We start from the raw sequence: 190,583 nt of genomic DNA on the forward strand, positions 1-190,583 counted from the left end.
CCGCGGCCGGCATTTCGGATCCGGTCGCGCGAAAGCTCGCCGAATGGATCATCCTGCGCAGCGAGGACAACGGCGCGACCGTGGAACGCTATCGCGCCTTCATCTCCGCCAATCCGACCTGGCCGTCGCAGACCTTCCTGCGCCGGCGCCTCGAGGCCGCGATGTGGGACGACAGGCGCGACGATTCGGTCGCGTGGTCGTGGTTCGAGAACGAATCTCCGATCTCCGCTAAGGGCCGCTTCACGCTCGCCAAGGCGATGCTGGCGCGCGGCGACCGCGCCAATGCCGAGCGGCTGGTGCGCGAGGCCTGGCGCAGCGATCCGATGTCGGAGGACACCGAGAACAACGCGCTCGACCAGTTCGGTGCCCTGCTGACGCCGGGCGACCAGAAAGCGCGGATGGACACCCTGCTCTACGGCAGCGAGACCGAGGCGGCCCTGCGCGCCGCAAAGCGCCTCGGCGCCGGCTATGTCGCGCTCGCCAAGGCCCGCATCGCCGCCGTCAAGAAAGCGCCGAACGCGCGGGCGCTGCTCGACGCCGTGCCGCGCGAGCTGCACAATGACCCCGGCTACACCTTCAGCAAGATCCAGCTCCTGCGCCGCGAGGAGAAGTTCACTGAAGCCGCCCAGCTGATGCTGTCGGCGCCCAAGGATCCGGGTCGCCTTCACAATCTCGACGAATGGTGGATCGAGCGGCGCCTCCTGGCGCGCAAGATGATCGACACCGAGGAATTCCGGTCGGCCTATCTGATCGCGCGCGATGCCGCCCTGCCCTCGCGCGACATCTACAAGACCGAGCAGGAGTTCACCGCCGGGTGGATCGCGCTGCGATTCCTCAACGACCCCGCGACCGCCGCCCAGCATTTTGCTCGCATCGGCGTCGGCAGCGTCAATCCGACCGCGCTGGCGCGCGCCGGCTACTGGCAGGGCCGCGCGGCCGAAGCGATGGGGCGTCAGCAAGAGGCGCGCAACGCCTATGCCCGCGCCGCCGAACAGTCGACCAGCTATTACGGCCAGCTGGCCCGGGCCAAACTCGGCCTGCCGCAGATCGAGCTCAACAGCCAGCCGCGCGGGCGCGGGGCCGATCGGCTTGAGATCGTGCGCGCTGCGCATCTGCTCTATGAGCTCGACGAGCGCGAGCTCGCGGTGCCCATGCTCGCCGACATGGGCGAGAACGGCGATCCCGAAGCGGTTGCGGGCCTCGGCGAGCTCGCCCAGCGCTATAGCGATGCGCGCGGCATGCTGCTGGTCGGCAAGGGTGCGCTCAACCGCGGCCTGCCGTTCGATTTCTACGCCTATCCCGTCAACGGCATTCCGCAGTTCACGCCGATCGGCCCCGACGTCGAGCGCAGCATCATCTATGCGATCGCGCGACAGGAGAGCGCATTCAATCCACGCGTGGTTTCGCCGGCGCAGGCCTATGGACTGATGCAGGTGACGCCGGACGCCGCCCGCTACGTCTGCAAACGCCACGGCGCGACCTACGACCTGGGGCGGCTGAAGAACGATTCGGTCTACAACGCCGCGCTCGGCTCGGCCGAGCTCGGCGGATTGCTCGAGGATTATCGCGGCTCCTACATCATGACCTTCGCCGCGTACAATGCGGGCCGCGGCAGCGTGAGGAAGTGGGTCGAGCGTTACGGCGATCCGCGCGACCCGAAGGTCGATGCGGTCGACTGGGTCGAGCTGATTCCGTTCTCCGAGACGCGCAACTACGTGCAGCGGATCATGGAGAACCTTCAGGTCTACCGCGCCCGCTTCGGCGGCGGCACGCGCTTGCAGATCGAGGCCGATCTGCGTCGCGGCGCCGTAAGCGTGGAATGACGCTGCCCCGTTCCGATTCGCGGCCGAGCATGGGAGCGAGCGCCGCCCTCGTCAGGACCTTAAGTCGCCGAGGCATATTGGGCGCCGGCCACGATCCTCAGCGGGCCCTTCCGACGCGCGCCCTGAGCGCTGCGACTGTTGCGGTCCGATCGGCGCGCTCGCCGGTGCGCCAGCTAGCGGATGAACGGTGCCCTGACAGATGAAGGCGTAGGTCGATCCTGCTGCAGGGCGAGATCGTCGGGGCGCTTGTACGGTTGGGCCGGGCACCGGCGGGCTTCTCTGCGCATCCCGGTCGGAGACCGCTTGCAGCGCATCCCTCCACAGTGACTTCCATCAGGTCGCAACCAAGACCGCGAAATCAACGGAGAGTGGCGGTACCAGGTCGGACCTGCCCCAAGCGAACCAGCATGCGATCGCCAAAAGAAAAACCCCGGCGGTTGCCCGCCGGGGTTCTCCGTCAGGTCGTTAGACCAGAGCTTACCAGTTGCGCTGAGCGCGGAGGAGCAGGGTAAACGAGTCCTGATCCTTGAACTCATATACCGCGGTCGGCTTGGAGACAGCAGCAGCCGGAGTGATGAGGGCCGTGCCGGCATACTTCTGATCGAGACGGGTCCAGTTGAAATCCGCCGAGAAGGTCAGATTCTTCACAGGAGTCCAGCGGGTGATCACACCCACCTGGCCGATGTTGAAGTCGGGGTTACAGCCGGTGACACCGGCCACAGCCATGACACCGACGAAACCGCCGCCGCCGCAGATGGCGTTCTTGGCCAGCGAGCCAAACTGGGCCGCAGCATAAGCGCCGTAGATCGCCGTGTTCCAGTAGGGATCCCAGTTGTGGGTGTAAGCACCACGGAAGCCCCAGGTCTTAACGGTCTCCTGCGAGCCGCCGGTCACGAACACCGTGTCCGGAGCATTGGCGAAACCGATGCTCTGGTAAGCGATGTCGGAACCACTGAACATCGAGTACGAGCTACCTGCCAGGTTCTGGAAGTTGTAGCGGGTCGCACCATCGGTGTAGACGCCCGAAATGTTGATCGTGTCACCCGCGCCGGTCGGGATGTTCTTGATCGACAGAGCGAGCTGAACCGCCCAACCCCACTTGTCGTCGGGGTGGCCAGTGATCTCGGTCGGGCCATAATAGGCGACATGGTTGTCATGCGCCGCAACCGACGCCTGGAACAGACCCCAAGCCTGGTCGACACGGACCATACCGACGAGGTTCGGCGAACGCGAGCCGCCGATGGCGTTGGATCCGTACGAACCGCCAGCGATGCCAGCAACCGTTGCGCCCGTCAGGTTCAGATTGCCTGCCTGATAGTAAGCCGTCGCATCTTCCGCCGAGAACGACGCCGTGATGCCCTGACCGAAGTCAGCGGTGTAGGTGAACTGGTTGACGCCAGTGACCGTGCCGCTGCCACCGACGAGACCGTCGAAGTTGTTGCCGGGATAGTTGGTCCAAGGCGCGTCGAACTGCGACACGGCCTTACCCATCGTGAAGCCGGCGAACTGGATGAAGGCGTAGTACACGCCGAGCGAGCCGCCCGAAGTGCCACCGTCGGTCGGGTTGATGGTGGCGGTACCAGCAGTCGTGGCAGAGTAGCCGGTCGCGCCAGTGGCCGAGCCCTGACCGGTGAAGTTACCAGTGGTCCAGGAGAACGTCGCATCGAAGAAGGTGCGGACGACGCCGTATTCGGTCGCGGTGCGCGTGTCGATGTTGAGATCTTGACGAGCGCGCATCGTGTAGTAGTTGCTGAGACGGTTGTGCGCCCCGCCGGTACCGCTAAACTGGCCGCCGTAGACCGAGTTGGTGTTCAGCGCGACTTCAGCGCGCAGATAACCACCCAGCTTGATGCAGGTGTCGGTGCCCGGGATGTAGTAGAATCCGGCTCCGTACAGGGAGCAGATCTTCACGTATTCGACCGCCTTGGCCTTCACGGGGAGATCGGCTGCCTGCGCTCCGCCCACGGCGATCAGACCCGCCGCTGAGCCGAGCAAAAGGCTCTTAACCAACTTCATGTTAAACCTCCAAGTTGCTCTTCAGGGAAGGTCACTGACCGGACGGCCAATTCCCAAACCCCCTCTAAATCACCGCTCTAAGTCCCTTCGCGCCTTCGGACACACCCGCATGAACGCGAGGGACTTAAGCGAAAGACTTAAACGGGACGACCTCGGGATGCCCCCCTCCGTCGCTCAGCCACAATTACCGAACGCCCTTGCACACACAACAAGAGAACGCTCCGAAACGGGCCGATGAAGCGTGTTTTCCAACGGGTGTTGCACAAATAACACGCAGATGTGATCAAACCGCCCTCGCAACACATTGTTTACATTGGCATTTTTTCAGCGGTTCCATTCGCCATCAAAGTTCCCCACATGAGGCGCCCAGCCGAGACGTCGGCCTGGAGGGGCTTTGACGACCTCGAATCGTGGAATCAGAAACGAGACTCAATGAGGGGGTATCGACCGCCTCCGCGGCGGCCGGTCGGATGCAAGCTGGGCCACCTGCTGCGCCTGAGGCGGCCGGCAGACACTCTTTATGGAGGTGGGATTATTTGGAATCGGGCCGTCAGCTGGGCGAGCCAAGACGCGGGCTGCCAAATCTCTATAGCTCCTTCTCGCGAGCCATTGAATTTCCTAGCAAATCGGCTTCCGACGTGAGCAAGGAGGTTTCCATGCGGGAACACCCTTGCAATGTGCCCGAGGTTCAAGCTTCGCGTCCGCTCTCGCAGCGCCACACTCTCGCCGCGACAACAGCCGCCCTGCGGCGAAGATCACTGGGAATATTCGAGCGAAATCACACGCTTCTAAATTGACCGGCCCAAGTAATTAGAGGCATAAGGCTCGCACCGGAGAGGTGGCCGAGTGGCTGAAGGCAACGCTTTGCTAAAGCGTCATACGGTCTCAAGCTGTATCGAGGGTTCGAATCCCTCCCTCTCCGCCACACCCCGCCGATTGCCCTCCATGGCGCGATGTTGCCGCCGATTACCACATGCCGCCGGGCGAGATAGGAAACCGCCGATTCTACGCTGTGGCCCGATATATCTTGAGAGCAGCGACAGCAGCTAACGATCCTCATCACTGAAAGTACACCAGTATATGTTGACGCCCGATAGACAACGTCTGATGGGCTCTGCACTATGATGATACGGCAAGAACAAGAGGGCGACTATTCCGCCATCGCTGACGTTACAGCGCGGGCATTTGCAGGCATGGAACACAGCGATCAAGCCGAACCTGAGATAATCAAGAGATTGCGGGCGAGTGATGCGCTCTCCCTTTCGTTGGTCGCGATCGAAGGCGGCATTTTGATCGGACATGTCGCCTTCTCACCTGTCACGATAGACGGTGCGCATGACGGATGGTTTGGCCTCGGTCCCGTATCAGTTGAACCTGATCATCAGCAAAAAGGCATTGGTTCTGCCCTCATCCGCACTGGTCTTGAGCATCTTCGTTCGTCAGGTGCTGCGGGATGCGTCGTCCTTGGTGATCCTGCCTACTATCGCCGCTTTGGTTTCGATCGCGATGATGACTTGCGGTACGAAGGAGCGCCGCCAGAATATTTCATGCGCTTAAATTTAATTGCCGATCAACCGCCAACCGGTAGAGTCGACTACGCTCCTGCTTTCACGGGGTAGACCACGTCCGATTTCCCTATGCTGCTCACCGCTAATGACTGTAGACACTCTTTCCCTATAGAGTAGACGTAGTTCTCGGTTTCGTCGGCTTTGGCCCGCCACCCTCGCCGATTCCCTCCACAGCGCGATATTCCCGCCTATTGCCGCATGAAGCCATGTGGACTGGCGAACAGTGTGGAAGGCGTCTTTGTCACAGGCTGAGGAATGACCTGACCGTCATCGACTGGACTGATGCTCAGCAATGAACTTTATCAGCCAGCTTTGACAAGGAGAGAGATCATCGAGATTCATCAATTGCATCGAGGTCGGCTTATCGACCACATCCAGCTTGTGGTGCAGGATCTCAAGGCCAGCCGGGATTTCTACACTGCTATTCTGGCTGTGCTGGAGATTCCTGTTGTCGACACCGCCGATGGATATTTCTGGGCTGACGAACTCGTCGTGTCTTCGGCAGAAAGTCCGGCGGCGCTGGGTGTTCTGACAGGACGACACCACCTTGCCTTCCAGGCGAGGGACCGCGCGACAGTGGATGCCTTCCACAACGCGGCGCTGACCCATGGCGGGCGCGACAACGGTGCGCCCGGCGAGAGAGCCTATCATCCCGGATATTAAGCGGCTTTCGTGCTCGACCCTGATGGTAACAACATCGAGGCCGTTTTCCACGGCGAGGCGAAGCGCAGTGCGCCGTCGGTGCTGGTGGATTTTTAGGCGCGCACCTAGATACCGGATCGCCATATCCGCCAATGCGAGGGCGATATCAGCACAGCCTCGCCGGCCCAGACGTTGAACCAGACGCCGCCCCTGCGCCGGCACGGGAAGGACCAGGACACAATTCCCGTCTTGTGCAGACGCCCTAGTTCCAGATCGCACTCGTCGGGAGCGATCTGGATCGGAAGCCATCGTCCATTCGTGTTTTGGTCGCCCATGCCATGCGGTTTTATGCGGCGGCACGACCAGCAAACTTGATTCAGCGCAACCGGACCCACCCGTGCAAACACGGGTCGGAGGCGGTTCTCATCTCAGTGCGCGGAGACCCAGGCCCTCGCCTCGCGCTGGGCGATGGAGATCTCGGCATCCGACATCTGCCCGGCGACCTCCTGGCGCAGCGCCACCGCGTCCTTGCGGCCCTTCAACGCCGCGAGGTTGAACCATTTGTGCGCGGCGACGAGATCGACGATCCCGGAGCGGCCGCTCGCCCAATAGATCCCGCGCTCGAACAGCACGTCCGACAGCGCGCTCGCGTCGATCGGCGTCGCCGTCTCCAGATCGAAAGTACCCTGAAACATCACGCATCCCCTCTTATTCTTGTGCCGTCCCGCTCCACCGAGCGCGGCTCCCGTCCAAATAGCTGTTCAACTCTTCCCCGAGTCTTCCTGCCCAAGCCGTTTGCCGGCTTGTTGGAGGTGATGATGGCGGGCAAATTTGAATGGCAGTTTAAGTATCGCAATGAAGCAGACGTAAACGCGAGCGCGCGAGGCGCGTAGGGGAAATTCAGAAAGTCCCTGATTTGCAGGCACTTCTGCAATTCGTCAGATTCGGTTTACCCTGGGATTTTGGCAGATCGATAACCATCGCGCGCGGTGGCGCGTGCTACGGCTCCAATTCATGGAGCGGCGCGCCGTCGTGGCCGCACCCGCCTGTCATTCCCCGCGCAGGCGGGGAATCCAGTACGCTGCGGCCCATCGTTTCAACCACGACCGTCTCGGCGTACTGGATCGCCCGGTCGGAGCCGGGCGATGACACCGCGCCTGGAGAAGCGGCACGCAGACGGCGTGCAATCATGCCCGGCCTCGCCTACCTCAAGGCAGCGCGGACGCGTCGCGGTCAGATCAGCAATGTCGGGGGGGGAAGGAATGCCGGCAATACCCCGGCCTCACGAGAACGAGGGCGTCGGCGAACACGTCAGGACCAGATTCCACGCAAGCCCGAAGGCCGCTTGTGAAATTGCGGAGCTCCTTTTCGGAGAACCGCACCGAACGAAGAAAACTCGTTTCTTCTGCCGGACCGCGAAAGAGAACGGTCCGACCGTTGACCTGATGTCTCGCCGACACCCTCTATCGTCGACCAGAACCCTCTAGGAGGCGCTGATGACGTGCCGGCTATCTGGAGCCGGCAACTTCAGAAGCGAAGTTACTTCTTCTTCTTCGCGACCTTGCGGGTCTTCTTCGCAGTCTTCTTCACTGCGCTCTTCGCCTTCTTCGCCTTCGCCTTCTTCGCTTTCTTGGCCATGTTGCCCTCCGATGTGTGAGATGGCTTTAATCGCTGCGTGCACTCGGGGATCGAATGCACTTCATCCCGAATACACCAACACGAAGAAAAAAACAGCGTCTCGCTTAAAGAAGTGTTGACGGCGCAACGCGCCTGCGCTTGGCGAGCGCGACGCAAACGCGCCGCACGAGGTGTAGCTGCGATCACGGAGAACAGGCGCAGCGCCGACGTTCGCGACTGATGCGATTGCAGAAAAACACTATGCAGCAAGTATTTTTCTGCACGTGCGCATCGCCCGCGACCGACGCGATGATGTGCGTCGCCATTCCCCCGATTGCCTCGCAGAGGCACTTCGCGGACTCTGAGTCGTGAATTTTGGCAACGAAAATATTTTCATCCTTAACGGCGCGAACGCTCGTCTGAGCGTGTGCAAGCCGCCGTTTTGCGCGAATCGCGTGACGGCGATTCGGTCGCCGCGGCACTGTCGATCGGGATGAAGTTTGCTGCCGAGGATGCGCGCGAGCGTCGCACCGAGAGCAGAAAGCGAGGCGGCGAAGCATGTCCGCCACCTCGATAGAACGCGTGCGGCTAGAGGCCGAGCTTGGACTTGAGCAGGTCGTTGACGCTCTGCGGGTTGGCCTTGCCGCCGGACGCCTTCATCACCTGGCCGACGAACCAGCCGAGCGACTGCGGCTTGTCCTTCACCTGCGCGGCCTTGTCGGGATTGGCAGCGAGGATGTCGTCGACAACCTTTTCGATCGCCGAAAGATCCGTCACCTGCTTCATGCCGCGGCTTTCCACCAGCGCGCGGGGATCGCCGCCTTCCTGCCAGACGATCTCGAACAGATCCTTGGCGATCTTGCCGGAGATCGTTCCCTCGCCGATCAAGTCGATAATCGCTGCCAGCTGCTCCGCATTGACCGGAGAGCCCGTAATGTCCCGTCCTTCCTTGTTGAGACGGCCGAACAGCTCGTTGATCACCCAGTTCGCCGCCAGCTTGCCGTCGCGGGCGCGATTGGCGAGCTTGTCGAGCACTGTCTCGTAGAACACCGCGCTCTCGCGCTCGGCGACCAGCACGCTCGCATCGTAAGCCGACAGGCCGAAATCGGCGACGAAGCGCGTCTTCTTCTGATCCGGCAGCTCCGGCAGCTTCGCCTTCAACGCGTCGACGAATTCCTGGCTGAACTCCAGCGGCAGCAGGTCGGGATCGGGGAAGTAGCGGTAGTCGTGCGCCTCTTCCTTGGACCGCATCGAGCGTGTCTCGCCCTTGTTGGGGTCGTAGAGCCGCGTCTCCTGCTCGATCTGGCCGCCCTCCTCGAGGATTTCGATCTGCCGCCGCGCCTCGTACTCGATCGCCTGGCCGATGAAGGTGATCGAGTTCATGTTCTTGATCTCGCAGCGGGTACCGAGCGGCCCACCCGGCTTGCGCACCGAGACGTTGACGTCGGCGCGCAAGGATCCCTTCTCCATGTCGCCATCGCAGGTGCCGAGATAGCGCAGGATCGAGCGTAGCTTGGTGACATAGGCCTTGGCCTGCTCGGCGTCGCGGATGTCCGGTTTTGATACGATCTCCATCAGCGCCACGCCGCAGCGGTTGAGATCGACATTGGACATGGTCGGCGACCGGTCGTGCAGCAACTTGCCAGCGTCCTGCTCCAGATGCAGCCGCTCGATGCCGATGGTGACGCTGCGGCCGCCGTCGAGCTCGACCAGCACCTCGCCTTCGCCGACGACCGGCGACTTGTACTGGCTGATCTGGTAGCCCTGCGGCGAGTCCGGATAGAAATAGTTCTTCCGGTCGAAGACCGAACGCAGATTGATCTTCGCGTTGAGACCGAGCCCCGTCCGGACAGCCTGCCTGACGCATTCCTCGTTGATCACCGGCAGCATGCCCGGCATCGCCGCATCGACCAGCGACACGTGCGTGTTCGGCTCGCCGCCGAATTCGGTGGAGGCGCCGGAGAACAGCTTCGCGTTCGAGGTCACCTGGGCGTGGATCTCCATGCCGATGACCATCTCCCAGTCACCAGTAGCACCCTTGAGAAGCTTGTGCGTGGCCGTGCTCATGTCCTGCTCCCGAGCAGCGTGGCAGCGATCCGCTCCCACTCCGCCTCCAATGAATCCGTTGCCGTGGGCTGACCGGCCTGGCGATTCCAGTAGCCGGCATTGCCGAGATCGCCTTCGACGCGGTGCAAGTAGGCGTGCACCCAGGCGGCTTCACGGCTGCTCTCGTCCTGAACGATCTTGTGCGCGCGGTCCCAATCCCCCTTCGCGGCCCACCAGAGACCCGCGAGCGGCGCGCTTAGCTCCGGCGCGGGCGCCGCGCCGCCGAGGCTCGCGATGAAATCAGCGACATTCACCACCACCTCGCGGGCGTGAAGCGGCCGGCGGCCTGCTCGATCACTTCGCCGAGCGAGAACAGCGTCTCCTCGTCGAACGGGCGGCCGATCAGTTGCAGGCCGAGCGGCAGGCCCTGCGCGTCCTTGCCGGCGGGCACGGCGATGCCCGGCAGGCCCGCCATGTTCACGGTCACCGTGAAGATGTCGTTGAGGTACATCTCGACCGGATCGGCGCCGCCCTTCTCGCCGATGCCGAAGGCCGCCGACGGCGTCGCCGGCGTCAGGATGGCATCCACGCCCTTGGCGAAGCAGTCCTCGAAATCCTTCTTGATCAGCGTCCGCACTTTTTGCGCACGCAGATAGTAGGCGTCGTAATAGCCGGCCGAGAGCACATAGGTGCCGATCATGACGCGGCGCTTCACCTCGGCGCCAAAGCCCGACGCGCGGGTGTTCTCGTAGAGCTCGATGATGTTCTTGGCCGGCTCGCGCAGGCCGTAGCGCACGCCGTCATAGCGCGCGAGGTTGGAGGAGGCCTCCGCCGGCGCCACGATGTAATAGGCCGGCAGCGCATATTTGGTGTGCGGCAGCGAGACTTCGACCAGCTCGGCGCCGGCCGCCTTCAGCCAGGCCGCGCCCTCGCTCCAGAGTTTCTCGATCTCGGCCGGCATGCCGTCGAGGCGATACTCCCGGGGGATGCCGATCTTCATGCCCTTCACGGACTTGCCGATCGCAGCCTCGTAATCCGGCACCGGAATGTCGACCGAGGTCGTGTCCTTGGGGTCATGACCGGCCATCGAGCGCAGCAGCATCGCCGCATCGCGCACGCTGCGTGCGATCGGACCGGCCTGGTCGAGCGACGACGCAAAAGCGACGATGCCCCAGCGCGAGCAGCGGCCATAGGTCGGCTTGATGCCGACGGTCGCGGTGAACGCCGCCGGCTGGCGGATCGAGCCGCCGGTGTCGGTCGCGGTCGCGCCCATGCACAGCAGCGCCGCCACGGCCGAGGCCGAGCCGCCGGACGAGCCGCCCGGCACCAGCGTGGTGTTGCTGCCGTCGCGCCGCCACGGATTGCCGACGGGCCCGAAGCAGGAGGTCTCATTCGACGAGCCCATCGCGAACTCGTCATTGTTGAGCTTACCGAGCATCACCGCGCCGTCGCGCCAGAGCTGCGAGGTCACGGTCGACTCGTAAGTCGGCACGAAATTGCCGAGGATCTTCGAGCACGCCGTGGTGCGCACGCCCTTGGTCGCGAACAGGTCCTTGATGCCGAGCGGGATGCCCGCGAGCGGGCCGCCCTCACCCTTGGCGATCTTCTCGTCCACGGCCTTCGCCATGTCGCGCGCGCGATCCGGCGTCTCCATCACGAAGGCGTTGAGCACGCGCGCGGCTTCGATCGCGGAAAGATGCGCGTCGGTCAGCTCGAGCGACGTGAAAGTCTTGTCGGCGAGACCCTTGCGGGCCTCGGCGAGCGTCAGCGATGTCAAATCGGTCATTTATTGATCGGGCTGCAGAAGAACGGAGACAGGGTCTTGTCGTTGGCCGGGTCGTCTTTTTTGGCGGCGGCTTTCGCAGCGGCCTCGATCTCGTCGAGCACGGCATTGACGGCGACATTGGGGTCGGCAGCCTTGCCCTGCCGCTCCAACTTGTCGAGGTAATTCATGTAGGCCTGATAGGCCTTCTCATCGTCGCATAGCAGGCACATCGGACAAGGTCCTAAAAGTTACTCGACAACCTTCGGCACCAGGAAGAAGTGCCCCTCGGTCGCGGGCGCGTTGGCAACGATATCGTCGGCGATCTCGCCGTCATCGACCACGTCCTGCCGCTTCTTCATCTGCATCGGGGTGACCGAGGTCATCGGCTCCACGCCCTCGACATTGACCTCCGAGAGCTGCTCGACGAAAGCGAGCATGGCGTTGAGCTCGCCCTGCAGATGCGGAACCTCGTCCTCGGAAACCGCAATGCGCGCCAGATGCGCGATGCGGCGGACGGTAACGGCGTCGACGGACATTATATAAGGCCTCTCACGGCAAAACCCATGTGCCGTATAGCAGAGGCCGGTTTTGCGCCGCAACCGGCGCTTCCCACCTATCCGGCGAGGGCCTTCATGCGGGCAAGCGCCGATTTGGCGAGATCCCGGGTCAATTCAGCGGCGGGGAGCTCGCGGCCGAGCGCGATGGCCTGCCCCGCCCAGAGATTGGTAAAATCCACCCTGCCCTGCTTTTCGGCTGCCGCCTTCAGCGGCCCAAGCGCGGTCGCGGCATGGGGAAACGGCGGCGCATCCGGCGAGACCGGGCCGGCCTCGCGCATCAGGCGGTTCTGGACGCCGCGCGCCGGACGGCCGGTCATGACATTGGTGATGACGGTGGAATCGTCCCGCGCTTCCGCGAGCGCCTTGCGGCCGCCCGCGCTGACCCTGGATTCCGGACAGCGCAGATAAGCGCTGCCGATCTGCACGCCGGATGCGCCGAGTGCGAAGGCCGCGGCGATGCCGCGTCCATCGGCGATGCCGCCCGCCGCGATCACCGGCACCTTCACGGCATCGGCAACCTGCGGCACCAGCGCGAAAGTGCCGGGCTGTTCTGCGATCCTGTCGGTCAGGAACATGCCGCGATGACCGCCCGCCTCGGCGCCTTGCGCGATCACCGCGTCGACGCCGCGTTCTTCCAGCCAGACCGCTTCCTTCACGGTCGTGGCGGACGAGATGACGAGACAGCCGGCCGCCTTGACCCGCTTGAGCAGCGCCTGCTCCGGCAGGCCGAAATGGAAGCTGACGACCTCCGGCTTCAGCTCCTCGACAACCTCGCAGAACGCCGCGTCGAATGGCGCGCGGTTCGCCGCAGCGATCGGCGCCGCCGGATCGAGACCATGCTCGGTGTAATAGCTCGCGAGCCGCTGCTTCCAGCGCGCTTCCGCCTCGGCTGTCAGCTCGACCGGCGTGTGGCAGAAGAAGTTGATGTTGACCGGCGCCTTCACGCGCTGGCGGATGAGACCGACCTGCTCGCGCGCCTTCTCGGCCGAGATCATCGCGCAAGGCAGCGAGCCCAGCGCGCCGCCTTGCGCGGCCGCAATCACCAGCTCCGCATCCATGGCGCCGGCCATCGGCGCCAGCACGATCGGGAATTCGGTCTTGAACAGATCGATCAGTCGACGGTCAGGCCACATGATTCTTGCCTCATATTCGCTCTTCCCCTCTCCCCTTGTGGGAGAGGGTGGATCGCCGCGCCAGCGGCGAGACGGGTGAGGGGTATTTCTCCTCAATCACCATGCTAAGTTTGCGGAGAGATACCCCTCATCCGGCGCTTCGCGCCACCTTCTCCCACAAGGGGAGAAGGGAACGCACCGTTCACCGAATTGCGTCTTCCTTCCAGCAATTGCTCCGCCTCCACGACGATCCGTTCGACGATCTCGGCCGCCGGGGGAATATCATGAATCAGCCCGACCGCCTCGCCCGCGATCACGGCCGCGACGTCGAAATTGCCGGCCGCCTTCGCCGCGGCATAGTCCACCGCAACTGCGGCGACATTCTGCATCAGTTCGACCTCGCGGCCGATCCAGCGCCGGGCGTGATCATTGATCAGGCACCGCCCGGTGAAGGGCGCCGGCCAGACGTTGTTGCGCGAGAGATCGAAGATGATGCCGCGCACCGTGGAGCCGCTGTTCGCTGCGCAGATCCGCCGCTTGGCCTCCTCTGCGCCGTCGGCCTCCCGGCTCACATAGAAGCGCGTGCCGAGCAGCACGCCGCTTGCGCCCAGCATCATCATGGCGGCGAGCCCGCGCCCGTCCGCGATGCCGCCGGCCGCAACCACCGGTACGCGGCCGGCGGCGAGATCGACGATCGCCGGCACGAGATCGACGGTGGTGCGCGAGGCGCCGTGACCGCCCGCCTCCGTTCCCTGCGCGATCAGGACATCGGCGCCGGCATCGAGCGCCTGTCGCGCCATCGCCTCGTCCTGCACCTGGCAGATCAGGCGTGCACCGGCGGACTTGATCTTCGCTGCGAACGGCGCGGGATCGCCGAACGACAGCATGATCGCCGATGGCTTCGCGCCGAGCGCGATGTCGAGAAGCTCGGGCCGCTTGGCGAGGCTCCACGTGATGAAGCCGATGCCGAACGGCTCACGCAGTTCGGCGAGCGTCGCAGTCTCCTGTTCCAGCCACGCTCGCTCGCCATAGCCGCCGCCAAGAATGCCGAACCCGCCGGCGCGGCTCACCGCCGCGACCAAACGGCTGCCGGCAATGACATCCATCGGCGCCAGCAGGATCGGATGCGCGATCCCCAGCAGCGTGGTCAGCGACGTCGTCATCGGCATGGCTTGTCCTCGATGTGGACAGCGAGACTAGGCGCGACTAGCATTCTCCAGAAATGAATTGTTGCGAACGCTGCCATCTCGAAAGCGAAACGACGCCATGGAACTCAGCGATATCAAGACCTTCGCCGCCGTCGCCCGCACGGGCGGCATCACCCGCGCCGCCGAAGAGCTCAACACCGTGCAGTCGAACGTCACCCAGCGCGTGAAGGCGCTGGAGGCGGAGATCGGCACTGCGCTGTTCGAGCGCCACAGCCGCGGCATGACGCTGACCGGCGCCGGCAAGCGCCTTCTCCCCTACGCGCAAAAGATGGCAGCGCTCTCGCGGGAAGCCCTGCTCGCCGCTCGCGACGATGGCGCGCCGAAAGGACCGCTCGCGATCGGATCGATGGAGACGACGGCGGCCGTGCGTCTGCCGCCGCTGCTCGCCGACTTCCACCGCCGCTTCCCCGCCGTGCGCCTTTCCTTGCGGACCGCGCCGACGGCCGACCTCGTCACCGGCGTGCTTGAAGGCTCGCTCGACGGCGCCTTCGTCGCGGGTCCCATCACGCATGCCGATCTCATCGCGACGAGCGCCTTCCGCGAGGAGCTGGTGCTGGTCAGCGCACGGCGCTGGGCCTCGATGACCGAGCTGCGCGCGGGAACGCCGGAGTCCGGGCCGACCGCGCTGGTTTTCCGCACTGGCTGCACCTACCGCCAGCGGCTCGAACAGGTGTTCGTCGAGTACGGCTGGCCATCGGCCGCGCGCTTCGAGCTCGGCACGCTCGACGGCATGATCGGCTGCGTCGCCGCCGACATGGGCGTAACGTTGCTGCCGCGCGCGGTCGTCGAGCGCAGCGCGATGAACGGCAGCATCGCGATCCACGCGCTGAGCCCGGCGCACGCGCGCGTCGAGACACTGTTCATCCACCGTCGCGCGGGCCATCAAACCAGCGCGCTGAGCGGCTTTGCCGATTGCCTGAAGAAGGACGACGACGTCATCGCGGCCTGACGCGACGCAGCGTTCCACTCCACGAAATTCGTCACAAATCCATCGCGTTTCCACGCTGCCCTACGCGGCAACGCAGCACATCAAAAAGCTTTGAAGCCCGCGATCATTCTACGTTAGGATGACTGACTGGCCAGCGCAAAACCATAACGAAGCCAAACATCGGCAAGAACATCGGGAGGACTATCGATGCGCAATACGCTCGTGTTGTGCTGTGTCGCTGTGTTGTCGGCGATATCAGGAACTGCAAGCGCACAGGACTGGACCAAATCGAAATGGGGGCCGAACGACGAGGTCGGCGCCGCCAACTACATGACGCCCGAGCTCGTGGTGAAGGCGGCATCGCTGGTGAAGACCGGCAAGACCTACGCACTCGGCATTCCCGTCACGCCGCAGACGCCCGCCTATCCGCCGCGCGCATTCAAGCTCACCATCGTGCAGCCCGGACAGGCCGGCAGCCCGGGTCTCGGTCCCAACAAGGCCACCTACAACGATGACATCCTCGACAGCTGGGTCGGCATCGGCAGCCAGCTCGACGGGCTCGGCCATCTCGGCATCGAACACGTCTATTACAACGGCAACAAGCTCGCCGACTTCGCCGATCCCAACGGTCTGAAGAAGCTCGGCATCGAGAAGGTGCCGCCGATGGTCACCCGCGGCGTGCTGCTCGACATGGCCGCCTATTTCAAGACCGACGTGGTGAAGGAAGGCACCGCCTTCAACGTCAAGGAGATCGAGGAAGCCGCCAAGCAGCAGAACGTCGAGATCCGCCAGGGCGACGTCGTCATCTTCCACACCGGCTGGCTCAGCCTGATCGGCAAGGACGACAAGCGCTATTCGGCCGGCGAGCCCGGCCTCGGCGTCGAGGGTGCAAAATATCTGACCGGCAAGGGTGTCGTCGCGGTCGGTGCCGACACCTGGGGGCTCGAGGTGCTGCCGTTCGAATCCAAGAACGTGTTCGAGGTGCACCAGATCCTGCTCGCGATGAACGGGACCTACATCCTCGAAAACATGGATACCGCCGCGCTGGCCCGCGACAAGGGGTATGAATTCCTGTTCGTGCTGGGACAGCCGCGCTGGACCGGCGGCGTGCAGGCGATGATCAACCCGATTGCGATCCGCTGACTTGAGACCGGGCGAGGAGCCGCTTGCCGCGCGGCAGGCCCCTCGCCCACCCCTCCGTCACCGCGGCTTCAAATGCCACCGCCGCAATGCCACCACCGCCCAGATCGCCTCGACGAGGCCGAACGGCCAGGCGCCTTGCAGGAAGCCATAGGCCGACCCCAGTGCGCAGGACGCCGCGAACAGCAGCACGAACCAGTGGCTGCGATCCTCCAGGGCATAGCAGACCAGCATCGCCGTCACGGCAAACAGGCCGAATAGTGTCAGTGCATCCATGGTTACCAGTTCACCCCGCAGCGCGACGCGTGATATGCGCTACGCCATGCCGGCTCTTATCCTGCCTCTCGTCTATGCTGCAACCCACTGGCCCGCGCGCGGCGCTCTGGTCGGGCTCGATCTCGGCACCAAGACCATCGGTGTTGCCGTGTCCGATCCGGACCGGCGGCTGGCGACCGGCGTCGAGACGATCCAGCGCAAGCAGTTCAAGCAGGATGCCGCCAGGCTGCTGGCCATCGCCACTGAGCGCAAGGCGGTCGGATTCGTGCTCGGCCTGCCCATCAACATGGACGGCAGCGAGGGCCCGCGCGCGCAATCCACCCGCGCCTTTGCCCGCAACCTTGCCGGACTGACCCAGCTCCCCATCGGCCTCTGGGACGAGCGCCTCTCGACGGCGGCGGTCGAGCGCGAGCTGATCGGCATGGACGTCAGCCGCGCCAAGCGCGCCGAGGTGATCGACGAGCACGCCGCGATCTTCATCCTGCAAGGCGCGCTCGACCGTCTGGCAAATCTGCGCGCGGCGCCGGGGACGGACTGATCCATGCCGGTCGTGGTCGCGGCGCTGCTGCCGGTCTTCATCCTCATCGTGCTCGGTGTCGTGCTGAAGCACAGCCTGATGCGTCTCGACACGCAATGGCACGGGCTGGAGCAGCTGACCTATTTCGTGCTGTTTCCGATGCTGCTGATCCAGACCCTGGTCAAGGCCGACCTCTCCAGGGTGCCGGTCGCCGGCGTCGGCGGCGCGCTGCTGCTGTCGGCGCTCGCGATGTCGCTGCTCTGTCTCGCGCTGCGGCCGGCCTTGTCGCGGCTCGGCATCGATGGCCCCGCCTTCACGTCGATCTTCCAGGGTGCGACGCGGTGGCAGACCTTCGTTGCGCTGTCGATCGCCGCCAACATGTTCGGCGATCTCGGGCTGGCGCTCGCCTCCGTGGCCATGGTCGCGATCATCCCGCTGGTCAACGTGTTCAGCGTCTCGGTGCTCGCTCGTTACGCCGCACAGGAGAAGCGATGCCCGCGCGCCATCGCCATGACGGTGATCCGCAATCCACTGATCTGGGCCTGCGCAATCGGCCTTGCCGTCAATCTGATGCACCTGCCGTTGCCAAAAATCTGGCACGAGGTGGCGGACGCGCTGAGCCGGTCCTCGCTCGCCATCGGCCTGCTCGTCACCGGCGCGGGGTTGCATCTGAAAGGCCTGTTGCGTCCCAGCCTGGGCGCAGCCATCGGCGTCGGCCTGAAGCTGGTGCTGATGCCCGCGCTCGCGCTGGGGCTCGCGGCCTGGTTCGGCATCACCGGCAACAGCCTCGCGATCGTCGCGATCTGCGCGGCCGTGCCGACCTCGCCCAGCGCCTATGTGCTGGCCCGCCAGATGGGCGGCGACGCGCCGTTGCTGGCGCAGATCATCACGCTGCAAACGATCCTGGCGGCAATCACGATGCCGATCGCGATCGCGCTGGCCTAGGATTCTGGGTTACTTTGCTGCCCTCGCAACGACGGAGTATGAGGCCTAGCTCCCCAGCCACATCGTCAGCACCACCGCGGTCAGATTGTTCAGCGCGTGGAGCACGATGGTGAGCCAGAGCGAGCCGGAGCGATAGCGCATGTAGCCGAACCACAGGCCGATGGCGAGGACCTCGGTGAGGAAGTACAGGTCGTATTGCAGGTGCACGACCGTCCAGATCAGCGACGACAGCAGGATCGCCCCGGGCAGGCGCAGGAAGCTCGCCGACCAGCCGCGATAGAGGAAGCCTCGCGCCAGAATTTCTTCCGACATCGGCGCGGCCACGCTGAAAGCGAACAGGAGCAACAGGGCAGCGCCCTTGTCGCGTCCCGATTTCAACAGATCGGTCATGAAGCCCGGCGTCGCCTCGCGCCCGAGCGCGCGCGACATCGTCTCCCAGACCAGCACGATCAGGATGAGGCCGACGGCGCCGAACAGCAGCTGCTTCCAGGTAGGCCAGTACAGCGCGAGATAATCGACGAAGGACGCCTTCTTGATGCGAATGGCGAGCCAGACCGCAAGAAGCGTCGCGGGCAGCCCCATGATGACCGAGAGCGCAAGTGTCTGGGGCTCGCGGCCGATGAGTTGGAGCGAAGAGAGGTCCATCGGAAGACCGCGCTGCGCCGCCAGCAGAAAGACGGCGCCGATCTGCCCGACGAACATCGCGACGAAGATGAAGACGCCCCACAGCGCCGTGCCCCAGAACATCCAGACACGAGGCGCGAGGTCCGCAGGCGCCGCTGTGATCGGCGGATGGTCGGGATTGAGGGAGTCCATCAGGAGGCTTTCGTTAGAAATTCACCGTCATTCCGGGGCGGTCCGAAGGACCGAACCCGGAATCTCGAGATTCCGGGTTCGCCCTTCAGGCGCCCCGGAATGACGGAACAAACAATCACGGCAGCGCCCGTTCCAGCAGCGCGCGCACCTCGCCGCTGTCCAGCTCCACGGCGCCGTACATGCTGGCGTGATTGGCGGCGAGACGCGTGCTCGCGAACAATTCGGCGTTGTGCGGTGACACGCCATTGAGGGCCGCAGCCGCGGCAAGCAGCGCCAGCTTCTCGACGGCAAGGCGCGCGACGCGTTCGCCGTCGGCGCGGCGAAAAGTCTTGCCGATGAACGCGACCGCCTCACCGGCTCCCGGCAGGCCCTTGGTCTCGGCCGCCAGCGCCTGCAGCACCGTCATCGCCGCCTCCGGCTCGCGCGCGAGCGCGCGGAGCACGTCCAGGCACATCACGTTGCCCGAACCTTCCCAGATCGCGTTGACCGGCGACTCCCGACAGTGGCGGGCCAGGATGCCGTCCTCGACATAACCGTTGCCGCCGAGGCACTCCATCGCCTCGTAGAGGAACGGCGGCGCGCTCTTGCAGGTCCAGTATTTGATCGCGGGCGTCAGCAGCCGCATATAGGCCGCCTCCGCCGCATCATGGGGCGTGCGGTCGAAGGCGCGGCAAAGCCGCATCACCAGGGCCGTGCAGGCCTCGACATGCAGCGCCATGTCTGACAGCACGGCCTGCATCAGGGGCTGGTCGGCAAGATGCTTCTGGAACACGCTGCGGTGCCGCGCATGGTGCAGCGCATGCGCGAGCCCCGAGCGCATCAGCCCGACGGACGCAATCGCGCAATCCTGCCGCGTCAGCTGCACCATCTGGATGATGGTGCGGATGCCCTTGCCTTCCTCACCGATCCGCTCGGCATAGGCGCCGACGAACTCGACCTCGGACGAGGCGTTGGAGCGATTGCCGAGCTTGTCCTTCAGCCGCTGGAACTGGATGGCGTTGACCGAACCGTCCGGCGCGAAGCGCGGCATGAAGAAACAGGTCAGCCCACCATCTGCCTGCGCCAGCACCAGGAACGCATCGCACATCGGCGCCGACATGAACCATTTGTGACCGGTGATGCGGTAGCCGTCCCCCTCGCGCACGGCCCGCGTCATGTTGGCACGCACGTCGGTGCCGCCCTGCTTCTCGGTCATGCCCATGCCGAGCGTCATGCCGCGCTTCTGCCACCACGGCGCAAAGCTGGGATCGTAGCTCTTCGTCGACAGAACCGGCATCACGCGCGCGAGCAAGTCGGGCTGCATTGCCAGCGCCCCCACGGAGGCGCGCGTCATCGTGATCGGACAGAGGTGGCCGGTCTCGACTTGCGCGGCCATGTAGAATTTCGCGGCACGAATGACCTCGGCCGCATCGCCCGCTTGCCGTCCATCCACCGTCCAGGTCGAATTATGCACGCCCGCATGCGCACTGTGCGCCATCAGTTCGTGATAGGCGGGATGAAACTCGACCTGGTCGCGGCGATTGCCCTTGGCATCGAAGCTGCGCAGCTTCGGTGTGTTCTCGTTCGCGAGGCGCCCACGATCGGCCATCGCGGCCGAGCCCCATTGCTTGCCGAACGCCGACAGCTCGCGTTCGGCCGCCGCCCCGCCACTGGCCCTGACTGCTGCGACCAGCGGCAGGTCCGCGGCGAACAGGTCGACGTCCTCGAACGGCGGCGACTGGTTGAAGACCTCATGGGTCGCAAAGCTCGGCTGGGTCATCAGGATTCCTCGGCGCGTTCAGTTCCGGCGCGGCTGGATCGGGAAATCATAGGCCGCCCCGCCTGCCCCCGGCAGGGAAAAATGCCACCACTCCTTCGAATAGTTCACAAAGCCTTGCCTGGCCATGGCAGCGACCAGCCGCTTGCGCCAGGTGCGTTGCTCCGGATTGATCGACGTTACAGCGGTATGCCCCTTCGCGTCGGTACAGTCGTAGCCTGTGCCCATGTCGACGCTGCCCTCCGGCGCGCGCATCGCGACCGGCGCCGTGCAGTCGGCATAGGTTTTCGACGGATCGTATTTGGCGGAATTGTCGGCCTTGAGATCGACCAGCGTGAGATCGAGCGCTGCACCCGTGGAATGCTGCGAGCGGTTCGCAATGTAGCCGAGGCGGAACAGCTCGGTCTTCGGAATGTTCGGATTGTAGCGCCGCTCGGCCGCCGTCTCATGACCGTTCTGCGACCATTTCACCATGTCGAGCGAGGCCCGCGCCGGCCGGTAGCAGTCGAACATTTTCAGCGACAGATTCTGCGCGGCCAGTTCCTGCTGGACCGCCTTCAGCCGCAGCCCCACCTCGCGCTTCACCACGCATTCGCCGGCGCCGTAGCCGGCGAGCGGACGGCCGACGAAATTGTTCGACGTGGCGTAGCGGATGTCCTGGATGATGCTGGGATCGATGTCGCGCAGGTACACGAAGCCGCCGGGGAGCGATTGGGCGGACGCGGATGAGATTAAGCTGAATGCTACAAGTGCGATCAAAATTAATCTGACGGCGCGCATCTGAATTTCCCTGTTATTCCGGGGCGGCGCGAAGAGCCGAACCCGGAATCTCGAGATTCCAGGCTCGATGCTTCGCATCGCCCCGGAATGACGACAGGGAGACAGATCAGGGGATAACTCCCATCCCCGCCTTTGCCCCTTGCTCCCCCCGCCATCCGCCCCTATAGCTCTGCTTTTAATGACATCGAAATCGACCTTCGTCCTCGGCCACCGGCATTTGCTGGGCATCGAGGGCCTTTCCGCGGCCGACATCAGCGGCCTCCTCGACCTGTCCGAAGAATATGTCGAGGTCAACCGCCAGGTTGACAAGAAGCGCACCGTCCTGCGTGGACGGACGCAGGTGAACCTCTTCTTCGAGGCGTCCACCCGGACCCAGTCCTCGTTCGAGCTCGCCGGCAAGCGGCTCGGCGCTGACGTCATGAACATGTCGGTATCCTCGTCCTCGATCCGCAAGGGCGAGACCCTGATCGACACCGCCGTGACGCTGAATGCGATGCACCCGGACATCCTGGTGGTGCGCCATCACGCCTCCGGCGCGGTGGAACTGCTGGCGCGCAAGGTTGACGGTTCCGTGATCAATGCCGGCGACGGCGCACACGAGCATCCGACGCAGGCGCTGCTCGACGCGCTCACCATCCGCCGCAACAAGGGCCGGATCGAGGGCCTCGTGGTCGCGATCTGCGGCGACGTGCTGCATTCGCGCGTGGCCCGCTCCAACATCATCCTGCTCAACACCATGGGCGCCCGCGTCCGCGTCGTCGGGCCTTCCACCCTGCTGCCGACCGGCATCGAGCGGATGGGCGTCGAGGTCGCGCGCGACATGCGCGAGGGTCTCGAGGGCGCCGACATCGTCATGATGCTGCGGCTGCAGCGCGAGCGCATGAACGGCTCCTTCGTGCCCTCGTCATCGGAGTATTTCCATTATTTCGGGCTCGACCAGAAGAAGCTCGCCTACGCCAAGCCGGATGCCCTCGTGATGCATCCGGGTCCCATGAACCGCGGCGTGGAGATCGACTCGATCGTGGCCGACGGCGCCCAGTCCCTGATCCGCGAACAGGTGGAGATGGGCGTCGCCGTGCGCATGGCCGTGCTGGAAGCGCTCGCCCGCAACCTGCCCAACGCGTGATGCCGATGCTGACCGATCGCCGCCCCATCCTGCTCGCCAATGCCCGCGTCGTCGATCCCTCTAGGGATTTCGACGGCATCGGCGACGTTCTCATTGCGGACGGCACCATCCGCGAGACCCGCCGCGGCATCGGCGCGGCCGGCGTCCCCGAGGGCACCGACATCGTCAACTGCTCCGGCAAGATCGTGGCGCCGGGCCTGATCGACATGCGCGCCTTCGTCGGCGAGCCCGGCCTCAGCCATCGCGAGACCTTTGCCTCCGCGAGCCAGGCCGCCGCGACCGGCGGCATCACCACCATCATCTGCCAGCCCGCCACCTCTCCCGTCATCGACAATTCGGCAACCGTCGACTTCGTGATGCGCCGGGCCCGCGACACCGCGATCGTCAACATCCAGCCGATGGCGGCGCTGACAAAGGGCATGCACGGCGAGGAGATGACCGAGTTCGGCCTCCTGAAAGCAGCCGGCGCGGTCGCCTTCAGCGACGGCGACAAGAGCGTGACCAACGCGCAGGTCATGCGCCGCGCGCTGACCTACGCCCGCGACTTCGACGCGCTGATCGTGCATCACACCGAGGACCCCGATCTGGTCGGCGAAGGCGTGATGAACGAGGGCGAGTTCGCGACCCGGCTCGGCTTGATGGGCATCCCCAATGCTGCCGAAGCCGTGATGCTGGAGCGCGACCTGCGCCTCGTCGCCCTCACCGGCGGCCGCTACCATGCGGCCTCGCTGACCTGCATCGACTCCCTCGACATCCTCCAGCGCGCCCGCGACGCAGGGCTCGCGGTCAGCGCCTCGGTCTCGATCAACCATCTGGCGCTGAACGAGAACGACATCGGCCCCTATCGATCCTTCCTGAAGCTGTCGCCGCCGCTGCGGACCGAGGACGACCGCCGCGCGCTGGTGGCGGCGATCGCATCCGGCCTCCTCGACGTCATCATGTCCGACCACAATCCGCAGGACGTCGAGGTCAAGCGCCTGCCGTTCGCGGAAGCCGCGCCCGGCGCCGTCGGGCTCGAGACCATGCTGCCAGCCGGCCTGCGGCTGGTGCATAATGGCGAATTGGAGCTGAAGACGCTGATCCGGGCGATGTCGACCCGTCCGGCCGAGCTGCTCGGGCTGCCCGGCGGGACCCTGCGCGCCGGCAGCCCCGCCGATGTCATCGTGATCGACCCCGACACGCCCTGGGTGGTCGATCCCGCAGACCTCAAATCACCCTGCAAGAACACCCCGTTCGACGAGGCCCGCTTTACAGGCCGCGTGGTGCGCACCATTGTCGGCGGCCGGACGGTCTATGAGCATGTCTGACATACGCGATCGTTCGACACGCGAATCCTGCCTTTGGAGCTGCCGTCATGGGGCTTGAAGCATTTTTGCCGGTGGCCTTCGTCATCGGCTATCTCCTCGGCTCGATTCCGTTCGGGCTGATCCTGACCAAGCTCGCGGGCACGCAGGATATCCGCTCGATCGGCTCCGGCAGCATCGGCGCCACCAATGTGCTGCGCACGGGACGCAAGAGCCTTGCCGCGGGCACCCTGCTGTTCGATGCGCTCAAGGGCACCGTGGCCGTGGTGATCGCCGGCTACATCGCGGGGCCCAATGCCGCCATGGTGGCCGGGCTCGGCGCCTTCCTCGGCCACCTCTTCCCGGTCTGGCTCAAGTTCAAGGGCGGCAAGGGCGTCGCCGTCTATATCGGCGTCCTGCTTGGCCTGTTCTGGCCGGGCGCCATCGTGTTCTGCGTGCTCTGGCTGGCGACCGCCTTCACCACCCGTTATTCCTCGCTCTCCGCGCTGGTGGCGGCGTTCATCACGCCCATGTTCCTGTGGTGGTTCGGCCACCTCGCATTGTCGGCGCTGACGGCGGTGCTGACGCTGCTCTTGTTCTACGCGCATCGCGAGAACATCCGGCGCCTGCAAACCGGCAAGGAAAGCCGGATCGGCGAGAAGGCCTAGCTAGAGCGCTTTAGAGCGAAGTGGATGCCGGTTCGCGTCAAGAAACCGCGTCAAACAAGAATCTGAAGCCGGAAAAAGTACGGATATCGCCGCACACCTTCCGCATTATATGCCAAATCCTGTTCGCAACTTCGGCACCGCTCGCTGCAGACAGTAGCGAACGGGTTCCATGCCTGTCATCCTGACACAGGAAACGGCGTTACGCGGTTGCTCAGAATGAGCGAGATGATTGTCGACGCACATGACGGGGTTGGTTCGCTCAGTGCTTCCGGCAGCGCGGCAAGCCGGCTGCTCTCGGCGACCAATATCTGGTCCGATGCGTCGCCGCCCGCCCACGCGCCCGTTTCGCCGCAAGTGCCGCGGCCTGAGCCCGTCGTGCAGGCCGACGCTCCGCGTGACGTCGTGGTCCCCAAGGCTGCACCGGTCGCACTCCCGCAGGCGCGTTCCGGCCAATGGCCGCCGCGAAGACTCTCGCTCGCCCTCCAGGGCGGCGGCACCTTTGCCGCCTTCACCTGGGGCGTGCTGGAGCGGCTGCTGGAAGAGCCCGACATCGCGATCGACACCGTCAGCGGCGCCAGCGCCGGCGCCATCAATGCGCTGCTGCTCGCCTGCGGGCTTGCTGAAGGCGGCCGCGAAGGCGCCCGCAGCCGGCTGAACCGGTTCTGGGTCCGGCTGATGCACGAGGCCTCGTTCCGCTCGCTGATGCTGGTCGGCGGCTTTTCGCCGGCGGGAAGTTCGGTCGCGTTCGGCCCGACGCTGCGCTCCGGGCAGTTCGATCCGTTCGATCTCGACCCGCTGCGGCAGGCGCTGGCTCGCGACATCAACTTTTCCATCTTGCGCGACGCGCGCTGCCCGAAGCTGCTGATCGCGGCGACGCGGATCCGCGACGGGCAGCAGCAGATCTTCGCCAACGACGCCATCACCGCGGACGTCGCGCTGGCCTCGACCTGTCCGCCGCTGGTTCACTGCGCCGTCGAGATCGACGGCGAAGCCTATTGGGACGGTGGCTTCGGCGGCAATCCGCCGCTGCTGCGGCTGGTCCAGGAAACCGCGGCGACGGATCTGCTGCTCGTCCAGGTCACGCCGACCCGCGACAGCTATGTGCCGATCACGCTTGCAGCGATCGACCGCAGGCTTGACCAGATCGTGGCCAACGCCGCCCTCAATGCCGAGATCGCGGCGATCGAATGGGCGCAGTCGTGCGCCACAGCATCGCTGCGCCTCACCAGGATCGCGGCGGAAGACTCCGTTGACGGCCTGGCGCAGCGCTCATCGACCGATCTCGGCCGCGGCTTCATTCGCCTGCTGCACCGGAACGGTCGCGAGGCCGCCGCGCGCTGGCTCGGGCAAGGCGCGGGTGCGACGCAGGGAGCCGCACCCGCGGCAGCCGAGCCGGCACTGGTCTGATCCCTCGCCTCACGCGGCAAGGCTTGACCTGGCCGGCGCCTCACGCAACGGCTCGATCGCCAACCGATAGCCGACAAGGCGCGCCATCGGCGCAAGCACGGCGAACAGCAGTTTTTGCAGCCAGATCGGCACGCCGGCCAGATACATGTGCTTGCGATAGGCGTGTAGCACCAGTGCGATCAGCAGGAAGTTCGGATCGCCGGCGCTGGAGAACCATTTGGGCTGCTTCGCCGTGAGCGTGACGAAATTGGCGAAGAAGCGCAGATGCTGCTGCGCCGGCGTGAACGAGACCTCGAGCTCGGCACTACCCTCGCCGACGTTGGCGAAGTAGTGCGGCCGGCCGCGGGGTACGGTCACACCGCCGCCCGCCTCCACCACCTGCTCGCACCCGTCGACGACGATCTTGACGCGACCGCTCTTCACCGCGAAATGCTCGTCCGCGCCGGGATGGACATGCACCAGCGCATTGCCGCCGCCCGAGCCGCCCTTTTCGAGAATCACGCCGAACCGCGCGACGTCGAGATTGTCGAGCGGGCCGGAGAAGACGAACGTCTCCTTGTTGAAGGCATTGCGCAGCCGCGTGCCGCGGGCGATCTCGGTCAGCATGTTATGTCTCCTTACAGGTTCAGGAGACGCGCTGGTAGCGGCCTAGGCGATGAACGTATTGTAAAAATCCGACGCAGCGAGTTCCGTATTCCAGGCCTGCACGCGCTCGGCCGCGGCACGCCGGCAGAATGCCTCCGGCGGCACACCTGCGAGCGCGCGGAAATCGTGGATCAGGTGCGCCTGGTCGGTGAAGCCGCTCGCATGCGCGACTCCGGCCCAATCAAGGCCGGCGCGATGTGCGGCGACCGCCTGCTGCATCCGCTCGATCCGCGCAAACTGCTTTGCGCTCGCGCCGGTCTCCGCCTTGAAACGCCGTTGCAGGCTGCGCTCGCCGATGTCGAGAAGTCCGGCAAGCCTGCGCATGGAGATTGACGGATTGCGCTGGATCGCGCGCATCGCCTGCACTGCCAGCGGATCGAGGCGGCCCGGCCCTGTCCTCGTCCGGAGAAAATCCCGCATGCAGGCAACGCGCGCAGCTGCGCTGCCGGCCTCGGCCAGTTGCGCCTCGAGCCGTGCGGCGGCGCCGTCACCAAAGATGTCCGACAAATCGATGCTGGCATCGAGCAAGTCGGCAGGCCTCACCCCGAGCACGCGGTCGGCCGCGTCGGCCTTGAGCCGAACCAGCACGGCGCCCACCGGACCGCACGGCTTCAGCGCCGCGGCACGGGTGTGCATGCCGTTGATGGTGCGCTTGTAGGTGCCGCGCTGCGAGGCCATCGGCGCGCGGTAGTGCACGATGACGACCGGCGACGTCGTCGGCAGCACGTTGATGGTGCGCGCACGCGCGATCGCGGCGTCGGCGAGATCGACATCGCAAAACGACTCGACGATGCCTTCGAGGCTTTCGCCTGCGCCGAAGAACTGCGTGCCGGCTGTGCAGTGTGGGTTCGGCAGGGTCATGAGTTCAATTGGTCGGGCCAGCTGCGGCACGGTTGCATCCGCAGCGCTCACATAAAATTGAGGCGCACGCTCACGCCCGCGCGAGCGCGTGCTCCAGAAACCAGGCCGCCGCAAGCGCGAGCGGATCGTTGCCGAAGCGGGCGATCACCTGCACGCCGATTGGCAGGCCGCCGACCTTCAGCACAGGCACGTTGACGCAAGGATTGCCCATCAGCGTCCAGAGCCGGTTGTAGCGGGGATCGCCAGTGCTCGCGAGCTCCTTGGCCGGCGCCGTGCCTGGCGCCGAATAGGTCAAGAGCACGTCGACACCTTCGAACAGTTCGCCGAGCTCGCGACGGCCGCGACGGCTGATCCGGCGCGCCTCGTCATATTCCTTCGGCGTCAGATGGGCCGTCGCATCGAGACTGGCGCGCAGCATCGGCGCGATCTCGTCATGCCGCTCGGAGAACTCCCAGGCGAGCGCGCGATGCGCCTCGAAATCCTGGACGATGGGGTGAATGCGCCAGGCCTCCTGCACCGCCTCGGGCAGATCGATCACCTGCACGCTGGCGCCGGCGCGCTCGGCCGCCTTGATCGCGGCCAGCAGCCCCTCTTCGGCCGCCGGCTCGACCGCGCCGGCAAACTCCTGCCTGACGACGCCGATGCGGAGCGACTTCGCCGGAGCGATGCCCGAAAATTCGGTGCGGCCCGTCATCGCGAGCAGTCCGCGCGCGAGATCCTCAGCGCGCGCGCCGAACAGGCCGACAGTGTCGAGCGCCCACGAGTAGCATTTCACGCCGACCGTCGGCAGCATCCGGAACGACGGCTTGATCGCGGCCGTCCCGCAATAGGCGGCGGGCCGGATCACCGAGCCGCCGGTCTGGGTGCCCAGCGCCAGCGGGATCATCCCGGCGCCGACGGCCGCCGCCGAGCCCGAGGAGGATCCGCCCGGCGAATGACCTGTATTGTGGGGATTGCGCGTCGGCGTCGGATCGCGCGAGGCGAACGCGGTCGTGGTGGTCTTGCCGATGATGGTGGCCCCTGCCCGCTTCAGCATCATCACCACAGGTGCGTCGGCGCGCGGCTGCCAGCCGCGATAGATCTCCGAGCCCATCTCGGTCGGCATGTTGGCGGTGTCGATGATGTCCTTGATCCCGACTGCGATGCCGCGCAGCGGCCCGGAGACTTGCGCCTTCGCCGACTTGTCGTGGCGGACGAAGGCGTGGACGTCGTTCTCCCTGGCCTCGATCACCGCATGCGATTGCGCGATGGCGGCGTCAGGCGAAATCTCCCCCGCTTCGATGCGGCGCTGGAGGTCGGCAAGTGAGATCATGGCAAAACCCTTCTTATTGGGATCGCTTTTAGCATCGCAGCAAGGTCGCGCAAGCGCAGGTGACTGTTGCGCAACGCCCTCAGGTTGTTCCATGCTGTCGCTGCAAGGAGACACCGTGGACGCCATCAATCCCAGCGTGGAGCTGACCGAGGCGGAGCGGATCGACCGCCTGCGGCTGATCCGCTCCGACAATGTCGGGCCGCGCACCTTCCGGTCGCTGGTCGACCATTTCGGCACCGCGCGGCTGGCGCTGGAGCGCCTGCCGGATCTGGCGCGCCGCGGCGGTGCGCAGCGAACGGGCCGTATCTGCAGTGCCGATGAGGCGAAGGCCGAGCTGGCCGCAAGCCGCAAGTTCGGCATCGCCTGGCTGGCGCCCGGCGAGGACGGCTATCCGGCACGGCTGGCGATGATCGACGATGCGCCGCCGCTGCTCGCCGTGCGCGGCGACACGAAAACCCTGATGCGGCCGATGATCGCCATCGTCGGCTCGCGCAACGCCTCCGGCGCGGGGTTGAAATTCGCCGGCCAGCTCGCGCGCGAGCTTGGCGAAGCCGGCTTCGTCGTCATCTCGGGCCTCGCCCGCGGCGTCGATCAGGCCGCGCATCGCGCGAGCGTTGAGAACGGCACGATCGCCGTGCTCGCGGGCGGCCATGACTGCATCTATCCGCCCGAGCATGACGACTTGCTCGCCACGATCCTCGGTCACGCGGGTGCGGCGATCTCCGAAATGCCGCTCGGCCACGAGCCGCGCGCCCGCGACTTTCCCCGCCGCAACCGGCTGATCTCGGGCGCCTCGCTCGGCGTCGTCGTGGTGGAAGCGGCGCACCGCTCGGGCTCGCTGATCACCGCGCGCATGGCAGCCGAACAGGGCCGCGAGGTGTTCGCGGTGCCTGGCTCGCCGCTCGATCCGCGTGCCGCCGGCGCCAATGATCTGATCAAGCAGGGCGCGACGCTCGTCACCGAGGCCGCCGACATCATCAACGCGGTTCAGCCGATCATGGAACGGCCCCCGATGCACCCCGCAGGCGAGCCGGACAGCGAGCCGTTCGAGAGTGATCCGCAGGGCCATGACCGTGATCAGATCATCAACCTGCTCGGCCCAGCCGCTGTTTCGATCGACGATCTCGTGCGAATGTCCGGCGCCCCGCCCGCGATCGTGCGCACCGTGCTGCTGGAGCTCGAGCTCGCCGGCCGGCTCGAGCGCCACGGCGGCGGGTTGGTCTCGCTGCTTTAGCCGTCGTTGCGCGCGTCGAACCGCGTGCGCGCGGCCGCGATCTGCTCCTGATGTTCGATCGCCCACTCCCCGAGCGCCTTCACCGGCTGCTGCAAACCGCGGCCGAGATCGGTGAGCTCGTAATCGACGCGGGGCGGGATGGTCGGGAAGATCGTGCGCGTGACGAGGCCGTCGCGCTCGAGGCCGCGCAGCGTCAAAGTCAGCATCCGCTGCGAGATGCCGTTGATCATCCGCTTCAGCTCGTTGAAGCGCTTCGGCCCGTCGCTCAGCATCATGATCACGAACACGCTCCATTTGTCGCCGACGCGGGACAGCACGGAGGCGACCCCGCGGCAGTCCGCGTGGTCCGGATGCGGCATGGGATCGGGCCTCGGCGTGGCAGGAAAACCGGTGTTCTCAGGTTTCAAAGATGTGCCCATGGCTCAAAAAAGTGCGTTCTTGCGGGGATTTCAACAGTCACTCATGTAGCGCTGGTTACAAACTTATACCAGGGTGACCCCACATGAAACTGCTCCATATCGACTCCAGCGTGCTCGGCCCCCACTCCGTCAGCCGGCAGGTTTCCGCCGCCATCGTCGACCGGCTGCGCCAGGCGACGCCTTCGCTCGAAGTCGTCTACCGCGACCTGACCCAGACGCCACTTGCCCATCTCTCCGGCTCGCATCTCGCGGCCGCGCAAGGCGCCCCCGCACCGGCGGAGCTTGCGTCCGACCTTGCCGCAAGCGCGGCCGTGCTGGACGAGTTCCTGAGCGCCGACGTCGTGGTCATCGGTGCACCCATGTACAACTTTACGATTCCGAGCCAGCTCAAGGCCTGGATCGATCGCATCCTGGTGGTGGGGAAGACTTTTAAATACGGCGCGGCCGGGCCGGAGGGGCTTGCCGGGGGCAAGCGCGTGATCGTCGCGATCTCGCGCGGCGGCTATTACGGCGCGGGCTCGCCCGTCGCGGCGCTGGAGCATCTCGAAAGCTATCTGCGCGGGGTGTTCGGCTTCATCGGCATCCACAATGCCGAATTCATCATCGCCGACGGCATCCAGGTCGGACCAGATCACCGCGAGAAAGCGCTAGCGGGCGCGCTTCAAGCGGCCACCAGCCTGCGGGCGGCCTGACGCCGCGCCGAGATCGGCCGCCGCCGAAATACGCGGCGGCTGACGGCTGCACGATCTGCAAAGCTGGAACCAGACGCCCTAAATGCCCAGGATCACGGCAACGAGCGAGACGAACAGGCCGATCCCGCAAAACAACGCGATGGCGACGAACTCGGACGTGTCTGAGCGCCTGGCCGGAACGGCGGATCTTTCGGTGAAGATGCGCGGCGATGACAGCGACGAGAAAAAACGGGCTGCTTTCGGCATGCTAGACTCCTTATAAATAATGAGTCTGCCCCGCCCCATAAGAGAGTCTTTCCAGCTCACGCGAAGGTTCAACGCCGCGTGCCAAGGTTAGGTTCAGCCAATGATCCCGCAGGACGTCGGAACCAGGCGGCGCAACCCACAGACTGCGCCGGCCAGTTCGATTGCGCCTGGCTTGATCAGCCGCGATAGATCGGCGCGCCGCTCGGGGAGGCCACCGCGCCGCCATCGACAAAGATTTCCTGGCCCTGCACATGCGCGGAATCGTCTGAGGCGAGGAACAGCACCGTCTTCGCGACGTGATCCGTTTCACCGATGCGGCCGAGCGGCGTCGATAGCGCGATCCGCTTCTCGAACGCCTTCTCGGCTTCGGGCGTCGCGGTCGCGGGCCCCCAGATCGGGGTGCGGATCGCGCCGGGCGCCACGACATTGACGCGGATTCCGCGCGGCGACAGCTCCGAGGCCATGATCCGCGCCATCGCCCGCACGCCGGCCTTCGCGGCACCGTAAGCGGAGTAACCGGGAATGCCGAGCACGGAGATCACCGAGCCGTTGAGGATGATCGAGGCATTGTCGTTAAGATAAGGCAGCGCCGACTGCACGGTGAAGAACACGCCGGTCAGATTGGTGCTGATGACCTTCTCGAAGACTTCGGGCGTCGCCGAGCCCAGCGGCGTGCCGCCGGCGATGCCGGCATTGGCAAACACGATATCGAACTTGCCGAACTTTTCCCCGCCCTGCTTGATGGCGGCTTCGGTCGCGGCGATGTCGGTGGCATCGGCGGCGAGTGCGAGCGCGTTCGGGCTGAGTTCCTTCGCGGCAGCCTCCAGCGTCTGCTTGTTGCGCCCGGTGATCACCACCTTGGCGCCTTCGGCCGCGAACAGCTTTGCCGTCGCAAGCCCGATGCCGCTATTGCCACCCGTAATCAATGCCGTCTTGTCCTTCAGTCTCACGCTCGCCTCCAGTAGTTGCATGATGAAACCATGTTGCCATCTAGGGCATATGGTTTTATGATGCAACCACACAAGCGCGTGATCGGCGCCCTCGCCGTGCGAATGCGACAGGACAGACTGCGATGGTGAAACGAACCAGCTTCGAAGGCGATTCCTGCCCGATCGCACGCTCGCTGGAGGCGCTCGGCGACTGGTGGTCGCTGCTGATCATCCGCGAGGCGCTGTTCGGCGTCCGCCGCTTCGGCGAATTCCAGAGCAAGCTCGGCATGGCCAAGAACATCCTGTCGGCCCGCCTGCGATCGCTGGTCGACCACGGCATTCTCGAGACCGCCCCCGCCTCCGACGGCAGCGCCTATCAGGAATATCTGCTGACGCCGAAGGGCCGCGGCACCTTCCCGATCCTGGTCGCGCTGCGGCAATGGAGCGAGGCGTTCGACGACCACCCCGAGGAGATCGCGACCATCCTGGTCGATCGTGCGAAAGGCCGCCCGGTGAAGAAGCTGGAAATGCGCGCCGAGGACGGCCGGCTGCTCAGTCCCGCCGACACCACGCTGAAGCCGCGGCCGGCGCGACGGCGGTCGGCCTGATTGCGGCGGCGAACTGCCACCACACCGTCAATGCGCGCGAACTCTGGCTAGCATCCGACCAGGGTAGCCCTGCGAACCATTTTCAGGCGATCGGCGCGTTGGCGCCGGCCGAACTCGGCCTCGTAGTTCAGATCATAAACGCAGCCGACCTTCATGGCGGCAAAGTCCGCATTCCGCTCGATCGTGTAATGACCGGAAGGCTCCGTCTTGAGATGGACGCGACCGGGCTCGAACCAGGCTTGATCGACGCCGCGATAGGTCACCCGATCGGTCCAGCCGACGGTCGCAAACCAAAGGATCAAGCCTCCGATCAATGCCACCATGATCACGAGGCTACGAACATCGTTGCGGAGCTTGTCCGCAAGGCTCGAGAGATTGAATGCGTTCTCCACATTGGCTTTGTCGTCGGTCGAACGCGATAGTTCACGCCAAGCCAACCAGCCTCGTCACGACAGCTTGCGCTTGGTCCGCAGCCGCAGATGCTCGTCGGCCTCCAGCTTGGTCATGCCCAGGAGATAATGCAGCACGTCGAGCTTGTGGCGCTCGGCGAGCTTGCGCAATGCTCCGGTCTGCTCGGCGATGAAGGCGACCGCCTCGTCCGCGCCGCCCTCCCCTGGTTCCTCGTGACGCGAGCCTCCCCGCGCGCCCGATGCGGCACGCTTCCGTTTCTTTGGCTTAGTTACCAAGACCCCCACCCGAATCCATGGCCCCAGCAGCAACATTACGCCCACATCGACCGCAACTCCAAGGTGGTATTTTGCAACTTTCTCGATATGAAACTTTTCCCATCGAGGCGGCTTTCAACACCCCTCGATTTGACAGCGGAGGCCGCACCACCCATGTTCGGGTCGAAACGGCCGACCCGAGTCCTTTCGTTTTCGGCCCAAGATTTCCCCGTAAGTTACTGGAACTACATGAATATCGTCATCGTGGAGTCGCCGGCGAAAGCCAAGACGATCAACAAATATTTGGGCTCGTCCTATGAGGTTCTGGCCTCGTTCGGCCATGTCCGCGACCTACCCGCGAAGAACGGCTCCGTCGATCCCGATGCCAATTTCAAGATGATCTGGGAGGTCGATCCCAAGGCGGCCGGCCGGCTCAACGAGATTGCCCGGTCCCTGAAGGGCGCCGACCGCCTGATTCTCGCCACCGACCCTGATCGCGAGGGCGAGGCCATCTCCTGGCACGTGCTGGAGGTGCTGAAGGAAAAGCGCGCACTGAAGGACCAGAAGATCGAGCGGGTGGTGTTTAACGCCATCACCAAGCAGGCGGTCTCCGACGCGATGAAGCATCCGCGCCAGATCGACGGCGCGCTGGTCGACGCCTACATGGCGCGGCGCGCGCTCGACTACCTGGTCGGCTTCACCCTCTCCCCCGTGCTGTGGCGCAAGCTCCCGGGCGCCCGCTCGGCCGGCCGCGTGCAGTCGGTGGCGCTGCGTCTCGTCTGCGACCGCGAGCTCGAGATCGAGAAGTTCGTGGCGCGCGAATATTGGTCGCTGATCGCGACCCTGCTCACCCCGCGCGGCGACACCTTCGAGGCCCGCCTCGTCGGCGCCGACGGCAAGAAGATCCAGCGTCTCGACATCGGCACCGGTGCGGAAGCCGAAGACTTCAAGAAGGCGCTGGAGGCAGCCAGCTACACCGTGACCGCGGTCGATGCCAAGCCGGCGCGGCGCAATCCGCAGGCGCCCTTCACCACCTCGACGCTGCAGCAGGAAGCCAGCCGCAAATACGGCTTTGCGCCGGCGCACACGATGCGCATCGCCCAGCGGCTCTATGAGGGCATCGACATCGGCGGCGAGACCACCGGACTCATTACTTATATGCGTACCGACGGCGTGCAGATCGATCCGTCCGCGATCACCCAGGCGCGCAAGGTGATCGGCGAGGATTACGGCAACGCCTATGTGCCGGATAGCCCCCGCCAGTACCAGGCCAAGGCCAAGAATGCCCAGGAAGCGCACGAAGCGATCCGCCCGACCGACCTCTCCCGCCGCCCCGACAGCTTGAGCCGCAGGCTCGATGCCGATCAGGCGAAGCTCTACGAGCTGATCTGGAAGCGCACGATCGCAAGCCAGATGGAATCCGCCGAGCTCGAGCGCACCACCGTCGACATCACGGCGAAGGCAGGCTCCCGCACGCTGGAGCTGCGCGCCACCGGCCAGGTCATCAAGTTCGACGGTTTTCTGGCGCTGTACCAGGAAGGCCGCGACGACGAGGAAGACGAGGATTCCCGCCGCCTGCCCGCGATGAGCCCGAACGACGCCCTGAAGCGGCAGAGCCTGTCCGTCACCCAGCATTTTACTGAGCCGCCGCCGCGCTTCTCGGAAGCATCCCTGGTCAAGCGCATGGAAGAGCTCGGCATCGGCCGGCCCTCCACTTATGCCTCGATCCTGCAGGTCCTGAAGGACCGCGGCTACGTCAAGCTGGAGAAGAAGCGGCTGCACGGCGAGGACAAGGGCCGCGTCGTGATCGCGTTCCTGGAGAGCTTCTTCAGCCGCTACGTCGAATACGACTTCACCGCGGGCCTCGAGGAGCAGCTCGACCGCATCTCCAACAACGAGATTTCCTGGCAGCAGGTGCTGAAGGACTTCTGGCGCGACTTCATCGGCGCGGTCGACGACATCAAGGATTTGCGCGTGGCGCAGGTGCTCGACGTGCTCGACGAGATGCTGGGACCGCACATCTACCCCGCCCGCTCCGATGGCGGCGACGTCCGCCAGTGCCCGAACTGCGGCACCGGCCGGCTGAACCTGAAGGCCGGCAAGTTCGGCGCCTTCGTCGGCTGCTCGAACTATCCGGAATGCCGCTACACCCGCCAGCTCGCCGCCGATGGCGAGGCGACCGCCGACCGTTCGCTCGGCCAGGACCCGGAGACGGGTCGCGATGTCTGGGTCAAGGCCGGCCGCTTCGGCCCCTATATCCAGCTCGGCGAGCAGAAGGATTATGAAGAAGGCGAGAAGCCCAAGCGCGCGGGCATTCCGAAGGGCACCTCGCCCGGCGATGTCGACCTCGAGCTCGCGCTGAAACTGCTGTCGCTGCCGCGTGAGATCGGCAAGCATCCGGAAAGCGGTCTTCCGATCACCGCCGGCCTCGGCCGCTTCGGACCGTTCGTGAAGCACGACAAGACCTACGCCAGCCTGGAAGCCGGCGACGAGGTGTTCGACATCGGCCTCAACCGCGCGGTGACGTTGATCGCGGAAAAGGTCGCCAAGGGCCCGAGCCGCCGCTTCGGCGCCGATCCCGGCAAGGCGCTCGGCGATCATCCGACGCTCGGCACCATCACCGTCAAGAGCGGGCGCTACGGCGCCTATGTCACGGCCGGCGGCGTCAACGCGACGATCCCGGCCGAGTTCGAGAAGGATACGATCACCCTGCCACAGGCGATCGCGCTGATCGACGAGCGCGCGGCCAAGGGCGGCGGCAAGAAGACCACCAAGGCGGCGAAGAAAGCGGCCAAGCCGGCCAAGGCCAAGAAGACTGCAGAGAAAACAGCGGACGGCGAAGATTCCGCGCCAAAACCGAAGAAGCCGGCCGCGAAGAAAGCCGCGGCCAAGACCAAATCCGAATCCACCAGCAAGGCGCGCGCCGCTGTGCCGTCGACCGCCAAGACGTCGCCGACCAAGGCCGCCGCGACCAAGAATCCTGCAAATACTCCGGCCAAGAAGAGTGCCGGCAAGAGTTAGAGGCTAAGTGAAACGCACGAATGACCGTGGCTTTCCCGACAGGAACGCCATCGTCGCCTTCATCAAGGCAAATCGGGGAAAGGTCGGGACCCGCGAAATTGCACGCGAGTTCGGCCTGAAGAACGCCGATCGCGCCGAGCTCAGGCGGATGCTGCGCGAGCTCGCCGATGACGGCGTCGTCAAGAAGAAGCGCCACAAGATCTCGGAGCCGGATACGCTTCCGCCGACGCTGCTCGCGGACATCACCGGCCGCGACTCCGACGGCGAATTGATCGCCTCCCCCGCCGAATGGGACGAGGTCGAGAGCGGCGAGCCGCCGAAGATCCTCATCGAGATGCCGCGCCGGCCAAAACCCGGCACCGCCGCCGGTGTCGGCGACCGTGCGCTGCTGCGCGTCGAGCGCTCGGAGGAGACCGAAGGCCCGGCCTGGCGCGGCCGCATCATCAAGGTCATCGACAAGGCCAAGAGTCGCATCCTCGGCGTGTTCCGCGAGCTTCCCGAAGGCGGCGGACGGCTCGTTCCCGTCGACAAGAAATTCGCCGACCGTGAGCTGAACATCGCCAAGGCCGATTCAGGTGGCGCGCAGGATGGCGACCTCGTCAGCGTCGACATCGTCCGCTCGCGCGGCTTCGGCCTCGCCTCAGGCCGCGTCAAGGAGAAGCTCGGCTCGGTCAAGTCCGAGAAAGCGATCAGCCTGATCGCGATCTACGCTCACGACATCCCGCTGCAATTCTCCGCCGCCGCCGAGCACGAGGCGGAGGCGGCCGAGCCCGCCAATCTCAGGGGACGCGAGGACTGGCGCGACGTCCCGCTGGTCACGATCGATCCGCCGGACGCAAAAGACCACGACGACGCGGTCCACGCGCAGCCCGACGACGATCCCAACAACAAAGGCGGCTTCATCGTCAACGTCGCCATTGCCGATGTGAGCTTCTACGTCCGGCCGGGCACCGCGCTCGACCGCGATGCGCTCGACCGCGGCAACTCGGTCTATTTCCCCGACCGCGTCGTGCCGATGCTGCCCGAGCGCATCTCCAACAATCTCTGCTCGCTGGTGCCGGGCGAGCCGCGCGGCGCGCTCGCGGTTCGCATGGTGCTCGGCCCGGACGGGCGCAAGCGCTCGCACAGCTTCCACCGCATCCTGATGCGCTCGGCGGCCAAGCTGAGCTATGCGCAGGCCCAGGCCGCGATCGACGGAAAGCCCGACGATATCACCGGCCCCCTGCTCGATCCGATCCTGAAGCCGCTCTATGCCGCCTATGCCTGCGCCAAGCGCGCACGCGACGAGCGCGATCCGCTCAATCTCGATCTGCCCGAGCGCAAGATCCTGCTCAAGAGCGACGGCACGGTCGATCGCGTCGTCGTGCCTGAAAGGCTCGATGCACACAAGCTGATCGAGGAGTTCATGATCCTCGCCAACGTCGCGGCAGCCGAGATGCTGGAGAAGAAATCGCTGCCGCTGATCTACCGCGTGCATGACGAGCCGACGCTGGAGAAGGTCCACGCCCTCGCGGAATTTCTGGAGACGCTCGACGTCCCCTTCACGAAATCGGGCGCGCTGCGCCCGACGCTGTTCAACCGCGTGCTGGCCCAGCTCGAAGGCCATGACTACTATCCGCTGGTGAGCGAAGTCGTGCTGCGCGCCCAGGCGCAGGCCGAGTATTCCTCCGAGAATTACGGCCATTTCGGCCTGAACCTGCGCCGCTATGCGCATTTCACCTCGCCGATCCGCCGCTACGCCGACCTCGTCGTGCACCGTGCGCTGGTCCGTGCGCTCGGCCTCGGCGAAGGCGCCCTACCCGACAGCGAGACGCCGGAGACATTGAGCGAAGTCGCCGCCCACATCTCTGTGACCGAACGGCGCGCGATGAAGGCGGAGCGCGAGACAGTCGACCGCCTGATCGCCCATCATCTCGCCGATCGCATCGGCGCAAGTTTCCAGGGCCGCGTCTCCGGCGTCACGCGCGCCGGCTTGTTCGTCAAGCTGAGCGAGACCGGCGCCGACGGATTGATCCCGATCCGATCCCTCGGCACGGAATATTTCAACTATGACGAGAGCCGTCACGCGCTGGTCGGCACGCGCAGCGGCACGACGTATCAGCTCGGTGACGTCGTCGACGTCCGTCTGATAGAAGCAGCCCCGATTGCGGGCGCACTGCGCTTCGAGCTGCTGTCGTCGGAGAGCGACAGCTCGCCACGGGAGCGCCGGCCGTTCCGCCCGCAGCGAAAATCATCCAAGCCGCATCCTGGACGCAGCCCGGAGAGAAAACGCAAGCCGGAGAAGAAAAAGCCCGGCAAGGGGAAGAAGAGCAAGAGCAAAGGCAAGGGACAGAAGGGCAAGGCATGGTGACGATGAGCACGGCCCCGAAGATCTGGACGCGCGAGAGCGGTCTCGTCGAGAAGCGCGACCTCTGGACGGCAATGAAGCGCGGCTTTCGCGGCCGCTGCCCGCGCTGCGGCGAGGGAAAGCTGTTCCGCGCCTTCCTGAAGACGGCGGACAATTGCGCGACATGCGGCCTCGATTACACGCCGCATCGCGCCGACGACCTGCCCGCCTATCTCGTCATCGTCATCGTCGGTCACATCGTGGTGCCGGCCGTCTTGTGGATCGAGACCAACTACACCACGCCGGTCTGGATCAGCTTTGCGGCCTATCTGCCCTTCACCTTCGTCGCCTCGCTCGCGCTGCTGCAGCCGGTAAAGGGAGCTGTGGTCGGCTTGCAATGGGCTCTGCGCATGCACGGGTTTGACGAGAACCCTCCGGATGGTATTCCGCCAGTGTAGGCAACAAGCAAGAAGCGGTTTGGGTGAGGACATGACGGATATTGCGCAGGCCGAGGAGAAGGCAAAAGTTCACGAGGCGAAGGAAGCCGACCATCATCCCTATTTCCGCCCACGGGATGCGGCGACACTGATCCTGGTCGATCGCAGCGGCGCCATTCCGAAAGTGCTGGTCGGCAAGCGCCACGACAAGGTGGTGTTCATGCCCGGCAAGTTCGTCTTCCCCGGCGGCCGCGTCGACAAAGCCGATTATCGCGTACCCTGCGCTGCGCCCATCACCGCAGAGCTGGAAGCCAACCTCGCCAAGGGCAGCCCGAAGACGCCGGCCTCGCGCGCGAAATCGCTCGCCATTGCCGCGATCCGCGAGGCCTGTGAGGAAACCGGCCTGTGCCTCGGTCGCAAGGCTGAAGGCAAGGTGACGAGGCTCGACGGCCCCTGGAAGCCGTTCGCGGATGCGGGCCTGCTGCCCGATCCCTCCGGCCTGTTCCTGATCGCGCGCGCGATCACCCCGCCCGGCCGCGTCAAGCGGTTCGACACCCGCTTCTTCACCGCCGATGCCTCCGCGATCACCCACCGCGTCGAGGGCGTGATCCATGCCGATGCGGAGCTGGTCGAGCTGGTCTGGGTCGAGCTCGGCTCGAAACCGCTCGCCGACCTCCATCCGATGACGCGCAACGTGCTCAACGAGCTCGACACCCGCCTTGCCACCGGCCCGCTGCGCCACGAGGCGCCGGTGCCGTTCTTCCATTTCTACGGCGGCAGGATGCAGAAGGATATTTTGAGCTAGGCCGCCATCGCGCGGCGCGCCCATCCCCGCTCGTCGTCCCGGACAAACGCGCCTCAAGCGCGCGCAGATCCGGGACCCATAGCCACAGGCAGACGTATGGCGCGAGCAGGCAACCGCGAGTCCTCGCAAAACCAGAGCCGGTGGATATGGGTCCCGGATCTGCGCTGGCGCTTGTCCGGGACGACAGCGGAGAGGCTGGCGCGAACATACTGAGATAACGCCCAAGAACGAAAAATTCTTCCCGCCCTCCCCAATGGCGGAGCTCCGCCGCGTCCCTATGTCTTCCCGAGCGTCACCAAGAACGGACCCCGGGCGATGGCACAACGGCAACTCAAGCTTGGCGCGTTCATGCGCCCGATCAGCATCCACACCGCCGCATGGCGCTATCCCGGGGCCTGGCCCGACGCCAATTTCAACTTCTCGCACATCAAGACGCTGATCCGGAAGCTCGAGGCCGGCAGGTTCGACGCCTTCTTCATGGCCGACCACCTCGCCGTCCTCAACATGCCGATCAACGCGCTCAAGCGCAGCCACACCGTGACCTCGTTCGAGCCGTTCACGCTGCTGTCGGCGCTCTCCGCGGTCACCGAGCGGATCGGGCTGATCGCGACCGGCTCGACCACCTTCGACGAGCCCTATCACGTCGCACGCCGCTTCGCCTCGCTCGATCACATCAGCGGTGGCCGCGCCGGCTGGAACATCGTCACCACTTCGAATCCTGACGCCGCACTCAACTTCGGCCTCGACGACCACATGGAGCACGCCGAGCGCTACAAGCGCGCCCGCGAATTCTACGACGTCGTCACCGGCCTGTGGGATTCCTTCGCCGACGATGCCTTCGTGCGCGACGTCGAGAGCGGCCTGTTCTTCGATCCGCAGAAGATGCACACGCTCGACCACCACGGCAAATACCTGAAGGTGCGCGGCCCTCTCAACATCGCCCGGCCCGTGCAGGGCTGGCCGGTGATCGTGCAGGCCGGCGCGTCCGAAGACGGCAAGCAGCTCGCGGCCGAGACCGCCGAAGCCGTGTTCACCGGCGGCGGCAGCCTCGCCGACGGCCAGAAGCTCTACGCCGACATCAAGGGCCGCATGGAGAAGGTCGGCCGCGATCCCGAGCACCTCAAGATCCTGCCCGGCGCCTTCGTCGTGGTCGGCGACAGCGTCGACGAGGCCAGGGAGAAGCGCGCCCTGCTCGACAGCCGCGTGCATTACGACAGCGCCATCGCCTCGCTCTCCGTCATCCTCGGCACCGATGCTTCCGGCTTCGATCCCGACGGCCCTCTGCCTGATATCCCCGAGACCAACGCCAGCAAGAGCGGCCGTCAGCGCATGGTCGATCTCGCCGCCCGCGAAAAGCTCACCGTGCGCCAGCTCGCCCAGCGCGTCGGTGGCTATGGCGGCCTGTCCTTCGTCGGCACCGCAAAGACCATCGCCGACCAGATGGAGGAATGGCTGGTCGGGCGCGGCTCGGACGGCTTCAACATCATGTTCCCGTTCCTGCCCGCCGGCCTCGACGATTTCGTCGACAAGGTCGTCCCGGAGCTCCAGAAGCGCGGGATTTTCCGCAAAGAGTATGAAGGGGCCACCTTGAGGGAGAATCTGGGCCTGCCGCGGCCGAAAAACCGGTTCTTCGAGGCCTGATCAGGCCGTTTTGAGTGGTTTTCCGGGGCCTAGAGCCCCTTCGTGGCTCTAGGTTGTTGTTTTGACGCGTTTTCTTGACGCGAACCGGTGTCCACTTCGCTCGAAAACGCTTCGAAACCTTGACATCAGGCGGTTTCTGGCTAGGTTGCCGGCCAACGCGGGCCGTTTGGCCGGCTCCAGATTCCCCGATATTCTGAGGTTCAGAACATGGCCAAAGCGGTCACCATCAAGGTCAAGCTCGTGTCCTCGGCCGACACCGGCTTCTACTACGTCGCCAAGAAGAACTCGCGCACCATGACCGACAAGCTGGTCAAGAAGAAGTACGACCCGGTCGCGCGCAAGCACGTCGAATTCCGCGAAGCCAAGATCAAGTAAGATCGCGGGACGTTGAAGACTTTGACGGGGCCCTCACGGGCCCCGTTCTCATTTTCTCCGCTACGGACGCTGCGCTGCGTCCGGGGCACGAGAAGGAGATCGACGCGCCACTCTTTTTCCACGGCGTCATTGCGAGTTTGGTGCTGGCTTGCCTTGCTCGATGCTGTCGACCACGCTCAGCGCATTTATGGCGGCGGAACCAGGCGCAGTAAAAAATGTGAGCCAGCCCACAGATTTTCGCTCGGAAGAATGTCAAGCTAGTGGACAGGTTTGGCCATTAGGGTGGGGAGCATTCATGGAAACGGTGAAACATTGTCGAGCCCAGTCCATTGAATGCCTAAGCTTGATGCAATCAGCCCGCGACGAGACTGAAGCAAGGCTTCTGAAGTCTCTGTCGCAAAGCTGGGTCCGCCTTGCAAACCAGATTGATCGGTACAAATCGTTTCGTTCGGCGCGTGACAAGGGGCCTACCGCTTAGCTACACGCGCCGCTGCACGATCCACTCCGAGCCGGGAAATCCGCGAGGCGATAGGCGTGAAGCGCCCGGCGTCAGACCTCGGAGATGACCGTCGTCCAGCTCGAGGACAAGCTTGCTCGGCGACGAGCTCACCACCCGCGTGCTGATGACAGTTGCATCACCGAGTATGATCGGCAGGTCGGTTCCTGCCGGTGGATAATCGTGAAATCCGGAATTGGTCCTCAGCCACACCTTAGCTCCGGTCTCAAGTGTCCAATGCGTCGTATGGCCCGCCCATTCCATGTCTTAGTCCCTGTGGCGAGGGGCGTGCTAGCGGTTTTGTGATCGGTCAACTTGACGTCCGACAACTCCTGGCAAGGCAGACTGCGACATGGCGTCCGATTGGGCTACGCCGGGGCGCCATTCCTGGTCACCCAGGAGCCTTTCCCGTTCCGATGGAATCGGAACGGCTCTGGATTCGAGTCTTGACGCGTTTTCTTGACGCGAACCGGTGTGCACTTCGCTCGACAACGCAGACCTCAGCCGAAGCCCCGGACGTCCGCTCCAAACTGCGCGGCGTCCGCTGTAAGCTCCCAAGCTGACGAGAGCGACCGGTCTGCCTGCTACGCCGTCCGCAACACCGGCGACGGCGGCTGCGATGGGCGGATCAGTGCGAACGCGACCTGCACGATGCCGCCGGCGAGGCCGAGCGCCACGCCGATGCGCCAGGCCATGGTATAGGAGCCGAGCGCGTCGTAGAGCACCCCTCCCCCATAGGCGCCGAGGAAGCTGCCGATCTGGTGGCTCATGAAGGCGAGGCCCTGGATCATCGCCTGCCAGCGCAGGCCGAACATCTCGGCGACCGCGCCCGCGACCAGCGGGCCGACGCCCATCCACAAGAAGCCCATGATCGCGCCGAACAGCAGCGTCGAGAACGGCGTCGCCGGCAGCATGAAGTACCAGGCGAGCGCCAGCGAGCGCAGGATGTAGATGCCGCCGAGCAGTGCCAGCTTGTTCCAGCGCTGGCCGGCCCAGCCGAAGAACAGCGAGCCCAGCACGTTGAAGCCGCCGATCATGCCGAGCGTCTGCGCACTGAGCATGGGATCGAGGCCGCAGATCGCCAGATACGACGGCAGATGCGTGGTGAGGAACACGAGCTGCATGCCGCAGACGAGATAGGCGCAGGTCATCACCACGAAGGACGCATTGCCGAATGCGGTCCTCGCCGCGGCCGCCGCCGTGGCATCGTCGATCTCGTCGGCGGCCGGCTTCGGCAGCGGGATCCTGTCGACGCGACCGGCATACCAGGCAGCGGGGATCATCAGCACCGACATAATGACGAATCCAGCAAGGCCGATGCGCCAGCCGAAACCCTCGTTGAGCATCTGCCCGATCGGCGCCGACAACAGCGCGCCGAGCGAGCCAGCGCCGGAGACGATGCCGAGCACGGTGGAGCGCACCGTTTCCGGCACCGCACGCGCCGCCACCGACATCGCGATCGCCGCGGCGGTGCAGGCCAGGGACGTGCCGATCAGCACGCCCGCTCCGATCATGATGCTGACGAGCCCGTTCGCGGTTGCCATCAGCGCGAGCCCCGCAATGTACATCAGCGCGCCCGCGATCATGATCGGGCGGAAGCCGTAGCGCGCAGTGAGCGCGCCGGCGGGCGGCTGGAGAAAGCCCCAGGCGAGGTTCTGCACGGCCAGCGCCAGCGTGAAATCCGAGATCGAAATGTGGATGTCGTGCGTCAGCGGCTGCATGAAGATGCCGAGGCTCTGCCGCAGCCCCATGCTCAGCGTCAGCATGATCGAGGCGCCGATCAGGATCGGCAATGTCGGACGCAGGACCTGCAGCAGGGGCATTTTCTTCTCCCTCGTCGGCACGGCGCAAATGCCGTCGTCTGCTTTTGCCGTTGATTTTGGGTACACAGACCTGTTTACATAGGCTATGGATGTCAGGTGCTGTCAAGCGAACAGGACGCGTGCTGCCGCATGGCTCCCCCGCCCAAACAACAGACGATGAAAGCGCGGATCCTCGAGACCGCCGACAAGCTGTTCTATCTGCAAGGCATTCGCGCCATCGGCGTCGACACCATCGCGGCCGAGGTCGGCATCTCCAAGCGCACGCTCTACAACCACTTCCCCTCCAAGGACGCGCTGATCGCGGCCTATCTCGAGCGCCGCTTCGTCAGCGCACGCCCCTCCGACAAGCCGCCGGCCGAGCAGATCCTCGCAACGTTCGATTCGCTCGAGCGGCGCTTCGCGGCGAAAGACTTTCGCGGCTGCCCGTTCGTCAATGCGGTCGCCGAGCTCGGCCCCGCCGACCGCGCCGTGAAGAAGATCGCGATCGCCTTCAAGGAAAGCCGCCGCATCTGGTTTCGCGAGCGGCTCACCGAGCTCGGCGTCGCCGATGCCGAGGCGCTGGCGACGCAGCTGGTGCTGCTGGTCGACGGCTCCATCGCGCAGGATCTCGTGCGTGACGACCCCGCGATGGCGCGCGCCGCGAAGGAAGCGGCAAAGGTGCTGCTGCGCAATGCGGGTGTGGATCTGGGTGGTGATGCGGAGCCGGCGGAGAAACGTCGCAAGCGCGCGCCAGACTAACCGCTGTCGCCGTATCGCTCGGTGTCATCACCCGCGAAAGCGGGTGATCCAGTATTCCAGAGACAGTGAGGCTAACCCGAGAAGCTGCGGCGTACTGGATTCCCCGCTTTCGCGGGGAATGACAGCGGAATTTGTGGAGGAAGCGCGGACGCCTGACTACTCGTCAGGACCATTTCGCGACCTTACCAATATGCTCCTGTTTTGCCCGACGAGTCAAATGACGCTGCCGCCGACGCAAGCCGGTCCGCCACCCGCGCAAGCCATTGATCCAGCTGGCGCCGGCTACTGTGCATGGGGTTGTTTTCGCAGTTTGTGTCGCGGCGGCCTCACGCCGCCTGCGACACCACCCGATTGCGGCCGTCGTGCTTGGCGCGATAGAGCGCCGTGTCGGCGCGCTTGAGGACATCGGCAACCGCCTCGCCCTTCCGCTCCAGCGTGGTGAGGCCGATCGAGATCGTGACCTCGATGCGCTTGGTGCCCTTGTGGATCGCGAACGGCTCGCCGGCGATCGAGCGGCGCAGGCGCTCGGCGACCATGCCGGCGACGTGAAGATCGGTCTCCGGCATCACGATGACGAACTCCTCGCCGCCGTAGCGGCAAGCGAGATCGATGCCGCGGATCGACTTGCGCACGCGCACCGCGAACTCGCGCAGCACGTCGTCGCCGGCGTCGTGGCCGTAATTGTCGTTGATCGACTTGAAGTAGTCGATGTCGAGGATCATCAGCGCCAGGGGCTTGCCGCGGATCGAGGCCTGCTCGGCGAGGGTCGCGAGATGGCTCTCCATGTAGCGGCGATTGTGCAGGCCGGTAAGCGCGTCGGTGATCGCCATCTCGATCGAGTTCTGCACGTTGTCGCGCAGATGATCGGTGTAGCGGCGGCGGCGGATCTGGGTGCGGGCGCGGGCCAAGAGCTCGGTCTTGTCGATCGGGCGCAGCAGGTAGTCGTTGACGCCGATCTCGAGGCCGCGGAGCAGCCGCGTCGAATTCTCGGGGTCGGCGATGGCCAGGATCGGCACATGCCGCGTGCGCTCCAGCGAGCGTGCCTGGCTGCACAGCCTGAGGCCGTCGAAATTGTTGAGGTCGAGCGAGACGATCAGGAGGTCGTAATTGCCCTCGGCGGCGTGGAACAGCGCCTCCGTCGGGTTCGGCTCGACGTCGATGGTGTGCTCGGCCGCGAGGATCGTCGCCAGCCGCTCGTAGGAGGACTCGCGATCGTCGACCAGAAGGATGCGGCCGCCCTTGCCGGTGTCGGCGACGGCGCTGCGCTCGGGCGCCTGCATGCCGATCTCGAGCGAGGTGATGGCGCGCATGCGCAGCTCGTCGGTCATCATCTTCAGCCGGGTCAGCGAGCGCACGCGCGCGATCAGCACGACGTCGGAGACGGGCTTGGTGAGGAAGTCGTCGGCGCCGGCTTCCAGGCCGCGGTTGCGGTCGGCGGGGCTGTCGAGCGCTGTCACCATGACGACGGGAATGTGATGCGTGGCCGGATCGGTCTTGAGGCGGCGGCAGACTTCGAAACCGTCCATGTCGGGCATCATCACGTCGAGCAGGATGATGTCGCATTCGGCGCGCCTTGAGATCGCCAGCGCCTCGGTGCCGTTCGAGGCGGTCATCACGTCGAAATATTCGGCGGACAGGCGGGCTTCGAGGAGTTTGACGTTGGCAGGAACGTCATCGACAACCAGGATACGCGCGGACACTTTGAACTCACTTCCTATCCGATAAAACGCCGGACCGTCTCAATGAATTTGCCGACTGAGATCGGCTTGGACAAATAGGCCTCGCAGCCGCCCTCGCGGATGCGCTCTTCGTCGCCCTTCATCGCGAATGCCGTGACCGCGACGATGGGAATGGTGCGCAGCTCCGGATCGTCCTTGATCCAGCGCGTCACCTCGAGGCCGGAGACCTGCGGCAACTGGATATCCATCAGCACGAGGTCGGGCCGCATCTTGCGAACGAGATCGAGCGCCTCGTAACCGTTGCTGGTGCCCGAAGTCTGATAACCATGCGCCTCCAACAGGTCGCGGAAGAGCTTCATATTGAGCTCGTTGTCTTCCACGATCAGGACGGTCTTAGCCATCCCGTCCTCCTGATTGGCACGAAGCCGGATACATGTGACGCCTCAGGCGCCGCTTTCCGGCGCTTCGAAAACTGGATTCAAACTAGCCTCAGATTCGCTCTAGTTTCGTTAAAGCCGAGGGGCCACTTTCTGCGATGTGGTTTCCGGTTGCTTGCCCCCGGGTCGCAAGACTCAAGGCGGAGACTCGGGCATGATGCAAAGTAGACACCGAAAGTTAACGGAAAGGCAAATCGTCCCTTTGAAAAAGCCTGTTCACAACCCCCGCGAAGTCGCTGAAATCGTTGCGATTCAGGCGCTGTCCTTCGTCGCGAGCGAGCCCGAGCGGCTGGGCCTGTTCCTGGCTGAGACAGGTGTGGGCCCTGAGACCCTCCGGAACGCCGCCTCGGACCCGAATTTCCTCCTCAACGTGCTCGATTTCGTGCTGCGCGATGACGCCACCGTGAAGGCCTTCGCGAGCGCCTCGGAGCTGCATCCGACCAACGTTGCGGCAGCGCGGCAGGTCCTCGGGGACGCGCTCGGCGACCCCTCCTGGGAGCGCGACGTGCCGTGACGGCCGCCGACCCGGCCGGGCCCCGCTGCTTCTGCCGGGATTGTCTGGCCGACCTGGATATGGAGGTGCGGCGCTGCTCGGCCTGCGGTTCCCCTCGCCTCGTCCGCCACCGCGCGCTGGCTGGCCTGACCATCGCCCATATCGACTGCGACGCCTTCTACGCGACGGTCGAGAAGCGCGACAATCCTGACATCGCCGACAGGCCCGTCATCATCGGCGGGGGAAAACGCGGCGTGGTGTCAGCCGCCTGCTACATCGCCCGCACCTATGGCGTGCGCTCCGCGATGCCGATGTTCAAGGCGTTGGAGGCCTGCCCGCATGCGACCGTGATCCGGCCGGACATGGCCAAATATGTCCGCGTCGGCCGCGAGGTGCGCCAGGCCATGCAGGCGCTGACGCCGCTGGTCGAGCCGCTCTCAATCGATGAAGCCTTCCTCGATCTCTCCGGCACCGAGCGCGTGCACGGCATGATCTCCGCAAAGGTGCTGGCGCGCTTTGCCCGCGACATCGAGCGCAACATCGGCATCACCGTCTCGGTCGGCCTGTCCTGCAACAAGTTCCTGGCCAAGATCGCCTCCGACCTCGACAAGCCGCGCGGCTTTGCCGCGCTCGACCAGGAGGAAGCGCGTGTGATGCTGGCTTCGAGGCCGGTCGGATTCATCTTCGGCGTGGGACCAGCGACGCAGGAACGCCTCGTGCAGCGCGGCTTCCGCATCATCGCCGACCTGCAGAAGGCCGACGAGATCGAGATGATGCGGCAGTTTCCGAGCGACGGACGCCGGCTGTGGCGGCTCGCGCGCGGCATCGACGACCGCCGCGTCGAGCCTGACCGCGGTGCCAAGACGATCTCCAGCGAAACCACCTTCGAGACCGACATCCGCGATTTCGCGACGCTGGAGAAGATCTTGTGGCGGCTGTGCGAGAAGACGTCGTCGCGCCTGAAAAGCAGCGAACTCGCCGGCTCCACCGTGACGCTGAAGCTGAAGACCGCCGACTTCCGCCAGCGTACCCGCTCGCAGTCCATTGCGGCCCCGACCCAGCTCGCCGCGAAGATCTTCTCGATCTGCCGCGAGATGCTGGCCAAGGAGATCGACGGCACCGCCTTCCGCCTGATGGGCGCCGGTGTCAGCGCCCTGCGCGAGGGCTCGCCCGCCGACGACACCGACATGCTCGACCGCCGCGCCGCCCACGCCGAACGCGCGGTGGACAGCCTGCGCAAGAAGTTCGGCAGCGCCGCGGTGATCCGCGGCATCGCCTATGACGGGCCGGAGAAGGCGCAGGAGTGATGACGGGTGAACGCGATCTCGACGCGCTGCTCAAACACATGAAGCCGGCGATGCAGCCGGGCATCTTCGTGTTCTGCACGATCCCGGCAAACGAAAGCATTCCCACGGGACTCAATCCGCTCCTGACGTTCCGCGAGCAGGAAGGAACGACCTGTGTCGTCCTGCGCGAGGAAGCCGAAGCGGCGGGATTGTGTTACGCATTCCCCTCGCACCTCATCACCTTGACGGTTCACTCCGCACTCGATGCGGTCGGCTTCCTGGCAGCCATCACGGCACGCCTAGCCAAAGCCGGCATCAGCGTGAACGCCGTATCGGCCTTCCACCACGACCATCTCTTCGTGCCTGCCGACAGAGCCGACGAGGCGATGGCTGCTCTGCAGGAGTTGTCTGGCGCGAAGCGCCTTTAGCCCGGAGGCATCCGGGCTAAAGGAAAGACCTCAATCCGCGACTGCGACCGCCTCGATCTCGATCAACCATTCCGGCGCGGCGAGCGCGGAGACGCCGACGAGCGTCGAGGCCGGCGGCTCCATGCCTTCGAAGAAGGCGGAGCGGGCCTTGCCGATGATGGGACGCAGCTCCGGCTTGTAGTTCACGACGAACGTCGTGATCTTGACGATGTTGGCGTAGGTCGCCCCGGCCGCCTTCAGGGCGTGGCCGAGATTCTGCATCACCTGCGTCGTCTGCGCGGCGATATCGCCCTCGCCGACGATGCGCCCCTCCTCATCCACCGACACCTGGCCGGAGATGTAGATGGTGCGCGCACCGGTAGCGGTCACGACGTGGGAATAGGCCGGATTGTGATGCAGGCCGCTGGGGCGGAGATGGTCGAGCTTCGGCATGGAGGCGCTCCCGGAGTTTGTCGTTCGGAGGAGCGTAGCTGGAGAGCGAGCTGAGAGCTAGCCCGTCATTGCGAGGAGCGAAGCGACGAAGCAATCCGGAATCGTTCCGCGGAGGGATTCTGGATTGCTTCGCGGAGCCTGTCATCGGGCCGCGCGCCGCGCGGACCCGTTGGCTCGCAATGACGGAGGAGAGAGCGCGCCCCCTCAATTGCAGGGCTTGCTATCCTTGACGTCGAACTTGCCCATCGCGCCGGAGATCACGAAATCGTTGTAGTCGAGCACGAGCTGGCGCGAGACGCCGTTCTCGTAGAGCTCGAACGACATCGCATAGACCGGCGTCTGCTCGCCCTCTTTCTGCTGGGCGTCGCGGTCGAAATAGCTGACGGTGACGGGCCAGCGCTTGAGCGACTTCATGTGCTCGTCCGCGGTCGACGGATCGGACGAGGTGGCGCGGTCGGCGGGGATCGGCTGGCCGATCACGGTCAGCGTGTTGTAGACCTTCTGGCCGTCGTCCGAGCCGTCATAGACGGAGAGCTCGAGCAGCGATTTTCCTTCTTTCGCAGCGGCGATGATGCGCTGGATCTGCTCGGTCGGGAACACGATCTTGCCGTCGAGTGTGAAACTCTTCGGCGCCGGCAGCTTCAGCTTGACGTTGATGTGGTCGCCGTCGCGCTCGGCCGAGCCGTCGACGCGGCCGGCATCTGCCTCGTTCATGCGCGTCTCGATCTTGAAGCGGTAGCTCTTGCCGGCGGCGTCCTCCCAGGAATTGGAGCGGAGATCGCTGAGCGTGACCTTGCCCTCGCCGCTGTCGAGCTCGGAGACCTGGCGGAATTCCGAGGTATAGCCCTCGCAGGCGTTCCCCGTGAAATTGTAGAGGATGCGGCCGCGGGCGCTGTTGACCGAATTGGAGCGCGATTTGACGAGGTTGAGGTCATACAGCGCCTGGTGCGCGAGGAACGGACCATTGGCGGCCAGCGCCCCGCCGCCGGGGCCAAAAGCGGCCGCCGCGAGCGCCATCACACCGAGCGAAGTCCGGAAAAGGTGCACCATGTCTGTTCCCTGAGGAAAGCGCAGATTCGATATTTTAATGACCGTTCCATTGCGTCGCAACTGAGGCCGTTTCACGTAAAGTTGCCCCTTGGCGTTGGCCAGCCTCAACAAAATGCGACCCCTTCCGGTTGCTTGCATGTGACGGCACGATGGGCGAAACAGGGCGCGCCCGGCCTTCGAACGGACGCGCCGGGTCAATGATTTTGGACAACGAGGTCGGACATGGCGGGCACGGTCGAGCAGAAACTGGCGGAACAGGGCATCAAGCTGCACGAGGCCCCCACCCCCGTGGCCAACTACGTCCCGTTCGTGCGCACCGGCAATCTGCTGTTCGTCTCCGGCCAGGTCTGCTTTGATCCCGCCGGCAAGCTGATCGCCAAGGGCAAGCTCGGTGCCGGCGTCTCCATCGAAGAGGGCGCGGCGGCCGCGCGTGGCTGCGCGGTGAACCTGCTGGCCCAGGTCAAGGCGGCACTCGGGGACCTCGACAAGGTCGTGCGGGTGGTGCGCCTCGGCGGCTTCATCAACTCGGCACCGGACTTCCTGGACGGACCGAAGGTGCTGAACGGCGCCTCCGACCTGATGGTCACGGCCTTCGGCGACAAGGGCCGCCATGCCCGCACCACGGTCGGGGTCGCCTCGTTGCCCGCCGATGCGGCGGTCGAGGTCGAAGGTGTGTTCGAGGTCGCCTGACACGAATGCGTGCTCCGGATTGGCTGACAGCCCGGCCGGTCGCCCACCGCGGCCTGCACGACATTTCGCGCGGCATCGTCGAGAACATGCCGGGCGCGGTGCAGGCTGCGATTGCGGGCAATTTTGCGATCGAGGTCGATATCCAGCTCTCGTCCGACGGCGAGGCCATGGTGCATCACGATCACGCGCTGGGCCGTCTCACCGAGGCCACCGGGGACGTCATCTCGAAGACCGCGGCGGAGCTGAGGGCGGTCAGGTTCAGGGACACCGACGAGCGGATGATGTCGCTCAGCGACCTCTGCGCCATGGTCGCCGGCCGCGTGCCGCTGGTGATCGAGGTGAAGAGTCATTTTGGCGGCGACCGCAAGCTGGTGAAGCGGATGGCCGAGGTGCTGGCGTCCTATGACGGCCCCGCGGTCGGCATGTCGTTCGATCCCGACCAGGTGCTGGCGCTACGCCAATTGCTGCCCTCCCGTCCGCGCGGCATCGTCGCGCAACGGACCTATGAAGACGACTATTGGGCTGACCTGACGCAGCAGCAGCGCGACAGCATGCTGTACCTGCGCCACGGCCTGCAGTCCCAGCCGCATTTCGTCGCTTTCAAGATCGATCACCTCCCGGCCCCTGCCCCCTGGATCGCCCGCAACGTCTTCGGCTGCGCCCTGCTCGGCTGGACCGTGCGCACCCCGGAGCAGCGGACGCGGGTCGCCCAATATGCGGATCAGATGATCTTTGAGGGGTTTGTGCCGTAGGAGGCGTTGTCGTCGGCGCACATAAGCTCTCGTGTCCCGGACGCGCTGCAACGCATCGCGTTGCTGCGCAGAGCCGGGACCCATCTCTTCGCGAGCGCGCTGCCACATGGGCCGCGGCTCAGCAGCGCACCACCAAGTGCTGCGCTGCGTCCGGGGCACGAGACCTGTGTTCCTCCACCCCTTGAAGTCGCTGCTGCAATGCACGATCTTGGGCGCAATGGCATCATCCGACATTACGCTCGAGGCCGTACCATTTATCGGCGAAGTCTCGCCCGAGGATTGGGACGCCTGCGCCAATCCCGGCAAGGCTCTTAACGAAAAGGCTTGCAAGGGGCATGGCCTGGGAACCTCATCCGCCCTTCCAGCCGATTCCCTCAGCCTCTCAAGTCCTGCCTATAACCCGTTCGTCTCGCACGCATTTCTTTCCGCCGCCGAGAAGTCGGGTTCGGCGACCATCCGCACCGGCTGGGGTCCGCGGCATCTGGTGGCCAAGCTCGACGGCCGCGTCGTCGGCGTCGTGCCCTGCTATCTGAAATCGCACTCGCAAGGCGAATACGTCTTCGACCGCGGCTGGGCAGACGCTTATGAGCGCGCCGGCGGGCGCTACTACCCGAAGCTTCAGGTCTCGGTTCCCTTCACGCCGGCAACGGGGCCGCGGCTGCTGGTACGCGAAGGCGTCGACCGTGCGCAGATCACCGACGCCCTGGCGAGCGGCCTGGTGGCGCTGTGCGGCGTCAGCAAGGCGTCCTCGGTCCACGTCACCTTCGCGCGCGAGGCCGAATGGAAGCTGCTCGCAGAGCACGGCTTCCTCCAGCGCACCGACCAGCAGTTCCACTGGCACAACGAGGGGTTTGCGAGCTTCGACGACTTCCTGGCGACGCTGAACTCCCGCCACCGCAAATCGATCAAGCGCGAGCGGCGCGACGCACTGGCCGCGGGGATCACGATCCACTGTCTCACGGGCAAGGACATCACCGAGGATGCCTGGGATGCGTTCTTCCAATTCTACATGGAGACCGGCTCGCGCAAATGGGGCCGGCCTTACCTGACGCGCGAGTTCTTCTCACTGATCGGCGAGACCATGAGCGAGGACGTGCTGCTGGTGATGGCCCGCCGCAACGGCCGCTGGATCGCGGGTGCGATCAACTTCATCGGCTCGGACACGCTGTTCGGCCGCAACTGGGGCGCGGTCGAGCATCATCCGTTCCTGCATTTCGAGGTCTGCTACTATCAGGCGATCGACTTCGCAATTAGACGCGGCCTGAAGCATGTCGAGGCCGGCGCGCAGGGCGAGCACAAGATCGCGCGCGGCTACCTGCCGCGCACCACCTACTCCGCCCACTTCATCGCCGATCCGGGCCTGCGCCGCGCCATCGACGATTACCTCAAGCGCGAGCGCGCCTATGTCGCGGAGGCCGGACGGGAGCTCGCCGAGCTCGGCCCGTTCCGCAAGGGCGCCGATGAGGCGCCTTGACGCCTCGCCGCCGCTGGTGACAGTAAGTGCAAAATCTCGAGGAGCCGCCGAGGAGCTACCATGACCGCCTACGACACCAGCAACATCTTCGCAAAGATACTGCGCGGCGAGCTGCCCTGCTACAAGGTCTACGAGGACGGGCACGTGTTGGCCTTCCTCGACATCATGCCGCGCACGCCCGGCCACACCCTGGTGATCCCCAAGGCCCCTGCCCGCAACATCCTCGACATCAAGCCGGACGACTACGCCCATGTCGCCCGCGGCGCGCACAAGATCGCAACCGCCGCGATGAAGGCGTTCGGGGCCGACGGCATCACCGTGCAGCAATTCAACGAGCCGGCCGGCGGACAGGTGGTGTTTCACCTGCACATGCACGTGATGCCGCGCCACGACGGCGTCGCGATGCTGCCGCCGGCGAGCCGCAAGGAAGACGCCAAGGTGCTGGAAGAGCACGCGGCCAAGCTGATCGCGGCGTTGAAGGCCGGGTAGCCCCACAGACTCCGTCATTGCGAGGAGCCCTTGCGACGAAGCAATCCAGAATCCCTCCGCGGAGGCAGTCTGGATTGCTTCGTCGCTTCGCTCCTCGCAATGACGACGGAGAGAGCGTGACTACCCCGTCTCGAAATCGCCCTTCTGCGGCGCGGCCAGTGGCGTGAACTCGCAGCGGTCGGGCTTGAGATCGATCAGCGGTGTGTTGTCGAGGCAATCGAGCCCACGCACCAGGATCGCATTGCCCTCGATGCCGACCAGCTTCACGATCGACGTGCCGATCGGGTTGGGCCGAACCGGAGAGCGCAGCGAGAACGTGCCGCGGGTCTTCTCGTTGTTCTTCGGGCTTTGCAGGATGATGTCGCGGCGCGACTGGTCGAGCCAGTAGAGCACTTCGAGATTGCTGTAGAAATCGACGCCCTTGATCGCCGGCACGAACGGCTCGAAGATCTCGAGGCGGCATATCGGGCCGTCCTGACGCCCCTGCCGCGGCGTTTCCAGGCGCGACGTCCAGGGCGTGCGGATACGGCCGATGAAGACGAGGCCGGCATCTTGCGTCGGCGGCAGCTCGATGGCGACCTCGCCCTCGCGTAGCTCCTGTTCGCGAACCATGTTTCAGTTCCTTGCTGTTCGCCGGCGGTTTTAGCCCAACCACCACTTGCCGGCCAGCATGAAGACTTCGCCCGTGACCACGCCGGCGAAGATCGAGCGGCGGGTCAGCAGGAAGACGACGAGCCCGGCGCCGACCGCGCCATAGCGCAGCACGTCAGGTACAGTGGCAAGCGCCCCTGGCGGCTCCACCACGATCTGGGCGATGACACCGGCCAGGATTGCGGTCGCGACCGCACGCACCCAGACCAGGAGCTCCGAGCCCTCGTCGATGCCACCGCCGAACCACAGCCCCAGCATGCGCCAGATCTGGTTCGGAACGACGCCGGCGACGAACAGCACGGCGAGCGCGTGCCAGTCGCCGATAAGCTGCGCAAAGCTCATGCGCGCACCTCCCGCCACCAATGCACGCCATAAGCGATCGTGCCTGCAACGACGCCGCTGACGAGGATGTCGAGGCCGGAGTTCATCTTCGCGGCCAGCGGGTAGAGCAATATCCCGAGCGCCAGCGCAACGACATCGGCGACCTCGCGGCTGTTGCGTGCGGTCGAGAACAGGAAGGACAGCGGGGTCAGCAGCAGGATCGCCGCACCAAGCGTCTGCGTCAGGTTGGCGGCGAGGAAATAGCCGACCGTGTTGGCGACGAGGCACACCGAAACGAGGCCACAGCCGAGCCCGTGGACGAAGGCGATGCGCCGCTCCCGCGGCACAAGCGGCAGGAAGCGGTGGCATTCGACCCACAGCGTCACCGCCGTCAGATGCGCGGCGAAGACCAGCTCGCGTCGTTTCGTCGTCGGCGTCCGCATCAGCGGCAGCACCGACACGACCATCGGAAACAGCCGAATGGCGCTCACCGTCACCGCGATCGCGGACTGGATGATGGTCGCGCCCGAGCCGAGCGTCGTGATGAGAATGATCTGCGCGGGACCGGCCCAGACGAACAGCGTCGAGGCGAGCGCCCAGACCAGGCTGAAATGGGTGTCGTGGGCAAGCGCGCCAATGCCGAGATAGGTCACGAACAGCACGATGGTGAGGATCGTCTGCGTGATCGAGCGCAACCCCCACGCAAACGCGCGCCACGGACTTTGCCATTGAGGGGAATCGAGCGGAGGAAGCGCCACGGGAGTGTCGGTCGGGGTTTACGGAATCGTGCCCGCATAACGGGCAATGGGGGCATCCGCGTCAAGGAAGCCCGCGGCGGGGCTGGCATGCGCGAGGCCCAGGCCCACCGTCGTCATTCCGGGGCGCGCCACTTGGCGCGAACCCGGAATCCATCTCGCGACGGTCTCTGTGGCCCGATGGATTCTCAGGTGCGCAATTGCGCACCATAGTTCGATGCTTCGCATCGCCCCGGAATGACGGCCAGAGCGAATGCGCTCTACCCGCTCACACCGCGGTTCTTCAGCACGAAGCAGGCGCCGCCTGCCTTGCGGATGCGGTTGCACAGATCATCGGCCTCGGCTCGGGTATCCGCGCCGATGCGGACCTGGTAGAAGGCGCGCGTGCCGCGGCTGCGCATCACCGAGCTTAGCAGGCTCGGGTCACGCTCGCCGACCACGGCGCTCAGTTTCGTGACCGCCCTGGAATACATCGCCAGCGCCTTGTTGCGGTCGAAGCCGGCCGCGAGCTGCACCCCCCAGATCTTTGCAGCGGCAAGCTCCACATGCTGCTCGAGCTCGGCGACGAACGGATTCGGCGCGCGCTTGAGCAGCGCCATCAGATCACGGCAGCTCGTCGGCGGCGAACTCGGCGGTCCCTTGCCGGTGCTGCCCGCCTTGGCCCAGGCATCGACGCTCGTGCCGGTGATGGCGAAGACGTAGTTGCGGGTCTGCTCCGGCATCGGCCCGGTGCCGGCGAGCCATTCCTGCACACGCCGCGGACCGGCATTGTAGGCCGCCGCGGCGAGGCCGAGATTGCCAAACTGGTTGCGCAGCTCGTTCAAGAACTCGGCCGACTTCGGCAATGCCTGCACCGGATTGAATGGATTGAGCAGCCCGCGCTCGCTTGCAGTCCCCGGCATGAACTGCGCGATCCCTTGTGCGTGCTCGCCGTTGCGCGTCATCGGGCCGACCGCATCGGCCTGGAAGCGGCTCTCCTGCCAGATCACCCGGGCGAAGAATTCGAGCGGGAGATTGGCATCGCGCGCAGCCGCCTCCACGATCAGGCAGATCGACTCCCGCGTGTCGCTCTCACGCGCATCCGCGGGTTTCTCCGCAGGCTTCTGGGCGTCCTCGGCATTGGAAGGCACGACAGGGGCCGGCGTCTCGTCTGCGAGCACCGGCGACAGCACGAAAGCGTGGCACAAGACGGCGATGACCCGAGCTATTCGCATGGCACTGACGCTATCGGACAAATCGGACCTTGACTTGGAACCCCAGCCAACTAGCACAAGCGGCAGTATCAACGCAGGTTTCGCCCGAATGGTGACAATCTTTTTTGATCTCGACGGCACGCTGACCAATCCCAAGCCGGGGATCACGCGATCCATCCAATACGCGCTGGAGCGGCTCAACCAGCCTGTCCCGAGCGAGGATGAGCTGACCTGGTGCATCGGGCCGCCGCTGCATGCCAGCTTGAAAAAGCTCACCGGAACCGACGAACTCGCCGACCGCGCGCTGCTGCTCTATCGGGAGCGCTTCAGCGATATCGGCCTGTTCGAGAACGAAGCCTATGCCGGCATCATGGACACCCTCACGAAGCTTACTGCGACAACACCGCGCATGTTCGTCGCGACCAGCAAGCCTGCGGTCTACGCCACCCGCATCGTCGATCATTTCGGCCTGAAGCCGTATTTCGAGCGCGTGTTCGGCTCCGAGCTCGACGGCACCCGCGTCGACAAGCGCGACCTGCTCCGCTATGCGCTCGACGAGGCCAGGGTCGACGCGAACAACGCGATCATGATCGGCGACCGCAGCCATGACGTGGTCGGAGCCAGGACCAACGGGATGACCGCAATCGGCGTGCTCTATGGCTATGGCAGCGAGACCGAGTTGCGGGACGCCGGCGCGCATCATATCTGCGCCGCACATCTCGAACTGCTAGGACATTGTGTGGCTTGACGTAAGCCCGTTTCCGCGCAGCGACGCTCAGCTTGCCGCCGCCGCGATCTCCGTGGGCTCGACGGTGTCGACCGGCAGCGCGAACTGCTCGACGCGCTGGTACCGCTTCTTGTTGAGCAGCAGCCGCGTGACGTCGGGCCGCGAATAGTGGCCGGCGGGGTCAGCGGCGTTCTTGGCAACGCCGATGGCGCCAAGATCGATCTCGGCGATCAGCAGCCCTTCCTGGTCCGGCGCCAGCTTCTCGCCGATCTGGCCGCCGTCGGGGCCGTAGATTGCGGCAAACCCGCCGCCAGCATGCAGCAGCGCATGCTTGTCCGGCCGGTCGCAGAGCTCGTCGATCATGGCCTGCGACACCGTCGCGCAAGGCGCCAGCACGAAGCAGGAGCCCTCCACCGCATAGACACGCGAGGCGGCGTTGTTGACCTCGGCACCCAGCGCCGGCGCGAAGGGATCGTAGAGCGAGAAGCTCGGCCAGGCCGCGACGTGGACCTGCTCGTTCTGGGCATACATCGCGTATTTCGACAGCGGCTGGAGATGCTCCCAGCAGCACAGTGCGCCGAGACGGCCGATGTCGGGCCGCGCATGCACGGCAAGGTCGCTGCCGTCGCCCTCGCCATAGACGGTGCGCTCGGCATGGGTCGGCCGCAGCTTGCGGCGCTTTGCGATGGTCTCGCCGTCGGGCCCGATCAGCCATTGCGCCAGATAGAGGCTGCCGCCATCGCGTTCGGACAGGCCTATCACGGCGGTGAGCTTTGCCTTGCGCACGGCCTCGCGCAGCCGCTCGGCCTGCGGGCTGTCGTAGGACAGCGAATTGTCGAAATAGCGCTGCACGAAGCCGCGTCCGATCGCCCAGGCCGGCGAGTCCATCCAGATATGCCAGGGGTAACCGGGGATGAAGGCCTCGGGAAAGGCGATCAGCTTGGCGCCCTTTTCCGCGGCCTCCCTGATCAGAGCGATCGACTTGTCGATCGAGGCCTCGAGGTCAAGCCAGGCCGGCGCCGCCTGCACCACCGCGACCTTGTATTTCGGATGCTCGATGCCCATTCCCGCCTCCATTGCCGGTTGATCGGAAACCACGTCCGATGCAGTCTATTTGGCCAAGCCGGGCGGCCGGGCGCTCGACCACGGCGGAACAAAAACTCGACTGGGAAGGGACCGTCGGTCGGTACGGGATTTGCCTGCGGCAGGCTGGATCCCCGGCGATTTTGCGGGATGTGAAAGGGAGGCTGTCCAGATGACAATCCAGTTCACGACAGACGGCAGCCCCGGCTATCGGCGGCTCGCCCTCTGGCAGGACATCGTCTGCGACGTCTTCGTCGGCCTCGACTGCAAGTCCGACCTCGGCAGCGCCTTTCGCGGCTCGGTCACGCAGGCTTCGCTCGGCAAGGCGGCATGCTCCGAGGTCTGCTCGGACCGCCAGCACGTGTTCCGCACACCCTCTCGCATCGCGCGCTCGGGCCAGGATTTTGTTCTCATTGCCCTCGGCAATCGCGGCAGCGGCGGCGTTGTGCAGGACGGCCGGGAGACCGTGATCCATCCCGGCGAGTTCGCGCTCTATGACACCACGCGTCCGTATGAGCTGAAGTTCAACGACGCCTTCACGCAGACCATCTTCAAGGTGCCGCGCGAGATGCTGCGGCGCCGGCTCGGCGGCACCGAGACGCTGACGGCGACGTCGTTCGGGGCCGACGCGCCGCTCGAGCGGCTCGCCTATGATTTCATCTTCCGGCTTTGCCAGAGCGCGGACGGGCTGGCCCCGGACACTGCCGCCGCGCTGTCGGAGCAGGCGGTCGATCTGCTCGCCATGGCTTTGAGCGAGCGGCTCGGCAGGACATCGCTGCCGTCCTCGACCCACCCGCTCGGCCCTGCTCTACCGGTTGAAGGCGCACATCCGCGCGCATCTCTCCGATCCCAACCTCACACTCGCGGAGACCGCCGGCGCGCTCGGCATCTCGCCGCGCTACGTCAACGATCTTCTCGCCGACGAGGACACCTCGTTCCAGCGCCATGTTCTTGCCGAACGCCTCGCCCGATGCCGGCGCGACCTCGCTTCGCCCGTGCTCGCCCATCGCCACATCAGCGAGGTCGCGTTCGGCTGGGGCTTCAACGACCTCTCGCATTTCGGCCGCGTCTTCCGCGAGCATTTCGGAATGTCGCCGCGCGACTTCCGGCAGAGCCAGTTGCGGCATTGAGATCCCTTTCAGTCAGCGATCCCCTGCACGACCAGGTCATCCCGAAGCAAGGCCGGTATGTGAGCGCATGATAGGACGCGGGCCCTGCTTGCACTATCCTTTGCCACTGAGCCGCAATGATCAATCAGCGGCCAGCCGAGGAGCACATCGATGGAATACCGACGCTTGGGCAGTTCAGGCCTCATGGTGCCCGCCCTCAGTCTTGGCACCGGCACCTTCGGCGGCGTCGGCCGCCTTGCGGCTTGGGGCGCGACCGACGCGACCGAAGCGCGGCGCCTTCTGGACATCTGCCTCGAGGCCGGCGTGTCGATGTTCGACACTGCGAATATCTATTCTCTCGGCGAGTCCGAGCGGGTGCTCGGCGAAGCGATCAAGGGCCGCCGCGACAAGGTTCTGATCTCGACCAAGGCGACGTTCCGCTTCGGCGAGGGCCCCAACAATATCGGCTCGTCGCGGCAGCATCTGCTCGCGGCCGTCGACGGTTCGTTGAGCCGGCTCGGCACTGACTACATCGACCTGTTCCAGCTGCACGGCTTCGACGCCTTCACCCCGCCTGAAGAGGTGCTCGCAACACTCGACGTGCTCGTGCGCGCCGGCAAGATCCGCTACGTCGGCGTCTCGAATTTCTCGGGCTGGCACCTGATGAAATCGCTCGCCGTCGCCGACAAGCACGGCTTTCCGCGCTACGTCGCCAACCAGACCTACTATTCGCTGATCGGGCGCGACTACGAATGGGAGTTGATGCCGCTCGGGCTCGACCAGGGGTTAGGTGCCGTGGTCTGGTCGCCGCTCGGATGGGGACGCCTCACCGGAAAAATCCGCCGTGGCCAGCCGAAGCCGGAAGTCAGCCGACTGCCCAAGACGGCCGAGTTCGGACCGCCCGTGCCGGACGAGCATGTCTACCGTGTCGTCGAGGCCATCGACGAGATCGCGAAGGAGACGGGCAAGAGCGTCTCGCAGATCGCGCTCAACTGGCTGCTCCAGCGTCCGACCGTTTCGACACTGATCATCGGCGCGCGCAACGAGACCCAGCTGCGCGAAAATCTCGGTGCGGTCGGCTGGTCCTTGACCAAGGACCAGGTCGCAAAGCTCGATGCCGCGAGCACGGTGACGCTGCCCTATCCCTATTGGCACCAGCGCGTGACCTTCACCGAGCGGAATCCGCCGGCGGTGGGTAGGACATTTGAGCTGCATCAAGCCCGCCTGCGTCGGCCGTGACACGCTGCGGCACTCACGATGCTGCCGTGCCGAATTGCCATGAAGGCCCTGCGCCGGGAATAATGGACATGAGCGATGAATAGGATCGCGCCAGCGCTGCTGGCTGTTGGCGTTCTGTGGAGCACGGCAAGTCAAGCCCTGGATCTCGAACAGCGGCGCGCCTAAGCACTGCTGCAACGGATGTGCGCGCAGTGCCACGCGGTCGGCAGGACGGGCAAGAGCCGGAACGAGCTGGCACCGCCCTTCCGGAACCTCGGCGAGAACAAGCTCTACGACCCCGACTTCATGCAGCGCCTCCAGGACGGCTACGGCAGCATCCACCGCTCGATGCCACGGCTCGATTCGGCCGAGACGACGCTGAGGCCGTGGTAAGCTACCTCAAGGCGATTCAGGCGCCACGGAAGCCGAAACAGGACTGAAACCGCCAAGGCTTTGGCTGGAACCATCCCGGGTCGGATCAGGTTGCGGACCAGCAACCGCATCTCGAGCAAGCACGCTTCACGATGTCATCGACCACCATCGAGCATGCCGACGGCCTGCCGCAGCCACAGCGCAACCAGGCGGTGCTGACAATTGCGCTCGGCATCATCATGGCGGTGGTCGACAGCGCCATCGCCAACGTCGCGCTGCCGACGATCGCGGCCGACCTCGATGCAAGCCCGGCCTTCTCGATCTGGATCGTCAACGGCTACCAGCTCGCGATCACGATCTCACTGCTGCCGCTGGCTTCGCTCGGCGAGATCGTCGGCTATCGCCGCGTCTATCTGGTCGGACTGGTGCTGTTCACGCTGGCCTCCGCATTGTGCGCGCTGGCGCACACGCTGCCGCTGCTGACGGCCGCGCGCATCCTGCAGGGCTTTGGCGCGGCCGGCATCATGAGCGTCAACGCGGCGCTGGTGCGCTTCACCTATCCGCGCAGCCAGCTCGGCCGCGGCATCGGGCTCAACGCGCTCGTGGTCGCCTTCTCGGCCGCGGCCGGACCGACGCTCGCGGCCGGCATCCTGGCCGTCGGAAGCTGGCCCTGGCTGTTCGCCATCAACGTGCCTCTCGGTGCGGTGACATTGCTGATCGGCCTGCGCAGCCTGCCGCACACCAGGCCTGCGAGCCGTTCCTTCGACTGGCAGAGCGCGGGCCTGTCCGCGATCACGTTCGGTGTCGGCATCGCGGCTGTCGACAGCGTCGGTCATGGCGAGGCCGCCATCACCTGCCTCGTGCAATTCGCCATCGCCATCGTCGCCGGCGTGCTGCTGATCTATCGCGAAACCCACATGAGCTCGCCGCTCTTGCCGGTCGATCTGTTGCGCATTCCGGTGTTCGCGCTGTCGATAGCGACCTCGATCGCATCGTTCTGCGGGCAGATGCTGGCCTTCGTCGCGATCCCTTTCTATCTCCAGAGCCGCTTCGGCTATTCGGCGGTGCATATGGGGCTCTTGATCACGCCCTGGCCGATCGCGGTGGCTTTCGCGGCGCCCCTTGCCGGCCGCCTCGTCGAGCACTATCCGGCGGGCCTGCTCGGCGGCATCGGGCTCACGCTGTTCGCCTGCGGTCTCGCCGCGCTGGCCTTCCTGCCCGCAAGCCCGACCCCGTTCGACGTGATCTGGCGCATGGCGCTGGCCGGTGCCGGCTTCGGCCTGTTCCAGACCCCTAACAACCGCACCATGATCGCGGCCGCCCCGCGCGAGCGCGCCGGCGGCGCCAGCGGGATGCTCGGCACGGCGCGCCTGCTCGGCCAGACCACGGGGGCAGCGCTGGTGGCACTGCTGCTCGGACGGTATCCGGTTGAGGGCACCAGGCTGGCGCTCCTCGCCGGCGTCGGATTTGCGCTCTGCGGCGCGGCGCTGAGCATGCTGCGGCTGTCTCCCGCGGGCGCGCGCGGCGCCGAGCACGTCCGTGTCCAGGACGATCAGCGCCTGCGGGGAGACTAGATAGCAGGCGCTACGTCTCGGCTATCGCAATCTCGTGCACAATTCCTGCGTGACTTAACTATCCGGACCAATGACCTATTGCCCTCGCGCTCCGGTTGCGCTTCAGTGACGGCGGGACAAGGGGCATTTCATGCGTTTATTTGGAATTGTGGCGCTCAGCGTCATGCTGGGCGGCTGCGCGTCCGTCACGCGCGGCACGACCGAGAATATCAGCATTTCATCAACACCGTCTGGCGTCGAAGCCGAGGTCACAGGGCTCGAAGTGCCCACAACCTGCACAACGCCATGCGCGATCGTTGCCAAGCGCAGCGCCGACATCACGATCACCTTCCAGAAGGAAGGTTATGAATCCCAGACGGTGCAGCTCACAAAGGAAGTATCGGGCACCGGCGCCGCCGGTTTCGCCGGCAATCTCCTGGCCGGCGGCCTCATCGGCATGGGTGTCGATGCCGCGACCGGCGCTGCGACCGATCACAAGCCGAACCCGGTCATCGTGACGATGCAGCCGTCGGTGCCTGCCCGCGCGCGGCCGACCGTTCCGAAAAAGCCACGGCCGGCGGCGGCCCCAGAGGCCGGAACGTAGGGCTGCCCGCAAGCAAGCAGTCGTTCATACTCGGCACACAAGCAAAAAGGCCGGCTTTGCAGCCGGCCTTTTCGATTTCGTCGCGTGCAGATCAAGCCTTGACCAGCGGGCCCTTGGAGGTCGGCCCCTTCGAGCCGCCGGGACCGCCGGGCTTGGACTTGCCCGGCGGGCGCTTGCGAGCACCCGGCAGCTTCTCCTGCTTCGGCGTGACCGGACCTTCGACGAACTCGAAGCCGATCTTGTCCTTGGTCTCGTCGGCCTCGTCCTTGACGAGAACGACGCGGACGTGACCGCCGCCCTTGAGCTTGCCGAACAGCACCTCGTCGGCCAGCGGCTTCTTGATGTGCTCCTGGATCACGCGGGCCATGGGACGCGCGCCCATCTGCTCGTCGTAGCCATGCTGGACCAGCCAAGCCTTGGCCGGCTCAGACAGCTCGATCGTGACGTCGCGATCGCCGAGCTGCGCTTCGAGCTGAAGCACGAACTTCTCGACCACGGTGCCGATCACCTCGACACTGAGATGGCCGAACGAGACGATGGCATCGAGGCGGTTGCGGAATTCCGGCGCGAACTGCCGGTTGATCGCCTCGTGGTCGTCGCCTTCCCGCTTCGAGCGCGTGAAGCCGAACGCCTGCTTGGCGAGATCGGACGCACCCGCGTTCGTGGTCATGATCAGGATCACGTTGCGGAAGTTGACCTGCTTGCCATTGTGATCGGTAAGCCGGCCGTGATCCATGATCTGGAGCAGCACGTTGTAGAGATCGGGATGCGCCTTCTCGATCTCGTCGAGCAGCACCACGCAATGCGGATGCTGGTCGACGCCGTCGGTCAAGAGGCCGCCCTGGTCGAAGCCGACATAGCCGGGAGGCGCGCCGATCAGGCGCGACACGGTGTGCCGCTCCATGTATTCGGACATGTCGAAGCGCAAGAGCTCGACGCCGAGCGACGCCGCGAGCTGTTTTGCCACTTCCGTCTTGCCGACGCCGGTGGGCCCGGAGAACAGGTAGCAGCCGATCGGCTTCTCCGGTTCGCGCAGACCCGCGCGTGCGAGCTTGATCGAGGCGGCAAGCGATTCGATCGCCTTGTCCTGGCCGAACACGGTACGCTTGAGCGTCGTCTCAAGATGCTTGAGCACCTCGGCGTCGTCCTTCGACACGCTCTTCGGCGGGATTCGCGCCATCGAGGCGATCGTGGTCTCGATCTCCTTGATGCCGATGGTCTTCTTGCGCTTGTTCTCGGCCACCAGCATCTGTGCCGCACCCGACTCGTCAATCACGTCGATCGCCTTGTCCGGCAGCTTGCGGTCGTGGATGTAGCGCGAGGAGAGCTGAACGGCGGCCTCGATCGCCTCGTTAGTGTACTTCAGCCGGTGGTAGTCCTCGAAATACGGCTTGAGCCCCTTCAGGATCGCGATCGCGTCCTCGACGGTCGGCTCGTTGATGTCGATCTTCTGGAAGCGCCGCACCAGCGCGCGGTCCTTCTCGAAGTGCTGGCGATATTCCTTGTAGGTGGTCGAGCCCATGCAGCGGATGGTGCCCGACGCCAGCGCCGGCTTGAGCAGGTTCGAAGCATCCATCGCCCCGCCCGACGTCGCGCCCGCACCGATCACGGTGTGGATCTCGTCGATGAACAGGATGGCGTTGGGATGCGCCTCGAGCTCCTTCAGCACCTGCTTGAGGCGCTCCTCGAAGTCGCCGCGATAGCGCGTGCCGGCAAGCAGCGTGCCCATGTCCAGCGAGAACACGGTCGCGGCCGCCAACACCTCAGGCACCTCGCTGTCGACGATGCGCTTGGCAAGGCCCTCCGCAATCGCGGTCTTGCCGACGCCGGCTTCGCCGACGAACAGCGGGTTGTTCTTCTGGCGGCGGCACAGCACCTGGATCGCGCGGTTGATCTCGGAATTGCGTCCGATCACCGGATCGATCTTGCCGTCCCGTGCCTTCTTGTTGAGGTTGACGCAATAGGTCTCGAGCGCCTCGCCCTTCTTCTTGGCGTCCTCGTTGCCCTTGGTCTCGGTCTCCTCGTCGACGCCGCGCACGGGGCGCGCCTCTGACACGCCCGGCCGCTTGGCAATGCCGTGGCTGATGTAGTTGACCGCGTCATAGCGCGTCATGTCCTGCTCCTGCAGGAAATACGCGGCATGACTCTCGCGCTCGGCGAAGATCGCGATCAACACGTTGGCGCCGGTCACCTCTTCGCGGCCGGACGACTGTACGTGGATCACCGCGCGCTGGATCACGCGCTGGAAACCGGCGGTCGGCTTGGCGTCGTCGGCGCCATCCGTCACCAGGTTCTCGAATTCGGTCTCAAGGTAGTTGACGAGACTCGTGCGGAGCTTGTCGAGATCGACGCTACAGGCGCGCATGACCGCGGCTGCATCGGAGTCGTCGATCAGTGAGAGCAAAAGATGCTCGAGCGTCGCGTATTGGTGATGACGCTCGTTTGCGATCGCCAGCGCACGATGCAGGGATTGTTCAAGGCTTTGGGAAAAAGTCGGCATTCGCGTCCTCTATGGCCCCCACCATCATGATCGTCCTCGCCCGGTCAGGCAACAACAACCTTTGTCACATATAGTTATACAAGACCGCGGCGAAAGACCGGTTCCGCGACTCGACGGCGACACACCTGCGGTAGTTTCAATGCAAAACCCGTTCCGATTTGGGCGGGATCGGCGCCGGCGCGGAATTCCGTAGTTTTGCCGGCCCGCAACGGGACTCGCGCGCAGCCGTGACCGCAACAATCACGCCGCGACTTGCACAAGAGCCGGCTTCAAACGCGCCGCAAGGCGTCTTACTTCTTTTCCATCACGCATTGCAGGGGATGCTGATGCTTGCGGGCAAAGTCCATCACCTGCGTCACCTTGGTCTCGGCGATCTCATAGGTAAACACGCCGCACTCGCCGATGCCGTGATGATGGACGTGCAGCATGATCTTGGTCGCCGCTTCGACGTCCTTGTTGAAGAACTTCTCCAGCACGTGGACGACGAACTCCATCGGCGTGTAGTCGTCGTTCAGGATCAGCACGCGATACAGGTTCGGCCGCTTGGTCTTCGGCTTGACCTTGGTGATGACCGACGTGTTCGGACCCGAGGGGTTGCCCGAACGGTTCTCGTCATTGCTCATGCGAGGAGCGTCGGCGGCGGCTGGCGCGGACAGGTCGATACTGGAAGTCAATTGCGGCATGGCACAGGCGTTCAAATTCCCCACGGAAGCGCATGGCGGTCACCGCGCGACTCCGCCCTTCGGAGCCTGGCGCAGGCGCGCCGCCTTGTTGGATCGCCGCTCCCGACACATCCGGCTCGAGCCGGACCGTTCGCCAGCAATATGGGCCTGCCCACGGCTTGCCGCAAGCTTGCGGAGATCGGGCCGATGCGGCCGTGGCAGTCCCGATTCCCGGCCCGGGCGATCCTCGTCAGGTTAATCAATCCAGACCGATTTGACAAAAATTTCCGCCCGGCATGTTTAGAACATGTTGACCAGGAACCGGGCTGTTAACCCGCCTCCGGCTCCGGTTTCCTACGGTTCAATATTCTACCATTCAATGGCGTGGCGCGAAATCGGGCAACCACCAGATCCGGGCTCGTCGTGTCCCGTCATCAACGCGCCGGCCAGGGGCACGAACTCCATCTACAGGGACACGATCATCCTGATCTCCGAGGGTCTCGAACGCAAAATCGAAGGTACGGCAACGCTTCGCAGATCGACGCCCGACAGAACATCCGCCGCGACAGCGCCAACGCAGGTGAACACCGGCAGCGATCGGACTTCGAGCGATCTGCTGCGCGCAGCACGCTGACGGATCATCGCACACAGCAAAGAGCCCGGCTGGTGCAGCCGGGCTTTTCGATTCCAGGATGTCCTGAAACCTTACTGAGCGGCCGGGGTGAACTTCGACACGATGGTCTCGACCGGCTTGAACGCCTGCTTGGCGAGGTCGCTGTAGAGGCCGGCGATCTTCTGCGATTCCGCAACGAAGGTCTCGTAGGAGGAACGGGCAAAATCGGTCTGCGCTTCCATGGCCTTGTCCAGCGACTTCACGCCGGAAAGCTTCTCGACGAAGGACTTGGTGTCTTCGAACGACTTCTTCGTATAGTCGCCATAGGCGCTGGCGATCGCCTGGAGGCCGTGCTGCACCGAGGTCGCGGAGGCAACGCACTGCTCGAACTGCTCTTTCCCGTAGTTCTGAAAGTCTTCAACCTTGAACATGTCGGAATCCTTTTCCCTGGCTCGCGTCGGGAAGCCCCGGCTCCCTGACTGTGCCCATAATTAGTGCAACGCACAATAAAGTCAAGAATCTTGTGCGACGCACAAAAACTAGATGCAAATCGCAGAGATTCCCGGGGTTTCCCGCAAGGGTTCCTTAAGCTTTTGGAAACCGCGGCCCCCTACCCTGATTCCCTGGACGTGTTCACTTCCGCAGGCGGCCAAAGCCGTTTGAGAACATCACCTTAGCCAGAACAGCGGCTCGGGTCCAACGTCCCCCGTGGCGAACACCAGCGGAGGGACAGCCTGAGCAGGTAATGATCCCGGGACCATTGGGCACAATTTCGCCTCACGGGCCGGTGATCAAGTCAGAAACGGGGACGGGGTTCCATGCTTCGTAACAACTTGTCTTCCTCGCGCTTGGCGCGGGTTGGCGTTTTGGGGCTTCTTACGGTCACCATCGCGGTCATCATCACCACCGATGCAGCGGAGGCGCGGCGCCATCGCCGCCAGCATGTGCATCACCGCGTCCAGCGCGATGTGTCCGAGAGCTCGAGCCCGAAATTCGCGTCCATCATCGTCGACGGCAATTCCGGCGCGGTGCTCCAGGCAACAAGCCCTGACGGGATCCGCCATCCGGCGTCGCTGACCAAGATCATGACGCTCTATCTGCTGTTCGAGCGCCTCGAATCCGGCAAGATGAAGCTCGACACCGAGATGCCGGTGTCGCAGCACGCCGCCAATCAGGATCCGACCAAGCTGAATCTGCGTGCCGGCCAGACCATTCGCGTCGAGGACGCGATCAAGGGCCTCGTCACCCGCTCAGCCAATGACGCTGCGGTGGTGATCGCGGAAGCGATCGCCGGAGACGAAGACGACTTCGCCCAGATGATGACGCGCAAGGCGCGCTCGCTCGGCATGTCCAGGACGGTCTACCGCAATGCCAACGGCCTTCCCAACGACGAGCAGGTCACCACCGCGCGCGACCAGGCGACGCTCGGTCGCGCCATCCAGGAGCGTTTCCCGCGTTACTATCGCTATTTCGCGACCTCGACCTTCAATTGGCGGGGACAGTCGATCCGCAACCACAACCACCTGCTCGGCAGCGTCGAGGGCGTGGACGGCATCAAGACCGGCTACACCCGCGCCTCCGGCTTCAACCTCGTCACCTCGATCCGCCGCGGCAACCGCCACCTGATCGGCGTGGTGCTGGGCGGCCGCAGCGGCGGCTCGCGCGATGCCATCATGCGCAACCTGCTCGCGGAGAACCTCGACAAGGGCGCGACCGTCCACACCGTCGCCGCGGTCACGGAGCGCAACGGCGCCGAGGCCAATACCAACGTCGCCGATGCGTCGGATGCTTCCCGTTCCGCCCTGCAGGTCCAGGCCGGCGCGGCCCCTGCTCCCGAGGCGGCCCCGTCGCGCCTTGCCGCGCGTCTGTCGACGCTGGCCGCCGCGACTGCCGCGATGCCGCCGGCTCAGCACCGGTCTGATGCCAACAAGCCCGAAGTTCGGCCGACGGAATCCAAGGTCGAGCCTGCACCGCTCACCAATGGCGTGATCTCGAGCCAGCCGCTCTCCATCGTCCCCGGATCGTCCGAGCCGATGAAGCCGGTTCGGGTCAAGACGGTTCAGGTCAAGGCCGGCGCCGTGAAGGTCGCTTCCGCCGCCCCGGCCCAGGTTGGCGTCCAGGTCGCCCCGCCGGTCACCAGCACCATCCCGCCCCGTTCCGACGTCGCGGAAACCTCCGGCGCCGTCGTCGCCCGGGCGGACCTCATCAACAAGCCCGAGGCGGTCAGCCAGCCGGAAGCACCGAAGGCCGAGATTGCCCGCACCGAACTGCCGCGGCAGCCGGCGGGCTTCGGTACCGGCAACGGCATCCTCGGGGTCCTGCCGGCGGCAACCGCCGCTGCGCCCGCCCCCGCCGGTCCCAAGCTCGCGTCCGCCGACCCGGCGCCGCAGCCGATCCAGATGAGCACCGCCACCAAGCCGGCCGTCGCTCACAGCGGCTGGATCGTCCAGGTCGGCGCGCTCGAAAGCGAGAACGAAGCCCAGCAGCGTATCGACGCTGCCCGCAGCTCCGCCCGCGGCCTGCTCAGCAAGGCCGATCCGTTTACCGAGCCGGTTGTCGCCAAGGACAATCGCAAGCTCTACCGCGCCCGCTTCGCCGGGCTCGAGCGCGACCAGGCCGAAGCCGTCTGCCGCACCTTGAAGCGCGCCGAAATCTCCTGCATCACCGTGCGCAACTGATCTCCCTTCTCCATTCCGAGCCAAATGCCCGCGCGCTTGCGCGGGCATTTTCGTTTTGGGGATGCGGTGATGCCGAGGCTATTCCTGACAAGGCCGTTCCACGACAACCTCTCGTCAAGGATTTACGGTTAAGACTTTACTCAAGGGATCGACCACGCCGACAATGGCGGGCATCGGGGCGACGGCAGACGGAGCGAACGGAGCTCACGCGGTACGGGCGTTTGTAGCGTAGTGCCGGAGTTAGCCGTTATGCGTGCGAAGCAGAGTATCCTTGGCCTCGTTTACCCGGGCAGCGAGATACGTCGAGCCCCCCTGGTCGGGATGGAGTTTCTTCATCAGGGCTTTGTGGGCCCGGCTGATGTCGTCGCGTCCCGCTCCCGGCTGCAAGCCAAGGATCTGATAGGCTTCCTCCGCCGTCATTTTGCCGCTCGCCGCCGTGCGGCGCTGCCGCCCTGTCGCATCGCCCTGCGCGTTCTGACGCCAAGCGGGAAACCGGCGGTCCAGATAGCTTTCAAGTAAGGCCACGCTCTCGGCGTCGAACGTCGGAACCATCGCCAGCAGGCCGACGAGATCGAAGTCGCCGAGATTGCGCCCGGCGTGAGGTCCGGCGACGATCTGGCCTGTAAGCTGCCCGGAATCGTGGTCGAGCCGCATGTCGAGGAATTGCGAGCGCACGCGCGAAACCTGCCCTTGCGCCGGCGCCGCACCGCCACCGAATAGCCCGCCGATATTGCCGAAGCCGGCATTCGCCAGTGGCGTCCAGCCAAGCAGCCCCGCGCCGAAGATTCCGAGCGGGATCGCAACCGCCAGCTCGCCCCGCAAACCCGTGAAGGCCGCGACCGCGAGCGCGAGCACGCCGCCCCCAAACCTGATGGTTCGCGCCAGCACCGCCGGATTGGCCGCGCGGAACATCTGAAGCAGCAGATAAAGCGTGATAACGGCGACAGCGCCGGCGATCAGGGTCATGACCGGAATATAGTCGCCCTCGCCGCAAAATGCATCGCATCCACCGCCGCCGCGAGCCGCGCCTGCCCGATCGCTACTTCATCTGGCCGATCAGAATCGCCGCGCCGCTCGCGGTCTTCGCCAGTTTCAGCAACGCTTCGCGTCCGCCGGCTGCATAGGCCGCAGCTGCCCGCAACAGCTCGCGCAGCTGCGCCGCCGCGCCGGGATCGAACCGGCACCAGGCGCCACCGGTCAGGCGCGCGATCTGGCGGAAGGCCTGCTCGGCGACGGCGTCACGGCCCTCCTGAAACACGAACACGGGCACCTTGAGCATGCCGAGCTCGCCGGCCTTGGTGCAGAGCTCGTCGACGTGTTCCTCCATGGCATCCCCGACGAAGACCACGGCCCGCACGCCGGACGCCACCGCTTCGCGCCGGGCCTCGCTCAGCACCTTGCCGATCTGGGTATCGCCGCCGCGGCAATCGATCTTGCTCATCAGCGCCGCCAGCTTGGCGCTGTCGGAGATCCAGCCCGTGGTACGGCACTCGTTGAAGCCGCGATAGTAGACCAGCCGGATGTCGAGACTGCCGAGCGCTGCGGCCTCGCGAAACATGTCGGCCTGGAGCGCGCAGGCCAGGTCCCAGGTCGGCTGCCGGCTCATCGTCGCATCCAGCGCGAAGATCAGCCGCCCCTTGGAGCCCGGTGAATGTGGTGAAAGCGCCCGCGCCTTGGCGACGAAGGCGGCGATGTCTTCCGAGGTTGAGGTCGCCGCTTGCGGCAGCGCGCCGTCTGCTTGCGCCGAAGCGGCATCGCGACCGCGCGGTTTGATGGGTTCGCCCGACATCGCTGCTTGCACCTTGCGTCAGCGACTAATGTGGTCAGCGCATGCGGTCCGGTCAATGTGCAAAGCCTCCGCGGGAAGGCCGGCGGAGGCTTTGACGATCGGTGCAGTCGAGCGGTGACGTCTTGTGCGTCAGCTCTTGTAGGTCAACCTTTGGCGGGTGCCATCAGAGCGACCGGACCAGGCTCGAGGATCTTGGGCGGGGACGATTGCGTGTCGACCGGCGCCGCTTCGCTGTCGGTCGTGCTCAGAAACTTGTCGAGCATGCTCTGGATCGAGTTCTTCGCCACATCCGGACCGGTGTCACGCATGTCGTTGTGCTGGAATTCGGTCTTCACGACCTGGATGCCCGCCTTCTCGCATTCCTCGTCGGTCGGAAGCACGCCCGCATCGGTCTTGAACTGCGGATCCTGGGAGCGGAACGACAGGATCTTGAACTTGCCGGCGGTGACGAAGGGCACGCGCAGATTGTCGAGGGTGACGACCTTCTTGACCTCATCCGGATACTGCTTGGCGAAGTACATCGTGATGTCGCCGCCCATGGAGTGGCCGACCATCGTCACCTTGTCGTAGTCGGCATTGGGCTGAACCTTCTTCATCTCCTGCATGGCGAGATGAATGTTGGCGACGCCGCGCAGGATCTGCGGCAGGCGGCCGACATAGAGCTCGCCGGGCTTCGTCACCATCGGAGGATCCGTCGGCAGGTCATGCTGCGGGCTCAAGACCATGTAGCCGCGCGCAGCGAAGATGTTGGCGAGGAAGCCGTACTCGGTGTTCTTGACGGTGTTGCCGTGATTGATCACGGCGACCGGCAGCGTGATCATGCCGGCGTTGGCCTGCATTTCCTTGTCGCGGCGCACCGCGACGTAGACGGGCACCGGACGATTGTCGCGCGAGGCGTCGTAGAAGGTGATGGTCTCGTGCTTGATAGCCCACTTGCTCGCCGTGAAATAGGCGATGCCGCAGAGGGCACTAACCGAAACCAGAACGGCAATTCCACGCTTCATTTTCGTCCTCAGCCTCAGGCTTAGTGGCCTGAATCCCTGTTGAAAATCGTGTTCTTCCGGAGCTCTTTGGCCCCTTGTCGCCTATTCCCTAATATATGTCACAGCAGCGTGACAGGAAGGCTAAATAATGTGAAATCGCAGCCCTTCCATTGTGCGACGCACACGTTTTCTGTGCACCCCATTCTCATACCACTACGTCAGGTGCAGCTCACCATCCGACGCAACCGGCCCCTAATTGGGTTGGTTTCGCAGTCAACACGGGGTGAAAACGCGTCGAGCGCAGCCACGGTTCCCGCAGGAACCGGCTGCTTGGATCGGTGGAAAGTAGCAGCTTACCGCCGCCGCTTTAGACGCCCAGGATGTCGTGGACCTCGAGCGGCTTGTCGACCTGGTTGAACCACTCGGCCCGGTTGGCGGCGCGGCGCCGACCGCGCTCGTCGAGCGGCAGCTTGAGCTGGCGGAGCAGGCTCGTCACCTCCTCCCGCGCGGTAAGATGGCCGAGATTGGGCCGCATGCCGAGCGTGGCCTCGTCGATCTCGTCGAGGGCGGTCAGACCACGCGGAAAGAATTCGCGGTAGACGACGCGTTCGGCGAAGCCGTCGACGTAACGGAAGCCGAGCCGCAGCGACAAATCCTTCAGTCCCTCGGCGACGAGCTGCTTGTTGCGGGAGCCGAGCATCGACAGGCGGTTGCGCACGACGATCCAGTCGGTGGTTGCGCCGTCGAGCTGGCGGCGCTTGCGCCTGACGTCGCGCACCATCTCGGCATAGTGGCTCTCACCCGTCACCGCGTAGTTGGCGGGATCGACGGTACCGAGCACGTCGAAATCCAGGAAGCTGTCGTTGAGCGGCGTCACCAGGGTGTCGGCCATCGAATGGGCGAGCCGCATGAGATAGCTGTCGGTGCCGGGCGTATCGATGACGATGAAGTCGAAGCTGCTCTCGACCGCCGAGACCGCCTCCATGAACTGCTGGAACTCGGAATGCTCGTTCTCGGCGATCTGCATGGTCTCGCCGAGCTTGATGCAGCGATGCAGCGGCAGTTCGAGATCGAGCTTGGTGCGGCGGGCCCAGGCGGCGCGGTTGTCGATATAGCGTGTGAAGCTCTGCTGGCGGCAGTCGAGATCGATCGTGGCGACGCGCTGGCCGGCTTTGAGGAGCGCAACGGCGATGTGCAAGGCGGTGGTCGATTTGCCGGAGCCGCCCTTCTCGTTGCCGAGCACGACCACATGCGCCGAGCCCGATCGGCCTTGGCTAGCCTGCACAAGCATGATGATCCTCAACGCCGCTCGCGAATATCTTCGAGTTGACCGCGTCTGCGGTCAAGTGAAATGCGTGACAGATCATGCAAATCGCAACGCGACCTGCTTCATCGTGAATCGTTGCGCCGTCCTTCGTCTGTTGATCCGGTCTGCAATGTCGCGACGTCCTGCGCCACCTTGCGCGGGATGCTGTGCCGCATCCGGATGCATGGCGTCCATGATCGCCACTTGTTAAGGTTAGCCGGTCGGGCACGATGCCCGCACCCGCGCCGATTCCCAATCCATCGAGTCCTGATGTCAGCAAGCCCATTGATCGCCCGCACGGTCCCCGCCCTGCGACGCGCCGTCGACAATCTTCGCAAGCGAAAGGCCACGATCGCGCTGGTCCCGACCATGGGGGCCCTCCATGACGGCCATGTGTCGCTGGTCCGCCTCGCCAAGCGGCGCGCCAGCCGCGTCGTGGTGTCGATCTTCGTCAACCCGACTCAGTTTGCCCCGACCGAGGATTTTGGCGCCTATCCGCGCACCTGGAAGGCCGACATCGCCAAGCTCGCGGCCGAGGACGTCGATATCGTCTGGCACCCGGGCGTCGAGGCCATGTATCCGGAGGGCTTTGCCACCCGCATCGTGCCGGAAGGACCGGCGCTGGCTGGCCTCGAGGACCGCTTCCGCCCGCACTTCTTCGGCGGCGTCGCCACCGTCGTCGGCAAGCTGTTCACGCAGTGCCGGCCGGACTTTGCGATCTTCGGCGAAAAGGATTTTCAGCAGTTGCGGGTGGTGACACAGATGGCGCGCGACCTCGACCTCGGCGTCAAGGTCCTCGGCTCCCGCACCGTGCGCGAGCGCGACGGACTCGCGATGTCCTCGCGCAACGTCTACCTCTCGCCCGAGGAGCGGCAGACCGCCACCGTCCTCTACCGCGCCATGAAGGAGAGCGCCGGGCGCATCCGGGCCGGCGATTCGATCGCACCTGCGATGGCTGGCGGCGCCGAAATGATCAAGGCGGCCGGCTTTGCGCTCGACTATTACGAGGTCCGCCACGCCGAGACGCTGGCGCCGGTCACCTCGCGCAAGGACGGGCCCCTGCGGATCCTGGTCGCAGCCAAGCTCGGCACCACCCGGCTGATCGACAATATCGCGGTCTAAAGCGCGATGACGCCATCGCGCTTTAGGTTATTGTTTGAGCATGATCTTTTCGGAAAACCTCTGCACACTTTTCCGGATCATGCTCATAGCAGCCCGAGATCACGCAGCTCGCGCCGCATCGGCTCCGGCATCGCCGCGATCGAGCCGGCCGCGGACTTGCCGAGATCGGCCGGAACGGAATCGTCGGTGAGATAGCGCCAGCCCTGGAACGGGCGCATCGGCCGCGGCGAGACCGAGATCACTTTCGGCTGCATCACGATCCGGCAGCGTCCGATACCATCCTTGTCGCGGAACGGCTCGATGCCGATGATCTTTTCCCGCGCGGCGATCTCGCCCTTGATCACCCAATAGAGCGAACCGCCGGCGAGGATTTCGGCGTCGCGCTTGGGCGCCATGCGGGTGATATGGATGTGACGTTGCGGCAGACCCTTCTTCTTGGCGGTCTGCATCCGTTCGGCCACCCACTCCTTCAATTCCTTGACGGAGTCGCAACCGACGGCGAGCTTGATCAGATGGAGTGGCATACCCAAGCATTAGCCGGGCAGCCACGCATTGGGAATGCCGATCTACTCGTTATCCGCAGCTGCCGGAACCGGCGCCGAGGCCGGTGGCGCGAGAGGAACCGGGGCGGCAGCCGGCGCACGCGCAGCCTTCGGCGCCGGCGGTTTCTTGGCGGCGGGTGCCGCAGCCTGCGCCGAGGTTGCGGCCGGCGTGCGCGGCGCTGGCGGCGCCGCGTTGGCTGCAGGCGCGGCCTGGCGCGATGTCGGGGACGGCTCCGCACTCATGATGCTCACCGGCGGCGTCGACGCAGCGCTCGGGAACTCCGCATTGGTCGGCCTGCCCGTCGGCACCGACGGCGGCAGCCCGGCAAGCGCGGCAGTGGCCGGCATCGCCGGCGCTGTTGCGGGCGTATTCCAGGTCGGCGCGTAGCGCGCGACCAGCGTGTCGTAGAGATGGGAGCCCATGTTGGCGGCGACCTGCTGCTGGTCGGTCAGCGAGCGGAACGCGGCGCAATCGAACTGCGTGCAGCCGTCGCGCACGATCAGCACATGCGCGACAAGGCCGTAGCGATCACGCTCAAGCGACTTGCGCAGCACCTTCATCTCGAGTGTCAGGCTCCTCTCCGCCGTGGCGACGTCGCCGAGCGCGGTCAGCCGGTCGATCCTGGCGGCCGTGTAGGACACGGCGGCGGCCGCGGCGTCAGGCGCGCCGAACAGCGCCTTCTCGCAACCAGCGGCGACGGCATCGCCCGCGAGATCGTCGAGACAGGACAGCGCCGGCAGGTTCGCGGTCACTGCGCCTTGCACGCGCGCTTCGGCCGGGGCGGCCTGCCCGTCCGGTGCATAGACGCGCACGGCGGCTGCCCCGGCGATCGCGATGGATAGCAGCGTAATGACGGTCAGCACACCGTTGGCGACCGATCTGTCGGCGCGCAGCAGCGTGACCAGGAGAATCAATCCGAAGAATCCGGCGACCGCCAGCGTCATCCACGTCGGGAAGGCCGACGAGTGCCCGTCGAGCGAATTAACCCATGCCCAATTCATGCGCGGCGTCCCCTCACGCGAGCAAAGAGCGAATGGTCAAGCGAGCACCGCGGGTCGGCAACTGCCCCGGCCCACCTTGTGAAGGTGAAGCGGGCCTTTTGACGGCGCGGGACACAAATCCCTGATGGCACCAATGCGCGGGTGCGGACAGCCTTCAGGAGAGCGCGAGCTGGCTTTCCTTGGCGACGCGCTCGAAGGCTTCGGTCGAGCTCTTGATCCGGTACTGGCAGTCGTCGCCGTCGGTCGGCAGCAGACGGATGACTTCGTACGAGCCGCTGGCAGCGGGACGCGCGACGTTGCTTGCCGTGAACAGGACGCGCGATCCCACGGGAAATTTGTGCTTCAACACCCTCTCCATTACTCAAACAGCGCCTACCTCGCCCAGTGTCCCACTGCGATGGCCGGCCGGAAACCCGGGCTGCTGTATAGCACGCGACTCGCCGTTTTGGCCAGCGCCATGGCAGCATGGCAAGCACCCAAATTTTTCAGTCATTTCAGAACGATAACGGGACAAATGGCGGGCCGATGATACCAGCGGAGCTGCTCGTTCCGCCGGCATGTCGCAGGCCGGTGTCGCACCCCCGATCCACCGCCCCTCGCTCATTGCCGGCCTGAGGCCGCCGGCCGGCGGGCCGGTCGGCAGCCCCCGTCAAAGCCTGCGGTCAGGCGTCCTCGAACTTCGCGATGACGAGCGTTTCGGCAAGCCCGTCGCGCGTCCATTCCTGGAATGCCGGCAGTGCCATCATCGTCTCCATGTAGGCTTTGGTGTCCGGCGTCACCTCGATCGCGTAGGTGCGAAACCGGTGCACGACCGGGGCATACATGGCGTCCGCCGCGCCGAAGCGGCCGAACAGGAACGCTCCCTTCGCGCCATAGCGGGCGCGGCACTCGCGCCAGATCGCCTCGATGCGCGCGACGTTGTCCTTGGCGTCCGCCGACAGCGCCACGGGGCGGATCGGTCGATGCAGGTTCATGCCGCATTCGTTGCGCAAGGCCATGAAGCCGGAATGCATCTCGGCGCACACAGAGCGGGCATGCGCGCGCGCAGCGACATCGTCGGGCCACAGCTTCACTTCCGGATAGCGCTCGGCGATGTACTCGATGATGGCGAGCGAATCCCACACCGTGATGTCACCGTCGATCAGCACCGGCACCTTGCCGGCGCGGCTGAAGGACAGGATCTGCTCCTTGTCGGCGGGATTATCGGTGTAGAGCGGGATGAGCGTCTCCACGAACGGAATGTCGTTGGCGCGGAGCGCGAGCCAGGGCCGCATCGACCATGACGAGTAGTTCTTGTTGCCGATCGCGAGTTTCAGCGCAGCCATGTCATCCATCCTTCCCGAGACGCTTTGAAGCGAGCCGCTTTTAACGCCATCGCCTGCTGCCAATCAATCGTTGCTGCGCCCCGTCATGCGTGGCAATCGTTGCGGTCCTCGCCAAGAGACAGACACGAGACAGACATGAGCAGGCACTGGGTCGACATTACCGCCGTCGGCTTCTTCATCATCGAATGGCTGGTCTACGCGCTGACGCTGGAACATTCGACCTATGGCCGCGACAGCCTGTCGGCGCGCATGAACCGCTATCGCGAGGTCTGGGTGCGCCGGATGCTCCACCGCGAGACGCGCATGGTCGACATGCAGATCATGGCCTCGCTGCAGAGCGGCACCGCCTTCTTCGCTTCCACCAGCCTGTTCGCGCTCGGCGGCGCGCTGGCGCTGCTGCACGCCACCAACGACGCCATCACGATTCTGAGCAAGCTGCCGGTCGACCTCAGCACCTCGCCCGCGATGTGGGAACTGAAATGCGTCGGCCTCGTGCTGATCTGCGTCTACGCCTTCTTCAAATTCGCCTGGGCCTATCGCCTGTTCAACTACGTCGCGATCCTGTTCGGCGGCATGCCGCCGGCCGACCGGCGCGACACGTCGGAGGCCGAAGCCCATGTCATCCGCACCTCCCGCCTGTTCGAATCCGCCGGCCGCCATTTCAACCGCGGCCAGCGCGCCTTCTTCTTCGCGCTCGGCTATCTCGGCTGGTTCGTCAGTCCCTGGGTGCTGTTCGTGACCACGGCGGCGGTGGTGGTCGTGACCTGGCGACGGCAGTTCGCGTCCAGTGCATGGGCCGCGATGGCGCCGGAGGTGGTGAATGGTGAGGAGTTGCGGAAGCGCGGTCATTGAAACACGTGCTGCTCTGCGTCCGCATTTCAACTCGCAGACACGCCTTCGCGTTCTCGCGGCTGAATTCGCCCGAGCCTTGCTTCGTCGCTCACCCTCTCGAGCCAAGAGGGCACAGGGAAGACCGGGTGCCGGCCGGCACCCGCGGTCCGCTGCGCGAAATGCACACGCAGGAAGAACCGCACAGCAGCATACAGGTGTAGCCAATCACTCGGCCTTCCCTGCACGATGGTCGGACGGCTTATGCCGTGCTCTCCCGGGAGCCGAGTTCGTTCTGGCCTCCCTCGCTCCCGCGAAATTCACCGGCACCGCGCCGGTTGACGCGACTGCCGCCTCCGCAAGAGCTTGACCGTAGCAACGACGGCCAGGACCACACGGTTTTACCGTACGCGCGGCTCGCTTGACCCCACCGGCTCCGACGACGTTGTGCACGTTGCCATCGAATACCGCCGGGACGAACCTGTCAGCGCCGCTCGTCCGCACGCCGTTCCGGGCTCACGGAGAGCAATCCGCCCTGCCCTTCACATCTCGTGCACGACGCTGCCGCGTCCACCGCAAGCCCGGCTCGCGAAAACGACGACCTCATGATCGCCCCTCAAGAATGAGCCGGGATGGGCGACAAATACGCCATTTCCGAACTTCGGTAAAGCGGAATATTTTCGATGCGGCGGCTTGACAGCCGGCGACACAGCCAGATCCCGTAGCCCGCGATGAGCGAAGCGACATCCGGGATCTTTGCGAGTGGCTTCCCGGGAGCTAGCTTCCAAAATCCTTCGGGCTGAACGGCAAATCCAACACCTTCCATTCCCCGTACAAATTGGCCGGCAGCATCTTGTAGGGCTGGCAGTTCTGGAGCGCGCTCGTTGCGGACTTGACGATAGCCACGCCCTTCACGGACGGCGGAGCTTCGAGCAGGATCGGCTCGCGTGCCAGCGTGCCGTCGGTGGCGAACACCGTGCGCAGCTTGACCTGGACGTTGTCGGTCGGCGCGACCCCCGCCGGCAGCTTGGCGCAGCTTCTCAGATGGCGGCGAAGCGCGGCGATGACCTCGGGTGGAAGCTTCGCGGCGATCGAATCCTTGGCGTCGCCGCCATCGTCCTTGGGGACATCTTTCAGCTGCTCCGTCGGCAGTTCAGGCGGAAGGCCCAGCATGACGCCGTATTTGACGGTGACATCCGGCTCCGGAGGCAGATAGGCCGGCGGCGGCATGGCCTGTGGCTGCTGCATTGCCTGAGGTGGCGGTTGCGACTGCGACTGCTGAGGCAGCTGAGGCTGCGGTTGCACATTGGCCTCGTGCTGCTTCTGCGGCTGTGAGGATGGTGGCTGGTTCTGCCTTGCCTCAGGCGATGCCTGCGGGGATGGCGATGGTGCAGCAGCCTCCTGCTTGGCCGCGGGCTTGGGCGCTGCGTCGGCCTTGTCGGTGACATCGAGCTTCGGCAGCTTCAGATCGGGGAGCGGCTCCGGCGGCTTCTCCTTTGCCTCGTCCTTGGACTTCTCCTCGGCCTTCTCGTCCGCTTTGGCCTCTTCCTGCCTCACCTGCTCCGGCGTGACGATGTCCACCATCACGGTCTCGGGCGGAGCGGCGTGGAACGGATGGACTTCGCTGATCAGGATGATCAGCCCCACCAGCGTCAGATGCGCGATCGCCGACGCCGCAATGTCCGTCCGTATGATCTTCCGCAGTTCCATCGACCGATCTTGGGTTGCTGCCGCGGTCCTAGCATAACGGAAGTCCCCCTCAATCCCATTTCGGCGCGAAGCCGAAATCGGTCAGGCGTCCCCTGGGATTGGCGAGCCCGGCGACCCGGCTCATCTCGTCTTCCGACAGCTCGAAATCGAAGATGTCGATGTTTTCCGACAGACGCTCGACGCGCGAGGTGCGCGGGATCGCAGCGACATTCTGCTGCACCAGCCAGCGCAGGCAGACCTGCGCCGGCGTCTTGCCGTGGGCGCGCCCGATTTCGGCAAGCGTCTGATCGGACTTGATGCGGCCCCTCGCAATCGGGCTGTAGGCGACCAGCGCGAGGCCGTGCTGGTCGCAGGCTGCCCTCACCTTCACCTGGTCGAGATAAGGGTGATATTCTACCTGGTTGCAGACGAGCGGCTCGGCCGACAGCGCGACCGCCTGCTCGATCAGCGCCACCGTGAAATTGGAGACGCCGATGTGGCGGGTCAGCCCCATCTGCCTGGCGTGCGACAGCGCGCCCAGCGTCTCCGCCAGCGGCACGTGGGAATTGGGCCAGTGCAGCAGCAACAGATCGACGCAGGGAAGCCGCAACCGGGCGAGGCTCTCCTTGACCGAGCGTTCGAGATCGTTGGGCGCGAAATGGTTGGTCCAGACCTTGGTGGTGAGGAAGACGTCGTCGCGGCGCACGCCGGAGGCGCGCAAGCCGTCGCCGACCTCCCGCTCATTGTCGTAGACCTGCGCGGTGTCGATGTGACGATAGCCGAGCCGCAGCGCCTGCTCGACCACGCGCGCGGCAGGCCTGCCGCTCAGCTCCCAGGTCCCGAGCCCGATCGCCGGGATTCTCGCGCCATTGGCCTCGACGAACAGCATGAGGAATCCTCTCTGTTGCGGCAGCCCGAAATATCATTATGGACCCGGCCGATGATGCTGCCAACGGACGCCGCAACGATCGGCGCGAATATTCAGGTGCAGGTCTAACGAGAGGTGTGCGTCAGACCTTGGCGAGCGCCTGGAACACGGTGTCCGGCGCATGCGCGATCACCGCGAGCAGCGCGCGGGCAGGCCCCCGTGGAGCGCGCTTGCCCTGCTCCCAATTGCGGATGGTCTCGACGGGGACGCCGAGCTTGGCGGCGAACTCCATCTGGGTCAGGCAGGCGCGGCGCCGCAGATCGCGCACCGCGAGCGGGCCGGTATCGCCCGGCGCGGCATTGGCCGCAGGCTGGACCGGAAATTCCTGCCCATCCCGCAATTCGACGATCCGTCCGTCCGCCTTCAGCCGCAACCGCATGCCGATTCCCCCAAGCACAGCGATGATGCGGCAGGTCGCTTAAGGTGGGATTAAAAACGCAGCGCAGTCGGGGCACGAGGGTTAGAGTGCCCCGCCGCCTCCCCCGTCATTGCGAGGAGCTCTTGCGACGAAGCAATCCAGGATCTTTCCGTGGAGGGATTCTGGATTGCTTCGCTGCGCTCGCAATGACGTGGAGAGAGCGTGCGCCGTTCGCTACTTCAACCCGAACCACAGGGTCGCGATACCGAGGAAGGAGAAGAAGCCGACGACATCGGTCACAGTGGTCACGAAGGTGCCAGACGCCACCGCCGGGTCGGCCCGGACGCGATCCAGCGCCATCGGGATCAGGATTCCGCCGAGCGCGCCGGCGACGAGGTTGCAGATGATGGCGAGCCCGATGACGATGCCGAGGCCCGGGATCTTGAACCAGGCGACTGCGGCAATGCCGGTGATCACGGCGAAGGCGAGGCCGTTGACGAGGCCGACCAGGGCCTCGCGCAGCACCACGCGCCAGGCGTTGGAGGAGCCGAGCTCGCGCGTCGCCAGCGCCCGCACCGCCACCGTCATGGTCTGGGTCGCGGCATTGCCGCCCTGGCTCGCCACGATCGGCGCCAGCACCGCGAGCGCGACCATCTTCTCCAGCTGGCCCTCGAACAGGCCGAGCACGGAGGACGCCAGGAACGCGGTGGCGAGGTTCACCAGCAGCCAGTTGAAGCGGCCGCGGGCGATGGTGAGGAATGTGTCCGACAGCTCTTCGTCGCTGGTGACGCCGCCGAGCGCCTTGAGGTCCTCGTCCGCCTCCTCCTCGATGACGTCGACGACGTCGTCGACGGTGATGACGCCGACGAGGCGGTCCTGGGTGTCGAGCACGGGTGCGGCGACGAGATTGTACTTGCCGAACATGCGCGCCACCTCTTCCTGGTCCTCCAGGACGGAGACGCGGCGGCGGTCTTCGTCGGTCAGCTCGGTCAGCGCTACCGGACGGCGCGTGCGCAAGAGCACGTCGAGCGGCACCGCGCCCAGCCAGTGCTGGTCCTTGTCGACGACGTAGATCTCGTAAAAGCGGTCGGGCAGATCCGGCGTCTCGCGCATGTAGTCGATCGCCTGGCCCACGGTGAAATCCTGGGGCACGGCGATGAACTCGGTCTGCATCCGGCGGCCGGCGGAGTTCTCCGGATAGAGCAGGCTGCGCTCGAGCGCGACGCGCTCCTTGAGCGGCAACTTTTCGAGGATCTGCTCCTGCTCGGCCTCGTCGAGGGTTTCCAGGAGCTCGACCGCATCGTCGGATTCGAGCTCGCGGACGCCCTCGGCGACCGTCTCCGGCGGCAGCTCCTCGAGGATCTCCTCGCGGACGGCCTCGTCGACCTCGTTCAGGGCCGAGAAGTCGAAATCGCGCCCCGTCAGCTCGACCAGGCGGACGCGGTCGTCGGGCTCCAGGGCACCGATCAGATCGCCGAGATCGGCCTCGTGCAGTTCGGCGACACAGGCACGCAGCGCAGCGCTGTCGCCAGCCTCGATCGCCCGGGCAATTTCTTCGACGAATTCGTGCCGAATTTCGCCGTTCTCATTGCGCATCGGCACGTGGTCGAGTACCGAATCCGAGGCGGATGGGGCAACGTCCATATGTTCATCCATGGCGCGCCTCGCCGGTTGACAGGTTGGAACCAGTGGTCTGAGCCGATGGCTCAGGCAATACCCACAAGGCAACTCTGGGCGCAATGACAAAGATGCTTGGATTGAAATGGACATCGATGACGGCGGGCGCGATCGTTGCGGCCCTCACCGGCATTGCCTCGACCCATGCCGCCGAGTGCCCGCGCAAGGATGCGCTCGGCACTTCGCGCATCCTGACCGTCGACGCCAAGACGTATCCGCGCGTCGGCTTGAAGAGCTTTCCCCAGACGCTGCCGCTGGCGGATCACGAGGTCGTGCTGACCTTCGACGACGGGCCGTACCCGCCGACGACGTCGAAGGTGCTGGCGGCGCTGGCGAACGAGTGCGTGCGCGCGACCTTCTTCCTGATCGGCCAGCACGCCGCAGAGTTTCCCGACATGGTCAAGCGCATCGCCCGCGAAGGCCACACCGTCGGCCACCACACCTGGTCGCATCCGTTCATGGCGCATATCCCGTTCGACAAGGCGATGGCCGACCTCGACCGCGGCATCGCTGCCGTCGAGATGGCGCTGCACGGCACCTCGACGACGACGCCCTCGACGCCGTTTTTCCGTTTTCCCTATTTCGAGTCGACGCAGGCAGAGCTCGACCTGCTCCAGTCGCGCGGCATCGTCGTGTTCGGGGCCGATCTCTGGGCGAGCGACTGGGAGGAGATCACGCCGGAGCAGGAATTGAAACTCGTCACCGACCGCCTGGCGGCGAGCGGCAAGGGCATCATCCTCTTCCACGACAACAAGGTGCGCACGGCCGCAATGATGCCGGCCTTCCTGCGGTATCTGAGGGAGAACGGCTATCGGGTGGTCCACGTCGTACCAGCGGGCACGTCACAGAAGAGCGCTGATGCGCATTGATGCCGGAATGTCACGCCAGCGCAAAATGGGGTGATCCTGGCCCAATTAACACTCTGTTCATGCTACCTCCTGCAAAGATGGTTGGGGCATCGCCCCTGAACCATTCCGGGGCGTCTCCGACCTACTAAGGCGGCAATCACGCACGAGGGCAGACGAGGTTCATGATCGGAATTAGCGTTGTTTTGCGGACGCGATCGTGGATCGTCCTCTGTCTGGGAATGCTGACTGTCGGCGCACCGGCGGCCTTCGCGGCCGACTGTCCCGGCCACCCGGACGCCCTCGGCACCTCCCGCACCCTCGTGGTCGATCCGCGCGAGCATCCGCTGATCGGCACCATGCAATACCGCGAGACATTGCCGCTGAAGGACCATGAGGTCGTCCTGACCTTCGACGACGGTCCGCTGCCGAAATATTCCAACCAGGTGCTCCAGATCCTCGCCGACGAGTGCATCAAGGCGACCTTCTTCATCATCGGCAGCCAGGCCAAGGCCAATCCGGAAGGCGTGCGCAAGCTGGTCGCGGCGGGCCATACCGTCGGCACGCACAGCATGGACCATCCGCTGACCTTCGACCGGATGCCGATCGACAAGGCCGAGGCCGAGATCAACGGCGGAATCGCGTGGACCTCGGCCGCGATGACCGATCCGTCCCAACTCGCCCCGTTCTTCCGCATTCCCGGCCTGATGCGCGCCGAGGGCGTCGAGAATTATCTGATCTCGCGCGGCATCCAGGTCTGGAGCGCCGATTTCCCTGCCGACGACTGGCGGCATGTGTCGTCCGACCGCGTCTACCAGCTCGCGATCCAGCGGCTGGAGGCCAAGGGCAAGGGTATCCTGCTGCTGCACGACATCCAGGCCCGCACGGTGGCGGCGCTGCCCAAGATCATCCGCGACCTCAAGGCGCGCGGCTATCGCATTGTGCATGTGGTACCCGCGACCGCCGAGCGGCCGGCGACGCCGACCACGACGGTGGAATGGCTGCTGCATCCGCCGACCGAGACGACGCCGATCGCGCGCTGGCCGCGCGTGCCGAATTTCGTGTTCACGCAGACCCGGGCGCTGCCGGCGCCCGCTCTTGCCGACCTCAATGCGCTGGCCGAGCATCAGCCGCTGCTGCCGCTCCGGACCATGGCGCAGGCCAATGTCGCAGCCACCCTGCCCGCGCCCGGCCGCGCACTCTTTGCGATCCCCGAAGGCTCGGTGGAGGTGCTGCTGTCGACGACCCTATCTCGGCGTGCCGCGACGCGGCTGGCGATGGCGGCCGAGGCAACTCGTGCGGCCAAGGACAAGGCTGCACATGCCAAAGCAGCAAAGGGCAAGGCGGCCAAGCTGCAGGGACGGCGCACGGCGCATGCGGCGGCGGCACCGGATCATGTCGAGCAGCCCAAGGGCACGACGGCCAAGGGCACGACAGCCACGGGCACTGCACCCAAGGGCCCGGCATCCAGAAGCGCCACCACCCGACCGACCCGCGTCGCCAGCCTGAAGAAGCGCGCCTGAGCCCTCACTGCCGCATGATCGCGGCGACGCAGAGCAGCACGATCAGCGCCAGGAAGAACAGGTCCATATAGGACTTGAGCTCGCCATCGCGCCGCAGCCGCGCCACGTCGGCGACGACCTGCCTGCGCGCAGAGGCTCCGCCTGAACCGTCACTGATCGAGGTCTGCAGGCGCTTGGTCTCGGCCTCCAGCTTCTCGATCTTCTGAAAGAAGTAGAACGCGCGCAGCGTCGAAGCGGCGCGCATGCCGGCATAGACCAGCACCAGGATCGCCAGGATCGCCCGGTTCGGATACTTCTCCATGAAATTCAGGCTGAAATAGACCACCGCCATGAACGCGAAATTGGTGAGGAAGCGGTAGACGAAGCTAAGAAAGGCCATGCTGGCTCGAACCTTTGAGGGGCGCGCAACTCGATCGTGTTGCGAAATTTCGGGATGGGGGACCCGGACCGGAACGGCCGGCCTGGATGCGGCAGCGGCCCGTCTACGCCAAGTTTGTTTCAACAAAGATACTATCGCCCCGAAACTTGCCGCCTTTTAGCCAGACGCGGCCACAACACAGGCCGGAATATGGCCGATCGGACTGCCCGCGCGGCATGCCCGCGACGGCTTAATGGCGATTTGGCCGAAGTCGCGGTAAACTGCCGGCCGCCGCCATATGTGGGGTCTGCCGATGCCGAAGAAGGGAATCACGGGCCACGACGAGTGGGTTCTGACCGAGGCGCTCGCAACCGCCCTGGTCGCGCTGGAGCAACTCGCACCGAAGCACCAGCCGAACGCCCATATGGACGACATCCGCAAGCTGCTCGCGAACGGCAAGGAGCCGGCGGCAGTGAGCCTGCATCTCGCCCAGGCCAAATGCCGCCTGTTTCCCGAGATCGACCCGCTGGAGATCTACCGGGAATACGGCATCGGCGAGGAGTATGGCTGAAGAGGCGCCGTTCGAGGAACCGCAAGGCTTGCACGGGGCAATGCGCTAGTTCTGCGAGGTCTTCAGCAGTGGGCACTCGCTCTGGCTCAGGGGAAGATAGGCTTCCTCGGCCGGAATGGTCTCGACCACATTGTAATAGTCCCAGGGGACTTTCACGTCCGCAGGCTTTTTGACCTCGACGAGATAGAAATCGTGCACGAGCTTGTTGTCGGCGCGCAGCCGCGCGCCGGGCGCATAGAAATCGTCCACGGGCATCGACCGCAGCTTCTCCAGGACCGCGTTGGTTTCATCCGTCCCTGCGGCAGCCGCAGCTCTCAGGTAGTGCAGCACAGCCGAATAGACGGCGGCCTGCGGCGCGGTCGGCATGGCGTTGTGAAGCTTGTAGAACCTCTGGGCGAACGCCCGCGTCGCCTCGTTGAGCGCCCAGTACCAAGCGGTAACCGTCGTCAATCCCTTGGCCGTTTCGGCACCCATGGCGTGCACATCGGTCAGGAACATGAGTTCGGCAACGGCCTTCTGCGGCCCCATGTTCATTCCGAACTCATTCCATTGCTTCATCGAGGTCACGAGCTGTTCGCCAGCATTGGCGAACGCGACCACTTTGGCCTTCGAGGCCTGGGCCTGGAGCAGGAAAGAGCTGTAGTCGGCATTTCCCAACGGATGAAAGACCGCGCCGAGCGACTTGGCACCAGTCGCCGCGAGCACGCGCTGAGACACTTCGACCATATTGCGCCCAAACGCATAGTCGGACGCGATGAAGAACCAGCTGTCGTATCCTTGCGACACCAGCTTTCGGACCGAGCCGGCGACCAGATTGTAATTGTCGTGCAACCACATCAGACCGGCGCGCGAACATTGCTTGCCGCCGATTTCGGTGGTCCCGACCGCCGAGTAGATGACGATCCTGTTCTTGTCGCGCGCGATCGACTGGATGGCGAGCGCGACCGCCGAGTTGCCGACGTCGGCCACCATGTCGACGCCGTCCACGTCGAACCATTTGCGGACGATCTGGGCGCCGATATCCGGCTTGTTCTGGTGGTCCGCGACGACGATGTCGACCTTCAGGCCCGGCGCGACCTTCTGGAAATCCTGGACCGCCATCTTCGCGGCGACGACGGAGCCGGGTCCGGCAAGGTCGGACAATGGTCCCGCCTGGTCGTTGATGATGCCGATCCGGACAACGTCACCGGAAAAATCGGCGGCCAGGCTCCGTTCGGCGAATGCGACCGGACCCAGCGTCAGGATGATGCCGAAGACCGACCGGCAAAGTCCGATGCGCCATGACTGCAACGCCCCAACGTGATCCACCATCTTCCCCTCCGCTCTGGCACCGCGACGACTGTCGGCGATGATTGCCTCGAAACGCCGCGCTATCCCTCCTGATGAATGGCTCTCCTGACGAACTCCAGACGCCTCGCCTGCGCGGGCGCGACCAGTATCCGGCGAACCGGCCCGGAAAGGCGGTACCGGATTGTACTCCATGCGCAGCTGGATCATTTCCGCAGCCGCGCGGCCTCTCAACATCGAAACGAGCGTGAGCGCGAAGTCGATTCCGGCGGTGATGCCGCCGCCCGTCATGCGATTGCGATCGATGCAGACCCTCTCGCGCGACACCTCGGCTCCGAAGAGCGGCAATGCATCGGTCGTCGTCCAGTGCGTGGCCGCGCGATATCCCTTCAGGAGACCGGCCGCACCGAGAACGAGCGAACCCGTGCAGACCGAAGTCAGGTATTTCGCGTCCCGCGCCTGCGCTTTCAGAAACGCAAGCACCTCCTCGTCCAGCATCAGCTCGTCGGTGCCATAGCCGCCCGGGACGCAGATCACGTCGAGTTGCGGGCAATCAGCGAAGGTGATGGTCGGCGTCAGCGCAATCACGGAATCGCTCGGCACGGGCTCGATGCGTTTCCAGATCAGATGCACGGTCACATCAGGCAGGCTGGAGAAGACCTGGGCGGGACCGGTGAGATCGAGCTGGGTCACGCGGGGAAAAACCAGAAGACCGATCTGCAACGGACCCGACATATCCAACCTCGACATCGCGCTTGACGGTGGCAGCCTGCCATGTTGGCCTTGGGGGCGGAAACGGCGTAATTCCCTCATTTTTGGACGCGTTCATGATCGGCTTCCTGATCTTTCCCGAATTCCAGTTGCTGGATGCCGCCGGCCCGATATCGGTGTTCGAGATCGCAAGACGCCACACGCCGCATGCGCCGCGTGTGATAACGGTTGCCACGAAGGCCGGCGCCGTGCGCAGTTCGTCGGGCACCGAGATGCTCGCGCGCAACTTGCGATCGGCAAGCTCGGTCACGACGCTCTTCGTGGCAGGTGGCGAAGGCGTCGAGGACGAGGTGCGCTGCAAGACGACGATCGCATTCATTCAGAGATTGGCGCGCCGCGGCGTGCGTCTGGCCAGTGTCTGCTCGGGGGCCTATTTGCTCGCCGAGGCGGGAGTCCTGGACGGTCGTTGCGCGACCACGCATTGGTCCTGCACCCGTGACTTCATCGGACGGTACCCGAAAGTCCGGCTCGAGCCGGACCAGATCTTCACCCGCGATGGCGGCGTGTGGACATCGGCCGGAATCACCGCAGGAATTGATCTGGCGCTCGCCATGATCACCGAGGACCACGGTGAAGAGATTTCGCAAGCGACCGCCCGGCAGCTGGTGCTGTACCATCGCCGCGGCGGCGGACAATCGCAGTTCTCGACCTTGCTCGAATTGAAGACGCCGAACGGGCGCTTCGGCAACCTTCTTTCATGGGTGCGCGAGAATCTGGATGCGCCTCTCACGGTCGAGGCACTTGCCGAGCGCGCGGGCCTGAGTTCACGGCATTTCGTCCGCTCCTTCATCGCCGAAACCGGATCCACGCCAACGAAAGCCGTCGAGCGCTTGCGGGTCGAGGTGGCACGGGAGCGCGTGCAGTCCTCCGGAGAAGCGATCGAGCGCGTCGCTCAAGCCACCGGCTTTCGCGACCCCGAGCGGATGCGCAGAGCCTTCATCCGCGCATTCGGTCAGCCGCCGAAGTCCTTGCGGCGTTCCGCCCGAACTGCATGAGAGCTGCAGTTGACCGGCGCTAAGGCCCGCCCGCGACCGATCCTGCGATCACCATGACCAGCGCACCAAGGTCGATCTTGCCGTTGACGGTCAGCTCCTCCGAGCTCTTCGCGTCTCCCGCGCCCTGGACTTTCAGCGCCTGCGGCCGGTCGGCGGCTTGGCGCTTCAATTCGTCGATGATGGCGCCCTTGAGCTTCTCTTCCAGCATCAGCGCCTCCTCAGGCCGCCATCGCGCGGCAGGACTGGGCGCATGAGCGGCACATCGCGACGCATTCGTCCATGCCGCCGATCCGCTCGCAATCCTCGGCGCATTCGCTGCAGATTTCGGCGCACTCAGCGCAGGTATGCCGGTGATGCGGCGTGTTGATCAGCATGAAATGCGCGGCCGTCCGGCACATCTCGGCGCAGGCTATCATCAGGCGGAAGTGCTTCGGCTCGACGTGCTTGCCGCCGGTCTCGAGGCAATGGTTCATCGCCGTGCCGAGGCATGTCCGGTAACAGCTCATGCAGAGGTCGATGCAGCGGGTCATGTCTTCGGATTGAGCCATCGGTTGTCTCCAATTGCGCGCCCCATTTGGGTCGACCAAAGCGGAGCAACGCGCTTCGTTCCAGGTTCCGTCGATTGTGACGGGACCGGCTATGCAAAGCGCTGCGGCAGGCTGCTGTGGATCGTGCAGGCGGCAACCGCCGCGTGGCCGAACGCGACCGAGATCTGGTGCAGGTCGGTGACGACGTCGCCGATGCCGTAGAGCCCATCGATCGACGTGCGCTGATGGTCGTCGACCTTCAGATAGCCCTCCCCGGTATGTTCGGCGCCAAGCGACACCGCGAGCCGCGAGCGCACCTCTGCCCCCATCGCGGGATAGATCGTGTCGAATTGCGCCGTGCGGCCATCGGTGAAGATGGCTTCGACGCCCTCGCCTCTCCGCCGCAAACGCAGATCGGGCGCGAACAGGACGTCCACATCCGCCTCGGCCAATCGTGACGTTGCGACCGGATCGTCATCCGGCGCGGTTGCGAGCAGCGTCACGTCGTGCGAATAGCCGCGCAGGAACAGCGCCTTGCCCGCGGCGCGCGCGAGCGGGCCGATCACGCCGATGCGGCGGCCGGACGCCTCGAAGGCGTCGCAGACGGGGCAGTAGCGCAACAACCCATCCGCAACGGCGGCGCGCCATTCGTCGAACGGCGGATGGGTATCGACGATGCCGCAGGCGAGAATGACGGCGGCGGCCGCATGCGCGCGGCCATTCCAGCTCGCCAGAAAGCCCTGATCGTGCCGCTGCAGGGCGGTGACCTCAGCGTCCACGCGCGTAACGGCGAGCTCGTGCAGCTGGGCCGACATCCGTTCGATCAGTTCAGCGCCGGACAGGCCGTGGACGAAGCCCGGGACATTGTGGCTGCGCGGGATCAGCGCCGCCCGGCTGGCGCCCGCGTCCACGATGCAGACGCGGCGGCGAAACCGCGCCAGATAGATCGCGGCCATCAGCCCGGCCGGCCCGCCTCCGACGATCAGGCAATCGAGCGGCGGCGCGCCGGTCATTTCGGGTTCGGGTCCGCAAGTCCGGCGCCGGGCTCCTCGAGGCGCCCGCTCCGCGCGAGCCGGACCGCGTTGCCGAGCGCGCGTGCCGCATTCTGCACCTCCTGCTGGAATTCCCTGTCCTCATCGAGATCGCGATGCGAGGTGGCGTATGGCTCCATGTAGCCGACATAGCCGTCGAGTTCGGCGAAGCGCCCCGCCGAGATCAGCTGCATGTCGGTCAGCCAGTCGGACAAGGCGCGGCGCACGCCCTCGGCGCCGACCGCATCGCCGTGAACGACGAGGCCGAAATGGCGGCCGACGAGATGGCGCGGATAGGGCCAGCCCTTCAGCTCCATCGCCTTGGCTTCGGTGGCGTTCTTGCCGTGGGTTGAGGTCGGATCGGGATTGCCGCCGTCGGCGCAGACCATGCGGTCCATCATCGCCTTGAGCCCGGCGGGCACGTGATACCAGTTCACCGGCGTCACGATCAGGATGCCATGGGCGGCAACCCAGAGCGGATAGATTTCGTTCATCCAGTCGCCGGTCTGGCCCAGCGAATGGTTCGGATAGCAGCTGCACGGCCAGTGGCAGAGCGGCATGGCGGTGCCGACGCAGGCCTTGCAGGGGTGGATGGTTTTGCCGAACTCCGAGGCGAGGCGCGACAGATCGAGGATGTCGACGGCAAATCCCATCTCGATGAAGACGGGCTCGGCCAGCTTGACCAGCCGCCAGGTCTTGGACATCTCGCCGGGACAGGTGTGCTCGCTGCGCGCCGAGCCGTTGATGACGAGGATGCGCGGCGTCTCGTCCGCATCGTCGTGGCGCCGCTGCGCTTCCAGGATCCTCGCACGCGCATCGAGCCAGTCCACGGCAAGATCGTAGCCCGGGTCGGAGAAGCCTGCACCGGCTCTCCGCGTCAACGGCGCCTTGCGCGAATGGCTGTAGGCGTCCCAGGCCGCAGCGGTGATGGTATCGAGCTCACGTTGCAGCGGTGCAAAGGCGGGGTCGACGAACTGAACCTTGTAACGCCGCTCGAACTCCTCGCGCGACAGCTTGACGGGCGGCATTCCCTTGCGAACGTCGGCTTCCGTCATGCTGGCTCCTGGCGAAGTCGGTCATCGACCAACCCGGCACGCGGCGCACGGTTCCCGCAGCTCTACTGGCGAGCAGCCTCCCGCGGCAGATCGAATTGCGCGATCCGCCGGTCGAGCCGCCACAGCTCGATGCGGTGGACCAGCATGAGCGCGGCCGCTTCACGTTTGGCCTGCTCGTCATCGTCGCAGACCAGATTGATGCATCCGAACACGTGGCCATCCGGATCGATCTGGAATGCGCGGTAATGCTTGATGCTCCCCATTACGATTGTCCTCGTCTTGGGAAGACGGGTGCGCTCAGCAACTCTGTCAGGTTCGAGGTCACCTCGTTCTGCTTGGCGCGTCGCAGCAGCATCTCGCGTTCCCGGCCGGGCGGCAGGCTGCGCGCGCGCTCGCGGGCGTTCTCGGCGAAGGCGGCCAACCGCTCCTGGAGCGATTGGGTCTGTTTCCTGCGGTTACGTTTGGCGGTCATTTTCACGTTCGCACTTTCGCGGATAATTCGGTTGGAAGGAACTTGCAGCTTCCGCCGCAACTTGCGGTTCCGGCATTTCAATAAGTTAACGCTGAGCGATTTTGCGCGAGCGACAGGCGCACCGATAGACCCGCGCTGCGCCGGAACCGAATTGCCGATTCGCATGTTCAAGAACGACTTGAAGGAGGACCATCATGGCAAAATCAGCATGGAAGCGGCCGGGCTCCCCGATCGGCCGCAAGGGACCGCGCAAGGCAAATCCCGCGTACAAGCGCCGCGCCCGCGAGCCCTGGACGGCGGCGGACGTGAGCAAGCTGAAGCAGCTCGCCAAAGGCAACACGCCGACCGGCGTGATGAGCATCAAGCTTCAGCGGCCGGTCGCGGCCATCCGCAGCAAGGCGCAACGCGAAGGGATTTCGCTGAGGCCCGTCAACCGCTCGCCCTATAGCAGGCGAACCAAAGCGGCGAAGCGGCGTTGATCTCCCGCACCGCCGGGTGACAACCGGACGCAACGGGGAACGATGGACGTGGTGCTCATTTTTCCGGTTTCTGCCCACGACACCAGCGCATCGGTACGCGCCGACATCTGACCCGTTCCCGGCGCGTGCAGCCTGACCAGCTGCACGCTGCAGCGGCGGTCGCTAATTCGGCGGCTGCAAGCCCGGCGACCGCAGCCATTCGCTCATCTGCGATCCCGTCTCGGCCTGCCGCGCCTTGCGCAGCATCTCCTCACGCGCCGGGCCCGCCGGGAGCGATTTGGCCTCTTCGCGCAGCCGCTCCGCTTCGGCGGCCAGCCGCGCCTCCAAACTATCCACGTGCTTGATCCGACGCCGCATCATCGTCATGGACGTATCCCTGTCAGTCAGCGGAGCGCGCCATTGCGTTCACATGTTGATGATGCCAGCAAAATCGCGCTGGCGTGCATCCAACGTTCCTAACGTGGAACGGTTTCTCGGCTCGTCGAAAAACTCCGGCACGGCGCTGCGCAAATTACTCAAAAGACGGCACTTGCTCAGAAACGCTCCGGCTCCGCCAACGGGAGCTAGTTGTCCTGATTGTCTCGGCGAGCCTTGATTTCCGTGCGACCCATGGCGCTCTCCATGATGGCCAGGCGCCGACCAGCCACGATCGGATCGTGATGCTCCATCAGCAGTCGACATTCCTCCCGCAAAGCGCGGCTGGCATCGATCGCACAAGTTGCTCGGGAAATAAGCGCCTCGCGCATCCAACAACTCTAAGCCAATTCCGCGAGCCGCTCATTTACGTAGGTTACTCAAATTGAGCAAATTGGAAAAAAGTGCACATAGCACCGAGATTCTCGTTCGAACGTGCGCTGGTCAGGGCAGACGCGCGACTGCGAGCCAGGCGCTCATCGCCATGCACAGCATAACCGCGGCGTAAGGTAGCGCGACGCGCAAGACGGCGAGCTCCCCCGGTTCAGCTCATCATTCAGATAGTCGCCACCAACATCACGACAAAACCCGTGACCGCGGTCGCGACAAAGGCCCGCTCGATGCGATCCATCGCCATCGAGGCCCCTTTTCGGCTTTCAGCCCGTACAATTTGACGGTTTCGGGGCCGCTGCGCATTGGGCTATGTGAATCGGCGGTCTCGTTTGCCGTCCGCAAGACGGTTGGCGCCGCTCCGCGGGATTTGCGCCGGCCTAGTCCTACGACCGCGCGGTGCCCGGCTCAGCCATCTTGCGGTGCTGCTTGGCCAGCACCTCGTTCGGCGTGACGTTGGCGACCGTCGTCTGGATCTTGTTCGTCAGCCCGGTGACGATGTCGGACTCCCCGCGCAGCATTGCGTCGAACCCGGCCTTCGCGACGTCGTAGGCGCTGTCCTTCTTCTCGGTGCCGACCTTGGTGTCCATCATGTCGGCACGGCGGAAGAACTCGGTCTCGGTCGCACCCGGCATCAGGCAGGTGACGATGACGCCGCTGTCGCGCAGCTCCTCGCGCAGCGCAAACGAGAATGAATCGAGGAACGCCTTGCTGGCGTTGTAGGCCGCCTGGAAACTGCCCGGCATGAAGCCCGCGATCGAGCCGGTGATCAGGATGCGACCGGCATTGCGGCGGAGCATCTCATTGCCGACACGGTGGATCAGATACAGCGTGCCGGTGATGTTGGTGTCGATGAGGCGTCTCACCCTGGCGAAGTCCTGGTCGAGGAAGGCCCTGCCGAGACCGATGCCGGCATTGGCCAGCAGCGCATCGATCGGCCGGTCGGCGACGGCGTTGCAGAGCTTGTCGACGCCCTCGGTGGTGGCGAGATCGGCCTCGACCGGCTCCACGCTGCCGCCGAGCCGGCGCAGATCGACGGCAACCCTTTCGATCTGAGGCTCGTCCGCTGCGATGACGAGGTTGAAACCTGCCTGGGCGCAGCACCTGGCGAGTTCCAGGCCGATACCGGTTGAGGCGCCTGTGACGACGGCGAGTTGATTGGCGGACATGCGCACATCCTTGAAATCGAGGTCTTGGAATTAGAGGTGTTGACGCTCAATCGCCGCCCTGCTCCCTCGTTCCTATTTGCGCAGTGCGAAGAATTTGCGCGCGGCGATAGCAACCATCGTTCGTGCCTGGACTTAGATGGCACGTGGCTCAACCGGGAGGACGGACGATGAAGGCGCTGGTCTGGCACGGCAAGGAGGACATCCGCTGCGACACCGTCACCGACCCGGAGATCCAGGATCCGCGTGATGCCATCATCAAGGTGACGAGCTGCGCCATCTGCGGCTCCGACCTGCACCTCTTTCACAATTTCATCCCGGGCATGCTGCCCGGCGACATCATGGGCCACGAGACCATGGGCGAAGTGGTCGAGGTCGGCTCGGGCGTCGACGGAAAGCTCAAGAAGGGTGATCGTATCGTCGTCCCGTTCACGATCATTTGCGGCGAATGCGACCAGTGCAAGCGCGGCAATTTCTCGGTGTGCGAGACCACGAACCGCAAGCGTCATCTGGCCGACAAGGTGTTCGGACACACGACGGCCGGCCTGTTCGGCTATACGCACCTGACCGGCGGCTATCCCGGCGGCCAGGCCGAATATCTCCGCGTGCCTTTTGCCGACGCCACCCACATCAAGGTTCCGGCAGGCATCCCGGATGAGCAATTGCTGTTCCTCAGCGACATCTTCCCGACCGGCTGGCAGGCTGCCGCGCAATGCGACATCGAGCCGACCGACACGGTCGCGATCTGGGGCTGCGGCCCGGTGGGGCAGATGGCGATCCGCAGCGCCATCCTGCTCGGCGCCAACCAGGTGATCGCGATCGACTGCCTGCCCGAGCGGCTCAGCATGGCCGAGGCCGGCGGCGCCACCACGATCAATTTCGAGACCGAGAGCGTGCTGGAGCGGCTCCAGGAGCTGACCGACGGCAAGGGCCCGGAAAAATGCATCGACTGCGTCGGCATGGAATCGCATGTGATGGCTTCCCTGCCCGACACCCTGCTCGACCGCGCCAAGCAGATGGTGATGGCGGAGAGCGACCGGCCTCACGTGCTGCGCGAGATGATCTATGTCTGCCGTCCCGGCGGCATCATCTCCGTGCCTGGCGTGTACAGCGGCCTGTCCGACATGCTGCCCATGGGCGCCTTCATGAACAAGGGCCTGACGATGCGGACCGGCCAGACCCACGTCAACCGCTGGACCGACGACCTGCTCCGCCGCATCGAAGACGGCGAGATCGACCCGTCCTTCGTCATCACCCACACCGTCCCGCTCGAACAGGGACCGGAGATGTACCAGGTGTTTCGCGACAAGCGGGATTCCTGCGTCAAGGTCGTGCTGAAGCCCTGAAGGAGCTAGTCATGTTTCATTTCTCCAACATCATACGCACCAAGGGCGACCCCAAGATCGTCGAGGGTGGACCGAGCCTGAAGCAGCCGGCGGACCAGCTCGCGCGCGCACTCGGCTGGTTCAGCATCGGCCTCGGCGTGGTCGAACTCTTCGCGCCAAGGCGCGTCACGCACACGCTGGGCATGGAAGGCCGCGAGACGCTGGTGCGTGCCTTCGGCGTACGCGAGATCATGGCCGGGATCATGTCGCTTTCGGTCGAGAAGAACGCCGGCCTGTGGGCCCGTGTCGGCGGCGACGGCCTCGATGCCGCCGCGCTGCTGTCGGGTCTGACGTCGGACAATCCCAAGAAGGGCAACATCGCGCTGGCACTGCTGATGGTCGGCGGCATCGCCGTGCTCGACTACCGTGCCGCGCAGGACACCAAGCCGCGCCGGCCGCCGCGCGACGCACGACGCAAGCTCTATCCGAACCGCAGCGGCTTTCCGAAGGGCATCGAGAGCGTCCGAACTGCGGCAAGGCAGATCGCGGCGCATGCCGGGCAGAACGAGGTGAAGCAAGGCGATGAGCGCCGGGTCCCGTGACGAAGCGGCGTGGTGGGAACCCGCCGTTATCTACGAGATGGTTACGACCGCTGCGGTCGCATGTCCTTGCCTACAAGGCGGACGGAGGAAAGCAACGCAATACCCATCTCAAAGGGCACCGGGCGCGCATTGCGCGCCTTCGCGATTGCGGATCGTATCCCGCTTCACTTCCTACTCCCGCCAGAATTCGGCCAGCTCTTCCGCTGTCAGCAGGTCGACCTGGCCGTGAAAGCGGGTGCGATACATCGTCATGAGCGCATCGTGCCCGACATCAGACGAGCTGCACAGCGCGTCCTCGACGATGACGACCCTGAAGCCGAGATCGACGGCGCTCAGGACCGTCGAAAGCACGCAGACGTCCGTCTCTGCGCCTGATATCACGACGGTACCGATGTTCTTTTCGACCAGCACGCTCGCGAGACCGGGATTGCTGAAGGCCGAATAGGCCGGCTTGTCGATGACGGCCGCCGGCGGAACGAAGCGGCTCAAGGCCGGCACGAGTTCGAGCGCCGATGACGGCAGATGCCGGCGGGTCGCCTGGTGCCAGCGGCGAAAATAGCTCTGCCATTGCCCCGGACGATCCTCCGGATCCTGCGGAGTGATGAAGCGCGTGAAGATCGTTCTCACTTGATAGCGCGAAACAATCGAAGCGATCGTCGGCAGGACGCGCTCCATCCAGGGAGTCGCCCAAAGGCCGCTGGGAGCGAAGATGTTCTGCATGTCGATGCACAAGTGAACGGCATCTCTGATGTCGGCGACATCCGACGTGCTGTCCCTCATCGTCGTCCACCCCTGACCATGTTGCCCTCATCCAGAATTCACGATGCCGAAATCGGCGCCTCTCCGCCGTCGATGATTTCGGGTGGAACGTCCTTGAACAGCAGGCCCCGCACCAAAACCCGAGATGCCATCGCAAGTTCCTAAGTGCCCGGAACCTTGCGCCGGCTCGCGCGTCATGACGGGACGCAGGACGAGCATCCATGCACGGCTCTCAACTTGGCGATCGCGCATCGCCGCCCACGGCCATGGTCAAGATGCCAAGACTAACCTCGAGCGGTGCGCATGATGTGCGCATCGTGGCAGAGGAATGTCCCGTGGCATTCGTCTACGATGGAACGACGGCCGCTGTTCTGATGGCCACCCCACCGATCTGACCGACCTCGCCCGGGATTTAGTCTCACCGAGGGGATCATTCGCGACCTCGGCGAGATCGAGGAACTCACGGTTGTGCCCGGTCCCGACGGAATCGAACTGCGTCTCTGGCTACGACCGGACGCGGGGCGCAGGTTGAAGGAGCGACGGCGGCAGCTCGTCGGGCCGACGGGGTGCGGGCTGTGCGGCATCGACAGCCTGCGCGAAGCCGGCCGGATCGCGCAAGCTGTCGAGCACGGCACGTGTCTCACCTCCGAACAGATCGGCACGGCGATTGCGGCCCTCACCGCGTCTCAAGTCCTCAATCACTGGACTCGCGCCACCCATGCCGCGGGGCTCTTCGAACCCGACAGAGGGACCATGCTGGTCCGCGAGGACGTGGGTCGCGCACAACGCGCTCGACAAGCTTGCCGGCGCTCTCGCCCCGAAAGGAAGATCCGGATGCACGGGCGCCGTCATCCTCACCAGCCGGATATCGGTCGAGATGGTGCAGAAAACGGCAGCGATCGGTGCCGGCATCGTCGTTGGCATGTCAGCGCCGACCGCACTTGCAGTCCGAACAGCCGAGGCGAGCGGCATCACGCTTATCGGTATAGCGCGGGGAAACGAGTTCGAGATCTTCAGCCATCCGACGAGGGTCGGGATGCTCGCAACCGAAATGGATCGCGCCCACAAGCCTCGACCGTAGCGCTGGATTAGCCTTGACCCTCTGCGCTGCTCTAACCCAAAGCCCTCGACGGTCAGAGCAGCTGGAACTCCGAGCCATGCAGCTGCGCTGGTGATACCCCCTTCAGCACAATAGCATCGTGAGTGGCGGGCGATGTAATGATCGTGTCCGGGCCGGCGTCGGTTGCTGCAGCCAAGATCTCGGCAACGCTGCCGAACAAGTTACGACTGATCGCTATCGTGTCATTATCGACATCGAAATCGCCGATTGTTGCGGTGCCAAAATTCTCATTGAACACGAAATTGTCGCTTCCTCCTGCGCCGAAGATCGTGACGCCGTTGCCGACGTTCTGAAATGTCTCGTCTGCACTGGTACCATTGACAACGCTTAGGTGCGACATGTCTTGTGACGCATAGGTACCGACTATCGTAATCGTCAGCGCCTGACTTCCCACATTGCCGTGCCCGTCATTGACCTGCGCCGTATATCTAATGGTCAATTCATCGCCGGCTTTGAGAAAATCGAGATCGGCATCAGTCGGACTGTAGGTCCAATTCAACGTCTGCGTCGCACCATTTGTCTTGACGATGTCGAACGCGATGTAGCTGGCATCGACCAGCGTTGCGATATCGGCGCCAAAGGGCAGCGTCGTTGAGCCGTTCGAGCCGCTGAATTCAACGCTGGCGTTTCCGATCACTGACGCGGTGAGCGTGTCGCCGATATCGACGTCGTTCACGGTCAGCGTTCCCGACACCGGTCCCGCGAGGCCGGCGTGGCGATCGAGGACAACTCCCGCAGAGATGTTTTCGAGCTCAAATGCGTTGAAGTTGCCCGTTTCTAGAACCACCCGGTCGAAGGGGTTGATTCCGACAAATTCCAAATAGCCATTCGAAGCGAACACACCCTGATGTGCGCTCAAGAGCGCCGCAACTTCGGCGCCGGTGTAGGATACAACAAGATTCACGCCGTTGTAGAAACTGACCTTGTTCATTGGGTCAATCGTACCCCAATACAGGCCAAACGTGTTTCTCTCCGAGCCAAAGGTGATTGTCTCGGTGCTGCCCGCGCTGAGGCTCAAATAGTCGGTGGTATCCGCGCCGCCTGGCAACGGTCCGAGGAACAGAGCGACCGCGACGCCGGGGATCGATCCATTGATGACGCCGACATTTCCCGATCCCGAAAATGTGGCATCCAGCGAAGCACTGTAAAAGTTGCCGTGGAACGCGTCGGATCCGCTTGGCAGGTCATCGAACGACTCTGTCGCCAGGCCCAGCGAGTTTGTGTTTACCCCCTCGGCCAGCGCGATTGGATTGACCACGACGGCCTGCACCGGTGGATCGGTCTCGCTGAGAATTGTCGGTGGATCGTTGATGCCCGCTACGACCAGCGTCACGGTCGCCGACGCAGTCGCACCATGAGTGTCAGCTATCGTATAAGCGAAAGAATCGGTGACGGTCTGCCCGGCCCCGAGGGCGCGAAGGACAGCGGCGCTCGTCGATTCGTAGATGATGTCAGTGCCGGAGAGCGACACCGCCGCACCGCTCGCACTGAGTCCACTGACGGAAAGGACCGCCAGATGATCGCCGGTATCGGGGTCGGTGTCATTCGCAAGCAGAGTGCTTGCGGCGATCGTCAGCGAGCCGCCCTGGCTCACATTCGCCGCGCTCGGAGGAAGCAACGGCAGCACATCAGCGTGTGCGATCGGCCCGTCATTAGCGCCGTGGATGGTGATTGTCACCGCCTTTCGTGTGTCGTCGATTGTCGCCACCGTGAAGCTGTCGGTAAGGGTGCCACCGACATCAAGCGCCTTTACCGCACCCCTGGTATCGGTCAGCACGTAAGTCCACACGCCATCCACCGTCATCGTGAAGACACCGTACCCACCATCGCTCGCCTGAGGCGCACTGACTGGCTTAAAGGTGTTGGGCGGGTTATCGACGTCCGTATCGGTAAGCGTGCCTGTCGCCGTCGCCGTGCCGGCGGCAGCATTGGCGGCGGCGCCTGCCGCGTCCACCACGCCCGTCGCGTCGCCGGCGATAATCGCTGCGTCATTGACACCGTTGATGGTGACCGTGAAGGTCTGATCGGCCCTGGATGCACCGTCCGAGACCGTGACAACGAAACCTTCGGTTGTCGTCGCAGTCAGCGCATTGATCGCGTGATTATCCGGAGCGAACGCGTAGGCGCCGGTCGAGCTGTTGACGTAAAGCGTGCCATATTGACCGGCTTTGGAAACATCATATGTCACACCGCCCAGTTTCGCGGCTCCAGTGACCCCGCCGCTTATGCTGTAGCTCAGCGGAGCGCCGGTATCAAAGTTGATCGCCTTCAGAGCACCGGCAGTCGAGGGGAAATGGTCAAGGGCAGACGTGTCGGTAACAATCGGCAAAGCCGTGGCGGTCAACGACCGCACGGGGGGATCGACGATAGCGGGAACGACAAAGAGCGTTTGTATCGCCGGCGGAAGCTGCGGAAGCGGGGCATCAGGCCTGATAAAATCGATGCGTTGAGGCGTCAGGGGGTTAACGGACGGAGGTGTGCTTGATCCCTTTGCTCCTGTCTCCTTCGAAAAATTGGCGAGCACGTCCTGTTGTGCGGCGCGGAGCTCCTCCATCTGAGCGGCAGTATTGTTGACCTTGTTTACGGCGAACGAGGATCCTTTTTCGTGCAGAACAATAGTCTGTCCGGGATCGTCAACCAGAATATGTCGCGGGATCGCCTCTTTGGTTACGAGTTCGAACTCGCCATGCGCAAGGTCCTTGTAGGTAATCATACCATCATCCAGGAATGTGGCTTCGGGGTCGGCCGCACGAGCTTGCTTTGACTCAGCCAAGATCAGGGCTGTGAACCACAGCATGCCAGTTACCTCGGATGGGGCTCGGCTTCCCCCAAACGTCCCAACGAACGCGATTCCTCTTGTCATCCAACTCGCGAACGAGGCGCGCGCACGACTAAGAAAAGTCGTGGTCCGGGGATTGTCGACAAGTTGACAACGCGGAACCGCAATTGCTTCACCTGCGTTCTCCAACTCAGCATGGTGGCAAATTGACATTGCCTCAGCCTCGGCTGTCAAAATCCGCGCGCCGCCCGTGATTGCCAAATATGCCTGTTATATCGCCTGCGCCTTGAACGGACGCCCTGCGCCGCAACCGACATCTGCCCGTCGAAAATGACCTCGCGCGCATGAAAAAAAATCTGGTGCCATGTGACCTGCACAGAGCTCAGCGCTTCACAGAAATTTGTTCAGTCAATGTACTCGACCGAGATGCAGCCGTCTATGCGCGGCGCAACACCGGCACGGGCATCGGAAACCTAGGTCGCTCAGTCTAGCCCGAGAGGCCTAGTCGGTCCGCGATATTCGGAATCGATAGGCGCGTTGCTTGTGTTATAATTGGTGGTCTTCTCGGAAGGGGGAGATCATGTTCGTTCGCACGATTACCGCGCTGGCGACCTATTTCGTTTTGACTCTGTCAGGCTCGTTCGCCGGACCAGCAGAAGCGCAAGTCAATGCAGCGCCGCCCGCGATCCAGGATGCAGCGAAGCTCATCGGAAAGGTCGTCAGCGTCACCGGCGCGGTGGCCATCGAACATGCGAACGCAGTCGTCATCGAGGCCAAAGCGTCTGGCTCGACGAAGGTTGGAGACCCCGTCTATGTAGGCGATGTCATCCGGACCGGGGCTGACGGCCGGGTCGGCATCAATTTTACGGATGGCACAACTTTCAATCTATCGACCAACGCCCGGATGGTCCTGGACGAGTTCGTGTATGACCCTGGAGGAAACTCGAATTCGACCTTGTTTAGTCTAACCAGGGGGACGTTTACCTTCGTCGCCGGAAAGGTTGCCAAAACAGGCGATATGAAGGTCGACACTCCTGTCGCGACCATGGGAATTCGAGGGACCACACCGCACGTCGCAATCTCGGATGATGGCTCAGTCAAATTCTCCACGCTTATCGAGGAGGGCAGGAAGAAAACGGAGGCACCCGCGACGCGAGAACCCCGCCAGAACGCTACCCGCAAGTTCGATCTCAACATCTGTCGAGGCTGCTAGGATCATTGCCATACGCGCAACCGTCGTTCAGCAAATGCCCACAAGGTTCGGCGCACGCCCGCCACGCTGCGGCCGCGCAAACCCGCCGATCGAGAGGCATCGTCGTCATATGCGCCCTGGCCTTGCTACTCCTGCCGTCGTTGGCTGCCGCGCAGAACCCGACGGCCAACAGCCTCCGGGATCTTGAACTCTGCAATGGCTCGGAGCGCAGCTCGCTCGACTCACGGATTTCCGCTTGCTCGACGCTGATCGACTCGCACCAGAGCACGGCAGCAGGCCTGGCGATTTCCTACAATAATCGTGGGAATGCCTACGTTGCGAAGGGCGACTACGACCGCGCAATCCAAGACTTCAATGAATCGATCAAGCTGGCACCTGAATTCGCCAAGCCCTACAATAATCGGGGTGTGGCCTACCTGCTGAAAGGCGAATACGACCTCGCGATTCAGACGCTCGACCAGGCCATCAGGCTGGACCCCGGCTACGCCAAAGCCTTCGCCAATCGTGCGCAAGCGCACCTGAAGAAGAATGAGTACCATGCCGCGTCGTCCGACCACGACGAGGCCATCCGTCTCACATCGGATCTTGACGAGGTATGGAGCCGCCGCTGCTGGACCAGAGCCGTGCTTGGCACCCTGCAGGCCGCGCTGGAGGATTGCAACAGAGCGCTTCGATCCCAGCTGAACAAGGCGGCCACGTACGACTCGCGCGGGATGGTCCATCTAAAGATGGGCTCGCTCGACGCGGCTGTCGCAGACTACAGCTCGGCGCTGACATTTGACCCAAAGCTTGCAAGTTCCCTCTACGGAAGGGGCTTGGCCAGACTGAAGAAGGGCGACGCGATCGGCGGCGACGCGGACATTGCAGCCGCAAAAGCCATTCGCCCCACGATCGTCGAGGACTTCTCGCGGTACGGCGTGCGATAGGCGCTAGTGTCTCGATAGTGCGACCTCATTGCCCGCGATCAGCGCCGTCGCTGTGGCCAGCCACGCCTCATGCGAGGCGTTCCTCGCACGCAATTCGGCAGCAACGCTCAGCAATTGCGCGGACGGCCTGCAGTCCATATCAACGGCCGGATGAACCTCGACGCCGTGTACGGCGCTGCGATACCGCTCGGCGATACTTTTCAGCACGCCGGATTCGTCGGGCTTATTGCCATCAACGTCGCTGATCAGCGTGATTTCATTCAGCGTTCCAACAGACGCCATTCATCCGCGATAATGAGCTCCGTTCGCTCGATCGGGCGACACTCGAATGGCATCCTCATTGTCTTGCACAGCTCTTCAACGATGTCGATCGTGATGCTCTCGAGTGCGCCTTCCGACCACGGCGGCGTTATGACCTTCCCCATTACGCACCAAGAGCACGCACGATCCGATCGCTTCTGCCACACGACCATGCTGGTTCAACAGCACCATCTCGGTGAGCTCGCATGATCCAGAAAAACCACGGAACGCTGCTGCGTTCCGTGGTTCGGTTCAGTCGGCGATGGATCAGACGAAGCGGAAATCGTCTGCCGCGAGCGAGGCCATCTGCAGATTGGCCAGCGTCACGGTGTTGTCGGCATCGAGCGTCACGACGATGTTGTTGCCGACCTGCGTGGTGTGCGACATCACTTCGGCGAAGTTGGAGAACAGGCTGCTCGAGAATTGCAGCACATCGGCCGAGGCACCGGTGGTGGCGAAGTCGGTGACGGTGTCCTTGCCGAAGCCGGCGGCGAACATGAACACGTCGGCACCCGAGCCGCCGGACAGGATGTCGTTGCCGGCATCGCCCGCGAGGATGTCGACACCCGAGCCACCCTTGATGGTGTCGTTGCCGGCACCACCATTGAGCATGTCGTTCTCGGAGCCGCCATCGATGTTGTCGTCGCCATCGCCGCCGGAGATGGCGTCGACACCCGAGCCGCCCTTCAACGTGTCCTTGCCGAGGCCACCCTCGATCACGTCGTTGCCGGAGCCACCGTCGACGCCGTCGTCGCCGTCGCCGCCGCGCAGCGTGTCATTGCCGGCACCACCGGCGATGACGTCGTTGCCGGCTCCGCCATCGAACATATCGGCGCCGTTGCCGCCTGTAAGATGGTCTGCACCGGCGCCGAGCACGAAGCCCTCGATGCCGCTGAAGTGGTCGGTGCCGATGCCTGCGCCGGTCGCGATGCCGGACGCCAGGTTGATCGTGACTGCACCGGTGGCGTCGGACAGATCCAACACGTCCTGACCGCAGCCGCCGTCGATGGTGTCGTCACCAGCACCGCCTCGGAGCACGTCGTCGCCGAAGCCGCCGAGCAGCACATCGTCACCGGCGCCACCGATCAGCAGGTCGTCACCGAGGCCGCCGTTCAGGGTGTTGGCTCCGGCCGAGCCGATCAGCGTGTCGCCGAACGCCGTGCCTACCGCGTTCTCGATCCCGGCGAGATGGTCGGCGCCCGGGAGATAGCCCGGATAGTAGGCCAGCCCGGAGGCGAGGTCGATCGTCAGCTCGAACAGGATGTGACTGTAGTCGATGGTGTCGACGCCGTCGCCGCCGTCGTAACGATCCAGACCATGGCCGCCGATGAAGGTGTCGTCGCCGGCGCCGCCGAACACCAGATCGTTGCCGAGGCCGCCGACGATCGTATCGCTGCCGCCGGTTCCGATGCGCAGCTTCCAGGTGCCGTCGGCGAAGCCGAGTTCCTCGATGTTGCCGAGCGTGTCGGTGCCGTCGCCGCCGACCTGATCAGCGATGTTGATCGAGCCGTCGGCATTGAGCGTCATCGCGTATCCGTCGATCGCGCCGGAGAAGGCCGCGATGTCGGCCCCCGCCCCGCCGTCGATGGTGTCGTCGCCGGCACCACCAATGATCAGATCGTCGCCGTCGTTGCCGTAGATCTCGTCGTTGCCTGCATCGCCGTAGACGGTGTCGTTGCCCTGGTTGGCGTAGATCCGATCGTTGCCTTCGCCGCCGTGGATGGTGTCGTTACCGAACGAGGTGTAGATCTCGTCGTTCCCGGAACCGCCGTCGATCTCCATGTTGGTCGAGATCCAGTCGTTGGAGATCAAGATATCGTTGCCGTCGCCGAGCAGGATCTGGCCCTGGATATCGGACCCGATCCAGATGTTGACGAAGTCGTCGCCGGCGCCGAGATCGACCTTGCCGACGATCTTGCCGGTGTTGCCGAGCCTGTCGTTGCCGTCGCCGAAGCTGACGTCGCCGGTGATGACGCCGGAGCTCTGGTTGATCAGCTCGTCGGCACCGGCGCCGAGCAGGACGTCGCCGGTGATGATGGCGCGGGTGACGATCAGATCGTCACCCTCACCCATGTTCACCGCTGATCCGCCGGTGGCGGTGATCGAGCCGTCATTGCTCAGCGTGTCGCTGCCGCCGCCCATCGAGACGCCGCCGACGATCTGACCGGTGGCGCTGTTGGTGAGGCTGTCGGCATAGGTGCCGACCAGGTTGATCGCCTCGTTGCCGCGCAGGTCGAACCGCGCCGCATCCTCGGGGGCGACCCCTTCCGGACCGTGGCCGTCGCCCTTGATCAGGCCGTGGTTGACGATGGTCGTCACCCCCAGCGCGTTGGCGTTGCTGGAGTTGTCGACCTGGATCGCACGGCCGTAGCCGTAGATCTCGCCGCCGGCATTGTTGACGATGCTGCCGCCGCCGATCGCGATCGCTTCGGAGACGTTCGGCTCGCCGTCGTGATAGCCCTCGGCGCCGAGGCCCGAGATCTTGCCGTAGTTCACGATCTGCACCAGACCGTCGACATCGATGGCGTCGCCGTCGCTGTCGGACAGTTCGGCGGAGCGGCCCTCCATCACGCCGTGGTTGGTGATGAACGCCTTCTGCGCTTCGGTTCCGTCGGTGTCGAGATTCACCGCCGAGCCGTTGCGGCCGATCATCGTGCCGCTGTTGATGACGGTGACGGCATTGTCACCGGTGACGGCATGACGCGAAGCTTCCATCCAGCCGCCGGCGTAGTTGTTGACCTTGCCGCCGGTGTCGCTCTGGAAGTCGACCAGATCGCCTCCGCCCACGAAGGTCGGATCCGTCGTGATCGTCCCCCAATTGTTGACGACGCCGTCAGCGCCCGGGCGGATCACGTCGGTGTCGCTGCCATGCTGGCGGATGACGCCCCCGGCAAGGTTGTTGATCACCGCCGACGCGCCGTTGTTGTCGAAGGTGCGGAAGTCGAGGACGCGGCCGTTCGCTTCGATCACGCCGGCGTTGTTGACGGTGATGGTCGCGTCGGCGTGACCGGCCCGTTCCGGGGTCAGCGCGCCGCGGACGACGCCACCGGCCTGGTTGTTGAGGGTCACCGAGCCGGTCGCCCCCGCCGTGGTGGTGAGCGCACGGGTCGAGCCTGCGATCTCGCCGGCATTGTCGATGACCGCGTTGCCACCGCCCTGCCAGACGATCGCGTTGCCGGACACCGAGAGCGCGCCGCCGGCCTCGATGGCGACGCGGTCGTTGTTGTCCACAACGAGGCTCGAAGCCAGCGTCGCGCCGCCCTGGATCGTCACGCCGTCGTACGATGCCGATCCGGCCACCGACCAGGCGCCTGCGGCCACCAGCAGGTTCTCGACATTGAGCGTGGCGATCAGTTCCGCCGTGCCGCCGCCGATCAGCTTGACGGTGTCGTTGCCGGCGCCGCCGTCGATCAGACTCGGCGCGGGATCGTCGGTGGAGACGATGATGAGATCGTCGCCCTCGCCGGCTTCAGCAGTGTCGCCGGCGCCAGCCACCAGCTCGTCGTTGCCGTCGCCACCTTGCAGGGTGTCGTAGCCTTCGCCGCCGACCAGGACGTCGTCGCCTTCGCCGCCGGTCAGGGTGTCGTCACCGTCGCCGCCCTCCAGCCGGTCGTCGCCGGCGCCACCGTCGAGCGTGTCATCGCCTGCACCGCCAAGCAGCGTGTCGTCGCCGTCGCCGCCGGACAGGGTATCATCGCCTTCGCCGCCATCGAGCTGGTCGTCGCCGCCGAGCCCGGCGAGGACGTCGTCGCCCCCGAGGCCGTTGAGCACGTCGTCACCGAGCGCGCCGGTGAGTTCGTTGTCACCGTCGTCACCGACCAGCACCAGCGCCTCGGTTTCGAGCACCGTGTCCTGGCGATAGTCGAGGTTCTGGATGCGCTCGTCGTGCGCCCGGTCGGTATCGGCGACGTCATAGGCCGTGTCGGAGTAGTTCGCCGCCATGTATTCGGCGAAGGCATCCTGCTCGGTGCCTTCGGTGGCGAAGTTCGCCCCCTGCCCGGCATCCGGAACCAGGTCTGGCGACAGATTGACGACGTTGGCAAAGGCGGGATTGGCCGCGACGAAGCTCGCGAACGGATAGCCGTCGCCGCCGGTGAGCAGGAAGCTCAAGGTCACGACCCGGATCGCCATCTCCGGATCGACCACCAGCTCGCCGTTCGCGACCAGCGCCAGCACCGGATTGCCGTTGTCGTCGATCAACGCCGCCGACTGCACGCGGTTTCCGGCCGGCAAGTCCATGTCGAACGAGAACGCGATGCCGCCGACCTGGGCGAACTGGCCGGGCGTCGCGGTCGCCGTGGTCGCCGCCACCGCGTGCTCGAGCACCTCGAGCAGCTGATCCGCAGTCACCGTGACCATCGACAGCGCGTTGTTGAAGCGCAGCGAGTTGGCGATATCGAGCTGCGACACCTCGCCGGCTTCCTTGCCGACGCTGGTGTTCGCCAGCGGCGGGCTCTCCACCGCTTCGCCGCCGACCGCATAGACGTAGCCGATCGAGTCGCGGATGCCGCCGCCGTTCTTGATTGAAACGAGCACGGTCGGGTCGACCTTCTGGGCGTACCAAAGGTTCGCATCGGCGGAGAGGTCGCCGAGGTTGGTCTCCTCGGTGCGCGCCTCGCTGCGGCGGCCCTCGAGATAGACGTCCGTCTTGCCGAAGGTGTTGCCGTCCTGCACGTCGATGATCCCGCCCACCGCCTGGGCGACGTCGTTGACCAGATCGCCGCGGCCGCCGTCGGCAAACGGATCGGCGTCGTCGGCGTCCACGTCGCCGTCATCGTCGACATCGACCGTGGCGTTGCCATCGTACAGCGACCCGACCACCTCTTCCGTGCTGGCGTAGGCACCGTTGACTGCCGTGTTGGCGGTGTAGATCACGTTGCCTTCGGCATCGAAATCGACCACCAGTCGTCCGACATAGGAGTACTCGCCGGAGGTATTGACGATCAGCGTGGTTTTGCCGTCGGCGTTCGCGGTGACGATCGGATAGGTGTCGGCAGCGGTGTCGCCGGCACGGAGCGCGTCGGTCTCGTCCGCCAGCAGCGTATGCGAGCCGCCGGCGACGATGACGTCGACGCCGTGCAGCAGGGGCGCCAGCGCCTTTTCGAGCGCGAGCTGCTGCAGATGGCTGACCAGGATGATCTTGTTGATGCCCTGGGCCAGCAGACCGTCGATCGTCGGCTGCAGGATTGCCGCCAGCGCCGCCATGTCATCGACATTGTCGCCGATCACTTCGACGCCGCCGGTCGAGGAGATGCTCTGCACGATCTGCGTGGTCGCGCCGATCACGCCGATCTTTTCGCCGTTCTCCTCGATGACCGTGGCTGGCGCGATCTTCTTGCCGATGCCGGCCGCCGGCGGGAAGCCGGTGTAGGCGTCGGAATCCTGGATCGTGCCGGTGTAGACCGAGGCGAGATTGGCATCGGCCGAGAAGTCCAGATTGGCCGCGAGGTACGGGAACTGCGCGCCGGGATAGCCGGCGGTCTGCTTGATGATGTCGGCGAACGCCTTGGTGCCGGCGTCGAATTCGTGATTGCCGATCGCCGAGGCCTGCACGCCGATCATGTTCAGCATCGCCATGTCGGCGGTGCCGAAGCCCGGCGAGATGTTCAGCGTCCCGGCAGCGAGGCCGTAATAGGTCTCCAGCGCGGTTTCGTAGACCTCCTTCAGCGAGCCGTCGCTGCCGGCGCTGAAGAACGGGCTGGGAATGAAATTGTCGCCCGACGACAGCGTGATCGAGTTGTCATAGGTCTCCTCGAGATAGTCGACGATCGCCGCGAAGTTGCCGGCGCGATCGACCGCGTTCAGGCCCGCCTCGAAGTCCGATGCATGCAGGATTTGCAGCGTGTAAGCCGGGGTCGGCTCCTGTTCCCCGAGATTGAGGCCCACGACCACCGGATCGTGGTCGGACACCCGGATCGCGGAGTCGCCGTCGAAGATCGAGGTGTCGCGGCCGTAGTCGGAGTTGTAGTCGAGCGCGTCGGCCTCGTCGGCGTTGATGTGCCAGGTGGTCACACCGGACACCTGCCCGCCGAGGCTGGCATTGGCGAAGGCATAGTCGAGCGTGCCGGTCTGGCCGTCGAACACATAGGAATAAGCGTCGTCCTCGCGGTCGTGCAGATTCTCATAGCCGGCGCCCTCGATGAGCGCGGTCGACTGCTCCTTGGCGTAGCCGTTGAAGTCGCCGAGCAGCATCACGTCCGGATCGCCCGAGCCGGTCGGATCGCTCGCCGCCCACGCGGTCAGCGCGGTGGCGGCCAGCTCGCGCTGGTTCTGCCAGTTGCCCTGGCCGTCGCCCTGATCGGAATCGGCGCCGGAGCCGGTACCGCTCTTGGACTTGAGATGGTTGGCGATCGCCGTGAAGGTTTCGCCGGTCGCAAGCTCCTCGAAGGTCACCGCGATCGCGTTGCGGCTGGTGTTCTCGCCGTCGAACACCGCGCCGACCGTGCTCTGCCCGAGCAGGCCGCCGAGGCCGAGCCCGGGCAGGTCCGCGTCGTTGAGGGTCTCGATGGTCGTACCGTCGGCGATCTTCACCGCGGTGGTGTCGTAGATGAAGCCGACCGCGATGGCGTCGCCGCCAACGAACTGCTGGCCGGGATCGACCCAGGCATAGGTACCGGCGCCAGCCACGGCATTGAGCTGTTCGACCAGATACTTGATCGCGTTGCCGGACGATGCGGCGGAGAAGTCGTTCTCCAGTTCGGTCAGCGCCAGCACGTCGACGTCCATGTCGAGGATGGTCGCGACCAGCTTCTCGGTCTGACGCGCGAACTCCGCGGCGTTGTCGGCGCCGCGCGGCGCTTCGCCGATCGCGGTGGTGCCGCCATTGTCCAGCGTCGTGAAGTAGTTCAGCACGTTGAAGCTCGCCACCTTCAGGCGGCCGCCGACGTCTTCCGGCGCATCGGTGCGCGGATTGTCGCCGGCTCCGAAGGTGTTGGCGCCATCTTCGACCGAGCGGATCCGCCAGGTCGCTCCCGAGGCGGAGTTGCCGGCCCATTGATAGTCGAGCACGCCAGTCAAGCCGGTAACGGTGTCACCCATCCGGACCGCGTCGGCGGTGCCGTAGTTCGGCGTGGCGGACGGGTTGTCGTTCGGATCGAAGCCGTCGAGGTTGTTGATCGCGGCGTTCTGGACGTTCAGGCCATCGTCATAGGTGATGGTGCGGGCACCGAGCTCGGCCAGATACGCCTGGTAGGCGGCGGCGTCGGGCGCGTTCTCCTGCGTGAACTGTTCGGGCCGTTCGCCCGCCGCCAGCTTGATCTCGTTGAACCGGTCGAGATTGTACTGCTCGGTGACGGTCAGGGTCTGCGGTATCGTGACCAGCATGCCTTCATAGGCTTCAAGATCAGGCTGGTAGTCGCCGTCCTGGCTCAGCGTAGTGCCCATCGACGGCAGGTCGATCTGCACCGCCATCGTGTCGACGTCGGCCACCGCGCCGGCCTGGACGACCGAAATGTTGCTGGCGGTGAGCTCGGTCAGGCCGAAATATTCGCTGATCGAGCCGGTGACGCGCACCCGGTCGCCGATCTGGACGTCGGTGGCGCTGCCGTAGACGAATATCGCCTCGGAGGTCAGTACGTTGCCGTCGGAATCGGTGGTTTCCTCCTGGAGATAGAAGCCGTTGAGATTGCGGTTGGCGTCGGCATCGCCGTTCTGGAAGTCGCCGACCACGATGGCTTCGACGGTCACAGTCTGGCCGACCATGGCGCTGCTGGCTCCGCTGCCCTGAATCGTGCTGATCTTGGTGATGCCGACATCGTCGTTGACGATGGTGCCGGTCGCCGTCGCGGCGCTGCCGATCGTGGTGGTCACGGCCGCCGAATTGGAAACGTCCTGCAGCGTCAGCGTGAAGCTCTCGTCCGCCTCATTGTCGGCGTCGCCGGCGACGGTGACGGTCACGACCGCGGAGGTCTCACCCGCCGCGATGCTGCCGCTGAAGCTGACCGGCTTGCCGCCGACGTAGTCGGCCGCATCGGTCTGCGCCGAAGCGATCGTTCCCGAGAACGCGACGTCGCCCGTGGTGCCGCCGCTGCGCTCGACGGTGAACTGATAGACGGTCGGACCGCTGTTACCTTCGTCATGCGACACCGTAAGCGAATCCGGCGCGAAGGCGACGTGCTGAGCTTCGATCGACGATTCGGACGAACTGGTGACGCGGATGTCGTCGATACCGACCCACTCGTCATTGCCGACGGCGTTGGTGGTGAGAATGCGAACCTGGACGTCGTTGCGGCCGTCGACGTCGGCAGGTAGCAGCAGATCGAACGGCGTCACCTGGGTCGCGGTACCGCCGGTGGTGACATCGGCGGCGTAGCCGCTTGGAACGTTGGTCCACGCCCCGCTCGAACCGAGCCGATACTGCACGTTGATCTGCTGCGCGGCATCGTCCGTGCTGGCGTCGAGGTCGCGTGCGTCGAAGCTCAGCCGGACATCCTTGCGGCCGGTGGCGTCGAGGTAGATCACGAGGCTCGGGGCATCCGCACTGTTTGAGCCGTTCAGCGCCACCGTCGGGTTGGCGATCTGGAATTCAGCCACACCGCCGTTGGTGATGGCAGTGTTGGTCTGGTTGGCGACGACGTCGACATCTCCTGACGACGATCCGGTAGCCGTACGCGCGTCCACCCCGGTGGCCGAAACGACATCGTTGCCGAGATAGCCGACGATCGATGCGACCCCCGACCAGTCATCGTTGGTCGTGATAAGGCCAGTATTGGACCAATCCTGCAGGAAATCGCCGTTCGCCAGGACATGAGGGGTCGTCGACATGGATAGCCACTCCAGCGCTTGAGAGAAGACGTCGCGGATCGCCGCCTCACGGCATGCGTAAGGGCACGGTCCAGACGGCCGATGGTTAACGGATCGTTAATGCGCGTTGATAGAACGCCGACGACAACAGATCGGTGACTGCTTTTTAACGGGCCGGTGAAGTCGCGACACGAAAAGCCCCGAAGACCGTGCGAACGAACGACTCGTCTTGCGACAGGCGGCGCGGCTCGACCTCTCGGCCGGCAGCAATCGCCAATGAGTCATCGCGCTACAGCTCGATCAGCCCGCCGCGAGAGGTGACCACGCCAGGTTTGGATTGGCGGCCTGCGCGGCCGAACTTCCGAACCATGGCGGCGTTTCGTCGCAGGGTACCTCGGCCTCGTTGCCGCCGGCCCGCGTTTTCGCGCATCGCGCTTTGTCATGCGCCTGACGTTGAACCTCGCTAACGAACGCCGACCGCATCCGACCGTGACGGTCCGACGTCGTTTTGAATTGAGTAAGATGACCGCAACAACGTCCTCCGCGTCGACTCCCGCGTCCGGCGATCTCGCGTCGGCTGCGATCGCCTCCTGCAGAACGGCCTTTCTGACGGTGGGACTGTTCTCGGCGGTGCTCAATCTGCTGATGCTCACCGGCTCGATCTACATGCTGCAGGTGTACGACCGGGTCATCCCATCGCACAGCATTCCGACCTTGATCGCGCTGTCGATCGCGGTGGCGGCGGCGTATGCGATGCAAGGGCTGTTCGACCTGCTGCGTCAGCGCATTCTGACCCGGATCGGATCGGCACTGCACGCCGCGCTGTGGCAACCGGTCGTCTGCAACATCCTGCGCGGGCCGCTACGCGGCGGCGGCGCGAATCGCGGCCTGCAATTGTCACATGATCTGGACTCGGTCCGGTCGTTCCTTTCCGGGCTCGGCCCGACGACCTTGTTCGACTTGCCGTGGATGCCGCTGTATCTCGCAGGCTGCTTTGTCTTGCATCCTTATCTCGGCTGGACGCTGGTCGTGGGCGCGGTGCTGCTGTTCGGGATCGCACTGCTCACCGAAGTGTTGACGCGGGCGCCGACCCGGGACGCCTCGCGTGCCGGCGCAATCCGCGGCGTCCAGCTTGAAGCCGGTCGGCGCAACGCCGAGATCGTGGCCGCGCTCGGGATGGAGCAGCGGTTGATCGACAGGATGGGGGCCGCCAACGGCGATCTCGTCGCCGCCCAGCAGCGCAACGCCGATATCGCCGGATCGCTCGGCGCGTTGTCGAAGACGCTGCGCTTCGTGCTACAATCGGCGCTGCTCGGCCTCGGCGCCTATCTGGTGATCGAGGGGCAGGCCAGCGGCGGCGTGATGATCGCCGCGTCGATCATGGGCAGCCGCGCGCTCGCGCCGGTGGAACTGGCGATCTCCATCTGGCGTCCATTCCTCGCCGCGCGACAGGCGGGCGAACGGCTCCGCGCCGCTCTGCGCAACGGCGACGCCCCGAAGCCCGACGTCGCGCCCGAACGCGCCGTCCATCGGCTCACGGTCGAGCAGGTAACGATCGCCGCCCCCGGCGGCACCACCGCGATCGTGCACAACGCCTCGTTCGCACTCGAAGCCGGCCAGGCGGTCGGCATCATTGGCCCGTCAGCCGCCGGCAAGTCGACGCTGGCGCGGGCACTGGTCGGGATCTGGTCGATCGCACGCGGCGAGATCCGCCTTGATGGCGCCACCCTCGACCAGTGGCCGGCAGAAATTCGTGGCGGCATGATCGGCTATCTGCCGCAGGACGTCGAATTGTTCGACGGAACGGTGGCGGAGAACATCGCACGCTTCGACCCGGAGATCGACGAGGCGGCGGTGATCGCCGCGGCGAAGGCCGCCGGCGCCTACGAGATGATCCTGAAGCTGCCGAAGGGATTCGAGATGCGGATCGGCGAAGCCGGCGCCACCCTATCAGGCGGCCAGCGGCAGCGGATCGCATTGGCGCGCGCGCTCTACAAGGATCCGTTCATGGTGGTGCTCGACGAGCCGAACGCCAGCCTGGACGCCGAAGGCGACGCCGCGCTGACCGACGCCATCCGGCGCGTCCGGGCCCGCGGCGGCATTGCCGTCATCATCGCGCATCGGCCGGCGGCGCTCGCCGCGGTCGATCTCGTGCTGACGCTGGCAACCGGCCAGGTGCAGGCGTTCGGCCCGAAGGACGAAGTGCTGCGCAAATCGCTCGCCGCTCATCCGGCGCCGGGCGGCGCGGCGCTGCAGGCGGTGCCCGATGCGCGCTCGGTTCCTGCCGCCGCCGCCAGTTGAGGACCTTCATATGACCGCAGCCCGCACGCCCGAGGCTCGCCGCAACGATCCGTTTCGCGATATCCGTCGCGCCACCGGACTCGGAATCGGCACGCTGGCGATCGTAGTGTCCACCGCCGGCGTTTGGGCGATGACCGCACCGCTCGCCAGCGCCGTGATAGCGCCGGCACAGGTGGTGGTCGACAGCAACGTCCGCCGGGTTCAGCACCCGACCGGCGGCGTGGTCGCCGACATCTACGTCAACGACGGCGATCAGGTTCGGGCCGGCGACATGCTGGTCCGCCTCGACGAGACACTGCCGCGCGCCAACCTTGCGCTGATCGAAAACCAGCTCAACCAGCTTGGGGTGCGTCGTGCCCGGCTGCAGTCCGAGCAGAACGGCCGCGATGCAGTGGCGCTGCCCGGCGAGATCGCCGCCCGCCGCGCCGTCGCCGCGATCGCGGAGATGATCGAGGGCGAGACCACGCTGTTCGCCCGGCGGCGCGAGGCGATCAGCGGCCAACAATCGCAGCTGCGCGAACGAAAGGCGCAGATCGCGGACGAAATCCGCGGCCTGGAGGCGCAGATCGCGTCGAAGCGCGAACAAATCCGCTGGATCGACACCGAGCTGGAGGGCGTCCGCCAGCTGTACGAAAAGCGCCTGGTGCCCTATGCGCGCCTCACTGCGCTCGAGCGCGAGGCCTCCCGCCTGACCGGCGAGGAAGGCCAGCTGATCGCCGAGATCGCGCGCGCCAAGGGCCGGATCACCGAAACCGAGCTGCAGATCATCCAGCTGGTCCAGGACCAGCGCCGCGAGGTCGCGACCGAACTGCGCGACGTCGAGACCAAGCTTGCCGATCTCGGCGAACGCCGCATCGCCGCGATGGACCAGCTCGATCGCGTGGTATTGCGCGCGCCGCAGGACGGTCTGATCCACCAGAAATCGGTCTTCACCATCGGTGGCGTAATCACCGCGGGCGAACAGCTGATGCTCATCGTGCCGAAGGATTCGCTTGTGGTCGAGGCCCGGGTCGATCCGCAAATGATCGACCGGCTCAAGGTCGGGCAATCAGCCAAGCTCCGCTTCAGCGCGTTCGACGCCGCGGTGACCCCCGAGCTCGACGGCACGCTGACGCGGATCGCCGCCGACCTGACCAAGGACCCGCAATCCGGCGCGGCTTACTACGTCGCCCGCATCAGCCTCGACGCGAGCGAACTCGCCAAGCTCGACGGCAAGGCGCTGGTGCCCGGTATGCCGGTTGAAGCCTTCATCCAGAACGGCGTGCGGACGGCGCTCGCCTACCTGCGCAAGCCGCTGGAAGATCAGCTCGCCCGCGCGCTGCGGCAGAAATAGTGCAAGTCCCCTATCGCCATCGTTGTCCAGCATGCGTCCGCATTGCCGCCAGCACGGTATCCCGATTTCCGAAGGAGTCAGATCTGCGGATCCTCGCCAAGCGAGCAAGCCTGGTGTGCTGATGTCGCCGGAGTCCGCCTCAGGCCGGCCCTAAGGCGAAGATCGCGGTCGCACTCGGCACGTCAGCAGTTCAGGCCGGACCCAACCGACGGAGTGGCGCACTCAAACGCCGAGCGGCCTCATCATTCAATCACCTGAGCCCGATTATCGAGCCATCCCAGATCATTGACCTCGATCTGATCGCGGTCACCAATCAGGACGGTCGTCGTCTCATATTCCACAATTGCTGGACCTTCGATCTTGTTACCTGAACGAAGTTGATCCGCGGGCTGGTCTGCCGGCGTTGTCGGCTATTTTGCGAACACGGTGCTGCCGTCGCGATCGATCGCGACGAGGTCATCGCGAGCCTGCTGGTGGGAATGAGGATCTCAATCCGGCGTCAAGCGAGCGCCGGTCGGAACAGTTCGCGGGTACGGGGAGCCTGATCAGCCGAACGCGGCGACCTCCTCCAGGGACTCCGCAGCCGCCTTCACAATCGTATCCACGTCAGCATCGGTCATCGGCAACGACAGCGCCATCAGGCCATAGCTCGCGACCAATATCCCGCGATTGAGCAGCCTGGTGGTGAACACGGCCAGGCGCTTCGCTTCCATCTCGCTCAAGTAGGCTGAACGATAATCCCGGACGTTGCGATCCGTAAAATGAATCTTGAGTAGCGAGCCCAATCCGACCGCGGTCCCGGCAACGCCGGTCTTGCGGAAAGCCGCATTGATTCCGTCGCGCACAGCGGTGCCGATCCTATCGAGGCGTGAATAGGCTGCTGTGTCGAGCAGCTTCATGGCGGCAAGACCGGCGCGCATGGTGACGGGATTGGCCGAGAAGGTGCCACCGTGCGGGAGCGCCGGCTTGCCGGAGGATGGATCGAACACCGACATGAACTTCTTGCCGCCGGCGATCGCGCCGACCGGGAAGCCGCCGCCGATGATCTTGCCGAGCGTAGTCAGGTCCGGATCGATCCCCCAAAGCCCTTGTGCACCCTCATAGCCGAGGCGGAATGTGATGACTTCGTCGAATACAAGCAGAGCGCCGACTTCCCGCGTGACCTGACGGAGCGCTTCCACATAGGCTCTGTCCGCCGGAACCAGACCTGCTCGGTTCGGCATCGGATCAACGAGTACACAGGCGAGTTCGGGACCATGCTCGCGGATCAGGCTCACTGCCGCCTCGACGTCGTTGAACGGAATGGTCACGACGTCCGCGAGCACGTTGTCGGGCGTGCCTTTGGCATAAGCTACCGATACCGGGGCGTTGCCGCCCCAAGCCGCGGGTGTCGGATCGAGGCTGACTTCAGCGTAGTCATAGGAGCCGTGATAAGCACCCTCGCACTTGGCGATCTTCGGACGACCCGTGTAGGCGCGGGCAGCTTTCAGCGCCATCATCACCGCCTCCGTGCCCGAATTGCAGAAACGGACATGGTCTACCGATGGAAGCCTTGCTGTCAGCAATTCGGCGAGCTCGACCTCGGACTCCGTCGGCATGCCGAAGGCCGAGCCCAGCGCGAGCTGCTTGGTCGCCGCCTCGATCAATGCGGGATGAGCATGGCCATGGATCAGAGACGTGAAATTGTTGATGCAGTCGATATATTCATTGCCATCGACGTCCCGGACTCGGCAGCCGGCGCCTGAAGCTGCGTAGATCGGAAACGGCTTCATGTAGACCGTGGTGCGCGTATTGCCACCCGGCAGGCTCTTCAGCGCTCGCTGATAGAGATCTCGCGATTGAGAATGATTGGCGGGATACATCTTGCCTCCTTGATCCCGGGTTCAACGGCCCAGATAAGCTTCGCGCACGCGCGCATTGTGCTTGAGTTCGCCTGCTGGTCCTTCGAGCACAATGCGCCCTGTCTCCAGCACATAGGCACGATCGGCGACCGAGAGCGCAAGCACCGTGTTCTGCTCCACGACCAGGATCAGACCGGCCTCGCCAATGCACCTGACTTGTTCGTAAACCTCTTCGGCGAGCCGCGACGCCAAGCCGAGCGATGGCCACTCTTCTCTTTCGACCTCGCTAGGGGGCTCGCGGAGTCGATCCGGCTGCAGCGCGCCGGACCGGTCGAGTCATGACTGCCCGAGAATGGCGAGAATCCGTTCGCGGTGCTAACGTGCAAGGTCATCAAGGCAGAGGTGAAGGCGCTTACCTCATCGCAGGCGCGCGCAAGCGAATCGAGAGAAGCTCGGCCTCAGCGGCATGGAAGAGATCGTCGCATTCGATCAGAGCCGTCACTCGACGACCTTTTGCGGGGACCCGACGCGAACAGCGTGCGAACGCGGCGCGGGAACAGAGCGGTAACACCCCCGGACAAACCCAAAAATATGAATGATTTCAACGCCAAACGTGGGTCTATGGTGCGCTCGGAGGGACTCGAACCCCCACGATTTTACTCACTGCCACCTCAAGGCAGCGCGTCTACCAGTTCCGCCACGAGCGCTTTGGGGATGCCGGCTTGAGGCTTGAGGGCCGGCCGGATCAACGGCGCCGATCTAACAAATCCATCAGAGGGGTACAAGCCTGCAAAGGCCCTGAATTCCACAAGCTTTGCAGGAAAGTTCCAGCCCTCTGCCCGAATCGGCCCGTGCTGGTCCCCAGGGCCGTTACCGCCTTCCCCGGGGCCCTACCGGGTCCCCGGCGTGCGCGGCAGCATCTGTTTGACCTCGACCGCGATCCGGTTGCGGTCGACTAGCACGACGCCGGAGGCGACGGGCAAATTATTGGCCAGGACCTTGACCTCGTCGGCCTCGGTAGCATCCAGCTCGATGATGGCGCCGCGGGAAAGACGCAATACTTGATGGATCGGCATGGTGGTCGTCCCGAGGACGACCATGAGATCCACGGTGACTTTATCGAGAGTGGGCACTGTCAGGACCGCCGCGACTTGGGACTCTTCATTTGCGCCTGCGATCATCACCACGTTATGGTTAGCCAATGGTTAATTCGCCTGAAAACCCCCGCCAAAGCCAGCGCCAAGAGCTCGATCTGACGTCGTTTTCCGCGGCAGGCGGCGAGCCCGTCGAATGGCTCATCTCGGATGCTCCGGTGCCCTATCCGGATGCCGTGGCCATCATGGAGGCCCGGGTCGCCGCGATCGCGGCGGGCGAGGCGCCGGAACTGGTCTGGCTGCTCGAACATCCCCCGCTCTACACCTCGGGCACCTCGGGCAAGCAATCAGACCTGCTCGATGCCCGCTTCCCGATCTTCGCGAGCGGGCGCGGCGGGCAACTCACCTATCACGGGCCGGGCCAGCGGGTGGCCTATGTCATGCTCGACCTCAAGCGCCGCCGGCCTGACGTGCGGGCCTATGTCGCGAGCCTGGAGGAATTGATCCTGCGCACGCTGGCTGCCTTCAACATTCGCGGCGAGCGGCGCGAGGACCGGGTTGGCGTCTGGGTCAGGCGTCCCGACAAGGGAGCCGATCACGAGGACAAGATCGCGGCGATCGGCGTCCGCCTGAAGCGCTGGGTGTCGTTCCACGGTATCGCCATCAATGTCGAGCCGGAGCTGTCGCATTTCGCCGGCATCGTGCCCTGTGGCGTCGTCGATCCCCGCTACGGCGTCACCTCGCTGGTCGATCTCGGCCAGCTCGTGACAATGGCCGATGTCGATATCGCGCTCAGGCGGACGTTCGAAGAATTGTTCGGACCAACCCGCGCGCTGCTGCCGGAAGCGGTCGCCTAGCGCTACCGCGTTCTGCGCAGAATCGGCTATACTTGATTCCGGCGTCGCCCTCGCCTCCCCCCTCCGCCGGGAAAGTAGATTTCATGCTGGGCGAATTGATCATCGGACCGACTGTTCGAGCGCTGGGCATAAGGAGGGATTGCGATCATGCTCGCAATGGGAGGTTCTCACGATGAGACTGTCTGCGCCGATCTATCATCTCAAGCGCAAGGCGAAGCGCCTGTCCCGCGAGGAAGGCATTCCACTCCACGACGCGCTTGACCGCGTCGCCACAACGGAAGGGTTCTCCGCCTGGAGCCTTCTCGCAGCGAAAGCCGCGGCGGAGACGCCGGCCGGCAAGCTGTTTCCTCAATTCCGGCCGGGCGAGCTGGTGCTGCTGGGTGCGCGCCCCGGTCATGGCAAGACCCTGATGAGTCTCGAACTTGCGGTAGAGGCCATGAGGAAAGGCAGCCGCGCCGCGTTCTTCTCGCTCGAATACACCGAGAGAGACGTTCTGGACCGCTTGCGGGCGATCGGCGTGGAGCCTGCGCAGTTCGACAAATTGTTCGAGCTCGATTGCTCCGATGCGATCAGCGCCGATTACGTCGTCAAGCAGATGGCCCCCGCCCCGCGCGGCACATTCGTGGTGATCGACTATCTGCAACTGCTCGACCAGCGGCGGGAAAACCCCGACCTGACCGTTCAGGTGCGCGCGCTGAAATCGTTCGCACGAGACAAGGGCCTGATCGTCGTCTTCATCTCGCAGATCGATCGATCCTATGATCCCGCAATCAAGCCCTGTCCTGATCTCAGCGATGTCCGCTTGCCGAACCCGCTGGACCTGAAGCTGTTCGACAAGACGTGCTTCATCAACAGTTCAGAAGTCCAGTTCCGGGCTGCGAGCTGACGATCCCTTGCAACCGGTCGCGGGTGAGATTGCTCACCCGCGATCGGTCATCACGCCGCCTGCAGCGGAACCTCGAGCTTGCCGGCAATGTAGCGCCGCTCCTGGGTCAGGCCGCCAAAGCCGTAGGCATCGCCCCTGACCTCATCGACATGCAGATAGGTCTCGGGATGCAGTGGCCCCAGGACCTCGGCCATGCGCTTGAACATGGCAGCGAGATAAGCCGCCTTCTCGTCCTTGGTGTTGGTGCCCTCGGTGACGTGGATGTCGATCCAGTAGCTTGCGAGCTTCTGCTCGGCGAGCGACTTGCCGCCCGCGAACCAATCGCCCGCATCCACGGACTTCACGATGATGGCGGTGACGTTGGGATCCTTGTGCAGGATCTTTGCCGTGAGCTCGGACACGGCATTGGCGATGTCGGCCTTCAGCGACGGCGACTGGCGAGACGTGGCGTAGGACACTTTGATCAGGGGCATGGTGGTTCTCCTCAAGATGCTGCGCCGGGCCTTGCGCGGCGTTGGTGAGAAGCTAGACCTGCGACCATGATTTTGGTATCTTATCGAGACATATATCAGTGATAACAATCCATAATGAACGCAACGCTCGACATCGCCACGGTCCGGGCCTTCCTGCTGGTTGCCAACCTCCAGAGCTTTACCCGCGCGGCCGAAGCACTCGGCACGACGCAGGCGGCTGTCAGCCTCAAGCTGCAACGGCTGGAGACGTTGCTGGGGAAACGCCTCGTCGAACGCTCGCCGCGCGCGGTTCGGCTCACGGCCGATGGTGCTGATTTCCTCGATCGCGCCCGCGCGCTCATGGAAGCGCATGACCGTGCGTTCTCCGGCGAGGCTTCCGCCGCGCAGTCGCTCTCGCTCGGCATCTCCGACCATGCCGCGGGCCCCGAACTGGTGCCGCTGCTCGAACGGCTGCACGCGATGTCCGCGAATCTCACGCTCGCCGTCACCATCGGTTTCTCGCGCGAGATGCAGGATGCCTATGACGCGGGTGAGCTGGACGCGGTGATCGTCCGCCAGGAGGGCAGCCGCCGCGGCGGCGAGAAGCTGGCTGATGACGAGTTCGGCTGGTTCGCGTCACGACGTTTCACGCTCCCGAAGGGCGAAGCACTGCCGCTGGCAACGCTCACCCCGCCCTGTGGCGTCCGCGCCATCGCCGTGCGCGCGCTCGACAAGGCCCGCACCCCCTGGCGCGAGCGTTTCGTCGGCGGCGGTGTCACGGCCGTGGTCGCGGCGGCGCTTGCCGGACTTGCAATCGCGCCGCTGGCGCGGCGGATCGCGCCTCCGGGCTTGGTCGATATCGGGCCTGCGCACAAGCTGCCGAGGCTCGGCAGTTCGAAGGTGATGCTGCATTCGAAAGTCAGCGATCCCGCCAAGCTCGCGGCACTGCGCGCTGTGGCCGCGACGTTCCGGAGCCTGGCGACGAGCAAGCGGCCGGTCCGAGGAGCCTGATCGCCCGGCGGCCACTGCATATGGTGCGGATATTGCCTAAAAATGTCCCACAGAATGGGAACTAATCCGCCATGTGCGGCGTTTGTCCCCGTCGAGGCGGGGTCCGGAATGACCGAAAAGTTCAATCAACAGAGAGACTTGTTCGAAAGCGAGCGCAGTTTCCGGCTGTTGGTTGAGGGAGTCGCCGACTACGCCCTCTACATGCTTGATCCCAAGGGGATCATCACCAGCTGGAACATCGGCGGCGAACGCATCAAGGGCTATTCGCCCGAGGAAATCCTCGGCCAGCATTTTTCCCGCTTCTACACCGAGACCGACCGCGCCAATGGCAAGCCTGCGCGGGCGCTCGGTATTGCCCGGGAAAAGGGCCGATATGAGGAGGAAGGCTGGCGCGTCCGAAAGGACGGCACGTTCTTCTGGGCCAGCGTGGTGATCGACCCGATCTACGAGGGCGGCGCGCTGATCGGCTTCGCCAAGATCACGCGCGACATCACCGAGCGCCGCAACGCCCAGCTCAAGCTCGAGGCAATGCAGAAGCAGCTCGCCGAGTCGCAGAAATTCGATGCGCTCGGACAGCTCACCGGCGGGGTTGCCCACGACTTCAACAATCTTCTGATGATCATCAGCGGCAGCCTTCACATCCTGAAGAAGGGCGCTTCTGGCGACCCCAAGCTCGAGCGCGCCATGTCCGCGATCGAAACCGCCACCAAACGCGGCGCCGCGCTGACGAACCAGCTCCTCACCTTTGCGCGGCGGCAAAGCGTCAACCCGCAGGCGATCGATTTCGCCGAACGCGTCGCGGCCATCCGCGAGGTGCTCGACGCCGGCGTGGGCAGTTCCGTGCGCCTCGCCTTCGACATTCGCTCCGACACATGGCCGATCAAGGCCGACGTCTCCGAGCTCGAGACCGCGCTGCTCAACCTCGTTATCAATGCCCGCGACGCGATGCCGGACGGTGGCACGGTGACGATCGGCGCGCGCAATGTCGCGCTGAACGAACCTCCCCTCGCCGGCGACTTCGTCGCAATCGACGTCACGGATACCGGGCTCGGAATTCCCTCCGACGTTCTCGACAAGATCTTCGAGCCGTTCTTCACGACCAAGCCGATCGGAGAAGGTACCGGCCTCGGCCTTTCGCAGGTGCACGGCTTCGCTCATCAGGCCGGCGGCACGATAACGGTCGCAAGCGAGCTCGGAAAGGGCACGACATTCACCATCATCCTGCCGCGCGGCACAGATGCGCCGTCGCGCGAGACATCGGGGACGCCTCTCCGCGGCAGCGGCACGGTGCTGCTGGTCGAGGATAATCCCGACGTTGCTCTGGTCAGCATCGGTCTTCTGGAGCAGCTCGGCTATCAAGTGCGCCGGGTCGCCGATGCCGAAGCGGCATTGCGCGAGATCGAGAGCAACGGCGTCGACTTCGTGTTCTCGGACATCGTCATGCCCGGCAAGATGGATGGGCTCAGCCTCGCCCATCGCCTCCGCCAGATCCGCCCCGGCCTGCCGATCCTGCTTGCCACCGGCTACAGCGAGGTCGCCGCCGGCGTACGCGGCGATTTCCCGATCCTGCGCAAGCCCTATGAGATCCACGAGCTGAGCGAGGCGATCGCCAAGCTGCCGCGATGAGGGTTCACCGCGAGAGCTTGAGGCACCTAAGCCTCCTCGCCGTCATGACCGGGCTTGTCCCGCCTGCCCGGGCATGACCACCTCTTGTGAGCGCTTACACCGTCGGCAGCACCGAGAACGCTTCCCCTGCCCTGCGCAAATTCAGCTCATCCACGCTCGCGGTTTCACTGGTGACACTGTCGACGCGCGAGGACGGCGGGCCGTGGCGGCACAGCGCGACCATGTCGGCAACGTGCTTCGGCGCACCAGCGAACAGCGCTTCCACGCTGCCGTCGCGACGGTTGCGGACCCAGCCTTCGAGGCCGCTCGTCGTCGCCTGATACTCGACCCAGGCCCGATAGCCGACGCCCTGCACGCGTCCGCGGATCATGACCTGGAGAATTGCCCGGCTCACTTGTTCAGTCCGAGGACATCGGCGCTGCGCACCCTGGCCTCGCCTTCGCGCATGACACGGGCCATCAGCTCCGGCGACGCCAGGCCCTTGAGGCTTTTCGGCGCCGTGCCCTCGCGCAGCGCCCTCTGCGTCTCGTAGACGGCCTGCGTCGCGGCGGCGATCGGCGCATGGCCCTGCAGCGCGATGCGCACGCGCCGGCTCGCAAGGTAATCGAGCGCGTTCAATTCGTCCGGCGCGCCGCCGAGCACGATCGGCAGGCGCGTGGCAGATGCGATGGCCTCGAGCTCGGCGCGCGACTTGATGCCGGTAAAGAACAACGCATCGACCCCGGTGGCCTCATAAGCCTTGGCGCGGCGAACAGCATCCTCGATCGAGGTGATCGCGGCAGCGCCCGTGCGGCCCATGATCACCAACGACGGATCGCTGCGGCCGCCAAGCGCCGCCTTCATCTTGCCGACGCCTTCCTCGAGCGAGATCAGCTGCGTCTTGGTCTCGCCAAAGGCAGCCGGCAGCAGCGTGTCCTCGATGGTGAGACCGGCCGCGCCCGCCATCTCCAGCTCCTGCACCGTGCGGCGCACGTTGAGCGCATTGCCGTAGCCATGATCGGCGTCGACCAGAACGGGGAGTGTTGCGGCGCGCGACATCCGCCGCATCTGCTCGGCAAGCTCGGTGAGCGTGATGAGGGTGACATCGGGATCGCCGAGCACGGCGAGCGAGGCCACTGATCCCCCGAACATGCCGAGTGGAAACCCGAGGTCCTCGGCAATGCGGATCGAGATGGCGTCGTAGACCGAGCCGGGATGGACGCAAGTCCCGCCCGACAGGATGGAGCGAAGTTTCTCGCGGCGGGAACGAAAGGCCATGGGTGCCCTCTCATTTGTAGCGACGCAGCCGCAACATACTCGGTCATTGCGAGCGCAGCGAAGCAATCCAGGATCTTTCCGCAGAGGCAGTCTGGATTGCTTCGCTGCGCTCGCAATGACGGTGTTCGTGGGGACGCTGAGATCCCCACGAAGACGCTTTACGCAAACTCCAGGATCAGCGCGTCCACCGCGAGTGTCGCGCCCGCGCTGGCGTGGATCTTCTTCACGGTGCCGTCCTGCTCGGCACGCAGCACATTTTGCATCTTCATGGCTTCGACCACCGCCAGCGTCTCGCCGGCCTTGACCTCCTGCCCCTCGGTCACCGCGATCGAGACGACGAGGCCGGGCATCGGACAGAGCAGCTTCTTGCCGGTGTCGGAGGCCGTCGTCACCGGCATCAGCCGGGCAGAGGTCGCTTCTGTCTCGGTCCAGACATAGACCGGCACCTCGACGCCCTGATGCGCGAGGCGGATGCCGTTGGCGATCGGACGCGCCTGCACCGCGACGAGGTGACCGTCGATGGTGCCCTGCCAGACCGGATCGCCGGGCTTCCACGGCGACTGCAAGAGATTCGCATTGCCGGCCTTGCCGTCGGGATCGATGAAGCGGATCGCGATTGCCTCGCCCTCGCGTCCGACCTCGAGCAGGATCTCCTGGCGGTCGAGCCAGACCGAACGGCGTCGCTCGCGCTGCACGATGCGGCCGCCCATCTGGCCCGAGATCTGCCGCTTGCGCTCACCGAGCACGTGATCGATCGCGGCGCCGACCGCGGCGATGCGACGCGCGACCTCGCCTTCGGGCACGCGCACAGCAAAGCCCTTGGGGAATTCCTCGGCGATGAAGCCGGTCGAGAGTCGTCCCTCGCGCCAGCGCGGATGGTGCATCAGCGCGGACAGGAACGGGATGTTGTGCCTGATGCCGTCGACGTAGAACGAATCCAGCGCGGTCGCCTGCGCCTCGATCGCAGCCGCGCGCGACGGCGCATGGGTGACGAGCTTGGCGATCATCGGATCGTAGTGGATCGAGATCTCGCCGCCCTCCTGCACGCTGGTGTCGTTGCGGATGGTGATGCCGTCCTTGCTGGCTTCCGCCGGCGGGCGATATTTCACGAGCCGCCCGATCGAGGGCAGGAAGTTGCGGAACGGATCTTCGGCGTAGAGGCGCGATTCCACCGCCCAGCCGGTCAGCGTGACGTCCTTCTGCGCGATGGCGAGCTTCTCGCCGGCGGCGACGCGGATCATCTGCTCGACGAGGTCGATGCCGGTGACCAGTTCCGTGACGGGATGCTCGACCTGGAGGCGCGTGTTCATCTCCAGGAAGTAGAAGCTCTTGTCCTGCCCTGCCACGAACTCGACCGTGCCGGCGGAGTCGTAGTTCACGGCCTTGGCCAGCGCGACCGCCTGCTCGCCCATCTTGCGGCGGGTGGCCTCATCCAGCAGCGGCGACGGCGCCTCCTCGATGACCTTCTGGTTGCGACGCTGGATCGAGCATTCGCGCTCGCCGAGATAGATCACGTTGCCGTGCTTGTCGCCGAGCACCTGGATCTCGATGTGGCGGGGATCGACGATGAACTTTTCGACGAAGACACGGTCGTCGCCGAACGAGGCCTTGGCCTCGGCCTTGGCGAGGTTGAAGCCCTCGGCGACCTCGGCCTTGGAATGGGCGATGCGCATGCCCTTGCCGCCACCGCCGGCGGAGGCCTTGATCATGACGGGGTAGCCGATCTCGTCGGCGATGCGGACCGCGTGCTTGTCGTCCTCGATGACGCCGAGATAGCCCGGCACGGTCGAGACTTTTGCTTTTGCGGCGGCCTTCTTGGACTCGATCTTGTCGCCCATCGCGGCGATCGCGCCCGGGTTCGGGCCGATGAAGACGATGCCGGCCGCCTCCAGCGCGCGCGGGAACGCCTCGCGCTCGGAGAGGAAGCCGTAGCCGGGATGCACGGCCTCGGCGCCCGTCCTGCGGCAGGCCTCCACGATCTTCTCGATCACCAGATAGCTCTCGGCCGCAGCCGGCGGACCAATCAGCACCGCCTCGTCGGCCATCTCGACATGGAGGGCATCGCGGTCGGCCTCGGAATAGACCGCAACCGTTTGAATTCCCATCTTGCGGGCGGTCTTGATGACCCGACAGGCGATTTCGCCGCGATTGGCGATCAGAATCCGTTTGAACATGCTTTTCTTGAGTCTCGACCTTGGGCGGGACCCGTCTCCTGGCCGTTGGGGCCTATGGGGACGGGCCGTGTGGCTCCCGTGGTACATCAAAATGGGCCGGAGGCAACGGTCTAAATCCGGGGCCTCTGGCGTACCAGCGCAAGACCGAAATGGGCCCGGCGAGCCCTAGGGACGCCGTGCCGCTTCCCGGGGCTTCCCGGCCTTGGCCACGTCCCGGACCAGGCCGTGAATGAAGCCGAGTTTGGCGACCACCGCGGGCGACAGGATGAAGGGATAGAGGTCGCGCAGACCCATGGCGCGGTTGACGCTGTTCATGGCGAAGGTGAAGGGCAGCCATGCGTTGACCAGCGCCTCGATATCCCTTGCCTCGTAAGGGTTGAAGCGGATGCGCGCCGTCAGTTCCCCATCGCGATCGACCCTGGGGCGCACCTCCATGCCGAACTCGGCGGCCATCTCCAGCGTGTCGACGATGTGGAGGTAGTGCGCCCAGGTCTCGGCGAAGTCTTCCCAGGGATGCATCGTGGCGTAGGCCGAGACGTAGCTCTGCTGCCAGTCGGGCGGCGGGCCTTCGGCATAATGGCGCTGCAAGGCCTGACCGTAATCGGCCGCATCGTCGCCGAACACGGCGCGGCATTGGTCGAGCTTGCCGCCGTCGCGCACCAGCACGTTCCAGAAATAGTGTCCGACCTCGTGGCGGAAATGCCCGAGCGGCGTCCGGTAGGGCTCGCCCATTTCGAGCCTGCGCCGCTCGCGCTCGATGTCGTCCGCCTCCTTGAGCGCAATCGTGATCAGGCCGCTGTCGTGGCCCGTCATGACCTTCTGTCCGCTGTTCGGATCGTCGGCAAGGAAATTGAAGATCAGCCCATGTTCGGGATTGTCCTGCCGGGTCTGGAGCGGCAGCCTCCAGCGGATCAGGGCATAGAGTAGACGGTGCTTGGCCACCTCCAGCTCACGCCATCCAGCAAGCTGCGCCGGATCGGAGAGGTTCGGTACCGTCCCATTGTGGCGGCAGGCGCGGCAATAGCCGGTGGTATCGTCCGTGTCCGTCAGCCAGTTGCAGGCGTCGTACTCGGCATTCCGGCACAGCATCCGGCCTTCGCCATTGTCGGCCAATGTCCGCCAGGCTTCTCCGTCGGGCTCGATCGCCGACATTGTCTCCTTCTCCGGCATGAAGGCGACACGATGGCCGCAGCGTTCGCAGGCACGATTCTCGAAATAGAGAACGTTGCCGCAGGCCTGACAGACGAAGAGCTTCAAGATTTAGCCTCTTTGGAAAGGGATTCTTACGAGAGAGTTGGCACCCCGCGAAGACGCCTCGATCGGCAGATCGTTCCAGTCTCCGGAACAAATTGCCGGACCAGACGTTGCCGCGGGGTCGTTCCTCGCATTCAGGCACGCGCTCCTATTTTCCGATACTTTACCCTCTAAACAATGGTCATCACGTTCCGTCTGTGTGAATATCGGTCCGGCACGTGCGCACCCGCATCACAACGGCCGATGCCTTGAACGATCCCTTGCCCGAGACCATCGCCGCCGAAAGGCTGCGCCAACACCTCGAAGACGTCGCGCGCGAGCGCGATTACGCCTATCGCGCGCTGCAGGAGCGCGAGGCCGAGCTCGCACGCATCCAGCGTATCGGCAAGGTCGGCGGCGTCGAGGTCGATTTCCGTGAAGGCTTCAAGAACCTTCGCTCGCCCGAATATCTGATGATCCACGGCCTGCCGCCGGAAGCTGCCGAGGAGTCGCACGAGGATTGGGTCAACCGCATCCATCCCGACGATCGCGACGCGGCCGTCAAGCATTTCTTCGAGGCACTCGCCGGAACGAGCGAAGACTACAGCGCTGAGTACCGCATCATCCGTCCCAGCGACGGCGAGACCCGCTGGATCCGGGTCGTCGCCAAGATCGAGCGCGACAAGGACGGCCGCGCCATCCGCCTCGTCGGCGCCCATATCGACATCACCGACCAGGCGCTGGCGCGCGAGACGCTGCGCGAGAGCGAGGAGCGCTTTAGGCTGATCGCCGACAGCGCGCCGGTGCCGATCTGGGTCACCAAGCTCGATCGCAAGCGGTCCTTCGCCAACCAGGCCTATGTCGATTTCGTCGGCCTGCCCTACGATCAGGCCATCGACTTCGACTGGCGCAAGGTGCTGCATCCCGACGACCTGCCGCACGTGCTCCAGCAATCCGTCCAGGGTGAAGCATCGCTCAAACCCTTCGTGCTGGAAGCGCGTTACAGGAACGCAAGCGGCGAATGGCGGTGGCTTAGATCGGAATCGCAGCCGCGCTGGGACCCGACAGGCAAGCATATCGGCTTCATCGGCGTCGCCCACGACATCACCGTCGCCAAGCAGGCCGAGATCGAGCTCAGGCAGCTCAACGAGACGCTGGAACAGCGCATTGCCGAGCGCACCGCCGAGCTCGAATCCAACGAGGCACGGCTGCGCGCGATCCTGGAGACCAGCAACCAGTATCAGGGCCTGGTCAATCTCCGCGGTGAGCTGCTTTACGCCAACAAGACCGCGCTGGACGGCATCAAGGCACGCTCGTCGGATGTGATCGGAAAGCCGCTCTGGGACACGCCCTGGTTCACCGGCACGGACGGCATGAGTGCCGCCGTGCGAGAGGCCTTCGACAAGGTGCTCAAAGGCGAAGCCGTACGGCTGGAAATGCGCCTGCGCCTTCCCATCGGCGAGCGCGATTTCGATTTCGGCATGCGGCCCGTGCTCGACCGCCACGGCAACATCACCGGCGCGGTGCCCGAGGCGGTCGACGTCACCGAGCGCCGCCGCGGCGAGGAAGCGCTACGGCAATCGCAGAAGATGGAGGCGATCGGCCAGCTCACCGGCGGCGTCGCGCACGATTTCAACAATCTCCTCACCATCATCCGCTCGGCCACCGACTTCCTGCGCCGCCGCGAGCTGCCGGAGGAACGCCGCCGCCGCTATGTCGATGCCATCTCCGAGACGGTCGAGCGCGCCTCCAAGCTGACGGCGCAGCTTCTGGCGTTCGCGCGCCGGCAGCCGCTGAAGCCGCAGATCTTCAACGTCGGCAGCCAGGTCGAAGGTGTGGCGCAGCTGGTCCGGCCGCTGGTCGGCAGCCGCATCGAGATCGCCGTGGAGGTTCAGGATCCCGATTGCTTCACCGTGGCCGACATCGCCCAGTTCGAGGCCGCGCTGATCAACCTCGCCATCAATGCCCGTGATGCCATGAATGGCGAAGGCCGCCTCACCATCGCCGTGCGCAAGGTCCAGGGTATCCCTCAGCTGCGCGCGCAATTGGCGCGCAGCGGCGACTACGTCGCCATCTCCGTCACCGACACCGGAAGCGGCATCGCGCCGGAGCATCTCGATTCGATCTTCGAGCCGTTCTTCACCACCAAGGAGGTCGGCAAGGGCACCGGCCTCGGCCTCAGCCAGGCCTTCGGCTTCGCAAAACAGTCCGAGGGCGACATCGCGGTGACGAGCACGCAAGGCAAAGGCGCAACCTTCACCATCTATCTGCCGCAGGCCCAAAGTCCCGCGACGGACAAGGAAGCCGCGGCACTGACCCATGAAGTCGCGGCGACCGGACGCGGCTATCGCGTGCTCGTGGTCGAGGACGACGACGAAGTCGGCCGCTTCTCCACCGAACTCCTGGAGGATCTCGGCTATGTCGTCCGCCGCGTCGCCAACGCCAACGCGGCACTGGCGATCCTCGGCGAGAACGAATTTGCCGTCGACCTCGTGTTCTCCGACGTCATCATGCCCGGAATGAACGGCGTCGAGCTAGCCGGCATCATCCGCGAGCGCTATCCGGGCCTGCCCGTGGTGCTCACCAGCGGCTACAGCAACGTGCTCGCCGAAAGCGCCCATCGCGGCTTCGAGCTGATCCAGAAGCCCTACTCTGTGGAGTCGCTGTCGCGCATATTGCGCAAGGCGATCACGGAAAAGCTATCCGTGGTGCGGTGAGCGTGAACCAAAGAACGCGCTGTCGTCCCGGACAAGCGCGCAAAAAGCGCGCGCCGATCCGGGACCCATACTCCGAGACCGACGGTGTAGCGTGAGCTGGTAGCCGAAAATCTTCGCCCAACTTCATCCTGTGGCTATGGGTCGCGGATCTGCGCTTACGCTTGTCCGGGACGACAGCCGAATGTTTGGCGGGCCGCGATCCACACAACGACGATCGAGGAACCAATGTCCAGCGAAAATCCCGATCAGGCGAGGCGCGCCGGCCGCGCGCTGGATGCGGCCAATTTCTTCCTCGCCGACGTCCGCGACGGGCTCGGCCCATATCTCGCAGTCTATCTTCTCACCGAGCAGCATTGGAACGAGGCTCGCATTGGCCTCGTGATGTCGATCGCAACCATCGCCGGCATCGTCGCGCAGACGCCGGCCGGTGCACTGGTTGACGCCACACGGACGAAGCGGCTGGTGATGGTGGCCGCTGCGATTCTGGTGACGCTCGCCTCGCTCTCGCTGCCGTTGTTCCCCAACCTCCTGCCGGTGATCATCTCGCAAGGCATCGCGCAAGCCGCTGCCGTGGTCTTCCCGCCGGCGATCGCCGCGGTCTCGCTTGGCATCTTCGGGCATGCCGCATTTACCCGGCGCATCGGCCGCAACGAGACTTTCAACCACGCCGGCAACGCCGTCGCGGCCGGCATCGCCGGCCTCTCCGCCTATTGGTTCGGACCGACCGTCGTGTTCTACCTTCTCGGCGCCATGGCGATCGCGAGCCTCGTCAGCATCCTGGCGATCCCCGAACGGGCCATCGACCACGATCTCGCACGCGGACTGCACCACGCTCGTATCAATGGCGCACCCGAACACCCCTCGGGCCTTGGCGTGCTCCTGACCTGCCGTCCGCTGCTCATATTCGCTGTCTGCGTCGTTCTGTTTCACCTGTCCAACGCGGCGATGCTGCCGCTCGTCGGACAAAAGCTCGCGCTCCAGGACAAGAACATCGGCACCAGCCTGATGTCGGCGTGCATCGTTGCGGCGCAAGTGGTGATGGTGCCGTTCGCGATGCTGGTCGGCGCACGGGCGGACCGCTGGGGGCACAAGCGGTTCTTCCTTGCCGCATTGTTGATCCTGCCGATCCGCGGTGCGCTCTATACGCTCTCCGACAATCCGTTCTCGCTGGTCGGCGTGCAGCTGCTGGATGGCGTCGGCGCCGGCATTTTCGGGGCAATCTTTCCCGTCATCGTCGCCGACCTCATGCGCAACACCGGCCGCTTCAACGTCGCGCAGGGGGCCGTCATCACGGCCCAGAGCATCGGCGCGGCGCTGTCGACGACACTGGCGGGCCTGGTCGTGGTCGGCGCCGGTTACAGCGCAGCATTCATCACGCTCGGCGCCGTAGCGGCGATCGGTGCCGTGATCTGCCTCTTCGCCTTGCCCGAGACGCGGCAAAACGACGACAGCGATCCGCGCCCGCGGGGGAAGACAGCGGCGCCCGCATCGGCTATCGCAGCCGAATGAATCCATTCCCATTCGAGAACTGAACAGTGCCGTCTGACGTCATCTGGACCTGGAGCATCATCGTCGTCGCGACCGCAGGCGTCATCGTCCGGCCCTTTCGCCTGCCCGAGGCGATCTGGGCGGTGATCGGCGCCGGCGCGCTGCTGCTGTCTGGCTTGCTGCCGTGGCCGGATGCGTTGACAGGTATCGAGAAAGGCGTCGACGTCTATCTCTTCCTGATCGGCATGATGCTGATCGCAGAGCTGGCGAGGCTCGAAGGCCTGTTCGACTATCTCGCCGCGCTTGCGGTGGAGTATGCACGTGGCTCTCCGCAGCGACTGTTCCTGCTGATCTACCTCGTCGGCACCCTCGTCACCGTGCTGCTCTCCAACGATGCCACCGCGATCGTGCTGACACCGGCCGTCTATGCCGCGACGCGCGCGGCCGGCGCAAAGCCGCTGCCCTATCTGTTCGTCTGCGCCTTCATTGCCAATGCCGCAAGCTTCGTGCTGCCGATCTCCAATCCGGCCAATCTCGTCGTGTTCGGCGCGCGCATGCCGCAGCTCACCGAATGGCTGCGCCTGTTCGCCCTGCCCTCGGCGGCCTCGATCCTGCTCACATACGTGGTCCTGCGCCTGAGCCAGCATCGTGCGCTCAAGGAGGAAACGATCGCCCGCAGCGTGCCGCATCCGAAGCTTGGACGCGGCGGCAAGCTCACGGCAATAGGCATCGTCGCGATCGGCATCGTGCTGGTCACCGCGTCGGCGCTGGACAGGCAACTGGGCCTGCCGACCTTCATCTGCGGCGTCGCGACGGCAGCGATCGTGCTACTGATCAACCGGCAATCGCCCTTACCCGTGCTGCGCGGTGTCTCCTGGAGCGTGCTGCCGCTGGTCGGCGGGCTCTTTGTCATGGTGGAAGCGCTGGTGAAGACCGGCGTGATCGCGCAGCTGAGCGCGCTGCTGCACCAGGCGGTCGCGCAATCGGTGCCCCAGGCAGCCTGGAGCGTCGGCATCGCCACTGCGCTCGCCGACAACATCGCCAACAATCTTCCGGTCGGCCTCGTCGCCGGCTCGGTCGCCGCCAGCGATCATCTGCCCGCGCCGGTCGTCAGCGCCATCCTGATAGGCGTCGATCTCGGCCCCAATCTGTCGGTGACCGGATCGCTCGCCACCATCCTCTGGCTGGTCGCGCTCCGGCGAGAGAAGATCGAGGTCGGCGCCTGGCCGTTCCTCAAGCTCGGTCTGCTGGTGACGCCGCCTGCCTTGATCGGTGCACTGGCGGCTGCCATCAGGTAGCGGCAAGGCGGGCCGGCCAAATAAGTACAGCCGTTTGCGGTGCATCAAGGCCGACATTGCGGCGACGGCTAGAGTTTACTTGTCGCGAGCTTCAGACAACTCGCGGCAAGGAAGGTTGATCATGCAGATTCGATCAAAGTCGCTGCCGCAGAGGTTCTCGCTGCGTCGCGGAATTCAGAGCTTCGTCGCGCCCGGCCAAGGCCGCACGGAGACGTCCCATCCCCTGCTCGTCTTCTCCGTCGTGGTGCTGCTGGCCTTGTTCGCCATCCTGGAGGTCGACGTGCACACGGCGCAGCTTCAGGCCATCGGCCTGCTCGGCCATGGCACCGGGATCGATCCCGTCTTCCTGAGCCCGTAGCGGACGGAGCCCGATCGCGGCCACAAGGCCGCGACCGGGTTACACGTAGGCAGACTCCATAGTTTGAGCATGATCTTTTCGGAAAACCGCTACGCACTTTTCCGGATCATGCTCTAGTCGTTCTCGTAGCCGTAGACTTCCGGCAGAATGAAGATCGCGGCGAGCAGTCCGATCAGCGGGAAGATTGCGACGAACAGCGTGGCGTTGGCCTGTCCGATCGCCGCGAACAGCGACGGGAACAGGAAGATCGCCAGGAACGACGGCAGCTTGACGAACATGTAGGCGAAGCCGCTGGCGGTGCCGCGATATTTCGGCCTGGCGACCATGGTCGGGATCGTCATGCAGTTCGACGCGTCCCAATAATGGCCCCACAGCATGGCGGCGGCCGCGAACGGCAGCAGTATCTTGTTGTCGGTGTAGAGCGCGAAGGCCGCGACCAGAAGTGAAGCCAGCACGATGCCGAAACCGGCGATGGCGATACCGCGATGGCCGATCTTCGGCGTCAGCAGCGGACCGACCCAGCCGGACAACGCGGCGAAGCAAAACAGTCCCATCGTCACCAGGTTGTTGCCGAGCACACTCGACACGCCGACCATCACGAACAGCACCGGCAAGTAGAACGCGAAGGTCGAGAATTCGCTGCCTTGCGCGAAGCAGGCGATCCAGCCGTAGATCGTCGCGCGCCAGCGGATCGGGTCCTTCTTGAGGTCGGCGAGGAACGCGCGGGTCGAGACCTTCGGCACCTGGACGTCCCGGTCCGGCAGCATGTCGAGATTGTCGTTGAACATCTCGCGCGCGACCTGCTTGGCCTCGCGGTAGCGCCCCTTCTGCACCAGCCACACCGCCGTCTCCGGCACGTCGTGGCGCATGATCAGGATGATCAGCGCCGGCACCGCGCCGAGGCCCAGCGTCACGCGCCACAGCATCTCGTGGTTCATGTCGGTCAGGAGGAAGATCACGATGACGCCGATGGTGAGCACTTCACCGACGGCGAACATGAACTGCCAGCGGTTGCCCATGACCTCGCGCTCGCCCTTCGCCATGGATTCCATGATGTAGGTGTAGCCGGTCGAGATGTCGGAGCCGAGCGGGATGCCGAGCAGGAAGCGGATCACGACGAGCCAGGCGACGTCAGGCACGAAGGCCTGCGCCAGCGCCAGCACGATGAACATCACCATCGTCACCAGGAACATCACGCGGCGCCCGATCTTGTCGGACAGCCACCCCCCGAGCAGCGCGCCGATCAGGGCGCCGCCTTGCGTGCCGGCCGCCGCAAGGCCCAGCATCAGCGGATCGGGATTGTACTGCTCCTTGATGAAGATCAGCACGAAGGCGATCGAATAGAGGTCCCAGGCCTCGACCAGGATCGAGGCCATCATCAGCCAGCCGACCTTGTTGCCCTTGGGGCTGTAGTTCGTGATGAGGTAGCGGACCGCGGCTTCGCTCGCGGTCGGTTGTGGCATCGCCATCGTTGACATTTCTTGGTCCTCTCTTCGAAACTCTCTACGTGCCGAGCAGCGGCTCGATGCTGCAATCGAGCAGGCGCGGATCGATCCCAGCCTCCATGCCCGTGAACATCGAATCCATGTAGTCGATCAGGGCATCGCTCGCCCTCACCGCATCCTCGACGCGGCGGTTGGCGACGGCCGCGAGAATGGCGAGATGATGATCGATCGTGCCTGACAGATCCGCCTGCCCCGGCATGAAGCGGTGGTGGATGTAGCCGATGCGCCGATACAGCGTGTGCAATGGGCGCATCGTATGCACCAGGAACGGCTCGCCGGCCGCCTCCAGCACCAGCGCGTCGATGCGACGGTCGATACTGTTGAATTCGTCGAGCGTCAGGCTGGCGCGGCGCTCGCGCAGCAGGCGCTCGATGTGCAGCGCCTGATTGCGATGCGAGAGGCTGGCACGATCGGCGGCGAGGCGGATCACGAAGCGCTCCATGTCGCGGCGCAGGCCGAGCAGCATGCGCTCGCGCGCCAGATCGATCGGAGCGATGTGCAGACCGTGACGGGGCCGGATGATGATCAGGGTATCGGCCGAGAGACGATTGACGGCGTGATGCACCGGTGTGCGCCCGAAGCCGGTGATGTGCTGCAATTCCAGCATCGTCATGAATTGTCCGGGCTTGAGCTCGCAGTGAACCAGGAGCTCTTCGATCTTCTGGTAGGCCAGCTCGAAGAAATTGAGCCGGTTGCGCCGCGAGGGCTTGCCCTCGCCGTCGTCGTCGTTTCTCACCACCTCGAGCGCGCGCTTGCGCTTTGCCATGTCGTTCTCTCCCGTCGGCCCGCGCTCTCGTTGCTGGATGGCGCCCTGTTTGTTGGAGCCTTAAAACATGTTGTGATATATTACAAGCCGGCGTAAGACTCCCGCGCGACCTGCAACATGTTGCAGTGCGAAATGAGACGACGGACGCGCGACGTCTGTGATGGGAGGACAATTGCCGTGAAGATCACGTCGATCGAGACGCTGCGTACGGAGGAATTTTCCAACGTCATCTGGGTCCGCGTTCACACCGACACGGGTGTGATCGGGCTCGGCGAAACGTTCTACGGCGCGGGCGCGGTCGAGGCGCAGATCCACGACACCTTTGCCGGCCGCCTGCTCGGCCGCAATCCCCTGCACATCGAAGCCATCCATCGCGACATGCTGAACCTGCCGATGGCGCAGTCCTCGACCGGCGTCGAATATCGCGCCGCCTCGGCGATCGACATCGCGCTGTGGGACCTGTTCGGCAAGGTCTGCGGCCAGCCGGTGCACCAGATGCTTGGCGGCCTCTGCCGCGACAAGCAGCGCATCTACAACACCTGCGCCGGCACGCAATATGTCCGCTCGACCAATATCAGCCCGGTCGCGAACTGGAATCTCGGCGCCTCCAAGGGGCCTTACGAGGATCTCGACGGTTTCATGCATCGCGCCGACGCGCTCGCCGAGAGCCTTTTGGAAAGCGGCATTTCCGCCATGAAGATCTGGCCGTTCGATCCGGCCGCGCAGGAGAACAAGGGCCTCTACATCACCGCCGCGCAGATGAAGCAGGCCATCGAACCGTTCGAGAAGATCCGCAAGGCGGTCGGCGACAGGATGGAGATCATGGTCGAGCTCCACTCGCTGTGGAACCTGCCGACGGCCAAGCAGATCGCGCGCGCGCTCGAGCCCTACAAGCCGACCTGGTACGAGGACCCGATCCGCATGAACTCGCCGCAGGCGCTGGCCGAGTATGCGCGCTCGACCGACGTCTGGGTTTGCGCCAGCGAGACGCTGGGCTCGCGCTTCCCCTACAAGGATATGCTCGACCGCGACGCGATGCACGTGGTGATGGCGGATCTGTGCTGGACCGGCGGCCTCACCGAGGGCCGCAAGATCGCCGCGATGGCCGAGACCTATCACCGGCCCTTCGCACCGCACGATTGCATCGGCCCGATCGGCTTTATCGCCGCCATCCACATGTCGTTCAGCCAGCCCAACACGCTGATCCAGGAATCGGTGCGCGCCTTCTACAAGGGGTGGTACAATGAGCTCGTCACCACGATGCCTGTCATCAAGGACGGTTACGTCTATCCGATGGAAGGACCCGGCCTCGGCGTCGACCTCTTGCCCGCCGTCTTCGACCGTTCCGATCTCACCGTGCGCCGCTCCAACGCCTGAGGACTTCTCAAGATGAGCACTTCCCTCTTCGATCTCTCCGGCCGCACCGCGCTCGTGACCGGCTCCTCCCGCGGCCTCGGCCGAGCCATCGCCGAGGGCATGGCCAGGGCCGGCGCCAGGATCATCGTCAACGGGGTCGATCCCCAGCGCGTCGAGCAGGCCGTCGCCGAGTTTCGCGCCGCCGGCTATCAGGCCGAAGGCGCCGCCTTCAACGTGACCGACGAAGCCGCGATCGTCGCCGCGTTCGATGGCTTCGACAAGATGGGCATTGCGGTCGACATCCTCGTCAACAATGCCGGCATCCAGCACCGTAAGCCGCTGGTGGAGTTCACCACCGACGAGTGGCGCAAGGTGATCGAGACCAATCTCACCAGCGCCTTCGTGATCGGCCGCGAGGCGGCCAAGCGCATGATCCCGCGCAAGCACGGCAAGATCATCAACATCGGCTCGCTCGGCAGCGAGCTCGCGCGTCCCACCATCGCGCCCTACACCGCGGCCAAGGGCGGCATCAAGAACCTGACCCGCTCGATGGCGGTGGAATGGGCCCAGCACGGCATTCAGGCCAATGCGATCGGCCCCGGCTACATGCTGACCGACATGAACGAGGCGTTGGTCAACAACGCCGACTTCAACAACTGGCTGATGGGCCGCATTCCCGCGAAGCGCTGGGGCAAGCCGGACGAGTTGGTGGGCGCTGCGATCTTCCTCGCCTCGGACGCCTCGACCTATGTCAACGGCCAGATCATCTATGTCGATGGCGGCATGATCGCCGCCATGTGACCGCGAACCGAGAGCAGCCCATGCGCGCCGTCGTCATCCACGCCCCGAAGGATCTGCGGATCGACCTGTATCCCGATCCGGCGCCCGGTCCGGGCGAAGTCCGTGTCAAGATCGCCAATGGCGGCATCTGCGGCTCGGACCTGCACTATTACCATCACGGCGGTTTCGGCGTCGTCCGCATCCAGCAGCCGATGGCGCTGGGGCACGAAATTGCCGGCGTGGTTGCGGCGGTCGGTGACGGCGTCAGCAGCGTGAAGCCCGGCACCCGCGTTGCAGTCAACCCGAGCAAGCCGTGCGGGGTCTGCCTGCATTGCCAGGAGGGCATGCGCAACCAGTGCCTCGACATGCGCTTCCTCGGCAGCGCGATGCGCTTTCCCCACGTGCAGGGCGGCTTTCGCGAGTTCATCACGGTCGATGCGACGCAGGCCGTGCCGATCGCGGACAAGCTCTCGCTCGCCGAAGCCGCGGTCGCCGAGCCGCTCGCGGTCTGCCTGCACGCCGGCAAGCAGGCCGGTTCCCTGCTCGGCAAGCGCGTGCTGATCACCGGCTGCGGTCCGATCGGCGCGTTGATGATCCTGGTCTCGCGCTTCGGCGGCGCGGCCGAGATTGTGGTGACCGATGTCGCGGATGCGCCGCTCGCGGTCGCCAGGAAGCTCGGCGCCACGCACGCCATCAACGTCGCGACCAATGCCACCGCGCTCGATCCCTGGCGCGCCGGCAAGGGCGTCTTCGACACGCTGTTTGAGGCCTCCGGCAATCAGGCGGCGCTGCGGACCGCGCTCGACGTGCTCAGGCCGGGCGCGACGCTGGTGCAGCTCGGCCTCGGCGGCGAGATGACGCTGCCGATCAACTCCATCGTCGCCAAGGAATTGCAGCTCCGCGGCACCTTCCGCTTCGATCCCGAGTTCGAGCTGGCGGTGCGCCTGATGGGCGAAGGCCTGATCGACGTCAAGCCCTTGATCACGGCCACCATGCCGTTCGAGAACGCGGTCGCCGCTTTCGAGCTCGCCAGCGACCGCTCGCAGTCGATGAAGGTGCAGCTGACGTTCTGAACCGCGCTACTGGCTCTCGATCAGCCGGTCGCTGACCAGCCGCACGGCCCCGCGCTTCCAGGAATAGTCCGCGCCCATGCGCAGGCCGCTGTCGCCACGCGTCAGCACCGTGCCGGTCCTGGCGTCGCGCACCTGGAAGCCGAATGTGTATTCGGTGCGGCTCACCCGCCGCACCACGCCGATCAGCGACTGATCCGCGCCGAGCTCTTTCGCGATCGCCGCCTCGCAACCGCCGCAATCGCGCAAGGCACGCCCCCTCTCCGCCTCGCCGCGCGCGCCGCCGACATCGACGATGCGGTAGCGGCCGGATCGGCCCAGCGCCTCGCGCACGCCGCCGGTGACCTCGGCCATGTATGCCGCGTCCGATGCCGCCGATGCGCCGGCCGAGGCGGCCGTCGTATCCTCCAGCTCGAAATCGAACACGGCGAGCGCGACCGGCGCGGGCGTTGCGAGCGCAGCCATGATCTCGCGGGAGACGAAGATCTCGGCGCGCTCCCAGGATTCATCATTGTCGCCGCGGAAGCTGTAGAGCTTGTCCATCACGAGCTTCTTGGCGCCGATTTCGATCACGGCGACCTTGGCCCATTGCACCAGCGTGCTCGTCTTCTGGATGCCGCCGATCACCTTGAACGCCGCGCCGTCCCGGGCGGATGGAACCAGCCGATAGCGCGGGTCCGCACCGATGTCCCTTCGAAGCGCGGCCATGAACGTCGCCAGCCGCCGCTCGTGGGCGGCGGTCTGGTCGGCCGGCTCGGCCGAGGTGTCGGTATAGCTGAAATCGTCCATGGCTACGCCAATGGCGTCCGCGGCATCGGCCCGCGAGCTAGAGAGGACGCAGAGGACAAAGACGAGAATCAGCCGGGAGCGGTGCATGAACAGGCCTCGTCGATGGAGCGGCCCGCAAATCTGGACGGGTCGCCTGACGCCATGCAGCCGTGACCGTCCCGACGAATGCCGGGAAAATTTCACGACGTTGCACTGCGGTAAGGCGGGAACGCTTCCCGCCGCTTGCGTTCTGCCCTTTAATGCGCGAGCGACAAACCCGTTCGCACCAGGTGTCCGCCGATGTGGAATCGCCCGAGGTTCGATCTCAAGTTCCGTCTGACGTTGCGCGTGGCCGCGATATCGGCTGCCTGCTTCGCCGCGATTTCCGCCTATTTCCTCGTGACGGCCGACCGCGCCGCGCATGCGCGCATCGACAGTATCGCCGCCATCGTGGCGAGGTCGCTGGAGTTGCAACAGGGCAAGGTCCAGTGGGTGGCCAGCCCGCGCTCGGACTTTCCGAACCTCGATCCTGTTTCCGCCTATGTGATGACGCCCGGCCTGTGTCTGGCATTCCGCGGCACGAGCGGCGACATCCTTCAGCGTTTCTGTAGCGGCGCCCCTGCCCCGGCGAGCCCGCCGCCGCAGGCCTTCACCGCCTTCTACCGCAGCCTGTTCGACCCCGGCCGCGAGGCGGCACGGCCCGTGATCGTGCGCGGAACGAAGCTCGGCGAGACCGTGGTCTCGGTCGATGCGGCCGTGCAGACGGCCGAAGCCTGGCACGAGGCCGGCCGCCTGATGATCGCGCTTGCGATCGCGCTGCCGCTGCTCTGCGCGCTGTTCTATGCCGCGCTGGCCCGCGCCCTGCGCCCCACCCGCATGATCGGCAACGGTCTCGAGCGCGTCGCTGCCGGCGATCTCACGACGCGGCTGCCGCCATTCGACCTTGCCGAGCTCTCCGCCATCCGCGACGTCTTCAACCATCTCGCCGAAAGCCTCGACACCGCGCTTGCCGAACGCAACGAGCTGACGCGGAAGCTGATCGCGCTCCAGGACGAGGAGCGCCGCCATCTCGCGCGTGAGCTGCATGACGAGTTCGGCCAGTCGCTCGCCGCGATCCGCGCGCTTGCCGCGTCCGCCCGCCAGACTGCGGCGCAGGACTGTCCCACCTTGCTCGGAGAGTGCGACGGCATTGCCCGGACTGCGACCGGAATGATGGAGACGCTGCGCGGCACGCTGTTCCGGTTGCGGCCGCCCGATGTCGACGAGCTCGGCCTCGTCGCGAGCCTCGAAGGACTGGTGTCCGGGTGGAACGGCCGCAGCCGCGGCCAGACCCGCTTCGATATCCGGTTCGACGGCGCCTTCGACAGCGTGCCCGCCTCCGTTAGCGCCAGCCTGTATCGTATCGTGCAGGAGGCGCTCACCAACGCGGCCAAGCACGCCGGCGCAACGAAGGTCAGCGTGCATCTGACGATGGCCGACAGCGAGATCTCGCTCGCGATCGAGGATGACGGCCGGCCGAACGAGGCTGCTGCCAAATCCGGCATGGGCCTGCTCGGCATGCGCGAGCGCGTCGCCGCGCTGCGCGGCCGGCTGAGCTTCGAGACCGGCCCTCACGGCTCGGCGCTGCGCGTGTTCATTCCGCTCGCGGCCGCCGATCGGCAGGCGCTGGAGCACGCGGCATGAGCGCGGCCGACGCCACCATCCTGCTGGTGGACGACCATTCCGTCGTCCGCGAAGGCTACCGCTCGGTGCTCCAGAAGCAGCCGGGCCTGCGCGTCGTCGCCGAGGCCGCCGACGGCGAGGAAGCCTACCGGCTGTACAAATCCGAGGCGCCCGACCTCGTCATCATGGACCTCACCATGCCCGGCATCGGCGGCATCGAGGTCGTCAGGCGGATCAGGCAGTGGGACAAGACGGCGCGGATCCTCATCTTCACCATGCACGAGAATGCCGGCTTTGCCGTGCAGGCGATCCGCGCCGGTGCGAGGGGTTACGTCACCAAGACCAGCCCGCCCGAGACGCTGGTGCGCGCAGTCAAGGACGTGCTCGCTGGCAAGATCGCGATCAGCCCCGATATCGACCACGAGCTTGCGCTCAGCCGCATCAGCGGCGAGAGCTCGGCCGCCGACGTGCTGACGCCGCGCGAATTCGAGGTGTTGCGGCTGCTGCTCGCCGAGAACACGACGGAGGAGATCGCCGAGACGCTGCATGTCAGCCCGAAGACGGTGGCGAACCTGCATTCCCTGATCAAGGACAAGCTCGGCGTCGGCTCCGACATCGAGCTGGTCCGCCTAGCGCTGCGCCAGGGACTGTTGACCGAGGTCTGATCGCCGTTGCCTTACGGCTCCAGCCTCGCGCCGTCAGGAGAGAACGCCTCCACCGTGTCACCGATCCTGAACGACATCATGTCACGGCCGACGAGCAACGGGCCCTTGTAAGCGGTGCGCGTGCGCAGGATCAGCGGCTCCTCGGGAATATCGGGCGCGGGCTTCACCGTGCCGAACACGATGTGGGAATAGACCGCGAGTTTTGGCCTGGCGGCCGCAAAGATCTGGCCGGCCTCCTCGGGCGAGGTATGGTGCGCCTGAATGTCCTTGTAGACGGGATTTTTGACCAGCAGCTCCGGTTCGATGACCGCGACCTCGTGGATCAGCAGGTCGGCGCCCTCGGCCGCCTTCGCGATGCGCTCATCATACTTGGTGTCGCCCGACAGCACGACCTTGTGGCCGCCATATTCGACGATGTAACCGAACGAAGGCTTGATCTTCTCGCCGTGGTTCACCTCGATCGCGCTGACTTTCACGCCGTTGTTCTCATAGACCCGCCCGGCTTCGATATCCTTTGCCGCGAACGTGACCGCTACGGGATCGAGATGCTCGTCATCGATGCGGACGTCGTCGGCGAAAGCTTTGGTGAGGTTTTCCGCCATGGCGACGGTTCCCTTCGGGCCATAGAGCTTCATCGGCCCCTTGCGCGAAGCCCAGGGCGTGGCAAGCCACCCTGTCAGCCACATGTCGGGAAGGCCGACGACGTGGTCCGAATGCAGATGCGTGATGAAGTTCGCGGTGATCGCGCCGAGTGGAATCTTCAGCTTGTAGAGCTGGATGGTCGCGCCGCGGCCGAGATCGAACAGCAGTTTCTCGCTCCCCGCCTCCACCAGCGTCGACGCGCTGAAGCTGGTCGGTCGCGGCGTCGGCACGCCGGTGCCGAGCAGCGTGACCTTCATCGGCTCGGCGGAGGCGACCGTGGTGAACGCGAGCAGCACTAGGCCCGCCCGCAAAAGGGTTTTGCGCATGTTTCTTTTCCTGAGTGTCAGATTGTTGGCGCCGATCATTCGCGCGCGATCACCTGGTCCAGCCACGCGCAGTTGAGCGGTGGCACGCGCGGGTCGGCGACGCGCACGCCGCGCGCGGCTGCATCCAGCCGCATGTCGCGCAATCGCTTGCGTTGCTCTTCCGGCATATGGAGCCGCTCGTGGCCCCAGAGCGAGGGCCCATCAAAGGTCTCGTGCGGCTGCCAGGTCTCGGGCTCGATGACGCGCGCGCCCCAGCCGTATTCGATGAAGAAGCCGGACGGCGTATTCACGTAGAACGAGGTCATGTGGTCATTGGTGTGCCGGCCGAGCGTGTAGGCGATGCGCCCCTCGTCCAACTGCGCGAGGTCGTAGCCCTGCCCGACGTCATCGAGACTGCCGAGCTCGACCATGAAGTGATGCATCGCCTTCCGCCCCGAGCCGACCATCGCAAAGGAATGGTGGCGGCCATTGACGTGGAAGAAATAGAGCCCGTAGGGCTTCAGCCCGAAATCAGAGACGTGAAAGCCGAGCACGTCGCGATAGAACGGCAACAGAAGCTCGACGTCCTCCACGTTGAGCACGACGTGCCCCATGCCGAGCGCGCCGGTGCGGAAGCCCGAGATCGGACGGCCCGGCCTGAACGGCTCGCTCGCAAGCTCCGGCTTACAAAAGGCTTCCAGCCGGTTGCCGGCGGGATCGGCAAACGCGATCAGTTCGGCGACATGCCGCTCGTCAGCCAGCGCGCGCGAGCCCCGGACCACCTTGATGCCATGGCCTTCCAGCCGTCCTCCCAACTGGTCCAGTTCGGCAGTCGAAGGCACTTCCCATCCCATCACCGCAAGGCCGGCATCGCTGCCGCCGTCGACGATCAGCCGCTGCTTGCGATCGTCCATGCGGAAGGCGCGCATCTTGCCGCCGCGATCGACCTGCTGCATGCCGAGCAGCCCGGTCGCCATCCGGCTCCACTGGTCGAGCTGGGATGAACCGATTCCGATATAGCCGAGCGCTGTGATTTCCATCGACGTCCTCCCGAAGGCATCGCGATCGCCGCACTGCGGCGAGCTTGATACCGGCCGCGCGCGATCCTACGGTGGCGGTCCGCAATCGCTTCGCGTTCGCAATGACGATAGCCGCGCCGCGATGTGCCACAAGGGAGGAAATACGAAGTGTCCAAGGAGCGGACGCGGAACGGCCAGCCGCGGCAGTCCGAGGGCGTCCGCGCCTTCAAGCGCGGGCTCGACGTGCTGCACGAGGTCAACCGCTCCGGCGGCATTCGCGCCGGCGACGTTGCCCGCGCGCTCGACCTGCCCCGACCCACCGTCTACCGCCTCCTCGAAACGCTGGAGGAACTCGGCTATATCGCCCGCAGCGCCAGCGACGACCGATTTCGAGTTACCCGGCGCGCATTGAGCCTCGGCGACGGCTACGATCCTGGCGTGGTGATCTGCCAGGCCGCGGCGCCTTTTCTTGTCGAACTCAGCAAGAAGCTGGTCTGGCCGGTCGATCTCTCCACCTATGAGAACGCGGCGATGGTAGTGCAGGAGACCACGCATTCGCGCAGCCCCCTCTCGATTGATCGCGGCATGATCGGCAAGCGCTTGCCGATGCTGCGCACGTCTGCGGGCCGCGCCTATCTCGCCGCCTGCCCCGCGCGCGAACGTGATCTGATCGTCAATCATCTGCGTCGGATCGACGAAGCCGACGACCGCCCCTTCCTCGACCAGGGCCGGCTCGACCGCATGATCGCCGAGACGGCCGCGCGAGGTTACGCAATCCGCAGCGAGGGCGAATTCAATTCCAAGACGGCTTCGATTGCCGTCGCCATCGTGCGCGACGGCACCGTATTCGGCTGCATCTCGATCATCTGGATCCGTTCGGCGCTGGGCATCGAGGAAGCCATCGCAACCTTTGTCGATCCGATACGTCGAGCCGCGGAAGCCATCGACGTCGGCGCCTGAAGCAACGCCAGAGCTCCGGTCAGAGGGACACCGAAAGGTGCGCGGCAGCGACGGGCTATGCCCGCTTCACCCGAACCGGCAAGGCAGCGAGGCCACGCAGCACGTTGTTGAGCGCCAGCACGGGTTCGCCGATCTCGAAACCGGCAACACGTTCCACCAGAACCTCGAGCAGTGCCGTCATCTCCAGCCGGGCCAGATGAAGGCCTGCGCACATGTGCGTTCCATTGCCGAACCCGAGATGATCGTTGGCGCGACGTTTCACGTCGAAGCGTTCCGGATCCTGCCATTTTCGCTCGTCGCGATTGGCTGATGCGTACAGCAGCAGCAGGCGGCTCTCGCGCGGAATGGTCAGGCCGCCAATCGTCGCATCGGCCGCAAGATGGCGCGTGAATCCGCGCACCGGCGATTCCAGCCGCAGCGCCTCGTTGATCGCGTTCGGGATCAGGGGCGGATCGTTGCGGACCAGATCCCATTGCGCGGGATGCCGGCCGAAGAGCAAGACGAGGTTGGCGGTTGCGAAGATGGTCGTATCAAGGCTCGGGCCGAGGTAGTCCCGCATCAGCACCGGACAGCGCTCCGGCTCGACCTCGCCGCGGTCCGCAGCAGCGAAGATGCGGTCGCCCCAGCTGCCGGTCCGCAGACGGCTCCTGATCTCGTCGCCGCCGAGATAGGCGCGCATCTCCTGAACATCCTTCAGCGCCGTACAAGCCCGGGCATTCATGCTGCCGAGCACGTTGAAGGTCGCGGCAGCCCAGCGCAGCATGCTGCTGCGGCCATGATCCTCCAGGCCCACCAGTTTGGAGACGATCGTCAGCGGCAGGTGCTGAGCCAGATCCGATACCGCATCGAACTGGCCGCGGTCGACCAGTTCGTCGACGAGCCGGCGGGCCTCCGTCCTGATCTGAGGTGCAATCTCCTCAAGTGCCCGCGGCAGCAGCGGGGCCGCTATGATCGCACGAAGCCGATCATGCAAGGGCGCATCGCTCGCCAGCGTCGTGCCTCGCGAGATGGTGTTGACGTGGTCGTTGGCGGCAACCCCCTGTGCCGACGAGAACACGGCCGGGTTTCGCAGCGCGGCGCGGACGTCCTCGAAGCGAGCCACCGCATGAAGCCCATTTTGCGGCAACCAGACCACGGCGCCCAGCTCGCGAAGGGCCTTGTAGTGCGGGTACGGGTCGCGCAGGACCTCGTCGCTGTAGAGATCGACGTCGTAGATGGGTTGTCCGGGAACTGCCGGCATCCTCTATTCTCCCTCCCGTCCCGAAGTCCCCCTCAGGGGACGGCCACCCATTCGCCCTTCTCGAGCCGGCCAAGCGTCAGCGCACTCTGGTCGAGGCCGGTATGGTCGTTGGGTCCGTAGTTGTAGACACCGCGGGAGCCAGCCAGGCTTTTGAGGCCTTCGATCGCGCTGCGGAGGCCTTCGCGGAATTCGGCGGTCCCGGGCGCGCCGGCCTTGAGCGCGGCGGGTGCGGCGCGCTCGATCAGCAGCAGGGCATCATAGGCGGATCCCGCAAAGATGTTGCGGCTTCCCGGACCAAACTTGGCTTCGTAGCGCCGAATGAACTCCAGCGCGGCCTGCTTGGCGGGATGGTGATCGGGCAATGAGGCGGCGCCGACTGCCGGGCTCAGCGGCACGAAGATGCCGTCACCTTGAGTGCCCGTGAGCTTCCGAAAATCTCCGAAGGTGGCGCCGAGCGTGCCGTACACCTTGCCTGCAAATCCCTTTTCACGAAGCTGAAGCAACGGCAGCGCCGCAGGGGCGCCCGAGGCTGCAATGAGGACGGCGTCGGGTTCGGCGGCAACGATCTTGAGAATCTGTCCGACGACGGTGTTGTCGGTCCGTGCATATTTCTCGTCGGCGACGAGCGCGATCCCAGCGGCCGCGCACATCTCCGCACTGACCTTGCTCCAGGCATCACCGTAGGAGTCGCCGAAACCGATCAGGGCGAGCTTCTTGACGCTGCTCTTCTTCATGTGCGCGAACAACGGCGCCGCTTCGTGATCGTCGTTGGTGGTCGTCTTGAAGATCCAGCGCTTCCTCGCATCGACCGGCGACACCAGAGCATTGACGGGGGCAAGCGTGATGACCGGAAGCCGGTATTCGACGGCGGGATCGATGACCGCGAAAGATCCGGGCGTCGTGGTTGGACCGACGAGGATATCGATGTTGCTGCCCTGGAACAGCTTTCGCGTCGCCGCGACAGCCGCGGTGCTGTCCGAGGCTTCGTCGAGGAACAGATAGTTGACCTTGTGGCCCGCAATTTCGGTTGCGCCAAAGCTGGCCCCATTGCGCTCGGCACTTCCGATCGCCGCGGCCGGACCGGTCGTGGACAGCAGGATTCCGACATTGATGTCCGCGGCCGAAGCCGACGCCACGACCAGTTGGATGGCAAGGCACGCCACTCCCGCGCATTTCAGCATCGTCGTTTCCTCCGCGGCTGCCCGGATCGACAACCTGCACTTTTTTTCCTGATCCTAAGTAGCCAGGGCAGACCGGGCGGAAGTAGCGCCTTTGCGGAAATGTCCGGCTGGCGGACAAGACCGGCTTTGGAGCAGGTCGTCCGCTGGGCGGACACTTGGCGCGCCGGCGTTGAAGGGTCGGTACCGCTTCGGGAAGAGATGGCCCATGCAAGATAAATCCACCGCTGAAGACTTCGACGTCGTGATCGTCGGCCGCGGGCCGGTCGGCGCCACGCTCGCCAACCTGCTCGGCCTGTGCGGCGTACGGACGCTGGTATTGGAGCGCGAGGCGCGGGCCTATCATTTGCCGCGAGCGGTGCATTTCGACGACGAATGCATGCGCGTGTTCCAGACGATCGGACTTGCCGAGACGATCCTGCCGCATGTCATTCTCAGTCCCGGCATGCTCTTTCTCGATGCCGCCGGTCGCATGCTGCTGGATTGGTCCCGTCCACAGACGCTGACGCCGATGGGCTGGCATCTCAGCTACCGCTTCCACCAGCCGGATCTGGAGAACGTGTTGATCGGCGGGCTCGCCCGCTGGCCACACGTCAGCCTGCGCAACCGCTGCGATGTGTTCGCGCTCGATCAGGACGAGGATGGCGTGCGCGTCCGCTACGAAGATCTCTCCAACGGCAGGCTCGGCGAGGTCCGCGCCGGCTACGTGATCGGCTGCGACGGCGCCCGCTCGCTGGTGCGCCGCTTCATCGGCTCGGGGATGGATGACCTCGGCTTCCACGAGCGGTGGCTGGTGATTGACGTCCTGCTCAAGCGCGACCGCGACGATCTCGGCGATTACAGCCTTCAGCATTGCGACCCGCGCCGTCCGGCGACCTACGTGCGCGGCACCGGCACGCGGCGGCGCTGGGAGATCACGGTCCTTCCCGACGAGGATTCCCAGGAGGTCGCGCTACCCGCGAAGGTGTGGGAGCTATTGTCGCGCTGGATCACTCCCGACGATGCCGAGATCGAGCGAGCCGCGGTCTACACGTTTCATTCCGTCATCGCACAGCAATGGCGGAACGATCGACTGCTGCTCGCGGGCGATTCTGCGCACCAGACGCCGCCCTTTCTCGGCCAGGGCATGTGCGCCGGCATCCGCGATGCCGCCAACCTCGCCTGGAAGCTTGCCGCGGTCATTCGCGACGGCGCCCCGCCCCACCTGCTCGACACCTATCAGAGCGAGCGCCAGCCGCATGTGCGCGAATTCATCGAGCTCGCCATTCGCCTCGGCGGCGTCATCAACACCAAGGCGATCGAGGCCGGCCTTGCCGCCGGCGAGGTGCGCGAAAATGCGCCGGTCAAGCTGGAAGTGAAAAAGCCCCTGCTCGGCCCCGGGCTCGCGCTCGGCGATCTGCCTCTCGCCGGGCATCTCGTGCCGCAGTTCGCGCTGCGAGACGGCAGCCGCAGCGACGACCGGATCGGCTACGGCCATGTCCTGCTCGTCGATAGCTCGGCCACTCCCCCTTCGCGTCCCGCTCATTCACTGCCGGGGATCGAGATCCTGACCAGCAATGATGCCGAGGCCGTCGGCCCTTGGCTGCGCGAGCACGGCATCATCGCCGCACTCGTTCGCCCCGACCGCTACATCCGCGGCACCGCCCGTAACGAGACCGACCTCGACCGGCTCATGGCCGCCATCACGCCTCCAACCCACGTGCCGTCCGCGGCCTGAACGAACATCCCAAGGATACCCCATGAAGCTGCTCTCTTTCATCGCCAACGGCCGCACCTCGTTCGGAGTCGTCAAGGACAATGGCGTCGTCGATCTGGGCTCGCGCATAACGGGCTGCACAACGCTACGACAGTTGCTTGAAGCTGGCCGCGTCGCCGAAGCGGCCAAGCTTGCAGCCTCCACTGCCCCAGACCATCCGGTCGACAGCATCACCTTCGCACCCGTGATCCCCGATCCCGGCAAGATCATCTGCGTCGGTCTCAACTATCGCGACCATGTGGCCGAGACCGGCCGCACCGTCACGGAGAAGCCGGCTCTGTTCGTTCGCTTCCCATGCAGCCAAGTCGGCCATCTCCAGCCCATCGTGAAGCCGAAGGTCAGCGACGACTTCGACTATGAAGGCGAGCTCGCGCTCGTCATCGGCAAGGCGGGCCGCCACATTCCCGCCGGCCGCGCGCTCGACCACGTCGCCGGCTATTCCTGCTACAACGAAGGCAGCATCCGCGACTGGCAACGCCACACCAGTCAATTCCTCGCCGGCAAGACCTTTGCCGAAAGCGGCAGTTTCGGTCCGTGGCTGGTGACGACGGACGAGATTCCCGATCCGTCAAAGCTCACTTTGCAGACCCGGCTGAACGGCAACGTCGTGCAGGACACCACGACGGATCTCCTGATCACCGCCATCCCCGAGCTGATCGCCTACATCTCCACCATCTGCCCGCTCGCGCCCGGCGACGTCATCGTCACGGGCACGCCGGGCGGTGTCGGCGCCAAGCGCACGCCGCCGCTGTGGATGCGCCACGGCGACACCGTCGAGGTCGAGATCTCCGGCATCGGCACCTTGCGCAACACGGTGATCGCCGAGCCGGCCTGACCGTCAAGACCGATTAATCAACAATAAAATCAAGGAAACGCCATGGGCACGACCCGAACCACATCCGCCGCCATCCTGCTGATGACACTCGCGCTCGCCGGCTCCGCTGCGCGGGCCGAAATCAAGGGCGACGCCATCCGCATCGGCGTGCTCACCGACATGAACGGCGTATTCGCAACCGCGATGGGTCCGGGCTCGGTCGAGGCGGCTCGCATGGCCGCGGAGGAGTTCGGCGGCAAGATCAACGGCAAGCCGATCGAGATCCTGCAGGCCGATCACCAGAACAAGCCGGATCTCGCGGCATCGCTGGCGCGAAAATGGTTCAGCGACGGGGTGCAGGCAATCGCCGATGGTGGCAGCTCCGGCGCGGCGCTGGCGGTGCAAGAGCTGGTGCGCGGCAATGGCAAGATGTTCCTCATCTCCGGCGCCGGCGCAAACCAGCTCACCGACGAGGCCTGCGCGCCGACCAGTGTGCAATGGACCCAGGACGCCTACTCCACGGCGACTGCGGTGGTCTCCGGCATCATGCAGACCAGCAAGGAGCCGTGGTTCTTCATCACCGGCGACTACGCGTTCGGCCATTCGATCGAGGCGACCGCCCGCGACCGCATCGTCGCGCTCGGCGGCAAGGTCGCCGGCAGCGTGAAGGCCCAGCTCGGCACGCCCGACTACAGTTCGTTCCTGCTCCAGGCCCAGTCGTCCGGCGCCAAGATCCTGGCCATCAATGTCGCCGGCGACAACGCCACCGCGATCAAGCAGGCCGAGGAATTCGGGCTCGCTGATCAGGGCATGAAGATCGTCCCGATGTCGTTCCAGAACGTCGACATCGAATCGGTCGGGCTCAAGGCGACGCGCGGCGACCTCATCGTCACCTCGTTCTTCGAGGACGTCTCTCCGGCAGCCCGGAAATTCTCTGATACATTCTATGGGCGGCGCAAGGCGATGCCCTCGCAGATCCAGGCCGGCGTCTACTCCGCCGTGCGCCATTATCTGCAAGCGATCAAGGACACCGATTCCGACGACAGCGCGACCGTGATGGCGAAGATGAAGGCAACCCCGGTGTCGGATGCCTACACACCCAACGGCCGCATTCGCGAGGACCAGCGCATGGTGCACGATCTCTATCTGGTCCAGGTCAAGACGCCGGAGGAATCGAAAGGCCCATGGGATTTCGTCAAGCTGGTCGCGACGATCCCGCCCGATCAGGCCTTTCGTCCGCTCGACCGCAGCAAATGCGGGCTGGTCGGCAAGTAATCGCTAGGCCAGATAGCGCGTGATGTAGCCTTCCATGGCGTAGAGCGCACAGAGCGCGAGGCTCGACCACACCGCGGCGCTGAAATACAGGAACATCCAGGTCAGCTCGCCCTTCCAATGCGCGATGTCGTGGGTCACGACCCAGCGCGTCGAGACGTCATGCAGGCCCTCGAGAAAGCCGAGGAACCTGTTGCCCTCGGCGTGCCCTGCCCGCCAGCGGCTGAGATACATCGGCACGTCGACGGTGACGAGGAAGGCGAGGAAGCAGGCGATGCCGACGATCCCTGACATCAGCGCCCAGCGCACCACGCCCTGGAATTCCGGCATCAGGCGGCACAGCGCGATGCCGGCGAGGAAGAAGGTCACCGCCCACAGCGAATTCTCGATCGCGTTGTAGAGATAGTTGGTGGTCACCACCGCGTACCAGGAGAAGCACTCGGCGATGATGATCACCGGGACGATCGCCCAGGCGATGTTCACCGCCGTCTCGGCGCCGGTCATGGTCCCGAGCTGATGCAGGATGATGGCCCATTGCGCCGCGAAGCAGACCTCGGCGACGGTCGCGACCGAGCGTCCCACGAAGACGCTCGATAGCCAGGTGTCGAACAAGCAGATGCGCTGCACGTCGGCGCGCGGCAGCACCGAGCGGAAAGCACAGCCGAACACATAGCCGGCGCACAGCAGGAACATCAGCCCGATATCCGAGCCGCCACTGATGCTGCCCGCCACCGTCGGATAGAACTCGCGATAGAGCATGAACCAGACGAGAATATTGGCGCTGCTCACAAGCGTAAGGGATCCCCACCACCACGCGAGGGGATTTGACCGCGCCTGCCACTGCAACATGAGCCGCTCCGCAAAATTATCGATCTGACATGCCGTCGTAATAATCCTGTCACAGGACGGCATGCAATCGCGACAAAAATCTGTCTGCACGCTCGTTTGAGAGCGGTCTCTCACGGAAGTGTCCCAGGCACAGTTGCGTCCACATATCGGACAATTTCTACGCAATTGGCAAATCTATTGGACATCTGAGCCGCGCCTGTCTGATAATTAGGAATGGCCCCGACGAGCTCATCCAAGCCACGACATCCGCCCTCCTCCGCCGCAGCCGTGCTGGCGGACAGCGCCGACGACGCCGCTTTCGCCACGACGCTGGCAAAAGGGCTCGTCGTGCTGGAGGCGTTCAAGGCCGGGAGCACGCTGCTCGGCAACATGGAGCTGTCGACGCTGACCGGCATCCCGCGGCCGACAGTGGCGAGGCTGACCCATACGCTGGCCGAGCTTGGCTATCTCCGTTACGACGCCGAGCGCTCGAAGTACCGCGTCGGTGCGCGGGCGCTGCGTATGGCGCATCCCCTGCTCGCCGGCATGCAATTCCGCCAGGTGGCGCGGCCGATGATGCAGGAGCTGGCGCACAGCGTCCGCGGCACGGTCTCGATCGGCCTGCTCGACGCGACCTCGATGATCTATGTGGAGACCGCGCGCTCCGGCGACGTCGGCCCGCACGTGCCCGACATCGGGATGCCCATTCCCGTCGTGATGACCGCCATGGGCCGCGCCGCGGCGTCGACCTTGCCGCCGGCTGATGCAGACCGGCTGGAACGGAACATCGCCGCCGAAGACGCCGGGCTGTGGTCGACGTTCCGGGACAACTACCGCGCCGGGATTGCGCAATGCAAAAACCGCGGCTTCTGCACCTGCTGGGGCGAGTACATGGCCTCGATCCATGCCGTCGCCGCGCCGCTGTTTCATGCGAGTGAATCGAAGCAGTCGTTCTCGATCAATTGCGGCATCCCCGCCTTCCGGCTCCAGCCGGGCCAGCTCGAGGGCGAGATCGGTCCGCGCATCGCCGCGCTCGCCGACAGCATCCGCGCCATCGTCGGGCAAGCCGAGGCCACGACGACGCCGCGCAAGACCAAGAAGATCACAAGCGGCGGGACATGACATGGCTGGGCCGCTCGAAGGATTGAAGGTTCTCGACATCGCGACGATCATCGCCGCGCCGTTCGCCGCCACGCTGCTGGCCGACTACGGCGCGGACGTGCTCAAGATCGAGATGCCCGGGCATGGCGACGGCGTGCGGTCGTTTCCGCCGTTCAAGGACGGCAAGCCGCTGTGGTGGAAGGCCGCCAACCGCAACAAGAAGTTTGCCACGCTCGACCTGCGCACGCCGGAAGGGCTTGCGCTGTTCAAGCAGCTGCTTCCGCGCTTCGACGTGCTGATCGAGAATTTTCGTCCGGGAACGCTGGATCGCTGGGGCCTTCCCAAGGAGGTGCTGTGGTCGATCCAGCCGCGCCTCGTGATTCTGCGCGCCACCGCCTTCGGGCAGGACGGCCCCTATCGCGAGCGCCCCGGCTTCGCCCGCATCTTCGAGGCCATGGGCGGCCTCACCTACATCACCGGCGAGAGCGAGGGCGAGCCGACCCATCCCGGATATCCGATCGGGGATTCGATCGGCGGCCTGTTCGGCGCCGTCGGCGTGCTCGCGGCTCTATGGAAGCGGGCACGCGATCCGCATGCGCCGGGCGAGGAGATCGATCTCGCACTGACCGAGGCCGTATTCCGCCTGCTCGACGTTCTCGCCATCGAGCATGACCAGCTCGGCGCCGTTCGAGAGCGGATCGGCAACGCCAACGGCTATTCGGCGCCGGCCGCCGTGTTTCGCACCAGCGACGATCACTGGGTAACGCTCGCAGGTTCGACCAACGCGCTCTTTGCCGCGAATTGCCGGGCGATCGGACGCCCGGACCTCGTCGATGATCCGCGGTTTGCCACCAACGACCAGCGCGTCAGGCACGCCGCCGAGCTCAACGGCATCTTTGCGGCCTGGTGCGCCGCCCATCCCCTCGACGAGGTCCTCGCGAGGTTCAACGCCGCGCAGGGAACGCTCGCCCCGATCTATTCGATCGATCAGATCGCCGCCGACCCGCAGGTGCAGGCGCGCGAGGTGATCACCCGCGTTGCCGACCGGGATTTCGGCACGGTCGCCATGACCAATGCCGTTCCTCGCTTCACCGTCGACCCCGCGCGGTTGCGTCACGCCGCGGGCGACGTCGGCCAGGACAATGACGAGGTGTTCCGGAACTGGCTCGGCCTGTCGGACCATGAGATCGAACAGCTCACTCAACGAAAGGTGATCTGACGTCGCAAGAAGACCAACAACACAAGAACACCAACAACAAGAGGGAGGACGACAACGGTGGCATCATTCAAGGTCACACGCCGATTCCTGCTGGGCACGATCGCAGGCGGCCTCGCAGCAGGATCAGGCTTGGCGGCGCATGCCGAGGACGCCTGGCCGTCGCGCATGGTGCGGCTGATCTCGCCCTACGGGCCCGGCGGCTCCAACGACATCTCGCTGCGCCTGCTGGCCGAGGAGTTCGGCCGCAGCCTGCGTCAGCAGTTCATCGTCGAGAATAAGCCGGGTGCCGGCACGCGCATCGCCAACGACATGGTCGCCCATGCGCCGGGCGACGGCTACACGATCCTGTACGTCGCGGCGCCCTACGCGACCGCCGAGGCGCTGTTCGGCAAGCTGACCTATGACCGCAAGGATCTGCAGCCGGTGGCGATGGCGGTGATCGCGCCGCTGTTCCTGATCATCAGTGCCGACGCGCCGTTCAAGACGCTGCCCGAGTTGATCGCCTACGGCAAATCGAAACCGGACGGGCTGACCTTCGCCTCTCCCGGCGCCGGCTCGCAGCCGCACCTCGCCGGAGAGCTTCTGTTCCGCGATGCCGGCGTCAAGGGGCTGAACATCCCGTTCCGGGGCGATGCGGCCTCCTACACCGAGCTGCTCGCCGGCCGCGTCGATGCGACGCTGACGGCGCTGCCGACCGCCCTGCCCTACATCCAGAGCGGCAAGTTCACCGTGCTCGGCGTCGCCTCGCCCGAGCGCAGCGCGCTCTACCCGCAGGCGCCGACGCTGCGCGAGCAGGGCTTTCCCAACGTGGCCGCCGCCGGGTGGTACGGCTTCATGGTGCCGTCCACGACGCCGCGCGCGATCGTCGACAAGCTCCAGGCCGAGGTTCTGCGCGCGCTCGCCGAACCCGCAATCAAGGACAAGCTGACCGCCCAGGGCCTCGAAGTGCGTGCCGGCACTGCAGCCGAGTTCGGCCGGTTCATCGACAACGAGACGCAGAAGTGGACCAGGCTGATCCGCGACGCCGGCCTCAAGGGCGAATAGCAAGCGGGAGGGACAAGCACATGACAAGCACTCTTCTCAAGCGCATCGCAGCTTCCGCGCTGCTCCTCGCGCTCTCGATCACGGCAGCGCAGGCGCAGAAGAAATACGATCCCGGCGCGTCCGACACCGCGATCAAGGTCGGTCAGACCGTGCCGCTCAGCGGCCCGGCCTCGGCCTACGCCGTGATCGGCAAGACCCAGGCCGCCTATATGCGGATGATCAACGACCAGGGCGGCGTCAACGGCCGCAAGGTGGAGCTGATCCAGTATGACGACGCCTATTCGCCGCCGAAAACGGTGGAGCAGACCCGCAGGCTGGTCGAAAGCGACGAGGTGCTGCTGACGTTCCAGATCATCGGCACGGCGCCGAACGTCGCCGTACAGAAATATCTCAACGCCAGGAAAATCCCGCAGCTCTTCGCAGCGACCGGCGCGGCGCGCTTCACCGACCCGAAGAACTTCCCGTGGACGATGGGCTTCAACCCGTCCTACCTCGTCGAGGGCCGCATCTACGCGCAGTACCTGCTGAAGAACCACCCGAACGCGAAAATCGGCGTGCTCTACCAGAACGACGACCTCGGCAAGGATTATCTCGCCGGCCTCAAGGCCGGCCTCGGCGAGAAGGCGAACATGGTCGTGGCCGAGACCTCCTACGAGATCACCGAGCCGACCATCGACTCGCAGATCCTGCGGCTGAGGGACGCGGGTGCCGACGTGCTGTTCAGCGCGACGACGCCGAAGCAGGCGGCCCAGGCGATCAAGAAGGTCGCCGAGATCGGCTGGAAGCCGCTGCACATCATCGACATCAACGCCTCCTCGGTCAGCGCCGTGCTGAAGCCCGCGGGGCTCGACAACTCGAAGGGCGTCGTCAGCGTCGGTTACGTCAAGGATGCCGCCGATCCCGAATGGAAGGACGATGCCGGCATGAAGCGCTATTTCGCCTTCATGGCGAAGTACTATCCCGAAGGCGACAAGGATTCGAACCTGAATGTCTATGGCTACATCACCGCGCAGCTGCTGGTGCAGGTGCTGAAGCAGTGCGGCGACGATCTCACCCGCGACAATGTCATGCGACAGGCGGCCAACCTCAAAAACGTCGAACTCGACCTGACGCTCCCGGGGATCTCGGTCACGACCTCGCCGACCGACTATCGGGTCAACAAGCAGTTCCAGATGGTGCAGTTCGACGGCCTGCGCTGGCAGAAGCTCGGTGACATCGTGTCGGATGAGGCCAGGGAGTGAGACGGCGAGAGGCCGTTTGGCCGTGATCGTTCCTGCCGGTCAACGCACGCAAAGCAAAGGCACGAAAGAGCCACCGGCCGCCCTGGCGCGCCGGTGGTTCGATATCGGCGGGAATCTCCGAGCTACGCGGCCTGGCGCTGATGCGTCAGGTACTCCATCGTCACCTTCTCGACATTGGAGTCGATCCAGGCCGCCATGCGCTGCTCTTCCTGCAACGACGTCTCGAGCGGCGCCTTGGCCTCCGGCATGCCGGCGGCGGCGCAGAGCGCGAGCAGCGACTTGTAGGCGGCGATCTCGAAATTCTCGAACGCATTGTTCGCGAAGGTGTTCTTGAGAATCTCGTCGCCCGCAGCCGAATGCGCCATGGCCGTCATGTTGGCCATCACCGACTGCGCCGTGTCCTTCAGTGTCGACGTGCTCTCGCCACAGGCTTCCAGGCATTTCTCCAGCCGGCGCAATTGCTCGTTGGTCTCCTGAAGGTGAGCGGTGACCTTCGCCTTGACCTCGGGATAGTCGTCGAGCCGCTCTGACTGGCGCTCCATCAATTCTCGCGCCTGTACTTCCATCGCATGCGCATTGCGTAGTCCCACCACGAACGTATCGCGGGCTGCATTGGCCATCTTCCTGTCCTCCGTTTTGACTGACTTCGTTCGCGCAAACCGGGAAGCACGGGCGATTGTTCCTAGGAGGACCGGGCTGATTGCCGCAGGAGACCCGACTATCTCACGCGCGTTCCGGCCAAAGATCGCTTTGCCTTCTCATCGACGAGCATAGGAACAGTCGCCGCCGCGTACGATTGGTTCGCCGTAGACATCAAGGAGAAACAACATGCGTAAGACTGTTCTGACGATCTTCACAGCTGCGATGCTGGCCGGCGCTTCGGTCGGCGCAGCGTTCGCACAAGCCGCCGGCGGTGGCGGCGGTGCTGGCGGAGCCGGCGGCGGCGCAGGTGGTGCAGGCGCCGGTGCTGGCGCGGGTGCCGGTGGCGGCGCTGGAGCCGGAGCAGGCTCGGGCAGCGGCGGTGCGGGTAGCGCCGGCGGCGGCGGTGGCGTCACGCATGTCGAGCGTGGCGGACAAGGCGCTTCCAGCCCTCCGGGCATGCGCAATGAAACCACTCCACGATCCGACGGTACAACGCGGCGCTAGGAGAGCGGCGGCGACCCAACGCGGGGCTTCATTGCACAACTGCAGTGAAGCAGATGCAGGAGCCCCCGAGTCACCAACGCGCTCACGTGACCCTGCGCGGGGCAAGCCGCCAGCTGCGACGACGGCTTGCCTCGCAGACCGCGCTTACCCCGTCATTCCGGGCACGCCCCATTGAGCGTGCCGGAATGACGCTGCCCTCACCGGCTCATGGCGGCGACATAGGCGGCAAGCTTGTCCAGCGTCTGGTAGCCGTATTCGACGGCGCCGAAGCCGATCATGCCGTCGCGCTGCTCGGTGCTCGAGGCCAGCTGGCGCATCATCAGAACGGTCTTGCCGTTGCTCTGTTCGGCAAAGGTGACGGTGAAGCGGAACATGCCGGGATCATCGTCCTGGTCGAGGCCGTGATCCATCTCCATCAGAGAAGGCCGTTCGATGCGGCGGAACCGCATGCGGTTCGGGTACACCGTGCCGTCGGGACCGATCATGTTGAAGCGCCAGACGCCGCCGACGCGCACGTCGATCTCGAAGGTCTCGACCTTGAATCCTTTCGGCCCGAACCATTGCGGCAGATGCTTCGGGTTGGACCACGCCTCGAACACCAGATCGCGCGGCGCGTCGATCACGCGCGACATCACGATCTCGCGGTCGAGCGACCATTGCGACAGGGCGGGATTGGCAGAATTGGTCATCACTCGGAACCTTTCCGTTTGGTTGTTCGGGACGGCCGCCTGGCGCCCGCCCTCTCCTTCTCTTTCTTGAGTTTCATCACGTAGGCCTCGAACCGGTCGAGCCGCGCCTCCCACACCGCGCGCTGCTGCTGGAACCAATCCTCCGCGCCCAGAAGCACATCCGGACTGAGACGGCAGGTGCGCACGCGGCCGGCCTTCTCCGACAGAACGAGCCCACTCGTCTCCAGCACGTGGATGTGTTTCATGAAGCTCGGCAGCGCCATGTCGAAGGGATCGGCGAGCTCGCCGACCGACGCCTCGCCCGCGCAGAGCCGCATCACGATCGCCCGCCGCGTAGGGTCGGCGAGCGCTGCGAAAACATGGTCGAGGCGGGACGATTGGTTAGCCATGAAGCTAACTATAGCGCCGCGGCCCTGCGCCGTCAACAATTGTTAGCTCATAAGCTAAGTAATTTGGCGGCGCAGTCGCCGCCTCAGACCGAGCGCGTCAGGCCGCCGTCGACGCGGATGTTCTGGCCGGTGATGTAGGCCGCCCCGTCGGAGGCGAGGAACGAAATCGTCGCCGCAACCTCCTCGACCTTGCCGTAGCGCTTCAGCGGCACGCTGTCGCGTCGCGCGTCCTGCTGCGGCAGGCTGTCGATCCAGCCCGGCAGGACGTTGTTCATGCGAATGTTGTCGGCGGCGTAAGTGTCGGTGAAGATCTTGGTGAAGGCGGCAAGGCCGGCGCGGAACACCGCCGAGGTCGGGAACATCGCGCTTGGCTCGAACGCCCAGGCCGTCGAGATGTTGATGATGGCGCCGTCCTTCTGCGCCTGCATCACCGGCGTCACCAGCCGCGTCGGACGGATCACGTTCAGCAGATAGGTGTCGAGGCCGGCGTGCCACTGCTCGTCGGTGATCTCGGTGATGGGCGCACGCGGCCCGTGTCCGGCGCTGTTGACGAGCACGTCGATCCGCCCCCATTTCGCCATCGCGGCGTCGACCAGGCGCTTCAGATCCTCGTTCGACTGGTTCGAGCCTGTGACGCCGCAGCCGCCGAGCTCGGCGGCCAGCGTCTCGCCCTTGCCGGAGGACGACAGGATCGCGACGCGAAACCCGTCCGCTGCCAGCCGGCGCGCAGCCCCCGCCCCCATGCCGCTGCCGCCGGCGGTAACGAGCGCGACCTTCTCTGCTGCCATGACCGATCATCCCTGTGTTGAGGCGAGCCGCAGGCTCGGCCTATCATGGGGCCTTCTACAGCCAGACCTCGCGGCAGGTCCATGGTCGAGGGCATCCATCATGAGCGACTCGAGATGAGTGATCTGCATATCCGCAATCTGCGCCCCGAGGAAATCGCCCTCGCCGTCGACTGGGCCGCGGCCGAGGGCTGGAATCCGGGCCTGGCCGATGCCGCCTGCTTCGCCGTCCCCGATCCGCAAGGCTTCTTCGTCGGCGAGATCGACGGTGAGCCGGTCGCGACCGTCTCCTGCGTCAACTATGATGACCGCTTCGCCTTCCTCGGCTTCTACATCGTGCGCCAGCGCTTTCGCGGCGCCGGCCATGGCCTCCGCATCTGGAACGCAGCCATCGCACATGCGGGCGGGCGCGTGATCGGGCTCGACGGCGTCGTGGCGCAGCAGGACAATTACAAAAGGTCCGGCTTCCAGCTCGCTTACGCCAATATCCGCTATGGCGGCGTCGTGGCAGCGCCACCGAGGCCACCTGCCGGCGTCGTCACTCTCGACAAGATCCCATTTGCAATCGTTGAAGCTGATGATGCCACCGTGTTCCCTGCCGCGCGCGGCGGCTTTCTGCGCGCCTGGATCAACACATCAGGCCATATCGGCCATGCGCTGCTGCGCGGTGGCAGGCTAGCCGCATGGGGCGTGATCCGTCCGTGCCGGACGGGCTACAAGATCGGCCCGCTCGTCGCCGACAATCGCGCGGCGGCGGAAACCGTCATGCAGGCCTTGCTGGTAAGCACGCGCGGCGGCGAAATTTTCCTCGACGTTCCCGCCGTCAACCGCGAAGCGATTGCGCTCGCGGAGTCGCTCGGCCTGATGCCGGTTTTCGAGACGGCGCGGATGTACACCGGGCCGATCCCGCCGCTGCGCATCGACCGCGTCTTCGGCGTGACCAGCTTCGAGCTGGGTTAGCTCAGTAGCAGCGCATGATGTTGACGGTGTGCTCGCTGCCGCCGCGGCCGGGCACGGTCACCTGCTCCGTCGGGCAGCTCGGCACATAGGGCCGGTTGGACGGCACGACGTTCGGCGGGTAGCGATGCGTCCAGTCCCAGGGAACATCATAGGTGTAGGTGTAACGCACGTCGCGGGAGAGTGGCTGGGCGGCATCAACAAAGGGCTGGCTGTAGCCAGCGCCATCATACAAGAAGCTGCCGCCGCCCGGCCAATAGACCCACGGAGCGCTGCGGCGATGGAACCGGGCGCCCGGCGCGATCGGCGGACGTGCTCCAACCGGCGGCGCGGTGGCAACGACACCGGGCGCCGCGGCGACAGCGGGTCCGGCAGAGCTGTCACTTGCAGTCAGGAGCAGCGCGGCTGCGCTGAGCGAGGCGAACAACGCCCCATGTGATCTGGCAATCATGATACGCACCACACTCGTTTGGCTTCGCGATAGCGGCTCCCCGCAGGAGGCTAGGCCGGGCTGCCGCCCACCCGCAAACATATATTTAACTATTGGTTAAGGCACGCGATTAGGGGGGAACATGGTGCGGCAGAACGCCCGGGATTCTCATCTCGTTTCAGCCACTTCGTTCCGCGGCGGGCGCATCATAACCAGTTGATTGGAGTTGACCGCTCCTGGCCCATGCGTCCGGAACGCTCCCGCATTGCAACCGTTGGCCCCCGACACAAGCAAGGAGCATCTCCAATGCAGAACAAGTCAAAACTCCTCTGCCTGGTCACGGCATCACTGGTCGCGGGCACCGCGGCCGCCTCGGCGCAGGGCTACGATTGGAACGGCCGGTCCGTGGGCTGGGACCGCACGGCGCCCGCCTATGAACCGGTTCAGCCGCGCGCATACTATCCGGACGTGGCCGGGCCGTATGGCGCACTCAACGGCACCAACCATCCAACTCCGAGTTCGACGCAGGGCGATGTCGGCCCTGGCGGCAACAACAACGGCACGCTGACCGGCAGATATCGCTGGTAAGATCGCCTGACGCGAGGCCCACCGTCCGTAGCGGGCGGTGGGCCTTCGTGCGTCAGCGGCCTGCCGCCCGCGCAGCCGACCGCACCGGGTCGCGTCTCCGGGCACAATCCCTTGCGTTGCCTGTCGGGCAAAACACCCAAACCGTCGGTCAAGACGCCTCGCCGAAAATATTCCGCTTTACCGAAATTCGGAAACGGCGTATGTGTCGCCGCAACCCGGCCCCATGGAAGAGGGGCGTATCGCGATCGTCACGAACGCGGGCCGGGCGGCGGTGGACGCAGATGGCGTTGGCACGAACGGGCTTGCAGGGCGGGAGACCGTGAGCAAGGTCGTCGTGCATGCGACCGGTGCCATCAGCGTACGGCAAAATCGTGTGGTCCTGGCGCCCGGGGTCTGTGCGCCAAGTGTTGCGGTGACGTTGCGGCCCGACCGGGCTCGCAGCGCCAGTCATCCGCAAGGCGACGGGGGCAATAGTGCATCGCTCCCCGGGGAGATCACGACATAAGCCGTTCCAACCACTGCGCAGGGAAGGCCGGGATGTCTCCGGTTGCCCTGTTACCCGCTATGCATCGAAGCGCACGCAGTTTGCGTCCGGCATGGCGGTCGATGGGAGCCAACCGGCTCCCGGCCTTCCCTGCGCCCTCTTTCATTTGAGGGTGAGGCGACAAGCAAAGCTCGGGCGAGATGAGCCACGAGAACGAGAAGATGTGTCTGCAGGTGAGGTGCGAATCGAAAGAGCGATGTCCGCCGCCCCTACACTCCGTCATTGCGAGCGCAGCGAAGCAATCCAGACTCTTTCCGTGGAGGGATTCTGGATTGCTTCGCTTCGCTCGCAATGACGCTGTTGATGCAGTTGCGCGCGAACACCCCGCTCTCGTGCCCCGGACGCAGCGCAGCGCTTCTTCAGCGGTGCGCTGCAGAGCCGGGGCCCATGTTGCAGCGACCCGTGCGGCCTCCAGGGTCCCGGCTCTGCGCAGCAACGCTTATGCGTTGCAGCTTGTCCGGGACACGAGAGTGACGAGGGCCCCTCCCCAGCCCTTGCAGCGGCAACGGGCCTTGTAACAAGACTGTCATCCCGCGAAACTAAACGAAGCTAGGGGGCCGCGGTCGCGGCCACGCCGCCTTCACCGCTAGGAGATCCTGATGCGCCGTTCACTGGTGTTGCTATCCGCCGGACTGACCGTGCTGTCCACCGGACTGGCCTCTGCCCAGAACAGCACGCCCCGCAACCTGATCCTGTTCATTCCCGACGGTCTGCGTGCGCTGAAGGTCACGCCGGAAACCGCGCCGGCGATGGCCGAAGTCCGCGACAAGGGCGTCAACTTCAAGAACCCGCATTCGCTGTTCCCGACCTTCACCATGGCCAACGGCTCGGCGATGTCGACAGGTCATTATCTCGGCGACACCGGCGTGTTCTCCAACACGATCTGGACCAACTACACCTCCGCACCCGCCGGTGACACCGTCGTCCCCTTCATCGAGAACGACGCCGTGCTCGGCGACATCGACGAGCATTTCAAGGGCGACTACCTCAACGAAGAGACCATCCTGAAGATGGCTCGCGACAAGGGGCTGAGCACCGCGGCGATCGGCAAGGTCGGCCCGACCTACCAGTTCGACCACACCGACAAGCCTGAAAAGCCCGGCCAGCATTCGATCGTGTTCGACGATTCCACCGGCGGCAAGAACGGTGTCGCATTGTCCGACGAGGTGAAGGACGCCTTGACCAAGGCCGGCCTGCCCCTCGCCACGCCGCCGCGCGGTGACAACTCCAAGGCGGGCGATGCCAGGACGCCGGGCACCACGGTCGCAAACGTCGCGCAGCAGGCCTATTTCGCCGACGTCGCCGCCAAGGTGGTGCTGCCGATGTTCAGGGCGCGCAACAAGCCGTTCGTGCTGGTGTTCTGGTCGCGCGATCCTGACGGCAGCCAGCACAATACCGGCGACAGCCTCAACCAGATCATGCCCGGCATCAACGGGCCGACCTCGATGGCCGGCATCAAGAACGCCGACACCAACCTCGCCCAGCTTCGCAAGGCACTCGACGAGCTCGGGCTCGCGGCCTCGACCAACATCATCGTCTCGGCCGACCACGGCTTCTCGACCATCTCCAAGGAGAGCAAGTCCAGCCCCTCGGCCAAGGTCGGCTATGACGACACGCCGAAGGACTTCCTGCCGATGGGCTTCCTGGCGCTCGATCTTGCGAAAGCGCTCGATCTGCCCCTGTTCGATCCCAACGACAAGAACGCGAAGATCGAAGGCAACAAGCATCCCAGGGCGGGCAACGGCGTGCTCGGCAAGGATCCGGAGAAGCCCGATCTCGTCGTCGCCACCAATGGCGGCTCCGACCTGATCTATCTGCCGAACAAGGACAAGAAGCTGGCGGCGAAGACGATCAAGGCACTGCTCGAACAGGATTACGTGTCCGGCCTGTTCGTCGAGGACTCGCTCGGCCGCTTCCCCGGCACGCTGCCGCTGTCGAGCATCAACCTGCGCGGCAAGGCGGCGACGCCGACGCCGTCGATCGTCGTCAACTTCCGCTCCTATGCCAGCGATTGCGGCGAGGCGCCGACCAACTGCTCGGTGCAGGTTGCCGATACCGTGCTGCGCCAGGGCCAGGGCATGCATGGCAGCTTCAGCCGCGGCGACACCATGAATTTCATGGCCGCGATCGGTCCGGACTTCAAGGCGGGCTATGTCGACGAGATTCCGGTCAGCAATGCCGACGTCGGCATGACGGCCGCCCGGCTGATGGGCCTGCGCGGCTCGCAGAACGGCGGCCTGATCGGCCGCGTGATGTCGGAAGCCATGCCCAACGGCGTTGTGCCGAAGGCTTTTGTCGGCACGCTGAAGTCCAAGCCCGCCGAGGGCGGCCTGATGACGGTGCTGAACTTCCAGCGCGTCGGCAGCCAGCGCTATTTCGATGCCGCCGGTTTTCCGGGCCGCACGCTCGGGCTCGAGCCTGACACCGGCAAACAAAAAACGGCGGGGAAATGACCCCGCCGCTTCATCGAGCGCGCGATTGAGGCGCGCAAACTCACATGCCCCGTCTCTTACATCCCAATGTCGAACACGTTCGGCAATTGGCCCGCCAGAGGCAGCGCGGTGGCGCCGAGGAAGGTCGCCACCATCGCCATCAGGCGACGGTTGTTCTGGCGCTTGCCGCGCATCTGGCCGGCGATCCACTCCAGCATCTCGCTGTTGACCTTGGACGCATAGGACGGCGCCCAGCTCTCGATCTCGGTGTCGGCCGACAGCGCGACGCTGCGCGGCGGCACCTTCATGCCCGAGGCACTGGCGGCATAATGGGCAACGGCCTTGGCAAGCAGGTCGTCGAACCGGCCACCATCGGTGCGCTCGGTCGCGGCCTCGTTGATCTCGAACAGCACTTCGGCTTCGGCGCGGCTGACCGGCTGGTCGTTGACGGCGGTGGCGGTGAGGATGCGCGCGCACCAGGCGGTGTCATCGGCATCCAGCGAACGGGAGAAATGCACCCTTCCCTTGGTCGTGGGGCCTTCGCCCGTGATCACGCCGTCGCGCACGATGCTCAGCGCATGGGCCGCAGTATCGCGGCAGGATGGTTCGAGGGACGACGACTCGGTAGGCTTAGGCGCAGCGGCAGACATAGTTCACTTCCAGACTTCTTCTGATCGGCCAGCATTTCCATGCCGGCGTAAAGGGGTGGTTAACGATTCGATACGGGTATCGCGACTTTTCGAGATGGTTGCCAATTGGTCGCTGTCAGGACCAATCTGGTTCTAGGACGCGCCGGGCGGGCGTGATGGAAGTCATAAAAGGCATTATCGGGGCGAGCGAGACCGTGTGACCCCGGGTGGAGCCGTTTCGCCGCAGGTGCGGCTGTAACAATAAGTTGCTAGAAAATCGGCCCTTCAGGGAAGGAATTCACATTTTACTTGAGCCGGTTCAGTTGGCGTTCACTTGGTCTTGTAAGGCCCCTATAATGAGGACAACGGCCAGAGACGAATTCCCAAGTAGATTCAATGCGATGAGGTAAAATCATGACACTTCCGATCGGCACCACCGCACCCGACTTCGAAGCCGAGACCACCGAAGGGAAGATCAAGTTCCATGACTGGATCGGCAACAGCTGGGCACTGCTGTTCTCGCACCCGAAGGACTTCACGCCGGTTTGTACGACCGAGCTTGGCGCTCTCGCCAAATTGAAGCCGGAGTTCGACAAGCGTGGCGTCAAGCTGATGGGACTCTCGGTCGATCCGGTCGGCAACCATGCCAGATGGTCGGAAGACATCAAGGAGACCCAAGGCGCCGCACCGAACTATCCGATGATCGGCGACACCGATTACAACGTCTCCAAGCTCTACGGCATGCTGCCGGCCTCGACCTCGGGCGATCCCCTCACCCGTACGCCGGCCGACAACCAGACTGTCCGCAACGTCTTCATCATCGGCCCGGACAAGAAGATCAAGCTGGTGCTGGTCTATCCGATGACCACCGGGCGGAACTTCCAGGAGATCCTGCGCGTCATCGACTCGCTCCAGCTCACCGCCAAGCATCGCGTTGCCACGCCGGCCGACTGGTCGCAGGGCGATGACGTCATCATCGCGGGCTCGGTGTCCAACGACGAGGCCAAGACGATCTACCCGCAGGGCTGGAAAGAGCCGAAGCCCTACATCCGCATCGTGCCGCAGCCGAAATAACCAACTGTCATCCCGGGATGGTCCAAAGGACCAGACCCGGGATCTCGAGATTCTCTGGTGCGCAATTGCGCACCATAGTTCGGTCCTACGGACCGCCCCGGAATGACTGTAGCGATTACGCCGTCCGCACGCGGTCGAGGAAACCGTCGACCTCGGCCTTCAGATGCAGGCTCTCGCCGGACAGCGCCTGGGCCGAGGCAAACATCCGGCTCGAGGTCTCGCCCGTCTCGCTGGCACCCTTGGCGGCGTGCCGGACGTTGACGGCGACCTCGGTCGTGCCTGAGACCGCCGCGCGAACGCTCGCCACGATGTTGTGGGTTGCGCTTTTCTGCTGCTCGACCGCAGCCGAGATTGAGCCGGCAATGCCGCTGATGCGCTCGATGGTCTCGCTGATCGCCTTGATGGCCGCGACCGATTCCTCGGTCGCAAGCTGCATGCTCTCGATCTGGTTCGATATCTCGTCGGTCGCCTTGGCGGTCTGGCCGGCGAGCGTCTTGACCTCCTGGGCCACCACCGCAAAGCCGCGGCCGGCATCGCCGGCGCGAGCGGCCTCGATGGTGGCGTTCAGCGCCAGCAGGTTGGTCTGCTCGGCGATCGAGGTGATCAGCTTGACGACGTCGCCGATGCGCGTGCCGGCCTCGGAGAGCTGCGCAATGCGCTGGTCGGTCGCCTCTGCCTGCCGCACCGCGTCGGCGGAAATCTGGTTCGATTCCTGCACCCGGCGGGTGATCTCGGAGATGGATTGAGATAGCTCCTCGGAAGCCGACGCCGCCGAACGCACATGCTCGGAGGCGGTTTCGGACGCTCCGGCCGATTGCGCCGACAGATCCGCCGTGGCACGCGCGGCATCGGTGAGTTGTCGCGCAGCGCGCTCGAACTCGCCGGACGATGCGAGCACCTTGTCGAGAATGCCGCCGACGCTGCCGCGGAACTCCTCGACGAAGCTGCGGAGCTCGGCCTTGCGCTGCTCGGCTGCGGCAGCGGTTGCCGCCGCCTGCTCGCTACGCAGGCGCGCCCGCTCCTGCGAGTTGCTCCTGAACACCGCAACCGTGCGGGCGATCTCGCCGATCTCGTCGGCACGGTCCTCGCATTCGATCGCGACGTCGCTCTGGCCCTCGGCAAGCGCGGTGAGCGAGCGCGTGACTGAGGTGAGCGGCCGGGTGATCCGGCGGACGACCAGCAGGGTCAGAGCCAGCACCAGAAGCGCGGCAAGCCCGGCGGCCGCCGCCATGCTCTCGATGGCCTGGGCCAGCATGTTCTCGTACTGGATCATCGGGATGCCGACATAGAGAATGCCGGCGACCTTGCCGGTCGAGTCCAAGATCGGGAAATAGGCGGTCATGAACGTCTTGCCGAACAGCGTAGCCGGCCCCTTATAGGCTTCGCCACGGCGTAGCGCGGCCTGCCCCGGATGATCGGCGGCAAGCTGGGTGCCGACGGCGCGGTCGCCGTTTTCCTTCTTCACATTGGTTGAGCGGCGGACAAACTGGCCGTTCGCCGCGTCGAACACGAACAGGGTCGCATTGCCGCCGACATAGGACACCGCGCGATCGACGATGGCATGGTCCTTGAAGTCGGGCATCTTGGGGATCTCCGCGCGCACGACCGCGCCGTCCTGGACCGTGATCTTGGCCTCGGGAACGGTCTCCGCGAACGCCAGCGCCAGCGTGCGCAGGCTGACGTCGATGTCGCGGAGCGCGCGATCATTGAAGGCGGAGGTCAGCGACCAATAGCCGGCGCCGACCACGAGCCCCGTATTCATGGCGATCAGCAGCACGGCGCACAGGACAGCCTTGGTGCCCAGCTTGAACTGCGGCAGGAACTTCGAAGCTTTGAACATGGATGGAATGGCCCCAGTAATTCCTGCATAATCGTGCAATAGGTTTACGGCGGCATTAACGACCATCATACCGCTGCAGGCGGCACGCCTTTCCAAATCGTAAACGAGGACACCCCCTGACCGCGCCAAATGTGCCGCCCGTCATCGTCTGGTTTCGCGACGATCTCCGCCTGTCCGACCACCCCGCCCTGCACGCCGCCGCGAAGACCGGAGCGCCGGTGGTCTGCCTCTATGTGCTCGATGAGACGACCGGGCGGGCACCGGGTGGCGCGGCGCGCTGGTGGCTGGCGCAGTCGCTGCGGGCGCTCGGGGCCGGGATCGCCGAGCGCGGCGGATCGCTGGTCCTGCGCAGGGGACCGGCCGCCAGGGTCATCCCCGAGGTGGTGCGCGAGAGCGGCGCCCGCGCCGTCTACTGGAACGGGATCGCGCAGGCGCCGCATCAGTCGGTTGAGCGAGCGCTCGAATCGGCGCTGGCAAAGCTCGGAGCAGACGCGCAAAATTGTCCCGGCGATTTGCTCGTCCCACCCTCGGCGATCCGCAACAAGGACGGCCGGGGCCTGCGCGTGTTCACACCATTCTGGCGGCGCGTGCTGTCGCTCGGCGATCCGCCAAAGCCGCTGCCCGCACCGAAGGCGCTGCGCCCTGCACCAAGGATCGACGGCGATCGTCTGGAGAGCTGGAAACTCGAGCCGGCCAAACCCGATTGGGCGGGTGGCCTGCGCGAGGCATGGAGTCCCGGCGAAGCGGCGGCACGAAGCCGCCTCCGTGACTTCCTCAAGCGCACCGCACGCGTCTATGCCGGCGACCGCGACCGCCCGGACCAGGAGGGTACCTCGCGGCTCTCGCCGCATTTGAGGTTCGGCGAGCTCAGCCCTCGCCAGGTCTGGCACGCCGCGCGGTTCGCCGCGACCGAAGATCCGGCGCTCGGGCCGGGCATCGAGAAATTCCTGAGTGAGCTCGGCTGGCGCGAATTCTGCCGCCATCTCCTCCACGACCATCCCGACCTCGCTACCGCAAACCTGCAGACCAACTTCGATGGCTTCCCGTGGACGCGCGACGACAAGGCGCTCGCTGCCTGGCAGCGCGGGCGCACCGGCTATCCGATCGTCGATGCCGGTCTGCGCGAGCTCTAGCACACGGGAGTGATGCACAACCGGGTCCGGATGGTGGTCGCCTCCTTCCTGGTCAAGCACCTGCTGATCGACTGGCGCGAGGGGGAAGCCTGGTTCTGGGACACGCTGGTCGATGCGGATCCCGCCAGCAATCCCGCCAACTGGCAGTGGGTCGCCGGCTGCGGTGCAGATGCAGCGCCCTATTTCCGCGTGTTCAATCCGGTGCTCCAGGGCGACAAGTTCGATCCGGATGGCGCCTACGTTCGGCGCTGGGTGCCGGAACTGAAGAACCTGCCGGCCAAGCTGATTCACCAGCCCTGGCGGGCAACGCCGATCGAGCTTGCGAGCGCGGACATCACGCTTGGCAAGAGCTATCCGCAGCCGATCATCGATCATGCCAGGGGACGCGAGCGTGCGCTCGCCGCCTACGCAAAGATCCGCAGAGGTTGAGCGCCGCTTTGACACAATTTCGAAACCCGCTATCGTCATCTCCTCAGTCAAACCGCGGGGGACGATATGGACGACGAAAAGCCGATCACCGAACAGGCGATGGACACAATCACCAGCGCCGTGGAAGCGACCAAGGACGCGGCGGTCACCGCCGTCAAGCAAGTCAGGAAAGCCGCCAAGAAGGTCGCGAAGAAAGTAGGCCCGAAGAAGACGTCCAAGAAGAAGGCCAAGAAGAAGGCCAAGACGTCCTCAAAGAAAGCGGCCAAGAAGACCGCGAAGAAGGCCGGCAAGACATCTGCGAAAAAGGCCGCCAAGAAAACTGCCAAGAAAGCCGTCAAGAAAGCCGGCAAGAAGAAGAAGGCCAAGAAGGCGAAGCGCTGATCACGACGCTCAGAACAGGTCTCCGGGAGTGGACATCCGCCTGGAGACCTGCCCCACGACACGCGACCCTTCCACGTGGCGGCCGGCTGGTCCAGCCGACCACAAACGTGCCGCGCTCAGCAAGGATGTATCCCAGCGCCGTGCCCCGTCCGCCTAGAAGCGCCGGTTGACGACGAACACCGCCGCCGCGCACATCGCCATGCCGGCAATCGCCAGCGCATCGAGTCTTTCCCCGAACAGCAGATAGGCCATCAGCGCGGTGACGGCGGGCACCAGGTAGAACAGGCTCGCGACCGAGGTTGCTGCAGCGTGGCGGATGAGCCAGTACAACAGCCCGATCGAACCGATCGAGAGCGCCACGGCGAGCCAGGCGAGCGCGAGCACGAACTCCTGTGTCCAATGCACCACCCGGTCTTCGAACAGGAATGCCCCGATCGCGAAGAAAATGGTGACGGCAACGTATTGCACGAGATTGCCGGCTCGCCAGTCGATGTGGTTGCAATAGCGGCGCTGATAGAGCGTACCGAGCGTGATGCTGATCAGCGAGACCACCGAGGCAAGCCAGCCGAGCCCGGCTTCGCCGGTCATGGGACGGTTGTGCAGGATCAGCACGACGCCGCTGAGGCCGAGGACGAGGCCGGCCCATTGCACCGGCGTCACCTTCTCGCCGAGCCAGCGATTGGCGATGGTCGAGGTCAGGATCGGCTGCAGTCCCGGAATCAGCGCAGAGAGCCCGGCGGGAATCGAATGCGCAATCGCGATCGCGGTGCCGCCGAGATAGAAGCCGTGGACGAGGATGCCGGCGACCGCGCTGTGCGCGATGCCGATCCGGTCGGGCCATTTCGGCCGCGCGATGCCTGCGATGATCGCCATCAGCCCGACCACGATCGCCATGCGGATGGCGAGATAGGTCAAGGGATCGGCATTGTTGACCACGTATTTGGTGCCGATGAATCCCGTGCTCCAGAGCAGGACGAACAGGATCGGCGCCGTGCGGGCGGTCAGGTTTTCTTGATTTTGGTTCATTGCCGCCTCATTGCCTCAGCGGAGGCCATGCGGCAATGCGAATTTCGCCCGGACGATGTTGCGCTGCGGCGGATGACAGCGGTCTAGGTCAGCTCATCACCATTCTTCTGGACAGGGATCGATGATCTTCCAGAGCTCGACGCCGTTCTTGATCTTCTTCATGTCGGTGGTGAGTCCACCATTGCGACGAATCCAGTCCTTCACCTTGTCGGGGTAGTAGGACATGAGATCGGAGGTGCCTTCGGCGCTGGTGACCTTGATGCCGAAGGTGAACGCCTTGTCGTAATAGGCTTGGTGGAAACCGAGGCTCGCGCGCGGCGTCACGCAAATCTTGTTCATCGGCACGATGCCGAGCACGAGCGTGCAGGCCGAATTGCAGATGCCGTCGATGATGACGCGCTCGCCTTTCTCGCGCACGCGCTTGTACTTGGCCTTGTACTCCTCGACATAGCCGCCATGGTCGCGGGTAATGTGCAGCTCGGCGCGCGCCGGCGTACCGGCAGCGACGGAGAGCAACAGCAGGCTCAGAAGCGTGATGCGCATGGCGAGGTAACGGCGATGGCCTTCAGGAAGGCACCGACCTTGAAGGACCCGCAAGTGATCCCGTGGGGACGGCGGCAGGATTCTTGAGCAAATACTCTTTGGTCATACTTGTGTGGGGAATTCGTTAAGCATCCGGAAAAGGCCAAAAATGGGCAGCTTTCGACCGCATGTCCGGCAATTCTGTCACACCCACCCGGAAATCTGCAGGACCGGCCATGATTTCGGGCCTCCGCAGCGATGCCTGACCGCCCGAAATTGCTATAGATGGCTGATCTGTTCGAGCGGGTTCCGGAGAATCGAGATGAGCAAGTTGACGCTTGTAGCCGCGGTTGCGGCCCTGACGGCCGCAATCCTGGCCCCTGGCCTTGCGGAGGCGAATGGATATCACCGGCACCACCGCTCCTATGCCAACCCGCTACCCTACCCGATCAGCTATCTGCACAATTACGGACCCGGCATCACCCCCGGCACCTTCGCTTATTACGACGGTCCGTCGACCAACTACTGCTACCGCAGCGCGGCCGCTTATATCGGGCAGGACGGCCGGCGGCACCCCTGCTACTGAGGCGCCGCGCCCTGTGCGGGTGCCCTATTTCGCGGCACCCGACAGCAGCAACTGCTTCTCAATCTCGTAGACCGGCAGCTTGACGAGGTCCTTGCTGACCTCCCCCTGAAGCGCCTTGCGCACGGCGTCCGAATAGTCGGCGCGGATCATGCCGAGCGCGCGCGGTGAGGCCACCATGGTCAGGGCCTTGGTCTCGCCGGAGCTGACGGCAGCATCGAGCCGGCCCGCCAGTCCCCGCAAGAAGGCGCGCTCGGCCTCATCGTGCCAATCGGTCTGCTCGACTGAGCTGCGCGCCCCGCCGGCCGCCGGGTGCAACCGGCCCGGCGCGTCGCTGCCTTGCGCGGTGGTCGAGGGGTTGGACTGCTCATGCACTTCCCTGGTGTGGAGATTCGGAAACTTGTCGTCGCCGAGGTTCTCCAGAATGAGCGCCTTGCGCCCGTCGCACACGACCAGCCAGTCGCCCTTGGCCATTCTCATCTTGTCCATCACACCTTCTCCTTGATACTTGCAGGCGCAGCATCCGGCATCAGAGCTGTTCTTCGAATTCCTCGAAGGACTTGCCGAATTGCGCCATCGCCTCTTCCAGATAGTCGGCGAGCATGGGCGTGCCGATCAGGTAGGAGGCAGTGCGCTGGTTGTGCGCCTGCGCGGCCTGAGCGCGCAGTTCGCGCCAATCGGAGAGATCGCCGTCGCCGCGGCCAAGCCAGGTCAGCGCCACGAGATCGATCTGCTCGTCGATATTGAGGTCGCGGATGAAGCCCACAAGCTCGGCACGATCGGTGGTTGCGCCGCGTCCACCGCGGCCGAAGCTCATGTCGTCGTCACCGGACTCCAGGATGACACCGTTCCCGGCCGCTTCGCTGTCGGACCGGCGCGACTTCGAGATGACGAAGAAGACCTTCTCCGGCGAGATCGACAGATTTGGAATGACTCGCATCCAGCTCACCTTCTCCGGCAGCACGCACAACGCCGCTGCCATGTCGTCGACACTAAAAGCCAAGGCAGACTTGCGAATTGCGCAGGATCAAGGTCCAAGTCACAGGTCCAAGTCACGGGCATACCCTCGTGGCCCAAGCCAGCTGGCCTGCTGGGGTCGGGGCCGGGCCAGCTAGCTGAAGGTTTATTCATCAGCATTACATTTCGGGTCCGCCACAATTGATCCGAACAACTTCGATATCCTGCATCGCGTAAGCGGAGGAAGACATCATGAATTTCAAGACTGGCCTCGTCGCCACGTCCCTGCTCGGCGCCCTCGCGGCGTCGTCGGCGGCATCCGCCATGCCCATCGCTCCTGCACCGGCGACACCGCAGATCTCCGGCGTCGAGCAGGTCCGCGTGGTCTGCAACGCCTGGGGGCGGTGCTGGTGGCGCCCGAACTACTACGGGTATTACGGGCCGCGGCCATATTACGGCCCACGGTACTATGGGCCGCCGCGCTATTACGGCCCGCGCTATTATGGTTACCGCGGCTATCGTCGCTGGTGACGGTTGAAGGGGCCCTCAGGGCCCCTTCGCTTTTGCAGGATCATTTCTTGCGCGGCCGTCCCCGGCCTGGTTCTGATCCAGATCAAAGATGAAATAAGCCGATACCGTCATTCTACATGGTGACGAAGCGACGGGGTTTCGTCCTTCGCCAGTGACGCTTGCATGCAGCATTTCATCGATCTCGCCTCCGGCGAATCGATGAGTCGAAACGTGTCGGAGACATCGATCCGGCGCGGATCTGATGGCATGATGTCCGCAATACTACGGTCCGGAATCCGGTTTACTGAAACGCGATGTTTCGCCATTGATGGCGATGCATCGACATTCATTTGATTTTCTCATTTCAGCAGCTGGCCGGAACCATGTTGTTCGACGACCTCGCTCCGTCCTCCGCGCTTCAACTGATCGGGTTTTCCGATATAGATGCGTTTCGGCCGATCGAGACGATGGAAGATGCGAGAAGCATTCCATTGGACATCCCGAACTTCGCGGCGGCCCGTGCCGTCGTCTCCCTGCCGGCGTGCCGCATCATCATGATGAGATCGTTCGCACGCATCCTCGATACCGCCTATCGCATGCCGGGTGGGATGGTGATCCTGTCCATGACCGACGACCTCCAGGTCAACTTCAAGGGAATGGATCTCGACGCCCGCTTCTTCGTTGCGCTCCGCGGCAACGATGAGTGCCATTTCGTCGAGCCGCGGACCAATCATCATGCCATGATCATCTTCTCCCCTGCGCTGAGAGACCGGGGCTGGTTCGACCACGTCGACGATTTGCGGGCGCATGTCGCGAACCGGCCCGCCCTGCTGCACACGCGACAACTCTTGCTCGACATCCTGCGCACCGCGTCGGTGCAGCCGGGCCTGTTCGAAACCACCGAGGTTGCGGCCCATCTCCAGGAAGGCCTGCTGCTCGCTCTCGACGACCTGTTCCGAATCGATTCGATCCCGGATCGGAGTACCTCGGTCCAGGGCGAGCGAGCGATCAAGCTGGTGCAGCGTATCGACGACTACGTCGCGACCTATCCGACCACGCCGATCTATACCGCCGATCTCGCCCGCGCGTTTGGCGTCTCGATCCGGACGCTCGGCGGCGCCGTCAGCATTGTGCGCGGCATGAGCCTGCACCAGTACATTCGCCTGAAAAGGCTGTGGGCGACCCGCTCCCGCCTCCTCAAGGGCGGCGGCGTCACCGTTGCCACCTGCGCACGCGCCCACGGCTTCCACCATCTCGGTGAATTTGCCGCAGCCTACCGCGCGATATTCCACGAGGCGCCCTCCGACACGCTGTCACGCGGCCGGCGAAGCGGTGTGTCGGCAGGCTGATTGACGCCGCGGGCACCGCGACCGTGACCGGCATTAGCGCCGTTTCGGAACATATCTAGAACACCAGGGGACTGGCGCGCTCGGAAGGATTCGAACCTCCGACCCTCGGAATCGAAATCAGGTGGATACGCCAATGATATCAACGGCCGGTCCGAACTTTCGCCGTCCGTTCCCCTCCTGATGGCATTGGGGAATTTCCCGCGTTCGGAATGGAAAAGAGGGCATAAGCCGGTCTTTCCGCGCGCCTACCAGCCCCGACTCAAAGTAGAATTGCTCGCATTGTCAACGGCGGAAGGTTGAATGGCCGAACTGATCGACGTGCCACCCGCGGCTTTCGAGCCGAAGCCGCTATTCCCTACCATGGAGGCGGCGGCTGCCGTCGTGGATGAAGTCCGGGACTGGATCAAGGATCAACCCACCTGGGCTTGGCGAGGACATACCCACGCAAAGCCGGACACCGACGAGGCGGAGGAAATCCGGTATGTGGCGGACTTCAAGTTGCCCGCCGGCATTGAATGCCCGTGCCCGTGCTGCACGCCACGACACGCGAAGTTTGGACAGGGCTTCATTGCCTGGTTTCCAAGGACGCGCTGCATTCGCCTGATGGGGCAACACTGCTTCAAGCGCCTCAACCCTGACAGTCACGCAGCCGCTCAGGACGAATACAAGGCCCGCATGAAGCACAACGGACTTGTGGCGTTCCTCGTCAACAATCTCGGCAATCGCGATGCTTTCAGGCGCGCAATAGAGGCTGCCACGCCGCTGGCGCTGCACCTGGACGAACTGCAAGACATTCTCGGGGAAAAGCTGTACCGGACTTGGAAGATCCGCCTATGGGATCATGTCCAGACAGGAGCGCTCGGGCTGCCTACCTTCGATCGCGACGGGAAGCCGGATCACGGGTTTCGGGTCTACGCGACCATTGCCGGCTCTAGCCTGATCGATCCGACCCGGAAAAGCTTCGCTCCCCGCCTCAAGACCGCGTTGAACTTGCTGGACTTCCGGATTCCGGAGGACATCAACGCCGCGAACACCGAGGAGCTGGGCAAGTGCGTGGCTCCGTTCAGTCGAAGCGAAAAGATCGCTCGCGAGACCTTCGCGGCGATGGAGGCGGCTCGGCAATTCGTGTCACCGTTGACCACAGCCACAATTCGCGAATGGGCGAAGCAGCCGGGCGCTCCCGTTCAGCTCGATATACGCCGCAGTGGCGATGAATTGTTCGTCGGCAAGTCTGAAGAAAATCGGTCTCGCGTGCCGCTGCGACCCTACATCAACCGAGGTCCTTCAGGGTTGCCGCGGCTCGTCCTGTAGAATGAGGCCACTGCGAAATAGGCCACTCGCAGACCCTCTGTTATTCAGCCGCCTTTTTGGCGGCGCGCTTGATGGCTTCTTCCTCGCGCCATCGCAGGCGATTTTCTAGGCGTCGAATGCAGTTGTCATCCAAATGGCCGCACGGACGCCAGTTTGGAAAGAAGTCGTCAGTCCACAAACATGGAATGAGGTTGTATTTGTCATCCAAATCGAATCTGGTTGGGACCTTGAGGCCAGCCGCATGGAGCTCCAATCCATAGCTCAGGAGAAGATCAATCTCGGAGCGCTCGGGCTTGAAGTTGCTGGTTCCATAGGTGACGGAAATAATCGCCTCCCCCAGGGCGTCGTTGCGCTCTATATCTCGCACAACGACGGGATGGGGGGGATCAGCCGGAACGTGTAGCGCTGGCCGATGTGGGAATCGACACCAGATGACGTCATATTTGACGGGCAGGCGTGATAGGGAGTGCCACTTCACGCCGTATGTGCCTTGGCTTAGCTCTTGCGAGCAGCAGCCCACGCTCGCCGACGATCTTCCGCGAGTTCATGCGCGTATTTGATCTGGTCGTCGGTGATGTCGTGAGGCTGATTCTGGGCAGGCTCCGCCTGCTTTTCGGAGGGCCGGAATCCGAGATATTCGAGGATGGCGCCCATGATGAAAATCCTAATACGCGATGGTCCGGATCACCCGAACAATGTGCATAATGGGGATATTGTTCCCAATTGCAAGTTACACCTAAGTTAAGAAATGGCCCGTTTCGGCCATTTCTCCTGTTCCTTAATGAGTGTTGCAGCGGCGCAGCTGGGTTCAAGCTACTCTCTTCCACTCTGAATCACCACGAACTTCCGGCCTGATCTGGCGGCGTCTCAGAGGGCTGCGCAGAAGGCTGCGGCGTTTGACCAAGCAATGGTAGCTTTGAGCCCTCCGACCCCAGCGCTAGCGGCTTGCCTCTCCGCTCCTCCCGCGGAATCAATCCGCCATGGGCACGATGCCCAAGGCCACGATGAATGCCCCGCCCGCCCGACGCCACACCCCCACTCACCCCGACGGCCGACCGATGAAGATCACCTTCGGCCAGATGCGTGCAATGGGCCCGAGCGGCATCTTGGTCTATTGCCACTGCGGCAACCACGTCGCTTTGGATGCCGCCCAGTGGCCGGACGAGGTACGTCTTTCGGACATTGAGCCACGCTTTGTATGTGAGCGCTGCGGCAGTCGCGGCGCCGATGTCCGGCCCGACTTCGACAGAGGCGACCCGCGACGGGCGATCACGGGCCCTCCAAGGGCTGCGCGGTGACATGTACTCCTGCGTGTTCAGTTTTTGAATACACGCAGCGAGAACAAAGCGGGACCTATTAATATCACAAATTGTTCTGGCCGGAGAACGCCCGCTGACATGCAGCTTACGACAGGACGGCCTCAGCTGGGCGGCTGAGGCCGTTGGGATCTGCTCCGGCTTCAGGGGGGCTTTTGGGGCGCCGGAGCAAAGAACCAATTCGACAGATTGCCACTTGTTCCCGACTGGTAAAATATGTGGGAAATCTTATCTTCGGCTCATGCGAATGGCGTACGAGCTCTGCCTGGCCACTGCGGCCAAGCACGTGCCCTCAGGGCCTGACTGGATTCACGAGGTGAAGCACGACGGCTACCGGATGCTGGTCATCCGGGAGAATGAGAGCGTGCGCCTCCTCTCTCGCAATGGCACCGACTGGACCAAGCGGTATCCCTGGATTGCTGAGGCGGCGTTGAAGAACCGGCAGAATCGCTTTGTGATCGATGGCGAGGCCGTGATCCTGGGGGTGGACGGAATCAGCGACTTCAACGCGTTGCACAGCCGCCGATACGACCACGAGGTGCAGCTCTATGCGTTCGATATCCTTGTCATGGAAAGCGACGATCTCCGCTCTTTGCCCCTCCACCTACGTAAAGCAAACTTGCAGCAGCTGCTGGCCCGCCGTCCTGATGGGATCAGCGTGGCACCTTTCGAGCGCGGCGAGATCGGTCCTGATCTCTTTCAGGCGGCCTCCCGCATGGGCCTCGAGGGCCTAGTTTCCAAGCATCGGGACAGGCCCTATCGTGGCGGTCGGCAGAAACATTGGATCAAGGTGAAGAATCGGAGCCATCCGGCGATGGACCGTGAGTTGTGACTGAAAGCTAGTTGCGCGCCGAGGCCCCACCAGCGTGAACCGGGGCGGGGCGCGCCCCTCACGTCATCGCTTCCTGCTTCTGGATCGTTTCGGCTCGTGCAGGCGCGGCAGATCCGCGCCTGACGCCTTGACCTTGTGCCTGATCTTACCGATCAGGCGCAGCGTCGTCTTCATTTCTTCGGAAGCTTCTTTGTTGTGGCGCAGGAGTTGCCCGACGAAGGTGTTTGCCTCGAAGTGCTTTTTCAGAAACGCATCGAACTCAGGATCGAGCTTCCGCTGCCGCTGCAATTTTGGCGCTGTGGTGATCACGAGAGACCGATCTATTTCGCCACCACCCGCAGGAACGCCATTGCAGATTTGGTTGAAGGTTGCGCCATTGGCGACGGCTGCTTTGATCTCCTCAACCTTCTCGGGCGGCATTGGATGGCCCGCCGAAGCCGCATAGTGACATGTTCGACAACGACGATGGCCGATAGCGTTCACGATCATCACATTGTCGCCGGTCATGCGATGAAGTCCCTTCAGACAATATTCCTGCGTCCGCAGCCGACGATCGCTACAGTCCCTTTCCTTTCGGCTGATGTTATCCCTGTTTATCTTGGTCATGCGCTTCGCCCATGCCGGATGAAGCTGGCAATGCACCTTGTAGCGCGACGCCGGCACCACATACGTTTTGCGATCCGGGCTCGTTAGATCATTGACGGTATTGCCTCGCTTCATTCCGCGCTCGAAGCGATCAACCAATCCTGCTGTCATTCCCGGGGCCATCGCCCACCACTTACGAGAGGTTTTGCGTCGCTGTGTCATTGCTTCACCCCGTTCAAAGCCCTGAGGGGCCTGTGCAGCGGATTTATCTCGACCTGCGGCAGATGCGATCTTGGGTCCAGACCATGATCCGATATGATCTTCGCAGCCTGCACTTGCAGCGTAGCATGACGCAATATTTGGTCCGCTACGGCAACGACCGCGTTGCCGCGCTTAACCTCCGTTTCGATCTGTTCGGTTGTTAGGTCCTCGCTTCCAAGCCGCTCTAGTTGCGCAAATAGATGATCGTTCAGGTCGCTCAGTCTGTTCTTTGTCATTTGGTCGTCTCCCCTCTCAATGCGCGGCATGCGCAATGAGGAGGCAACGCCTGAGTCGCGTCAGGTCAAAGGACCAATGGTGTCAATCCACTGTCCTCCAGCACCCGCATGATCTTGATGAGGGCGATCACGCGGGATAGGTTAGCGATCTATCCGATCTACCGGGGATTGCGCGCGTCCATTGGTGGATGGTAACGATCTGCCAATGGTCATTCTCGAAAAGAATAAGAACGACACATCCTCGATTATCGACCTGCTCAGGGCTTTGGCTGCCCAAGCAGTGTGTGTCGGTCACGCGATCATGTTCTTTCGCAGCGACTTGATGCCCTCGTCGCTTCCGCTAATGCAGAACGTCGGCGTTCTTGTGTTTTTCGTGCTGTCGGGCTTCCTGATCGCCTACACGTTGCAACGAAAGGCGGCTGACCCCGATTATGGATTCTTCCGGTATGCCCTAGAACGCTTCGCCCGCATCTATTCAGGGTTGGTGCCGTCCCTGGCATTCGTCATGCTTTGCGACGCGATTATCGGGCAGCGTGACAGCTTCCTGAGCCTGCTCGCCAATCTACTCATGAACGAAGGGTACAGGGGCATATTCCCGAATGCTCTCCCACGCGAGCCCTTCGGATCTGCGCATCAGCTCTGGACACTTGCGATAGAGTGGCACATTTACCTCTCTGTTGGTGCTGCCTTCTTTCTCTTTTTGCGTCGCGGAAGAATGGCGATCTTGGTTTTGATTTTGCTTTTTTACGGCCAAACATCGAGCCACTATCTTTGGGGCGCGTACCAGGCGGACGGCGTCGGCCGGGGCCTGTTTTCCCTTTGGCTGGGCGGAGCCGCTACCTACCTGCTGATCTCAAGGCTGCACATTGGGAGAGAGGCGGCCCTGTTGCTTGCGCTCGCGGCCTTTTCCATCCTCTTGGTTCAAACCCACCGGGGCGAAGAATACAGCTTCCTCGTCTATGCTCTGCTGCTTGTCGCCTTCGTCGGACTTGTATCTTGGTCGCAACGGACGAATGGCATTTCAAAGGTTGCATCTGAACGCATTCGGTTCTTCGCCGACTATTCCCTCACGCTATACTTAACTCACCACAGCCTTATGGTGTTGATGAAGGCATTCCAACCAGAGGCTGGAGCAATGGGGCTCGTAGTTGCTGTCATTGCCTCAAACCTCGCTGCAATTTGTCTTGCCGAGATAGGCGAAAAGCAGCACCGCAGGATTCTCGCGATCCTCCTGGCTAGATAATCCGCAGCAACTTGCTGCAAACTATTGTTGGCTGCACGTTGCCGTGAGCGCCGCCACCGCCAGCCGCAGCGATTGAGATGCCCGTCGTGTTTGAACCTATCGAAAGATCTCCGGTAGCGGTGCTGCCACTCGGAAAACCGAATGAGCCCGAATTGGATGCGGCCAACCCGCGAAAGGTTGCTGGACTAATGCTATGGGTATGCCCCGGATCTGTCAGCGTGTGATTGTGTGACGGAATTTCAGTAATGGTCAGGGTGTGGCTCTGGGCGCCACCGGCCTCGCCAAGCGTATCGCCGAAGCCGGCCGTTGCGTCCGTGAGGCGGCTTGCTGCACTTCCGCCCATATTATCGAGGCCAGCAACAACGCGCCCGCGAAGATCCGGGATGTTGAACGTGGTAGAGCCGTCTCCGGTCCCGTAAGTCGTCGAGAACAGCGAGAACAAGGTCGAATAAGTCGTGCGCGAAATCGCCTGACCATAGGCCAGAACGAAGTGACTGCTCGGGGCCGTCGCGCCCCAATAGTCGATGCTGGAGCCTAGAGGGATACCCGGGCTGCTGCCGACACCAAACAGGTAAAATACTTGGTCCGAGTTGTTGTAGAGCGCGGCATAGGGCGTGCCCTGAATGAGAACGCCAGATTGAAGCTCGGTGTTCGGGGCCGAGCGCAACGGCTTCGCACCGAGACCATCAACGTTGAGTGTCACAGTCGCGCCGTTGGTCGCGTGCGGGGTGAAGGCGATCACCTTGCCGCTCATATTGGCGAGCGAGTTGAAGACCTGATAGCTGGCAACGGTATAGGCGGTTGAGGTCCCGGCCGTCGTGATGGCCCCCGCGGTATCGTCGCGATACTTCGCAAGAGCCGCCATGGCTGCTCGTGCGGAGTCGTTCACCGAGCTGGGCGCTTGGCCCTCCTGATAGTTCACCGTGCTGTCCGCAGTGGCGTTCGTTGCCGAGGTCTGGGACCACTTGTAGAAGGTCATTCCGCTCTATCCTCTATTAAGAAAAAAGCCCCGGTTTCCCGAGGCCAAAGACGCTTGAAGTTTCGAGAGATCCGGCGCCCGTCGCGGCGCAAAGAAGATCGGCGGGGGCTGCGCCACCTGGAGCGCGGAGAGCCCGCCAACATCCGCTTGGGGTCGGCCGGCGAAGATCGGAGGGGAAGCCTGCGCATTCAGCGGCGCGGCCTGAGGCTGGGGCGCCGCCGCTTGGGGAGCCTCGGGCGGAGGGAGCGGAGAGCCCGGGGGCGCGGCAACGGGAGTGCCGCCGTTGAACTTGGCATAGGTCGCCGCGGCGTATCTGGCTCGCTCGGGATGGGCGCCGGGCTTGCTCCAGTCCTTGGGCCGCTCAAAGGCCAACATGGCGTGGCCGGCCTCTTCCGGGGTCGTCGCCGCTAACAGACGCTGATAAGCGGATTTTTCCGACCCCTTTAGCTCCCTATGGAGGAAATCTAGCTGTATATTGAGGTCGGTCCACGGGGCGCCCTGTGATGCGGCATATTCCTTGAGGGCCTGTGCCCGCGTCCCGTTCCATTGGGCAATGCCGATGCTGTCGCTTCCGTCCCGGCCGTCGCCCTTGTTCGTTGCGTAAGGATTTAGATCCTGTCCGGACTCGCCTTGCAGATTACCGACGATGCCGGCCGCCTGGTGCGGCTGGAGCCCCTGACTGATGTAGTAGTCATAAGCCGCCTGAACGTTATTCATGGATGATCCGAAGCTAATTGATCTGGAGCCACACAAGTGGCGGTCGGATAGGCCCAAGTCCCGAGAGCCGATATTCGGCCCCGGGATTGCAAACCTTGTCGCGATCGGAATCACGGTCGCGATATTGCTGGGCCTGTCCTACTTCGTTCGCGGCAAGCTCAACGATTGGTGGACCGGCTCACAAGCGGAGACGAGCAAGTCCCTACCCCCAGGCAATTACACCTGGAGCCCTGAGAAGGGATTGCAGAAGTCGGATTAGCGCTGCGGCGAAACATAGATGCGCTGCGGCGCCACAACGTCAGGGACAGTTGCCGCCAAGCCGCCCGCTGCCGCACGGCCGGCGTTCTGTGCAAGAGCTTGGACGAACTCAATCCGCTTGATCGTATCCGTCACCATCTTTGAGAGCTGGTCGGGGCGAATGTCCCGGCCGGACTGCAAGAGAATGTCCGCAACCTGCCGGCGCACTTCCGGCGTGTTGCCAGAAATGACGTTCTCGCCGGCGTTGATTACGCTCTTGACGGCGCCGTGCCAGTCACCCGAAAGAACCTTGGTTAAGACGTGAGGATCAACGGCCATGGCCGCGTGATCGTTGAGATTGTCCACGGTGCGCGACCCGCCAAGCGCCTGGTTGCGGGTCTCGAACATCGTTTGCTCACGCGCGATCTGCCGTTGCAACTGATCGCCGCGACCGGGCACCGTGAAGGCGTCAAACTCTTGGCGGGTTGCCTCAGATGTGAACGGCCTCGCCTTGTTCGCGCCGAATGGCGCGTTCTGCACATAGCTGATTTGGGGATCTGCGTAGCCGCGGCGGAATGCGGTCTGCGCCTCCGTGTCCGGCAATTCATTGAACGCGCGGATTGCATCCTCAGGCCGGCCCGGCTTTTGTCCAGTCAGCTTGCCGAGGTCCAGCGCCTCAATGCGGCGCTGAGCCGTCCGGTAGGCGTCGCGCGCCGCTGAATAGTTGCTGGACGATCGCGCCAGCGCCTCGTCCAAGGCATCGCGGATGGGGACAAGCTCGGCAACCAAAGCGCCTTGCTTGTTGTCCGTCGCCTTCGAAATCATCATGTCAATATTGGTCTTCGCGCGGAAGGCATGATTGACATTCGAGAGCGTGAGGTTTGGCGCCGCGAGATAGGAGCGCGCCTCTTTCAAGGCGTTGCCGATCGGGTCGCGAAGTGCGGACTCCGCGCGCTCAATGCCGGCCCTGGCCGCAAGGTCGGTCGGGACTGCACCTTGAGCCCTCGCGAGATTATCGGCTGCCGGCGAGATTGAACGGTTGGCGATGGCAACCGGCGCCGTCACGTCAATGGGCGTGGTCTCTCGCTTTACGGGGGCGTAGTTGTGGCCGGCCTCGAAGTCGGCGCTCTCCACCATCCTGGCCCGAGTCTGCTCCGCTGGAGGAAGAGACCGAGGCCGGCGTTGTGCGCTTCTATGCTGAGGCCGAGGAGGTTTTAGCGAGGCTCCCCAAGCTCGGGGTTCCGATGATCCTCCGGCAGGTTGGCAAGAACGCCAAAAAGGAGAAGGGCCAGCAAGGCGCCATCCCTTGGGTTTACAGCTCCCTTAACCATGCAGTCGCGCGGCTTCGAAAAAAGATCGATGGCGTTCCGGCTCACTTCACCTTGGACGCCTGCCGGCATGGCGGCATGACTGAGCTGGAGGAGGCCGAGTTGACGGATGGTCAAGGCCGGGCGCTCTCGCTGCACAGCACTCAAAAATCCTACCAGGGATATGCGAAGCGGTCGCAAGCCCGGATGCTCTCCGCCACAAAGAAGCGCCACGCGCACGTCCTAGCGGAGGCCGTAGCCAAGGCGCTTGCGAACGAAGAGGAGACAAACGTTCGGAATGAGGCACTGGAGGGCGTTCGGAATGAGGAAAGGGGCTTACCCAAAAGTGCTTAGCAATCAATCAGATGCGTGGCGCGCTCGGAAGGATTCGAACCTCCGACCCTCGGAATCGAAATCCGATGCTCTATCCAGCTGAGCTACGAGCGCCCTGGCCCGGGCACCGGGCCACCGAGATTCGCCAGACCGCGCCGGTGACGAACCAGCACACCGGACGGCGTTCGGATTGGTTCGAATTAGCAGAGAGCCCGGCCAATAAAAAGCCCTTCCGACCTCGATCGAGGCGGGTCGAAGGCGCTGTCACCAGGTCGTGTTGAAGAGACCGAAATGCGGCTGCTGAGCGACCTGCATCATCGGCCGGCCGGGCTGCGGCGCCGTATGCGTCCTGACGACCTTGCGCTTGGGCTGTGGAGCCGGCACAGGAGAAGCTTGAGCCTGAGCGATCTGAGATTGAGTGGCCCCTGCCTTCTTGGCGGCGGCGGTGTTGGTCCTCGGCTCCGGCGTGAACTGGGCGAAGGTCTCGCGTACCCGCGTCTTAGCCGAGATCTCGGCTAATGCCGGCGAGACGCCGTCCTGTACCGGCGGCTGGGGGGCCGCAACAGCGGCAGTCTTCACCGCAGGTGCAGCAATCGTCGGCTGGCTGGTGTCGAGCACGACACGCTCGGGCAGATGCCGATTGGAGCGGATTCGGATCATGGGCTGGTCGTTGCCCGCAGTGGTCGCGACGGCTTGTGCTATGGGCGCGGCCGGGAAGACGAAATCCGCCGCGAACAACAGTGCGAGCAAGGCTCCACCGACAAAAATGAAATACCTAAAGATGGGCATCGGCCGCGCTCCGCCCCCCGCATCCCCGCGTGGGCTCTCCGCCTCAACAGGCGATCTCTCAATTGGTTCCTGATCCAGCCATTTGGTTCAAATGGCGATGCATAGTTTCTTGGCCAAGGTGCGCGTAGAGTAACTTTTCCGCTACCGGAACGTGCCGCCTTTAGGCGCGGCGCGCTGCGACCAGCGAACATCTCGCCTGATCGGCATTCACGTTAACGAAGCCGACGGGGATACGCGCAAAGGTCTTGCGGCTCTTCATGCTGACTGCATCCGCCAACACCCGGCTACGGTTGGTAAGATGACTGCCGTCGCGCCGCGTAAACGCGCAGACGATCTCGACATCTTTAACGGCATAGTCATTGTCGTTTCGCAGCGTTAACGTCACCAGGGCTTTGGAGCCGAGGCCGCCGCGGCGCCAGGTCTGCGATGAAATCCTGAGCCGACTGAGTTCCGCCGTCGCAGGTGCTGGAGCTTCGGACGCCGATGACACCACCGCGGACGCATCGCCCGAAGGAGCCGACTCAACAGCCGCCAGCTCCGGCCTCGCCGCCTCAGCACCATTGCCTTTGGAAAGGGGCAGCAGCATCCAGATGCCGCAGCCGACGATGATTACCGCCAGCAGCCACAGAAGACCACGGCCAAACAAGACGCTTGCGATCGTTACGGCCCGCGCCAATCGTTCGCCGGTTCCGGCGAAGCTCCACAATCCGATCCGGTCGAGCCTGGCACTCATGGTTGCAGCACCGATCGCAGCCGAGCACCATGAACGTTGGACTTGGCCACTGTTACCTTAATCCGGGCGAGGAACTAAGGTTCCCGCACGTGATACGAGTCGGCAAGGACGGTGGCGACCATCGGCCGAGGCCGCTAACATGCGCCGCAACATCGGAAGGCCTCGTTGGGAGAATATGAAATGCCAATCGCCGTCACTTGGGATCACGTCCATCTGCGCAGCCCCGACCCGGAGGCCACCGCGACCTGGCTGCGGGACATCCTTGGTGGCGAGATCGTGCGCGCACCAGGACGGATCGACGTGAACCTCGGCGGAGCCAGGATCTTCATTGCACCGCTCGAGGGCGACAGCGCCGTCAGCCCGCCACCTCCGCACCCGCATCAGGGCCTCGACCATTTCGGCCTGACGGTGAAGGACATCGACGCGGCCGCCGCCGAGATCAAGGCCAAGGGTGTCACGTTGACGCGCGAACCGACGACTATTCGTCCCGGCGTGCGCATCTGCTTCATCCGCGGCCCCGAAGGCATCTCCATCGAGCTGCTCGAGCGCGACAAGAAGTACACCTGACGCGGCGCCGCCGCCTCAGGCATGCCACCGGGACGACGTGAGCCCGCGCGGGGCTAAGTCATGCTACCGGGCATAAAGCAGCGGATGGTGACGCCCATGTAGCCGTAGATCGGCCAGACCATGGTGCGTCCCACTCGGTTCGGCTCCGAGATCACGGCCTCCTGGGGCACGTCGACCCAGACGAGTTCCTGCTGCTGGCCGTCGAGCGCGTAGCCGTAGCGCGGGACGCGGACGCGATAGTGCCCGTCCTTGCTGTCCCAGTCGGAGTCCGAGAGCGCCGAACCGTCGGCATCGGAGCAGCAAGGCCCCTTGCCGCTGCGCAGACTGTCGAACCAGGCCTTCAATTCTGGATTGGTGTTGGCGAACTGCCCGCGGTCGCGCGCGTGCCCCGAGGAGGCTGCGAGCGCGATCAAAGCCAAGGCGGGCGCCAGCCGCGTCAGGTTTCCCCGGTGTATCGCGTCGCCTTTCCGCCGTTGTTCGCTTTTGCAATTCGTGGGACGCGCACTGTACAGACGCGGCTCATTGCCGCCGGAATCGATCCAGTTGGTCACGTTCGTCTTGCTCCAGCACCCCGCGGCCAGTGCAACAATGGTTATGCATTTCGCGGGCCAACTCTGATTCGCAACGTCGAGCCTCGCCTCACCATCAGAGCGTCATGATGGTGTCACTGACAAGCCGGGACAACTACGGCTCGCAGGTCGGCGCGCTGACCGGCAAACTGCCGCGTTGCGCGAGGAGATCGGCTTTGGCATAAAAGCCGGACCGGTTACGCCATTGGGCGATGGCGGCCGGCCCACGGGACGTTATGAAGAACGGCCTCTATTCAATTCACGTGACCCTGCTCGATGGTCGAGTCGGCAAGGGCAGCGGCGTGATTCTTTTCCGCGACGGCAAGATTCTTGGCGGAGATGCCTACCTCTATTACACCGGCAGCTACACGGTGAAGAACAACAACACCTTCAAAGGCGAGGTGCTGGTGCAACGGCACACTTCGCCTCGGGGCGACGACAATCCGCTGTTCGGCGGCCCTGCCCCGGTCGGCATCGGCGTCAGCGGCACCTACACGGACACGCGCGCGGAGATGACGGGCACCGCGCTGGTCGGCAAGGCCAGCCTGATTTTCGGCGCCACCCTACACAAGCTCGCAGAGGTCGATTAGCTATTCCGCAGCCTGCTCGAGCGGCGCCACGCGCGGCAGGATGATCTGGATACACGTGCCGCCGCCCGGTTCGGAATCGAGATCGAGCCGTCCGCCGAGCCGGTTCGTAACGATGCTGTAGACGATGTGCAGCCCAAGGCCGGTGCCGCCCTGGTCGCGCCGCGTCGTGAAGAACGGATCGAAGGCGCGGCGGCGGACGTCGAGCGACATGCCGCAGCCGTTGTCAGAGAAGATGATCTCGACATTGTCCTTGCCGGACTCGCGCACCTGGATCTCGATGGTCCCCGGCCGGCCGTCCGGGAAGGCGTGTGCCACCGAATTGAGAAACAGGTTGGTCAGCACCTGGCCGTACGGACCAGGATAGCTGTTCATGGTCAGGTCCGGCTGGCATTCGACGTTGAGCGTCAGATTGTGCTTGCGCAGGCCCGGCCGCAGGCTCATCACCACCTGCTCGGTGAGGTCGCCGAGATCGAAAGTACGCTGGTCGGAATAGTTGCGGTCGGCTGCGACCTGCTTGAACGATTGGATCAGCTCGGCGGCACGGTTGAGATTGGATACGAGCTGCGAGGACGCATCGCGGCTGGTGTTGAGGAAGTCGTTGAGCGTGGAGCGGCGCAGCTCGCCGCGCTCGACTTCGGCGGTGAACATCGCGGTCTTGCGTTCCAGCGCAGAGGCGACGGTAAGGCTGATGCCGACGGGATTGTTGACCTCGTGGGCGACACCGGCGACCAGGCGCCCGAGCGCGGCGAGC

General features: G+C 64.6%; 182 protein-coding genes, 3 tRNA genes and 5 pseudogenes. 87 read left to right on the top strand and 103 right to left on the bottom strand.

Annotated elements, in window-relative coordinates; translation table 11 throughout:
* The coding region (locus H1B27_RS11210; RefSeq protein ID WP_197966098.1) for a lytic transglycosylase domain-containing protein at nucleotides 1–1,823 on the top strand (1,823 nt) is incomplete at its 5' end.
* 477 nt (nucleotides 1,824–2,300) lie between these two features.
* Here the strand turns inward: H1B27_RS11210 and H1B27_RS11215 are convergent.
* Nucleotides 2,301–3,839, bottom strand: a complete 1,539-nt coding sequence (locus tag H1B27_RS11215) for a porin (protein WP_061877325.1) — start codon at nucleotides 3,837–3,839, stop codon at nucleotides 2,301–2,303.
* Nucleotides 3,840–4,671: 832 nt separating this feature from the next.
* Here H1B27_RS11215 and H1B27_RS11220 point away from each other — a divergent pair.
* The 3 genes and pseudogenes from H1B27_RS11220 (at nucleotide 4,672) to H1B27_RS11230 (ending at nucleotide 6,166) form a co-directional block, all read left to right on the top strand.
* Nucleotides 4,672–4,764 (top strand) — tRNA-Ser (locus tag H1B27_RS11220).
* A gap of 196 nt (nucleotides 4,765–4,960) precedes the next feature.
* Nucleotides 4,961–5,458, top strand: coding sequence for a GNAT family N-acetyltransferase (locus H1B27_RS11225; protein WP_082821929.1), 498 nt, complete (start codon nucleotides 4,961–4,963; stop codon nucleotides 5,456–5,458).
* A gap of 279 nt (nucleotides 5,459–5,737) precedes the next feature.
* Nucleotides 5,738–6,166, top strand: a pseudogene (locus tag H1B27_RS11230) (VOC family protein).
* A 311-nt stretch (nucleotides 6,167–6,477) separates the two neighbouring features.
* On the opposite strand, the gene H1B27_RS11235 reads toward H1B27_RS11230, so the two are convergent.
* From H1B27_RS11235 to H1B27_RS11270, 8 genes are all read right to left on the bottom strand, one after another.
* Nucleotides 6,478–6,744 carry a hypothetical protein gene (locus H1B27_RS11235; RefSeq protein ID WP_061877321.1) on the bottom strand — a complete coding sequence of 89 codons (267 nt, stop codon included), beginning with the start codon at nucleotides 6,742–6,744 and terminating at the stop codon, nucleotides 6,478–6,480.
* Nucleotides 6,745–8,254: 1,510 nt separating this feature from the next.
* Nucleotides 8,255–9,733: an Asp-tRNA(Asn)/Glu-tRNA(Gln) amidotransferase subunit GatB gene (gene gatB, locus H1B27_RS11240; RefSeq protein ID WP_061877320.1), complete on the bottom strand. Its 1,479-nt coding sequence runs from the start codon at nucleotides 9,731–9,733 to the stop codon at nucleotides 8,255–8,257.
* A complete protein-coding gene (locus H1B27_RS11245) occupies nucleotides 9,730–10,032 on the bottom strand; it encodes a hypothetical protein (RefSeq protein ID WP_156504763.1) in 303 nt (100 codons plus the stop codon). The genes gatB and H1B27_RS11245 overlap by 4 nt, the downstream gene beginning before the upstream one ends.
* On the bottom strand, nucleotides 10,023–11,498 hold the full coding sequence (gatA, locus tag H1B27_RS11250) for an Asp-tRNA(Asn)/Glu-tRNA(Gln) amidotransferase subunit GatA (protein ID WP_061877319.1): 1,476 nt from the start codon (nucleotides 11,496–11,498) through the stop codon (nucleotides 10,023–10,025). Before gatA ends, H1B27_RS11245 begins: the two co-directional genes overlap by 10 nt.
* On the bottom strand, nucleotides 11,495–11,707 hold the full coding sequence (locus tag H1B27_RS11255; RefSeq protein ID WP_197966099.1) for a hypothetical protein: 213 nt from the start codon (nucleotides 11,705–11,707) through the stop codon (nucleotides 11,495–11,497). The genes gatA and H1B27_RS11255 overlap by 4 nt, the downstream gene beginning before the upstream one ends.
* A gap of 18 nt (nucleotides 11,708–11,725) precedes the next feature.
* Nucleotides 11,726–12,013: an Asp-tRNA(Asn)/Glu-tRNA(Gln) amidotransferase subunit GatC gene (gene gatC / locus H1B27_RS11260; RefSeq protein WP_061877317.1), complete on the bottom strand. Its 288-nt coding sequence runs from the start codon at nucleotides 12,011–12,013 to the stop codon at nucleotides 11,726–11,728.
* Between the two features lie 77 nt (nucleotides 12,014–12,090).
* Complete coding sequence (locus tag H1B27_RS11265; RefSeq protein WP_197966100.1) at nucleotides 12,091–13,167, bottom strand: NAD(P)H-dependent flavin oxidoreductase; 1,077 nt, start codon at nucleotides 13,165–13,167, stop codon at nucleotides 12,091–12,093.
* Between the two features lie 104 nt (nucleotides 13,168–13,271).
* Nucleotides 13,272–14,315, bottom strand: a complete 1,044-nt coding sequence (locus H1B27_RS11270) for an NAD(P)H-dependent flavin oxidoreductase (RefSeq protein WP_197966101.1) — start codon at nucleotides 14,313–14,315, stop codon at nucleotides 13,272–13,274.
* A gap of 97 nt (nucleotides 14,316–14,412) precedes the next feature.
* Here H1B27_RS11270 and H1B27_RS11275 point away from each other — a divergent pair, with 97 nt between their 5' ends.
* Entirely contained in the window at nucleotides 14,413–15,303 is an 891-nt protein-coding gene (locus tag H1B27_RS11275; protein WP_197966102.1) for a LysR family transcriptional regulator, read from the top strand.
* Between the two features lie 186 nt (nucleotides 15,304–15,489).
* Nucleotides 15,490–16,425 (top strand): cyclase family protein, encoded by a 936-nt coding sequence (locus H1B27_RS11280; RefSeq protein WP_197966103.1) that lies wholly within the window; start codon nucleotides 15,490–15,492, stop codon nucleotides 16,423–16,425.
* A gap of 57 nt (nucleotides 16,426–16,482) precedes the next feature.
* Here the strand turns inward: H1B27_RS11280 and H1B27_RS11285 are convergent, their stop codons facing one another.
* On the bottom strand, nucleotides 16,483–16,698 hold the full coding sequence (locus tag H1B27_RS11285; protein WP_061877313.1) for a hypothetical protein: 216 nt from the start codon (nucleotides 16,696–16,698) through the stop codon (nucleotides 16,483–16,485).
* A 46-nt stretch (nucleotides 16,699–16,744) separates the two neighbouring features.
* Here H1B27_RS11285 and ruvX point away from each other — a divergent pair, with 46 nt between their 5' ends.
* Both ruvX and H1B27_RS11295 read left to right on the top strand, forming a co-directional pair.
* On the top strand, nucleotides 16,745–17,236 hold the full coding sequence (gene ruvX, locus H1B27_RS11290; RefSeq protein ID WP_197966104.1) for a Holliday junction resolvase RuvX: 492 nt from the start codon (nucleotides 16,745–16,747) through the stop codon (nucleotides 17,234–17,236).
* A gap of 3 nt (nucleotides 17,237–17,239) precedes the next feature.
* Nucleotides 17,240–18,160, top strand: coding sequence for an AEC family transporter (locus H1B27_RS11295; protein WP_197966105.1), 921 nt, complete (start codon nucleotides 17,240–17,242; stop codon nucleotides 18,158–18,160).
* 45 nt (nucleotides 18,161–18,205) lie between these two features.
* On the opposite strand, the gene H1B27_RS11300 is transcribed toward H1B27_RS11295, so the two are convergent.
* The 3 genes from H1B27_RS11300 to H1B27_RS11310 all read right to left on the bottom strand — a co-directional run bounded on the left by H1B27_RS11300 (nucleotide 18,206) and on the right by H1B27_RS11310 (nucleotide 21,512).
* Entirely contained in the window at nucleotides 18,206–18,976 is a 771-nt protein-coding gene (locus H1B27_RS11300; protein ID WP_197966106.1) for a CPBP family intramembrane glutamic endopeptidase, read from the bottom strand.
* A gap of 115 nt (nucleotides 18,977–19,091) precedes the next feature.
* The gene (locus H1B27_RS11305; protein ID WP_197966107.1) at nucleotides 19,092–20,735 is read right to left on the bottom strand and encodes an acyl-CoA dehydrogenase family protein; all 1,644 of its coding nucleotides are present in this window, start codon (nucleotides 20,733–20,735) and stop codon (nucleotides 19,092–19,094) included.
* 18 nt (nucleotides 20,736–20,753) lie between these two features.
* Complete coding sequence (locus H1B27_RS11310) at nucleotides 20,754–21,512, bottom strand: M15 family metallopeptidase (protein WP_197966108.1); 759 nt, start codon at nucleotides 21,510–21,512, stop codon at nucleotides 20,754–20,756.
* A 178-nt stretch (nucleotides 21,513–21,690) separates the two neighbouring features.
* Here H1B27_RS11310 and H1B27_RS11315 point away from each other — a divergent pair, with 178 nt between their 5' ends.
* The 4 genes from H1B27_RS11315 to H1B27_RS11330 all read left to right on the top strand — a co-directional run bounded on the left by H1B27_RS11315 (nucleotide 21,691) and on the right by H1B27_RS11330 (nucleotide 25,996).
* Nucleotides 21,691–22,638, top strand: coding sequence for an aspartate carbamoyltransferase catalytic subunit (locus H1B27_RS11315; protein WP_061877308.1), 948 nt, complete (start codon nucleotides 21,691–21,693; stop codon nucleotides 22,636–22,638).
* Between the two features lie 5 nt (nucleotides 22,639–22,643).
* A complete protein-coding gene (locus H1B27_RS11320) occupies nucleotides 22,644–23,945 on the top strand; it encodes a dihydroorotase (RefSeq protein WP_194394166.1) in 1,302 nt (433 codons plus the stop codon).
* Nucleotides 23,946–23,992: 47 nt separating this feature from the next.
* A complete protein-coding gene (plsY, locus tag H1B27_RS11325; RefSeq protein ID WP_197966109.1) occupies nucleotides 23,993–24,589 on the top strand; it encodes a glycerol-3-phosphate 1-O-acyltransferase PlsY in 597 nt (198 codons plus the stop codon).
* A gap of 216 nt (nucleotides 24,590–24,805) precedes the next feature.
* Complete coding sequence (locus H1B27_RS11330; protein WP_197966110.1) at nucleotides 24,806–25,996, top strand: patatin-like phospholipase family protein; 1,191 nt, start codon at nucleotides 24,806–24,808, stop codon at nucleotides 25,994–25,996.
* Between the two features lie 9 nt (nucleotides 25,997–26,005).
* On the opposite strand, the gene H1B27_RS11335 is transcribed toward H1B27_RS11330, so the two are convergent.
* The 3 genes from H1B27_RS11335 to H1B27_RS11345 form a co-directional block, all read right to left on the bottom strand.
* Nucleotides 26,006–26,602: a cupin domain-containing protein gene (locus tag H1B27_RS11335; protein ID WP_197966111.1), complete on the bottom strand. Its 597-nt coding sequence runs from the start codon at nucleotides 26,600–26,602 to the stop codon at nucleotides 26,006–26,008.
* A gap of 42 nt (nucleotides 26,603–26,644) precedes the next feature.
* Nucleotides 26,645–27,502 carry a helix-turn-helix domain-containing protein gene (locus H1B27_RS11340; RefSeq protein ID WP_197966112.1) on the bottom strand — a complete coding sequence of 286 codons (858 nt, stop codon included), beginning with the start codon at nucleotides 27,500–27,502 and terminating at the stop codon, nucleotides 26,645–26,647.
* A gap of 70 nt (nucleotides 27,503–27,572) precedes the next feature.
* Nucleotides 27,573–28,814, bottom strand: coding sequence for an amidase (locus tag H1B27_RS11345; RefSeq protein ID WP_197966113.1), 1,242 nt, complete (start codon nucleotides 28,812–28,814; stop codon nucleotides 27,573–27,575).
* Nucleotides 28,815–28,905: 91 nt separating this feature from the next.
* On the opposite strand from H1B27_RS11345, the gene dprA reads away from it, so the two are divergent.
* Entirely contained in the window at nucleotides 28,906–30,048 is a 1,143-nt protein-coding gene (gene dprA / locus H1B27_RS11350) for a DNA-processing protein DprA (protein ID WP_197966114.1), read from the top strand.
* On the opposite strand, the gene H1B27_RS11355 is transcribed toward dprA, so the two are convergent.
* Complete coding sequence (locus tag H1B27_RS11355; protein WP_197966115.1) at nucleotides 30,045–30,467, bottom strand: winged helix-turn-helix transcriptional regulator; 423 nt, start codon at nucleotides 30,465–30,467, stop codon at nucleotides 30,045–30,047. The two genes, dprA and H1B27_RS11355, sit on opposite strands and share 4 nt — an antisense overlap.
* Nucleotides 30,468–30,550: 83 nt before the next feature.
* Between H1B27_RS11355 and H1B27_RS11360 the strand changes: the two genes are divergently transcribed.
* Nucleotides 30,551–31,159: an FMN-dependent NADH-azoreductase gene (locus tag H1B27_RS11360; protein ID WP_197966116.1), complete on the top strand. Its 609-nt coding sequence runs from the start codon at nucleotides 30,551–30,553 to the stop codon at nucleotides 31,157–31,159.
* 78 nt (nucleotides 31,160–31,237) lie between these two features.
* Here the strand turns inward: H1B27_RS11360 and H1B27_RS11365 are convergent, their stop codons facing one another.
* Together H1B27_RS11365 and H1B27_RS11370 are read right to left on the bottom strand one after the other, a co-directional pair.
* Nucleotides 31,238–31,405 carry a hypothetical protein gene (locus H1B27_RS11365; protein ID WP_061877300.1) on the bottom strand — a complete coding sequence of 56 codons (168 nt, stop codon included), beginning with the start codon at nucleotides 31,403–31,405 and terminating at the stop codon, nucleotides 31,238–31,240.
* Nucleotides 31,406–31,581: 176 nt separating this feature from the next.
* Nucleotides 31,582–32,355 carry an SDR family oxidoreductase gene (locus H1B27_RS11370; RefSeq protein WP_197966117.1) on the bottom strand — a complete coding sequence of 258 codons (774 nt, stop codon included), beginning with the start codon at nucleotides 32,353–32,355 and terminating at the stop codon, nucleotides 31,582–31,584.
* Between the two features lie 122 nt (nucleotides 32,356–32,477).
* Here H1B27_RS11370 and H1B27_RS11375 point away from each other — a divergent pair, with 122 nt between their 5' ends.
* Nucleotides 32,478–32,942, top strand: coding sequence for a winged helix-turn-helix transcriptional regulator (locus H1B27_RS11375; protein WP_035678849.1), 465 nt, complete (start codon nucleotides 32,478–32,480; stop codon nucleotides 32,940–32,942).
* 47 nt (nucleotides 32,943–32,989) lie between these two features.
* Here H1B27_RS11375 and H1B27_RS11380 read toward each other — a convergent pair whose 3' ends face one another.
* On the bottom strand, nucleotides 32,990–33,379 hold the full coding sequence (locus tag H1B27_RS11380; protein ID WP_197966118.1) for a hypothetical protein: 390 nt from the start codon (nucleotides 33,377–33,379) through the stop codon (nucleotides 32,990–32,992).
* A gap of 9 nt (nucleotides 33,380–33,388) precedes the next feature.
* Nucleotides 33,389–33,628 (bottom strand): hypothetical protein, encoded by a 240-nt coding sequence (locus H1B27_RS11385; protein WP_239624007.1) that lies wholly within the window; start codon nucleotides 33,626–33,628, stop codon nucleotides 33,389–33,391.
* Between the two features lie 228 nt (nucleotides 33,629–33,856).
* Between H1B27_RS11385 and topA the strand changes: the two genes are divergently transcribed.
* The 6 genes from topA to rpmG all read left to right on the top strand — a co-directional run bounded on the left by topA (nucleotide 33,857) and on the right by rpmG (nucleotide 42,212).
* Nucleotides 33,857–36,628, top strand: coding sequence for a type I DNA topoisomerase (topA, locus tag H1B27_RS11390; protein ID WP_197966119.1), 2,772 nt, complete (start codon nucleotides 33,857–33,859; stop codon nucleotides 36,626–36,628).
* A gap of 7 nt (nucleotides 36,629–36,635) precedes the next feature.
* On the top strand, nucleotides 36,636–38,978 hold the full coding sequence (rnr, locus tag H1B27_RS11395; RefSeq protein ID WP_197966120.1) for a ribonuclease R: 2,343 nt from the start codon (nucleotides 36,636–36,638) through the stop codon (nucleotides 38,976–38,978).
* The gene (locus tag H1B27_RS11400; protein WP_197966121.1) at nucleotides 38,972–39,412 is read left to right on the top strand and encodes a DUF983 domain-containing protein; all 441 of its coding nucleotides are present in this window, start codon (nucleotides 38,972–38,974) and stop codon (nucleotides 39,410–39,412) included. Before rnr ends, H1B27_RS11400 begins: the two co-directional genes overlap by 7 nt.
* Nucleotides 39,413–39,443: 31 nt before the next feature.
* A complete protein-coding gene (locus H1B27_RS11405) occupies nucleotides 39,444–40,196 on the top strand; it encodes an NUDIX hydrolase (RefSeq protein WP_197966122.1) in 753 nt (250 codons plus the stop codon).
* Between the two features lie 315 nt (nucleotides 40,197–40,511).
* Nucleotides 40,512–41,837 carry an LLM class flavin-dependent oxidoreductase gene (locus H1B27_RS11410; protein WP_061877293.1) on the top strand — a complete coding sequence of 442 codons (1,326 nt, stop codon included), beginning with the start codon at nucleotides 40,512–40,514 and terminating at the stop codon, nucleotides 41,835–41,837.
* Nucleotides 41,838–42,044: 207 nt separating this feature from the next.
* Entirely contained in the window at nucleotides 42,045–42,212 is a 168-nt protein-coding gene (rpmG, locus tag H1B27_RS11415; RefSeq protein WP_007603295.1) for a 50S ribosomal protein L33, read from the top strand.
* Between the two features lie 1,080 nt (nucleotides 42,213–43,292).
* Here the strand turns inward: rpmG and H1B27_RS11420 are convergent.
* On the bottom strand, nucleotides 43,293–44,531 hold the full coding sequence (locus H1B27_RS11420) for an MFS transporter (RefSeq protein WP_061877292.1): 1,239 nt from the start codon (nucleotides 44,529–44,531) through the stop codon (nucleotides 43,293–43,295).
* A gap of 129 nt (nucleotides 44,532–44,660) precedes the next feature.
* Here H1B27_RS11420 and H1B27_RS11425 point away from each other — a divergent pair, with 129 nt between their 5' ends.
* A complete protein-coding gene (locus tag H1B27_RS11425; RefSeq protein WP_197966123.1) occupies nucleotides 44,661–45,269 on the top strand; it encodes a TetR/AcrR family transcriptional regulator in 609 nt (202 codons plus the stop codon).
* A gap of 326 nt (nucleotides 45,270–45,595) precedes the next feature.
* Here the strand turns inward: H1B27_RS11425 and H1B27_RS11430 are convergent, their stop codons facing one another.
* Nucleotides 45,596–46,969, bottom strand: a complete 1,374-nt coding sequence (locus H1B27_RS11430; RefSeq protein ID WP_061877290.1) for a PleD family two-component system response regulator — start codon at nucleotides 46,967–46,969, stop codon at nucleotides 45,596–45,598.
* A gap of 14 nt (nucleotides 46,970–46,983) precedes the next feature.
* A complete protein-coding gene (locus tag H1B27_RS11435; protein WP_035709808.1) occupies nucleotides 46,984–47,349 on the bottom strand; it encodes a response regulator in 366 nt (121 codons plus the stop codon).
* 238 nt (nucleotides 47,350–47,587) lie between these two features.
* Between H1B27_RS11435 and H1B27_RS11440 the strand changes: the two genes are divergently transcribed.
* Genes H1B27_RS11440 through H1B27_RS11450 form a run of 3 tightly spaced genes read left to right on the top strand, consistent with a single transcriptional unit; the run spans nucleotide 47,588 to nucleotide 49,592 of the window.
* The gene (locus H1B27_RS11440; RefSeq protein WP_061877289.1) at nucleotides 47,588–47,899 is read left to right on the top strand and encodes a DUF3572 domain-containing protein; all 312 of its coding nucleotides are present in this window, start codon (nucleotides 47,588–47,590) and stop codon (nucleotides 47,897–47,899) included.
* Nucleotides 47,896–49,185, top strand: coding sequence for a DNA polymerase IV (locus H1B27_RS11445; protein WP_197966124.1), 1,290 nt, complete (start codon nucleotides 47,896–47,898; stop codon nucleotides 49,183–49,185). Before H1B27_RS11440 ends, H1B27_RS11445 begins: the two co-directional genes overlap by 4 nt.
* The gene (locus tag H1B27_RS11450; protein WP_061877287.1) at nucleotides 49,185–49,592 is read left to right on the top strand and encodes an ACT domain-containing protein; all 408 of its coding nucleotides are present in this window, start codon (nucleotides 49,185–49,187) and stop codon (nucleotides 49,590–49,592) included. Before H1B27_RS11445 ends, H1B27_RS11450 begins: the two co-directional genes overlap by 1 nt.
* Nucleotides 49,593–49,622: 30 nt before the next feature.
* Here the strand turns inward: H1B27_RS11450 and H1B27_RS11455 are convergent, their stop codons facing one another.
* A complete protein-coding gene (locus H1B27_RS11455) occupies nucleotides 49,623–50,024 on the bottom strand; it encodes a RidA family protein (protein WP_061877286.1) in 402 nt (133 codons plus the stop codon).
* A 204-nt stretch (nucleotides 50,025–50,228) separates the two neighbouring features.
* Nucleotides 50,229–51,074, bottom strand: coding sequence for a cell envelope integrity EipB family protein (locus tag H1B27_RS11460; RefSeq protein ID WP_197966125.1), 846 nt, complete (start codon nucleotides 51,072–51,074; stop codon nucleotides 50,229–50,231).
* A 222-nt stretch (nucleotides 51,075–51,296) separates the two neighbouring features.
* On the opposite strand from H1B27_RS11460, the gene H1B27_RS11465 reads away from it, so the two are divergent.
* The 4 genes from H1B27_RS11465 to H1B27_RS11480 all read left to right on the top strand — a co-directional run bounded on the left by H1B27_RS11465 (nucleotide 51,297) and on the right by H1B27_RS11480 (nucleotide 54,479).
* On the top strand, nucleotides 51,297–51,764 hold the full coding sequence (locus H1B27_RS11465; protein WP_197966126.1) for a RidA family protein: 468 nt from the start codon (nucleotides 51,297–51,299) through the stop codon (nucleotides 51,762–51,764).
* Between the two features lie 5 nt (nucleotides 51,765–51,769).
* Nucleotides 51,770–52,516 (top strand): glycerophosphodiester phosphodiesterase, encoded by a 747-nt coding sequence (locus H1B27_RS11470; protein ID WP_197966127.1) that lies wholly within the window; start codon nucleotides 51,770–51,772, stop codon nucleotides 52,514–52,516.
* Between the two features lie 217 nt (nucleotides 52,517–52,733).
* On the top strand, nucleotides 52,734–53,990 hold the full coding sequence (locus H1B27_RS11475; protein WP_197966128.1) for a GNAT family N-acetyltransferase: 1,257 nt from the start codon (nucleotides 52,734–52,736) through the stop codon (nucleotides 53,988–53,990).
* A gap of 60 nt (nucleotides 53,991–54,050) precedes the next feature.
* On the top strand, nucleotides 54,051–54,479 hold the full coding sequence (locus H1B27_RS11480) for an HIT family protein (RefSeq protein ID WP_197966129.1): 429 nt from the start codon (nucleotides 54,051–54,053) through the stop codon (nucleotides 54,477–54,479).
* Nucleotides 54,480–54,599: 120 nt separating this feature from the next.
* Here the strand turns inward: H1B27_RS11480 and tsaA are convergent, their stop codons facing one another.
* The 4 genes from tsaA to H1B27_RS11500 all read right to left on the bottom strand — a co-directional run bounded on the left by tsaA (nucleotide 54,600) and on the right by H1B27_RS11500 (nucleotide 57,420).
* Nucleotides 54,600–55,091, bottom strand: a complete 492-nt coding sequence (gene tsaA / locus H1B27_RS11485) for a tRNA (N6-threonylcarbamoyladenosine(37)-N6)-methyltransferase TrmO (protein WP_197966130.1) — start codon at nucleotides 55,089–55,091, stop codon at nucleotides 54,600–54,602.
* Between the two features lie 30 nt (nucleotides 55,092–55,121).
* A complete protein-coding gene (locus H1B27_RS11490) occupies nucleotides 55,122–55,472 on the bottom strand; it encodes a branched-chain amino acid transport AzlD family protein (RefSeq protein ID WP_061877280.1) in 351 nt (116 codons plus the stop codon).
* Nucleotides 55,469–56,209 (bottom strand): AzlC family ABC transporter permease, encoded by a 741-nt coding sequence (locus tag H1B27_RS11495; RefSeq protein ID WP_197966131.1) that lies wholly within the window; start codon nucleotides 56,207–56,209, stop codon nucleotides 55,469–55,471. The genes H1B27_RS11490 and H1B27_RS11495 overlap by 4 nt, the downstream gene beginning before the upstream one ends.
* Before the next feature lie 257 nt (nucleotides 56,210–56,466).
* Entirely contained in the window at nucleotides 56,467–57,420 is a 954-nt protein-coding gene (locus H1B27_RS11500; RefSeq protein WP_197966132.1) for a lytic transglycosylase domain-containing protein, read from the bottom strand.
* An 88-nt stretch (nucleotides 57,421–57,508) separates the two neighbouring features.
* Between H1B27_RS11500 and H1B27_RS11505 the strand changes: the two genes are divergently transcribed.
* Nucleotides 57,509–58,147 (top strand): HAD family hydrolase, encoded by a 639-nt coding sequence (locus tag H1B27_RS11505; protein WP_197966133.1) that lies wholly within the window; start codon nucleotides 57,509–57,511, stop codon nucleotides 58,145–58,147.
* 27 nt (nucleotides 58,148–58,174) lie between these two features.
* Here H1B27_RS11505 and H1B27_RS11510 read toward each other — a convergent pair whose 3' ends face one another.
* A complete protein-coding gene (locus H1B27_RS11510; protein WP_197966134.1) occupies nucleotides 58,175–59,191 on the bottom strand; it encodes a carbon-nitrogen hydrolase family protein in 1,017 nt (338 codons plus the stop codon).
* Nucleotides 59,192–59,381: 190 nt separating this feature from the next.
* Between H1B27_RS11510 and H1B27_RS11515 the strand changes: the two are divergent.
* The 5 genes and pseudogenes from H1B27_RS11515 to H1B27_RS11535 all read left to right on the top strand — a co-directional run bounded on the left by H1B27_RS11515 (nucleotide 59,382) and on the right by H1B27_RS11535 (nucleotide 64,065).
* A pseudogene (locus H1B27_RS11515) lies at nucleotides 59,382–60,339 on the top strand (AraC-like ligand-binding domain-containing protein).
* A gap of 150 nt (nucleotides 60,340–60,489) precedes the next feature.
* Nucleotides 60,490–61,557: an aldo/keto reductase gene (locus H1B27_RS11520; protein WP_197966135.1), complete on the top strand. Its 1,068-nt coding sequence runs from the start codon at nucleotides 60,490–60,492 to the stop codon at nucleotides 61,555–61,557.
* Nucleotides 61,558–61,737: 180 nt separating this feature from the next.
* Nucleotides 61,738–61,929 (top strand): hypothetical protein, encoded by a 192-nt coding sequence (locus tag H1B27_RS40985; protein WP_311976943.1) that lies wholly within the window; start codon nucleotides 61,738–61,740, stop codon nucleotides 61,927–61,929.
* A gap of 131 nt (nucleotides 61,930–62,060) precedes the next feature.
* Complete coding sequence (locus H1B27_RS11530) at nucleotides 62,061–63,482, top strand: MFS transporter (protein WP_197966136.1); 1,422 nt, start codon at nucleotides 62,061–62,063, stop codon at nucleotides 63,480–63,482.
* A gap of 130 nt (nucleotides 63,483–63,612) precedes the next feature.
* The gene (locus tag H1B27_RS11535; protein WP_061877272.1) at nucleotides 63,613–64,065 is read left to right on the top strand and encodes a peptidase associated/transthyretin-like domain-containing protein; all 453 of its coding nucleotides are present in this window, start codon (nucleotides 63,613–63,615) and stop codon (nucleotides 64,063–64,065) included.
* Between the two features lie 91 nt (nucleotides 64,066–64,156).
* On the opposite strand, the gene clpA is transcribed toward H1B27_RS11535, so the two are convergent.
* The 3 genes from clpA to H1B27_RS11550 form a co-directional block, all read right to left on the bottom strand.
* A complete protein-coding gene (gene clpA, locus H1B27_RS11540; protein ID WP_061877271.1) occupies nucleotides 64,157–66,565 on the bottom strand; it encodes an ATP-dependent Clp protease ATP-binding subunit ClpA in 2,409 nt (802 codons plus the stop codon).
* Between the two features lie 290 nt (nucleotides 66,566–66,855).
* Nucleotides 66,856–67,188 carry an ATP-dependent Clp protease adapter ClpS gene (gene clpS / locus H1B27_RS11545; RefSeq protein WP_024341051.1) on the bottom strand — a complete coding sequence of 111 codons (333 nt, stop codon included), beginning with the start codon at nucleotides 67,186–67,188 and terminating at the stop codon, nucleotides 66,856–66,858.
* Between the two features lie 744 nt (nucleotides 67,189–67,932).
* Nucleotides 67,933–68,271 (bottom strand): phasin family protein, encoded by a 339-nt coding sequence (locus tag H1B27_RS11550; protein ID WP_061877269.1) that lies wholly within the window; start codon nucleotides 68,269–68,271, stop codon nucleotides 67,933–67,935.
* A 387-nt stretch (nucleotides 68,272–68,658) separates the two neighbouring features.
* Between H1B27_RS11550 and H1B27_RS11555 the strand changes: the two genes are divergently transcribed.
* Complete coding sequence (locus H1B27_RS11555) at nucleotides 68,659–70,518, top strand: D-alanyl-D-alanine carboxypeptidase (RefSeq protein ID WP_197966137.1); 1,860 nt, start codon at nucleotides 68,659–68,661, stop codon at nucleotides 70,516–70,518.
* A 240-nt stretch (nucleotides 70,519–70,758) separates the two neighbouring features.
* Here H1B27_RS11555 and H1B27_RS11560 read toward each other — a convergent pair whose 3' ends face one another.
* The 4 genes from H1B27_RS11560 to H1B27_RS11575 form a co-directional block, all read right to left on the bottom strand.
* Entirely contained in the window at nucleotides 70,759–71,484 is a 726-nt protein-coding gene (locus tag H1B27_RS11560; RefSeq protein ID WP_197966138.1) for a DnaJ domain-containing protein, read from the bottom strand.
* A 73-nt stretch (nucleotides 71,485–71,557) separates the two neighbouring features.
* Complete coding sequence (locus H1B27_RS11565; protein WP_197966139.1) at nucleotides 71,558–72,307, bottom strand: vWA domain-containing protein; 750 nt, start codon at nucleotides 72,305–72,307, stop codon at nucleotides 71,558–71,560.
* Between the two features lie 143 nt (nucleotides 72,308–72,450).
* The gene (locus tag H1B27_RS11570) at nucleotides 72,451–73,311 is read right to left on the bottom strand and encodes an alpha/beta fold hydrolase (protein ID WP_197966140.1); all 861 of its coding nucleotides are present in this window, start codon (nucleotides 73,309–73,311) and stop codon (nucleotides 72,451–72,453) included.
* Nucleotides 73,312–73,657: 346 nt separating this feature from the next.
* Entirely contained in the window at nucleotides 73,658–74,581 is a 924-nt protein-coding gene (locus H1B27_RS11575) for a division plane positioning ATPase MipZ (RefSeq protein WP_197966141.1), read from the bottom strand.
* Between the two features lie 285 nt (nucleotides 74,582–74,866).
* On the opposite strand from H1B27_RS11575, the gene panC reads away from it, so the two are divergent.
* The gene (gene panC, locus H1B27_RS11580) at nucleotides 74,867–75,718 is read left to right on the top strand and encodes a pantoate--beta-alanine ligase (protein ID WP_197966142.1); all 852 of its coding nucleotides are present in this window, start codon (nucleotides 74,867–74,869) and stop codon (nucleotides 75,716–75,718) included.
* A gap of 83 nt (nucleotides 75,719–75,801) precedes the next feature.
* On the opposite strand, the gene H1B27_RS11585 is transcribed toward panC, so the two are convergent.
* The 4 genes from H1B27_RS11585 to H1B27_RS11600 form a co-directional block, all read right to left on the bottom strand.
* Complete coding sequence (locus tag H1B27_RS11585) at nucleotides 75,802–76,242, bottom strand: DUF1489 family protein (RefSeq protein WP_197966219.1); 441 nt, start codon at nucleotides 76,240–76,242, stop codon at nucleotides 75,802–75,804.
* Nucleotides 76,243–76,284: 42 nt separating this feature from the next.
* On the bottom strand, nucleotides 76,285–77,262 hold the full coding sequence (locus H1B27_RS11590; RefSeq protein ID WP_197966143.1) for a hypothetical protein: 978 nt from the start codon (nucleotides 77,260–77,262) through the stop codon (nucleotides 76,285–76,287).
* Nucleotides 77,263–77,416: 154 nt separating this feature from the next.
* Nucleotides 77,417–77,620: a hypothetical protein gene (locus H1B27_RS11595; RefSeq protein ID WP_085966667.1), complete on the bottom strand. Its 204-nt coding sequence runs from the start codon at nucleotides 77,618–77,620 to the stop codon at nucleotides 77,417–77,419.
* Nucleotides 77,621–77,924: 304 nt separating this feature from the next.
* Nucleotides 77,925–78,587 carry a glutathione S-transferase family protein gene (locus tag H1B27_RS11600; RefSeq protein ID WP_197966144.1) on the bottom strand — a complete coding sequence of 221 codons (663 nt, stop codon included), beginning with the start codon at nucleotides 78,585–78,587 and terminating at the stop codon, nucleotides 77,925–77,927.
* A gap of 135 nt (nucleotides 78,588–78,722) precedes the next feature.
* Between H1B27_RS11600 and H1B27_RS11605 the strand changes: the two genes are divergently transcribed.
* On the top strand, nucleotides 78,723–79,439 hold the full coding sequence (locus tag H1B27_RS11605) for a DUF599 domain-containing protein (RefSeq protein WP_197966145.1): 717 nt from the start codon (nucleotides 78,723–78,725) through the stop codon (nucleotides 79,437–79,439).
* A 753-nt stretch (nucleotides 79,440–80,192) separates the two neighbouring features.
* Here H1B27_RS11605 and tolA read toward each other — a convergent pair.
* The 4 genes from tolA to mgtE form a co-directional block, all read right to left on the bottom strand.
* A complete protein-coding gene (tolA, locus tag H1B27_RS11610; RefSeq protein ID WP_197966146.1) occupies nucleotides 80,193–81,125 on the bottom strand; it encodes a cell envelope integrity protein TolA in 933 nt (310 codons plus the stop codon).
* Nucleotides 81,126–81,174: 49 nt separating this feature from the next.
* Complete coding sequence (locus H1B27_RS11615; RefSeq protein WP_197966147.1) at nucleotides 81,175–81,993, bottom strand: aldo/keto reductase; 819 nt, start codon at nucleotides 81,991–81,993, stop codon at nucleotides 81,175–81,177.
* A 121-nt stretch (nucleotides 81,994–82,114) separates the two neighbouring features.
* Nucleotides 82,115–82,411: a helix-turn-helix domain-containing protein gene (locus H1B27_RS11620; protein WP_061877258.1), complete on the bottom strand. Its 297-nt coding sequence runs from the start codon at nucleotides 82,409–82,411 to the stop codon at nucleotides 82,115–82,117.
* A 213-nt stretch (nucleotides 82,412–82,624) separates the two neighbouring features.
* Nucleotides 82,625–84,046: a magnesium transporter gene (gene mgtE, locus H1B27_RS11625; protein ID WP_061877257.1), complete on the bottom strand. Its 1,422-nt coding sequence runs from the start codon at nucleotides 84,044–84,046 to the stop codon at nucleotides 82,625–82,627.
* A gap of 83 nt (nucleotides 84,047–84,129) precedes the next feature.
* Here mgtE and H1B27_RS11630 point away from each other — a divergent pair, with 83 nt between their 5' ends.
* The gene (locus H1B27_RS11630) at nucleotides 84,130–84,936 is read left to right on the top strand and encodes a polysaccharide deacetylase family protein (RefSeq protein ID WP_156504758.1); all 807 of its coding nucleotides are present in this window, start codon (nucleotides 84,130–84,132) and stop codon (nucleotides 84,934–84,936) included.
* 161 nt (nucleotides 84,937–85,097) lie between these two features.
* Nucleotides 85,098–86,435, top strand: coding sequence for a polysaccharide deacetylase family protein (locus tag H1B27_RS11635; protein WP_197966148.1), 1,338 nt, complete (start codon nucleotides 85,098–85,100; stop codon nucleotides 86,433–86,435).
* Nucleotides 86,436–86,439: 4 nt separating this feature from the next.
* Here H1B27_RS11635 and H1B27_RS11640 read toward each other — a convergent pair whose 3' ends face one another.
* Nucleotides 86,440–86,814: a hypothetical protein gene (locus H1B27_RS11640; protein ID WP_061877254.1), complete on the bottom strand. Its 375-nt coding sequence runs from the start codon at nucleotides 86,812–86,814 to the stop codon at nucleotides 86,440–86,442.
* A gap of 292 nt (nucleotides 86,815–87,106) precedes the next feature.
* Here H1B27_RS11640 and H1B27_RS11645 point away from each other — a divergent pair, with 292 nt between their 5' ends.
* On the top strand, nucleotides 87,107–87,364 hold the full coding sequence (locus H1B27_RS11645) for a hypothetical protein (RefSeq protein ID WP_193374346.1): 258 nt from the start codon (nucleotides 87,107–87,109) through the stop codon (nucleotides 87,362–87,364).
* Between the two features lie 45 nt (nucleotides 87,365–87,409).
* On the opposite strand, the gene H1B27_RS40035 is transcribed toward H1B27_RS11645, so the two are convergent.
* Complete coding sequence (locus tag H1B27_RS40035; protein WP_246515364.1) at nucleotides 87,410–89,386, bottom strand: ABC transporter substrate-binding protein; 1,977 nt, start codon at nucleotides 89,384–89,386, stop codon at nucleotides 87,410–87,412.
* A 92-nt stretch (nucleotides 89,387–89,478) separates the two neighbouring features.
* Between H1B27_RS40035 and H1B27_RS11660 the strand changes: the two genes are divergently transcribed.
* Complete coding sequence (locus H1B27_RS11660) at nucleotides 89,479–90,417, top strand: GlxA family transcriptional regulator (protein WP_197966150.1); 939 nt, start codon at nucleotides 89,479–89,481, stop codon at nucleotides 90,415–90,417.
* Nucleotides 90,418–90,436: 19 nt separating this feature from the next.
* Here H1B27_RS11660 and H1B27_RS11665 read toward each other — a convergent pair whose 3' ends face one another.
* The 6 genes from H1B27_RS11665 to H1B27_RS11690 form a co-directional block, all read right to left on the bottom strand.
* Complete coding sequence (locus tag H1B27_RS11665; protein WP_197966151.1) at nucleotides 90,437–90,625, bottom strand: hypothetical protein; 189 nt, start codon at nucleotides 90,623–90,625, stop codon at nucleotides 90,437–90,439.
* Between the two features lie 10 nt (nucleotides 90,626–90,635).
* Nucleotides 90,636–90,965, bottom strand: coding sequence for a four-helix bundle copper-binding protein (locus H1B27_RS11670; RefSeq protein ID WP_197966152.1), 330 nt, complete (start codon nucleotides 90,963–90,965; stop codon nucleotides 90,636–90,638).
* A gap of 89 nt (nucleotides 90,966–91,054) precedes the next feature.
* Nucleotides 91,055–91,957, bottom strand: a complete 903-nt coding sequence (locus H1B27_RS11675) for an NAD(P)/FAD-dependent oxidoreductase (protein ID WP_197966153.1) — start codon at nucleotides 91,955–91,957, stop codon at nucleotides 91,055–91,057.
* A complete protein-coding gene (locus H1B27_RS11680; RefSeq protein WP_197966154.1) occupies nucleotides 91,954–93,030 on the bottom strand; it encodes a flavodoxin family protein in 1,077 nt (358 codons plus the stop codon). The genes H1B27_RS11675 and H1B27_RS11680 overlap by 4 nt, the downstream gene beginning before the upstream one ends.
* Nucleotides 93,031–93,092: 62 nt before the next feature.
* Nucleotides 93,093–93,293, bottom strand: a complete 201-nt coding sequence (locus H1B27_RS11685; RefSeq protein WP_197966155.1) for a hypothetical protein — start codon at nucleotides 93,291–93,293, stop codon at nucleotides 93,093–93,095.
* The gene (locus H1B27_RS11690) at nucleotides 93,293–93,502 is read right to left on the bottom strand and encodes a hypothetical protein (RefSeq protein WP_061877344.1); all 210 of its coding nucleotides are present in this window, start codon (nucleotides 93,500–93,502) and stop codon (nucleotides 93,293–93,295) included. Before H1B27_RS11690 ends, H1B27_RS11685 begins: the two co-directional genes overlap by 1 nt.
* A 194-nt stretch (nucleotides 93,503–93,696) precedes the next feature.
* Between H1B27_RS11690 and H1B27_RS11695 the strand changes: the two genes are divergently transcribed.
* Complete coding sequence (locus H1B27_RS11695; protein ID WP_197966156.1) at nucleotides 93,697–93,981, top strand: hypothetical protein; 285 nt, start codon at nucleotides 93,697–93,699, stop codon at nucleotides 93,979–93,981.
* A 162-nt stretch (nucleotides 93,982–94,143) separates the two neighbouring features.
* On the opposite strand, the gene H1B27_RS11700 is transcribed toward H1B27_RS11695, so the two are convergent.
* The 3 genes from H1B27_RS11700 to H1B27_RS11710 form a co-directional block, all read right to left on the bottom strand.
* Nucleotides 94,144–94,341 carry a hypothetical protein gene (locus tag H1B27_RS11700; protein WP_131868321.1) on the bottom strand — a complete coding sequence of 66 codons (198 nt, stop codon included), beginning with the start codon at nucleotides 94,339–94,341 and terminating at the stop codon, nucleotides 94,144–94,146.
* Between the two features lie 203 nt (nucleotides 94,342–94,544).
* A complete protein-coding gene (locus H1B27_RS11705; RefSeq protein ID WP_197966157.1) occupies nucleotides 94,545–94,727 on the bottom strand; it encodes a hypothetical protein in 183 nt (60 codons plus the stop codon).
* A 444-nt stretch (nucleotides 94,728–95,171) separates the two neighbouring features.
* Entirely contained in the window at nucleotides 95,172–95,954 is a 783-nt protein-coding gene (locus H1B27_RS11710) for an SDR family NAD(P)-dependent oxidoreductase (protein ID WP_197966158.1), read from the bottom strand.
* 167 nt (nucleotides 95,955–96,121) lie between these two features.
* Between H1B27_RS11710 and H1B27_RS11715 the strand changes: the two genes are divergently transcribed.
* Nucleotides 96,122–97,297: a zinc-dependent alcohol dehydrogenase gene (locus H1B27_RS11715; RefSeq protein WP_197966159.1), complete on the top strand. Its 1,176-nt coding sequence runs from the start codon at nucleotides 96,122–96,124 to the stop codon at nucleotides 97,295–97,297.
* Between the two features lie 11 nt (nucleotides 97,298–97,308).
* Nucleotides 97,309–97,878, top strand: a complete 570-nt coding sequence (locus tag H1B27_RS11720; RefSeq protein WP_197966160.1) for a hypothetical protein — start codon at nucleotides 97,309–97,311, stop codon at nucleotides 97,876–97,878.
* A gap of 171 nt (nucleotides 97,879–98,049) precedes the next feature.
* Here H1B27_RS11720 and H1B27_RS11725 read toward each other — a convergent pair whose 3' ends face one another.
* The gene (locus H1B27_RS11725) at nucleotides 98,050–98,658 is read right to left on the bottom strand and encodes a cysteine hydrolase family protein (protein WP_197966161.1); all 609 of its coding nucleotides are present in this window, start codon (nucleotides 98,656–98,658) and stop codon (nucleotides 98,050–98,052) included.
* 200 nt (nucleotides 98,659–98,858) lie between these two features.
* On the opposite strand from H1B27_RS11725, the pseudogene fdhD reads away from it, so the two are divergent.
* Nucleotides 98,859–99,718 (top strand): annotated as a pseudogene (gene fdhD, locus H1B27_RS41180) (formate dehydrogenase accessory sulfurtransferase FdhD).
* A 52-nt stretch (nucleotides 99,719–99,770) separates the two neighbouring features.
* Here fdhD and H1B27_RS11735 read toward each other — a convergent pair.
* Entirely contained in the window at nucleotides 99,771–102,554 is a 2,784-nt protein-coding gene (locus H1B27_RS11735) for a VCBS domain-containing protein (RefSeq protein WP_197966162.1), read from the bottom strand.
* A 562-nt stretch (nucleotides 102,555–103,116) separates the two neighbouring features.
* Here H1B27_RS11735 and H1B27_RS11740 point away from each other — a divergent pair.
* Together H1B27_RS11740 and H1B27_RS11745 are read left to right on the top strand one after the other, a co-directional pair.
* Nucleotides 103,117–103,749 (top strand): FecR family protein, encoded by a 633-nt coding sequence (locus H1B27_RS11740; protein WP_061877238.1) that lies wholly within the window; start codon nucleotides 103,117–103,119, stop codon nucleotides 103,747–103,749.
* 5 nt (nucleotides 103,750–103,754) lie between these two features.
* Nucleotides 103,755–104,675 carry a tetratricopeptide repeat protein gene (locus tag H1B27_RS11745; protein ID WP_246515366.1) on the top strand — a complete coding sequence of 307 codons (921 nt, stop codon included), beginning with the start codon at nucleotides 103,755–103,757 and terminating at the stop codon, nucleotides 104,673–104,675.
* Between the two features lie 3 nt (nucleotides 104,676–104,678).
* Here the strand turns inward: H1B27_RS11745 and H1B27_RS11750 are convergent, their stop codons facing one another.
* On the bottom strand, nucleotides 104,679–104,957 hold the full coding sequence (locus H1B27_RS11750) for a hypothetical protein (RefSeq protein WP_197966163.1): 279 nt from the start codon (nucleotides 104,955–104,957) through the stop codon (nucleotides 104,679–104,681).
* 285 nt (nucleotides 104,958–105,242) lie between these two features.
* Nucleotides 105,243–113,738, bottom strand: coding sequence for an ExeM/NucH family extracellular endonuclease (locus H1B27_RS11755; protein WP_197966164.1), 8,496 nt, complete (start codon nucleotides 113,736–113,738; stop codon nucleotides 105,243–105,245).
* A 501-nt stretch (nucleotides 113,739–114,239) separates the two neighbouring features.
* Here H1B27_RS11755 and H1B27_RS11760 point away from each other — a divergent pair.
* Together H1B27_RS11760 and H1B27_RS11765 are read left to right on the top strand one after the other, a co-directional pair.
* Nucleotides 114,240–116,018, top strand: coding sequence for a type I secretion system permease/ATPase (locus H1B27_RS11760; RefSeq protein WP_197966165.1), 1,779 nt, complete (start codon nucleotides 114,240–114,242; stop codon nucleotides 116,016–116,018).
* Nucleotides 116,019–116,028: 10 nt separating this feature from the next.
* Complete coding sequence (locus tag H1B27_RS11765; protein ID WP_197966166.1) at nucleotides 116,029–117,351, top strand: HlyD family type I secretion periplasmic adaptor subunit; 1,323 nt, start codon at nucleotides 116,029–116,031, stop codon at nucleotides 117,349–117,351.
* A gap of 242 nt (nucleotides 117,352–117,593) precedes the next feature.
* Here H1B27_RS11765 and H1B27_RS40045 read toward each other — a convergent pair.
* The 5 genes and pseudogenes from H1B27_RS40045 to H1B27_RS11785 form a co-directional block, all read right to left on the bottom strand.
* Nucleotides 117,594–117,722 (bottom strand): annotated as a pseudogene (locus H1B27_RS40045) (hypothetical protein); the annotation flags it as partial.
* Nucleotides 117,723–117,896: 174 nt separating this feature from the next.
* Nucleotides 117,897–119,213 (bottom strand): aspartate aminotransferase family protein, encoded by a 1,317-nt coding sequence (locus tag H1B27_RS11770; RefSeq protein ID WP_197966167.1) that lies wholly within the window; start codon nucleotides 119,211–119,213, stop codon nucleotides 117,897–117,899.
* 21 nt (nucleotides 119,214–119,234) lie between these two features.
* On the bottom strand, nucleotides 119,235–119,444 hold the full coding sequence (locus H1B27_RS11775; RefSeq protein ID WP_246515367.1) for an ATP-binding cassette domain-containing protein: 210 nt from the start codon (nucleotides 119,442–119,444) through the stop codon (nucleotides 119,235–119,237).
* A 370-nt stretch (nucleotides 119,445–119,814) separates the two neighbouring features.
* Nucleotides 119,815–119,899: transfer RNA gene (locus H1B27_RS11780), tRNA-Leu, on the bottom strand.
* Nucleotides 119,900–120,082: 183 nt separating this feature from the next.
* Nucleotides 120,083–120,325 (bottom strand): FliM/FliN family flagellar motor switch protein, encoded by a 243-nt coding sequence (locus H1B27_RS11785; protein ID WP_011088012.1) that lies wholly within the window; start codon nucleotides 120,323–120,325, stop codon nucleotides 120,083–120,085.
* Nucleotides 120,326–120,393: 68 nt separating this feature from the next.
* Here H1B27_RS11785 and lipB point away from each other — a divergent pair, with 68 nt between their 5' ends.
* Both lipB and H1B27_RS11795 read left to right on the top strand, forming a co-directional pair.
* The gene (gene lipB / locus H1B27_RS11790; protein WP_197966168.1) at nucleotides 120,394–121,143 is read left to right on the top strand and encodes a lipoyl(octanoyl) transferase LipB; all 750 of its coding nucleotides are present in this window, start codon (nucleotides 120,394–120,396) and stop codon (nucleotides 121,141–121,143) included.
* A gap of 172 nt (nucleotides 121,144–121,315) precedes the next feature.
* Nucleotides 121,316–122,029 carry a DNA helicase gene (locus H1B27_RS11795; protein WP_197966169.1) on the top strand — a complete coding sequence of 238 codons (714 nt, stop codon included), beginning with the start codon at nucleotides 121,316–121,318 and terminating at the stop codon, nucleotides 122,027–122,029.
* A 50-nt stretch (nucleotides 122,030–122,079) separates the two neighbouring features.
* On the opposite strand, the gene H1B27_RS11800 is transcribed toward H1B27_RS11795, so the two are convergent.
* Nucleotides 122,080–122,502 (bottom strand): tautomerase family protein, encoded by a 423-nt coding sequence (locus H1B27_RS11800; protein WP_197966170.1) that lies wholly within the window; start codon nucleotides 122,500–122,502, stop codon nucleotides 122,080–122,082.
* A gap of 114 nt (nucleotides 122,503–122,616) precedes the next feature.
* Between H1B27_RS11800 and H1B27_RS11805 the strand changes: the two genes are divergently transcribed.
* Nucleotides 122,617–123,492, top strand: coding sequence for a LysR family transcriptional regulator (locus tag H1B27_RS11805; protein ID WP_197966171.1), 876 nt, complete (start codon nucleotides 122,617–122,619; stop codon nucleotides 123,490–123,492).
* A 108-nt stretch (nucleotides 123,493–123,600) separates the two neighbouring features.
* On the top strand, nucleotides 123,601–125,118 hold the full coding sequence (locus H1B27_RS11810) for a PAS domain-containing hybrid sensor histidine kinase/response regulator family protein (protein WP_197966172.1): 1,518 nt from the start codon (nucleotides 123,601–123,603) through the stop codon (nucleotides 125,116–125,118).
* Between the two features lie 94 nt (nucleotides 125,119–125,212).
* On the opposite strand, the gene H1B27_RS11815 is transcribed toward H1B27_RS11810, so the two are convergent.
* From H1B27_RS11815 to H1B27_RS11830, 4 genes are all read right to left on the bottom strand, one after another.
* Nucleotides 125,213–125,512, bottom strand: coding sequence for an acylphosphatase (locus tag H1B27_RS11815; protein ID WP_061877225.1), 300 nt, complete (start codon nucleotides 125,510–125,512; stop codon nucleotides 125,213–125,215).
* Nucleotides 125,509–126,375 carry an isocitrate lyase/PEP mutase family protein gene (locus tag H1B27_RS11820; RefSeq protein ID WP_197966173.1) on the bottom strand — a complete coding sequence of 289 codons (867 nt, stop codon included), beginning with the start codon at nucleotides 126,373–126,375 and terminating at the stop codon, nucleotides 125,509–125,511. The genes H1B27_RS11815 and H1B27_RS11820 overlap by 4 nt, the downstream gene beginning before the upstream one ends.
* Before the next feature lie 158 nt (nucleotides 126,376–126,533).
* The gene (locus H1B27_RS11825) at nucleotides 126,534–128,549 is read right to left on the bottom strand and encodes an acetyl-CoA carboxylase biotin carboxylase subunit (RefSeq protein ID WP_197966174.1); all 2,016 of its coding nucleotides are present in this window, start codon (nucleotides 128,547–128,549) and stop codon (nucleotides 126,534–126,536) included.
* 165 nt (nucleotides 128,550–128,714) lie between these two features.
* Nucleotides 128,715–129,806: a zinc-binding metallopeptidase family protein gene (locus H1B27_RS11830; RefSeq protein ID WP_061881309.1), complete on the bottom strand. Its 1,092-nt coding sequence runs from the start codon at nucleotides 129,804–129,806 to the stop codon at nucleotides 128,715–128,717.
* A 215-nt stretch (nucleotides 129,807–130,021) separates the two neighbouring features.
* On the opposite strand from H1B27_RS11830, the gene H1B27_RS11835 reads away from it, so the two are divergent.
* The 4 genes from H1B27_RS11835 (at nucleotide 130,022) to H1B27_RS11850 (ending at nucleotide 135,643) form a co-directional block, all read left to right on the top strand.
* Entirely contained in the window at nucleotides 130,022–132,499 is a 2,478-nt protein-coding gene (locus H1B27_RS11835; protein WP_197966175.1) for a PAS domain-containing hybrid sensor histidine kinase/response regulator, read from the top strand.
* 225 nt (nucleotides 132,500–132,724) lie between these two features.
* Entirely contained in the window at nucleotides 132,725–134,008 is a 1,284-nt protein-coding gene (locus tag H1B27_RS11840; protein WP_197966176.1) for an MFS transporter, read from the top strand.
* A 26-nt stretch (nucleotides 134,009–134,034) separates the two neighbouring features.
* Nucleotides 134,035–135,285 carry an arsenic transporter gene (locus H1B27_RS11845; RefSeq protein ID WP_197966177.1) on the top strand — a complete coding sequence of 417 codons (1,251 nt, stop codon included), beginning with the start codon at nucleotides 134,035–134,037 and terminating at the stop codon, nucleotides 135,283–135,285.
* A gap of 121 nt (nucleotides 135,286–135,406) precedes the next feature.
* Nucleotides 135,407–135,643 (top strand): hypothetical protein, encoded by a 237-nt coding sequence (locus H1B27_RS11850; protein ID WP_061881312.1) that lies wholly within the window; start codon nucleotides 135,407–135,409, stop codon nucleotides 135,641–135,643.
* Nucleotides 135,644–135,756: 113 nt separating this feature from the next.
* Here the strand turns inward: H1B27_RS11850 and H1B27_RS11855 are convergent, their stop codons facing one another.
* The gene (locus H1B27_RS11855; RefSeq protein WP_197966178.1) at nucleotides 135,757–137,121 is read right to left on the bottom strand and encodes an MFS transporter; all 1,365 of its coding nucleotides are present in this window, start codon (nucleotides 137,119–137,121) and stop codon (nucleotides 135,757–135,759) included.
* A 25-nt stretch (nucleotides 137,122–137,146) separates the two neighbouring features.
* Complete coding sequence (locus H1B27_RS11860; RefSeq protein ID WP_197966179.1) at nucleotides 137,147–137,914, bottom strand: GntR family transcriptional regulator; 768 nt, start codon at nucleotides 137,912–137,914, stop codon at nucleotides 137,147–137,149.
* 177 nt (nucleotides 137,915–138,091) lie between these two features.
* Here H1B27_RS11860 and H1B27_RS11865 point away from each other — a divergent pair, with 177 nt between their 5' ends.
* From H1B27_RS11865 to H1B27_RS11875, 3 genes are read left to right on the top strand one after another with little or no spacing between them, the layout of a single operon-like run.
* Nucleotides 138,092–139,291, top strand: a complete 1,200-nt coding sequence (locus H1B27_RS11865; protein ID WP_197966180.1) for a mandelate racemase/muconate lactonizing enzyme family protein — start codon at nucleotides 138,092–138,094, stop codon at nucleotides 139,289–139,291.
* Nucleotides 139,292–139,303: 12 nt separating this feature from the next.
* Entirely contained in the window at nucleotides 139,304–140,071 is a 768-nt protein-coding gene (locus tag H1B27_RS11870; RefSeq protein WP_197966181.1) for an SDR family oxidoreductase, read from the top strand.
* A gap of 20 nt (nucleotides 140,072–140,091) precedes the next feature.
* Nucleotides 140,092–141,123 carry an L-idonate 5-dehydrogenase gene (locus H1B27_RS11875; protein WP_061881311.1) on the top strand — a complete coding sequence of 344 codons (1,032 nt, stop codon included), beginning with the start codon at nucleotides 140,092–140,094 and terminating at the stop codon, nucleotides 141,121–141,123.
* A 6-nt stretch (nucleotides 141,124–141,129) separates the two neighbouring features.
* On the opposite strand, the gene H1B27_RS11880 is transcribed toward H1B27_RS11875, so the two are convergent.
* Nucleotides 141,130–141,996 (bottom strand): DUF3280 domain-containing protein, encoded by an 867-nt coding sequence (locus tag H1B27_RS11880; protein WP_197966182.1) that lies wholly within the window; start codon nucleotides 141,994–141,996, stop codon nucleotides 141,130–141,132.
* A gap of 192 nt (nucleotides 141,997–142,188) precedes the next feature.
* Between H1B27_RS11880 and H1B27_RS11885 the strand changes: the two genes are divergently transcribed.
* On the top strand, nucleotides 142,189–143,571 hold the full coding sequence (locus tag H1B27_RS11885; RefSeq protein WP_197966183.1) for a sensor histidine kinase: 1,383 nt from the start codon (nucleotides 142,189–142,191) through the stop codon (nucleotides 143,569–143,571).
* Nucleotides 143,568–144,215 carry a response regulator gene (locus H1B27_RS11890; protein WP_197966184.1) on the top strand — a complete coding sequence of 216 codons (648 nt, stop codon included), beginning with the start codon at nucleotides 143,568–143,570 and terminating at the stop codon, nucleotides 144,213–144,215. The genes H1B27_RS11885 and H1B27_RS11890 overlap by 4 nt, the downstream gene beginning before the upstream one ends.
* Before the next feature lie 11 nt (nucleotides 144,216–144,226).
* On the opposite strand, the gene H1B27_RS11895 is transcribed toward H1B27_RS11890, so the two are convergent.
* Together H1B27_RS11895 and H1B27_RS11900 are read right to left on the bottom strand one after the other, a co-directional pair.
* Nucleotides 144,227–145,183 (bottom strand): MBL fold metallo-hydrolase, encoded by a 957-nt coding sequence (locus tag H1B27_RS11895; protein ID WP_197966185.1) that lies wholly within the window; start codon nucleotides 145,181–145,183, stop codon nucleotides 144,227–144,229.
* A gap of 35 nt (nucleotides 145,184–145,218) precedes the next feature.
* Complete coding sequence (locus tag H1B27_RS11900) at nucleotides 145,219–146,202, bottom strand: VOC family protein (RefSeq protein ID WP_197966186.1); 984 nt, start codon at nucleotides 146,200–146,202, stop codon at nucleotides 145,219–145,221.
* Between the two features lie 147 nt (nucleotides 146,203–146,349).
* Here H1B27_RS11900 and H1B27_RS11905 point away from each other — a divergent pair, with 147 nt between their 5' ends.
* The gene (locus H1B27_RS11905; protein WP_197966187.1) at nucleotides 146,350–147,141 is read left to right on the top strand and encodes a DNA-binding transcriptional regulator; all 792 of its coding nucleotides are present in this window, start codon (nucleotides 146,350–146,352) and stop codon (nucleotides 147,139–147,141) included.
* Nucleotides 147,142–147,196: 55 nt separating this feature from the next.
* Here H1B27_RS11905 and H1B27_RS11910 read toward each other — a convergent pair whose 3' ends face one another.
* Both H1B27_RS11910 and H1B27_RS11915 read right to left on the bottom strand, forming a co-directional pair.
* Complete coding sequence (locus tag H1B27_RS11910) at nucleotides 147,197–148,381, bottom strand: cytochrome P450 (RefSeq protein WP_197966188.1); 1,185 nt, start codon at nucleotides 148,379–148,381, stop codon at nucleotides 147,197–147,199.
* A 32-nt stretch (nucleotides 148,382–148,413) separates the two neighbouring features.
* On the bottom strand, nucleotides 148,414–149,562 hold the full coding sequence (locus H1B27_RS11915; RefSeq protein WP_197966189.1) for an ABC transporter substrate-binding protein: 1,149 nt from the start codon (nucleotides 149,560–149,562) through the stop codon (nucleotides 148,414–148,416).
* A gap of 205 nt (nucleotides 149,563–149,767) precedes the next feature.
* Between H1B27_RS11915 and mhpA the strand changes: the two genes are divergently transcribed.
* From mhpA to H1B27_RS11930, 3 genes are read left to right on the top strand one after another with little or no spacing between them, the layout of a single operon-like run.
* Nucleotides 149,768–151,276 carry a bifunctional 3-(3-hydroxy-phenyl)propionate/3-hydroxycinnamic acid hydroxylase MhpA gene (gene mhpA, locus H1B27_RS11920; RefSeq protein ID WP_197966190.1) on the top strand — a complete coding sequence of 503 codons (1,509 nt, stop codon included), beginning with the start codon at nucleotides 149,768–149,770 and terminating at the stop codon, nucleotides 151,274–151,276.
* Between the two features lie 22 nt (nucleotides 151,277–151,298).
* Nucleotides 151,299–152,150, top strand: a complete 852-nt coding sequence (locus H1B27_RS11925) for a fumarylacetoacetate hydrolase family protein (RefSeq protein WP_061881293.1) — start codon at nucleotides 151,299–151,301, stop codon at nucleotides 152,148–152,150.
* Between the two features lie 42 nt (nucleotides 152,151–152,192).
* The gene (locus H1B27_RS11930; protein WP_061881292.1) at nucleotides 152,193–153,404 is read left to right on the top strand and encodes an ABC transporter substrate-binding protein; all 1,212 of its coding nucleotides are present in this window, start codon (nucleotides 152,193–152,195) and stop codon (nucleotides 153,402–153,404) included.
* Nucleotides 153,405–153,407: 3 nt separating this feature from the next.
* Here H1B27_RS11930 and H1B27_RS11935 read toward each other — a convergent pair whose 3' ends face one another.
* Entirely contained in the window at nucleotides 153,408–154,250 is an 843-nt protein-coding gene (locus tag H1B27_RS11935) for a hypothetical protein (protein ID WP_061881291.1), read from the bottom strand.
* Nucleotides 154,251–154,463: 213 nt separating this feature from the next.
* Between H1B27_RS11935 and H1B27_RS11940 the strand changes: the two genes are divergently transcribed.
* Genes H1B27_RS11940 through H1B27_RS11955 form a run of 4 tightly spaced genes read left to right on the top strand, consistent with a single transcriptional unit; the run spans nucleotide 154,464 to nucleotide 158,834 of the window.
* Nucleotides 154,464–155,351 (top strand): IclR family transcriptional regulator, encoded by an 888-nt coding sequence (locus H1B27_RS11940; protein WP_061881290.1) that lies wholly within the window; start codon nucleotides 154,464–154,466, stop codon nucleotides 155,349–155,351.
* Nucleotide 155,352: 1 nt separating this feature from the next.
* Nucleotides 155,353–156,549, top strand: coding sequence for a CaiB/BaiF CoA transferase family protein (locus H1B27_RS11945; protein ID WP_197966191.1), 1,197 nt, complete (start codon nucleotides 155,353–155,355; stop codon nucleotides 156,547–156,549).
* Nucleotides 156,550–156,606: 57 nt separating this feature from the next.
* Nucleotides 156,607–157,593 (top strand): Bug family tripartite tricarboxylate transporter substrate binding protein, encoded by a 987-nt coding sequence (locus H1B27_RS11950; protein WP_197966192.1) that lies wholly within the window; start codon nucleotides 156,607–156,609, stop codon nucleotides 157,591–157,593.
* Between the two features lie 20 nt (nucleotides 157,594–157,613).
* Complete coding sequence (locus H1B27_RS11955) at nucleotides 157,614–158,834, top strand: ABC transporter substrate-binding protein (protein ID WP_061881287.1); 1,221 nt, start codon at nucleotides 157,614–157,616, stop codon at nucleotides 158,832–158,834.
* 122 nt (nucleotides 158,835–158,956) lie between these two features.
* Here the strand turns inward: H1B27_RS11955 and H1B27_RS11960 are convergent, their stop codons facing one another.
* Nucleotides 158,957–159,454 (bottom strand): ferritin-like domain-containing protein, encoded by a 498-nt coding sequence (locus tag H1B27_RS11960; RefSeq protein WP_197966193.1) that lies wholly within the window; start codon nucleotides 159,452–159,454, stop codon nucleotides 158,957–158,959.
* A 208-nt stretch (nucleotides 159,455–159,662) separates the two neighbouring features.
* Between H1B27_RS11960 and H1B27_RS11965 the strand changes: the two genes are divergently transcribed.
* Nucleotides 159,663–159,980, top strand: a complete 318-nt coding sequence (locus H1B27_RS11965) for a hypothetical protein (RefSeq protein ID WP_197966194.1) — start codon at nucleotides 159,663–159,665, stop codon at nucleotides 159,978–159,980.
* Nucleotides 159,981–160,177: 197 nt separating this feature from the next.
* Here H1B27_RS11965 and H1B27_RS11970 read toward each other — a convergent pair whose 3' ends face one another.
* The 3 genes from H1B27_RS11970 to H1B27_RS11980 form a co-directional block, all read right to left on the bottom strand.
* Entirely contained in the window at nucleotides 160,178–160,669 is a 492-nt protein-coding gene (locus tag H1B27_RS11970) for an SRPBCC family protein (RefSeq protein ID WP_197966195.1), read from the bottom strand.
* Nucleotides 160,669–161,058: an ArsR/SmtB family transcription factor gene (locus tag H1B27_RS11975; protein ID WP_197966221.1), complete on the bottom strand. Its 390-nt coding sequence runs from the start codon at nucleotides 161,056–161,058 to the stop codon at nucleotides 160,669–160,671. Before H1B27_RS11975 ends, H1B27_RS11970 begins: the two co-directional genes overlap by 1 nt.
* 83 nt (nucleotides 161,059–161,141) lie before the next feature.
* Nucleotides 161,142–161,846 (bottom strand): SDR family oxidoreductase, encoded by a 705-nt coding sequence (locus tag H1B27_RS11980; protein ID WP_197966196.1) that lies wholly within the window; start codon nucleotides 161,844–161,846, stop codon nucleotides 161,142–161,144.
* Nucleotides 161,847–161,960: 114 nt separating this feature from the next.
* Between H1B27_RS11980 and H1B27_RS11985 the strand changes: the two genes are divergently transcribed.
* Nucleotides 161,961–162,803 (top strand): GNAT family N-acetyltransferase, encoded by an 843-nt coding sequence (locus H1B27_RS11985; RefSeq protein WP_197966197.1) that lies wholly within the window; start codon nucleotides 161,961–161,963, stop codon nucleotides 162,801–162,803.
* Between the two features lies 1 nt (nucleotide 162,804).
* Here H1B27_RS11985 and H1B27_RS11990 read toward each other — a convergent pair whose 3' ends face one another.
* Complete coding sequence (locus tag H1B27_RS11990; protein WP_197966198.1) at nucleotides 162,805–163,251, bottom strand: hypothetical protein; 447 nt, start codon at nucleotides 163,249–163,251, stop codon at nucleotides 162,805–162,807.
* Between the two features lie 285 nt (nucleotides 163,252–163,536).
* Between H1B27_RS11990 and H1B27_RS11995 the strand changes: the two genes are divergently transcribed.
* Both H1B27_RS11995 and H1B27_RS12000 read left to right on the top strand, forming a co-directional pair.
* The gene (locus tag H1B27_RS11995) at nucleotides 163,537–163,818 is read left to right on the top strand and encodes a hypothetical protein (protein WP_197966199.1); all 282 of its coding nucleotides are present in this window, start codon (nucleotides 163,537–163,539) and stop codon (nucleotides 163,816–163,818) included.
* Nucleotides 163,819–164,961: 1,143 nt separating this feature from the next.
* Complete coding sequence (locus tag H1B27_RS12000) at nucleotides 164,962–166,815, top strand: alkaline phosphatase family protein (protein WP_061882741.1); 1,854 nt, start codon at nucleotides 164,962–164,964, stop codon at nucleotides 166,813–166,815.
* A gap of 56 nt (nucleotides 166,816–166,871) precedes the next feature.
* On the opposite strand, the gene H1B27_RS12005 is transcribed toward H1B27_RS12000, so the two are convergent.
* Nucleotides 166,872–167,444: a hypothetical protein gene (locus tag H1B27_RS12005; protein ID WP_061882742.1), complete on the bottom strand. Its 573-nt coding sequence runs from the start codon at nucleotides 167,442–167,444 to the stop codon at nucleotides 166,872–166,874.
* A 393-nt stretch (nucleotides 167,445–167,837) separates the two neighbouring features.
* On the opposite strand from H1B27_RS12005, the gene H1B27_RS12010 reads away from it, so the two are divergent.
* Nucleotides 167,838–168,497, top strand: coding sequence for a peroxiredoxin (locus tag H1B27_RS12010; RefSeq protein WP_061882743.1), 660 nt, complete (start codon nucleotides 167,838–167,840; stop codon nucleotides 168,495–168,497).
* A gap of 115 nt (nucleotides 168,498–168,612) precedes the next feature.
* On the opposite strand, the gene H1B27_RS12015 is transcribed toward H1B27_RS12010, so the two are convergent.
* Nucleotides 168,613–170,337, bottom strand: a complete 1,725-nt coding sequence (locus tag H1B27_RS12015) for a methyl-accepting chemotaxis protein (protein ID WP_061882744.1) — start codon at nucleotides 170,335–170,337, stop codon at nucleotides 168,613–168,615.
* Nucleotides 170,338–170,507: 170 nt separating this feature from the next.
* On the opposite strand from H1B27_RS12015, the pseudogene H1B27_RS12020 reads away from it, so the two are divergent.
* Together H1B27_RS12020 and H1B27_RS12025 are read left to right on the top strand one after the other, a co-directional pair.
* Nucleotides 170,508–171,899, top strand: a pseudogene (locus H1B27_RS12020) (cryptochrome/photolyase family protein).
* Nucleotides 171,900–171,965: 66 nt separating this feature from the next.
* Nucleotides 171,966–172,280, top strand: a complete 315-nt coding sequence (locus H1B27_RS12025; protein ID WP_197966200.1) for a histone — start codon at nucleotides 171,966–171,968, stop codon at nucleotides 172,278–172,280.
* Between the two features lie 153 nt (nucleotides 172,281–172,433).
* Here the strand turns inward: H1B27_RS12025 and H1B27_RS12030 are convergent, their stop codons facing one another.
* Together H1B27_RS12030 and H1B27_RS12035 are read right to left on the bottom strand one after the other, a co-directional pair.
* Nucleotides 172,434–173,306, bottom strand: coding sequence for a DMT family transporter (locus H1B27_RS12030; protein ID WP_197966201.1), 873 nt, complete (start codon nucleotides 173,304–173,306; stop codon nucleotides 172,434–172,436).
* A 96-nt stretch (nucleotides 173,307–173,402) separates the two neighbouring features.
* A complete protein-coding gene (locus H1B27_RS12035; protein WP_061882748.1) occupies nucleotides 173,403–173,849 on the bottom strand; it encodes a hypothetical protein in 447 nt (148 codons plus the stop codon).
* Between the two features lie 301 nt (nucleotides 173,850–174,150).
* On the opposite strand from H1B27_RS12035, the gene H1B27_RS12040 reads away from it, so the two are divergent.
* Nucleotides 174,151–174,414, top strand: coding sequence for a hypothetical protein (locus H1B27_RS12040; RefSeq protein WP_061882749.1), 264 nt, complete (start codon nucleotides 174,151–174,153; stop codon nucleotides 174,412–174,414).
* 24 nt (nucleotides 174,415–174,438) lie between these two features.
* Here H1B27_RS12040 and H1B27_RS12045 read toward each other — a convergent pair whose 3' ends face one another.
* Nucleotides 174,439–174,900 (bottom strand): host attachment protein, encoded by a 462-nt coding sequence (locus H1B27_RS12045; RefSeq protein WP_061882750.1) that lies wholly within the window; start codon nucleotides 174,898–174,900, stop codon nucleotides 174,439–174,441.
* Nucleotides 174,901–174,940: 40 nt separating this feature from the next.
* Nucleotides 174,941–175,351 (bottom strand): DUF3775 domain-containing protein, encoded by a 411-nt coding sequence (locus H1B27_RS12050; RefSeq protein WP_197966222.1) that lies wholly within the window; start codon nucleotides 175,349–175,351, stop codon nucleotides 174,941–174,943.
* A gap of 269 nt (nucleotides 175,352–175,620) precedes the next feature.
* On the opposite strand from H1B27_RS12050, the gene H1B27_RS12055 reads away from it, so the two are divergent.
* A complete protein-coding gene (locus H1B27_RS12055; RefSeq protein WP_197966202.1) occupies nucleotides 175,621–175,899 on the top strand; it encodes a hypothetical protein in 279 nt (92 codons plus the stop codon).
* A 107-nt stretch (nucleotides 175,900–176,006) separates the two neighbouring features.
* On the opposite strand, the gene H1B27_RS12060 is transcribed toward H1B27_RS12055, so the two are convergent.
* Entirely contained in the window at nucleotides 176,007–176,228 is a 222-nt protein-coding gene (locus H1B27_RS12060) for a hypothetical protein (protein WP_197966203.1), read from the bottom strand.
* Nucleotides 176,229–176,261: 33 nt separating this feature from the next.
* On the opposite strand from H1B27_RS12060, the gene H1B27_RS12065 reads away from it, so the two are divergent.
* Nucleotides 176,262–177,227, top strand: a complete 966-nt coding sequence (locus H1B27_RS12065) for an AraC family transcriptional regulator (RefSeq protein ID WP_197966204.1) — start codon at nucleotides 176,262–176,264, stop codon at nucleotides 177,225–177,227.
* A 300-nt stretch (nucleotides 177,228–177,527) separates the two neighbouring features.
* On the top strand, nucleotides 177,528–178,538 hold the full coding sequence (locus H1B27_RS12070) for a hypothetical protein (RefSeq protein WP_197966205.1): 1,011 nt from the start codon (nucleotides 177,528–177,530) through the stop codon (nucleotides 178,536–178,538).
* Nucleotides 178,539–178,578: 40 nt separating this feature from the next.
* Here the strand turns inward: H1B27_RS12070 and H1B27_RS12075 are convergent, their stop codons facing one another.
* Both H1B27_RS12075 and H1B27_RS12080 read right to left on the bottom strand, forming a co-directional pair.
* Entirely contained in the window at nucleotides 178,579–179,016 is a 438-nt protein-coding gene (locus H1B27_RS12075; RefSeq protein ID WP_197966206.1) for a hypothetical protein, read from the bottom strand.
* A 17-nt stretch (nucleotides 179,017–179,033) separates the two neighbouring features.
* Nucleotides 179,034–179,192, bottom strand: a complete 159-nt coding sequence (locus tag H1B27_RS12080; protein ID WP_197966207.1) for a hypothetical protein — start codon at nucleotides 179,190–179,192, stop codon at nucleotides 179,034–179,036.
* Nucleotides 179,193–180,101: 909 nt separating this feature from the next.
* Here H1B27_RS12080 and H1B27_RS12085 point away from each other — a divergent pair.
* The gene (locus tag H1B27_RS12085) at nucleotides 180,102–180,686 is read left to right on the top strand and encodes an ATP-dependent DNA ligase (RefSeq protein ID WP_376708980.1); all 585 of its coding nucleotides are present in this window, start codon (nucleotides 180,102–180,104) and stop codon (nucleotides 180,684–180,686) included.
* 63 nt (nucleotides 180,687–180,749) lie between these two features.
* Here the strand turns inward: H1B27_RS12085 and H1B27_RS12090 are convergent, their stop codons facing one another.
* Together H1B27_RS12090 and H1B27_RS12095 are read right to left on the bottom strand one after the other, a co-directional pair.
* The gene (locus H1B27_RS12090; protein WP_197966209.1) at nucleotides 180,750–181,493 is read right to left on the bottom strand and encodes a hypothetical protein; all 744 of its coding nucleotides are present in this window, start codon (nucleotides 181,491–181,493) and stop codon (nucleotides 180,750–180,752) included.
* A complete protein-coding gene (locus H1B27_RS12095) occupies nucleotides 181,490–181,768 on the bottom strand; it encodes a hypothetical protein (RefSeq protein ID WP_197966210.1) in 279 nt (92 codons plus the stop codon). The genes H1B27_RS12090 and H1B27_RS12095 overlap by 4 nt, the downstream gene beginning before the upstream one ends.
* Nucleotides 181,769–181,973: 205 nt before the next feature.
* On the opposite strand from H1B27_RS12095, the gene H1B27_RS12100 reads away from it, so the two are divergent.
* Nucleotides 181,974–183,011: an acyltransferase family protein gene (locus H1B27_RS12100; RefSeq protein ID WP_197966211.1), complete on the top strand. Its 1,038-nt coding sequence runs from the start codon at nucleotides 181,974–181,976 to the stop codon at nucleotides 183,009–183,011.
* Here the strand turns inward: H1B27_RS12100 and H1B27_RS12105 are convergent.
* The 3 genes from H1B27_RS12105 to H1B27_RS12115 all read right to left on the bottom strand — a co-directional run bounded on the left by H1B27_RS12105 (nucleotide 183,004) and on the right by H1B27_RS12115 (nucleotide 186,081).
* A complete protein-coding gene (locus tag H1B27_RS12105) occupies nucleotides 183,004–183,990 on the bottom strand; it encodes a phage tail protein (protein WP_197966212.1) in 987 nt (328 codons plus the stop codon). The genes H1B27_RS12100 and H1B27_RS12105 overlap by 8 nt on opposite strands.
* A 6-nt stretch (nucleotides 183,991–183,996) precedes the next feature.
* Complete coding sequence (locus tag H1B27_RS12110) at nucleotides 183,997–184,707, bottom strand: phage tail tip lysozyme (protein WP_197966213.1); 711 nt, start codon at nucleotides 184,705–184,707, stop codon at nucleotides 183,997–183,999.
* Nucleotides 184,708–184,962: 255 nt separating this feature from the next.
* The gene (locus H1B27_RS12115) at nucleotides 184,963–186,081 is read right to left on the bottom strand and encodes a hypothetical protein (RefSeq protein WP_197966214.1); all 1,119 of its coding nucleotides are present in this window, start codon (nucleotides 186,079–186,081) and stop codon (nucleotides 184,963–184,965) included.
* A gap of 47 nt (nucleotides 186,082–186,128) precedes the next feature.
* On the opposite strand from H1B27_RS12115, the gene H1B27_RS12120 reads away from it, so the two are divergent.
* On the top strand, nucleotides 186,129–186,605 hold the full coding sequence (locus H1B27_RS12120) for a hypothetical protein (RefSeq protein WP_197966215.1): 477 nt from the start codon (nucleotides 186,129–186,131) through the stop codon (nucleotides 186,603–186,605).
* Nucleotides 186,606–186,621: 16 nt separating this feature from the next.
* On the opposite strand, the gene H1B27_RS12125 is transcribed toward H1B27_RS12120, so the two are convergent.
* The 3 genes from H1B27_RS12125 to H1B27_RS12135 all read right to left on the bottom strand — a co-directional run bounded on the left by H1B27_RS12125 (nucleotide 186,622) and on the right by H1B27_RS12135 (nucleotide 188,106).
* Nucleotides 186,622–186,698 (bottom strand) — tRNA-Arg (locus H1B27_RS12125).
* A 150-nt stretch (nucleotides 186,699–186,848) separates the two neighbouring features.
* Nucleotides 186,849–187,373 (bottom strand): hypothetical protein, encoded by a 525-nt coding sequence (locus tag H1B27_RS12130; RefSeq protein ID WP_197966216.1) that lies wholly within the window; start codon nucleotides 187,371–187,373, stop codon nucleotides 186,849–186,851.
* A gap of 160 nt (nucleotides 187,374–187,533) precedes the next feature.
* Nucleotides 187,534–188,106, bottom strand: coding sequence for a hypothetical protein (locus H1B27_RS12135; protein ID WP_197966217.1), 573 nt, complete (start codon nucleotides 188,104–188,106; stop codon nucleotides 187,534–187,536).
* A gap of 180 nt (nucleotides 188,107–188,286) precedes the next feature.
* Here H1B27_RS12135 and H1B27_RS12140 point away from each other — a divergent pair, with 180 nt between their 5' ends.
* Nucleotides 188,287–188,673, top strand: a complete 387-nt coding sequence (locus H1B27_RS12140) for a VOC family protein (protein ID WP_061881402.1) — start codon at nucleotides 188,287–188,289, stop codon at nucleotides 188,671–188,673.
* A 53-nt stretch (nucleotides 188,674–188,726) separates the two neighbouring features.
* Here the strand turns inward: H1B27_RS12140 and H1B27_RS12145 are convergent, their stop codons facing one another.
* A complete protein-coding gene (locus H1B27_RS12145; protein WP_061881403.1) occupies nucleotides 188,727–189,224 on the bottom strand; it encodes a hypothetical protein in 498 nt (165 codons plus the stop codon).
* A gap of 254 nt (nucleotides 189,225–189,478) precedes the next feature.
* Here H1B27_RS12145 and H1B27_RS12150 point away from each other — a divergent pair, with 254 nt between their 5' ends.
* Nucleotides 189,479–189,832 carry a GrlR family regulatory protein gene (locus H1B27_RS12150; RefSeq protein ID WP_028178611.1) on the top strand — a complete coding sequence of 118 codons (354 nt, stop codon included), beginning with the start codon at nucleotides 189,479–189,481 and terminating at the stop codon, nucleotides 189,830–189,832.
* On the opposite strand, the gene H1B27_RS12155 is transcribed toward H1B27_RS12150, so the two are convergent.
* Nucleotides 189,833–190,583, bottom strand: a 751-nt coding sequence (locus H1B27_RS12155; protein ID WP_197966218.1) for a sensor histidine kinase, incomplete at its 5' end; no start/stop codon positions are given.

Origin of the sequence: Bradyrhizobium diversitatis (genome assembly GCF_016031635.1) — a bacterium.
Classification (GTDB): Bacteria; Pseudomonadota; Alphaproteobacteria; order Rhizobiales; family Xanthobacteraceae; genus Bradyrhizobium; species Bradyrhizobium diversitatis.

Coding starts and splice junctions, on each gene's coding strand:
- H1B27_RS11215 (WP_061877325.1), bottom strand. CDS start 3,839: ATGAAGTTGGTTAAGAGCCTTTTGCTCGGCTCAGCGGCGGGTCTGATC.
- H1B27_RS11225 (WP_082821929.1), top strand. CDS start 4,961: ATGATGATACGGCAAGAACAAGAGGGCGACTATTCCGCCATCGCTGAC.
- H1B27_RS11235 (WP_061877321.1), bottom strand. CDS start 6,744: ATGTTTCAGGGTACTTTCGATCTGGAGACGGCGACGCCGATCGACGCG.
- gatB (WP_061877320.1), bottom strand. CDS start 9,733: ATGAGCACGGCCACGCACAAGCTTCTCAAGGGTGCTACTGGTGACTGG.
- gatA (WP_061877319.1), bottom strand. CDS start 11,498: ATGACCGATTTGACATCGCTGACGCTCGCCGAGGCCCGCAAGGGTCTC.
- H1B27_RS11255 (WP_197966099.1), bottom strand. CDS start 11,707: ATGTGCCTGCTATGCGACGATGAGAAGGCCTATCAGGCCTACATGAAT.
- gatC (WP_061877317.1), bottom strand. CDS start 12,013: ATGTCCGTCGACGCCGTTACCGTCCGCCGCATCGCGCATCTGGCGCGC.
- H1B27_RS11265 (WP_197966100.1), bottom strand. CDS start 13,167: ATGTGGCCTGACCGTCGACTGATCGATCTGTTCAAGACCGAATTCCCG.
- H1B27_RS11270 (WP_197966101.1), bottom strand. CDS start 14,315: ATGCCGATGACGACGTCGCTGACCACGCTGCTGGGGATCGCGCATCCG.
- H1B27_RS11275 (WP_197966102.1), top strand. CDS start 14,413: ATGGAACTCAGCGATATCAAGACCTTCGCCGCCGTCGCCCGCACGGGC.
- H1B27_RS11280 (WP_197966103.1), top strand. CDS start 15,490: ATGCGCAATACGCTCGTGTTGTGCTGTGTCGCTGTGTTGTCGGCGATA.
- H1B27_RS11285 (WP_061877313.1), bottom strand. CDS start 16,698: ATGGATGCACTGACACTATTCGGCCTGTTTGCCGTGACGGCGATGCTG.
- ruvX (WP_197966104.1), top strand. CDS start 16,745: ATGCCGGCTCTTATCCTGCCTCTCGTCTATGCTGCAACCCACTGGCCC.
- H1B27_RS11295 (WP_197966105.1), top strand. CDS start 17,240: ATGCCGGTCGTGGTCGCGGCGCTGCTGCCGGTCTTCATCCTCATCGTG.
- H1B27_RS11300 (WP_197966106.1), bottom strand. CDS start 18,976: ATGGACTCCCTCAATCCCGACCATCCGCCGATCACAGCGGCGCCTGCG.
- H1B27_RS11305 (WP_197966107.1), bottom strand. CDS start 20,735: ATGACCCAGCCGAGCTTTGCGACCCATGAGGTCTTCAACCAGTCGCCG.
- H1B27_RS11310 (WP_197966108.1), bottom strand. CDS start 21,512: ATGCGCGCCGTCAGATTAATTTTGATCGCACTTGTAGCATTCAGCTTA.
- H1B27_RS11315 (WP_061877308.1), top strand. CDS start 21,691: ATGACATCGAAATCGACCTTCGTCCTCGGCCACCGGCATTTGCTGGGC.
- H1B27_RS11320 (WP_194394166.1), top strand. CDS start 22,644: ATGCTGACCGATCGCCGCCCCATCCTGCTCGCCAATGCCCGCGTCGTC.
- plsY (WP_197966109.1), top strand. CDS start 23,993: ATGGGGCTTGAAGCATTTTTGCCGGTGGCCTTCGTCATCGGCTATCTC.
- H1B27_RS11330 (WP_197966110.1), top strand. CDS start 24,806: ATGAGCGAGATGATTGTCGACGCACATGACGGGGTTGGTTCGCTCAGT.
- H1B27_RS11335 (WP_197966111.1), bottom strand. CDS start 26,602: ATGCTGACCGAGATCGCCCGCGGCACGCGGCTGCGCAATGCCTTCAAC.
- H1B27_RS11340 (WP_197966112.1), bottom strand. CDS start 27,502: ATGACCCTGCCGAACCCACACTGCACAGCCGGCACGCAGTTCTTCGGC.
- H1B27_RS11345 (WP_197966113.1), bottom strand. CDS start 28,814: ATGATCTCACTTGCCGACCTCCAGCGCCGCATCGAAGCGGGGGAGATT.
- dprA (WP_197966114.1), top strand. CDS start 28,906: ATGCTGTCGCTGCAAGGAGACACCGTGGACGCCATCAATCCCAGCGTG.
- H1B27_RS11355 (WP_197966115.1), bottom strand. CDS start 30,467: ATGGGCACATCTTTGAAACCTGAGAACACCGGTTTTCCTGCCACGCCG.
- H1B27_RS11360 (WP_197966116.1), top strand. CDS start 30,551: ATGAAACTGCTCCATATCGACTCCAGCGTGCTCGGCCCCCACTCCGTC.
- H1B27_RS11365 (WP_061877300.1), bottom strand. CDS start 31,405: ATGCCGAAAGCAGCCCGTTTTTTCTCGTCGCTGTCATCGCCGCGCATC.
- H1B27_RS11375 (WP_035678849.1), top strand. CDS start 32,478: ATGGTGAAACGAACCAGCTTCGAAGGCGATTCCTGCCCGATCGCACGC.
- topA (WP_197966119.1), top strand. CDS start 33,857: ATGAATATCGTCATCGTGGAGTCGCCGGCGAAAGCCAAGACGATCAAC.
- H1B27_RS11400 (WP_197966121.1), top strand. CDS start 38,972: ATGGTGACGATGAGCACGGCCCCGAAGATCTGGACGCGCGAGAGCGGT.
- H1B27_RS11405 (WP_197966122.1), top strand. CDS start 39,444: ATGACGGATATTGCGCAGGCCGAGGAGAAGGCAAAAGTTCACGAGGCG.
- H1B27_RS11410 (WP_061877293.1), top strand. CDS start 40,512: ATGGCACAACGGCAACTCAAGCTTGGCGCGTTCATGCGCCCGATCAGC.
- rpmG (WP_007603295.1), top strand. CDS start 42,045: ATGGCCAAAGCGGTCACCATCAAGGTCAAGCTCGTGTCCTCGGCCGAC.
- H1B27_RS11420 (WP_061877292.1), bottom strand. CDS start 44,531: ATGCCCCTGCTGCAGGTCCTGCGTCCGACATTGCCGATCCTGATCGGC.
- H1B27_RS11425 (WP_197966123.1), top strand. CDS start 44,661: ATGGCTCCCCCGCCCAAACAACAGACGATGAAAGCGCGGATCCTCGAG.
- H1B27_RS11435 (WP_035709808.1), bottom strand. CDS start 47,349: ATGGCTAAGACCGTCCTGATCGTGGAAGACAACGAGCTCAATATGAAG.
- H1B27_RS11450 (WP_061877287.1), top strand. CDS start 49,185: ATGACGGGTGAACGCGATCTCGACGCGCTGCTCAAACACATGAAGCCG.
- H1B27_RS11455 (WP_061877286.1), bottom strand. CDS start 50,024: ATGCCGAAGCTCGACCATCTCCGCCCCAGCGGCCTGCATCACAATCCG.
- H1B27_RS11460 (WP_197966125.1), bottom strand. CDS start 51,074: ATGGTGCACCTTTTCCGGACTTCGCTCGGTGTGATGGCGCTCGCGGCG.
- H1B27_RS11465 (WP_197966126.1), top strand. CDS start 51,297: ATGGCGGGCACGGTCGAGCAGAAACTGGCGGAACAGGGCATCAAGCTG.
- H1B27_RS11470 (WP_197966127.1), top strand. CDS start 51,770: ATGCGTGCTCCGGATTGGCTGACAGCCCGGCCGGTCGCCCACCGCGGC.
- H1B27_RS11475 (WP_197966128.1), top strand. CDS start 52,734: ATGGCATCATCCGACATTACGCTCGAGGCCGTACCATTTATCGGCGAA.
- H1B27_RS11480 (WP_197966129.1), top strand. CDS start 54,051: ATGACCGCCTACGACACCAGCAACATCTTCGCAAAGATACTGCGCGGC.
- tsaA (WP_197966130.1), bottom strand. CDS start 55,091: ATGGTTCGCGAACAGGAGCTACGCGAGGGCGAGGTCGCCATCGAGCTG.
- H1B27_RS11490 (WP_061877280.1), bottom strand. CDS start 55,472: ATGAGCTTTGCGCAGCTTATCGGCGACTGGCACGCGCTCGCCGTGCTG.
- H1B27_RS11500 (WP_197966132.1), bottom strand. CDS start 57,420: ATGCGAATAGCTCGGGTCATCGCCGTCTTGTGCCACGCTTTCGTGCTG.
- H1B27_RS11505 (WP_197966133.1), top strand. CDS start 57,509: ATGGTGACAATCTTTTTTGATCTCGACGGCACGCTGACCAATCCCAAG.
- H1B27_RS11510 (WP_197966134.1), bottom strand. CDS start 59,191: ATGGGCATCGAGCATCCGAAATACAAGGTCGCGGTGGTGCAGGCGGCG.
- H1B27_RS11520 (WP_197966135.1), top strand. CDS start 60,490: ATGGAATACCGACGCTTGGGCAGTTCAGGCCTCATGGTGCCCGCCCTC.
- H1B27_RS40985 (WP_311976943.1), top strand. CDS start 61,738: ATGTGCGCGCAGTGCCACGCGGTCGGCAGGACGGGCAAGAGCCGGAAC.
- H1B27_RS11530 (WP_197966136.1), top strand. CDS start 62,061: ATGTCATCGACCACCATCGAGCATGCCGACGGCCTGCCGCAGCCACAG.
- H1B27_RS11535 (WP_061877272.1), top strand. CDS start 63,613: ATGCGTTTATTTGGAATTGTGGCGCTCAGCGTCATGCTGGGCGGCTGC.
- clpA (WP_061877271.1), bottom strand. CDS start 66,565: ATGCCGACTTTTTCCCAAAGCCTTGAACAATCCCTGCATCGTGCGCTG.
- clpS (WP_024341051.1), bottom strand. CDS start 67,188: ATGAGCAATGACGAGAACCGTTCGGGCAACCCCTCGGGTCCGAACACG.
- H1B27_RS11550 (WP_061877269.1), bottom strand. CDS start 68,271: ATGTTCAAGGTTGAAGACTTTCAGAACTACGGGAAAGAGCAGTTCGAG.
- H1B27_RS11555 (WP_197966137.1), top strand. CDS start 68,659: ATGCTTCGTAACAACTTGTCTTCCTCGCGCTTGGCGCGGGTTGGCGTT.
- H1B27_RS11560 (WP_197966138.1), bottom strand. CDS start 71,484: ATGACCCTGATCGCCGGCGCTGTCGCCGTTATCACGCTTTATCTGCTG.
- H1B27_RS11565 (WP_197966139.1), bottom strand. CDS start 72,307: ATGTCGGGCGAACCCATCAAACCGCGCGGTCGCGATGCCGCTTCGGCG.
- H1B27_RS11570 (WP_197966140.1), bottom strand. CDS start 73,311: ATGAAGCGTGGAATTGCCGTTCTGGTTTCGGTTAGTGCCCTCTGCGGC.
- H1B27_RS11575 (WP_197966141.1), bottom strand. CDS start 74,581: ATGCTTGTGCAGGCTAGCCAAGGCCGATCGGGCTCGGCGCATGTGGTC.
- panC (WP_197966142.1), top strand. CDS start 74,867: ATGTCAGCAAGCCCATTGATCGCCCGCACGGTCCCCGCCCTGCGACGC.
- H1B27_RS11585 (WP_197966219.1), bottom strand. CDS start 76,242: ATGCCACTCCATCTGATCAAGCTCGCCGTCGGTTGCGACTCCGTCAAG.
- H1B27_RS11590 (WP_197966143.1), bottom strand. CDS start 77,262: ATGAATTGGGCATGGGTTAATTCGCTCGACGGGCACTCGTCGGCCTTC.
- H1B27_RS11595 (WP_085966667.1), bottom strand. CDS start 77,620: ATGGAGAGGGTGTTGAAGCACAAATTTCCCGTGGGATCGCGCGTCCTG.
- H1B27_RS11600 (WP_197966144.1), bottom strand. CDS start 78,587: ATGGCTGCGCTGAAACTCGCGATCGGCAACAAGAACTACTCGTCATGG.
- H1B27_RS11605 (WP_197966145.1), top strand. CDS start 78,723: ATGAGCAGGCACTGGGTCGACATTACCGCCGTCGGCTTCTTCATCATC.
- tolA (WP_197966146.1), bottom strand. CDS start 81,125: ATGGAACTGCGGAAGATCATACGGACGGACATTGCGGCGTCGGCGATC.
- H1B27_RS11615 (WP_197966147.1), bottom strand. CDS start 81,993: ATGCTGTTCGTCGAGGCCAATGGCGCGAGAATCCCGGCGATCGGGCTC.
- H1B27_RS11620 (WP_061877258.1), bottom strand. CDS start 82,411: ATGCGGTTGCGGCTGAAGGCGGACGGACGGATCGTCGAATTGCGGGAT.
- mgtE (WP_061877257.1), bottom strand. CDS start 84,046: ATGGATGAACATATGGACGTTGCCCCATCCGCCTCGGATTCGGTACTC.
- H1B27_RS11630 (WP_156504758.1), top strand. CDS start 84,130: ATGACAAAGATGCTTGGATTGAAATGGACATCGATGACGGCGGGCGCG.
- H1B27_RS11635 (WP_197966148.1), top strand. CDS start 85,098: ATGATCGGAATTAGCGTTGTTTTGCGGACGCGATCGTGGATCGTCCTC.
- H1B27_RS11640 (WP_061877254.1), bottom strand. CDS start 86,814: ATGGCCTTTCTTAGCTTCGTCTACCGCTTCCTCACCAATTTCGCGTTC.
- H1B27_RS11645 (WP_193374346.1), top strand. CDS start 87,107: ATGCCGAAGAAGGGAATCACGGGCCACGACGAGTGGGTTCTGACCGAG.
- H1B27_RS40035 (WP_246515364.1), bottom strand. CDS start 89,386: ATGTCGGGTCCGTTGCAGATCGGTCTTCTGGTTTTTCCCCGCGTGACC.
- H1B27_RS11660 (WP_197966150.1), top strand. CDS start 89,479: ATGATCGGCTTCCTGATCTTTCCCGAATTCCAGTTGCTGGATGCCGCC.
- H1B27_RS11665 (WP_197966151.1), bottom strand. CDS start 90,625: ATGCTGGAAGAGAAGCTCAAGGGCGCCATCATCGACGAATTGAAGCGC.
- H1B27_RS11670 (WP_197966152.1), bottom strand. CDS start 90,965: ATGGCTCAATCCGAAGACATGACCCGCTGCATCGACCTCTGCATGAGC.
- H1B27_RS11675 (WP_197966153.1), bottom strand. CDS start 91,957: ATGACCGGCGCGCCGCCGCTCGATTGCCTGATCGTCGGAGGCGGGCCG.
- H1B27_RS11680 (WP_197966154.1), bottom strand. CDS start 93,030: ATGACGGAAGCCGACGTTCGCAAGGGAATGCCGCCCGTCAAGCTGTCG.
- H1B27_RS11685 (WP_197966155.1), bottom strand. CDS start 93,293: ATGGGGAGCATCAAGCATTACCGCGCATTCCAGATCGATCCGGATGGC.
- H1B27_RS11690 (WP_061877344.1), bottom strand. CDS start 93,502: ATGACCGCCAAACGTAACCGCAGGAAACAGACCCAATCGCTCCAGGAG.
- H1B27_RS11695 (WP_197966156.1), top strand. CDS start 93,697: ATGGCAAAATCAGCATGGAAGCGGCCGGGCTCCCCGATCGGCCGCAAG.
- H1B27_RS11700 (WP_131868321.1), bottom strand. CDS start 94,341: ATGATGCGGCGTCGGATCAAGCACGTGGATAGTTTGGAGGCGCGGCTG.
- H1B27_RS11705 (WP_197966157.1), bottom strand. CDS start 94,727: ATGCGCGAGGCGCTTATTTCCCGAGCAACTTGTGCGATCGATGCCAGC.
- H1B27_RS11710 (WP_197966158.1), bottom strand. CDS start 95,954: ATGTCCGCCAATCAACTCGCCGTCGTCACAGGCGCCTCAACCGGTATC.
- H1B27_RS11715 (WP_197966159.1), top strand. CDS start 96,122: ATGAAGGCGCTGGTCTGGCACGGCAAGGAGGACATCCGCTGCGACACC.
- H1B27_RS11720 (WP_197966160.1), top strand. CDS start 97,309: ATGTTTCATTTCTCCAACATCATACGCACCAAGGGCGACCCCAAGATC.
- H1B27_RS11725 (WP_197966161.1), bottom strand. CDS start 98,658: ATGAGGGACAGCACGTCGGATGTCGCCGACATCAGAGATGCCGTTCAC.
- H1B27_RS11735 (WP_197966162.1), bottom strand. CDS start 102,554: ATGCTGTGGTTCACAGCCCTGATCTTGGCTGAGTCAAAGCAAGCTCGT.
- H1B27_RS11740 (WP_061877238.1), top strand. CDS start 103,117: ATGTTCGTTCGCACGATTACCGCGCTGGCGACCTATTTCGTTTTGACT.
- H1B27_RS11750 (WP_197966163.1), bottom strand. CDS start 104,957: ATGGCGTCTGTTGGAACGCTGAATGAAATCACGCTGATCAGCGACGTT.
- H1B27_RS11755 (WP_197966164.1), bottom strand. CDS start 113,738: ATGTCGACGACCCCTCATGTCCTGGCGAACGGCGATTTCCTGCAGGAT.
- H1B27_RS11760 (WP_197966165.1), top strand. CDS start 114,240: ATGACCGCAACAACGTCCTCCGCGTCGACTCCCGCGTCCGGCGATCTC.
- H1B27_RS11765 (WP_197966166.1), top strand. CDS start 116,029: ATGACCGCAGCCCGCACGCCCGAGGCTCGCCGCAACGATCCGTTTCGC.
- H1B27_RS11770 (WP_197966167.1), bottom strand. CDS start 119,213: ATGTATCCCGCCAATCATTCTCAATCGCGAGATCTCTATCAGCGAGCG.
- lipB (WP_197966168.1), top strand. CDS start 120,394: ATGGTTAATTCGCCTGAAAACCCCCGCCAAAGCCAGCGCCAAGAGCTC.
- H1B27_RS11795 (WP_197966169.1), top strand. CDS start 121,316: ATGAGACTGTCTGCGCCGATCTATCATCTCAAGCGCAAGGCGAAGCGC.
- H1B27_RS11800 (WP_197966170.1), bottom strand. CDS start 122,502: ATGCCCCTGATCAAAGTGTCCTACGCCACGTCTCGCCAGTCGCCGTCG.
- H1B27_RS11805 (WP_197966171.1), top strand. CDS start 122,617: ATGAACGCAACGCTCGACATCGCCACGGTCCGGGCCTTCCTGCTGGTT.
- H1B27_RS11810 (WP_197966172.1), top strand. CDS start 123,601: ATGACCGAAAAGTTCAATCAACAGAGAGACTTGTTCGAAAGCGAGCGC.
- H1B27_RS11820 (WP_197966173.1), bottom strand. CDS start 126,375: ATGGCCTTTCGTTCCCGCCGCGAGAAACTTCGCTCCATCCTGTCGGGC.
- H1B27_RS11825 (WP_197966174.1), bottom strand. CDS start 128,549: ATGTTCAAACGGATTCTGATCGCCAATCGCGGCGAAATCGCCTGTCGG.
- H1B27_RS11840 (WP_197966176.1), top strand. CDS start 132,725: ATGTCCAGCGAAAATCCCGATCAGGCGAGGCGCGCCGGCCGCGCGCTG.
- H1B27_RS11850 (WP_061881312.1), top strand. CDS start 135,407: ATGCAGATTCGATCAAAGTCGCTGCCGCAGAGGTTCTCGCTGCGTCGC.
- H1B27_RS11855 (WP_197966178.1), bottom strand. CDS start 137,121: ATGTCAACGATGGCGATGCCACAACCGACCGCGAGCGAAGCCGCGGTC.
- H1B27_RS11860 (WP_197966179.1), bottom strand. CDS start 137,914: ATGGCAAAGCGCAAGCGCGCGCTCGAGGTGGTGAGAAACGACGACGAC.
- H1B27_RS11870 (WP_197966181.1), top strand. CDS start 139,304: ATGAGCACTTCCCTCTTCGATCTCTCCGGCCGCACCGCGCTCGTGACC.
- H1B27_RS11875 (WP_061881311.1), top strand. CDS start 140,092: ATGCGCGCCGTCGTCATCCACGCCCCGAAGGATCTGCGGATCGACCTG.
- H1B27_RS11880 (WP_197966182.1), bottom strand. CDS start 141,996: ATGCACCGCTCCCGGCTGATTCTCGTCTTTGTCCTCTGCGTCCTCTCT.
- H1B27_RS11885 (WP_197966183.1), top strand. CDS start 142,189: ATGTGGAATCGCCCGAGGTTCGATCTCAAGTTCCGTCTGACGTTGCGC.
- H1B27_RS11890 (WP_197966184.1), top strand. CDS start 143,568: ATGAGCGCGGCCGACGCCACCATCCTGCTGGTGGACGACCATTCCGTC.
- H1B27_RS11895 (WP_197966185.1), bottom strand. CDS start 145,183: ATGCGCAAAACCCTTTTGCGGGCGGGCCTAGTGCTGCTCGCGTTCACC.
- H1B27_RS11900 (WP_197966186.1), bottom strand. CDS start 146,202: ATGGAAATCACAGCGCTCGGCTATATCGGAATCGGTTCATCCCAGCTC.
- H1B27_RS11910 (WP_197966188.1), bottom strand. CDS start 148,381: ATGCCGGCAGTTCCCGGACAACCCATCTACGACGTCGATCTCTACAGC.
- H1B27_RS11915 (WP_197966189.1), bottom strand. CDS start 149,562: ATGCTGAAATGCGCGGGAGTGGCGTGCCTTGCCATCCAACTGGTCGTG.
- mhpA (WP_197966190.1), top strand. CDS start 149,768: ATGCAAGATAAATCCACCGCTGAAGACTTCGACGTCGTGATCGTCGGC.
- H1B27_RS11925 (WP_061881293.1), top strand. CDS start 151,299: ATGAAGCTGCTCTCTTTCATCGCCAACGGCCGCACCTCGTTCGGAGTC.
- H1B27_RS11930 (WP_061881292.1), top strand. CDS start 152,193: ATGGGCACGACCCGAACCACATCCGCCGCCATCCTGCTGATGACACTC.
- H1B27_RS11935 (WP_061881291.1), bottom strand. CDS start 154,250: ATGTTGCAGTGGCAGGCGCGGTCAAATCCCCTCGCGTGGTGGTGGGGA.
- H1B27_RS11940 (WP_061881290.1), top strand. CDS start 154,464: ATGGCCCCGACGAGCTCATCCAAGCCACGACATCCGCCCTCCTCCGCC.
- H1B27_RS11945 (WP_197966191.1), top strand. CDS start 155,353: ATGGCTGGGCCGCTCGAAGGATTGAAGGTTCTCGACATCGCGACGATC.
- H1B27_RS11955 (WP_061881287.1), top strand. CDS start 157,614: ATGACAAGCACTCTTCTCAAGCGCATCGCAGCTTCCGCGCTGCTCCTC.
- H1B27_RS11960 (WP_197966193.1), bottom strand. CDS start 159,454: ATGGCCAATGCAGCCCGCGATACGTTCGTGGTGGGACTACGCAATGCG.
- H1B27_RS11965 (WP_197966194.1), top strand. CDS start 159,663: ATGCGTAAGACTGTTCTGACGATCTTCACAGCTGCGATGCTGGCCGGC.
- H1B27_RS11970 (WP_197966195.1), bottom strand. CDS start 160,669: ATGACCAATTCTGCCAATCCCGCCCTGTCGCAATGGTCGCTCGACCGC.
- H1B27_RS11975 (WP_197966221.1), bottom strand. CDS start 161,058: ATGGCTAACCAATCGTCCCGCCTCGACCATGTTTTCGCAGCGCTCGCC.
- H1B27_RS11980 (WP_197966196.1), bottom strand. CDS start 161,846: ATGGCAGCAGAGAAGGTCGCGCTCGTTACCGCCGGCGGCAGCGGCATG.
- H1B27_RS11985 (WP_197966197.1), top strand. CDS start 161,961: ATGAGTGATCTGCATATCCGCAATCTGCGCCCCGAGGAAATCGCCCTC.
- H1B27_RS11990 (WP_197966198.1), bottom strand. CDS start 163,251: ATGATTGCCAGATCACATGGGGCGTTGTTCGCCTCGCTCAGCGCAGCC.
- H1B27_RS11995 (WP_197966199.1), top strand. CDS start 163,537: ATGCAGAACAAGTCAAAACTCCTCTGCCTGGTCACGGCATCACTGGTC.
- H1B27_RS12000 (WP_061882741.1), top strand. CDS start 164,962: ATGCGCCGTTCACTGGTGTTGCTATCCGCCGGACTGACCGTGCTGTCC.
- H1B27_RS12005 (WP_061882742.1), bottom strand. CDS start 167,444: ATGTCTGCCGCTGCGCCTAAGCCTACCGAGTCGTCGTCCCTCGAACCA.
- H1B27_RS12010 (WP_061882743.1), top strand. CDS start 167,838: ATGACACTTCCGATCGGCACCACCGCACCCGACTTCGAAGCCGAGACC.
- H1B27_RS12015 (WP_061882744.1), bottom strand. CDS start 170,337: ATGTTCAAAGCTTCGAAGTTCCTGCCGCAGTTCAAGCTGGGCACCAAG.
- H1B27_RS12025 (WP_197966200.1), top strand. CDS start 171,966: ATGGACGACGAAAAGCCGATCACCGAACAGGCGATGGACACAATCACC.
- H1B27_RS12030 (WP_197966201.1), bottom strand. CDS start 173,306: ATGAACCAAAATCAAGAAAACCTGACCGCCCGCACGGCGCCGATCCTG.
- H1B27_RS12035 (WP_061882748.1), bottom strand. CDS start 173,849: ATGCGCATCACGCTTCTGAGCCTGCTGTTGCTCTCCGTCGCTGCCGGT.
- H1B27_RS12040 (WP_061882749.1), top strand. CDS start 174,151: ATGAGCAAGTTGACGCTTGTAGCCGCGGTTGCGGCCCTGACGGCCGCA.
- H1B27_RS12045 (WP_061882750.1), bottom strand. CDS start 174,900: ATGGACAAGATGAGAATGGCCAAGGGCGACTGGCTGGTCGTGTGCGAC.
- H1B27_RS12050 (WP_197966222.1), bottom strand. CDS start 175,351: ATGCGAGTCATTCCAAATCTGTCGATCTCGCCGGAGAAGGTCTTCTTC.
- H1B27_RS12055 (WP_197966202.1), top strand. CDS start 175,621: ATGAATTTCAAGACTGGCCTCGTCGCCACGTCCCTGCTCGGCGCCCTC.
- H1B27_RS12060 (WP_197966203.1), bottom strand. CDS start 176,228: ATGAATGTCGATGCATCGCCATCAATGGCGAAACATCGCGTTTCAGTA.
- H1B27_RS12065 (WP_197966204.1), top strand. CDS start 176,262: ATGTTGTTCGACGACCTCGCTCCGTCCTCCGCGCTTCAACTGATCGGG.
- H1B27_RS12070 (WP_197966205.1), top strand. CDS start 177,528: ATGGCCGAACTGATCGACGTGCCACCCGCGGCTTTCGAGCCGAAGCCG.
- H1B27_RS12080 (WP_197966207.1), bottom strand. CDS start 179,192: ATGGGCGCCATCCTCGAATATCTCGGATTCCGGCCCTCCGAAAAGCAG.
- H1B27_RS12085 (WP_376708980.1), top strand. CDS start 180,102: ATGGCGTACGAGCTCTGCCTGGCCACTGCGGCCAAGCACGTGCCCTCA.
- H1B27_RS12090 (WP_197966209.1), bottom strand. CDS start 181,493: ATGACACAGCGACGCAAAACCTCTCGTAAGTGGTGGGCGATGGCCCCG.
- H1B27_RS12095 (WP_197966210.1), bottom strand. CDS start 181,768: ATGACAAAGAACAGACTGAGCGACCTGAACGATCATCTATTTGCGCAA.
- H1B27_RS12100 (WP_197966211.1), top strand. CDS start 181,974: ATGGTCATTCTCGAAAAGAATAAGAACGACACATCCTCGATTATCGAC.
- H1B27_RS12105 (WP_197966212.1), bottom strand. CDS start 183,990: ATGACCTTCTACAAGTGGTCCCAGACCTCGGCAACGAACGCCACTGCG.
- H1B27_RS12110 (WP_197966213.1), bottom strand. CDS start 184,707: ATGAATAACGTTCAGGCGGCTTATGACTACTACATCAGTCAGGGGCTC.
- H1B27_RS12115 (WP_197966214.1), bottom strand. CDS start 186,081: ATGGTGGAGAGCGCCGACTTCGAGGCCGGCCACAACTACGCCCCCGTA.
- H1B27_RS12130 (WP_197966216.1), bottom strand. CDS start 187,373: ATGCCCATCTTTAGGTATTTCATTTTTGTCGGTGGAGCCTTGCTCGCA.
- H1B27_RS12135 (WP_197966217.1), bottom strand. CDS start 188,106: ATGAGTGCCAGGCTCGACCGGATCGGATTGTGGAGCTTCGCCGGAACC.
- H1B27_RS12140 (WP_061881402.1), top strand. CDS start 188,287: ATGCCAATCGCCGTCACTTGGGATCACGTCCATCTGCGCAGCCCCGAC.
- H1B27_RS12150 (WP_028178611.1), top strand. CDS start 189,479: ATGAAGAACGGCCTCTATTCAATTCACGTGACCCTGCTCGATGGTCGA.